Origin of the sequence: Bradyrhizobium sp. CCGB12, assembly GCF_024199845.1 — a bacterium.
In the GTDB taxonomy this organism is placed as follows: Bacteria; Pseudomonadota; Alphaproteobacteria; order Rhizobiales; family Xanthobacteraceae; genus Bradyrhizobium.
This window is the reverse complement of record NZ_JANADO010000002.1, coordinates 1-230,199: the sequence shown is the minus strand read 5'-3', so window position 1 is coordinate 230,199 and position 230,199 is coordinate 1. Positions and strand designations below refer to the sequence as shown.

The 230,199-nt window shown below is 59.4% G+C and carries 206 protein-coding genes and 20 pseudogenes; 114 read left to right on the top strand and 112 right to left on the bottom strand.

The features are described from left to right. Positions 1-551: 551 nt before the first annotated feature. The 3 genes and pseudogenes from NLM27_RS42345 to NLM27_RS42335 all read right to left on the bottom strand — a co-directional run. The gene (locus NLM27_RS42345; RefSeq protein ID WP_254149257.1) at positions 552-1,037 is read right to left on the bottom strand and encodes a DUF2269 domain-containing protein; all 486 of its coding nucleotides are present in this window, start codon (positions 1,035-1,037) and stop codon (positions 552-554) included. After that, on the bottom strand, positions 1,038-2,315 hold the full coding sequence (locus tag NLM27_RS42340; protein ID WP_254149256.1) for an SDR family oxidoreductase: 1,278 nt from the start codon (positions 2,313-2,315) through the stop codon (positions 1,038-1,040). A gap of 118 nt (positions 2,316-2,433) precedes the next feature. Beyond that, positions 2,434-2,802 (bottom strand): annotated as a pseudogene (locus tag NLM27_RS42335) (hypothetical protein); the annotation flags it as partial. 889 nt (positions 2,803-3,691) lie between these two features. Here NLM27_RS42335 and NLM27_RS43920 point away from each other — a divergent pair. Next, entirely contained in the window at positions 3,692-4,045 is a 354-nt protein-coding gene (locus NLM27_RS43920; RefSeq protein WP_309144816.1) for a YhjD/YihY/BrkB family envelope integrity protein, read from the top strand. Further along, positions 4,006-4,701 (top strand): YihY/virulence factor BrkB family protein, encoded by a 696-nt coding sequence (locus NLM27_RS43915; RefSeq protein ID WP_309144815.1) that lies wholly within the window; start codon positions 4,006-4,008, stop codon positions 4,699-4,701. Before NLM27_RS43920 ends, NLM27_RS43915 begins: the two co-directional genes overlap by 40 nt. Here NLM27_RS43915 and NLM27_RS42325 read toward each other — a convergent pair. Then, positions 4,628-4,804 (bottom strand): DUF892 family protein, encoded by a 177-nt coding sequence (locus tag NLM27_RS42325; RefSeq protein ID WP_254149255.1) that lies wholly within the window; start codon positions 4,802-4,804, stop codon positions 4,628-4,630. The two genes, NLM27_RS43915 and NLM27_RS42325, sit on opposite strands and share 74 nt — an antisense overlap. Positions 4,805-5,065: 261 nt before the next feature. On the opposite strand from NLM27_RS42325, the gene NLM27_RS42320 reads away from it, so the two are divergent. Next, the gene (locus tag NLM27_RS42320; RefSeq protein ID WP_254149254.1) at positions 5,066-6,334 is read left to right on the top strand and encodes a DUF892 family protein; all 1,269 of its coding nucleotides are present in this window, start codon (positions 5,066-5,068) and stop codon (positions 6,332-6,334) included. Between the two features lie 2 nt (positions 6,335-6,336). Here the strand turns inward: NLM27_RS42320 and NLM27_RS42315 are convergent. Beyond that, positions 6,337-6,570: pseudogene (locus NLM27_RS42315) on the bottom strand (hypothetical protein); the annotation flags it as partial. A 102-nt stretch (positions 6,571-6,672) separates the two neighbouring features. Between NLM27_RS42315 and NLM27_RS42310 the strand changes: the two are divergent. Continuing rightward, positions 6,673-6,875 (top strand): annotated as a pseudogene (locus NLM27_RS42310) (DNA polymerase/3'-5' exonuclease PolX); the annotation flags it as partial. A gap of 1,066 nt (positions 6,876-7,941) precedes the next feature. Here the strand turns inward: NLM27_RS42310 and NLM27_RS42305 are convergent. The 9 genes from NLM27_RS42305 to NLM27_RS42270 all read right to left on the bottom strand — a co-directional run bounded on the left by NLM27_RS42305 (position 7,942) and on the right by NLM27_RS42270 (position 19,111). Continuing rightward, complete coding sequence (locus NLM27_RS42305; RefSeq protein ID WP_254149253.1) at positions 7,942-8,256, bottom strand: hypothetical protein; 315 nt, start codon at positions 8,254-8,256, stop codon at positions 7,942-7,944. Positions 8,257-8,518: 262 nt separating this feature from the next. After that, positions 8,519-9,421 carry an alpha/beta fold hydrolase gene (locus NLM27_RS42300; RefSeq protein WP_375142353.1) on the bottom strand — a complete coding sequence of 301 codons (903 nt, stop codon included), beginning with the start codon at positions 9,419-9,421 and terminating at the stop codon, positions 8,519-8,521. A gap of 612 nt (positions 9,422-10,033) precedes the next feature. After that, positions 10,034-10,999 carry an ABC transporter substrate-binding protein gene (locus tag NLM27_RS42295; RefSeq protein ID WP_254149251.1) on the bottom strand — a complete coding sequence of 322 codons (966 nt, stop codon included), beginning with the start codon at positions 10,997-10,999 and terminating at the stop codon, positions 10,034-10,036. Positions 11,000-13,368: 2,369 nt separating this feature from the next. After that, entirely contained in the window at positions 13,369-13,527 is a 159-nt protein-coding gene (locus NLM27_RS42290; RefSeq protein WP_254149250.1) for a hypothetical protein, read from the bottom strand. Positions 13,528-14,333: 806 nt separating this feature from the next. After that, positions 14,334-14,477: a hypothetical protein gene (locus tag NLM27_RS44285; RefSeq protein ID WP_375142352.1), complete on the bottom strand. Its 144-nt coding sequence runs from the start codon at positions 14,475-14,477 to the stop codon at positions 14,334-14,336. Between the two features lie 808 nt (positions 14,478-15,285). Further along, positions 15,286-15,468, bottom strand: a complete 183-nt coding sequence (locus NLM27_RS42285; RefSeq protein ID WP_254149249.1) for a hypothetical protein — start codon at positions 15,466-15,468, stop codon at positions 15,286-15,288. Positions 15,469-16,212: 744 nt separating this feature from the next. Next, a complete protein-coding gene (locus tag NLM27_RS42280) occupies positions 16,213-16,434 on the bottom strand; it encodes a hypothetical protein (protein WP_254149248.1) in 222 nt (73 codons plus the stop codon). Between the two features lie 1,544 nt (positions 16,435-17,978). Continuing rightward, entirely contained in the window at positions 17,979-18,806 is an 828-nt protein-coding gene (locus NLM27_RS42275) for a hypothetical protein (RefSeq protein WP_254149247.1), read from the bottom strand. A 65-nt stretch (positions 18,807-18,871) separates the two neighbouring features. Continuing rightward, on the bottom strand, positions 18,872-19,111 hold the full coding sequence (locus NLM27_RS42270; RefSeq protein WP_375142362.1) for a hypothetical protein: 240 nt from the start codon (positions 19,109-19,111) through the stop codon (positions 18,872-18,874). 325 nt (positions 19,112-19,436) lie between these two features. On the opposite strand from NLM27_RS42270, the pseudogene NLM27_RS43715 reads away from it, so the two are divergent. Further along, a pseudogene (locus NLM27_RS43715) lies at positions 19,437-19,817 on the top strand (manganese catalase family protein); the annotation flags it as partial. Positions 19,818-20,132: 315 nt separating this feature from the next. On the opposite strand, the pseudogene NLM27_RS42265 reads toward NLM27_RS43715, so the two are convergent. Both NLM27_RS42265 and NLM27_RS42260 read right to left on the bottom strand, forming a co-directional pair. After that, positions 20,133-20,375 (bottom strand): annotated as a pseudogene (locus tag NLM27_RS42265) (hypothetical protein); the annotation flags it as partial. A gap of 157 nt (positions 20,376-20,532) precedes the next feature. Then, positions 20,533-21,729, bottom strand: a pseudogene (locus NLM27_RS42260) (NADH-quinone oxidoreductase subunit D). A gap of 1,143 nt (positions 21,730-22,872) precedes the next feature. Between NLM27_RS42260 and NLM27_RS42255 the strand changes: the two are divergent. Continuing rightward, positions 22,873-23,082, top strand: coding sequence for a hypothetical protein (locus tag NLM27_RS42255; RefSeq protein ID WP_254149246.1), 210 nt, complete (start codon positions 22,873-22,875; stop codon positions 23,080-23,082). Positions 23,083-23,326: 244 nt separating this feature from the next. Here the strand turns inward: NLM27_RS42255 and NLM27_RS42250 are convergent. Next, a pseudogene (locus NLM27_RS42250) lies at positions 23,327-23,680 on the bottom strand (SIR2 family protein); the annotation flags it as partial. 75 nt (positions 23,681-23,755) lie between these two features. On the opposite strand from NLM27_RS42250, the gene NLM27_RS42245 reads away from it, so the two are divergent. Beyond that, positions 23,756-24,049, top strand: a complete 294-nt coding sequence (locus tag NLM27_RS42245) for a hypothetical protein (RefSeq protein WP_254149245.1) — start codon at positions 23,756-23,758, stop codon at positions 24,047-24,049. Positions 24,050-24,498: 449 nt separating this feature from the next. On the opposite strand, the gene NLM27_RS42240 is transcribed toward NLM27_RS42245, so the two are convergent. The 7 genes and pseudogenes from NLM27_RS42240 to NLM27_RS42205 form a co-directional block, all read right to left on the bottom strand. Then, positions 24,499-24,996 carry a ferritin-like domain-containing protein gene (locus NLM27_RS42240; protein ID WP_254149244.1) on the bottom strand — a complete coding sequence of 166 codons (498 nt, stop codon included), beginning with the start codon at positions 24,994-24,996 and terminating at the stop codon, positions 24,499-24,501. Between the two features lie 1,498 nt (positions 24,997-26,494). Continuing rightward, positions 26,495-27,123, bottom strand: a pseudogene (locus tag NLM27_RS42235) (outer membrane protein); the annotation flags it as partial. Positions 27,124-27,361: 238 nt separating this feature from the next. Beyond that, a pseudogene (locus NLM27_RS42225) lies at positions 27,362-27,823 on the bottom strand (IS5 family transposase); the annotation flags it as partial. A 147-nt stretch (positions 27,824-27,970) separates the two neighbouring features. Next, positions 27,971-28,702 (bottom strand): phosphotransferase enzyme family protein, encoded by a 732-nt coding sequence (locus tag NLM27_RS42220; RefSeq protein WP_254149432.1) that lies wholly within the window; start codon positions 28,700-28,702, stop codon positions 27,971-27,973. An 865-nt stretch (positions 28,703-29,567) separates the two neighbouring features. After that, positions 29,568-30,722: an AI-2E family transporter gene (locus NLM27_RS42215; protein WP_254149431.1), complete on the bottom strand. Its 1,155-nt coding sequence runs from the start codon at positions 30,720-30,722 to the stop codon at positions 29,568-29,570. Between the two features lie 44 nt (positions 30,723-30,766). Further along, positions 30,767-31,225 (bottom strand): annotated as a pseudogene (locus tag NLM27_RS42210) (low affinity iron permease family protein). 1,408 nt (positions 31,226-32,633) lie between these two features. Continuing rightward, entirely contained in the window at positions 32,634-32,804 is a 171-nt protein-coding gene (locus NLM27_RS42205) for a hypothetical protein (protein ID WP_254149243.1), read from the bottom strand. A gap of 1,867 nt (positions 32,805-34,671) precedes the next feature. Here NLM27_RS42205 and NLM27_RS42195 point away from each other — a divergent pair. Then, on the top strand, positions 34,672-34,842 hold the full coding sequence (locus tag NLM27_RS42195; protein WP_254149242.1) for a hypothetical protein: 171 nt from the start codon (positions 34,672-34,674) through the stop codon (positions 34,840-34,842). 118 nt (positions 34,843-34,960) lie between these two features. On the opposite strand, the gene NLM27_RS42190 is transcribed toward NLM27_RS42195, so the two are convergent. The 3 genes from NLM27_RS42190 to NLM27_RS42185 are packed head-to-tail and all read right to left on the bottom strand — an operon-like array spanning position 34,961 to position 36,417. Then, a complete protein-coding gene (locus tag NLM27_RS42190) occupies positions 34,961-35,623 on the bottom strand; it encodes a response regulator transcription factor (protein WP_254149430.1) in 663 nt (220 codons plus the stop codon). Positions 35,624-35,643: 20 nt separating this feature from the next. Continuing rightward, positions 35,644-35,904, bottom strand: a complete 261-nt coding sequence (locus NLM27_RS44280; RefSeq protein WP_375142361.1) for an ATP-binding protein — start codon at positions 35,902-35,904, stop codon at positions 35,644-35,646. A 6-nt stretch (positions 35,905-35,910) separates the two neighbouring features. After that, positions 35,911-36,417: a sensor histidine kinase gene (locus NLM27_RS42185; protein WP_254149241.1), complete on the bottom strand. Its 507-nt coding sequence runs from the start codon at positions 36,415-36,417 to the stop codon at positions 35,911-35,913. Between the two features lie 248 nt (positions 36,418-36,665). Between NLM27_RS42185 and NLM27_RS44275 the strand changes: the two genes are divergently transcribed. Further along, positions 36,666-36,902 carry a DUF2188 domain-containing protein gene (locus NLM27_RS44275; RefSeq protein ID WP_375142351.1) on the top strand — a complete coding sequence of 79 codons (237 nt, stop codon included), beginning with the start codon at positions 36,666-36,668 and terminating at the stop codon, positions 36,900-36,902. A 1,261-nt stretch (positions 36,903-38,163) separates the two neighbouring features. Further along, the gene (locus NLM27_RS42180; protein ID WP_254149240.1) at positions 38,164-38,778 is read left to right on the top strand and encodes an NYN domain-containing protein; all 615 of its coding nucleotides are present in this window, start codon (positions 38,164-38,166) and stop codon (positions 38,776-38,778) included. Positions 38,779-38,848: 70 nt separating this feature from the next. On the opposite strand, the gene NLM27_RS42175 is transcribed toward NLM27_RS42180, so the two are convergent. Both NLM27_RS42175 and NLM27_RS42170 read right to left on the bottom strand, forming a co-directional pair. Beyond that, entirely contained in the window at positions 38,849-39,307 is a 459-nt protein-coding gene (locus NLM27_RS42175; protein WP_375142350.1) for a hypothetical protein, read from the bottom strand. Positions 39,308-39,314: 7 nt separating this feature from the next. Next, on the bottom strand, positions 39,315-39,536 hold the full coding sequence (locus NLM27_RS42170; RefSeq protein WP_254149239.1) for a hypothetical protein: 222 nt from the start codon (positions 39,534-39,536) through the stop codon (positions 39,315-39,317). Positions 39,537-39,798: 262 nt separating this feature from the next. Between NLM27_RS42170 and NLM27_RS42165 the strand changes: the two genes are divergently transcribed. Together NLM27_RS42165 and NLM27_RS42160 are read left to right on the top strand one after the other, a co-directional pair. After that, a complete protein-coding gene (locus tag NLM27_RS42165) occupies positions 39,799-40,212 on the top strand; it encodes an SAM domain-containing protein (protein WP_254149238.1) in 414 nt (137 codons plus the stop codon). A gap of 264 nt (positions 40,213-40,476) precedes the next feature. After that, entirely contained in the window at positions 40,477-41,112 is a 636-nt protein-coding gene (locus NLM27_RS42160; protein WP_254149237.1) for a ParA family protein, read from the top strand. A 467-nt stretch (positions 41,113-41,579) separates the two neighbouring features. On the opposite strand, the gene NLM27_RS42155 is transcribed toward NLM27_RS42160, so the two are convergent. From NLM27_RS42155 to NLM27_RS42145, 3 genes are all read right to left on the bottom strand, one after another. Then, a complete protein-coding gene (locus NLM27_RS42155) occupies positions 41,580-42,797 on the bottom strand; it encodes an RHE_PE00001 family protein (RefSeq protein ID WP_254149236.1) in 1,218 nt (405 codons plus the stop codon). A 318-nt stretch (positions 42,798-43,115) separates the two neighbouring features. Continuing rightward, a complete protein-coding gene (locus NLM27_RS42150) occupies positions 43,116-43,511 on the bottom strand; it encodes a type II toxin-antitoxin system VapC family toxin (RefSeq protein WP_254149235.1) in 396 nt (131 codons plus the stop codon). Further along, positions 43,511-43,756: a type II toxin-antitoxin system VapB family antitoxin gene (locus NLM27_RS42145; RefSeq protein WP_254149234.1), complete on the bottom strand. Its 246-nt coding sequence runs from the start codon at positions 43,754-43,756 to the stop codon at positions 43,511-43,513. Before NLM27_RS42145 ends, NLM27_RS42150 begins: the two co-directional genes overlap by 1 nt. Positions 43,757-45,436: 1,680 nt before the next feature. Between NLM27_RS42145 and repA the strand changes: the two genes are divergently transcribed. The 3 genes from repA to repC all read left to right on the top strand — a co-directional run bounded on the left by repA (position 45,437) and on the right by repC (position 49,131). Continuing rightward, positions 45,437-46,663, top strand: coding sequence for a plasmid partitioning protein RepA (repA, locus tag NLM27_RS42140; RefSeq protein WP_375142349.1), 1,227 nt, complete (start codon positions 45,437-45,439; stop codon positions 46,661-46,663). Further along, complete coding sequence (gene repB / locus NLM27_RS42135) at positions 46,663-47,661, top strand: plasmid partitioning protein RepB (RefSeq protein WP_254149233.1); 999 nt, start codon at positions 46,663-46,665, stop codon at positions 47,659-47,661. The genes repA and repB overlap by 1 nt, the downstream gene beginning before the upstream one ends. Before the next feature lie 252 nt (positions 47,662-47,913). Next, on the top strand, positions 47,914-49,131 hold the full coding sequence (gene repC / locus NLM27_RS42130) for a plasmid replication protein RepC (protein WP_254149232.1): 1,218 nt from the start codon (positions 47,914-47,916) through the stop codon (positions 49,129-49,131). A gap of 235 nt (positions 49,132-49,366) precedes the next feature. Here the strand turns inward: repC and NLM27_RS42125 are convergent, their stop codons facing one another. Then, positions 49,367-49,567, bottom strand: coding sequence for a hypothetical protein (locus NLM27_RS42125; RefSeq protein WP_254149231.1), 201 nt, complete (start codon positions 49,565-49,567; stop codon positions 49,367-49,369). Positions 49,568-49,716: 149 nt separating this feature from the next. On the opposite strand from NLM27_RS42125, the gene NLM27_RS42120 reads away from it, so the two are divergent. Next, positions 49,717-49,899, top strand: a complete 183-nt coding sequence (locus NLM27_RS42120; RefSeq protein WP_254149230.1) for a hypothetical protein — start codon at positions 49,717-49,719, stop codon at positions 49,897-49,899. A gap of 692 nt (positions 49,900-50,591) precedes the next feature. Further along, positions 50,592-50,903 carry a DUF736 domain-containing protein gene (locus tag NLM27_RS42115; protein ID WP_254149229.1) on the top strand — a complete coding sequence of 104 codons (312 nt, stop codon included), beginning with the start codon at positions 50,592-50,594 and terminating at the stop codon, positions 50,901-50,903. Between the two features lie 487 nt (positions 50,904-51,390). On the opposite strand, the gene NLM27_RS42110 is transcribed toward NLM27_RS42115, so the two are convergent. Continuing rightward, positions 51,391-52,770: a DUF927 domain-containing protein gene (locus NLM27_RS42110; protein WP_309144825.1), complete on the bottom strand. Its 1,380-nt coding sequence runs from the start codon at positions 52,768-52,770 to the stop codon at positions 51,391-51,393. Here NLM27_RS42110 and NLM27_RS42105 point away from each other — a divergent pair. Beyond that, positions 52,660-54,651 carry a hypothetical protein gene (locus tag NLM27_RS42105; protein ID WP_254149227.1) on the top strand — a complete coding sequence of 664 codons (1,992 nt, stop codon included), beginning with the start codon at positions 52,660-52,662 and terminating at the stop codon, positions 54,649-54,651. The genes NLM27_RS42110 and NLM27_RS42105 overlap by 111 nt on opposite strands. Positions 54,652-54,725: 74 nt before the next feature. Beyond that, positions 54,726-55,073, top strand: coding sequence for a hypothetical protein (locus tag NLM27_RS42100; RefSeq protein WP_254149226.1), 348 nt, complete (start codon positions 54,726-54,728; stop codon positions 55,071-55,073). A gap of 360 nt (positions 55,074-55,433) precedes the next feature. On the opposite strand, the gene NLM27_RS42095 is transcribed toward NLM27_RS42100, so the two are convergent. Then, positions 55,434-56,861, bottom strand: a complete 1,428-nt coding sequence (locus NLM27_RS42095) for an aldehyde dehydrogenase family protein (protein WP_254149225.1) — start codon at positions 56,859-56,861, stop codon at positions 55,434-55,436. Positions 56,862-56,880: 19 nt separating this feature from the next. Then, positions 56,881-57,939, bottom strand: a complete 1,059-nt coding sequence (locus NLM27_RS42090; RefSeq protein WP_254149224.1) for a hypothetical protein — start codon at positions 57,937-57,939, stop codon at positions 56,881-56,883. 112 nt (positions 57,940-58,051) lie between these two features. Between NLM27_RS42090 and NLM27_RS42085 the strand changes: the two genes are divergently transcribed. Then, positions 58,052-58,834: a helix-turn-helix transcriptional regulator gene (locus tag NLM27_RS42085; protein ID WP_254149223.1), complete on the top strand. Its 783-nt coding sequence runs from the start codon at positions 58,052-58,054 to the stop codon at positions 58,832-58,834. A gap of 1 nt (position 58,835) precedes the next feature. Here the strand turns inward: NLM27_RS42085 and NLM27_RS42080 are convergent, their stop codons facing one another. Genes NLM27_RS42080 through NLM27_RS42070 form a run of 3 tightly spaced genes read right to left on the bottom strand, consistent with a single transcriptional unit; the run spans position 58,836 to position 61,380 of the window. Next, a complete protein-coding gene (locus NLM27_RS42080; RefSeq protein ID WP_254149222.1) occupies positions 58,836-59,699 on the bottom strand; it encodes an alpha/beta hydrolase in 864 nt (287 codons plus the stop codon). A gap of 59 nt (positions 59,700-59,758) precedes the next feature. Then, the gene (locus NLM27_RS42075) at positions 59,759-60,577 is read right to left on the bottom strand and encodes an aspartate dehydrogenase (RefSeq protein ID WP_254149221.1); all 819 of its coding nucleotides are present in this window, start codon (positions 60,575-60,577) and stop codon (positions 59,759-59,761) included. Continuing rightward, complete coding sequence (locus NLM27_RS42070; RefSeq protein ID WP_254149220.1) at positions 60,577-61,380, bottom strand: GntR family transcriptional regulator; 804 nt, start codon at positions 61,378-61,380, stop codon at positions 60,577-60,579. The genes NLM27_RS42075 and NLM27_RS42070 overlap by 1 nt, the downstream gene beginning before the upstream one ends. A 104-nt stretch (positions 61,381-61,484) precedes the next feature. On the opposite strand from NLM27_RS42070, the gene NLM27_RS42065 reads away from it, so the two are divergent. The 9 genes from NLM27_RS42065 (at position 61,485) to NLM27_RS42025 (ending at position 70,386) form a co-directional block, all read left to right on the top strand. Next, complete coding sequence (locus tag NLM27_RS42065; RefSeq protein WP_254149219.1) at positions 61,485-63,848, top strand: xanthine dehydrogenase family protein molybdopterin-binding subunit; 2,364 nt, start codon at positions 61,485-61,487, stop codon at positions 63,846-63,848. Beyond that, on the top strand, positions 63,845-64,675 hold the full coding sequence (locus tag NLM27_RS42060; RefSeq protein WP_254149218.1) for a xanthine dehydrogenase family protein subunit M: 831 nt from the start codon (positions 63,845-63,847) through the stop codon (positions 64,673-64,675). Before NLM27_RS42065 ends, NLM27_RS42060 begins: the two co-directional genes overlap by 4 nt. After that, complete coding sequence (locus tag NLM27_RS42055) at positions 64,672-65,172, top strand: (2Fe-2S)-binding protein (protein ID WP_254149217.1); 501 nt, start codon at positions 64,672-64,674, stop codon at positions 65,170-65,172. The genes NLM27_RS42060 and NLM27_RS42055 overlap by 4 nt, the downstream gene beginning before the upstream one ends. Next, the gene (locus tag NLM27_RS42050) at positions 65,169-65,774 is read left to right on the top strand and encodes an SRPBCC family protein (RefSeq protein WP_254149216.1); all 606 of its coding nucleotides are present in this window, start codon (positions 65,169-65,171) and stop codon (positions 65,772-65,774) included. The genes NLM27_RS42055 and NLM27_RS42050 overlap by 4 nt, the downstream gene beginning before the upstream one ends. 41 nt (positions 65,775-65,815) lie before the next feature. After that, entirely contained in the window at positions 65,816-66,946 is a 1,131-nt protein-coding gene (locus NLM27_RS42045) for an ABC transporter substrate-binding protein (RefSeq protein ID WP_254149215.1), read from the top strand. Positions 66,947-67,009: 63 nt separating this feature from the next. After that, positions 67,010-67,882: a branched-chain amino acid ABC transporter permease gene (locus tag NLM27_RS42040; protein WP_254149214.1), complete on the top strand. Its 873-nt coding sequence runs from the start codon at positions 67,010-67,012 to the stop codon at positions 67,880-67,882. Further along, entirely contained in the window at positions 67,882-68,919 is a 1,038-nt protein-coding gene (locus NLM27_RS42035; protein WP_254149213.1) for a branched-chain amino acid ABC transporter permease, read from the top strand. Before NLM27_RS42040 ends, NLM27_RS42035 begins: the two co-directional genes overlap by 1 nt. Next, positions 68,912-69,667 carry an ABC transporter ATP-binding protein gene (locus tag NLM27_RS42030; RefSeq protein WP_254149212.1) on the top strand — a complete coding sequence of 252 codons (756 nt, stop codon included), beginning with the start codon at positions 68,912-68,914 and terminating at the stop codon, positions 69,665-69,667. Before NLM27_RS42035 ends, NLM27_RS42030 begins: the two co-directional genes overlap by 8 nt. Positions 69,668-69,681: 14 nt before the next feature. Further along, positions 69,682-70,386 (top strand): ABC transporter ATP-binding protein, encoded by a 705-nt coding sequence (locus NLM27_RS42025; RefSeq protein WP_254149427.1) that lies wholly within the window; start codon positions 69,682-69,684, stop codon positions 70,384-70,386. Between the two features lie 911 nt (positions 70,387-71,297). Here the strand turns inward: NLM27_RS42025 and NLM27_RS42020 are convergent. The 5 genes from NLM27_RS42020 to NLM27_RS42000 form a co-directional block, all read right to left on the bottom strand. Next, on the bottom strand, positions 71,298-72,443 hold the full coding sequence (locus NLM27_RS42020) for a serine protease (RefSeq protein WP_254149211.1): 1,146 nt from the start codon (positions 72,441-72,443) through the stop codon (positions 71,298-71,300). Between the two features lie 96 nt (positions 72,444-72,539). Then, a complete protein-coding gene (locus NLM27_RS42015) occupies positions 72,540-74,474 on the bottom strand; it encodes a S8/S53 family peptidase (RefSeq protein ID WP_254149210.1) in 1,935 nt (644 codons plus the stop codon). 10 nt (positions 74,475-74,484) lie between these two features. After that, positions 74,485-75,360 (bottom strand): trypsin-like serine protease, encoded by an 876-nt coding sequence (locus tag NLM27_RS42010; RefSeq protein WP_254149209.1) that lies wholly within the window; start codon positions 75,358-75,360, stop codon positions 74,485-74,487. A 119-nt stretch (positions 75,361-75,479) separates the two neighbouring features. Further along, on the bottom strand, positions 75,480-76,820 hold the full coding sequence (locus NLM27_RS42005) for a hypothetical protein (RefSeq protein WP_254149208.1): 1,341 nt from the start codon (positions 76,818-76,820) through the stop codon (positions 75,480-75,482). Positions 76,821-77,566: 746 nt separating this feature from the next. After that, a complete protein-coding gene (locus NLM27_RS42000; protein WP_254149207.1) occupies positions 77,567-78,364 on the bottom strand; it encodes a hypothetical protein in 798 nt (265 codons plus the stop codon). Between the two features lie 135 nt (positions 78,365-78,499). Here NLM27_RS42000 and NLM27_RS41995 point away from each other — a divergent pair, with 135 nt between their 5' ends. After that, positions 78,500-80,410 (top strand): GH25 family lysozyme, encoded by a 1,911-nt coding sequence (locus NLM27_RS41995; protein ID WP_254149206.1) that lies wholly within the window; start codon positions 78,500-78,502, stop codon positions 80,408-80,410. Positions 80,411-80,486: 76 nt separating this feature from the next. Then, positions 80,487-82,394, top strand: coding sequence for a di-heme-cytochrome C peroxidase (locus NLM27_RS41990; RefSeq protein ID WP_254149205.1), 1,908 nt, complete (start codon positions 80,487-80,489; stop codon positions 82,392-82,394). 887 nt (positions 82,395-83,281) lie between these two features. Here the strand turns inward: NLM27_RS41990 and NLM27_RS41985 are convergent. Both NLM27_RS41985 and NLM27_RS41980 read right to left on the bottom strand, forming a co-directional pair. Beyond that, positions 83,282-83,707: a serine protease gene (locus NLM27_RS41985; RefSeq protein WP_254149204.1), complete on the bottom strand. Its 426-nt coding sequence runs from the start codon at positions 83,705-83,707 to the stop codon at positions 83,282-83,284. After that, complete coding sequence (locus tag NLM27_RS41980) at positions 83,673-83,876, bottom strand: trypsin-like serine protease (protein WP_254149203.1); 204 nt, start codon at positions 83,874-83,876, stop codon at positions 83,673-83,675. Before NLM27_RS41980 ends, NLM27_RS41985 begins: the two co-directional genes overlap by 35 nt. A gap of 254 nt (positions 83,877-84,130) precedes the next feature. Here NLM27_RS41980 and NLM27_RS41975 point away from each other — a divergent pair, with 254 nt between their 5' ends. The 3 genes and pseudogenes from NLM27_RS41975 to NLM27_RS44270 all read left to right on the top strand — a co-directional run. Next, complete coding sequence (locus NLM27_RS41975; RefSeq protein ID WP_254149202.1) at positions 84,131-85,399, top strand: peptidoglycan-binding protein; 1,269 nt, start codon at positions 84,131-84,133, stop codon at positions 85,397-85,399. A gap of 251 nt (positions 85,400-85,650) precedes the next feature. Further along, positions 85,651-86,109 carry a hypothetical protein gene (locus NLM27_RS41970; RefSeq protein ID WP_254149446.1) on the top strand — a complete coding sequence of 153 codons (459 nt, stop codon included), beginning with the start codon at positions 85,651-85,653 and terminating at the stop codon, positions 86,107-86,109. A gap of 25 nt (positions 86,110-86,134) precedes the next feature. Then, a pseudogene (locus NLM27_RS44270) lies at positions 86,135-86,362 on the top strand (IS66 family transposase); the annotation flags it as partial. Positions 86,363-86,634: 272 nt separating this feature from the next. On the opposite strand, the gene NLM27_RS41965 reads toward NLM27_RS44270, so the two are convergent. Both NLM27_RS41965 and NLM27_RS41960 read right to left on the bottom strand, forming a co-directional pair. Then, the gene (locus NLM27_RS41965) at positions 86,635-88,674 is read right to left on the bottom strand and encodes a caspase family protein (protein WP_256570468.1); all 2,040 of its coding nucleotides are present in this window, start codon (positions 88,672-88,674) and stop codon (positions 86,635-86,637) included. Between the two features lie 71 nt (positions 88,675-88,745). Then, entirely contained in the window at positions 88,746-89,189 is a 444-nt protein-coding gene (locus tag NLM27_RS41960; RefSeq protein WP_254149200.1) for a lysozyme, read from the bottom strand. Positions 89,190-89,657: 468 nt separating this feature from the next. Between NLM27_RS41960 and NLM27_RS41955 the strand changes: the two genes are divergently transcribed. After that, positions 89,658-92,372, top strand: coding sequence for a WD40 repeat domain-containing protein (locus NLM27_RS41955; protein ID WP_254149199.1), 2,715 nt, complete (start codon positions 89,658-89,660; stop codon positions 92,370-92,372). Between the two features lie 471 nt (positions 92,373-92,843). Here NLM27_RS41955 and NLM27_RS41950 read toward each other — a convergent pair whose 3' ends face one another. The 3 genes from NLM27_RS41950 to NLM27_RS41940 form a co-directional block, all read right to left on the bottom strand. Further along, entirely contained in the window at positions 92,844-93,290 is a 447-nt protein-coding gene (locus NLM27_RS41950) for an invasion associated locus B family protein (protein ID WP_254149198.1), read from the bottom strand. Between the two features lie 249 nt (positions 93,291-93,539). Further along, entirely contained in the window at positions 93,540-94,886 is a 1,347-nt protein-coding gene (locus NLM27_RS41945) for a serine protease (protein ID WP_254149197.1), read from the bottom strand. Between the two features lie 837 nt (positions 94,887-95,723). Further along, positions 95,724-95,933 carry a hypothetical protein gene (locus NLM27_RS41940; protein ID WP_254149196.1) on the bottom strand — a complete coding sequence of 70 codons (210 nt, stop codon included), beginning with the start codon at positions 95,931-95,933 and terminating at the stop codon, positions 95,724-95,726. 1,201 nt (positions 95,934-97,134) lie between these two features. Here NLM27_RS41940 and NLM27_RS41935 point away from each other — a divergent pair. The 3 genes from NLM27_RS41935 (at position 97,135) to NLM27_RS41925 (ending at position 100,348) form a co-directional block, all read left to right on the top strand. Next, positions 97,135-98,688 (top strand): hypothetical protein, encoded by a 1,554-nt coding sequence (locus tag NLM27_RS41935; RefSeq protein WP_254149195.1) that lies wholly within the window; start codon positions 97,135-97,137, stop codon positions 98,686-98,688. A 608-nt stretch (positions 98,689-99,296) separates the two neighbouring features. Next, positions 99,297-99,530 (top strand): transposase, encoded by a 234-nt coding sequence (locus NLM27_RS41930; RefSeq protein WP_254149194.1) that lies wholly within the window; start codon positions 99,297-99,299, stop codon positions 99,528-99,530. Between the two features lie 215 nt (positions 99,531-99,745). Further along, the gene (locus NLM27_RS41925; protein ID WP_254149193.1) at positions 99,746-100,348 is read left to right on the top strand and encodes a hypothetical protein; all 603 of its coding nucleotides are present in this window, start codon (positions 99,746-99,748) and stop codon (positions 100,346-100,348) included. A 47-nt stretch (positions 100,349-100,395) separates the two neighbouring features. Here the strand turns inward: NLM27_RS41925 and NLM27_RS41920 are convergent, their stop codons facing one another. Both NLM27_RS41920 and NLM27_RS41915 read right to left on the bottom strand, forming a co-directional pair. After that, positions 100,396-100,653, bottom strand: a complete 258-nt coding sequence (locus NLM27_RS41920) for a hypothetical protein (RefSeq protein WP_254149192.1) — start codon at positions 100,651-100,653, stop codon at positions 100,396-100,398. Positions 100,654-100,857: 204 nt separating this feature from the next. Beyond that, entirely contained in the window at positions 100,858-101,028 is a 171-nt protein-coding gene (locus NLM27_RS41915; RefSeq protein WP_254149191.1) for a hypothetical protein, read from the bottom strand. A 55-nt stretch (positions 101,029-101,083) separates the two neighbouring features. On the opposite strand from NLM27_RS41915, the gene ligD reads away from it, so the two are divergent. The 3 genes from ligD (at position 101,084) to NLM27_RS41900 (ending at position 102,565) form a co-directional block, all read left to right on the top strand. Beyond that, positions 101,084-101,992, top strand: a complete 909-nt coding sequence (ligD, locus tag NLM27_RS41910) for a non-homologous end-joining DNA ligase (protein WP_254149190.1) — start codon at positions 101,084-101,086, stop codon at positions 101,990-101,992. A gap of 107 nt (positions 101,993-102,099) precedes the next feature. Beyond that, complete coding sequence (locus NLM27_RS41905) at positions 102,100-102,360, top strand: hypothetical protein (RefSeq protein WP_254149189.1); 261 nt, start codon at positions 102,100-102,102, stop codon at positions 102,358-102,360. A gap of 43 nt (positions 102,361-102,403) precedes the next feature. Further along, positions 102,404-102,565 (top strand): DUF2934 domain-containing protein, encoded by a 162-nt coding sequence (locus tag NLM27_RS41900; protein WP_254149188.1) that lies wholly within the window; start codon positions 102,404-102,406, stop codon positions 102,563-102,565. A 72-nt stretch (positions 102,566-102,637) separates the two neighbouring features. Here the strand turns inward: NLM27_RS41900 and NLM27_RS41895 are convergent, their stop codons facing one another. Continuing rightward, positions 102,638-102,811, bottom strand: coding sequence for a hypothetical protein (locus NLM27_RS41895; protein ID WP_254149187.1), 174 nt, complete (start codon positions 102,809-102,811; stop codon positions 102,638-102,640). A gap of 179 nt (positions 102,812-102,990) precedes the next feature. Between NLM27_RS41895 and NLM27_RS41890 the strand changes: the two genes are divergently transcribed. From NLM27_RS41890 to NLM27_RS43710, 4 genes are all read left to right on the top strand, one after another. After that, on the top strand, positions 102,991-103,296 hold the full coding sequence (locus NLM27_RS41890) for a hypothetical protein (protein ID WP_254149186.1): 306 nt from the start codon (positions 102,991-102,993) through the stop codon (positions 103,294-103,296). After that, entirely contained in the window at positions 103,293-103,463 is a 171-nt protein-coding gene (locus tag NLM27_RS41885; protein ID WP_254149185.1) for a hypothetical protein, read from the top strand. Before NLM27_RS41890 ends, NLM27_RS41885 begins: the two co-directional genes overlap by 4 nt. A gap of 758 nt (positions 103,464-104,221) precedes the next feature. Then, positions 104,222-104,425, top strand: coding sequence for a hypothetical protein (locus NLM27_RS41880; protein ID WP_254149184.1), 204 nt, complete (start codon positions 104,222-104,224; stop codon positions 104,423-104,425). Between the two features lie 375 nt (positions 104,426-104,800). Beyond that, entirely contained in the window at positions 104,801-104,935 is a 135-nt protein-coding gene (locus NLM27_RS43710) for a hypothetical protein (RefSeq protein ID WP_256570467.1), read from the top strand. Between the two features lie 571 nt (positions 104,936-105,506). Here the strand turns inward: NLM27_RS43710 and NLM27_RS41875 are convergent. From NLM27_RS41875 to NLM27_RS41860, 4 genes are all read right to left on the bottom strand, one after another. After that, the gene (locus NLM27_RS41875) at positions 105,507-105,728 is read right to left on the bottom strand and encodes a hypothetical protein (RefSeq protein WP_254149183.1); all 222 of its coding nucleotides are present in this window, start codon (positions 105,726-105,728) and stop codon (positions 105,507-105,509) included. A gap of 174 nt (positions 105,729-105,902) precedes the next feature. Beyond that, on the bottom strand, positions 105,903-106,094 hold the full coding sequence (locus NLM27_RS41870) for a hypothetical protein (RefSeq protein WP_254149182.1): 192 nt from the start codon (positions 106,092-106,094) through the stop codon (positions 105,903-105,905). Positions 106,095-106,254: 160 nt separating this feature from the next. Next, entirely contained in the window at positions 106,255-106,512 is a 258-nt protein-coding gene (locus NLM27_RS41865) for a hypothetical protein (protein WP_254149181.1), read from the bottom strand. Positions 106,513-106,520: 8 nt separating this feature from the next. Further along, positions 106,521-106,946: a hypothetical protein gene (locus NLM27_RS41860; protein WP_254149180.1), complete on the bottom strand. Its 426-nt coding sequence runs from the start codon at positions 106,944-106,946 to the stop codon at positions 106,521-106,523. 321 nt (positions 106,947-107,267) lie between these two features. Between NLM27_RS41860 and NLM27_RS41855 the strand changes: the two genes are divergently transcribed. Further along, the gene (locus tag NLM27_RS41855; RefSeq protein WP_254149179.1) at positions 107,268-107,519 is read left to right on the top strand and encodes a pentapeptide MXKDX repeat protein; all 252 of its coding nucleotides are present in this window, start codon (positions 107,268-107,270) and stop codon (positions 107,517-107,519) included. A 187-nt stretch (positions 107,520-107,706) separates the two neighbouring features. Here the strand turns inward: NLM27_RS41855 and NLM27_RS41850 are convergent, their stop codons facing one another. Continuing rightward, the gene (locus NLM27_RS41850) at positions 107,707-108,006 is read right to left on the bottom strand and encodes a hypothetical protein (RefSeq protein ID WP_254149178.1); all 300 of its coding nucleotides are present in this window, start codon (positions 108,004-108,006) and stop codon (positions 107,707-107,709) included. Between the two features lie 250 nt (positions 108,007-108,256). Between NLM27_RS41850 and NLM27_RS41845 the strand changes: the two genes are divergently transcribed. Then, positions 108,257-109,204, top strand: coding sequence for an ABC transporter substrate-binding protein (locus NLM27_RS41845; RefSeq protein WP_254149177.1), 948 nt, complete (start codon positions 108,257-108,259; stop codon positions 109,202-109,204). 1,038 nt (positions 109,205-110,242) lie between these two features. Further along, positions 110,243-110,419 (top strand): hypothetical protein, encoded by a 177-nt coding sequence (locus NLM27_RS41840; protein ID WP_254149176.1) that lies wholly within the window; start codon positions 110,243-110,245, stop codon positions 110,417-110,419. 1,997 nt (positions 110,420-112,416) lie between these two features. Here NLM27_RS41840 and NLM27_RS41835 read toward each other — a convergent pair. From NLM27_RS41835 to NLM27_RS41825, 3 genes are all read right to left on the bottom strand, one after another. After that, positions 112,417-112,629, bottom strand: a complete 213-nt coding sequence (locus tag NLM27_RS41835; RefSeq protein ID WP_254149175.1) for a hypothetical protein — start codon at positions 112,627-112,629, stop codon at positions 112,417-112,419. Between the two features lie 1,213 nt (positions 112,630-113,842). Continuing rightward, a complete protein-coding gene (locus NLM27_RS41830) occupies positions 113,843-114,088 on the bottom strand; it encodes a hypothetical protein (protein ID WP_254149174.1) in 246 nt (81 codons plus the stop codon). Between the two features lie 6 nt (positions 114,089-114,094). After that, positions 114,095-114,520 carry a hypothetical protein gene (locus NLM27_RS41825; RefSeq protein ID WP_254149173.1) on the bottom strand — a complete coding sequence of 142 codons (426 nt, stop codon included), beginning with the start codon at positions 114,518-114,520 and terminating at the stop codon, positions 114,095-114,097. Positions 114,521-114,719: 199 nt separating this feature from the next. Here NLM27_RS41825 and NLM27_RS41820 point away from each other — a divergent pair, with 199 nt between their 5' ends. Then, positions 114,720-114,953 (top strand): hypothetical protein, encoded by a 234-nt coding sequence (locus NLM27_RS41820; RefSeq protein WP_254149172.1) that lies wholly within the window; start codon positions 114,720-114,722, stop codon positions 114,951-114,953. Between the two features lie 204 nt (positions 114,954-115,157). On the opposite strand, the gene NLM27_RS44265 is transcribed toward NLM27_RS41820, so the two are convergent. Next, on the bottom strand, positions 115,158-115,376 hold the full coding sequence (locus NLM27_RS44265; RefSeq protein ID WP_375142360.1) for a hypothetical protein: 219 nt from the start codon (positions 115,374-115,376) through the stop codon (positions 115,158-115,160). On the opposite strand from NLM27_RS44265, the gene NLM27_RS41815 reads away from it, so the two are divergent. Continuing rightward, complete coding sequence (locus NLM27_RS41815; protein ID WP_254149171.1) at positions 115,299-115,490, top strand: hypothetical protein; 192 nt, start codon at positions 115,299-115,301, stop codon at positions 115,488-115,490. The two genes, NLM27_RS44265 and NLM27_RS41815, sit on opposite strands and share 78 nt — an antisense overlap. A gap of 314 nt (positions 115,491-115,804) precedes the next feature. On the opposite strand, the gene NLM27_RS41810 is transcribed toward NLM27_RS41815, so the two are convergent. Continuing rightward, positions 115,805-116,218, bottom strand: a complete 414-nt coding sequence (locus NLM27_RS41810) for a gamma-glutamylcyclotransferase family protein (RefSeq protein ID WP_254149170.1) — start codon at positions 116,216-116,218, stop codon at positions 115,805-115,807. Between the two features lie 375 nt (positions 116,219-116,593). Between NLM27_RS41810 and NLM27_RS41805 the strand changes: the two genes are divergently transcribed. From NLM27_RS41805 to NLM27_RS41785, 5 genes are all read left to right on the top strand, one after another. After that, positions 116,594-117,103 (top strand): DUF2231 domain-containing protein, encoded by a 510-nt coding sequence (locus tag NLM27_RS41805; protein ID WP_254149169.1) that lies wholly within the window; start codon positions 116,594-116,596, stop codon positions 117,101-117,103. Between the two features lie 279 nt (positions 117,104-117,382). Further along, positions 117,383-120,751, top strand: coding sequence for an adenylate/guanylate cyclase domain-containing protein (locus NLM27_RS41800; RefSeq protein ID WP_254149168.1), 3,369 nt, complete (start codon positions 117,383-117,385; stop codon positions 120,749-120,751). Positions 120,752-120,984: 233 nt separating this feature from the next. Next, positions 120,985-121,962, top strand: coding sequence for an ABC transporter substrate-binding protein (locus tag NLM27_RS41795; protein ID WP_254149167.1), 978 nt, complete (start codon positions 120,985-120,987; stop codon positions 121,960-121,962). Between the two features lie 297 nt (positions 121,963-122,259). Continuing rightward, the gene (locus NLM27_RS41790) at positions 122,260-122,673 is read left to right on the top strand and encodes a hypothetical protein (RefSeq protein ID WP_254149445.1); all 414 of its coding nucleotides are present in this window, start codon (positions 122,260-122,262) and stop codon (positions 122,671-122,673) included. Then, entirely contained in the window at positions 122,627-122,908 is a 282-nt protein-coding gene (locus NLM27_RS41785; protein ID WP_254149166.1) for a PilZ domain-containing protein, read from the top strand. The genes NLM27_RS41790 and NLM27_RS41785 overlap by 47 nt, the downstream gene beginning before the upstream one ends. Positions 122,909-123,310: 402 nt before the next feature. On the opposite strand, the gene NLM27_RS41780 is transcribed toward NLM27_RS41785, so the two are convergent. Continuing rightward, positions 123,311-123,631 carry a hypothetical protein gene (locus NLM27_RS41780; protein WP_254149165.1) on the bottom strand — a complete coding sequence of 107 codons (321 nt, stop codon included), beginning with the start codon at positions 123,629-123,631 and terminating at the stop codon, positions 123,311-123,313. Positions 123,632-123,765: 134 nt separating this feature from the next. Between NLM27_RS41780 and NLM27_RS43705 the strand changes: the two are divergent. Continuing rightward, positions 123,766-123,882: pseudogene (locus NLM27_RS43705) on the top strand (SDR family oxidoreductase); the annotation flags it as partial. 669 nt (positions 123,883-124,551) lie between these two features. On the opposite strand, the gene NLM27_RS41775 reads toward NLM27_RS43705, so the two are convergent. From NLM27_RS41775 to NLM27_RS44260, 3 genes are all read right to left on the bottom strand, one after another. Continuing rightward, entirely contained in the window at positions 124,552-125,532 is a 981-nt protein-coding gene (locus tag NLM27_RS41775; protein WP_254149164.1) for a hypothetical protein, read from the bottom strand. A 2,240-nt stretch (positions 125,533-127,772) separates the two neighbouring features. After that, entirely contained in the window at positions 127,773-128,720 is a 948-nt protein-coding gene (locus tag NLM27_RS41770; RefSeq protein WP_254149163.1) for an ABC transporter substrate-binding protein, read from the bottom strand. Between the two features lie 290 nt (positions 128,721-129,010). Next, positions 129,011-129,313, bottom strand: coding sequence for a LuxR C-terminal-related transcriptional regulator (locus NLM27_RS44260; RefSeq protein ID WP_375142348.1), 303 nt, complete (start codon positions 129,311-129,313; stop codon positions 129,011-129,013). Between the two features lie 171 nt (positions 129,314-129,484). On the opposite strand from NLM27_RS44260, the gene NLM27_RS41765 reads away from it, so the two are divergent. Next, positions 129,485-129,652, top strand: coding sequence for a hypothetical protein (locus NLM27_RS41765; RefSeq protein WP_254149162.1), 168 nt, complete (start codon positions 129,485-129,487; stop codon positions 129,650-129,652). An 83-nt stretch (positions 129,653-129,735) separates the two neighbouring features. Here the strand turns inward: NLM27_RS41765 and NLM27_RS41760 are convergent, their stop codons facing one another. Together NLM27_RS41760 and NLM27_RS41755 are read right to left on the bottom strand one after the other, a co-directional pair. After that, complete coding sequence (locus NLM27_RS41760) at positions 129,736-129,891, bottom strand: hypothetical protein (protein WP_254149161.1); 156 nt, start codon at positions 129,889-129,891, stop codon at positions 129,736-129,738. Positions 129,892-130,172: 281 nt separating this feature from the next. Then, positions 130,173-130,946, bottom strand: coding sequence for an IS5 family transposase (locus tag NLM27_RS41755; protein ID WP_309144824.1), 774 nt, complete (start codon positions 130,944-130,946; stop codon positions 130,173-130,175). A 227-nt stretch (positions 130,947-131,173) separates the two neighbouring features. On the opposite strand from NLM27_RS41755, the gene NLM27_RS41750 reads away from it, so the two are divergent. Then, entirely contained in the window at positions 131,174-132,145 is a 972-nt protein-coding gene (locus tag NLM27_RS41750; protein ID WP_254149160.1) for an ABC transporter substrate-binding protein, read from the top strand. A 305-nt stretch (positions 132,146-132,450) separates the two neighbouring features. On the opposite strand, the gene NLM27_RS41745 is transcribed toward NLM27_RS41750, so the two are convergent. From NLM27_RS41745 to NLM27_RS41735, 3 genes are all read right to left on the bottom strand, one after another. Then, positions 132,451-133,257, bottom strand: coding sequence for a hypothetical protein (locus tag NLM27_RS41745; RefSeq protein WP_254149159.1), 807 nt, complete (start codon positions 133,255-133,257; stop codon positions 132,451-132,453). Positions 133,258-133,524: 267 nt separating this feature from the next. Continuing rightward, the gene (locus NLM27_RS41740) at positions 133,525-134,604 is read right to left on the bottom strand and encodes a DNA-binding protein (protein ID WP_254149158.1); all 1,080 of its coding nucleotides are present in this window, start codon (positions 134,602-134,604) and stop codon (positions 133,525-133,527) included. Positions 134,605-135,662: 1,058 nt separating this feature from the next. Then, on the bottom strand, positions 135,663-135,830 hold the full coding sequence (locus NLM27_RS41735; RefSeq protein WP_254149157.1) for a hypothetical protein: 168 nt from the start codon (positions 135,828-135,830) through the stop codon (positions 135,663-135,665). A gap of 501 nt (positions 135,831-136,331) precedes the next feature. Between NLM27_RS41735 and NLM27_RS44255 the strand changes: the two genes are divergently transcribed. Continuing rightward, positions 136,332-136,649 carry a dienelactone hydrolase family protein gene (locus NLM27_RS44255; RefSeq protein WP_375142347.1) on the top strand — a complete coding sequence of 106 codons (318 nt, stop codon included), beginning with the start codon at positions 136,332-136,334 and terminating at the stop codon, positions 136,647-136,649. After that, entirely contained in the window at positions 136,640-137,002 is a 363-nt protein-coding gene (locus tag NLM27_RS41725) for a dienelactone hydrolase family protein (RefSeq protein ID WP_375142346.1), read from the top strand. The genes NLM27_RS44255 and NLM27_RS41725 overlap by 10 nt, the downstream gene beginning before the upstream one ends. A 402-nt stretch (positions 137,003-137,404) precedes the next feature. Here the strand turns inward: NLM27_RS41725 and NLM27_RS41720 are convergent, their stop codons facing one another. The 11 genes from NLM27_RS41720 to NLM27_RS41670 all read right to left on the bottom strand — a co-directional run bounded on the left by NLM27_RS41720 (position 137,405) and on the right by NLM27_RS41670 (position 149,046). Continuing rightward, positions 137,405-138,940, bottom strand: a complete 1,536-nt coding sequence (locus NLM27_RS41720; protein ID WP_254149156.1) for an alpha-N-arabinofuranosidase — start codon at positions 138,938-138,940, stop codon at positions 137,405-137,407. Between the two features lie 29 nt (positions 138,941-138,969). After that, complete coding sequence (locus NLM27_RS41715; RefSeq protein ID WP_254149155.1) at positions 138,970-139,791, bottom strand: carbohydrate ABC transporter permease; 822 nt, start codon at positions 139,789-139,791, stop codon at positions 138,970-138,972. 14 nt (positions 139,792-139,805) lie between these two features. Continuing rightward, the gene (locus tag NLM27_RS41710) at positions 139,806-140,672 is read right to left on the bottom strand and encodes a carbohydrate ABC transporter permease (protein WP_254149154.1); all 867 of its coding nucleotides are present in this window, start codon (positions 140,670-140,672) and stop codon (positions 139,806-139,808) included. A 71-nt stretch (positions 140,673-140,743) separates the two neighbouring features. Beyond that, the gene (locus NLM27_RS41705; RefSeq protein WP_375142359.1) at positions 140,744-141,343 is read right to left on the bottom strand and encodes an extracellular solute-binding protein; all 600 of its coding nucleotides are present in this window, start codon (positions 141,341-141,343) and stop codon (positions 140,744-140,746) included. A 41-nt stretch (positions 141,344-141,384) separates the two neighbouring features. Next, a complete protein-coding gene (locus tag NLM27_RS41700) occupies positions 141,385-141,990 on the bottom strand; it encodes an ABC transporter substrate-binding protein (RefSeq protein ID WP_254149152.1) in 606 nt (201 codons plus the stop codon). A gap of 223 nt (positions 141,991-142,213) precedes the next feature. Further along, positions 142,214-143,116: an amidohydrolase gene (locus NLM27_RS41695; RefSeq protein ID WP_254149151.1), complete on the bottom strand. Its 903-nt coding sequence runs from the start codon at positions 143,114-143,116 to the stop codon at positions 142,214-142,216. A 2-nt stretch (positions 143,117-143,118) separates the two neighbouring features. After that, positions 143,119-144,249: an Ldh family oxidoreductase gene (locus NLM27_RS41690; protein ID WP_254149150.1), complete on the bottom strand. Its 1,131-nt coding sequence runs from the start codon at positions 144,247-144,249 to the stop codon at positions 143,119-143,121. Positions 144,250-144,258: 9 nt separating this feature from the next. After that, the gene (locus NLM27_RS41685; protein WP_254149149.1) at positions 144,259-145,182 is read right to left on the bottom strand and encodes a DUF1932 domain-containing protein; all 924 of its coding nucleotides are present in this window, start codon (positions 145,180-145,182) and stop codon (positions 144,259-144,261) included. Beyond that, positions 145,155-146,369 carry an ABC transporter substrate-binding protein gene (locus NLM27_RS41680; RefSeq protein WP_254149148.1) on the bottom strand — a complete coding sequence of 405 codons (1,215 nt, stop codon included), beginning with the start codon at positions 146,367-146,369 and terminating at the stop codon, positions 145,155-145,157. Before NLM27_RS41680 ends, NLM27_RS41685 begins: the two co-directional genes overlap by 28 nt. Beyond that, positions 146,366-147,895, bottom strand: coding sequence for a class I adenylate-forming enzyme family protein (locus tag NLM27_RS41675; RefSeq protein ID WP_254149147.1), 1,530 nt, complete (start codon positions 147,893-147,895; stop codon positions 146,366-146,368). Before NLM27_RS41675 ends, NLM27_RS41680 begins: the two co-directional genes overlap by 4 nt. Next, positions 147,892-149,046 carry an acyl-CoA dehydrogenase family protein gene (locus tag NLM27_RS41670; protein WP_254149146.1) on the bottom strand — a complete coding sequence of 385 codons (1,155 nt, stop codon included), beginning with the start codon at positions 149,044-149,046 and terminating at the stop codon, positions 147,892-147,894. Before NLM27_RS41670 ends, NLM27_RS41675 begins: the two co-directional genes overlap by 4 nt. 101 nt (positions 149,047-149,147) lie before the next feature. On the opposite strand from NLM27_RS41670, the gene NLM27_RS41665 reads away from it, so the two are divergent. The 5 genes from NLM27_RS41665 to NLM27_RS41645 all read left to right on the top strand — a co-directional run bounded on the left by NLM27_RS41665 (position 149,148) and on the right by NLM27_RS41645 (position 154,444). Then, the gene (locus tag NLM27_RS41665; protein WP_254149145.1) at positions 149,148-150,026 is read left to right on the top strand and encodes an IclR family transcriptional regulator; all 879 of its coding nucleotides are present in this window, start codon (positions 149,148-149,150) and stop codon (positions 150,024-150,026) included. A 651-nt stretch (positions 150,027-150,677) separates the two neighbouring features. Further along, a complete protein-coding gene (locus NLM27_RS41660) occupies positions 150,678-150,971 on the top strand; it encodes a hypothetical protein (RefSeq protein WP_254149144.1) in 294 nt (97 codons plus the stop codon). 65 nt (positions 150,972-151,036) lie between these two features. Then, complete coding sequence (locus tag NLM27_RS41655; protein ID WP_254149143.1) at positions 151,037-151,861, top strand: hypothetical protein; 825 nt, start codon at positions 151,037-151,039, stop codon at positions 151,859-151,861. Positions 151,862-152,438: 577 nt separating this feature from the next. Next, positions 152,439-153,479, top strand: coding sequence for a glycosyltransferase family 4 protein (locus NLM27_RS41650; RefSeq protein ID WP_254149142.1), 1,041 nt, complete (start codon positions 152,439-152,441; stop codon positions 153,477-153,479). A 452-nt stretch (positions 153,480-153,931) separates the two neighbouring features. Beyond that, on the top strand, positions 153,932-154,444 hold the full coding sequence (locus tag NLM27_RS41645; protein ID WP_254149141.1) for a PRC-barrel domain-containing protein: 513 nt from the start codon (positions 153,932-153,934) through the stop codon (positions 154,442-154,444). Between the two features lie 253 nt (positions 154,445-154,697). Here NLM27_RS41645 and NLM27_RS41640 read toward each other — a convergent pair whose 3' ends face one another. Then, the gene (locus tag NLM27_RS41640; protein WP_254149140.1) at positions 154,698-154,925 is read right to left on the bottom strand and encodes a hypothetical protein; all 228 of its coding nucleotides are present in this window, start codon (positions 154,923-154,925) and stop codon (positions 154,698-154,700) included. A 350-nt stretch (positions 154,926-155,275) separates the two neighbouring features. Between NLM27_RS41640 and NLM27_RS41635 the strand changes: the two genes are divergently transcribed. The 5 genes from NLM27_RS41635 (at position 155,276) to NLM27_RS41615 (ending at position 159,699) form a co-directional block, all read left to right on the top strand. Next, the gene (locus NLM27_RS41635) at positions 155,276-156,193 is read left to right on the top strand and encodes a DUF1236 domain-containing protein (protein WP_254149139.1); all 918 of its coding nucleotides are present in this window, start codon (positions 155,276-155,278) and stop codon (positions 156,191-156,193) included. Positions 156,194-156,438: 245 nt separating this feature from the next. Beyond that, complete coding sequence (locus NLM27_RS41630; RefSeq protein WP_254149138.1) at positions 156,439-156,822, top strand: hypothetical protein; 384 nt, start codon at positions 156,439-156,441, stop codon at positions 156,820-156,822. A 191-nt stretch (positions 156,823-157,013) separates the two neighbouring features. Then, on the top strand, positions 157,014-157,232 hold the full coding sequence (locus tag NLM27_RS41625; RefSeq protein ID WP_254149137.1) for a hypothetical protein: 219 nt from the start codon (positions 157,014-157,016) through the stop codon (positions 157,230-157,232). 43 nt (positions 157,233-157,275) lie between these two features. Further along, the gene (locus NLM27_RS41620) at positions 157,276-158,856 is read left to right on the top strand and encodes a recombinase family protein (RefSeq protein WP_254149135.1); all 1,581 of its coding nucleotides are present in this window, start codon (positions 157,276-157,278) and stop codon (positions 158,854-158,856) included. Between the two features lie 186 nt (positions 158,857-159,042). After that, on the top strand, positions 159,043-159,699 hold the full coding sequence (locus NLM27_RS41615) for a methyltransferase domain-containing protein (protein ID WP_254149134.1): 657 nt from the start codon (positions 159,043-159,045) through the stop codon (positions 159,697-159,699). Here NLM27_RS41615 and NLM27_RS41610 read toward each other — a convergent pair. Together NLM27_RS41610 and NLM27_RS41605 are read right to left on the bottom strand one after the other, a co-directional pair. Beyond that, entirely contained in the window at positions 159,696-160,397 is a 702-nt protein-coding gene (locus tag NLM27_RS41610; RefSeq protein WP_254149133.1) for a methyltransferase, read from the bottom strand. The two genes, NLM27_RS41615 and NLM27_RS41610, sit on opposite strands and share 4 nt — an antisense overlap. Before the next feature lie 248 nt (positions 160,398-160,645). After that, a pseudogene (locus tag NLM27_RS41605) lies at positions 160,646-161,523 on the bottom strand (IS1182 family transposase); the annotation flags it as partial. Between the two features lie 1,119 nt (positions 161,524-162,642). On the opposite strand from NLM27_RS41605, the gene NLM27_RS41595 reads away from it, so the two are divergent. Then, entirely contained in the window at positions 162,643-163,635 is a 993-nt protein-coding gene (locus NLM27_RS41595; RefSeq protein ID WP_254149131.1) for an ABC transporter substrate-binding protein, read from the top strand. Positions 163,636-163,873: 238 nt separating this feature from the next. Further along, positions 163,874-164,218: a response regulator gene (locus tag NLM27_RS41590; protein WP_254149130.1), complete on the top strand. Its 345-nt coding sequence runs from the start codon at positions 163,874-163,876 to the stop codon at positions 164,216-164,218. Positions 164,219-164,269: 51 nt separating this feature from the next. Here the strand turns inward: NLM27_RS41590 and NLM27_RS41585 are convergent, their stop codons facing one another. From NLM27_RS41585 to NLM27_RS41575, 3 genes and pseudogenes are all read right to left on the bottom strand, one after another. Further along, a complete protein-coding gene (locus NLM27_RS41585) occupies positions 164,270-164,506 on the bottom strand; it encodes a hypothetical protein (RefSeq protein ID WP_309144814.1) in 237 nt (78 codons plus the stop codon). Between the two features lie 817 nt (positions 164,507-165,323). Next, positions 165,324-165,590 (bottom strand): hypothetical protein, encoded by a 267-nt coding sequence (locus NLM27_RS41580; RefSeq protein ID WP_254149129.1) that lies wholly within the window; start codon positions 165,588-165,590, stop codon positions 165,324-165,326. Between the two features lie 8 nt (positions 165,591-165,598). Further along, positions 165,599-166,014 (bottom strand): annotated as a pseudogene (locus NLM27_RS41575) (hypothetical protein). An 881-nt stretch (positions 166,015-166,895) separates the two neighbouring features. On the opposite strand from NLM27_RS41575, the gene NLM27_RS41565 reads away from it, so the two are divergent. The 7 genes and pseudogenes from NLM27_RS41565 to NLM27_RS44245 all read left to right on the top strand — a co-directional run bounded on the left by NLM27_RS41565 (position 166,896) and on the right by NLM27_RS44245 (position 169,943). Further along, positions 166,896-167,348 (top strand): Hsp20 family protein, encoded by a 453-nt coding sequence (locus tag NLM27_RS41565; RefSeq protein ID WP_254149128.1) that lies wholly within the window; start codon positions 166,896-166,898, stop codon positions 167,346-167,348. An 81-nt stretch (positions 167,349-167,429) separates the two neighbouring features. Then, positions 167,430-167,753 carry a hypothetical protein gene (locus tag NLM27_RS41560; protein WP_254149126.1) on the top strand — a complete coding sequence of 108 codons (324 nt, stop codon included), beginning with the start codon at positions 167,430-167,432 and terminating at the stop codon, positions 167,751-167,753. Beyond that, entirely contained in the window at positions 167,750-168,061 is a 312-nt protein-coding gene (locus NLM27_RS41555; RefSeq protein ID WP_254149125.1) for a hypothetical protein, read from the top strand. Before NLM27_RS41560 ends, NLM27_RS41555 begins: the two co-directional genes overlap by 4 nt. Positions 168,062-168,102: 41 nt before the next feature. After that, positions 168,103-168,360 carry a Lar family restriction alleviation protein gene (locus NLM27_RS44250; RefSeq protein ID WP_375142345.1) on the top strand — a complete coding sequence of 86 codons (258 nt, stop codon included), beginning with the start codon at positions 168,103-168,105 and terminating at the stop codon, positions 168,358-168,360. Between the two features lie 412 nt (positions 168,361-168,772). After that, on the top strand, positions 168,773-169,009 hold the full coding sequence (locus NLM27_RS41550; protein ID WP_254149124.1) for a hypothetical protein: 237 nt from the start codon (positions 168,773-168,775) through the stop codon (positions 169,007-169,009). Further along, positions 168,969-169,174 (top strand): annotated as a pseudogene (locus NLM27_RS41545) (Ku protein); the annotation flags it as partial. The gene NLM27_RS41550 and the pseudogene NLM27_RS41545, both read left to right, overlap by 41 nt. A 604-nt stretch (positions 169,175-169,778) precedes the next feature. Further along, a complete protein-coding gene (locus NLM27_RS44245) occupies positions 169,779-169,943 on the top strand; it encodes a hypothetical protein (RefSeq protein ID WP_375142344.1) in 165 nt (54 codons plus the stop codon). Between the two features lie 252 nt (positions 169,944-170,195). Here the strand turns inward: NLM27_RS44245 and NLM27_RS41535 are convergent, their stop codons facing one another. Beyond that, on the bottom strand, positions 170,196-170,687 hold the full coding sequence (locus NLM27_RS41535) for an Hsp20/alpha crystallin family protein (protein WP_254149123.1): 492 nt from the start codon (positions 170,685-170,687) through the stop codon (positions 170,196-170,198). A gap of 83 nt (positions 170,688-170,770) precedes the next feature. Further along, positions 170,771-171,232 carry an Hsp20 family protein gene (locus NLM27_RS41530; RefSeq protein WP_254149122.1) on the bottom strand — a complete coding sequence of 154 codons (462 nt, stop codon included), beginning with the start codon at positions 171,230-171,232 and terminating at the stop codon, positions 170,771-170,773. A gap of 343 nt (positions 171,233-171,575) precedes the next feature. Here NLM27_RS41530 and NLM27_RS41525 point away from each other — a divergent pair, with 343 nt between their 5' ends. From NLM27_RS41525 to NLM27_RS41505, 5 genes are all read left to right on the top strand, one after another. Beyond that, the gene (locus NLM27_RS41525; protein WP_254149120.1) at positions 171,576-171,788 is read left to right on the top strand and encodes a hypothetical protein; all 213 of its coding nucleotides are present in this window, start codon (positions 171,576-171,578) and stop codon (positions 171,786-171,788) included. Continuing rightward, positions 171,785-171,964, top strand: a complete 180-nt coding sequence (locus NLM27_RS41520) for a hypothetical protein (RefSeq protein WP_254149119.1) — start codon at positions 171,785-171,787, stop codon at positions 171,962-171,964. The genes NLM27_RS41525 and NLM27_RS41520 overlap by 4 nt, the downstream gene beginning before the upstream one ends. A 288-nt stretch (positions 171,965-172,252) precedes the next feature. Continuing rightward, positions 172,253-173,110, top strand: a complete 858-nt coding sequence (locus tag NLM27_RS41515; protein ID WP_254149117.1) for a glucose 1-dehydrogenase — start codon at positions 172,253-172,255, stop codon at positions 173,108-173,110. Between the two features lie 68 nt (positions 173,111-173,178). Then, positions 173,179-173,541: a hypothetical protein gene (locus NLM27_RS41510; RefSeq protein ID WP_309144813.1), complete on the top strand. Its 363-nt coding sequence runs from the start codon at positions 173,179-173,181 to the stop codon at positions 173,539-173,541. 663 nt (positions 173,542-174,204) lie between these two features. Continuing rightward, positions 174,205-174,420 (top strand): hypothetical protein, encoded by a 216-nt coding sequence (locus NLM27_RS41505; RefSeq protein ID WP_254149115.1) that lies wholly within the window; start codon positions 174,205-174,207, stop codon positions 174,418-174,420. 71 nt (positions 174,421-174,491) lie between these two features. Here NLM27_RS41505 and NLM27_RS41500 read toward each other — a convergent pair whose 3' ends face one another. After that, complete coding sequence (locus NLM27_RS41500; protein WP_254149114.1) at positions 174,492-174,890, bottom strand: hypothetical protein; 399 nt, start codon at positions 174,888-174,890, stop codon at positions 174,492-174,494. Between the two features lie 684 nt (positions 174,891-175,574). On the opposite strand from NLM27_RS41500, the gene NLM27_RS41495 reads away from it, so the two are divergent. Both NLM27_RS41495 and NLM27_RS41490 read left to right on the top strand, forming a co-directional pair. Further along, positions 175,575-175,784, top strand: a complete 210-nt coding sequence (locus NLM27_RS41495) for a hypothetical protein (protein ID WP_254149112.1) — start codon at positions 175,575-175,577, stop codon at positions 175,782-175,784. A gap of 607 nt (positions 175,785-176,391) precedes the next feature. After that, entirely contained in the window at positions 176,392-176,592 is a 201-nt protein-coding gene (locus tag NLM27_RS41490; protein WP_254149111.1) for a hypothetical protein, read from the top strand. Positions 176,593-176,609: 17 nt separating this feature from the next. Here the strand turns inward: NLM27_RS41490 and NLM27_RS44240 are convergent, their stop codons facing one another. Both NLM27_RS44240 and NLM27_RS41485 read right to left on the bottom strand, forming a co-directional pair. Further along, positions 176,610-176,711 (bottom strand): hypothetical protein, encoded by a 102-nt coding sequence (locus NLM27_RS44240; protein WP_375142358.1) that lies wholly within the window; start codon positions 176,709-176,711, stop codon positions 176,610-176,612. A 63-nt stretch (positions 176,712-176,774) separates the two neighbouring features. Next, complete coding sequence (locus NLM27_RS41485) at positions 176,775-177,653, bottom strand: GNAT family N-acetyltransferase (RefSeq protein WP_254149110.1); 879 nt, start codon at positions 177,651-177,653, stop codon at positions 176,775-176,777. A gap of 346 nt (positions 177,654-177,999) precedes the next feature. On the opposite strand from NLM27_RS41485, the gene NLM27_RS41480 reads away from it, so the two are divergent. From NLM27_RS41480 to NLM27_RS41470, 3 genes are all read left to right on the top strand, one after another. Next, entirely contained in the window at positions 178,000-178,923 is a 924-nt protein-coding gene (locus NLM27_RS41480; protein ID WP_254149109.1) for a glyoxylate/hydroxypyruvate reductase A, read from the top strand. Between the two features lie 17 nt (positions 178,924-178,940). Beyond that, entirely contained in the window at positions 178,941-179,297 is a 357-nt protein-coding gene (locus NLM27_RS41475; protein WP_254149107.1) for a cupin domain-containing protein, read from the top strand. Positions 179,298-179,500: 203 nt separating this feature from the next. After that, positions 179,501-180,958 carry an NAD-dependent succinate-semialdehyde dehydrogenase gene (locus NLM27_RS41470; protein ID WP_254149106.1) on the top strand — a complete coding sequence of 486 codons (1,458 nt, stop codon included), beginning with the start codon at positions 179,501-179,503 and terminating at the stop codon, positions 180,956-180,958. Between the two features lie 111 nt (positions 180,959-181,069). On the opposite strand, the gene NLM27_RS41465 is transcribed toward NLM27_RS41470, so the two are convergent. Then, the gene (locus NLM27_RS41465) at positions 181,070-181,759 is read right to left on the bottom strand and encodes a haloacid dehalogenase type II (RefSeq protein ID WP_254149105.1); all 690 of its coding nucleotides are present in this window, start codon (positions 181,757-181,759) and stop codon (positions 181,070-181,072) included. A gap of 340 nt (positions 181,760-182,099) precedes the next feature. Between NLM27_RS41465 and NLM27_RS41460 the strand changes: the two genes are divergently transcribed. Continuing rightward, positions 182,100-183,476, top strand: coding sequence for an aspartate aminotransferase family protein (locus NLM27_RS41460; RefSeq protein ID WP_254149104.1), 1,377 nt, complete (start codon positions 182,100-182,102; stop codon positions 183,474-183,476). A 30-nt stretch (positions 183,477-183,506) separates the two neighbouring features. On the opposite strand, the gene NLM27_RS41455 is transcribed toward NLM27_RS41460, so the two are convergent. Then, on the bottom strand, positions 183,507-183,983 hold the full coding sequence (locus NLM27_RS41455) for an Lrp/AsnC family transcriptional regulator (RefSeq protein ID WP_084805038.1): 477 nt from the start codon (positions 183,981-183,983) through the stop codon (positions 183,507-183,509). A 113-nt stretch (positions 183,984-184,096) separates the two neighbouring features. Next, on the bottom strand, positions 184,097-185,422 hold the full coding sequence (locus NLM27_RS41450) for an FAD-binding oxidoreductase (protein ID WP_254149103.1): 1,326 nt from the start codon (positions 185,420-185,422) through the stop codon (positions 184,097-184,099). Between the two features lie 651 nt (positions 185,423-186,073). Here NLM27_RS41450 and NLM27_RS41445 point away from each other — a divergent pair. From NLM27_RS41445 to NLM27_RS41400, 11 genes are all read left to right on the top strand, one after another. Continuing rightward, positions 186,074-187,765, top strand: a complete 1,692-nt coding sequence (locus tag NLM27_RS41445) for an ABC transporter ATP-binding protein (RefSeq protein WP_254149424.1) — start codon at positions 186,074-186,076, stop codon at positions 187,763-187,765. Then, positions 187,762-189,432 carry a peptide ABC transporter substrate-binding protein gene (locus tag NLM27_RS41440; RefSeq protein WP_254149102.1) on the top strand — a complete coding sequence of 557 codons (1,671 nt, stop codon included), beginning with the start codon at positions 187,762-187,764 and terminating at the stop codon, positions 189,430-189,432. Before NLM27_RS41445 ends, NLM27_RS41440 begins: the two co-directional genes overlap by 4 nt. 55 nt (positions 189,433-189,487) lie before the next feature. Further along, entirely contained in the window at positions 189,488-190,438 is a 951-nt protein-coding gene (locus NLM27_RS41435) for an ABC transporter permease (protein WP_254149100.1), read from the top strand. A 38-nt stretch (positions 190,439-190,476) separates the two neighbouring features. Continuing rightward, positions 190,477-191,355, top strand: coding sequence for an ABC transporter permease (locus NLM27_RS41430; RefSeq protein ID WP_254149099.1), 879 nt, complete (start codon positions 190,477-190,479; stop codon positions 191,353-191,355). Between the two features lie 52 nt (positions 191,356-191,407). Then, the gene (locus NLM27_RS41425) at positions 191,408-192,718 is read left to right on the top strand and encodes an FAD-binding oxidoreductase (protein WP_254149098.1); all 1,311 of its coding nucleotides are present in this window, start codon (positions 191,408-191,410) and stop codon (positions 192,716-192,718) included. Between the two features lie 73 nt (positions 192,719-192,791). Further along, positions 192,792-194,219: a threonine synthase gene (thrC, locus tag NLM27_RS41420; protein ID WP_254149097.1), complete on the top strand. Its 1,428-nt coding sequence runs from the start codon at positions 192,792-192,794 to the stop codon at positions 194,217-194,219. A 33-nt stretch (positions 194,220-194,252) separates the two neighbouring features. Next, complete coding sequence (locus NLM27_RS44235; RefSeq protein ID WP_375142343.1) at positions 194,253-194,669, top strand: phosphotransferase; 417 nt, start codon at positions 194,253-194,255, stop codon at positions 194,667-194,669. Positions 194,670-194,849: 180 nt separating this feature from the next. Beyond that, a complete protein-coding gene (locus NLM27_RS41415; RefSeq protein ID WP_254149096.1) occupies positions 194,850-195,209 on the top strand; it encodes a phosphotransferase in 360 nt (119 codons plus the stop codon). A 299-nt stretch (positions 195,210-195,508) separates the two neighbouring features. Beyond that, entirely contained in the window at positions 195,509-196,384 is an 876-nt protein-coding gene (locus NLM27_RS41410) for a GNAT family N-acetyltransferase (protein WP_375142342.1), read from the top strand. A 26-nt stretch (positions 196,385-196,410) separates the two neighbouring features. Then, entirely contained in the window at positions 196,411-197,580 is a 1,170-nt protein-coding gene (locus tag NLM27_RS41405; RefSeq protein WP_254149423.1) for an alanine racemase, read from the top strand. Positions 197,581-197,654: 74 nt separating this feature from the next. Continuing rightward, on the top strand, positions 197,655-199,115 hold the full coding sequence (locus NLM27_RS41400) for an aldehyde dehydrogenase family protein (RefSeq protein WP_254149094.1): 1,461 nt from the start codon (positions 197,655-197,657) through the stop codon (positions 199,113-199,115). A gap of 176 nt (positions 199,116-199,291) precedes the next feature. Here NLM27_RS41400 and NLM27_RS41395 read toward each other — a convergent pair whose 3' ends face one another. Beyond that, complete coding sequence (locus NLM27_RS41395) at positions 199,292-205,165, bottom strand: AAA family ATPase (RefSeq protein WP_254149093.1); 5,874 nt, start codon at positions 205,163-205,165, stop codon at positions 199,292-199,294. A 539-nt stretch (positions 205,166-205,704) separates the two neighbouring features. Between NLM27_RS41395 and NLM27_RS41390 the strand changes: the two are divergent. Further along, positions 205,705-205,944, top strand: a pseudogene (locus NLM27_RS41390) (haloacid dehalogenase type II); the annotation flags it as partial. On the opposite strand, the gene NLM27_RS41385 reads toward NLM27_RS41390, so the two are convergent. After that, on the bottom strand, positions 205,832-206,581 hold the full coding sequence (locus NLM27_RS41385; RefSeq protein ID WP_254149092.1) for a GntG family PLP-dependent aldolase: 750 nt from the start codon (positions 206,579-206,581) through the stop codon (positions 205,832-205,834). The pseudogene NLM27_RS41390 and the gene NLM27_RS41385 overlap by 113 nt on opposite strands. On the opposite strand from NLM27_RS41385, the gene NLM27_RS41380 reads away from it, so the two are divergent. Both NLM27_RS41380 and NLM27_RS44230 read left to right on the top strand, forming a co-directional pair. Next, the gene (locus tag NLM27_RS41380) at positions 206,580-206,723 is read left to right on the top strand and encodes a hypothetical protein (protein WP_254149091.1); all 144 of its coding nucleotides are present in this window, start codon (positions 206,580-206,582) and stop codon (positions 206,721-206,723) included. The two genes, NLM27_RS41385 and NLM27_RS41380, sit on opposite strands and share 2 nt — an antisense overlap. Before the next feature lie 669 nt (positions 206,724-207,392). Continuing rightward, positions 207,393-207,791 carry an HAD-IA family hydrolase gene (locus NLM27_RS44230; RefSeq protein WP_375142341.1) on the top strand — a complete coding sequence of 133 codons (399 nt, stop codon included), beginning with the start codon at positions 207,393-207,395 and terminating at the stop codon, positions 207,789-207,791. 279 nt (positions 207,792-208,070) lie between these two features. Here NLM27_RS44230 and NLM27_RS41370 read toward each other — a convergent pair whose 3' ends face one another. The 3 genes and pseudogenes from NLM27_RS41370 to NLM27_RS41360 form a co-directional block, all read right to left on the bottom strand. After that, positions 208,071-208,553 carry a GNAT family N-acetyltransferase gene (locus tag NLM27_RS41370; RefSeq protein ID WP_254149090.1) on the bottom strand — a complete coding sequence of 161 codons (483 nt, stop codon included), beginning with the start codon at positions 208,551-208,553 and terminating at the stop codon, positions 208,071-208,073. 109 nt (positions 208,554-208,662) lie between these two features. Further along, positions 208,663-209,016 carry a hypothetical protein gene (locus tag NLM27_RS41365; RefSeq protein WP_254149089.1) on the bottom strand — a complete coding sequence of 118 codons (354 nt, stop codon included), beginning with the start codon at positions 209,014-209,016 and terminating at the stop codon, positions 208,663-208,665. A 107-nt stretch (positions 209,017-209,123) separates the two neighbouring features. Continuing rightward, positions 209,124-209,361 (bottom strand): annotated as a pseudogene (locus tag NLM27_RS41360) (hypothetical protein); the annotation flags it as partial. A 267-nt stretch (positions 209,362-209,628) separates the two neighbouring features. On the opposite strand from NLM27_RS41360, the gene NLM27_RS41355 reads away from it, so the two are divergent. After that, positions 209,629-210,951 carry an FAD-binding oxidoreductase gene (locus NLM27_RS41355; protein WP_254149088.1) on the top strand — a complete coding sequence of 441 codons (1,323 nt, stop codon included), beginning with the start codon at positions 209,629-209,631 and terminating at the stop codon, positions 210,949-210,951. 248 nt (positions 210,952-211,199) lie between these two features. Here the strand turns inward: NLM27_RS41355 and NLM27_RS41350 are convergent, their stop codons facing one another. Then, a complete protein-coding gene (locus NLM27_RS41350) occupies positions 211,200-211,892 on the bottom strand; it encodes an FAD-binding oxidoreductase (RefSeq protein ID WP_256570478.1) in 693 nt (230 codons plus the stop codon). A 442-nt stretch (positions 211,893-212,334) separates the two neighbouring features. Here NLM27_RS41350 and NLM27_RS41345 point away from each other — a divergent pair. The 4 genes and pseudogenes from NLM27_RS41345 to mdoH form a co-directional block, all read left to right on the top strand. After that, a pseudogene (locus tag NLM27_RS41345) lies at positions 212,335-212,570 on the top strand (IS110 family transposase); the annotation flags it as partial. A gap of 537 nt (positions 212,571-213,107) precedes the next feature. Then, positions 213,108-213,331: pseudogene (locus NLM27_RS41340) on the top strand (hypothetical protein). A gap of 1,163 nt (positions 213,332-214,494) precedes the next feature. Then, on the top strand, positions 214,495-216,006 hold the full coding sequence (locus tag NLM27_RS41335) for a glucan biosynthesis protein G (RefSeq protein WP_254149086.1): 1,512 nt from the start codon (positions 214,495-214,497) through the stop codon (positions 216,004-216,006). Further along, a complete protein-coding gene (gene mdoH, locus NLM27_RS41330) occupies positions 215,994-218,120 on the top strand; it encodes a glucans biosynthesis glucosyltransferase MdoH (protein WP_254149085.1) in 2,127 nt (708 codons plus the stop codon). The genes NLM27_RS41335 and mdoH overlap by 13 nt, the downstream gene beginning before the upstream one ends. A gap of 169 nt (positions 218,121-218,289) precedes the next feature. On the opposite strand, the pseudogene NLM27_RS41325 reads toward mdoH, so the two are convergent. The 3 genes and pseudogenes from NLM27_RS41325 to NLM27_RS41315 form a co-directional block, all read right to left on the bottom strand. Beyond that, a pseudogene (locus tag NLM27_RS41325) lies at positions 218,290-219,580 on the bottom strand (TRAP transporter substrate-binding protein); the annotation flags it as partial. Positions 219,581-219,896: 316 nt separating this feature from the next. Beyond that, positions 219,897-220,844: an alpha/beta fold hydrolase gene (locus tag NLM27_RS41320; protein WP_254149084.1), complete on the bottom strand. Its 948-nt coding sequence runs from the start codon at positions 220,842-220,844 to the stop codon at positions 219,897-219,899. A gap of 191 nt (positions 220,845-221,035) precedes the next feature. Then, entirely contained in the window at positions 221,036-221,521 is a 486-nt protein-coding gene (locus tag NLM27_RS41315) for a Phasin protein (RefSeq protein ID WP_254149083.1), read from the bottom strand. 358 nt (positions 221,522-221,879) lie between these two features. Between NLM27_RS41315 and NLM27_RS41310 the strand changes: the two genes are divergently transcribed. Together NLM27_RS41310 and NLM27_RS41305 are read left to right on the top strand one after the other, a co-directional pair. After that, positions 221,880-222,089, top strand: a complete 210-nt coding sequence (locus NLM27_RS41310) for a PRC-barrel domain-containing protein (protein WP_254149081.1) — start codon at positions 221,880-221,882, stop codon at positions 222,087-222,089. A 1,109-nt stretch (positions 222,090-223,198) separates the two neighbouring features. After that, positions 223,199-223,336, top strand: coding sequence for a hypothetical protein (locus NLM27_RS41305; RefSeq protein ID WP_254149080.1), 138 nt, complete (start codon positions 223,199-223,201; stop codon positions 223,334-223,336). Between the two features lie 73 nt (positions 223,337-223,409). On the opposite strand, the gene NLM27_RS41300 is transcribed toward NLM27_RS41305, so the two are convergent. Further along, complete coding sequence (locus tag NLM27_RS41300) at positions 223,410-223,616, bottom strand: hypothetical protein (RefSeq protein WP_254149078.1); 207 nt, start codon at positions 223,614-223,616, stop codon at positions 223,410-223,412. A gap of 136 nt (positions 223,617-223,752) precedes the next feature. Here NLM27_RS41300 and NLM27_RS41295 point away from each other — a divergent pair, with 136 nt between their 5' ends. Continuing rightward, positions 223,753-223,956, top strand: a complete 204-nt coding sequence (locus NLM27_RS41295) for a hypothetical protein (RefSeq protein WP_254149077.1) — start codon at positions 223,753-223,755, stop codon at positions 223,954-223,956. Between the two features lie 97 nt (positions 223,957-224,053). Then, on the top strand, positions 224,054-224,224 hold the full coding sequence (locus NLM27_RS41290) for a hypothetical protein (protein ID WP_254149076.1): 171 nt from the start codon (positions 224,054-224,056) through the stop codon (positions 224,222-224,224). An 827-nt stretch (positions 224,225-225,051) separates the two neighbouring features. On the opposite strand, the gene NLM27_RS41285 is transcribed toward NLM27_RS41290, so the two are convergent. The 4 genes from NLM27_RS41285 to NLM27_RS41270 all read right to left on the bottom strand — a co-directional run bounded on the left by NLM27_RS41285 (position 225,052) and on the right by NLM27_RS41270 (position 227,083). Then, entirely contained in the window at positions 225,052-225,267 is a 216-nt protein-coding gene (locus tag NLM27_RS41285) for a hypothetical protein (protein WP_254149075.1), read from the bottom strand. A gap of 563 nt (positions 225,268-225,830) precedes the next feature. After that, positions 225,831-226,022, bottom strand: coding sequence for a hypothetical protein (locus NLM27_RS41280; RefSeq protein WP_254149074.1), 192 nt, complete (start codon positions 226,020-226,022; stop codon positions 225,831-225,833). A 199-nt stretch (positions 226,023-226,221) separates the two neighbouring features. Further along, on the bottom strand, positions 226,222-226,470 hold the full coding sequence (locus NLM27_RS41275; RefSeq protein WP_254149073.1) for a ribbon-helix-helix domain-containing protein: 249 nt from the start codon (positions 226,468-226,470) through the stop codon (positions 226,222-226,224). Positions 226,471-226,663: 193 nt separating this feature from the next. Beyond that, positions 226,664-227,083 (bottom strand): hypothetical protein, encoded by a 420-nt coding sequence (locus tag NLM27_RS41270; RefSeq protein ID WP_254149072.1) that lies wholly within the window; start codon positions 227,081-227,083, stop codon positions 226,664-226,666. Between the two features lie 742 nt (positions 227,084-227,825). Between NLM27_RS41270 and NLM27_RS41265 the strand changes: the two genes are divergently transcribed. Further along, on the top strand, positions 227,826-228,014 hold the full coding sequence (locus tag NLM27_RS41265) for a hypothetical protein (protein WP_254149071.1): 189 nt from the start codon (positions 227,826-227,828) through the stop codon (positions 228,012-228,014). The last annotated feature ends 2,185 nt before the right edge of the window (positions 228,015-230,199 follow it).

The following is a 230,199-nucleotide window of genomic DNA, read 5'->3' as shown; positions in this document are numbered from 1 at the left end:
GGCTCCCTTCCCGTTTTGCTGATGACGCTGTCGCTGCAGAGCGCCGGCCAGGGTCCCCTTGCCCATCGCCGTTGCAATCCCGAAACGACATAACGGCAATTCCGTCACGACCGCGCCAGGCCACCACCTTTCGTTAGAAACGGGGCGGACTTCCCCAGCGGTTCATTCCTGGGAAAGCAGATCCCCTTGATGACACCGATCTCCTAACTCAGGCGGGTCTTCAACCTCCAGCGAGAGACGTATGTCCCTACGATACTGCGCGGCTCGGCTTTCAGGCACTCCACTTCGTCGTTCTACTACCCGCGATGTTTTTTCGTTAGCTGGAAGCGGCAGAAGCGGTGAGCCAGTTCGCTCCTATACGACTTCTGCAGGTCCATGAACCACTCTAAGCCAACGGTAGTCACACGCTGCCGCCGTTAGGAACGCATGTCCGTTCGGCTGCCTGGCGGAGACGGAGCTCTCTATGTCCCTGAGCCGAGAACGCAAGATCTTTCAAACCATGCCCTCGCCTAAGCACCCGAGCGGAAACCTCCTGGTCTGTTCGGCAATTGCTACCACACTTCAAAAAGTGCAAGTTGAGGCTTGGCTATCATCAGCCAGAGTATAGCGGACACAGCGATGAACGCTGGAATCCCGAAGGCAAACCACAGCCAGAAAATTCGATGATATTCAGGAGGCAAAGGCGAGCCTTTTGCCGCTGCGATTGAGGCAAGATCTCTAAGGCGCATTTGCATCCAAACGACGGGCAGCCACAGCACCCCCGTGATGACATATAGCACCATCGACAAAACGATCCATCCTTCCCAGAAGGAGTAGCCGACGTGCAGCACAAGCAGCGAACCTGTGATGGGCTGTGCGACGACGGCAGTGGCTGTGAAGACAAAGTCCGCAATCACAACAATTCGGGCGACGCCCGCGATGATGGAGGGTTTTCCGCCGAGGTGAGCTGCAAGCATGAAAAACGCAATGCCCGATCCTGTGCCAAGCAAGACCGCTGCGCCCACGACATGTAAGTATTTGAGAACGAAGTACAGCATTTATCGATCATCAAGAACAGCAAGCGCTGCGAAATGCAGGACGATAATCGGCCAGATCTTCAGCATCGGCCCTAGAGGATCGGCCCATAGTCGAGGCACAAGTATGGTCCCGATGATCGCATAAGTGAAGGAGATAGCAATGGCCGCATAGAGTCCGTACCGGCTGGTTGGTCGATAGGCGATCGCGAGTCCAATCACCAGGTCGGATAATGCGCCTGCGATCACCGTAAGCGCCGCACTCGCTCCTTCGACGCCGCCCTCGCCCATGAGACCGATACCGTAGCCCCAGCCTGGCCCCAGCGAGACGAACGCGGTCGAGATCCAGAATAGAGACAACACGATGAATATCGCGGGCTTAAGCAAATACATACGCGCAAACCAACGTTCCTGCACTGAGGCTGGTTCGGAGGCGAAGAAATCCGGAAGGCCTTTTGGACGCAGCCCAAGCCGCTGCATCCCTTCAAGATCGCCGACCGCCCCTCGCCTGATCTCCCGCTCAGCAGTGCTCCGTACGGGAGGCCGCCAGCCCAAAAGCGAAATCATGTCACCGAACTTGTACAACACGCTCGAAGCAAAGTCCGGCAAGCGAATCTCCTGCGCCGGACCCCAACGGTACCAGCGGCGGATCAGTGCAATGACTTCGACGAAAGAAAGGCGATGCGGGCCGACCAATTCGACAATTGTCCGTGCGGGCGTGCCGGGTTCTAGAAAACGATTCACAGTATGCACAACATCCTCAAGTAGGACGATCTGGAGCTGCCCCGTGTTCGGCATCACTGGCAGGGCCGGGAGGGCAGCTAGACCTCGCATGAGCGCGCTGGCTCCATAGGCCGCTCGACCGATCACGACGGACGGACGCAAGATGATCCAGTCGAGGTCACGCTCCATCAGAGCCTTGTCGCCAGATAATTTCGTTTCTGAAAACGCGGTGGGGGTCTGACGGTCTACGCCGACTGCTGAGAAATGGATGACGCGGCGGATTCTAAGTTGCTCGCAGGCAGCAAAAAGAGTCGTAATGCCCTGATGATGGACCATTGACGTGGAATCTCTTGGGCTATCTTGGAGTATCCCGGCGCAGTTCACTACGGCCTCTACGCCGTCGAGATGGGTGAGCCAGTAAGAGGGCGACGCCGCCTCGTTGAGATCGACCGAGATCGCGCCTGGACACCCAATGTCGGCGCTTCTGCTCATGGAAACAACTGAATGGCCGCGCGAGGATAGGTCAGCTACAATAGCGGATCCCAACAGTCCGGTCCCTCCGATGACGGCAACCTTCATTGATTGTCCTCCGCTTCGAAGTTAAGCCCTCTTCCGCGACCGCAACCCGGCGGATATGAGGCCACGATCCTGCAGTGTCGGAGTGTTGCATGGCTCGCTATCTCGGTGGTGGCGTGGTTGTGCCGGTCGGCGGGTAGGCCCCAATGACGAGAAACTCATCATCCGCTGAAAGACACTGATGGCCGGTGCCTGCGGGGAGAACCGCGACGTCGCCAGCCTTCAGCGCGAATATCCTCCCCTTGTTGCCGCCGAACCGTAGCGGCACCCCACGGCCGCGGGAGGCAAGCCAGCCGATGGCTGCTAGGGCCAGCAGAACCTTCTCGTCTGCGCCCCAAGTCATGGCGCGGGCCAACAGCTCTGGAGCCGGTGTGGTGTTGCGGGCGATAGAGCGCGCGAGGACCACGTCCGATCTGGTCGGCCGGACAGTGACCGGAAAGCCTGGCCTGCAGCTAAGGCGCCTTGCTGACAATCTAGCTTTTTTGAACATGTCTCAAAGGACCACAACGGTAAGTACCTTTCCAACTCGTCACCTGCCGACAAGGTCCTCCCTTTGTCCTTTGGTCGAGATCCGGGCGCAAAGCGAAGCGGGACCCAACAATTCGCGCCACGGTCGACCACTGAAGCGTAGGCTGTCGAGCGAGACAGCGATTGAACGAACGCTCAAGATTCTGATCGCTGAGGACGATTGGTGCGCCAGATGCTGGAGGACGCCCAGAGCGAAGGCGGCTTCCTACCGGAAGTCCTTTCCTCGGCGGAAGACGCGGTCACTCTTCTCCAAGGCGAGGCGCGAGTTTCCGGGCGGTGGTGACCGACGTTAACCTGAGAGGTGCCATGACCGGCCGGGACCTCGCCCGTGTGTGCACGAGAGAGCGCGACCCGGCCTTCCCCTTCGTCTACATGACCGGGACGGCTGCGGAGGACTGGGCCAGGTTCGGCGTGCCCAACAGCATCGATCTCACGAAGCCGTTCGCACCGGCTCAGCTCGTCACCCGCGCTTGCCCAGCTCCTCAACGCCGGCGGACCACCAGCCTAGCTGTAGGGTCGGAGGAACGGGGACGGGCGTTGCCCGACCGGGCAGGCCCGGGTCCCAAGCCGAGCCAATTGATGACGACCGCAGCCAAAACTGGAAGAGACGTTGCAGCCCGCGAGCGGGAACTGTCGGCTGGGCCGGACAAGTGGACCGTCATCTCGGGTGGCTCTCCTGACGGCAGCGGCCTTGACCGCCGTACTGCTCCCGGAAGAACGCCGCCACGTCGACACCCCCGGCGGAAGAAATCCCCGTGACACGGGTCCCGCGACACGGCTGCTTCCGAGACGGCAGGTGAAAGTGACCGCGGCCGCCAAGCGAGTTCGCCCTCCGAGATCCCCGCGCGCGGTTGGACATTCTGCTGCGGGTCTACTCCAACATCTCCGAGTACCGGGTCCTGGCTCGGGCCGCGGGCATGACCTACTACAGCCTGCTCGCGATCTTTCCCGCGCTCGCGGCCTCGATCTACTACGGCCTGTTCTCGGATCCGACCGCGATCGCCAAGCATCTGGACCAGGTCTCCGGAGTCCTGCCCGGCGGCGCGGTGGACGTCGCCCTAGGGGAGCAGGAGAAGCGAGGCTTTTTGACCCTGAACGCCGTCTCGCTGTCCTTCACGCTCCTGTTCGTGCTGGCGGCGCTGGGGCCATCGTGGTCCTTCCGGTTGTGCTCAACTTCATCGGGCTCTCGAATTTCGCCGACCTGATGCTGCGGATCGCCAGGTGGCCGGCGATGTTCGTCGCGGTCGCGTTGGCGCTGATCTATCGTTATGAGGCAATCCGCGGGGCGCCGCGCTGGCGCTGGATCACCTGGGGCAGCGCCGCGGCCGCGGTGCTCTGGCTCGGAGCGTCCGCGATGTTCTCCTGGTATGGCGGCAGTTTCGGGAAGTTCAACGAGACCTATGGCTCGCTCGGCGCTGTGATCGGCTTCATGACCTGGCTCTGGATCTCCGGTATCAGACCGCCCGCGATACCATGGCGGGCTCGCCGAAGCCGAGGGGGGCGCGGGACGCCAGAATGGCCGACACGGTTGGACCAGCACGCAGCGACTGACGGCTTCCGGCTCCTGCAGAGGATAGGCGGACCCGATTCCTCGGGCGGAAGGTGCGCTAGCCGGCGGCTGGTATGTTCTGCCGCTTGCCGCCGCCGGACTCGTCGCGCACTATCCATCGTGACCTGCAACATTGGCATCGATCCAGGCGGCCATGCGCTCTTCCTCCGTCAGCGAGGTTTCGAGCGGCGCGCGGGCCTAGTCCATCCCGATCACTGGACCGAGCGTCAACAGCGACTTATAGGCCGCGATCTCGAAGTGGTCGAACGCGTTTTTCGCAAGTATTCTTCAAAATCTCGTCGCCCGCCATGAAATGAGCCATCGCCATGGCATTCGCCGCGACCGACTGAGCTGTGTCCTTGAGAGTCGAGGTACTCTCACCGCAGGCCTCTAGGCATTGCTGGAGCCGCTTCAATTGCTTGATCGGTCTCCTGAGGTTGGGCGGCGACCTTAACCTTCACCTCGGGGTAGATTTAGCCTTCCGGACTGCCGTTGCATCAGTTCCCGCGGTTGGATCTTCATCGCATGCGGGGGCCAATGTTCCTGTCGAACTCCTTCGCGACCGCCAGCCGGTCTCGGCTCAAATCGCCGGAAGGGCAACTCCGTCATGAGTAGGAACCAACGGCAGCGACCAGTGTTCGGGATTGATATTCCTCTCTCACTTTCGAGGCCTTCCATGTATCACCATGTCAAGAAGCTGATGTTCACTGTCCGCGTCGATGAACCCGACCCTCGTTTTGGCAACATGCTTCTTGAACAGTTCGGCGGCGCCAACGGCGAGCTCGCGGCCGCGATGCAATATTCCATCCAGGGTCTGAACTGCGAGGATCCGGACCGCAAAGACCTGTTGATGGACATCGGCACCGAAGAACTGAGTCATCTCGAAATCGTGGGCACCCTCGCCCGCATGCATCTTCAGCCGACGAAGTTCGATCGCCAGGCGGCCGAAGCCGATCCGCTGATTGCAATCGCGGGGGGCGGCGGCGTGAACCTGTTCAACTCTCAGGGCAATGCCTGGACGGCCGATTACCTGAAGATCACCGGCGAGCTCGACGTCGACCTGCGCAGCAACATCGCCGCCGAAGCGCGCGCCAAGATCGTCTACGAGAGGCTGATCAATTTCTGCGACGACGCGGGCACGAAGGACGCGCTTCAGTTCCTGATGACCCGGGAAATTACTCACATGAAGGCGTTCGCGCTGGCGCTCGAGAGCATGGGCAAGCCGGCCTTCAGCATCGGCCGAATCGCGCCGACGCCTGGACTGGTCGACCAGTTCTTCAATGACTCCACCGGCACCGGGGAGCACGGCGAGATCGACACCCGGGGCCCCTGGAACGAGGGCAATGGCTGGGTCTTCACGGAATCTCCGGCGATTCAGGCCGAACCCGGCGCCTCGGCCGCAATCATCGCGGAAAGTTCGGCCCCGGAAGACCAAGCCGGTCTGGGCGACCTGTTGATCGATGAGCTCCGCGACATCCTACATGCGGAAAAGCAGTTGACCAAAGCGCTGCCGAAGATGGCTGAGGCAGCGCGATTCGATCAGCTTCGTGAGCTGTTCGAGCAGCATCTCGTCGAGACCGAAAATCAGGTGGAGCGCATTAACGAGTGCTTCGAGCTCCTCGGCAAGACCGCTCGCGCCAAACCTTGCAAGGGCATGATGGGATTGGTCGAGGAAGGCCAGGAGGTGATGGCCGAAGGTGAAGAAAAGGAAGACGCGGCTGCCGACCTGGCGCTGATCGGAGCGGCGCAGCGTGTGGAGCACTATGAGATCTCCACTTACACGACAGCAAAGAACCTCGCCCAGCAACTTCGCCACAGCGCCGTCGTCGCGTTGTTGTCGAAGTCGCTGGCCGAAGAAGAGAATTCGGATCAGCTACTCAACCAGGTCGCCCGATCGCTGATGTCGGTGGCAAAAATGCCTGCCGCACTCGAGCAGGCAGAATAACATCACGGCTGCGAGCTAAACTTTGGACATAGCGCCGCACGTAGGCGCCGTATCGACCTGCTAGCAGTTGATGCGGCTGCCGCAGGCATCTTCACGTAGTTCAGCGGCAGTTCATTGTGGATGTGGCAGGCCGCGACGGCAGCGTGCCCGAAAGCGACGGATATCTGGTGTGAGTCGCTGACGACGTCGCCTACGCCGTAGAGACCGCTGATCGTGCTCTGCTGCTTCTGATCTACGCCTTCGCCGGCGCGGCCGCCCTTACCAGCGCCTCCATCAGGTCGACGACGTTGCCTGCGGCGCCTTGGACGTGGGCGCGATCGGCTTGCCGGCGCGCCGGGCATCAGGCGTTGCTCGAATTCGGCTGCATGTGAGCATCAATCCGGACGCGCACTCGATCGCCGAGCTCGATCCCATGCATTGGGGTGTCGAGATGGCGCGAAAAGGCGGCGTGCCGGCGGACCGGGTGCTGAATGCGATGCCGCTGGCGGACATCACGCGATATCTCCGCCAGCGAAGGCGCTGGTTGGCCCGTGCAGCCTGACGCAATGAATGGCCAAGCTCCTTCTCGAAGGCGTCGTTGGGGCCGTGGGCGGGCGGGCACCGGTTCAGCAAGGCGCCGCAGCGCGACATCCTAGTGGTGGAAGGACGGAATTCAGCATAAACCGGCGATGCCGACTGGATTGAGCTCTTCGGTTCAGACGATGTCGCCCAGAAACGGCTCAAGAACACGATCCAGACGGCCTGGGAACATGAGATCGAAGGCGGGCAGCGGCAGGGTCCGCTGTGGATTCATGTCGAGGATGAGTGCTCGAGAGCTACGGAGCGCCTGATTGGGCGAAGCTGTTGGTTTCCAGCCGAGAAACTGCTCGAGCAGAACGCACTGAACGGCCAGACTTCGAGGACCAGTCGAGGAATAAACGTAAGCTCTTTCGTTGACAGCGCGTGTGGTTTGCCGCCGCGCTACAAGCGCGGCAACAATGAGCAAATATACCGAGATTTTGGATCAGCCCTGCACCGACAGCCTTACCCTGGTCGCATTCAGCGCTATAAGGACCAGGCGCACTCGAATGCAACACGACTCTTGGCCCATTACTTCGCCCCAACATCCATTCTAGGATGCGCGAATTTTCCATCTGTACCGTTCGCCGGCGCATGCATCTTGCGCAGAAGAAAGCCGCAGAGACCACGCTCTGCTTTGAGATGGGATCGAGAATGAAAGATCGGCCATAACCCTGCAGCGGAATCTTCCGAGCTCGAAGCAGCGCGCTATCGCACCATCTTGGTGTCTTCCTCAAAAGCCAGCCTAAGAAGTGGCGTTAGGTGTTTTGATTGATTGCAATTGGCCTAATTCATAGGTAAACGGCTGAGTTCCTTGGACATCGTTGATTTTTCTCGAGGGTTGAATGAGTCGCGCCTTCCTGAGAGGCTCCGTCGTTCGCTTTCGTTGAGGGACCATCGTCGCCTTACTGATTTCCCGCTACCCAGCTTTGCTGCCATCGACCCTGCGACAGGTCCTGAGTACAGGGGCTACGCTTCGGCGGATCTCGACCGATGGCAGAAGATCGATATTCGGTCGGAGCATATCACCACGCAAGAACTGAGTGATACTATGACGACCTGTTTCGCCACACCACTTTCAAGCGCTCCCACTTAGTCTCAGCCCAAGCCAGTGCTTTAACGAGGGGCTTTTGCAGGATCGGCACGTCTTGCGCGATGAACAGGAGGCCGAGAGGCAGCATCCACACGCCCAGAATAGGTAAGAAACTGAAGATGCCACCGATGATGAGCAGCAATGCGGCAATAAGACGAGCCGGAAACGATGATGGTTTGCGCAACCATCGAATGCCCTCAGAGACTCTGATCGGCAGTCGCCGATGGATCATCTCAAAGTACCTATTCAATTCCTCTTTGGTTGCCGCCATCTGGATCCTTTAGGTTATTAGAAAACGGCGCCGCCGTTGTTGACGCGCGTTCCTGCGCCTTTTTGCATGCCGCTGTACTAGTCATATTTCCGACTAAAGCGTCATCACTTCGTCCTGGTAACTAGGACGGCGCAAGGAGTGCGCGCTAGTTCCTGCAGCGGCCTATCGGCGTCGTCGGCAGGTGCCAGCAATGTGTTCCTGTTAGGCGTCACAACCTCGCGCTAGCCTCAGTCTCCCCGCCAGCGCTTCGCGCGCAGACCGCTCAATGCAGCGTCTGGGCAGCAGCTTCATCAATGGCCGCCATCACGTCCGGCATTGCAGACTGATGAATCATATGCCCCCCTCCGGCGAGGCGGTACAATTTGCTTTGCTTGACCTCTTCATGAAGTCTGACCGATTGCTTCTTGATGTCGATCAAACGATCCTCTTCACCCGCGATGATGATTGTAGGTATCTCAAGTTCGCTATAGGTCTTCGCAGCTGCGGCTGCGCCTGGGATCATCAGGGCCGCTTCTGCGGCGCTGGCACGCATCTGCGCCGGGCGGAGGGCCATTTCTCTAGGGAAACCAGCGAACTTCTCGGGGACCGACCGCGGGCCGAATAGCTTGCGTAACATCGCAGGCCACATCAAGCGACTGAGGATCGGGGAGACGGTGTAGCTGATGATATCCCCGAGTCCCGGTATAGCCGGCACTATGGCGGTAGCTACGTCGCTTCGGGCAGTTGGAAAATAGTATCCTGACGCCAGGACCAAGGCTTCAACCAGCGGTGAGTGCCTGATCGCGAGCGCTACTGCGACTGACGCTCCCCAGGAATGTCCAAGCACGATCGCTCGGTGGACCCTCAACTGATCAAGTGCCACCTTGAACAGATCTGCTTGTGCCTCCGGAGTCCAAACGGCATTCCGGGGTCGGAGGCTATGTCCGAAGCCGGGTCGGTCGAACACAATTACCCGGTAATTTTCCGCCGCGCGATCAATCAGGCCGCTCGACTGGAAATCCTGGATCATGCTGCCGTTGCCATGGAATAGAACGAGAGGCCGACCGTTGCCGCGTTCCACATAGTGCAAACGAACGTCATTGACCTCAATAAATTGCCCCTGCGGAGGATTATCGCGTTGAGCCTTCTTCGCAAGCTGCCGATTAATGAGCGCCGCTCCGGCCATGAGAGTAGCGGCACCAGCAAGGCTCGTGAGTGCAGGGTAGCGCCGGGCGGCGGTGAGACAGTCGGACAAGAACCTCGGAAAACGAGTATGCGGCAAGGTCATTGGCAGTACCTCGGCTGGGCCTGCACGATACCTCAGGCGCATGAGAAATGTTGCAGGTGGAATGAACAGACACCCCGCGCCATCGTTCCTCGTCGAAACGAAAGAGCGGCCTTTGATCCGTTATCGTGCTGGCAGCACAACCTACATCAGAAGTGCGCCGCACCTAGGCGCACAGCACGCCGCTTCATGCGCGGCTAGCCGGCACGTCGCTCGCGGCGCTGACGGCGACAAGGGAGCTGTATTTGCCCATCGTCCGCACCTTCGTCGTGCTCGGCAACGTGGTTCCTTGCCTGCGGGAGCGGCTGACCCAACGCATCGAAGCGGGCTGCGCCCGAAAGACTGAACCGCCTTGGTCGCGCGCACGAGCCGAAGAGACGTGTCGAAGCGAGGCGTCAGCGTCTCCGTTGAATCAATCGCGTGTCTTCACCTTCCGCTGATTACTTCCGCCTGCTCCGAACGGACATTCCTGGCGCCGGTCGGCATGTCTCAAAAGGGGCCATATGCAGACAATCATTCGATCACCTCGTCTGCGCGGGCATACAAGGCCGGCGGCACCGTAAGCCCAAGAGCTTTGGCGGTGCGCGAGTTGACCACCAAGTCGAACTGCGTTGGCTGCTCAATGGGGATGTCTCCGGGATTGATGCCGTTCAAGACTTTGGCGACCAGTTCAGCGGCGCGACGCCACATGCTAGTCCAGTTCGGGCCATACGAGACGAGACCGCCTGCCTGAACGTACTCGCGAATAACGTACATAGTCGGGATTCGCGCAGCCAATGACGTTGTTCCTATCTCAGCGCGGTTGGCGAAAAAATGCGGAATCGGCGCAATGTAAAGCGCCTGGACGCGGCCTATCAGCGAGTTGAGCGCGACGTCAACCTTATCGCTTGCTCTCAACTCGACGATGTGAGTCTGTATGTTGAAGGTATGTGCTGCGCCCTGAACCTCCTTGACGTCGAGGGCGGCGAACGGATTTCCGGGCTCCGTCAATATTCCTAATCGTTCCAGTCTCGGCATCAGTTCGCGGAGCAATTCGATGCGTTTTCCTGCCGTATCCGGGGCCTGCCCTGAAAGGCCGGTCACATTGCCCCCCGGACGAGCTAAACTTGCCACAATACCAGAACCAACCGGATCGCCTGCCGTGGCAAAGACAATCGGGATTCTTGATGTTGCCTGCTTCACGGCCAATGTCGGCACGGTATTGTGCGTAAGAATGAGATCAACCTTCAATGTGACAAGCTCGGCCGCAAGCTTGCCGAACAGCTCGGTGCGACCTTCCGCCCAACGGTACTCAATCTTTAGATTGCGCCCCTCAGCCCAACCGAGCTGTGCGATCCGCTGCACGAATGCTACGGTCCAGTCCCGCTGCGCAGCTTCGCTGCCGGATCCCAACAATCCAATCGTGCGGACCTGTTGCGCGTGGGCGGAAGGCAAGAGCAGTGTGCTGCCGAGGGCCGCAATGAACTCTCTTCGTCTCATCTGGTGCCCCTATAAAGGCAGCACAATACCAGCCCGAATGAAGCAACAGAAGGCTCCGGTTTCGCCAGAAGTGGACGCAGACGCCGCCGAATGTCCGTGATGGCTCAAAGGGAGCCCCTTGAACCTTGAGACCGCGGCTTCCGCTCAATCCTGACAAGCCGAACCGGCTCGGAGGAGCATGAAGCTCGGGTTCGGGCCAACAAACGACATCACGGCACTTGCCGTTTTCCTATCGTCAGGCCAGTTTTGCAATCACCGGGAAAACCGGGCGAGCGAGCGAGGACACCCATGCAGCCGGTAACGCAATACGACAAAAGCGGATCACATCCGCCTATCAGGATATTTGGTGGGGTCAATGTGGTGATGGTTCCGGGATTTGTGTCGAACGTAGAGAACTACTGGGACCACTCAACGTTAGAAACCGAGCGAGATTCGATGTGACGGCAGCTTTGAGTCGCGCGCGTCAATTTGACTGATGCCCAGCCACCTCCCAGACCATTTCGGATGCGAGCCGAAGCCATCGGTCGCAACGGCCGTAGAAAGTCGGCGACCCCGGATTCTTTAGGAACGATGGAATTGGGTGGCGAATTTAACCTTCAAGTCACCGCGTCAAGTCGGCGCGTGGACCCTCCTTGGAGGCCCCAGCCACGCCCGTGGTTTGGGGCCTTCTGCAGTCTGGTTATACATCGAAGTCCAGCTCGCAGGAGGGCGACGTGGCCACCCTGCTTCACGCCGGTCAAGGATCTAGTCAACCGAGCTGCACCTCTGTTCTGAAATCGTTCAGGGTCCCTTGCGTAGATCGAAGCATGACTTGCTCAAAGGTGCGGTGGCACGTTTAGGCTCGCGGTCGTGCTCTCCTCGGGCGAGCGCGTTAATAGATGCTTGAAATGCGACCACGTTGAGTTCGAAGAAAAGCGCCGCTAGCTACCTCCGCTAGCGTTCCGGGCGTGCTGCTGAGGCTCCGGGACGTCCATCTTGAGCGGCCATCCGGCACAGGGCCAGCTCTATTTCGCTGACCAGGCTGCTGTAACCTTGATGCTGATCTTGGCTCGCGATGAAGGTTCGAGCAGCCGCTGGGCTTGAGCAACACATCCCGCCCGCCCTTACGAACTCTGATGATGTTTTCTGGCCGGCAGGAGCATGCCGTTCGCCTACGGCAATATGCCGCTCGGCCTGTTCATCGACGAAACAAGCTATGGGTTCGTGCCCGCTCGTAGTCCGCCATATGTGAACGTGCTCCCGCTTCTAGATCGTACGAGCTTTGCCTGGTGTCCGCGTCTGTTGCGATGCAATGCTGGAGTGAGCACAGGTAGTCACCAGCAGCATGGTCCGGCTGCATTGCCAATCGGATCCCAACATTGGTTCATAGACTCCACGAGGAGTACTGATGGCCATACCAGCGGCCACCAGAACAACGGCCGTCAGCGCGAGCATTCGACAGGTTGTCGAGCTCCACTTCATTGCGCTCTCCTCCAGTGGAAGCGCGTACGTTACTCTCGGTGTTATCTGCCGCTTGTGAACTACTTCACGCAGCCTTTGCAACCGTCATCACGGCGCGTGCAGGAAACGCTTAAGCGGGCTCGGTGGGGCTCTACTGTTAGTCCACGCGATTGTTGCGCGTATAGGCCCAGTGTCGCGCTTGACCGAGGTGAGGTGTGCGGCATCGGATGCACCTCAAAACCTAGCGGCTTGCCTCATAGCGCTCTCCGCGGAATCTGTCCGCCATGGGCAAGAAGTCGCAAGAAGGCAATGGAGCGGCCGGATCATGAGCGCGAAGATCCACGCCCAAGGAGCCCGTGAGCATGCCCAAGAGGCCATTCGAGAGGCCGAGCTCGCCGGGCTAGTTGGTCATAGCTCCTGGCGACGTCCCGCAGCGATTGCTTCGTCTCACTATGATCGCAGTTGTCCCGCTTTGGCTCGAAACTCTTCCTCGCGATTGCGGAAAGTACCTGGGTGTAAAGGTGCGCTCGATACCCATGACGCGAATCTCGTAATTGGTCCGCTCATGACTATTAGTGGTCACAAGGTACAAACCTTCCGGACGCACGGTACGCCAGAGGTCCTACTCTTTGGACGCCGTATGCAGCGCCAGTTTCTGAGACGCGAACTGCTTAGCTAAGCTGTCAACGGCATCGCGGGTCAGCTTATCATTCACGCGGTCGGCGAGTTCTCGGTAGTGCTGGAGCTTTTCATCCAGCTGCGTGCATCTTGCGCACATGGCAGTCGCCTCTCTGAAAAGGCCACGATTTATCATATGTTAATAAGTTCGCTAAGTGATTTTAGCCACTCGCAAATCAAATCAGGCCAACGTTCCGGGAAGTCAGCACAAGGCTGCCTGCCCGTACGAGAGGCCGCCAAGTGATGCTGCCTTACTCCTGGTGGTCCAACTTGGGCGGCGGCTCGCACGTCTTACGACCGAGGAAAGTGTCAGGCGCCGCCTGCCGTAGAAGCTGCCGCGCCTTCTCGGCGATCTCACGCATCTGCTCGGCTTGCTCGTGATCAATAGGGCTCGGACGATAGACCGGCATGGCCATGCTCCCTGTCACGCAGGCGGGAGCACAATCGGTCTCTCAGCCACCGACGCCTACGGGCAGAGCCTCGGCCGGTGATGCTGGGACAATGAACTATTCGCGGACAAGTTGCTAACTTGAATTCCGGAACCAACTGAGGCAACCTTACCAGCCATTCCTTTGGGCCTGATTGGCAAGCTTCTGCCAGCGCTCAGCGACCTCAAGGAGCGTTTCCTTGGCTACTTGGTCGCTAACGGCGTCGGCCATCGCCTCGGCTTCTCGCGCTCTGCGACGGTATTCATCCACCTTGGGTGACATGAGGTGGCAACCGCGCCGGGTCACATGGGTTGCTACAGAAATTAGCACATTTCCAAATCTAGGCTAACACACTGGTGTTATATACGGACAGTGCCAGGTCGTCTTACTCTTTTAGCTCTTTTAGGATTCGTTCGCGGTGCTGTAGGTGCAGCATCTGGCTGACGAAGAAGTTGTTTAGACGCTTCTGAGCTTCGAATGTCTCTGCCCCAAGACGGCTGAAACGCGATCCGATCTTCCTGCTCTGGAATGTGCTGCTCGCCTTGGGCGATGTGCCGCTCGGCTTCTCCTAGGTGGCGCAGCTGCATAGCGCGGTCCCTAAGCCACGCTAGAGCAAAACAGACCACCGCAAAAATTAGATTAGCCCTCTGGGACGTTAAGTAAGGCTAGTCAAGCCAACGGAGGCGGCCTTACTGCTCCTTAAGGCGCTCTATCGGGACCACGAACCGCGCCCGCATTACTGGTTCAGCGTCATCGCGAACCTCAATTGTCGCTTCTCCCGGAGTGATCTATCGGTCCAAGCTCTCGCGGGCTGCGTCCGCCATGGCGCGAGTTGCTTCGTGCTCAACCCGCTCCATGTCGGACAACTCTAAACCCTCCTCGTCGATCACAAGGCCGTCTTGATCCACCAGATCGAAATTATACCGAGTCATCGATCAGCCTAACTACATGATCGATCAATTACGCATGTTGATTTCGGTCCCAACGGTGGCTGCCTCTTGAGGCGCGCCAGTAGCCAACCAGCGCGTGCCACTCGAACAAGATAGCTATGGTAGAGATCAGCACCGTCCCAATGCCGGACATTATCAAGATCATTCCCAGTATGGAATCACCTCGCGATAGGCGAGGTCCTAAATACAGTCGCCCCTATTATCCGTTCGGCGGCCGCGACTCGATGCTGAGCTTCATCTAAGTTTTCTATTTGGGCAGCTGCAGGCCGGGCGAGCGCACCGGCCCGCTTGAGTGCGCGCCGGCCTCGGCAATCCCGCCTCGCTTAAGTAAGTCTTCGCGTTCTGCCCCAGCGGGCAACTGACTAGCTTATTCTTTGAGGTTCGTGGCTGTTCGGGCATTCGTTCTTCAAGAGAGCGGGTCTGCTTCACTCTGCGGCGGCGCTTGGTCACAGTGCGCCACCTATAAACATTGCAGATAAATCGCAAACGGCACCAGCTACATTGAGATGGAACTAGGACCCCTCGGATTCAGCTAGCCGGCCCAGCACCTGAGGCGGCCCTACATCCTCTTGAGCAAATCAATCAGGTCCAGCTCGAATGTCTGCTGTGTGCTCGAACAGTCTTAGAAGCTCGATTAAGGCTGGCATCCCGTGGCGGACAACGATAGCCCGCTGGCGCTCAACGATTAGCCGGGCGCTCAACATGGCGCTGTGCTGAGCGATCCTTTCATCCAGCGTCGTCTCCGGCCGAACCACCCTGCGCCGAGAATCAAAACGAGCCAGTTACAAATCTAATTCTCTTGATCGCCAAGCAAGGGAATGGGTCGGTGGGTTTGGCGGCCCAGGAAGGTTTCTGGCAACGGATGAATTTCGAGCACCCTCGTTGATTCAGCGATGACGCGGCGGGCTTCCTCGATAGCTTTCCTCTCGGACAAGCTATTCGGCCGAAAGACAGAAATCTTCATGGGCGTCATGTCCGCTTCCATGACCCTGTTGCTGGTCTGGCTTTTACGCCTGAACGGAAACTTCGGTCCGTCGAACTAAGGGCAAATCCGACTCCCGTCGCTGTCACAAACCTGTGGAACAGCCATTGCTCGGCTAGTGCCAACTGTAGTTTCAGTGGTCAGTTCGAACTGGAACGCTACCATGACACGTATTTCGAGCTCGGCAGCGTTCAATTTTGAGACTAGTGAGACAGCCGCCAGCCAGGCATATTCGTCGCTCCTTTTTGAACTCGGCGCCTGGGCCGCTCTTCGGCGTGGCCCGCCGCAGCTCCGCTCCACCCACGTACCGCCAGAGCATCTGAGTGAGTTCTCGCCGCTATCGTGACTGCGATGACCTGAAGCGGCACCGGCTTCAGGCCACGCCCCGACAGCCGGAGCGATCAAGCCTGCTTAAATGGTCGAATCGATGGCCTTGGGTATTGGTCATGCAGCCAATGGGATCTCCGGCATTTCGGAGAACGCGCGGCGGCTCGGGATCACCCTTCTTTCCCGTCAACTGGCCGACATCGGTCTCGCCCTGATCTCGGCGGGGGTTCCTCGGAGGAAGCGATGGCGAGCGACCGCTCGCTGCCTTAACGGAAGCGAACGACTGGCCTGAGGGAGCGCACTTTCTGGTCTGCTTTCGGCGGTGGGGCTGTGTCATTGATCTTTTCGACGCCGCTCCCTAATCGTTCCCGTGGAAGCGCCATGCGCAGGTTTGTTACGCTTGCGAGATCATTCCGCTGCCTTCAGACCCTTTTCAGTCGGCTCATAGCGCTGCCCGTGCTTCTCTAGCCAGCCGCCCTCAACCATCTTCTGCGCCAATCCGAGTGAGCACGCTGGTTGGTTGCCGCCCGGGTGATAGAGGCCGCCTCCGCGTTGGACCAAAAAGCCATAGACGCGAGCCAGTCGTAGCGGCTTGAGCATGCCGGGAATGAGAAGGACGGAGTTGGTCATTGCTCCACAAGCGCGCGACCTCATGAACGTTCCTGAGCGAAGCCATGGACGAAGAGCACGGAAGCGGGCCTTGCACCTTAAAAACTAAACGACTGGGACGGCAGGCCTGGAGCCGGGCCGCTTGCACCAGAGAAACGGCCCCAGGCCAAGGCGAAGGACCCAGGGCTGGGGCCGCTCGCGCTAACAAAGTAGGAAAGCCGGGTGCGTCTAAAAACGCATGCAGACCAAACAAAGGCCGTGACGGTTCCTATTCGAGGAAAACGCTCGATCTCCGAGATCCACACTTCAACCGGCCAGGGGTACTGCGATCTCAGCCGGCGATCGAGCAGGCATGGCGAGCCGAACGAGGAGACCAGTAGCGGCATTAACCCACTCGCCGACAGCCCATTTTTCCGACGCATGGTTAAATCCGAAGGCACCTGCAAGAGCCAGTCCCAGCAATATACGTGACCAACGCATCCAGCGGATGAGAGAGTTGAATGCAGAACGACGCAAAATCGTCGATACGGTTCACATGCTTTAATGAGGGTGCATCCGTCGCCTCGTTTAGACTTGGCTCTCCAACTCCAGAACTTTCATACGATCCTTCTTGCTCAACGCTTAAACGATCTCTCCTCCCAACTAGCCGAACTCGAACAGCTCCGACTTCAAGTCGAAGAAGCAAGCGCCGCGCGTGCGCTATACCAGCATCACGGTCCCGTCCGAACAATCGACCCTTAGCAGTGTCCCTCAACCCCCATTGCACTCTGCAACCCAAATTAACAGCTGGTTGAGACATGCCCCCGCCGCAAGTCAGCATTCCTATTCAGGGAGTATAGGAATGCGGAAAACGCGTCGGCGGTTCAAAGAGGCGTGTCCTTGATGCGGGCGGCGATTGCTCTCAAGCGTTCGGCAGATTCAGTGCGGCTTGAGGCGCGGGAGTTCGGCACTCCGTTCTCATCTAAGAGGCAGCTGAAACTTGAGCGTCGGGAGCGCGAGAGCGGCGGCTGGTCTGCCGATGGTCTAAGCTCGCGGGCTCTCTTCGTGACATGTATCCAGCGGATAGACCGTGAACGATTTGATGCCTCGCCTGTCAATGCTCTTAGGAGGCTTGCCTCCGGGCCTTTCGCGCCATCTCCATCCACTCCTCCGCGACCTTCAGCCAAGCTTCCTTGTCGGTGTCCCAAGTTGCCCTCTCGGCCTGCTCCAGGCAGTCCTGCGCTTGCTTGACGTATCTTCAAAGGTCGCGTCGATCATGGCCGCAGGGATGCCTATGGTTGATAGGAGCCCATCCGCCGAGCAATAGATCATCCCAGGCTACAACGCCTTCATCCCATTCCACGCCGTACTCGCGATATATCGAGGCCCAATGAGGTCTCCAGTCGATGGCTTGGTCGTTGATGCGGGATGTCCAGGATCAACATCCCTCGGCGTCTTCTTCTCTCGCTGAGCGGCCATCTTCGCCGCACTTTCTTTGCCAGGGACACCGCGGGGACCGAGCTCTTCGCGTTGGATATCCTCTTCGGAGCGCTCGGACTCGACTCCAGTGATCGGTTTGTCAGGCATCATTCCATCCTCGCCTTGTCCTTCAGGTCGCGGATTCGGATTTCCGCCGCCTCCTTCGAGGTGACGATCTCCGATTCATCCGGCACCCGTGCTATTGCGCTAAGCCTCTTGAGCTCGGCTAGTTGTTCTGGGGTGGGCTTTTCCATTTTCATTTCCTCGATCGCCTGCACGACGGCTTCGTCGAAGCAGTCCAGCCCTTGCAATGCGCTTTTCCGGATCCACGGCCGGTACTCCGCTCGACCGAGAGAAACGCGGCTAGGATCGGCGCGTTCCTTTTGGAGAGTTCCTTGAACGAGCTGGCGCGCAGCAGGCCTTCCGAGGTGATGTCCGGTACTCGACTCGGCAAAGAACTTCGGCTCCTCCCAGGTCGCCTTCAGCTTTCTGATGGCCTTGGTCAGCTTCTGTTTCGGGCTCACCAAGGTATCGAGCGCCTTGCGGATCTGGCTTGAGGTTGTCCGACTCCAGCCGGTCCCGACCTTGCTCATGTAGACGAGGTCCTTCCCTTCCTGATTTCCAAGATAGAGGGCCGCTACACCCGTGGGGTCTTTGATAACCGACCACCGGCAATTTCCCGCGCTGGATGGCTTTGATCTTGAGCCAGGCTTCATTGCGGTCCGAGCGGTATGGAGCATCCGCCCGTTTCGACACGATGCCCTCGTAGATCGTCTTGCGTCCGCCTCGAACATCGCCTGTCCGTCACCATCATGATGATCGCTGTAGAGGCTCGGCGGATCGAGCAGATCGATCAGCTCTATCAAACGTTCCTTGCGATGTAGCTGGGGTTTGCCGCGGAGGTCCTCTCCGTTGTGTTGAAGGATGTCGAACAAACAGCATTCGATTCCTGACGGCCTTCGCAAGATCTACTTGCAGCTCCGAGAAGTTGGCTCGGCACTCATGAACCACGGCAACCTCGCCGTTGAACATCGTCTGGCTGCGCAACCTGGAGGAGACGGCGATGTGCGAAAAGCGGTGGGGTCCAATCGTGCCCATTTCGAGTGAAGATTTTTGTAGCACCGCGATCTACATGCACTTGAACCCGGTAGCCGTCGTATTTGATCCCGTGAATCCACTGAGCACCTGAAGGAGCGCTGTCCTTCAGGGGCCGCCAGCCGAGGTTTAATGAACTCGGCATCAACGCCTTGGTAAGCTTTGTCACTACGCAACTAATAACACGCCCGCCGATAGCCTGGACGCCAGCGGCGGGCAGTTAGCCTACCCTACTCTCAAAGGAACTAATGCCATTTACATACACATGGCTCCTCTAGAACAGACAGCGTTACGTTCAATGTAAAATGCCGAAGGACAAACCGCCCAGCGGCAGCGGTATGCCAAGGCGCGTAACCTCCCATGTCACGGCAACATTCGGCCAGCTAAGGTTCTCGCGGCCGACATCATGTTCTTTAGGCACTTAGCACAGCCGTACCAGTGAGTGGCCGAATCCACGGCGGACGCTCGCCGTCTGCCTCTACAATTCCACGAGCGATCCGGGCATGCAGGACATGCTGAGCTACCTTATCGCACGCGATACCATGCATCAGCAGCAATGGCTCGGTGATCGACGAGATGGAGCCGAGGGATCGCTGCCCATCCGAACAGCTTCGCCGCAGCAAAGAAGCGACCGAGTTCAGCTACATGTTCATGGGCACCGAGCGCGGCGGCGACTCTCTGCAAACCTGCGCTGTTGCGAAGGCGCTTCACGCGACGGCAGGGGGGCCTTCCCCTTCCGCGGGGGCTTCGAGCGACTGGGCCAGGAGCCTGTCCTCGGCCCCGCACGTCCCGACAGCGGCGAGCAGATGAAGCAGATGAACGAGCCGCCCGGGACGAATCCGCTGGGTTGAGGCCAGCAAACGGGCCGCCCTAACGGGCGGCCCGTCATTGCAAGCGCGCAATCAGTTATTGGATGAACTCGAGCCGGTTGTGACGCTCGGGGCGTTGGTCGGGTCCGTGGTGGTGGCCTGATGACCGACATCTCGGCCGTTGTAGAAGAAGACGGCCGCGACCACCGCTATGACGAAGATAGCACCGACCATCCAACCAACCGCGCTGTTCTGCCGTGACCTGTGTCTGTCATTATTGTTTTGAACCATATTGTTCTCCCGTGACTTGCTCGAAAACAGGTCGCAGCAGGAGACGTTCCTAAACCCGGACTGCTTGGCCGCGGCGCGGCGATCCACCGACCGAAGATGCATCGGCTTGCCGCCCGACGGGTGCCGCGGCGCCCCATCAAGAGCGCACAATGCCTCTAGGATCTCATCGATGGAGACGGGCGCCTTCAGCCCGGCCGGCGCGCGTAGCCAAGGACAGGATGCACTCGCGGATGCATCGGATGCCCATCAGGCGAGAATGGCGCGCTTTTTCGCCGGACTGAGGCGTTGATGCGAGACCACACTACCCACTAAGAAGGCGAAAACAGCGCCAAGCGTGATAACAGGTGCTAATGAATCAACGACTTAAAGGGCCGAGGCGGCAATCGGGTGCTTCGAATCGGGCTTGACCCGAGGGTTGGACGTCCCGACACACCCAATCCGACTAGACCATGGTCTCGACGAGCGCTCAGCGATCGACCTCACCGAACACGATGTCCAGCGAGCCCAGAATCGCTGACACGTCGGCAAGCAAATGCCCCTTGCAAAGGAAGTCCATTGCCTGGAGATGGGCAAGTCCCGGCGAGCGGATCTTGCACTTGTAGGCCTTGTTGGTCCCGTCTGACACGAGAAACACGCCGAACTCGCCTTTCGGAGCCTCGACCGCGACGTAGATCTCGCCTGCCGGAACATGAAATCCTTCGGTGTAGAGCTTGAAATGATGGATCAGTGCCTCCATCGATCGCTTCATCTCTCCGCGCCTGGGCGGCGCGACTTTATTATCCTGCACGAGAACGGGACGTCTTCCGTCCGGGGACTTCAGCTTCTCGATGCACTCCTTCATGATGGGGACTGACTGCCGCATCTCCTCCATGCGAATGTGATAGCGGTCATAGCAATCGCCGTTCCTGCCGATCGGGATATCGAAGTCCATCTCGTCATAGCAATCGTAAGGCTGCGCCTTCCGCAGGTCCCAGGCCGCTCCGGAGCCGCGCACCATGACGCCGGAAAAGCCCCACGCCCAGGCCTACTCGAGTGTCACCCTGCCGATATCCACGTTGCGCGCCTTGAAGATCCGATTGGGCGAAAGCAGCCGGTCGAGGTCATCGACTACGCGTAGGAATGGATCGCACCAGGCCTCGATATCATCGATCAGCTTGTGCGGAAGATCCTGATGCACGCCGCCGGGCCGGTAGTAGTTCGCATGCATTCGGCTGCCGGATGCACGCTCGTAAAACACCATGAGCTTCTCGCGCTCCTCGAAGCCCCATAGCGGCGGGGTCAGGGCACCAACGTCCATAGCTTGCGTCGTGACGTTCAGGAGGTGTGACAGGATCCGGCTGATCTCATGATAGAGCACCCTGATCAGCTGTCCGCGCCGCGGCACTTCGAGGCCGATCAGTCTTTCGATCGCAAGGCAGAAAGCATGCTCCTGCGTCAGGGGGGCGACGTAGTCGAGTCGATCGAAATACGGAATGGCCTGGAGGTAGGTCTTGGCCTCAATCAGCTTCTCGGTGCCCCGATGCAGCAGTCCGATATGGGGATCAACGCGCGCGACGACTTCGCCGTCAAGCTCGAGCACGAGCCGCAGGACGCCATGGGCCGCGGGATGCTGAGGGCCGAAATTGATGGTAAAGTTTCTAAGGCGCGAAGACTGTTCGGGCATCCTACTTTCGATCGAAACGTCGCAGCGGTGACCCTAGCCGCGATCCAACGCGAGTGGCTTCACACAGGTTAATCGCGCGTGTGGATTCCTGAGATTCACGTGCTGGGCGCGCGTTTGGAACGCAGCCTCACTCGGCGTGCTTCAACGCCGAAACTGGAACTTCCAATGAAGCAGCGCTTCCTGATATTTGCCGCGCCTGTGTTGTGGCGAACCGTGGCTATTCGACCTTTGCAGTCACCCACGAGCGCTACTGCCTCAATGGCCGGACTTGAGGTATGGGCAATTGGCAGTTCGCCGGACGCGGTCAATGCATGGTGACCGCATCGGGGTCAATGACCAAGTTCGTCGCAGGACGTTGCCGAGCCCGAGACCTAGGCGACGCTACGACGCCGCTCGGTGTCTCTAGGAACGTCCTTTTGCAGGCTCGGTTAGCCCAACACAAAACACAAATAGGAGCCTTCATATGCGAAAGACAGTCTTATCATTGCTGACGTGCGCGCTGCTGGCAGGCGGATCCGTGGGGTTTGCTTATGCCCAAGGCGCGGGCGGAGCTGGCGGAGCAGGTGGCGCCGGAGCGGGTGGCGCCGGAGCTGGAGCTGGTACGGGTGCCAGTTCAGGGAATGGAGCTGGCCCCGGCGGAATCGGTGGCGGGGGAACGGGAGCCGGCGCTGGTACGGGTGCCAGTGCAGGGAATGGAGCTGGCCCCGGCGGAATCGGCGGATCTGCGGGAACGGGCGCGGGCACCTCAGGCGGAACGTCAGGTACCGGGACAGGAGCATCGTCCGGCACCGGCAGTAGTTCAGCCGGCGGACTGCAGAAGGGTGCTATCCGGCCAGGCAGAGGCGATGACCCGACCGGTAGGTAGCGCGCCACATACCACAGGCCCGGCGGGGTAAACCCGACGGGCCTCGCTTCAAAAGGGCACGCTCCTCCAGAGCGCGATTCGCGGGAGCTGCGCGCGGCCGGTCGAGGTCGTTCGCCGGGGCAATGTGCGAAAACCGCCGCGTTCAGTCGTGGCTGTTGCGGGTGAACGCGGCGCCGCGGCCTATGAACCTGCGCGCGGTAGCCGTCATACTTAATCTCGCTAATCCATTTGACCACCCGAAGGAGCGTTATCCTCAGAGCCGCTAGCGTGGGGGTTTAATGAGCCCCGGCATCAAAGCCTTGGTACGCTTCCCCACGCTACCCACCCCAAACGAAGCCGCCGCTGAGCGCAAGTGCGACCTGACCTTCGGCAACCAAACCTTCCGGCGCCTTGGCCACGCCCTGGAAGCGCGCCGGCTCTGCGCCGAGCTTCTAGACCTTAGTCGCGACGATCAGATCTATCGCCTCAGCTACCGGCCAAGCCGCTAGGAAGCCGGTCCCGAAAAATCCTTCAACCTATCGGAGCCCGCCATGGCACAACGCTGGTAGCCCGGCTCTCTGGACATACAGCATGCCGCAAGCCTTGCTCCCACCCGAAATAGGAGCTGCAGTGTGCGGCGATAACGCATGTTGCACCTCGGCAAGCGAACTGGCCCTAACGCTGCCGGTTAAGATGCTGTCCGGATGTCCAGAAGAAACCGGCTGAGGCCATCATCTAAGGTTATGCCATCCGTCGGAGTAATGGTGCCTGCACCGGATTGCGTTGGGCGACGAACACGAAGGATTTCGGCCGGTCCTGACGATGCCCGGATCCATCCCAGATCTGCCAGATCCGGTGCAGCAGCAGCCGTATGTTCGGATCAGACATGCTGACGAAGAGCAGCGTGCTTCCCAGGGCATCGGCGCGAAAGCGGATGTCGAGCGGAGAATCGAAGGCGAGCCGGTTGAGAAAGTCAGTCTCGGTCAGAACGAGCGAGGCATCATCGTCGAAGTCGCCGTGGATTTTGATGATGTGCGTGACGCCGGCGCCAGCGCCCGCAATCTCCTTCGCGTTGCTGACCTTTGCATAAGGCCTCTTCAGGACATCGCAATCGCAGCTCTGTTTCGGGCATTGGTCCGGTATGTCGTACACCATCGGGGCCTGAACGCCACCCATTCGGCCGTGCACCGCGCGCTGATTGAGGAGAACCGCTGGCGAGCCCAACGCTATGGAACCGACGGGACGTATATCGATCTGGTAACGTTCGAGCCGATTTCATTTCGCAGCTGGCTCGAGGCGGTGATCGCCATGCTGGCTCCCGACATCGCCCATCTCGGCATCGAAGACGATATCCAGCACCTGAAGACGATCCCGAGGCGCGGCACATCGGCGCATCTTCAGCTTGAATATTTTCGTAGCTTGAGGAAATTCGGCCGATCGCCGCGCGAGGCGATTGGAGATGTTACGAATGGCTAGGGACTTCGACAGAAGCCGGGAACTTCACCGCGAGGGGCCGCGAGCTGAAAAGCAGCTCCGATCGGCAGTTGTTGGCAGGCACAGTATGATCGGACCGAGTTGCGCACCGAACTGGCGCGGCGAAGCACGAGGATCTTCCATCCGACAGGCGCCTTCGTGCTCACTAGTCCGACTGATACAATTCAAAAGATGTACCGGCACATCGGGCATCAGACAGGTCGCGGTGACTCTATGAACGGTGCGCGGACGATGTACGCCGCGCTACCCCGTGGGACGACACGGCTATCACCGAAGCCTGGTGGTTCTGATCCGAAAGGCCGGCGGAGCGAGGCGGAGACGTGTGTCCGCATGGAGGGCTACGGCGGCTTGCAGCCCTCCCCACAATCGCTGGGTATGTCAAAGGCGGGCTCGCCACTTTACTGCTTCGATTAGCGCGCCCGTTATAAATGCTAGGCTGCCTGCCGTTCGTGCTCAACATATTCCATGGTCACTTTCTCGACGTTCGTGTCGATCCATGCGGCCATGCGCTCCTCCTCCTCCAGCGAAGCCTTCAACAGGGCACGCGATGATTCCATTCCAGCAGCCGAGCAGAGCGCCAGGAGCGACTTGTAGGCAGCGATTTCGAAATGTTCGAAGGCATTGTTCGCGAAGGTGTTCTTTAGAATTTCGTCGCCCGCCATGGAATGTGCCATCGCCATCGCATTCGCTGCGATCGACTGCGTCGTATCCTTGAGGGCAGACGAACTCTCGCCACAAGCGTCGAGGCATTGCTCAAGCCGCCGCAACTGGGCGTTCGTCTCCTCAAGATGAGCGGCGACCTTCGCCTTCACCTCGGGGTAGTCGTCCAGCCGTTCCGACTGCCGCTCCATGAGCTCGCGCGCCTGCGTTTCCATCGCGTGGGCGTTCCTCAATCCCACCACAAAAATGTCTCGCGCCGTCTGTGCCATTTGTCTCTCCTCGATGCGTGTTGATGGGCGGACAACCGAAGGAAAGTTGAGTGGTTCCTCCGAGCGGCTTCAGCTGGAAAGCGCGTCATTTGGGAACCGTCAGGACCGGTGCCGGTCGCCGGTCTCTTGGAAAGCCCGGCAATGACCCGAATTGCACGTTATCTCGGTGGACTCGCCGCCATCCTCGCGTCCCAGTCCTAGATCCCTCAACTCCAGAACGCCTGGCCATACGGATCGACCCGAGACCTCTCGTTGGGAATGCTGACGGCCCTTACGGCAGGCTGATCCTTTGGATCGTCTACGGCTTCATTCGGAGCGACTGGGTTTTGTTTGTGCCAACGTCGTCGGCGCGGTGCTCGCGGGACCGTTTTCGCATGTAAAGTTCGGGATCTGAGATAGGTTCTGTCACACTTTAAAACGGCACTGGCGATGCTCCTAGGCAAGTCGTCATGAGGGCCAACAGCCGACCTCCCTCGTTGCGCACTATCACCCGGCGTTACTTCTTCAGGATGCCCGTGTTGGTGTTTCCGAGCTGCTGGACGGCCCCGTCTGCAGCTGGCGTATTGTACGTGGGCCGAGATCCCCACAGCTTGATCGGGATTAGTTGCGCCGAGTTTCTCACACGTCGTTCCGTGGCTTTTAGCATTGGACGTGTTGGGGCAGGCGAGCCGCCGTTCCGCTGAGTGTGGTCCCATTCGATAGCATCGAGCCACCTCCGCCGCTTGTACCAGTTGAGTTCGCACCGCCGCCGGATGACGAACCACCTGAACTCCCTCCAGAGCTTTGCACGACGGCGACCGACAAGGTCGCCCAGCAAGATAATAACAACTATGAGAAGCTGCATTTATGCCTCTCTATCGCCGGCAAGCAAGACTTGTGCAGTTAGACTCACCGGACCGGGGCTGGCTAGATATTTCACTTAGATATTTTCACCCGGATTTTTTCGAGAATGCTAGGCCGCAGCGGTGCCCTGCTGCGGCCTTCGCATTTTGCAGGCGACCAAAGCAAACCGCCGGCTCCGCCGTCGGCGGGATCCCGTCAGCGACGGTCAAGCTGCGTTGCTGAGAGCGCGCTCGCTTGTTAATGGTCGCGCGAACGGCCGCTTGGCAATCGACGGCTAATCTTGGCGCCCGCGCGTGAGGCAACCCTGAGCTCTAAGGCCCGTAGCCGTGAGGACGCAGAGTGACCGTTGTAAATTCGGAAGCCGTCCGCTGGCGAACGCTCGGCAGATACTTCTACGCTGCAGTCCCGCTTCCTCGGAGATCTCCGCAACCTTGAAATTTTTAAGAGCTTGCCCGATTGCTTGCAAATTGCATGAGGGTCAGCCGAGGCGAATGCTTGATTTAGCTCAGCCGCAGCTTGGAAGGGATAACCAGCCTGTCGGATTTCGCCATTTAGAGGTCCCCAACAATAAGGCCGGCTCTTTGAGCCGGTCCTTGTTCTCTTAATGGCTCAGTACTTCGCGACGAGCGGACCACTAAATCACCAAAACGGTAGTTCATAGAGCTAGGTCGACATCCTGTCCGATACGAGCGGTTCCGAAAACACCTCCACCCGGCACGGTGAAAACGCTATCATGGTGGTCCAGGAAGATATCGATAGCGAAGCCAACGGACCAATTCGGAGCGAAGCCAAACTCGATGCCAGCACCGACCGTACCTCCCCAGCGAGTGTCACGTGCTGAAGCCAGAAGCGTACCGGCACCAACAAAGCCAGGCCCAATATGGGGTGTCGAAGCGATTGCCAACTACCGCCGCACCGCCCTTGACGTAGAGGAGGACATTGTTCCAAGCATAACCCACTTGGCCGGTGATCAAACCAAACGAGTCGGTGCGGGTGCGATTTTCGTTAAGCGTGGCTGGTGAAATCGGCCCAGTTGCCTTGGCCTTCAACGCCGAAGACCCAGTTGGCTGATTGCCAGCGATAACCGATGGCCACCAACCGTGCCCCCGGTCGCGTCGTGGCACCCCTCAGCCGCAGCTGGCACGCCCGGTACAACCCCGACCGCCACGATGTCTGCGCAAGTACGGGAAGAGCCCCAGCCACCGTTGATGCCGATGTAGAAGCCACTCCAGTCGTAGATGGTGGCGAACATCGGCGGAGCCTGGTGTACGGCCGGGCGGCCAGGACGCGGACTCATTAAGGTGGAGCCATAGCCTGATTGACGCGAGCTGAGCGAACGCAAGATAGTTGGCAGCAAGCCTGTCGTAGCGCGTTGCCACCCGACGACATTGTTTGATCCTGTTGAAGAACCGCTCGACCCGGTCGCGAGCGCGGTAAAATAGGGGCTGAAACAGATTGGATCGCTGCCGTTGCTTTTCGGCGGGATGTTAGCCCACGCGCCCTTCTTCATGGCAAGCTCCCTGATCCAGTCCGCGTCATAGCCACGGTCGGCAAGCAGCATTGACCCGGATTTCAGACGAGACAGCAGTTTTCCGGCAAGTCGAACGTTATGGGCCTGACCGGGGCTCAGCGCCAGCCGTACCGGCAGACCATGTTGTCGACCAGCGCATGAATTTTGCTCGTCAGGCGGCCGCTGGCGTCCCATCGATTGGCGCTGGTTCCTTGTGATGTAGGCTCCATGCTGATGAACACGGACGATGGAGGTGTCGATCGACGGCGGTATCATGAGCAGCGGCAAGCTCCTCGTGATGCGGCCCCAGGCACCTGCCCTCCGCCAGCGGGCAAAACGGTTGTAGCATGTAGTGTACGGACCAGACGGCTCGGGCAGATCACGCCAGGGTGCTCCGGATCGCAAGACCCAGCAAATGCCATTGAGCACACCTCGGTCGTTGACCCGAGGAATGCCACGCGCTAGTGGCAGCATCGGCTTAATGGCAGTCCATTCATGATCGGCGAGTTCGTAGCACATGATTCGAGCCCCCAGTTGGGACTTTGAATCACGGGGGTCGGGCCCAGCGCAATTTCTCCCGGCCCGGTCCAGGACCCGGCGCTGTCGAGCTGCTGCAGCTGCTCAGACCGCTCGAACTTGGGCAAGCCGCTTGATCGCGAACGCGTCGTCCCAGCAGATGGCGGCTTCCCATGCGGCCGACGCTTGCGCGGCGATGTCGTGCGCGCCGCCATCGAGACCGGCGGCGTTGTGGGGCAGCACCAGGTCGAGATCGGGGACGTCAACATGCGACTCGTCCCAGTCGATCAGCCCGACCCGATCTGCGGTCATGCGGATGTTGCGCGGGTTGGGGTCGCCGTGGACGACGCAGGTCTGGCGTCCGACGAGCCGCGCCCACGCGGCTCGGCATCGAGCAACGCCCTCAGGTGGCATCGCGCCGAGGTTGATCCTCGTCCCAGTTTCGGTGTGCAGGAGGTCAGTCGACGATCGCCAGCCCGGACGCTGCGGCCACCCCGCTGTCAACCGATGCAGCCGGCGGAGCATGTCGGCCACGCGACGCCAGTCGGCCTCCGTCTCTGGCGGTCCGCCCTCCACGTATGTCATCACCACCAGACCGTCCGCGAACAGCCGGCCGTCAGTCGTCGGGATCGGCACCGGCACGGTCAGACCTCCACGGTCGAGCTGTTTGAGGAGCTCGGTCTCCCACAGGAGATCAGCATCGCTCCTCGCACCGAGACGAGCGACGGCGAGGTACCCTTGAACGCGCACGCTCCACACATCGTTGGCGACCCCGCCGGCCAGTGGCTCGACGCGAGCTACGTCTTCACCCCACTGCCCGAGTGCCTCCCATCCCATTGGCGACATCAGGGGTACTCCTAAGTCGAGTTGGCTGACAAAAGACATTCGGTGAATGTCCCCTATTGGCCCTTAAATGTCACCTATTGGCCCCGAGGCCGACATTCATTGCGCTTCAATCAGGCTATTAGCGGTCATCGAACTCGGGGCCGCTCAATGCTTAGAAGTTTTTGGATTTGCGCCGCGATACTCGGCGCGCTGGCTTCCCGTGCGAATCACATCGATCGCAGCGTAGTCATTAGCTGAAACGAGGTTTTCGAGGGCCGGTTGATCCGCTAAGAGACCAGTAGACGACACTCGGAGATTGTACGCTATCCGGCCGCCACATTGGGTTGTTATTGACCAGACGCCTCTCTCAGCCCGCGGAGGTTGCTCGCCGCGCGTTCTTTATCACTCGCGTGCCGCTCTGATTTGGAAGCTCTGATGTCAGTCGATGCGATAACCTTCGATCAGCAGTGCGCTACCGCTTGTTGACGACGCGCGCTACCACTGTCTGTCCGTTCCATCCAGAATGTGATTATCCGCGTCGGAGACATGGCGCGGCGCCCCATGCTTATTATCGCGCTCGTAAAATTGTAAGAAGTGTGGTCAGTGCTCCATGACGACCTGATGGACGAGATCGCGCGTCAACTTGTTCATGCGGCCGACAGCACGTGTCCGCGGTATGCACAAGTCACCGGATCTCGCAATTGATGTCAAGCCGGCCCCGCGAGTTCCGGGACTGACGTCACCGTCAGTCTTGGGCCACCAGCCGAAATGCCGGATGACGGAGGCGAGACCTGAGGCGCTTAGTCCACCTCGCGACGCTGCTAAGACCAGAAAGGCTTTAGGCTGGCGGCTGTCTGAGTAGCTCGCGTTCGGTGGCTCAGCTGGTCTTCTCGTTGACAACGGGTCGAAATACCCATTCGCGCCACACAGTCAACAATGCCGCCATGATGACCGGCCCCAAAAACAAACCGATAAGTCCGAAGGCAGCAAGTCCTCCAAAAATGCCGACAAAGGCAAGAAGAAATGGGAGCCGCGCTGAGCCGCCTACTAAGATCGGCCACACAAGATGATCTCCCGTTAGCATAACGATCGCGCCCCAAAAGAATACGCCTGCGGCTGCTAATCCACTGCCGCCGTCGGTGACCAGGACCAGGGCAGCGGCGGTAAAGGCCAGCCAAGCGCCAAACGGGAGCATTGCAAATGCCGTTGTCAGAACCGTGAACATCACTGCATTCGGAACTTCCGCGACGAGATAGCCGACCCCAATCAAAAGTCCCTCACCCACAGCAACCAACACCGTGCCGTTCACCGTTCCGCGGATGGCATCGACCATCCTTTCGATTAGACCCTCCCCGGGTTCTCCGAGAAGTCGGTCGCAAGTTTGTAAGACGCGATTGGCAACCGCGCGACCATTGCGGAGCAGGACGAATAGAGCAAAAAGCGAAAACAGGAGGAAAAATAGCCGGTGAATTAGCTGCCCGCCAAAGGTTCTAAAAAGATCGGAAGCATTGTCCGCATTGATGCTTTGTAGCCAAGCGGTCGCAGCTTCTGGATCTGAAAGGTTAGCGCGCCACCAGTGCTGCAGACTTTCGGCCGCAATCGGCACTCGGGCAATCCAGTCGGGCACTTCAATCCCGCTCTCGCGCGCCCTTTTCAACCAGCTGACGAGGACGTCACCCTGCTGTGCGATCTGGTAGACGGCAAGCGCCATCGGCGTAAACAGCACGAGTGCCACGATGGTGGTAAAGATGAACGCGGCCAGGCCAGAGGAGCCTGATGCAAAGCGCATCGCAAACTTGATGTAGAGCGGCCATAGCGACACGGCAAGAATGGTCGCCCAAATCAGCGATGGCAGAAAGCCAGCAGCGGTCCATAATGCAAGCGCGACTAGCACCAGGGCAAGCACGACTCTGCCCTTCAGTCGCGCGGCAGCGTCCAAAGGCAGCGGTTTTCTCTCTAACTCTTTTGACGAACCCTCTTTTCGCTCGAGTGGACGCTTGCTTGACGCGCCTCGCTTTACTGGATCGGACATCTTGGCCACTCGAGCTGCGAGTCCTCCTACTGATGCGATAGTTGTTAGCTTGCTACGCGCTCGGCTGCTTGGCGCGCAGCGTGATCAGCTTCTTCGACCGTCAGCTTACCAGGCCGCTCGGCGGAAGCACGCGCTTCGCATTTTTTCCGCAACTCTTCGATCTCCTCATCGCTGAGGTGCTCGATACCAACCATTGAATTGCGCGCAGCGCCAGCGCGGATCAATTCATCAAGTTTGACCTGTATTGCAGCGCTGTCCCGGTTTTGCGAATTTTGAATGAGGAAAACCATCAAGAAGGTGACGATCGTAGTACCGGTGTTGATGACCAGTTGCCAGGTGTCCGAGAACTTGAACAGTGGCCCACTGATCGCTTAGACGACCACGACGCCGGCGGCCAAAAGGAACGTAGAGGCCCGACCAGCCGCGATAGAGGTCCGGTTGGCGAGTTCACTGAAGAACCGCGAGGTTGACGACAGTTCAGCATGCGGCTCCCGACGATGCACCACTTTCCCTCTCAGAATTTCGCTGTCTCGCCACTTAACGGTCAAGAACTTACCGGGTTCCAGAGACGGCCGGCTGCCCTAAGCACTACATCATCCCAGCTTGTCGCTGCTCGCTGGTGCAACGGGTGCAGTACCGCGCGAGCCATTTCGGTGGCTCCCGTTCGAGGAAGATGCCCCACCGCTCATATTCGACTCTCAGATCGGATCGCGGATCTAGTGTGAGAAGTCTGCCGTTGGCGAGCGCGTCCGATTGAGCGTACCATCACGCTTCAATTCCAACTGCCGGCTAAAAGTCCCAAGCGATCAACTTACCCGAGGCCACCTCATATTTGGTCCAGGTCGCCGATAACGCTTGATTTCGGTGAGTGGCACGGCGTTCAGAATCCGTTCCCCCGCACCTGCCATGCACGACATCTCGAGCGCCCAGTGCATGTGGTCGAGCTCGGGGACCAGAATGGGCATCCGGGTCGATGCTCATCATGCGGATGATATGAGGCCGCCTGGTGCCAGCGCCAGTCCAGATCCGGTCGCCTAAGTGTGGTCTCTCAGGAGGTTGTCCACAACTAAGCAACTGACGGGGCACCGGTTGATGGATGCCGGGGAGCGACGATCTGGCGGCCATGGAAGCGCATCTGCTCTCCGCCAGAACGTGCAGAGCCCGCCGAGGTTGGCAGCCCCTTCATGGTTAGTGAGGAGAGACAAGCGCCGCAACGCCAAAAGCAACCGCGCACGCCGCAGCTAGAGACCGTAGAGTGATTGCAACCTGCCTGAGCAAGAAAGCTTGTTACCGGTTCCACAATGATCCATTCCAAGGCGAGAAATAGAGGCTCGTGACGGCTATCAAGACGAGCGCTGAACCGATCTCGTGAAGCATTGAATTACGTCTGGCTTTGGCGTCTTGCCGTTTTCGCGCGTCTCGGCTGCACCCCCACAAGGGGATGGAGTTTGCCGTGTATGCAGCAGCCGGTGCGACGGCGGCAGGCGCAAGGGCCATCGGTAACCATACGCTTAACCGGAATGCTTGATGCCACACTATGGAGTCCTCAGCCGCTGTCGCTCGGATTAAATCGCGACGAGGCTGGCTGCGCAACCTCTTGTTCCTTCTTGTTGCTCCATAAGGGGCGCGGCGCTCCGCGAGCCTCTGCTGCTAATCCACGCGATGGTTGGTGCGGATAGGTTCGGTGTCCTCGATGGCAGTTCTGTGAGCCTCGCTTGAGCGGTTACGAATTATCCCCGCCCATCCGCCGTTCCACGGCGATCAGGCAAGCTGTGTGGGCAAACATCATCGCGGAGGTGAACGACCCAGTTGCAACTTGGGATCTAGTTACCGTGCGTGCACGATTTGCCGCCGGCCATCGCGGACATGCTTTCATAATTGCGGTGAAGGCCTCCAACTTCGATAGCCTCGCTATTCGGACTGCGTTTCGCTGGCAGGTTGCTGGCGCGCTTCTAACCAGTCAGCAATGACCTTGTATTCGTGCTCCAATTTTTCGAGTTCTTGCTTGGTCTCTTTGTGGCCCGTGATCGCAGCTTGGACGCGGCACTGGTGTTCTAGCTCGCGGTATTTTCGGTGAGGCATGGTTGACCCTCCGATTGGACATGAGCCTAGCCTGTTTCGGTGATGCAGGCACTTACATGCGTTAAGCCAGAATGCAGGTGCTTGCTAAAGGACATCCGCCGGCCCCGGGATACGCGGCTTGGAAACCCGATGCTTCGCTCAAATGCCGGTCGTGCCGTACTCCGCGCTACGCGCCGCCTGCCCGCATGATCAAGCTGACCGAGACAAGGCAGATTACGCCCTATAAAAGGGTTCACCCGACCGAAGAGCGATAGACATGGCGAAATTCAGGCCCGACCGTCCCCGCAGATCCGGAAGCCGCAGCCCGCAAGATCGTCCAGCTCGCCGCCAGCACTGAGCCGGTCCAAGACGGCCGAATTCATATCGAGAAGATCAACGCCCCCTTCCTCTACGCGCTCAAAGCGAGCGGGCGGAGTTTGGCGCCGGCATCGAGCATGCGATCGGGAAAGGTTGGCTCGAGTTGCACGAGAGCGGGACTTACGTGCGGCTCCTCGCAGCGGCGACATGATGTAATCTTTCGGCGGCCTAATCGGTAAACCACAGAGCGGCTGATCGAGGTGAGGGAAACAGTTGCGCAAGCCCTGAGGGATTCAAATTTGTGAATTCGGCAGAGAGGGAACGCCCCGGCCGGCGAGGACGAGTTGGAGCGCTATATGCGCTGGTTGCCCCGAGCTACAGGGACGGCCCTCTGCCTCATTGCCTTGCGCACCACGAAAATCTCGGCCGATAGGCCGCCTTTGGTCTGGTGGCCAGGGAAGCGCTGAAATTAAAATTACCTCCAGAACGCCTTACGTTCCTCTTCTTTCAGTGGCTCAGATCACACCCACGATGATCAATACTCCGATCTCAACCAGTAGGAGTGTGCCTGTTGCGGCGGAGATGAAAAATAAATTGCCCAATGACAGGAAGCCCATGATTCGCCTCGCAACTTGCCAAAGAAGCGGCCCCTACATCCTTGGGGCGTAAACAGGGGGGCAGGATGACGGGACCGCTTCTCGGAGGTCCTTGACGCGTTCGTCCGGCGCCAAGCACCCCTAATTAATATTAAGTTTTTGTCCATTTAATTTATTTAAATGCGACTTATTTTAAATATGATGTTTAATGCGCGGTACTGCACGATGCTATTCTCAGCAGGGCCGCCTCAGAGCTCGCGCTCCATCACTGGATGACTATGGTGTCGGCTGCTGAGTCTGGATTGCCGCGGCACGATGCCTAGTCGAGGACGAACAGTCGGATCGCGGACAACAGGTTGGCCTGCTGGTGGCGTCTTAGCTCGGCCGAGGGCAGCCCAATGCGCGCCCGATATTGCAGCACGCTTAATCTCCGGCCACGTCCTGATACGACGCGCCGAATTTTTTTGCGGAAACATCCATCAGCGCGCAAGTTGAGTACGCGCGCTCGCGGCCCCCGGCGCTACTCCTCACGTCCAGCTCTGGAACGGCTTGGGTCGCTCATACTGAGCCCTTCGTTGACCGAACGGCAGAGCCATTTTAACTTCCGATTCACAAAGGTTGGCGCGGGAACATCTCACCGCGTCTACCGTGATCGTCACCGGGGCTGGCTGCATATTCCACTTAGACCTTTTCACCCGGGATTTTTTGACAAGGCGTGGGCCGCAGCGATCGACTTCGCTGCGGTCTTCGTCACTAGTTGGCTTCCGCACATAACGCTCAAAGACGTAGTCGCCGGGATCCTCGGTGAGACGATTGTCGCGGTGTCCTGAGTTGCGGGAACGAGTCGCCAACAAAGAGATTGAGATGTCGGTCGGTGGCGCGACACTCTCACGCCATCCACCCGGAACGGCCCGTTGACCGATGCGCGCGTTGGCAATGGGCCGGTTCTCGTCAGGCTGTCTAGCTGACCCGTCATGTCCATAGAAATCTACCGAGGCCGTGTGCTTGACCCAGACCAACTGGAAGCGCTTCGCCTTGAGCTGGAGAACTTCGCCACCATCGACGAAGTCGATTTCGAGCTGCGCGGCATCATCGAGCGCAACTGGCCCCACTTGGCAGCGAAGCTGCCGCCAGAAGACGCTTGAGAGGCAGTCCCCGTGGGAGCGGATTGGGCAAGGCATTTCTGTCCACCTTACGGACCTCCGGCCCGCCCGCCGGATGTTAGCTTTTGACCCGCCAGTTGTTTGGCAGATCGGAAATTGTCTAGTGCTTTCGCTCTTTCCCTAGCGTTAGTAAGCTGCTTCGCAGGCCAAAAAGCACGAGCTCAACGTCGGATGAAACGCCGAGCTTCGATTTGATGGCGTAGTGATAGTTCGAGACCGTCTTTGGGCTGAGATTGAATGCGGCGGCTATCTCTTCGGAAGACCGGCCATCAAGTAACATTCGCAGTATCTCGAATTCACGAGGGGAAAGAGTATCAATGATACTTGCATCGTCCTGTAGTCGGCTCCTTGCGATGGCGTCACTGACCTCGGGGCAAATTGCAACCCGGCCGGCAGCGACGTCGCACACCGCACTAACGAGCAATTCGGGCGGGCTACTTTTGGTGACAAAGCCCTTTGCACCCGCCCGGAAGGCCTGGAGAGCGAATGTCGCGCTCAAGTGCATGGTGAAAACCAGCAGGCGCGCGGTTGGATCCCACTGACGTATCTGTCGAATGGCATCTATGCCGCCGCGACCCGGCAATGAAACGTCCATCACCACAACATCGGGATTGTTGCTCTTGTACGCTTGATAGGCGCCGGCCGCGTCGGCTGCCTCGGCGACGACAGTAATGCCTTCATGTTTTTCAAGAAGCCGATGGTATCCCTCACGCACAACTGCGTGGTCATCGACAAGCATGACGCTGATATTTCGTGGCCTCATGGCTGGACCGGCGGTACCCGTCACGGGAATGCTGGCGCTGAGGATGAGGCCTTTTTCGGCCTCGGCACAACGCTCATCTCCCCACCCAACGCGAGCGTTCTCTCGCGAATCCCGATCAGCCCGAGGCCGAAACCAAGCTCGCCCCTGATCTCGCGCGCCAATCCCGCACCATCGTCCTCAACGGTCGCCTCCACCAAGCCGGCGCCAGACCTTGACGCAAGGTCGATACGCACCACGGCACGCACGATGGCCGCCTGCGCATGTTTGGCAGCGTTTGTCAGACCTTCCTAACTGATATGAAAGATGTGACTGGTAACCGACAGGGGTAGCCCGTTCACGTCGCCGTGCGCCTCGAGCAGGAAGTGGGTCTTCCCGGAGCCGCGGAGATTATGATCGCCGATTAGTCCCCCAAGGCTCGTGAGCAGGCCGATATCGTCGATCTCCTGCAGTCTCAATTCCTGCACGGTACTGCGTAGCGCCTTCATGATACAGCCCGCAGTTTCCGTAAGGGCCTGAGCTTCGGGAACAAAAGAGGGACAATCAGTCGAGGCGGTGATCTTGATCGAAGCAGCTGTCGCACTCATGGCACTGAGGCTCTGGGCCAGCTCGTCACGAAGCACGCGTGCGAGGTGACGCCTTTCCTGCTCCCGAGCTTCAACCAGACGCCGCGCAAGGTCGGCACGCTCGGTGGTTGCGACTTCCATGGCGTTCGCCAACTGGTTGAAGACGTTGCTCTCAATTAATCGTTGTAACGCGCTGTCGTTTTTGTCTGATCGACGATAGAAGTCCTCCACCAGTTCGCTACGTGAACAAATTTACGACCCACCTCAAAGTCGAATTTCTCTCTGATGCTCTGCCCGAAAAATATTTGCAGCATCGCCAGCATATTGTCGTTCCAGTCGGTCAGTGCTGCCGATAATTGTCAAGCGACGCTTTAAGCTCTGCCTCGGAGCCACGCTTTGACCAAATATAAAACTGATAGACCCTGTAGAGTCGCCGATCCATAAACCGGCCATCGTACACCTCGGTATTGAGCTCAGTCATGGCCAAACGACAAGTCTTTCACTCCGTTCCTTCGAAGGAAGGCTGGGCCTTCAAACACAAGGGTGAAGTGGTTTCGAACCATCGAACTCAAAAGGCGGCCGAGAGTGCCGCCATCCTCGCGGGCCACAAAGCCGAAGGGCAAGGAGGACTTGGACAAGCAGTATTGCACAAGTCCGATGGTACTATCCGGAAGGAGCGAACGTACGGCGCCGATCCCCGAAGCACGAAAGGATAGATGCGCTTGCCGAACTAATGGTTCAGGGCGTCCTTAACCGAGTTTGTTTCAACACGTCCTAAGGAGGCGGCGCCCGATAGGGCTGTCGCATGACGACGACTATTGCAGCACGACTGAGGGGATACATGGCGATGACTGACTAGGAATGGAACGTGCGCGCCGGGGCGGCTGCGCCGGCTACTTGCCTGGTCAAGTCGCTTGGAGAGTCGGATCCGACTTTTCAGGGGAGATTTCTTAAGAACATGGGGGAGGCCTACAACCACTTCCGTGATGACTCTGCGGCTGTTGGAGCCGATGGCAAGCCGCGACCGGTGAAAGGAGCACTCGAAATTCTTGACTGGACGCGCGAGATGCTGACCGGATGGAATCCGATCACTGTACAAGGCCAGCCATTGTTCAGATAGCTCTATGGGCGGCACCTGACAGGTCACATCGAGGAAGCCCTTTGTATTCCATGAGATGGGGCCAGTGACCTACCTTTCGGCGAACTGCTGAAGGCGACCAGATCCCGCTCCGTTTGCGAATCGCGCCTCCTATTCGCCCGCCGACTGGCCCTGAAAGCCTATCGAGACACGTCGACTTGGGCGATCGATAACCCGCACTCGAAGCCCGCGCGGCCTTCAGGTTAACCGCAAACGCTGTCGATCCATCCTCAGATTCTCAGCTACTGGCGGTCATTCAGTCTCGCGCACCGTTTACAATCAACGCAATCTCACTGGGCATGACGGTACCCCGATCGGCACGGCGATGAGCGGCACACTAACGCCGGATGGTCCCGGGACGTAAATCCTCGGTTAGTCCCGTCGCACGGCGATGAACTCCCGTCGTCGTCTTTCGATTGCGATAAGGAGCAGTCAACAATAACTGGAACATGGCTCGAGCCGCCATGTATTGGGCTGCGGACCGGCTGCGCTCGTCGCCAGCCGACAGAGGATTCCCGGATTGATCTGAAACAGACCACCGCCAGGTGCGGCCGCGCTTGCAAATCGAGAGATCGAAGAGAGCAAAGTCGCCGAAGGCCATGGTTCGACCACCCTTCAAGAAGCCCTAACAATAGACAACAAACATTACAGTTTGGAAAGAACAACTTCGGCTAGGGCAGAGTTCCCGAACCCAGTTCACCCGACGTGTCCGAAAGCGCGACCATTGGCGCTAACGATCTTGGGTAGCTATCTGTATAAAATGCGTCCGACTACTTCCCGACGAGGATGTAGAATTCTCTTGGCTTATAACCTTGCACTTTCGCTCGGAAACGGCACACATGCCCTCTCCTACCAATAAGATCGCGCTCTTCATCGACGGGGCCAATCTCTACGCGACGGCGAAAACTCTGGGCTTCGACATCGATTACAAGCGCCTGCTGAAGGAGTTTCAGAGCCGCGGGACGTTGTTGCGAGCCTTCTATTACACCGCGATCATCGAGGATCAGGAATATTCCTCGATTCGCCCGTTGATCGACTGGCTGGACTACAACGGCTACACCGTCGTCACCAAGGCGACCAAGGAATTCATCGATGCCTCCGGCCGCCGCAAGGTCAAGGGCAACATGGACATCGAGCTTGCCGTAGACGCCATGGAGCTCGCCGAGCATATCGACCAGATGGTGCTCTTCTCGGGCGACGGCGATTTCCGCTCGCTGGTCGAGGCCGTCCAGCGCCGCGGCGTGCAGGTCACCGTGGTCTCCACCATCGCCAGCCAGCCGCCGATGATCGCCGACGAGCTGCGCCGCCAGGCTGACGTCTTCACCGATCTCGTCGAGCTGCAATCCAAGCTCGGCCGCGACCCGTCCGAACGCCCTGCCCCCCGTGATCGCGAACCGCGAGGCCATCTGCCGAAGTTTTTACAAGAGCCGAAAGGAAATGACCCACCGCAGTGAATCGGTGCTGCTGTGTCGGGTGAGTGCAAGGGTTTAAACGGCCTTCCGATTTCGAGATCTCAAGCGCGCTCTACCCGGGATAAAGGCGTACGCGCGAACTTCTCGCCTCTGAGGGACGACTGCCCGGCAGGCGCCACCGCATCGGCCCCGGGAAGCTGTTGGCGATGCTCAAGGCGCGCTCCTCGTCCGTCTCAATAGCTATTTTCTGTGCCAGCATAACGTCGCCCTCGACCAAGCCACCCAGCGGAACAAAGCACCACCCCCTTCCGAGCCGCCCGCAATTGTCGACCTCGTTGATGTTAGCGGACGTTCCTCGCCGGATGCGGTACCGCCTCCCGGTATCGCATCCTACGACGTCGAAGTATCCCTTCGCATCGAACTCGGTCCTTTGCTCGGGCGAAAGCCAAGAACGCAGAAGTCGCATTGACCGCCCGTGAATCGTTTTCTCGTCCTTAGCTGCTTGATACAACGTGCTCACAGCCAAGCTTCGCAGGTTCCAGCGGCCGACAGGACCAGACTTTCTCTTCACTGGATGATCATCCGCCGACAAGCCGCGGGAAGAACAACGTCTCTTCCGCGGTTGGATCGAACGTGGTGATCCTGGTTGCCTCACCCGGGCCCGTACGCACTGCCGCGGTATAGCCTTTGCCGATAAATTCCAGGAAAAGCCTCTCCGCCTCCGCCAAGGCATTTGCATTGGAGTTGTCGAAGAAGTGTCGGCTATCGCCGCTGTGATCCATCACGATTTGCGTTGCCATGCTGCGGCTCCCTATTGAATTTAAAAGCAATGTGGAAGCCGAGATCTCGTTCCTAACCTGGTAGAAGGCAACACGACCGGCGGCCACTGTATAACCGTGAAACACAGTCCGCTTTTATCAGCAGGCCCTGCCGGGAAGGTGCGCTACGGGCCAGGAGCTTCACGTCCTGGGGTGCGCTAGCATTTGAACGCGCCTGCCATGAAATTTTGGGACAGGCTGAAGAAGCAGGTGCTCTGCGAAGGAACCGGGCCTGGAGGCACCCATGAACGTCGCGGCTTGGCTGCACGGTCTGGAACTGGGGCAATACGAGCAGGCGTTCCGCGAGAACGACATTGACGCCGAGGTTCTTGCCCACCTGACCGCCAGCGATCTGATCGGGGTTGGCGTCACCTCGGTCGGCCACCGCCGTAAACTGCTTGCCGCGATCGTGGCGTTGCGGAATGCAACAGCGCGGCGGCTAACGACGACCTCGCGGGGGAACGCGCGCGAACCCACCTCCTGCGCGGCAATCTCTACTTCCCGCTTGGAAGGCTCGTCGAGTGCGTGCAGGAGCATGAGCGGGCGCTCGATTACGCGCGAAGAGCGAATTCGCCAGAGATGCAGGCGCGTGCGCTTGGCGGTTTGGGCGATGCCGAATACGCGCGCGGTCGGATGGCCACTGCCTATCGGCACTTGAGCCGGTGCGCGGAGTTATCGCGCGCGTCCGGCGCCGGACGCGTCGAGGTCGCCAATCTCAGCATGGTCGCGCATACCCAGGTGTACCTCAACGATTTCTTCGACGCGCTCGCGACAGCCCAAACGGCGGTCGAGTTGGCGGCGCGAATTTCGGGATGTTCCGGTGGTCGGATTCGCAATCGTCTGTTGGTTCAAACCAACATCCCCCACGACATGAGGACAAGGACATGACTCCCGCGCCGTTAGACCCATTTCGGGCCTCAAGATGAAGACCATTGTCATCAACAATCAAAAGGGCGGGGTCGGCAAGACGACGCTTGCTGTCCATTTGGCTTGGTTCATGGCGGAAGCGAATCTCCGCGTTCTCGTGATCGACGTTGATGCGCAAAGCAATGCGTCGGACACGTTGAGGCACTACGCCGGCTCAACGTTAGCCGCGGATTTGTTCAAGCCGGGGGCGCGGATAGTGCCCAGGGAAGACGAAGGCCTAACGCTGGCGCCGGCCGATAGCTCGCTGACGGATCTCGATCGCAGCAATGCCACCGCCATAACGACTCTGCAAGAAAACCTCGCCATCTCGTCGGATCAGTTCGATGCCTGCGTCATCGATACGCCGCCATCGCTTGGACTTCGCAGTGTCGGCTGTCTGGTTGCGGCGTCGCATGTGCTGGCCCCCATCTATCTGGAGGACTATTCGATCAAGGGGGTCAAAGGTCTGATGCAGACCGTGATCGGGGTGCAGAGGCGTTATGGCCGACAGGATACGAAGTTCCTCGGGTTGCTGCCTTCGAACTTCAATACAAAGTCGCCCCGTCAAAGATCGCATCTTGAGCAGCTCCTGCGCGAGGCTGGCAAATATGTGTTCCCGGGCAAGATCGTTGCATCGGGACGGCTACGCTGAGGCCGTCGCTGAACGTCTGCCGGTCTGGAAGCTGAAGCGTCGCTCTGCGCAAGAGGCTGGTCGGGAAATCCGCGATGTTCTCGCCAAGATCGTCGCGCAGATGGCATCGTGCTCCGTTCTGCGGCATTCGGAGTGGATAGACTCACTTGTGACTGTTGTCCGCTAATTTTCTCTCGTCCATTGTATTTCCCGTGGCCCTCCTATTCGCACAAGCTCGACCCAAGCTTCGCGGCGCCGATCTACGCGACGCTGGTCGAGGTCTAAGGCGAGGAAGGTCACTCGCTCATCTGGTCTCGCCCGAACCGCGACTGAAATCGCGCGCAAGAAGGCTCGCCAGTGGCAAGGTCTTCATTTACCGAAGGGCAGAGACAACGACGAGAACGCGAGTATGCCGGCCAAGCGCTCAAGCACGGTGCAATCCGGATCGACCAGCACAGCAAAGGTTATCTCGTTCCGCCCGAGGTCTCTTAGAGGATTCCCCACGCCCGGTACCGCCCTCGCCCGGTGGCCTCGCGCAGGCCGAGCTCGATTACCAGGCTCAATGCTGCGCGTGACGTGATTCCCAATTCTTCAGCGATCATGCCCGCAGAGACAACCGGACGGCTCAACACGTAATCGACGAGCGCAGGGAGTTTGGAAGTCGACCGGCGGCCGGTTAGTTTCCGAAGCAGTAGCGCGCGCTGGTTGAGCCACCGATCGTGCGCCTTCAACCCGACTCCGGCCGCAGCCGTGATGGCATCTAGCTCCGCGACAAGCCGCGTCGCGGTGTCGCGCGACCGGCGCCGCTCGCGCGGAATGGTTTTAAGCCCGTCGAAGAGGCAGGCGAGGTGCGAGCGTGTTTTACCGCGTTGACGCAACAGTGCCGCCGCTAGCAATTGGCCGAGCCATGGCCTGTGCTGTAGCGGTTCGATGCTGCGCCATGCATCGGCGGCAATGGCCGCCGCGAGCGTCGGCGGCAGGCTGCGGGCTTCATCAAGGCTGTCGCGCCAGGCGGCAAGGCGCGCGTCCTCGTCCCAGTCGATGTCGTAGACCAGTGGATCGCGCTCGGTCGCGCGGCGCATCTGGGTTCGGCTATCGCTGGCGAGGGCGCGATCGGCCTTGGCGATTGCTGCATCGACCGCGGCGAACGCCTCAGACAGTCGACCGTCCCTCGGGGTTAATGCAAGTGGCTCCTCTGCCTCCAACACATCGCCGGCCTCCTTCGCATCGCTGCCCCCTGCCCGACTCCAGTCCTCCTCGCCGCCTACCCCGTCCAGGTCGCCTGTCCCGTCTTGGCCGCGCAAGCTGGCAAGTCCGGCCGGCGACAATGCCCAGTCGGGCTTTTCCCGGTCGATGCGACGGCGGGCGCGCAGCACGGCGCGCGCCCGAGTCAGCTCATGTGTCGGGGCGCGGATATCCATGCCGGCGTCATGGAGAACCAGATCTTCGAGGTGGACGAGTTCGCCCTCCAGCCATAGACTGGCGCAAGCGTCGGTGAAGTGGTTTCGGCTGACCCACCCATCCCGAATCGGGCTTTTTGCGAGGCGTTCGTCGAGGCGGGCAAGCGCGTCCTCCGCGGTCGCAAGCGGGCGGGCGATAGCGGCCCAGGGCAACGGATCTGGCGTTTTGTAGCCGAAGAGCAAGGCCTTGATTACCTTAACAAGTGCTGTTGAAACGGAATCTATCAGGCGGATAGGTTCCGTCATAGCGACGGCCGCTTTCGGTTGTCTTGCTAGCCACTGTTATCGACAACAATCCACGTCAGAACACAAACTTAGTGGCTCTCGCGGCCCGAGGGCCTGAAAATCAAGCCAAGGGGCGTCCCATCAAGGAGGGTCGACCCCTAAATTTAGCTGACCGCGGTCATCCGACGCGGCCTGTGCCGCCATCGATTTGGGTGGTTTGAGGCAGCCCCGCCTTCTTGAAGGCCCCTGCCCTTCCGATCGCTGGCCGGTCATCGACGGCGATTTGTATCTCTCTCGTCCTGGTCTACACTTGCCGTGAGCACTCCTGCGCCGACGGCGTCATGCCGCTTCGATGTCCGTCTGCGGGAAATCGGTGCCTTTGAACATCAAAGGCTCCCCTAAATAGCGGGCGCAGGCGTAGGCGAAACAGTCCCCGAAATTAAGCCGTGCCGGGTGCCGCCCCTTGCCGTAACGGTCGAAAGCATCGAGCGCGATCCGGGCCGTTTCGGGGGGCACTTGCACTATCTTGATCTCCATCAGCGCCAAATAGCTCTCGACCGCTTCGCTAGCCTCCGAAATTGGGAGACCAAGCACTCGGGCCACGGCGATCGCTGCCTCCCACACCGCCAGCGGCGAGGTCAGGCGCGTGGCCGCTTGGTGAAGGCGCGCCAACAGCTCCCGCGCTTCGTCTTCGTCGGTCAACAATGAGGTCAGAGCCGAGGCATCGATAAACATCAGTCACCCCCGTAAAGGCCGTCGCGGAACGCCTTGTCTGCCGGCTTGCCCTTTTGCGGATTGCTCCTGGCCCGGAGATCGCGACAGAACTGGACGCCCAGATCGACCAAGGACGGCTTGCCCTGCTCGCGCTCCAGCTCGTGGGCAAGTGCCGTATGCACGGCCTCGGTGAGCCCGATCTTCTTGAGCGCGGCGACCCTGCGGGCCAGCGCGTCGGTCTCGGGATTCTTAATGTGGAAAGCCATTGGGCGCTCCTCTACCCACCGCCGTGTATCCTTATATAGCATACCGGATACACTACTTGAAGTCTCGTCCCAAATTGAGCGCCAGGGCCTCCTGACGGTGGCTCGCGGAATTCTGATGGTTAACGCGAGAAGTTCCTTCGCCCCTACGCAGATCCTTGAATTCGGAGCAGTACGCTCCTCCTAGAAGTCTGTTCAGCCGGCGGCCCTGCCGAGTTCAGCCCCAGCCGAGTAGAGCCGGCGGGCTCTGAATGCCCTGTGGCCTGCCGATACCCGAGAAATGGGTCGCCCAGCCGGATGCAATCGCAGAGGCCTACGGGGCTGGAAAGTCCGCTCCCTTCCTACTCGCGGCACAAACCGTTAGGGCCCGGGCGACCTCGAGATGCTGGGTCGAATGGCGTTATCTGGGCCGGGCCCCACGTCTTTCCTTCAAATGACCGGCCAGACGCTCTGATTTCCGCGCGAGCAACTGGGCTTGTCCAGCTTGTTGACCGCGGTCAACTTTCAGCGTTCGAGCGCGCACGCCCCCGGCGGATCTAGAGGTGCCGGGATACCGCGGAAAGCCGGCCCACGGTCGGGGTTCCTGCAGCGTAGGAGCGCCTGACCGAGACGGGTCCGGCGCTCGGTAAACCCCTCGCGTTGGAAAGTTGACCGCGGTCAACTTTTGCGAAGTGTCATACGACGCGGCCCCCCTGTCAAAAGTGCCGGAAGATACGGGTAAGACCTTGAGTGGGCGCGGCCGTCCAGACTCACACGTTCGCCAAAAAATCGAATCTGGGACCAACGTCTTTGACCATCAGCTTCAACACGCAGAAGACAAGTCGACTTGCAAATCGCAGAGTTCGAAACTGGCCTGACGGACATCTTCGAGCAGAGCCTGCGCAGGCCGGTCTGGTGCGGAACGTCGCATGGGGCATCGTTTGCCAATTGCCTCAGACGACGCGAGGAGTGGAGCGGCTCGAAAGGTCGCAAAGCCGACCCAGCCCCAGTAGGAAAGTCGGTGACGCCCTGTGGAGATTCGCGCTCTCCGCTGCATCGAGACACCGCAGAACGTCATCGCAATCAACGATCGGCCCGACCGGAGGAGGGTGCCTTTCGATCTAGCCAACGGATGGTTCGGAAGTCTTGGAGAGAAGGGGTCTCGCTTGAGATAGTAAGCCCCTTCAACCCGCCACGGGCCGAGATCTTTCGCCGCTCGCGCCCCAAGATATTCTGTCCCAGACAAACACTGCATTGAGCTGGCAGCAGCTTATCCAGCGGCGGAAGAAATCTTCATGGCGTTATCCCTGGATTTTGAAGGTATAGCGCCTTCCACGGCAGGATGTTCGGCGGCTAGGGAGCCGCGATGTTGTCGCTGGTGGCGCCGAGCGACTGCGGCCGGCAGGGTGCTTGAAGTGGGCGACGTCGAGCAGTCTGGCCGAGACCACTTCTCAGTAGGTGAGTGGGATTGCGGGCGAACTTCGCCCAGCCGGGGACCGCTTCGCGTCCGCATTGTTGCTGCCTCGTTGAATCGCGATGCATGCAGGAGCTCGGCCTTTGCACGACTGGTTCGTTGGCCTGGCCCCCGCCGTCTCGCCTTAATGTCTTGTTAACCCTTTCTTCATTGCCGAGCGGTAGAGAATCGGAGTTACTAACGCCGAATGTAGAGTTTTCGGCAAAATGTCGTAACCACGAGATGCCGCCGTGTCTTTAACGGAACAAACTGTCGCCGATCATTCGGCGTTAAATGAGCCTCGCGCGATCCATGAACTGATCGCTGCGGACGCTCGCGAGCTGTCGGCAAAGCTTGTCGCCCACAGACTGAAGCTCTTCCCGCCGAAAGCCGCCAAAACCTTACGTCGATTCTCGTCCGGCGAAGCGGCCAAGTTGATCGGCGTGAACGACTCCTATTTGCGGCAGTTGTCGCTCGAGAAGAAGGGGCCCGATCCCGAGATCGGCCCGGCCGGCCGACGTCTCTATTCCTTGGACGACATCCAGGCCCTTCGGACTTATCTCGATGAGACCGGAAAGGCCTCGCGCCGATATCTGCCGACGCGCAGGGGAGGGGAGCACCTGCAGGTCATAGCCGTCGTCAACTTCAAGGGCGGCAGCGGCAAGACCACCAGCGCGGCGCACTTGGCCCAGCACCTCGCCTTGCAAGGATATCGCGTTCTTGCCGTCGATCTCGATCCTCAGGCGTCCTTGTCGGCTCTGCATGGATACCAGCCCGAATTCGACGTCGAAGAGAATGGCACCTTGTATGGTGCCATCCGCTACGACGACAGCCGCCGCGAGCTGAGCGACATCATCCGACGGACCTACTTCCCGCTCCTGGATATCGTGCCAGCGAACATCGAACTGATGGAGTTCGAGCACGAGACGCCCAAGGCTCTGGCCCAGCGGCAGTCCGGAGATCCACTCTTCTTCGCAAGGGTGGCGACGGTGCTCGGGTCGGTGGAGGCGAATTATGACGCCGTGGTCATCGATTGTCCGCCCCAGCTGGGATTCCTCACGCTGTCGGCGCTATGTGCCGCGACCGCGGTCCTCATCCCGGTGCATCCGCAAATGCTCGACGTGATGTCGATGTCGCAATTCCTCCTGATGACCTCGGACTTGCTGGAAGTCGTTGCGAAAGCCGGCGGCAACATGAACTACGATTGGATGAGATATCTGGTCACCCGCTACGAACCGGGCGACGGTCCGCAGGCGCAGATGGTCGGCTTCATGAGGTCGCTTTTTGGCGATCGCATGATCACAAACATGATGCTGAAAAGCACCGCGATCAGCGACGCCGGCATCACCAAGCAAACCCTCTACGAGGTGCCGCGCGAACAGTTTACGCGATCGACCTACGACCGCGCGATGGAGTCGCTCGACGGCGTCAATGGGGAAATCCAGAATCTCATGCAAGCGGCTTGGGGGAGAGCCTGATGGGACGCAAGAACCTACTCAGCGATCTGCTGAGCGATGCCACGCAGGCCGCCCCGAGCGCGCCGCCGGCGGAAGAGGGAAGGGCGTCTCAGCCTACCCTCGGCGGGCGTGGCGTCGTCGGAGCCATGAGCCGATCACTTGAGCGACTGTCTGCCGAGAGCGAAGCGGCGAGAGCGCTGGCCGATCGGTTCGCCAATGGCGAGACAGTGCTCGAAATCGATCCCTCGCTGATCGACGCATCAATCGTACCCGACCGGATGCCTGGTACGGACGAGGAGCATGAGGCGCTGGTCCAATCGATCTCCGCCAACGGCCAGCTCGTTCCTGTTTTACTGCGTCCTCATCCGAGTCAGCCGACCCGCTACCAGACGGCTTACGGTCATCGCCGGGTGAGGGCGCTGAAGGCGCTCGGAAAGCCAGTTCGTGCGGTCATCAGGAAGATGACCGACGAAGAGCTCGTGGTGGCGCAAGGCAAGGAGAACGGCGAACGGAAGGATCTTTCGTTCATCGAGAGGGCAATCTACGCCGTCACTCTCGAGGACCGCGAGTTCAAGCGCGACACGATCGGCTCCGCCCTTAGCGTCGACAAGACCGAACTCTCCCGCCTGATCTCGGTCGGCCGAGCCATTCCGCGTGCGTTGATCGAGGCGATCGGCCCAGCGCCGAAGACGGGCCGGAGACGCTGGATGGAGCTCGAAGCCTTGCTCCAGGGCAGGGATGCAATCGGCGACTTGGCACAGCTGGTATCGAGCCAGGCCTTTCGCAGTAAAGATTCCGATGCGCGCTTCCTTGCCGTATGTGCAGCGCTTGCGCCCAGGCCGCAGCGAACGGAACCCGAGTCCTGGACGTCGGCTGACGGCAAGGCGGTCGCCTCGATCGAACGCAAAACGGAAAAGACCACCCTCGCGGTAAACGAGAAGGTCGCCCCGGGGTTCGGTGAATTCGTCGTAGGGCGACTAGCTGAACTTTACGTGGAGTACCTCAAGGGAACTGCGTAGGCGCGCTTCCCGAGGCTCGTGCGAAACATGGCGCAGCCAGCGACGAAGGCTTGCGGCGCGATCAGTAGGCGTATCGATTTTCAACAGAGGAGTAGAACGCAAAGAAAAAGGCCCCCGAAACGTCTCCGCCCCGGAAGCCTTCTCTAACGTGTAAGCAGCCTTAGAGAATCACGGACGCGAATCCCAGTCAAGCGTATTTGCTGCGGTATCGATTCGCCGAGCGCTTTTTCTTTGCCTGGAAAGGCGAAGAACATGACCGACAGTCACCCAACGACGCCCTTCGGGCGGCGGACGCTGACGCTTGCCATGGTGGCGAGCCAGGCGGCCGCGAAGGCATGCCCTGAAGACAGGGTAGTTCACAAGTGGAAGATCTTCCGCGCGATTACCGATGCGAGGGAGCGGCTCGATATCTCGGATCGTGCGTTGACCGTGCTCAACGCCTTGCTGACGTGTCTACCGGAGACGGCTCTTACCCCTGGCAACCTCGTTGTCTTCCCCTCGAATGCGTCGCTGAGCGAGCGCACGCACGGCATGGCAGGGACCACGCTCCGAAGGCATTTGTTCGCGCTGGTCAACGCGGGACTCATCATCCGCCGCGATAGCCCCAACGGAAAGCGATACGCTCGGCGATGCGGCGATGGCACAATCGAGCAGGCGTTCGGGTTCGATCTGACGCCGATCGTTGCGCGGGCCGAGGAGTTCGATCGTCTGGCCGACGAGGTGAGGATCGAGCGCCGCACCATCGCCCTGGCGCGGGAGCGTGTCTCGATACTCCGGCGGGATATCGCCAAGATGATTGCCGTTGCGGCGGAGCAGGGGGCCCTGGGCGACTGGGGGGATGTCCGGAGACGCTTTGCCGGTCTCAGTGGCCGCTTGCCGCGCGCGGTCGGGCTAGGCCTCCTCGAGCCTCTGGCCGAAAACCTGGAGCGTCTCGCCGCAGAGGCAGGCAAGCTGTTGGATTGTCATCTCTCTGCACAGAAAACGGACGGCAATGACAGCCATTCCGGCGCGCACTATCAGAATTCAAATCCAGACCCCTTAATTGAACTTGAACCGGCCTCTCAAGAAGGCAGGGGCGCGATCAGTGAAACCCAACCGGTGCCGGAGAGGAGGAGCCAACAGGCGACGAGATTCCCGTTGGGGCTGATCCTCAAGGCTTGTCCCGACATCGCGATGTACTCGCGGACAGGAATCGGAAGCTGGCCGGAATTGATCGCGACGGCCGCGATCGTTCGATCGGCGCTGGGGGTCAGCCCGAGCGCCTGGGAAGACGCCGTGGACGCGATGGGGGAGGGCGATGCAGCGGTTACGGTCGCCGCGATTCTGCAACGCTCGGCGGAAGTCAAAAGTCCGGGCGGCTACCTGCGGGGTCTTACAGCGAAAGCTAGGGCCGGCAATTATTCCATCGGACCGCAGATCATGGCGCTCTGGAAGAAGCAAAAGACTGCGAATGATAAACAGGCTTCCTAGCAGCGAGCGGGCGTTCCAACGCCCTGCGACTGCGTCTCCGGCACCGTTGGACGCGAACTGCACTGCGGGCGCGATTGAAGTGTTCGATGGTTGATAGAAGCGATGCCGCCGGAGGGCGCGGGAGGCACCGTGGCGCGATGTGAAGGACGGAGAAGGGGAGCGGCAGAACATAGACTGACGGCGCGCCCACGATGTGGCGGTGAAGCGGCCGACGATCTGCACTGCGACCTTTTCGTCAGGCCTCGCCGGAGCCGGAGAACAGCACGGTCGGTGGCGTTGCGCGCTGGGGCGGGATGGATCGTCCGCCGGGTGATCCTGGTCTGCTCTTGAGGTCGTATCGCTGGGCCAGGTCGAGGAGCCGCCGTCTGGTGAATGGGTCCGCCTTCTCGGCTAGATCGCGCGCCCGCTGCGCGAAGCTCCTGTAAAATTCTTCCACGACGCCACCCCCGCAACATCACTGAAAGCCGGATTTCAATGCTGGACGCGCTCCACGTCAAGCGGTCTGGTACATACGGTCAAGTTTTCGGCGATCTACTTGTGTTCGCGGCACACCGGGAACTAAGCTGGTACCGGCACGGAAAATCCATGACACCGCTCTACCTGAGCCGGAAGCTGTGCCCGAAGTGCGGGAAGCCGATGACGGCTGCGTCCGAAGACGTCGCGCATGGCCGGCCGCGCTACTTCTGCCTGGTCTGCGAGGATGATCCGCTGCACGATCCCGCCGCCCGAAAGTGGGCGGATAGCCCGCTGCGGCCGCCTGCCAAATAGCGTCCGATCGGTATCGAGCCCGGCAGCCGGATTGCTGCGGAGGCCGATTGTGCTCACGAACCGATCCAACGCTGTGGTGTTGCAACCCGCACCACCAGCGTCGTCCATCGCGCGCCGGCGGTATCGTCGCGGAGCCGGCGCCCGGCTTGTCCACCGACGCTACCATCTGTTCACGCCCTGCAGGGAGGTCGCATTGATGCGGAGGGCGAGGTGCATCCACATGGCGAAGGTCGGAGCCTCGTTATCGATCTTGCTGTGGCGACTTCGACCTCGCCGACGTTGCTGACAGCGACGGTTTCCATTGCAAGTGATCGCGCGGCGCTTAGGTGGCCCTGCTTGAGGTGAACTAGGTTTCGGCGCGATGCCCGTTGCCTCGAGATCCGAATGGCGCATAGGGCCGTCTGTCTTCATTCCATGTGTTTTCGCGACGGGCGCACTCATCTGCGTCCTCGATAGAGCTGGTCTGACCGAAGGGCGATCCCGCTTCGCGGGCTCTCGATCTTGTCCCCGCAACGTCCGTCCTCGACTTTCTTCCCCTGGCGCTGCGCGCCATTCCTCGCGGTTCAAGAAAGTCGCTGCCGGCCGCCCTCCATTTCATTTCGGCCCTCTGGGTGCAGGTCGATCGCCTCCGGTCTCACGACCGCCATCGAGGTCGCGATGGGCGCGGCCCGAGAAAACAAGGGAATGAGACAATGGCTACCATCGGCACCTTCACCTCCACGCGCAATGGCTTCTCCGGTGCGATCAAGACGCTCAACCTCAACGTCAAGGCCAAGCTGATCCGCGTCGAGAACCCTTCCGACAAGGGACCGCACTTCCGCATCTACTCGGGCAACGTCGAGTTGGGTGCGGCCTGGCAGAAGACCGCCAAGGACACCGAGCGCGACTACCTCTCCGTCAAGCTGGACGATCCGAGCTTCCCCGCTCCGATCTACGCCACCCTGACCGAGGTCGAAGGTGCGGAAGGTCTCCAGCTGATCTGGTCCCGGCAGAACCGGGACTGAAGCTCAGCCAGTGGGCTCCGCCGCAAGGCGGGGCCTGCTTCCCTTCGACCGGAGATGCGATCATGACCATCGACACTATCGAAGAATTGCGCGCCGATAGATTGCAGTAGGCAGCAGCTTGCTGCCTGCTCAGCAACCGCGGCGTAAGCTGTCGGCAGGGCGTCGAATCGACGTCCTGGGTCGTGGTTGAGTTTGAGAAGCAGATAGCCGCACTGGTTCTTCCACGAGATGTGCGACGATCAGAAGCGGGCGAATGTTCGTCCGTAAGACGCGCGTTGCGCGCGCGACCAGCAGATTCCGACTCCATTTTGACGTGCCAGTCGCCGGTACCAACGGCGATTGTTTCACGTGACTCGTCTTAAGACTGAGTGGGGAGGAGAACTAGCTTGACACCGGATAACCGTGTGTACTTGTAAAACTATCTCAAAACCGTAGCGAAGTCAAAGCAAGATCGGGAAGCAAGCTGCTCACGATCTGCCCCTACTTCTCATGCGCTGCTCATTCGGCGAGCCCAGTTAATTTCCAGCGACCGCCTTCGAACGCCGTCGGGCCAAATGAATTGTCCCTGCTTTTCGTTCGACCGCGATCGAGTAATCCAGTTTCGTCGTGCCAATTCGTCCAGCACGAGTTTGCGCTGCAAAGCATTGACAAAGACGCGGTTGAACTTGTCGGTCTTCACTATGCAGCGGTATCGACCGCGCTCTGGCTCGACATACCCCTCCATCGAATCATACTCACTGCGCTCGATCGTCGAAGCCCTTGGTAAGCTCATCAGCCGGGCCTTGAGCAATTTCCAACCTGCCTCGAGGGTTCGCTGTTCAGTTGAAAGCGTATCGAGAGCCGTATCGCAGCATTTGGCGATTGCGTCCAGGAGTTCTGCCCTTTTCCAGGGAAGGTCAACGCCTTCGATCGCAAGTGCGCCGCCGGCATAGACAATGCCGAATTTTCGTATGATGTCGGCGTACACGATGCCATCTGCCCTGCCGGCCGCATTCGCCCGAAACCGGTTCACGTGTCTGATGATCTTGTTCCGAAGCTCTGCCCGAGACCTGATCAGAAACCTGATATACTGTGCGAAGATTTCGCCGTGGTCTTTGGCGCACGCGGTGTAAACCGCCGAAAACAGTTGCTGCAATTCTGACTGGCCGAGCTGACCAGCGTTTGGCACTCGATCAAAGATATGATCGAGACCGTCCAAGTAAATGGGTACATCGATTAGGCGGCGAGCATCACCGCCTCTTTGCTCGCCGCACTTGGCCGCAAGCTCCGCTATTGTAGTCTCTGCTGATGTGAGCGAAATCACCCGGTATTGCTCTCCATTGTCCGAACCTTCGTCGAACGCGGGGCTGCGTCGCTTGGTCGAGCCTGTTCCAAGATTGTGGGCGAAATTGTTTGTACTGCGATACTTTTCTTTCTCAGATGCGACTGGCATCTTGTTTAGATCGTCGACGACCATCAGGCAGTCATTATGTGAGCGCAGGGCTGGCTCAAGGCCAGCCAATGTTGCGTTCCAAGTGAGCAACTGGTCGATCTGACCGGCCCCACCAACTGACGAGCCGATCAAGGTGGCTGTCGTCTTTCCGCCTCCGGTCTTCCCTGCGAGACAAAATCCGAACGACTGCTCGTTCGCGATGCGCAAGAGGGGCGCCGCAAATGAGCAGCACGTGGTTACGGTAGCGCGCTTTGGCGGCCCGCGATCGAAACAAACCCGCAGAACCGAGACTTCTACGGTCCCGAAAACCGCTTCGTTGAGGGGTTGCGCGACGTTCTGAATGGATGGCTTGAGACAGCGCCTGTAGATGCGACCGCATATGTGAGGACGGCTCTGAACGATGAGTCCGAAATCATTCGCCGCATCGCTCTGCACACGGTTACCGAACATTTAGAGGTTCTGAAGCCGGTTTTCGAGCCCATGATAAGTCCAACAATGTTCCAGTCTGGACACCGGCACGAACTCTATCGCCTTCTCTCGTCGCGTTTCGCAGAGTTATCGCCAGATGGAAAGACGAAGGTTATCGATGCCATTCGAAACCTATCCATGCCGTCGAAAGGGGAAGATCGGGAACGTCGCCTGAAATTCACGCAGCGGGAATGGCTCTCAGCCATCAAGGACCAGCCCGAAGCGGCCGCTTGGTTTGCCGAACTGACAGCCGCGCCTGAGTCGGGCTCTGTCACCGAGCATCCAGACTTTCTGTCATATCACGAAACGCGTTGGGGTCCTGGCCCCGCGCCGTATGAGACTGACTCGCTGGTTGCATTCGCCGAAGATGGTTCGTTGATCGAGCGATTGAACAGCTTCCAGCCAGGCGATTTTTGGCGCGGTCCGACGCTCGGTGGCCTAGTGTCAGCTCTCGAAAACGCGGTTTCGAGCCAGCCTGACGCGTTCCTGTCGCTGCTCTCGGACTTTCACGCCGCCAAGGTGCCGTTCCAGCATGCCTTGATACAAGGGTACAAGAAGCTGTTCGATCCTTCGAACAACGCGAAACCGGAGTTCGATTGGAAGTCAGCATGGCCCAAGCTCATGCGATTTTTCGCAGAGACGGTCGCTGAAGAAGGCTTTTGGGACAAAGTCGTAGAGGATGAAAAGGCGGATCTCATACCTACGCGCGCGTGGATGAGATCGCTAATCGCAAGTTTTCTGGAGAACGCAACACGCGACGACGATACCGCCTATCCGGGTGAGCTTCTCCCCCAAGGCTGGGCCATTATTACGACGATGTTAGCCCGAGCCGAGTCTGGCGATCTCAGCCTCTCCGATCCGATGACGCACGCACTCAATACGGAAAAAGGTCATGCGGTTGGAGCTATGTACAATCACGCGCTTCGCGCCTGCCGTGTTGCAGACCAGACAACACAGTCGCATAGTGCGGTCTGGGAGAGCATGAGGGGCGCCTTTGATGCGGAGCTGGCAAAGTGCCGAGACGGAAATTTTGAGTTTTCGACGCTTTCGGCATCCTACATCGGCAACCTTCACTACTTGAGCCTAGATTGGCTCACGGCCAATGTGGCGCAGATGTTTCCCGCGCGCGACTATCCAAGTAATTTCAAGGTAGCGATTGGTGGCTTGGCTTATGCTGGTCCTAATCGTCCGATTTATCAGCTTCTCGCCGGCCACAAGATATTTGCGGAAGCGCTCGCGGCAAAGCTCGAGGATAAGAATGGGCGAGAACGCGTCATCGAGTGGGTCGGCTTGGCCTATTTGTGGGGTGACGAGCAACTTGACTCACCGATCGTCCAGACGATTTTTGCAGCGGGCGTCGAAGACGTTGAAGCTCTGGCCGACCTATTTTGGCAGGTTCGTCGTGACGAACTTACAGACGCACAGGTAGAACGAGTGCTCGTCTTCTGGGAGCGATGTCTGACGTGGCTCAAGGAGCGCGGCACGATATCTGAACACTTTATGGCGCGCTTAAGTCGCCTTAGCCCCTACATCAAGAAACTGGACGGCCGCACCAGGCCGTTGCTGGCGGCGGTGGTGCCATATGTCCACACAGATTACGCCAGCGATAAGATGGTTGAGGAACTCGCGCGGCTCGTCGACACGGATCCCGCTGGGGCCGCTTCGCTCCTTGAAAGGATGCTGGAATCGAGCGCGCCGAACTTCGACCTTGATGACAAGCTCAAAACGTTGATTGAGAATCTGGCAGATCTTGGTCTGCGCGCGGAGGCGATCCGTTGCACGGAGAAAGTCCGCCGTACGCTTCCAGGAATGCTCGATCTTTACAAGAAACTAGTAGCGTCCGGCTAGCCACGTGGCTGGAATAGGTTCCGAATCTCTGCTGGTACGACCGAGATTCATTTCGTTCGACTCAGCGCATCTAGGTGCAGCCGCAACCGACGCGGCGGCCAAGGACCACGCGCGCCAAAAGCGGGCACGCTTCCTCGAAACGGCGCTTAGCGATACCCTCCGGCGTCATCGGCGGGGCCATCGCACGCTATCACCCTGACACCAAGGAGTGGGACGGCAGCGAACTTGCCGATCGGCACCTGGGTTGTCTGGCCGCCTATGCCGACGTGACTTTCGTTGATAAGCGTACGCTTGAGGCGTCACGACAGGCGAAACAGAAATCGAAAGCATTTGCGTCAGTGGTCCGCTCCATCGAGCGCGCGGCGGACTACGTCACTATCGCTCAGAAGCTTGGCCACGAGGCGGGAACGACCGAGATCTAACCTCTCGGCTACCGTCCCGTTGGGGCGCCATCTGAACTCCCGAGCGGCCAAGGCTGTTGATGACTTTCAGATGGGGGTTTCCCACATACAGATTGAGTCTGTTGCAGTTGACCTATAATCAGAATCATCGGGCGCCGGTCCAAGAGATTAAATGAGCGCTAGCGTCGCCTGAGTTTGCAGCCCTGAAAATCCGATGAAAAGGCGAGCGATCAAGACATCGCTGACGCCACCAAAGCTACGCCTGAGCCCGGAAAGCTGAAACGCTACCAAAAGCGGAGTCTGTTCGCAGACTGATAAGGTTTCTAACAAAAGCTTATCAGTACACGATGCCTGACCTCGCCGGGGGAACGAACCGGCCTCTCAAATTGTCATGCCGACAAATCTAAGCTGGGAGAGTTCCTCGATCGCATGACGCACGCCCTCTCGCCCGACGCCGCTTTGCTTGACGCCTCCGAATGGATAATTGTCGAGACGAAAGCGTGTGGCTTCGTTGATCCAGAGCGCGCCGACATCGAAATCGTCGGCAAACCGCAGGACTGCACCGAGATCTCGCGTGAAGACCGCCCCCTGCAGGCCAAATGGTGAATCATTGGCGAGTGCGAGGGCTTCGTCGATCTGTTCGAATGACGCAACGACCGCGACAGGACCGAAGACCTCTTCACGCCATAAGCGAGCGTTGCTGGATACATCGACCAGAATCCCCGGAGACACAACGGCGCCTTTCCGTGTCGGTTCAAGCGCGTAGCGGGCGCCATGCGCGATCGCGTCGGCACACATTACCGTCACGCGTTCGGCGGCCGCAGCGCTGACCATCGGCCCGACATCCGTCGTCGGCTCGGTAGCTTCTCCCACCTTGAGCGACTTTGCGGCCTGAACAAAAGCGTCCAGAAACTCTCCAAGGCGGGATCTTGCGACGAGAATGCGCTGGGCGGAGATGCATTGCTGTCCGCTCGCCTCGAAGGCCGCGGAGGCGATCTTCTTCGCTGCGACCGTGACGTCCGCATCATCAAGCACGATATTGGCGGCGTTGGATCCGAGCTCTGCGAGAAATTTCTTTGCACCTGCCGCTCGTGCCAGCGCTTCACCGCCGCTAGTGCTGCCCGTGAAGGAGACCGCGCGGACGCCTTCGTGTGCGGCCAAGGCCGCGGCCGTCTCCTTGTCACCAGTGACGACGGTGAAAAGGTTTTCAGGCCAGCCAGCATCCAGGAACAGCTGTGCAAGCTTCAGAGCGGTGCGCGTCCCGGCGGGAGCCGGCTTGACCACGATGGCGTTTCCGGCTGCGATGGCCGGCGCGACCTTCTGGACGAGCAGGTTGACTGGAGCGTTGAACGGTGTGATGCCGGCAACTACGCCATAGGGGATGTGGCGCACGAAACCGAAATGGTTCGCGCCTGCAGGTGTCACATCCAGCGGTACGGTCTCGCCGCCGAACTGCGTCAGCGCGGCCGCTGTGGCTTCGAGAAATTCCGCGCCACGGCGGACTTCGAAGGAGGCCATCCGGATCGGCTTGCCCACATCCGTGCATATGATGGCGGCGATGTCGTCGCTGGTCTGCAGCAAGGCCTTTGCCGCCGCCTTGAGCCAGCCGATGCGAACATGGGTCGGCTGCTTCCGGTGCCCGGCAAAGGCGGCGCTTGCCGCCGCCACTGCCTTGTCGACGCCGGGCTGTCCCGCCTCTGCGATCCGCCCGACAATCTTGCCGTCCTGGGGCGCAATTAGGTCGAACACATTTCGCGCGTCCTCAGCGATGTTTCCATCGATGAAGCTGGCGTAGAGAGGCGAGATCATGGGGCGGGTCCGTCTTGCGTTAGCGGGCAGCACGCATGCGCTGGATGTGCATGTTGGCGAGGAACGGCACCAGGGGATGCGTGCCCATCTTCGTCAGCGTCGGGAGATCAAGCGCGATCAGCGCCTGCCGCTGCTCGCTGGCGAGCTTGTACTTGTCCGCGTAGGCGGCGGCATCCTTGACGAACTGGGTGCGGCTCTCGGGCTCATGTGCGAGCGCATGAAGCGCCGACGTCAGTTCGACGAGCTCCGGCCTGATCGAGGGATAGTGCGCTTCGCGCGAAGCTGCCTGCGGGCTGTACCAGCCCAGCGATGCATAGTTGTGATGCCAACTCGGGTCCATCGAGAGCACGTCGGGCTTGCGCTCGCCCAACGCGCCGGCCGCGCAGGCCCAGCATCGGAGTTCGATATTGCCCGTGTCATCGAGCTCCACCTCATCATAGCCAATCAGTGACTTGAGGTTGCCGATGGCGAGCTTGTCCAGAACCTTGTTGTCCCAGCTGAGCTCCGGATTCGAGTAGCGGTCCGTTCCAGGAAAATGCGACATGCCGCCGCTCGAGAGCACGACGGTCTTGAGGCCCATCGCCGTCACGGTGCGCGCCACGGCCTGGCCGAAGGCATAGCAACGCTCCATCGTTGGCTGCGGCGGCAGGTAAGCGTTGACGTAAATCGGAAGCACCGGCTCCGTCAGCCCGAGATGGGTGAGGGGAATGCCAATCGCGTAGTCGATCTTGGCGGTGCTGGTGAAGGCGGGATCGAAGTTCTGGCGATAAAGCTGCCGGACGAGCTCGAAGCCAATCTCGCTCGGGACCTTCCAGTGGAACTTGCGACCGGCGAATTCGCCGCTGGCCTCGCCGCCGACATGCACCGTGAAGGGCGGCGCCGCGTTGTGGAAGAACTGCTCGGCATGATCATTCGAGAAGATGATCCAGAGATCCGGCTTCAGCGCCTTGAGCTTCTCGCCGAGATCGGCGGCGACCTGCCTTACTTTCTCGACCACCGTCTTGTCTTCGGTGTCGGGCATGGTGAAGAATTGAGGCGCGTGGGGCAGCATGGCGCCGCCAACAACCGTGGACATCATGGGGTGTTCCTCCTGAGTAGGTGGACTGCTTCTCTTCCCCGAAATTACGCGGCTTGCCACGCGGCGCGTTAGCGCTATTCTGTCAGATAATTGTTATGAAACGACAGAAAGCATGAGCCATATTCATCCTGACGTCTTGATCCCGCCGGATGGAGAGTCGGCGCGCCGGGTGGTGGCGTATGTGCTGGATCTCAAACGTGGCGGAGGGCGTCCTCTGCACAAGCATGATCGTGCCCAGCTCCTGGCCGTGACCTCTGGATCGATCGCCGTGGTGGCGGAAGGCGCGACCTTTGTGGCGCCGCCCGAGCGGGGCGTGTGGGTTCCGGCGCATACCTTGCATGAGACCCGACATCTTGCATCGACTCGTCTGCGAACGCTTTACATCGAAGCAAGCGCTTACCCGGAGTTGCCGGATCGTACGACCGTGGTCCAGATCAACCCGCTGATGCGGGAGTTGCTGTCAGCGATCGTCGCACGTCCGCGCGATTACGCAGAAGCGGGGCCCGACGGCCGCCTGATAGACGTGATGCTCGACCAGATCGCGGCTTCGCGTGCGTTACCGCTTAATCTTCCCATTCCAACCTCGGCGTCGCTTCGAGGAGTGGCGATGGAGATTCTGGAGCGGCCCGCGGAAACCCCGGACATACACGAATTATCGGGTTCTCTCCACATGTCGACGCGCACATTGCAGCGGCAGTTCAAGACCGAGACCGGGCTGTCGCTGCGAAGCTTCAGGCGTCAGGCCAAGCTCCTGAAGGCGCTCGAATTGCTGTCAGCCCGAACGCCAGTGAGCCGGATCTCCGATCAGCTCGGCTTCGGCGAGCCGAGCGCTTTCATCTCGATGTTCAGAGCCGCCTACGGTGTGACGCCGGGGCGCTATCTCTCGCGGGACTAAATCACCGCGGATGGGAGATGAAGTCGAGCATAGCGAGCCCCAGCTCATCTTCGGCCGTGTTGATGTGCCCGATCGAGGACGTATGATTGTGCCCCCGCAACCACATCGACGGCGGTGAACGACGCTTTGCCACCGCGAGGCGAAAGCACAGCTCGGCGCAGTGCACATCGATCAGTGGATTCTCGAACTCGGCCCAGGCGACAAAAGTGGGAACGCTGCTCTCGTCGATATGCGACACCGGGGAAAAATCGGCCAATGCATCGGTGTTGTCCGTCCCGTAGTAGCTGACAACCTTCTTCGCATTGGGATTCTCGACCCGCGTTTCGGCCCGCACCCTGCCACTGATGACGAGATGTCCAGCCAATCCCGGTCCGGCAGCCGGGTGATGCCGTTTGTCATAGGCATAGCTGCCGGTATGCGCCGCACCTGCGGAGTGCCCCATGAGGAAGATGCGATTGCGATCTATTCCGATCTCGCTGGCGTGCTCGTGCGCCCAGGCAACCACTGCGGCGACATCCTCAGTCGCGCCGGGATAGAGGGTGTCGTCGGCCAAGCGGTATCCGATATTGATCCCAACGACACCATTGCGCGCGAAATATCGTAGGACGTTGGCATAGATTTCGTCGGTCCGGTTGCGATGACCGTCGAGGAAGGCGCCGCCGTGCGCAAACAGAACCGCCGCGCGGCTCTCGTCTGAGCCGGCGGGCAGATAGATGTCGAATCTTTGGCGCGGATGCGTGCCGTAGGGGAGGTCCATCCTGACATCGATGTCTTCCGTTGACGCTGGCCGATGTATCTCGCTGAATTTTTCGAGCATCAGCTTGACATACTTGGCCGGAGACCACTGGGGGCCGATCTCGGCCATCAGCTCGCGCAACTCGTTCGGAATGCCAGGGCGTGTTCGGTCCATTGATTACTGAGGCCTTATACGATGATGCGCCTGGCACGATGTTCGATCAGACGAACCAGGCTAAGCGCGGTCAGCTCAGATGATTTCGGGTTGGTCGCGAGCGGCTTGTTCTCGAGTGTGATATCCATGCGGCCGAACGCGCCGCTGGCGATGATGCGGTGACCGTTCATCGTCGAGGCCGGATCTGCGATCAGTTCGACGCGCGTTTGATCAAGCCCGATTCCGGCGAGCGAGGTGACCACCGTCGCGTTGGCGTTTTGCGGATAGGTCGCGGCCGCCTGCCGCGCCGTTCCGGTGAAAAACACCGTCCGTTCGCCCATGGTATCGAGGGCAACGAGCCGTTCCGCCGGAGTATTGATCCAGGCGCGGGGCGGCTTGACGATCTGATGAACGACGTCGTCGATTCCCAGCACGGCGGCGCTCGCGAGCGCATCAATGCCGCCGATCGCGCCCGACGGCAGCTCGATCCGGCTGCCGTGTTGCTCGGCTAGGTCGTTTAGCCAGGAGAGCAGACCGTCGTCGCTGAAGGCGCTGGTGGACGCCGTGATCATGGCGGGACTGGCGGCGAGCGCAGCGGGCGCCCACTGCGAAATGGCAGCGCGGCCGGCCGCCTCGATCACGAGGTCGGGCCTGATGGCCGCAAGTTCGTCCGGTGAGCCGAGAAATGCAACGCCGGGCGGCAGCTCGGCGCGCGCCCGTGGCGTATCCATCGTCGCGATGGCGGCAATCTCCACTGGTGTTTCGCGCTGCTTCAGCAGGGCGCCGACGCGCGAATTGATCGCGCCCCAGCCGATGAACACCAGCCGCGGAGGTTTGGACGCCACTCTAAGCATTAGATCGTATCCTCTCGATTGGCGCGCAGCACGGAACGTGGCGCCGGCTTGCCGCGAGCACCGCGCTTGGTTGCGGATGTTTGCCCCTTGACCGGCTTCGCCGCCGCGCCTTGCGCCTGACGGTGCGCCAGCATCAGGCGGCCGACGTGCTCCAGATGCTCGCGCATCGCAAGGCCGGCAGCTTCCGTCTGGCCTTTCAGGATGGCCTGCAAGAGATCGGTGTGGCTGCTCGCGCTGTCTGAGGTGACCGATTCGCCGAAATTGACGCGATAGCGCTCGCGATGGACGTGCCACATCACTTTTTCATGCAAATCCATAAGCGACCGGTTGCCGGTGCCGTGCACGATTGCGAGGTGAAACGCGTCGTTCAGCGTATAGTAGCGCGCGGCGTCTCCGGTTTTGGCGGCGGAATTCATCTCACGTTGTATCCGCTGAATCTCGCGCAGCACTTCGGGCCTACCGGCCTCGGCTACGCGCGTCGCTGCAAGCTGTTCGAGAGCAATCAGGACTTCCATGTGCTCGCCGACCTCTGCCTCGTCTGGGTCCGTAACAACTGCCCCGACGTGCGGAATGAGGCGGACAAGACCTTCCAATTCCAAGGTCGTCAGTGCCTGCCGCAACGGAGTGCGGGAAACGCCGAACTCCTTGCAGAGCAGGGGCTCTGACAGTCGCTCGCCGGACTTCCACCGGTTCTCGATGATGTCCTTGCGCAGATGAGGCAGGATCTGGTCGTGCATCGGCGCGTAGCGCACGACCGAGTTGTTCTGCTTCCCTGTCATATCGATTTTATCCGACTTGCCCACCGCGACCTCCCTGGAAGGTAGGCCTTGTGAGCGGGGGATTGACTCTTTGCAAGTATCCGTAGATCGTATACGAAATACGATATCCAATCACAAGAGGCGAGCCGTTGACAGCCGGAGAGATCGCTAAGAACAGGGAGCAGGGGATCGGCGCGTCGGTCAGGCGCAAGGAGGACGCCCGCTATCTCGAGGGTAAGGGCGAATACCTCGCCGACTTGCAGGTCCCCGGAATGGCGGAGGTCGCGTTCCTGCGCAGTCCGGTGGCGCATGCGCATATCCGCGCCATCGAGATTCCTGAGCAGTATCGCGACCAGGTGTTCGTGGCCGCCGATCTCGCCTTTGCGGCACCGATCGTCGCCGTCAGTGCGGCGAAGGGATTCAAGCGGTCGGAGTATCACCCCCTCACGGGTGACAAGGCGCGCTTCGTCGGCGACCTGATCGCGATCTGCATTGCCCCAACACGGGCCGAGGCCGAGGATATCGCCGCCGCCTGCATCGTCCACTTCGACGAAATCGCGGCCATCTGGGATATCGACGTTGCGCTCAAGCCTGACGCGCCGCGCGTCCACGAGCACTGGTCCGACAACATCTACGTCGAGAGCAAGATCCAGACCGGCGACCTCGACGACGTCCGCAAGAACGCGGCTGTGAAGGTCCACAAGACCCTGCGGATGGGCCGTCACGCCGGCGTTTCGATGGAGGGTCGCGGTGTCCTTGCGCACTACGACCGACGTCTCGATGAGCTCGTCGTCTATAGTTCCACGCAGTTTCCCCACGTCATACGCACCATTATGGCCGAATGCCTCGGCATCTCGGAGAGCAAGCTGCGGGTGATCGCCCCGGACGTCGGCGGTGGTTTCGGGCCGAAGAACAATTTCCAGCCCGAAGAGCTCGCGATCGCGGCGCTGTCCATGAAGCTCAACCGCCCGCTGCGCTGGGTCGAAGACCGTCGCGAGCACCTGATCGCCTCGCCGCACGCGCGCGAGCACCGCTATGATCTGATGGCCTACGCCGACAGCAAGGGCCGCATCCTGGGGTTAGAGGCGGAAGTCGTAGTCGATGCCGGCGCCTATTCCGTGTGGCCGTGGACCGCCGGAATGGAGGCCGGGATGTCGGCCGGCATCATGACCGGGCCGTATGACATCCGCGTCTATCACGCGCGCGCCGTCAGTGTCGCCACGAACAAGTCGCCGCTCGGCCCCTATCGCGGGGTCGGACGAAGCGGCGCCTGTTTCGCGATCGAAACCCTGGTGGATGCCGTCGCTCGCGCGGTCAATCGCGAGCCGATGGATGTCCGCATGGAGAACATGGTGCCGCCGGAGGCGATGCCGTACAGCTCCGCCACGCACAAGCTCTACGACAGCGGCGACTATCCGCAATGCGCGTTGCAGGCGCGCCGGGCCATCGATCTGGAAGGTGTTCGCGAGCGACAGCAAAGGGGTGAGCCGGACGGACGCCTGATCGGCGTCGGCATGGCGAGCTATACCGAGCAGTCAGCCCATGGCACGGCCGAGTGGGTCGCGCGCGGTCTGCCAGTCGTATTCGGCTACGAGCCGGCGCTGGCGCGCTTCACGCCCGACGGCAAGCTCATCCTTTTCGTCGGCATCCAGAACCATGGACAGGGCCTGGAGACGACACTGGCGCAAGTGGCGCATCAGGAGCTTGGCATTGCCGTCGACGACGTCATCGTCCGCCATGGCGACAGCTCGGTCTCGCCTTACGGCATGGGCACCTTCGCCTCGCGCAGCATGACCATGTCGGGCGGCGCCGTGTCGGCGGCCTGCGTCATCCTCGCGGACAAGATCGCACGCATAGGTGCGCATCTGCTGCAGGCCCCGAAGGAGATGGTGAGGCTGGCCGACGGCAAGGTCCATTTCGGCGAGCAGAGCGTCGGCTTCCGGGATATCGCGCAGGCGGCGTTTCTCCATCCAGAGCGGCTCCCGGTCGGCGAAGACCCCGCGCTCGAGGCGAATGCGGTCTATCAGCCCGGACGGAGCACCGGCGCATTCTCCTATGCGACGCATGCCTGCACGGTCGCCGTCGATCCCGGGACAGGGCAGGTCGAGATTCTCGATTACGTAGTTTGTCACGACTGTGGCACCATGGTGAACCCGATGATCGTCGAGGCCCAGGTGGTCGGCGGCGTGGCGCAGGGGCTCGGCACTGCGCTCTACGAGGAAATCCCCTACGACGAGAACGGGCAGCCACTGGCCTCGACGTTCCTCGATTACACGATTCCGGGCTTCACCGAGGTGCCCGACGTTCGCGTGCTGCACATGGAGACGCCGTCACCGCACACGCGATTCGGCATCAAGGGAATGGGCGAGGGCGGTGCTATTGCGCCTCCGGCCGTCGTGGTCAACGCGATCAACGATGCGCTGCGTCCTCTGGGCGTCGAGATCAACGAAACGCCGGCGACGCCAGATCGCGTTCTCGAGAGGATCGTGGCAGCAAAGGGAGACCGCCGATGAAGCCGGCTCCGTTCGCTTACCATCGCGCGACCTCGATCGAGGACGCGATCGCGCAACTCAACGACGACGAGACGATCGCACGACCGCTGGCCGGGGGGCAGTCGCTGGTTCCCATGCTCAACCTCCGCCTCGCGCCGGTGCAGAAGCTGGTCGATCTCGGCCGTATCGAAACGCTTCGACGCGTCGATGAGCAGGCTGGCCGTATCGCCTATGGTGCATTGCTTCCGCATGCCGCCTTCGAGGACGGCCGCGTCCCGGATGGTAGCAATGGGCTAATGAGCTTCATCGGCGGGCAAATTGCCTACCGGGCCGTGCGCACGCGCGGCACGATCGGAGGCGCGCTCGCCTTGGCCGATCCTGCGGCGGATTGGCTCACGACCGTGATTGCACTCGATGGGCAAGTGGTGCTGGTCGGCCCGCGTGGCCGCCGCAGCCTCGCCGCCGCTGACTTCGTCACCGGACCGTACATGACGGCGCTCGACCAGGCCGAGCTGCTTGAAAGCGTGGTCATCCCGCGTCGTGCGAAGACCGAGCGTTGGGGTCACTATAAGGTGACCCGGAAGACCGGCGAATACGCCGACTCGATGGCGATTGCGCTGTTCGATCCTGACGCGCGGAAGGCGCGCATCGTCGTTGGTGCCGTGAATGGAGCGCCAATTGTCCTGACGAAAACCGCGCTCGAAATCGGCGAGGGAGCGAATGAAGAGCGGCTCCAGGCGGCCATCGGGCAGGAACTCGCCGAGAGCGACCGTGCCTTCTCGCCCGCCAAGCTGAAACTGCACGTCACAGCCGCGCTGCGCGCGATCAGGAAAGCCGGCTTGTCATGAAGACCGAAATCACACTCACTATCAATGGCAAGCAGCGCAAGGCGCTGGTCGAGCCGAGACAGAGCCTCGCCGACCTCTTGCGCGAGGATATGCGCCTGACCGCTACCCATCTCGGCTGCGAGCATGGCGTCTGCGGAGCGTGCACGATCCTGCTGAACGGCGAGCCGGCGCGCGCCTGCATTGCGCTTGCCATCACGCTGGACGGAAGCGAGGTGCGCACCCTCGAAGGGCTGCAGGATGATCCGCTGATGGGCGTCCTCAAGCAATCCTTCCACGAGGAGCACGGCCTGCAGTGCGGGTTCTGCACGCCGGGGATGCTGATCAGCAGCCATGATCTGTTGCAGCGAAAGAAAGGTCTTGATGAAGAGCAGATCCGCGTCGCTATGAGCGGCAATCTGTGCCGGTGCACGGGCTACCAGGGCATCGTGCGCTCCATCAAGGCAGCCGCCGACAAATGGGCAGAGAAAATGACCGCCAGTGAGGAGGTCGCCTCGTGAAGATTGAGAAGTCCTTCGATATCAGGCAGCCGCGCGAGCAAGTCTGGGACAGGCTGAACGACGTGCGCTTCGTCGCCGAGTGTCTCCCAGGGGCATCGATCGTGAGCGAGCTTGGCGAGAACCGCTACAAGGGAAAGATGTCGGTCAAGGTTGGGCCGATGGCCGCGACATTCAACGGCGATATCGCCATCGACAGCCACCGCGAGAACTGGAGCTGCGTGGTGTCCGGCAAGGGTGCGGATTCGGGATCTGGCTCGCGCGCCTCTGGAAGCATGAGCTATTCGCTTGCGGACGGCAGCTCACCCGCGACGACGCGGGTCGACATCGTCTCCGATATCAACCTTGCGGGCCCGCTGGCGCAGTTCAGCAAGGGACCGATCGTCCAGGAAATCGCTAACCGGATCACTGCGGCCTTCATCGCCAACTTCGAATCGAGGCTGACGGCGGCGGCCCCGGGATCCGGCGAAACGGCGGCGGCGTCGCCGGCCGCGTCCGCGCCGCCAAAGCAACAGCCGCTCGATGCCGGAGGTCTGCTCTGGGCCGTTCTGCGCGACCGGCTGCGTTCCTTCTTCCGGGGATTGTTCGGCAAGTCCCCGGCCTGATCGTGAAATGACTTAAGCCGTAAACGCACAAGGAAATTCACATGTATTTGCGAAAAAGCTTGGTTCTTGGTCTCCTCCCGCTGCTGCTCCCCGCCTTGGCCTACGCCGAGGACACCGTGAAGATCGGCGTCATCCAGCCGCTGACCGGGTCGGTCGCCTACAACGGTACGACAGACGTCAACGGCATCAAGCTGGCGCTCGGCGAAATCAACGCCAAGGGCGGCGTGCTCGGCAAGAAGGTCGAGCTCGTGATCGAGGACGGCCAGTGCAAGCCGGCGAACACAGTCAACGCGGCCGAGAAGCTGACCCAGCGCGACAAGGTCGTGGCGCTCATCGGCGCGTTCTGCAGCTCGGCTACGGCGGCCGTCATGCCGGTCGCGCAAAGCGCCAAGGTGCCCCTGGTGACCGGCGTCTCGTCGGCTGCAAACCTGACCGAAAAGGGAAATACCTGGTTCTTCCGCGCCACCGAAACGGACGCGCTGCTCGCCAAGTCGTTTGCCAAGATTCTTGTCAATCAGCTCAAGCTGAAGAAGGTGGCCTACATCGGCGTGAATGACGACTTCGGCCGTGGCGGTGTCGAAGAGTTCGAGAAGCAGATGAGTGCGCTTGGTGCTACGACCGTGATGAAGGAATATTTCGAGCACGGTACATCGGACTACTACACCCTGCTCACCAAGCTGAAGGCCTCGGGCGCCGACGGCGCGTTCGTGGCTGTGGAGACCCAGGACGGTTCGACCTTTGTCAAGCAGAAGGCGGAGCTTGGTCTTTCAACCAAGGTGTTCGGCGTCGGCTCCTGGGCTACGGCTGATTTCATGCAACTCGCGGGCCCGGCCTCGAATGGCATCTATGCCGCCGTGCCTTATGCCTCGACGATGAAGACGCCGAAGAACGAGGCTTTCGTGAAGGCCTATCAGGATCAGTACAAGGTTGCGCCGGGCAAATATTCGGCCGCGGGCTACAATACGCTCAACATCGTCGTCGATGCCATCGCACGCGCGCAGTCTACCGACTCCGGCAAGGTCCGCGAAGCCCTGCTCAAGACGGACTACGAAGGCCCGAACGGGCACTTCCATTTCGATGAGAAGGGCCAGGCCACGGGCTTCACGGTGGTGCTGGTTCAGCTCGAGAACGGCGTTCCCGTCGTCGTCGAATCCAACACGGTAGAAAAGTGATGTCGAGGGCGGAGGCAGTGCAGGCTGCCTCCGCCGCTTGATCTCGGGAACCAGTAGATCGCGATGGACCTCCTTCTTCAGCTTGTGGCCAACGGCCTTGTCCTGGGGGCGTTCTACGCCCTGTCGGCATTGGGACTGACCCTGGTATTCGGCCTGATGCGCGTCGTGAACTTCGCGCATGGCGAACTCTATGTCATCGGCGGACTGTTCGGCTGGGCGCTAACGGTGGTGTTCGGCTGGAACTACTTTCTTGCGCTCGTCGTCGTCGTGATCGCGCTCGGTATTCTCGGCTATCTCATCGACCAAGTCCTGGTCGCGCGGGTGCGCGGGCAGGGCGAGGAGCCCACGATCCTGCTCACGATCGGCCTGTCGATCTTCATCGCGAACACGGCTCTTTTGATCGTCGGCACGACGCCTGTAACGGTTGCCTCGCCGTTCGCGAGCAAGCCGCTCTTCCTTGGCCCCGTAGTCATCACGCAGGCCCGGCTGGTGCTCGTTGTGATCTGCGCGGTGCTGATCGGCGCAGCCAATCTCCTGATCCAGAAGACCACGCTTGGCCGCGCTATGCGCGCCACGTTCCAGGATCCGATGGCGGCTCAGCTGGTCGGCATCCGGACCCCGCGCATCTATGGTTTCACCTTCGCGCTCGGCGCCACGCTGGCCGGCGCGGCCGGGATGTTGCTCGGCTCAATCTACGTCGTGGAGGCGAGCACTGGCGGCATTATCAGTCTGAAGGCGTTCGTAGTCGTCATCCTCGGCGGCATGGGCAGCTTCGCCGGCGCGGTGGCCGGCGGCCTGATCCTCGGCCTCACCGAAGCGCTTTGGGGGGGCTACGTATCGACCGGATACGTCGATGCCATCGGATTTGCGCTCGTCATCGTGACCCTGCTGGTACGCCCATACGGGTTGTTCAGCCGAAGAGCCGAGCGCGCGTGATGACGTTCGAACGCAATTTCCTCCTCGCTGCGGTCGCGCTGGGCGCGCTGATACCGCTCGTGGCCTTTAATGAATACGCCCTGCACATCGGGATCATGATCATGTTCTCAGTGATGCTGGCAACGAGCCTCAATCTGATCGTCGGTTACGTCGGAGAATTTCCGCTCGGCCACACCGCGTTCTTCGGAATCGGAGCCTACAGTGCCGCGCTGCTATCGGTACGGCTCGGACTACCGATCTACACCACGATCCCGCTTGCCGCCGTCGTGGCTGCAATCGCGGGCCTCGGCATCGGCGCGGTGACGCTGCGCCTGCGCGGACCCTTCTTCGTCATCGTGACGCTCTGCTTCGCGGAGGTGCTTCGGCTGGTTGCAAATAACTGGATCGACCTGACCAACGGGCCAATGGGCGTCTCGGGAATTGCCAAGCCGGCTTCAATCGCCGGCGCAACCGGCGTGCAACAGAAGCTCTGGTTCTATTATGCCGGCCTGTTGCTCGCCGCCATATCGCTCCTGATCAGCTATCGTTTCGTTTATTCGAACATCGGGCGCGCGGCGGTCGCGTTGCGGGAGAACCGGTTCGTCGCGCAGTCGATCGGGATCTGGCCGTTCTATCTGGGCTTGGTCACCTTCGTGCTGGCGGCGGCGGTGGGCGGCCTCGCCGGCGGCTTCTACGCCCACTATATCTCTTATGTCGGTCCCGAAGTGTTCGGCTTTTCCTTCATGATCACCATGATCATCATGGTGCTCGCGGGCGGAAAGGGCACGCTGGCTGGCCCTGTGATCGGTGCGGTGCTCGTCGTCTTTCTTGAAGAGTTCTTGCGCGACTTCAAGGACCTCCGCTTCTCGATCTTCGGGCTCATCGTCGTCGGAGTAGTCATCTTCCTGCCACGCGGCTTGATGGGCTTCATCGGCCGACGGCATGAAAGCTACGAGCGAAGGCCGAGGGGACCTGCGGAAGGTGGCGCGAAGCGGGACCGCGTTGCTCCGGCGCTCAAGCCGGCCGGCCTCAACCGAGGAGGCGCCGCCGATGCTTGAAGTGAGCGGACTATCCAAGCAGTTCGGGGGTTTGAAGGCGCTTTCGGATGTAAGCTTCTCCATCCGCAAGGGCGAGATCATGAGCCTGATCGGTCCGAACGGGGCCGGCAAGACCACTTGCCTCAACCTCGTGACGGGGTTCTTCAAGCCCAGTGCCGGAACCGTGCGCTACTGCGACGACGACATCACAGGGCTTCAACCCTATGCCGCCGCCCAGCGGGGCCTCGTTCGCACATTCCAGAAGACCAACGTCCTGCGCGGGCTCACCGTGTTCGGCAACGTGCTGACCGCCCGCTACCGTCATGGCGAGAGGTCGCTGTGGCGAACCTTCTTCGCCGGCGGCGGCGTGCGCGAGCGTCAGCTTCGTGATGAGGCGGCAGCCCTGATCGAGACCGTTGGTCTCGGCGCGCGAATGAACACGGACGCGGACTCACTGTCCTGTGGCGAACTTCGCCTGCTCGAAGTGGCCGTCGCCCTCGGCGCCGGTCCAAAGCTGCTGATCCTCGACGAGCCCGCGGCAGGCTTGAACACCCATGAGGCGGATCGACTTGGTGATGTCCTGAAGGGGCTGGTGAAGGACCATGTCGAGGCCATGCTGCTCGTCGAGCACAACATGGCGCTGGTGATGGCCGTATCGGATCACATCGTCGTCCTGGATTTCGGCCGAAAGATCGCGGTGGGGACGCCGCTCGAGGTGAGGACTAATCCCGATGTCGTCACCGCCTACCTTGGTAAACCTGCCGCATGAGCGCCCAAACCAACATTCTCGAACTGCGTAATCTCGAGGTCCGCTACGGCAAGCTGCGCGCGCTCAACGGGATCAATCTGCAGGTCCGGGAGGGTGAGATCGTCGCCTTGCTCGGCGCCAATGGCGCCGGCAAGACAACGGCCCTGCGCGCGATTTCCGGCTTGCTCGCTCCCTCATCGGGCGACATCCTCTATCGCGGAAGCTCGATCGCAAAGCGGCGACCGGATCTGATCGTTCGTGACGGCATCGCGCAGTCGCCTGAGGAAAGGCATATCTGGCCCGAACTGAGCGTGCGCGAAAACCTGAGCCTCGGCGCATATTGTTGCCCGGATCGGGCTTTAGCCGAGCAGCGGTTCGAGAGTGTACTTCAGCGGTTTCCGCGGCTGCGCGAACGGCTGTCTCAGCTCGCGGGCCTGCTGTCGGGCGGCGAGCAGCAGATGCTGGCGATCGGCCGCGCCTTGATGTCGGGGCCGAAACTCCTCCTGCTCGATGAACCAAGCCTCGGGCTGAGCCCGCTGATGTCACAGGAAGTGCTCGGCGCGCTGCGCGAACTGTGCCAGCAGGGCATTACAATCCTCATTGTCGAGCAGAATGTGCATAGTGCCCTCTCCGTCGCAAGCCGCGCCTACGTATTCGAGACGGGCCGGGTTGTTGGAGAAGGCAGCGCCGCGGATATGCTTGGAAATCCAGATTTGCTGCGCGCTTATCTCGGCGCTTAATCCTGTGGGGGATCTAACAAAACAGAACCAGTTGCCACACTAACCTAGTGGCACAAGTGGAGACGGTTCGTAGACTGATAAGGTTTGGTCGCAAGCGGAGTCAGTTGGTCAACTGATAAGGTATTCGGTGAAACCTTATCAGTCGGGACTGGCCGTCGTTGCTCTCTGAAGGCGCTGACGACGGTCCCCGCCGTGCCGGACCCGGGCCATTGGCTTGCCAGCATAGCAGTCAGATCGCGGTGTGATTCCCGTGATATGCCCGATCTCCGGTGAGACTGGAGGCGAGCAGGGTGTATTGGCCTCGCTGTCCGTCACGTTCAAGGCTGCTGCCAGCCTCTGCACGAGACCTACGCTGCGCCGGTGGAAGTCATCGGGCTCCAGCTTCTGATCGAGCGGAGAAGTCGGTTCGGCGGCGTGGGGAAGCTCGAAATCATGCCAGTTCCGGTAGCTAAGCGCGATGGCCAAGCCGCCTTGGACTTTTGACAGCGGAAGGGTGCCGCTGAGGAGGCGGGCAACCTTCTTGGCGGGCTTTTTTCGGCCGATCGAGAGTCGGAAAGTCGAAGCGCGTCGGGAAAGGCGCCCGTACATTCCGTAAGATCGAGCACCTGGCCCGGACGAACGGGGGAGAGCGCTGCCTGTGTTAGCGCCGCTGTCGCTCAGGACGTTCTTCGCGGCAGATGTTGCTCGGCAATTTGGCCCGCGCTTTGTCGGGTTCACAGTCCAGCGTTGGCATTGGGATAGGATGGGCCTTACGATAGTTAAGCCGACTTCGAGGTCGCTCTGTCTGGTCAGGTGATCGAGAAACATCCTCCGTGGCCACCGGGCGTTGATTCGCTTGCTTGGCGAGAGCCTCGGTTCTCGCCGTGACGAGGCATAGAAAGCAGGCCGCCATCTTTGCGAAAGAGTGGAAGCTAATTTTCCAAGCACGCCGGTGCGTAATCGTTGCAAGCCGCATCAACCAGCTTCTTTACGTTCTCGGCCACGAATGGGCTAGCACCCATCCACTTGACGGCATTGTTGGTCGATCCCCAGCTCGTCACGCCAATAATCGTATTAGGGGTGGGCGCACTTCCGAATTGAGTTCCTGTCAACGCCGGTTGAACGCCAAAGTTCATTATCCAAGGCCCCCCACTCGAACCGCCACACATCAATGACCCGACAATCGTGTTGTCCGAGTTTGCTGAATCGACCGCTCCTTGCGAGTCATTTCGCTGCATGTAACCCGCATTGTCGAGGCAGGCCGGATAGCCAAGCTGTGTTAGATGCGTGATGCGCTGAGGGGTAAAACCTCCACCATTCCAAGCGAAAGCAAACCAGCCGGTGCGTTTGCCAGGATACGAGTTCCTCTGAGCAACCAGGACAAGGACGGCAATGTCATTCTTGCAAACAACTCCCGCCACCTTGCATGAATCTGATCCATCCAGGTAGGACTTAAGAACATATGCTTTCTTCACGGTCCATTTTCCGAACGGGGAAATTCCGTCGCGGTAACCCGGATGGAACTCCCAATCGGAATAATATTGGTTGCTTCCAAATTTTGCGACGCAATGCGCCGCTGTGATGACAAGTCCCGGCTTTATCAATGAGGCGGAGCAAATGTAGGACTCTCCAGATTCATTAAAGAAAAGCTTCCCGGCCGCGCTGTAAGGGTATTGGTCGTTCGTGGCATTCGGCTTGAGATCGGCTCGAGCAGTAGAGAACGGAAGGCCAGACGTTCCGAAATCGACCTGTGCCGGAGCTTCAGGCAAGCTCTCCCGGGCTTTCGAAACCGGAGAGCGAAGGCCCGGTGTCGATGGTTTGCCGGTACCGATGGCCCCAGCCTGCAATCCTGGTATCCGTTGTTCCTGTGGGTCACTTCCCTGCAGAGCCTTGCGAGCATCGGCGTCGGTATAACCCTGCGCAATCGGTAGCGGCCTCGGTCGCGCGGTTGCGTAAGATATTTTCCCTCCCGATTGTTCAATTGACGTGCTCACAGGACCAACAGGACCGGTCTGCGCATGAGCAGCCGCCGTCACCGTCCACAAAAGCAGCGAAGTCATGCCTGTACGAAACATCATTTGCTCCTCCAGATAAATTCTGCACGTCGCAACTAGCGATAACGCGATCAAATGGTGCGTTGCGCTCGATCATGACCAGATCGAAGCGAGAGTTTATCAGTTCTTCCGAAACAGCTTTGGCACGTAATCAACCAAATCGCCCCAGGCGATCGGGTCTGGTCTCCCGTCGAGCACTAATTTGTCGCTCGATGGCTCGCATTCGGTCTCTTGAAGCTGTTCTTGGCTGTCTGACCACAGAACCCGAAGAAGAAGCGCGCCAGCTTTGTTTTTAACGTTGATTTTTCTTATCGTGGGAAGGATCACCGTGTCTTTACATATGTCGGACGGAGCGGTCCATTGCCCAAACTCCAAGGGATGCGATTGCAACTGCAGAACGTCATCATACAGGCTGAGTGCCTTCGAAATATTGAGGCGGCCAGACCACGCGGCAAGATCCTCCAAACGTCCGTCGTAGTCCACGGAGGCTTGCAGACGACGTTTGATATCCTTGGGTGTCCTGAGGCCGAACGATCGCAGCAGGGAGGCAGTCAAACTCACCAGCGGAGCGGCAAAGGATGTTCCCGTCACGCCCGACGCCGTCTGATCGTACGGCACATCACAGCCCGGCGCGAAAAGATCGACATACTTGCCACCTTTGTTCGTGAACCCGGTTGGCGAGAGGGTCGCATCTATTGCGGCTACCGTAACAAACTGGGTTCCAGACTCCTCGTTACGACCTCCATAGTTTGCCGGATACCAATCCGTAAAATTGAGTTCAGCGCTCTCGTTACCTGCCGCGCTCACAACGAGCGACTGAGCGTTTCTCTTTATGGCGTTCAAAATGCCTGGCAATTGCTCTTTGGATGCGATGCTCAAATTCACAATATCGCCGTGCGTGACGAACCATTCGACCGCCTTCACCAGCCCGCCCGACGTTATGCCATAACCTCCGCCGCCGCCCGCTGGCGGCTCCATGACGTTCACGACATTAAGCTTGAACAGGGACGACAGTTGCGGATACGCCTTCTGAAGCTTAGGGAAACCTGCGGCGATACGAGCGACCTCGGTGCCATGTAAGCGCACCTCGTTTGGTGTGTGATCGGAATAGGGGCGAATGTTGTCCAGGCGAAACACCCCAATCCCGTATGGGCTGTTCGCGTTTGTGAAGTCATTGCGACGGAGCAAGCCAGGCGGAAATGACGGATCAAGTCCCGTATCGATTACTGTAAGGGTGGCAGGATAGGACTGCTCGGCAAGCGAAAGCGTGCGCTTGATAACTGCGGCAACTGCCAGATCATCGTACGGCCAAGAACCGGTAGCATCTGGAGACGCCGCCGGACATGTCTGGGCGTCTGCATCAACTGGATTTATGAGTGAAATGGCTGGCGGTACCTCGATCTCTATCAACGGGCTGTCCGGATCTGGAAATCCAGCGAGCTCTTTTATTTTTGTGATGTGTTCTAAGGCGGTGAGAGAGCTGCCGCGTTTAACAGGGAAAGTCGTGATTTCGGTCACAAAGGGAAGGCGGATGGTCGAGCCTGGCTTGAGATTGGCCAGATCAAGGCCCTTGTTGAGATTCTCAACAAGCTCTCTATATGTTAAGCCGCATCGCGGGCTAGCTGGATCATCGGGACTGCACTTCTGTATTTGATTGGCTTTGCGGCCAATTTTTCTCAAAAGAATGGAGTCCAAGGTATCTCCAACGAATACGCTGACGGCAACGCCATCTCCGGAGTCGTCTCTTCGCCATTTCGCGCAGGCGGGAATGATTGCGGATCTTCGCACTTGGGCAGGCTCGCGGACGAGCTTCGTGTTGTAGCCGCCGAAAAATAGCGAACTGAACGTGTTCGTGACGTGCCCACACACTTGTTTGATGAATCGTTCCGGCAGCTCACCAATATTGATGTATCCAACTTTCGGTTCAGAATTCTTCGCAATGTATTCGATCGTAGCGTTTGACAGTCCTGGGGTTCCCCGCAACGAAATGTACTCATCGGCCTGAGCAGCGCTCTGAAGTCCGAGAATAATTACGAGCGGCTTGAGAAAATTCATGATCGATATCTCACCTACACGTAGCGCTAAGATTGATGCCGCAGATTGTTTGACCTGGATTTTTCTTCATCCAATCTGCAATAAACGCAGCTGCAGCCGACGACGTGACGCTGGATAGGAGTGACGCGCCCTCCTTGTAGAGGGTACGCGAGTTAACAGCGGCCAAAACTCGTGATCCGTCGATTCGCTGGATGTAGGCCCCGCCTCCACTGTCGCCGGGGCAAACGACCACCTGATCTCGCGTTACTATCGTATTTGGCTCTCCAGGATCGGCACCGGGGAGCTTTGCGATACGCGCCTGTCCGATGCGAAACTTTCCATCATTTCCTCCCGAAGGCGGCCCACCTGTTGGCGGAGGTGGAGTGGTGCAACCAAACCCCGTAAGAAGGAGCTTCGCTTCTTGCACGAGCTTGGACGGGTCCTGATTTAGCCGTTCATACTTGATGCCGTCAGCGGCCTCTGTCAGGCGACATAATGCGTAGTCCGCGCTTAGATCACCCACGCCTCCTTTATAGCCCTCGGCGTGCTTGCAAGGTCCCGACAACGTCTTCTCGCGGAATTCAATAGCCGCTAGTTGCCCGTCGCCTACACAGTGGGCAGCAAGCAGCAAAGCCGTTGGACCAATCAAGGTCGCAGTACACCTTGCTCCTGCTTGAGCCGAATAAAATGAAGCCGGCCATTCGCTCGATTTGGCTTCTTTCCCTCCGATCAACTCAGGACCAATGCCGGGCTGATTCAATTTTTCGACGGAGCCCATCTGTATGGGTCCCTTGTTGATGACGAACGGATCATGCTCCGCGGCACCGACAACCGAGGGAAATATGAAAGCGATGGTTCCCGCAATTACGCATCGAACTGCGGCATCCTTGAAACCGCCGGCATCCAATCTGGGTCCTCCTAAGAAATCAAAGCCACCTAAGCGTCCGAGTCTCTGATGACCAGGTTGACTGCTTAATCTCGTTATTCAAAATCTATTAAAGTCGAGAAATTTGGGACTTGCGACACTCAGCCTTTTACCAAGGCATCAATCGCCTTTCGTATTTTTTCCCGGTTCTCCTGCGACACCGCAGTCGCTACCGAGCCGGCAAAGCTGACCAATTGCGTAACGTGCTGCCAGAACTCATCAGCTTTAGCCGGGCTAGCGATAATCGCCCCGAAATCAGCGGTGATCTCCCTGAAACTATTCAGCCCAGCCGACGTGTCCCCAGCATCTGCGATGACGTCGTAGTCGCTCGCAGTCTTCAATGCCGCGCCAATTTGCTCCTGCACTTCCTTCCAAACTGCGTGATGGCAACGCAGAAAGATCGTGCTCGGTCCGCCTGTCTCAGAGCGGCTAAAGACCTTCTTATCGGGATCAGCGCAAGCGTCTACTTTTCCGATATCGATTTTCACTGCGGAAATAACCGCTAACTGTTCTGCAAACGACCCGGCAAGCGCCATTCTTCTTGCAAAAGTATAATCCGAGGCGGCTTTGGCGAGCTCAATGCCAGTGTTGCGTATCGCCGTTTGATTCTTCGGTTCGGCCAAGAAGTCTTTAATCGCTTGCTCACGCTTGCTTTCATCGACAATCGTCGCGGCCTCGATCGCGACAGGAGTGATGATTCCGAGCAGTGTATCGATCAACACACCGATCGGGCCCAAAAAGCTTAGACTCGGAATGCCTGACGCAGCAGCGGGCTGAACCAAGTCACTCGCGGCTGCTTGGGCAGCTATCTCGGCCCCGTAGTACGCCCTGTCGAATTCCTTTAAATCGCCTTGGCAACGCTGGAGCGTCCGAGCTCTGATTTTGTCTATAGCACCCGGTTGTAGCGTCGCGTTGCTGGCCTTGATTTGGTATGAAGCGAAGAGAGCCTGTAAAGCAGAGAGGATATCCCCAGGAGCAGCACTCTTACTAACGGACTGTATCTCGGTTGCGACCGAACTGAGGTAATTGGCCCGAGCAACCGATTGGAGATGATCTACAACGAATCTCGCAGATTGATCGCGTTGAGAGAATTTGTCTAGGATGACAACGGAATTCGCGCGGATCCCGCAGAGGACCCCCGACAGTTCAAGCGCCTGTCCCAAGTCAATTGTCTTACTTGATGAACTGGAAGTGTATGCAGCAAGCACCTGCTGAGTAACAGATTTGCGGATCAAAGCTAAGCGCCCCGCTCCCCTTTCAAGTAGTAGCAGGTCGGATGCGGAAGCAGTGACAGAAGAAAGCGATGCGACAAAGGATGTGTATCCCTTCTGGTCCTTAGGATCCGGCGCCTGAGCCAGCGCACCTAAGGAGCTCGCATCGATCGTACCCAGAATGATCGCAAGTACGCGCGCGTGCCAGATGAAAGAATGGTGGCGGGTCATGCTGTTAGCCCCCCTCAATCAATAATTGTATTTTTCTTCATATGTTGAAGTTGAGTCAAGTTTTCTTATGGATTAGCCGTCCTGCACAATTCATCGACTTGAGCCCTGCTCTCGGTCGGACATGTATACCACGGTACTTGCTGACCGCTCGCCAGTGACGGCTGCAGTCTGCTATCAACGGCAAGGAAGAACGACGCCAGCATAAGCTTTATAACTTCAACGAGATTACGATTGGCAGAAGTCTGTGGGCGCGCCTGCTGCGCGGGTTTCCGCAACCCAAACCGCCTCGATTGGGGGCAGCCGCCCTCTCGGACATCCTGGGCAGGGCAGCGAGTTTGCGGTAAATCTCGATCTCGACGGGTTTGTACCGGCCCCGTGAAACATTGGCATCGAGCTGTTTTCATGCACGGCTCCGGTACGCCCGCCAATTCGATGCGCAATAAACGCCTGACGCGCCTGCTCGACGCAGGTAGCAATGTAGGGGCGATACCACCTGTTACCGAAAATGCAAGGCTCGCGGGTGAAGCGCCGGCCGTCAATCGTTGCCGCCAATCAGCGCAATGAGTGGTTGACAGCCCTGTGGGCGCAGAAGATGATACAACCCAAAATGGTTGCGCAGTGAAGTGAGTGATATATCGTAAGGATCCCGCTGGGTCGAAACATTGATTGCGGACTTGCATCTCCGGGAAATTTTATCTCCACGCGCCTTATGCAGGCGAAATGCTCATCATCGCGTGAAGGCAAGTCTATCGCGGAGACGAAAGTAGCTGACGGAGCGCCGCGACGGATTCTATTGTCAAGTTGAGGGTGTTTGCCTCAGCCCAGGGTTGATCAGGCGGAACGAGTGTCGCCTTGTTGCATGTTTCAGATACGAGCCACCATGACGAACCATTGCCGTCACGAAACTCGAACCCGAAGTTGGCAACGAACGGGCATGTATTCTCGATCTTCGTACCCAAAACGGATCTGAGGTATGTATCGTTTGAAAAGATGATTTGGCGCAATTTTGCAACCGCATCGGCGCCACCAAAGCGCTGTGGCTCCGGGAGCGATGTCCGAACTGAGCGCTGCCGGTCTGGAACGCCGCCGGCGAACAGATAGGCACGCGCGTCCGTTGCGCGCTTGACGACGTCCACGAGTTGAGGATTGAAAATCGACAGGTTGTCGCGGGAAGGCACATCAGGTTGCGGGCAGGTGGAGATCGTTGCAGTTGCGATAGCACCCTCGTTCGGAACGAAAGAGATGAGTTTGATCGCATAAACGGTGTTGGCGTGGGCCGCGGCGGCTTTCCGTGCAAGTTCGGTGACGAGATCACCAAGATTGACTTGCGGTTTGAAGGGCGACGCAGTCACGGTAATTGTATCGGTGGCGGTGGGCTTGCAGGGAGGATCACGTTCAAGATAGACGGCAACGCCCGCAACGATGAGCGGCTTCGATGATTCCGGTGCCAGGCTCTGCGCGTGCGAATTCGGGCTGCCGCAAAGCGCAAGTAGCGCGCACGCCAAACTGGCAACCCGTCCTGCTGCTGAACCCGTCTTGCTCATAAACTGGTCTTATGCGTCATCGTCTGTGTCTCGAACCACGGTAAACCTGTGAGAGTGAAATCGTAGGGCCGCCCAACGATTGCAGTACTACTCAAATTTGAAGCTACCACATTATTGGTTCTATGGGGGAAATCGATGCGCACAACCTTTACGACCTTGCTCGTCGGTATTTGGCTCGCTCTTTTCGCAGCATCTGACAGGTCGATCGCGCAGACAATTCATGCCGTTCTGGTGGCGGACACGAATGACGGTTCGATCGGGGCGGGGGTGGCTGAGAATGAGACCAACATCGCCTCGTTCCTCAGCAGCTTGAAAACCCTGACTGAACTCAATGTCGCAAGCACGGTGATTGACGGCGCAAATTTCAGCTGCAAGTCCATCATTGATTCGATCAACGGCCTCAACGTCGCGCCTGATGACGCCGTGTTCTTTTACTATGCTGGCCACGGCTTTCGCAGGGACGGTTCGCAAACGCAATTCCCGGAATTCTTTTGCGGCGGCCCGCGCGATCCGACACTGACCCTTTCGCAGGCTGTCAATATGATTCAGTCGAAGCAGCCTCGGTTGGTCATTGCGACTGCCGATTCCTGCAACAAGATAACCGAGCCCGCTCCGGTAATCGCGGCGGCCCCTAGGATTGCGGATGTCGATCGAAAGGGAGCTTTGCTACGTCTCTTCAAGGATTACAGGGGCTCGCTGATCATGTCCGGTGCGATCCCCGGCGAGTTTTCCTGGTATATGACTGCGGGTGCGTCGCTCGGTGGATTCTTCACCAATCAGCTGCTCAGCGCGATCAACCAGAACATTGTCCGGAGCGGCGCCAGGGTTAGCTGGGAAGCGATCGCGGCCGATGCCGTCAAGCCGATCTTCGTGCCCACGATTCCTCCGGTGACACAGAACCCGCAATATCTGCCCATGGGACTGTCGGCGAGCCCGGCCGCCGCGGCTGTAGCAAGTGCGTATGTAAGTCAGGACCAGATCGACCCAGCGAATCTTCGGCGCTTCTGGGTTGAGGACGAGCAGTCGCGCCAGCCACAGGCCGCGGCCGCGCCGCAGGTGGCCGCGCCGCAGGTGGCCGCGCCGCCCTATATTCTCACCAACCGCGAGCCATCGAAATTTCAAGGTAGCTTTGGAATCGACCTGTCGCATTACACCTTCGATATCGACAACGATGATGCGACTTGCAAGACGCAGGATGGGTATTCGAAGCCTGCCTGTTCCTGTGTCGCCGATTGGCAGGCGGTGTCCAACAGCGGGGTGCGCTTCGTCTACAGCAAGGCGAGCGACGGGGCCGGTGTCGATCTCTCGTTTGCGAAATTCTGGTCCGACTTGAAGGCTAAGCACGAGGCTAAGGCCCTGTTCCGCGGCGCCTACCATTTCCTTCGCCCCGCTGTCGACCCGGATGTGCAGGCAGATGCATTCCTCCGCGCGGTCGGTGCGGTGAACGGACAAAAGCCGGCGCAGCTGTCGCCGGTGCTTGATATCGAGTGGTCCAACAAGCGGATCTTGCCGGGCACGCCTGAATTTCAGGCATGCCCTGATAACCGGCGTACCAAGAATGATCAGGGCAAATACTTCTGCGACATGTGGTACCAAATGAAAGCGTCCGAGATCGCCGTCATGGCACAGAAATGGATAGATCGGGTGGAGCAGGCGACGGGTCTGCCGGTAATGATCTACACAAATCCCACCGCGTGGTGGAATCCGGTGCTTAAAGGCGAAGGGAACGTGCTGTTGGACAACAAGCGAGCGGTCTGGACTTCGCGCTACTCAGGGCCCGGACCGAAGTTCGATAGTTCATGGGCGCGGCAAGGACAGAACGGTAGCTCAAGCTGGAAAATGGCTCCGTTGCCGGCGGGGGCCTCGTATCCGCCGTTTCCAGGTAAGTATTCCCCCTCACATTTGTGGCAGTTCACGGAAGCCGGCTTTCTGGAAAACAATTTTCTGACCTGCAGCGGTCGGGCAGTACGCAAATCGGTTGATATGAACTTCTTGCCTGTCAGTGAGGACAACTACCCCGTTGCGGCCAGCTTCGCTCCGCGATGAATCCTCACCCTCACCCTATCTATTCCATCGCATCCATCCCGGGATGACGCCGGAAGTATTCAAGAGGTAGTCGACCATGAAAATCTCATTCGGTGTTGTTTCAACGCTGATGGCAATCCTGGGTTCCATGTGCGGAATGATCCAGGCACAAGCGCAGAGCGGACCGTGCAGCGGCCCGGTTGAGTGTCTCAATCAGGGCTGGAGCGATTACGAGCGCTCATGGTGGTATTCGGTGTCGCAAGGCTCCCGTCTGTTGCCGCTGTCCTGGATGCTGGCGCTGGAGCAGGCGGGCGACGCGCAAAAATTTCTGTCCGATGCCAACGTGCAGAAATACCGCTACCTGACCAACTCAACGTCCCGGGACAATCCTTATGGCCTTCCGCTTGGCTTCGCCGTCGATAAAGAAGAGGGCGCAAACCTGCAGCTTATGTGCACGATCTTCAAGGTCGGTTGCGCGCGAGCAAGCTTGCGGCTGCCGTGGGTCGGATTGAATTGCGCGGCTTGCCATACCAACGAACTGACCTTCGCGGGACGCCGGTTCCGCGTTGAAGGCGCCCCGACGCATGCAGATTTTCAGGGCTTTCACGAAGATCTGCTGAAAAGTCTGATGGCCACCTCCACCGACGGGGAAAAATTCTCGCGCTTTGCCGCGACCGTGCTTGGCGCGGCAGCATCCACCGAGCGCCGCAACGAACTCAAGCTTGAGCTCGACGAACAGATCGCCTGGAAGACGGCACTGCAGCGCAAGAACGGCACGGCCATGCGCTATGGCCATGGTCGCCTGGATGCCCAAGGCCACATCCTCAACAAGATATCGCTGGTGATCGGCGCTGATAATCAACTAGCGGATTTTCCTTCGGACGCACCCGCCAGTTACCCGTTTATCTGGAATGCTCCACAGCACGACAAGGTGCAGTGGAACGGGATCGCCGAAAACAAGTTCAAGTTCGAGATTTTCGGCCGTCAGCATGATATCGGCGCGCTGGTGCGCAACACTGCGGAGGTACTTGGCGTATTCGCACAGATCGATGTCACCCAGAATGACAAGCTGGGCTATGCTTCGAGCCTGAGGTTAGGCCAGATGATTGATATCGAGCGTCAACTCAGCCGGTTGCATTCGCCTAAGTGGCCCGAACACATCCTTGGGAGTATCGACCGGGAAAAGGCGGCGGTCGGTGAGCGGCTGTTTGTCGCAAGATGCGCCGGCTGTCATCTGCCGCTTGATTCGGCCGACACCAAGAAGCTGATCAAGGCCGAGATGCAGCCGCTGCCTGCAGCAGGCACCGACATCTGGACCGCTTGCAACACTTACTTGCACAAGTCGAAGGCGGGCTTGCTCGAAGGCAAGAAGCAGTTCGTCTATGCCGGTGACGTGATCAAGCCGGTCGACCATACTCGCTCGATGCTGGCGCACGTCTCGATCGCCTCGATCATCGGCCGGGCCGATGAACTCGTCGGCAAGATCATCGACGACACTTTTGGCCGTGGCGAGGAAAAACCTACGATCGTGGCGGCGGCGCAACGCGATTACCTTCCGGGGACGGTCGACCCGGTCAAGAAGGCCCGCGCCAAGGAGTGCTTGGAAGCCAACAATTCGATTTTGGCTTACAAGGCGCGACCACTCAACGGCATCTGGGCAACGGCTCCTTATCTGCACAATGGGTCGGTGCCGACGCTATATGATCTGCTGTTGCCGTCGGAGATTCGCACCGTATCTCCGCCGCTGCCGGGCGAAGCGAGCCCACCATCAACCGGTCCAAAGCGGCCGGAAACATTCCATGTCGGCGACCGCCAGTTTGATGCCGCAAAGGTGGGAGTGTTGTCCGTGCAGGGGCCGGCAACGTCGGAATTCCGCGTACGAAGCTCAGACGGCGCGCCAATCCTGGGCAACTACAACTCGGGACACGAAGGAAGTTCGTACGGCGCCAGCGACCTCAACGAGGAGCAGCGCCGCGCACTTGTCGAATATCTCAAGACGCTCTGATGCGCCGTTACTCAAAGCCCTACTTAAGGCGCGTAAGCTATTCTTTGAGCATTGGCCAGCAATCCAAAGGACTGCAGGCAGTCAGCCGCTGGGCATGAGATGAAATTATCGCGCCATTTCCGGCTCGGACAACTGTTGAGTCTGGCCGCCGAGGGCATTGGCCGCACTGCACGCGAGGGATATACGACTGGGTCGGTTGGTTGATAGAAGGCCAAAGCAGCTTCAAGAATTTTGCGTACGGCTCGCGCGATCTAATCACCGCATTTGAAGTGATCGGTTTCTGGCCGCTCAACCCGATTCACGATCGTACGATGTGCATGTAGCTGCCACCAAGCGAACTTCCCCTGCACCTCTCTCAAGAGTTGGAGCCTAGGCAATCCAGAGGCCGTCTGGTTTCTTGGGGAGGAGGAAATGTCGGCCTTACAACTCGGAGCCCATCCCTGATAACGTTCGGTTGCTAATTGTCGGGACCGAGCCGCCACAAGGGTTTCCGAGCCGCTCAATGCAAAGGAATGGGAGCGCACAAACTCGATCGCCAGTTCTACTATGGTTCTCGGCATAACACGGATAGCTCGCAAAGCTTATCGCTGCTGTTTCATGATCATGTTCATAAGGTCGTCGGTCGAAGGACCAAATACGCTGTGCTCCTCATCGGCGTGAACGGCTGCTCAGATGATCTCGTTCAAAGTGCTTAACGTTTCTTAGCAATACTTCCAAGCAGGGCACCTTCGCGACTCGGGCTCGGTCTGGGACGCACCGGCTCGGAACGGCTTTGCCGCGTATTTGGTTCAGGTTGTCTCGAGCACGACTTGCGTTACGGCCTCCCAGCTACTGACCGTCGCCGCCGCGCCTCAGAATTGCGCCATCATCTGTCGTATCCAGGCATCTTAATCACCGACGCGCGTGTACACACCATAGAGGTTCGGCTGGGCACAGCCGATGCCCCAGCTCACGATTCCAAGTTGAACCCAGCTTTTTCCGTTGGGCGCGCCAAGGAATCCGCCGCTATCTCCCTGGCAACTGTCCTTGCCGCCGGCCGGCTCGCCAGCGCAGAGCATGTGCGAGGTGATTCTGGCGCTGGGAACGGCCTGTCGGTAGTTCCTCTCGCAGTCCGTCGAAGTCTGCACCTTGAGATCGACCTCCTTGAGTTCGGGCGTCGTGTTCCCGCCCTCGGTCGTAGCGCCCCAACCGATGACGGTGACCATCGAGTCGGGCTTTCCAAAGCGGGCATCCGGGTCGGCACTCGCCCAGACAGATGGCGTAAGATCATCCGGCGCGTCATCGTCGAGCCTGAGCGAGCAGGGCGATGTCATGGTCGTGCGTCCGCCCGTCATAGGATTGATGCGAGACGATTTGGGTGACGTGCCGCCGCGTGCCGGTGACGCCCGTACCGTGCCCCGCGCCGGAAGGCAGAACCGTCGCGCCGATGTAGACATCCACTTCCTCAGGCCGCGTGTTCGGCACGCAGTGCGCCGCGGTCATGACCCATCGTTTGTCGATCAAGGCTCCACCACAGAACTGGCCGAAATGCTCCTGGCCTTCCGGCCAACTTTCGGACCACTTGAAAAGAGATGATCCTGCGACTGCTTGAGATCGGATGACATAACTCGGAACGAGGCCCGAGGGCATCTCTGCACTGCGTATCTGCCAATTTCCGAAAATGGATTGTCCTTGCCCTGTGGGTGGGTCCCGACCTCCGAATGCGCCTCTCTCTTCAGTCTGCGCCGAGATGTGTTATGATCAAGGGTGTTGATTTGAGGTCGTGTCAGTTATTTTGGGAGTTCCTTATGCATCCCATAAATCGTAGAGCTGTCCTCACTATGTTTGCAGCAGCCGCTCTGGACGCATCGGCTCGGGCGGCCGACACAATCCCTGAATATTCTGACGAGGAAGTGGTCAATATTCTTCGGGAAGAGGCGGAGAGTACGCTGACGTCGAGGGATACCCTGGGAAGCTTTTGGTTTCAAAAGCCCGAAGGTCAGAGGCCTTCACCAAACTGGCCCCAAGACAATGTATCTTATGACTACGCTCATCTTGCAGGATATGTGCTTCCCGAAGAAGAATTTGAACTTACCGGGAAATTGCTCCTGGATTACATGCATCTCTGCTCGTATGCAGCCAAGACCAAAGAAAAATTGCTATTTGGGCTGCGGGGCTGTGTTCTAGTAAGCGAGAACCGCGCCGCTGATTTTGCCGAGGCGCATCTGGTTCGGGAGACCCGTCCTGACCACGTTAGCTGCTCGTGCTTGCTAGGCGTTCTCGATCCGACAAACAAGAAGATTGCACTTTTCGCTGGATCCACTGTTCCTAACGTGGACCTGATGGAGATGCAGGCTCGTGGACTGTTGGGGTGCAACATGCTTCCAACAGGCATGCACGTGTATCGCGTCGGTCCTCACAAAGGAATACGTCAGCCAGGTGCGTTCAGGCAGCAGACGTCTCTTTGGGTGCATCGAGCCAAAGGCATGTTGCAGTATTCGCTGAACGACAAGGACAACATCTGGGATGATCTCGAAGGGGCTCTGCCCGCCGACAATATTCATGCGGCGGTGCTTAATTACAGACGCAAGCCGCCCTACTTTTCTTCGGCAGGGTGTCAGGTGGTGGAGGGGGCGTATGCCTCCAATAGAGCGCCGATCGGGCCGTGGGCTGATTTCCGTCGGTGTGCAGGTCTAAATCAGCCGCCAGTTTTGATCAATCAGACTGGCGCGACAACGGACGATGGGCGGCAGTTCGACTACGTCCTCCTGACCGGCAAGGAAGCACATCTGTTGGCCGCAAAGAATCCCGTTCCTGTCGAATCATTGAGATACGGTTCTGAAGGCACACGCGCAGTGAAGCTTCAGAAAGTGCTTGTGAATGACGGAGCGCTGGATGGCTCATATGAACCAGGAAAACTCGACAGGAAGACGATGGGTGCCCTAATTCGTTGGCAGCGTTCGAAAATGTTCATGCCGACCGGTATACTGGCACGGACTAGCGCTCATACGCTAAACGTCTGGTAACTGCACGATGTCGAGCAGGTCCTCATTTAGTTGCGCACTTATGATTTGCCGGTGGACTTGCGGTAAGCTTGATCGAAAGTGCGCCTCCGTGAATAGTCTAGAGATGAATAGGAGGTTTGGTCTGGTTATGCTAGTTGCGGTGAAGCTGCTGTGGGGGAGCTTGTGTACGATGCTCGTCGAGCTGCAGCGGATCAGGCTTTCCTGGCATGGGTGCTGCCTATAGTGGATCACGCGAACCATTGAGGTCTGTGATGAACCGAAGAAGTCTCCTATTCACTTCGACTGCTGCCGTTGTGACATTTTGTGCAGTGATTCGCGCGGCAGCATGGGAGCTGATCAGCAAAGACCAAGCAGATGCCGTCAACAGCAAACCGACGGAAAGGGAGGCTCTTCCGTCCCAGGATTCGAGAGCGCCAGTGATCAAAGTCGAATCTCCCAACATCGATAATCCAGTTAAGACACCTGTTTCGATTCGTCTGCGCTTTACGCCCCAACCGGGGGCCACAATCGATCCAAAGTCCTTCCAAGCAAAATACGGATGGTTCGACATCACGAAGCAAATAGTTGCAAACGCAAAAGTTGATGCCACTGGTCTAACTGCTGACAATGCTCAAATTCCGCCAGGCAGATACAGAGTGACACTTCAAGTCGCGGATACCAGCGGACATGTCGGGAAGAAGGTCATCGAATTCACAGTCGTCGCATCCTGAGGCGCAAATCCGCCGCTGCCCTAGGCGCGCGGCCTTCCATCTGCGCCCAAAGCATGAGCGCCTTCTCGCGCCGCTTCGTCTAGGTCCAAACTGTTCGCCCATGAGACGACGGCACCAGTGCTCGATCCCGGTCGAGGGCGCACCAAAGACCGCCAGCCTTGGCCTTGCCGCCGATGATAGACCAGGGGTCCCGTCGCAAGAATGCGCTGTTTGCCAGGTTCCGCCACGGAAGCGGAAGCAGCGGCGGCCAGTGCCAGGGCGGAGGCTTCCGCGCGAGAGCGGACATATTTGCAGTACCGTAGCCCTGATCAACTGTCTCAAGTTTCGAGATCGGAAGCTGGGGCGGACGCTTTACGGTATGCGCTCCGAGCGCAAGGTAAATTGCTTAAAGCAGATGGAGCTTGAGCTGGAAGATCGATGGACCCATCGTCTATCGCATAAAGATATGAGCGAAGCTGATCGCAAGAATGCGTGGAAACATTTCTCGCTAGCAAGCTGCCACATCCGTCGCTCAAGCTGTTTCGGTCAGTTCGCGCGTCTTATTTCGAACTCGGCGCTCGTTCCAGACCAAGCGTCAACCGTAACTCCGATCGATCCTCGGCCATTGGCTACGCTGCTCAGCAATATCTCGATCGGCGATGAACTCCGAGCACCTCTTGCGGCGGCGAAGCTGGCTTGGCTCAACATCTGAGCATTAATTGGACTGTCGGTTGATAGGACAATTACTGATTCCGTGCCTTCTTCATCGAGCGTGTATGTCGTGGATGCGTTAACTGTTTGCTGAGGATCAAGACGGGCGGTATCCTGGTTCTCGTCCCGCCGCGGAAAGAGTATCTGTACTTCTGCCGACGGTCCTATCGCAATAATATAGGCGTATATAGACTTCGTTGTCTCGGAGTTATGCAGCTGAAACTGTAGCCTGTCTCCAAACGATGGCGCAAAACTCATAGAGGTCAACTTTGATGTGCCCACAAAATCCCAGGTACTGCAAGATGGAGCACAGGAAGGGCGAGGTCGATATAGCTTGACATGAACATCAACCGAGATGCCGGTGCCACCTTCGCCAAGCCTACGAACTTCGCGTGCCCACACAAACTTCTTCAAATTATCGGCCAGTTGCAGGAAAGACTCAGCGCTCGTCAATGGAATGCGCATCCGCTTATTCATTAGCAGGCCTTGCGGACTAACAAGGACCAATTCGGGGATAATATCGATAGGTTTGGTCGACGGGGACGGCAGCGTCAACGCAGAACTCGTAGAATGACCCGTGTTTTGAGGCGTCGGGCGAACCACGTACGCTAACCAGTCTGCGGCCAACCGATCATCCACCAACGTGAACCCCTGCAATGCACTCAGTGCACCTCGCAGCTTTTCGATGTTTTCCTTGTCTATATCCGCTTCAAAATCACCACCGACGAACAGTCTCACCGGTCGATTTGCATACTGATGCGACTCTTCGCTAAACAGATCGCCTAATAAAACCGCCCCGCTCGTTATGGCAGCAGTACTCTCGAAAAGTCCGACATTGACTATCTTCAACTTCGCAACGGCTACGCCTGAACCTGACGACGTGACTGGGCGAAATGTCGAACCCATCGTAACGCCAGACAAAGTTCCGGCGCTCAACTTTGCGGAACGTCGGCTCTGATCAACCTCTGTAACGGAGACACTCGGAGGCGCCGCCGAAAAACCTCCACCGAAAACGAGTTGATCGGACTGACCTTCGATCTGCGGACGTTGGGCCACTCCCCTCTGCGTTGACACCAAAGTCGCTGTTCTATCAAAGATCTCTTTCCAGCTTTCGGTCGGCTGCGCCTTTAGCATCCCTTGTGTCCAATACATTGTAAAGACGCCGGCGCAATTCTTACTCCCGGCACAAGAGCCGCCCTTGGTTGGATCGAGCTCCACTGCACTCTCGAAATCGCGAGCGGCACCTATCCGAATTCCAACTTTAGGGTTTGGGAAGGCTGGAACTTTTCCTAAAAGAGGATGTGGGCGTAGATCCGGCTTCACTGACCGAACGCCCTTTACACTGCCACGCGATACGGAGGCTGAATGGCAAGAATCCGAGACGAACAGGACTTTGCTCGTTCGTTGATAAATGGGGTAGAGCCAGGAATTTATTTCCTTATCCAGTATGTCCCAATCGTCCTCGTCGTTCCTACCCAGACGCGCACCGAACGGAACCCACGTTTGGTCTTCTCCTCGCGGATCGTTCGGATCCGAAGCAACAGACCCGTGCCCAGAGTAGTGGATGTAAACCCAATCGTCGGCATTGATCTTCGCGTTCAGCGCCGCGAAGGCGGCTCGTATTTGGCTGTGCGTCGCCTGTCGGTTACGAAGGATCGTTATGTTTCCTCCGGGCACTCCGAATCGAGAAGTCAGCACTCTCCGAACGGCATCAATATCGTTCAGCGGCCCGTCCAATGAAGGAAGCCCGGTCCCACGATAGTCCGCGACCCCGATTAGCAGTGCGTGCTTAGCTCCCGCTTCCGCGGGCGCCGCCGGCCCCGAAAAGGCAATCAGTCCAAACGCTATCGCCGATACTCTCCGCAATAGGTGCATGATCTCTTCCTCCAGCGCCGGCGCCCTGGGAACTGCTGCTTAGTGCTATCTGCGTCGCCGTCCCGCTTCCATCACAGTTGTAAGCCCTTCTCGATGGGCTCGCCGGTCCTAATATCCACGGGGCGCACATCTTCGCCTGCAGGAGGCGCCGCTTTCAACTGCGGAATACCATCGAAGAAAAGTGCGTACTCGCGCTCCCGCCTGTTTCGCAGGCCCGGAATCTGCTTGCCGCCTGCCCAAGTCCATCGCATCAATTGCGTGTAAACGTCGTCAAACCGATTTTCGTTGACGGCCTTTAGCAAGGCCGATTTGCGAAAGTTTGCAACACCCACATTAAATGTAAAATCGCAGAGTGCAGCGAACTGTCCGTCGGTTAATGGCACCGTTACTGCCGACATCACTGCCCACCGTGGTGCCGTCATATCCGCTAGCAGGAGTTCTTCGCCGCGTTTCTTAGTCACGCCGCGCAAAAATTCTGCGTCTTCGCTACCGTCGCACCGGGCCTTCTTGACCAAGTGGCATATGCAATTGTGCAGTAACCCGCCGGATCATTATATAGCGTCGCGCTCCAGCCCTCTGCAGACTTACTTACAGCCAATCCCTTGTTATAGACAGATCTCAGAATAGTGCCTTCAGGGATGGCCGCCCTCCGTTGCAACTCTAAGAAAATCTCAGACGTTAAGTGCTCTCGGGTCGGAAATGTGCGGGCATCGATCTGCTGGCTTCCACCCAAACACATCGCCGTAGTGGCGGCCGAAACCATTAGCACATACCTGCCCATCGTCGCCCTCCCGCTTGACCGTGCAACCGGCCGCGCGAAACCTCTCGCGTCACGACTGGCCGAATCGCTACGAGGCTGACGCAAGTCGTGGTTGACGCGGCTAGCGATCGAACCATTATGCTAGCGACAGCACTCCGGGACGTCTACACGAAGTGCCATTGTTTTGTGCGCTCTAGCACACACCACCAAGGGCTCGCGTATTATGAACACTCTGCGCCTTGTATTGTTTTGTACCATCGTGGTGCTGATCGGAATGATCTTACGGGCTGCTCAAGCGCAAGAGTTGCCCGTCTATAGCCAAGCAATATCCGGCGAGCCCGGCAACGGCTTGTACATGAAGTCTGTCCAGCGGCGCGTCGAGAGGATCTCGTTCGGCGATGGGGTTGCTAGTACCACACTAGTTAGTTTGCTGAGGAGGGTCGACGGCGCTGCGGAGACGTACATTTGGGATCTGTCATCTGGCACACTCCAGATAGGTACGGCCACCCAGGAATCGAAGGAGGCGGATCAACGCCATGTTGCCGGACGCACATTTGCCGACATCGAAAATGGGATAGTAAGGCTGTGGTCCACAGAAGGCGATGTGAGGCCTCAGCGGCAACCGGATCGCGGCACTCCTATTACGCTCTCACGCAGTGGAGGCGTCGTTGTTTCGTTTGCATCGTCGACTGATCAGTACTTTGTGTGGGATGCGTCTTCCGGCACTGCTTACGTTAGCTATACTGCATCGCAGGTCGCCGCCTCTATCACCGCCGTGGAGATGAGCTTGGATCGCAAGACGGTCGTCGTCGGAACCGAAGCAGGCGACGTACTTGTTAGCTCTATCGAGACTGGAAGCACCTCTCGAGCAACGTTGGGGAGCGCAGCAATCCGGTTCTTGCGTCTGATTTCACCTTCACTTCTTTTGGTTGGGACGTCTGATACACTCGGCCTAGCGACGGTGTCTGTGAGCGATGTCATCACGCGTTGGTCTGTCAATCATAGTGACATATTGGATGCGGTGTATTCAAAGGAGGCAAACACTGCGCTGTTCATTTCCAATAGGGGACAAGTCTGGTCGGCAAGCATCGAAGAAGGGCTCGAAGCCCATTTGACAACCGTCGCAGAGGGTGCGTCAGCTCTGGATGTGTCGCCGGATGGCCGGATAATCGCGATAGGCGGCTCGACGGGACTTATTCACCTGTGGAGCTTGGGAGCGATGCGCGAGTTGGTTCGCTTGGCTCCTTTGGAATCAGGTTGGTTGGCCGTCACCCCGGATGGTCATTTCGATACAAACTTAATCTCGACGGATGCCGTGTACTGGCAATTGACAAGCATGTCCGAACGGGTCTTGCCGTTAGACGCACTCACCACGCAGCTCCAGACTCCACAGCTTGTACCTAGGGTCTTGGCTAACGAAGTTTTAGCGCCTGCAGACTTCAAACAGATTAGCGGTCGCTTGCTATCTGCACGTATAGAGCGGGTAGAGCCTGACGATGCGGCCAAAGGAACCGTTTCAATCACTGTAAGAGTGAATTATGCAGACGGTTCGACAACTCCACCACTAACTGGGCCGTCTTTTGATATACGGCTGTTTCGCGATCGGCGCTTGGTCGCTCAGTGGCCCCGCCCGGCTAATCCGGAGAAGGTCGTGATTGTCTCGAACAATGACCAAGGGCTCAAGCTCATATTTCGCGGTGTAGGAGTTCCTTTACCTACCTTGTTCGGGCCGTCGGAGTCGGAGTTCTCAGTCTATGCCTACAACAATGAGGGCGTAAAGGGACAAACGTTCCGTGAAAAGTATAAGATACCTACTACCTTCGCTAAGGCTGAGGCGACTGCTTATATCATAACAGTAGGCGTAGATTCTTACAGAGCGTTGCCAACACTAAGCTTCGCATCGAATGACGCTGTTGCGCTAGGCTCCGCGTTCAAGTCCTTGCTGGTGGAGCGACGAAGCGCGGCGACGGGCCGTAGAATCTTCGGTCGCGTTGTTTGGGTTCCGCTTATATCGACGACAAAACCTGCGGAGGGTAGGCTCAACAACGCGACTAAGCGAAAAATCGTTGCAGCATTAAAAGTGCTCGCTGGAGACGATAGCGGGAAAAAGGATTTGCTCGGCGTACCTGCAGCGGCCTCTCTGAGGCAAGCACGCGCTGTGGACTTTGTGTTGGTGAGCTTTTCGGCCCACGGGGCAATCTACGGCAATCAGATGTACTTGATGGCAGCAGATGCCAACGCAGGCGAGTTGACGCGGCATAACCACGACAAAAAAGGGGCTATATCTAGCGCTGAGCTTTATTCGCTCATGGGATCCATCGACTCTGGAGAACTCGCTTTGATCATTGATGCCTGCTACAGCGCTGCGGCGCTAGGACCAAACGGGCTCAAGTTTGGAACGACAGGCATGCGTACGCTAGGCGAGCTGGCGTATGACAAGGGGATTGCAGTTTTAGCGGCAAGTCAAGCTGATAGGGTAGCAGTAGAGGAAAGCTCGTTTAGCCTCGGTGCTTTAACGTATGCACTGGTGAGGAAAGGGCTTCAGCAGGGCGAGGCAGACTACCGACCGCTGGACGGAAAGATCACCTTGTCGGAACTTTTTGAGTATGCGGCGTCTCAGTTGCCGATCAAGCATAGTATTTGGATCAGAGAAGCACGAAAGGACCGGCTTCAATCGAAGCCGCGAACCCGAGGCACGGCAAATCCGCCGCTTGTCGCGGTCTCGGATCAACCGCCCCAGACACCGGTGTTGTTAAACCCTCAAGCCAACGATCTCCCAGCGATTAAAATGTGCCATGAAAGATGTTCCTGCGCATCGGACACACCCAAGCTGACGTCTCAGCAGGTGGGTTATATTCGGAGCCGATTAGAACTTGGATTCTCGTTCGTCGCTGGCTGCCGAGATCTCGGTCTGCTACCCAACAGAAGTGGAGGTTGATCCTTAGTCGGTCGGTCTAGGCGCGAAAAAGAAGCTGCGTTTCGACCGGAGCATTGCCTCCCTCAATGTGCCGCCATCTCCACCGGTTGAACCGGATCTAGCGGTTTTGCAGAGCCCCGCGTTTCCGTTCCGTCGAGGGACCGATTTGCTGCGCGCACAGCAGTCGAACCTGTCTGGCCGGGGATGACCGCTCGGGGAGCGAGCGACGATAGATGCCTGGAGAGGCGACAGCAGCCGTCCCAGAAATGTCAAGCCCGAGCTGTCGGTCCCGCTCCGACAAACCGGGTCTAGGATGAGCTGCAGGGCCCGGATGAAATTGCATTTGCCAACCTTGTTTTCCCCGACGACGACGAACTTAGGCGAGGACAAGATTGGTGAGCGTCCTCCCTTTCGCTGCCCGACACGCTTCAATCGAGGACATTTGCGGCGGTGGGACCCAACTCACTCGCGTCAGCCGCAGTGATCTCGCGATTAACGCTTCGAAGCCTCATCGAAGGCGCTGCCGAAGCCGAGCAGCGGCAGGCTTATCTCGATCGGTTTCTTGTTTGCGTCCTGCACGGTGATCTTCAGATCATTGGCGGTGCGCATATTGGCGACGAACTTCTCGGTCAGCGTCACGAAGCACCCGATATTGGTGCAGGTTTTCATCAGCCGTTCCGAGGCGCTGTTGTCGACCTTGACCAACATCGACTCGGGGAGACTGAGGCCGTCCGGCAACGTCAACACCATGTCGCCCGTCCTGCCATCGGCCGACCACACCTCCGACACCAGCAACTGCCCGGTCTCGCGGTGCAAGACCTTCTGAACGGCGCGGCAGTCGATCATCTTGAAGCCGCTTGAGCAGTCGACCCCCCATTCGGTGGACCGTTTTTCGGGGGCCTGTTGCGCCGGCGCCGAGCTTGCGATCGCGACTATCAACACTGTCGTAGCGACCCCCACTGCGGCGCGCTCGCCCGCAGGCGAGGGAGGACAACTCGCAGGCATGGATTTACTTGCCCTAGTTGGCGCGCCGGCGCGACTGCGCTTAGACCCCGCGAGCGCTATGCTGAACATGGAGTGCAGCTTCCCAGCCGCATGCGCGGACTCATTGTAGCTCCCTGCGACGTTCTGATCGCGACGATCGCTTGCCGGAATCGCTTGTATCGCCTGCTCTATGAATAATCGGGACTAGCATTTACAGCGTTTCTTGCACGCGTCCGTCCCGCGCTCTGCGAGCGATACACACACAGGCACCCCCACGCCTGCGGTGGCAGTCCCACAAGCGGTTACTGCAACAGCCGCAGCTGCCTCACATCCTCTTCTGCAGACCCACTTAACCGGGCCACACAGGCTGATTCTTGGATCGCTTGGATCATCTATGCTCCTCGGAGTGTCGCTCCTCGGCACGATGACTACATCGTCGATCAACCGCGATTGACGTAAAATAGCTTCGATCGCATCCTTCTCATTTTGCGGCAGTTGCGACCACTCGGATTCATTCACGTCAAGTTCGTTGGGCGTCCCGGAGGTTGGGGACGCAGATGTGCGCGCGGTAGCACCGCCAGAGGTTTCGCTTGGTGCCGCAGACATGCGCACCGTAGAGTCTTCCTCTCTGGGCCCACGCATTGTTCGTTGCACCCATGCGGTGTAGTTTGCCACACGTGTGTAGACGCCGTACTTCAGCTTCAGCGCACAACCATCGCCAAAGCTAACCACCCCATATAACGTCTCCCTGCCTGAGATGGTCGTCCAGACTGGTCCACCGCTATCACCTTGACATGAATCGTGGCCGCCTGCGCGATACCCCGCGCAGAACATGTTGGCGGTGACACGCCCGCCATAGCTGTCTCTTTCATTGCAGACGCTATTGGCGACTAAGGGCACGCTGACGCCCAAAAGTGCATCGGAGCCTGTACCCTCCTCGGTAACACCCCAGCCTGAGACCGTAACCGGAATACCGTCAGTAAGAATAGTGCCAGCCGCTACCAACGCGATTGGCCGCATGTTATTCCCGGTCAATGTCAGACGCCGACTCAGTTGCAGCAGTGCGACATCATTGTCCATAGCCGCGCTGTTCCAGTCTGGATGAACAAAGATTCGCTTCACAGCGACGCGTTCCCCTCCAGATTTATAACGCGTCGTGCCAGCAACGACGTTCACTCGAGCCGGAGCCTTATTCACGATGAAGTTGTCCATGCAATGGGCGGCGGTGATGACCCATTCGGGATCGATGATGGCACCTCCGCAGAATTGCACTCGAGCGTCCGCGACAAGCCCTTTGATAAGGGCCACCTGCCAAGGGTTCTCTTCAATTGAGGTTTCGTATCCGCCCCAAATTCTCGGCAAACCCGCTAGCAGCCGCGACTTTTGCGATTCCGGAATGTCCAAATTCCGTATCGTCTCCTCCAGTCTAGGAACCGCCTGCCTAAATGTTTCGACCGGAGGGTTTTCACGCCGCAGCTGAGCCTCCGCGTCTGTCAAACCTGCGAGGAACAACGCAACCGTGGCCATCCGTTTGAGAACGATCGTACGCATTTTCTCCCTCCTGGATGCTAGTGAAATCTGGATGCTAGTGAAATCTTCCGGATGCTAGTGAAATGCGACTCGTCACTCGCGATGCCGCGAGCCCGCGCTGCGCGTGCGCTTGCAGCGCACGGCAGTCAGCATGTAAGATGCGCTCAAGCAGCGGCGCACCGATCGAGGTGGTTGTTAAGGCGAGAGGATTGCGGTGCGGTGATCATTGCCCACACCCTTGCACCCTCGGGCAGTTTTCCGCGCTAAGGCAGACGGGCGAACCTTGTACTCCAGCGAGGCGCTATTGCACTACGGCCGGATCGTGGGCCCAATAACTAGGCCAACACGTCCGTAACAGAGTAGCAAATCTAGGTTCGCTTGTCAACCTGCGGCTGCAAATCGATGGTGCAGATGCAGTAGCGTGGCGAACCCGCGAACCACTCGAGCACCCACAGCAACCAGCCACTCGATTCGAGTTCCACGATCAAGGCAATTGTCGCCCGACGTGATCGGGCGTCTCAAGGACATAGCGGTCAAGATATTATAGCGAAGGATTTTAGTACTTGGACGGGCGCGGTGCTGGCGGCCATGACCCGAGTCGACTCAAGAGCTTCGATAGCGCCGCTCAGGCAATCTTCGCAGCCCGTTCGAATAATCTTCGCGCAACTCCGCACCACGGCTACGGTCTGGAGGAAGTGCATCTCGATCCGGTGGCACTGAACTTCCGCGCTGCCATGCGATAGGCGTGGAAGTCGCTGTTGGCACTCAGCCGAACTGCGTATTAGCTCCCGCAAGCGCTCTCGGAGGAGAACCGGACCGTAGGTAGATGTCCGCATGACGAGCCGGCTTCTTCAGTCCTCAGCTAGACCTGGAATCAAAGCGCATCTCGGTACAGAAAAGGCAGCCAAAAAGTAGGATTGCTCCGCGATCCTTTCTTTTTGAAGAAGTCAATTGAAACAAGGCCACTGCGCTCTTACTCACTTCTTCGATTGCCAGACCAAAAAGCTTTGCGAGTGTATTTAAGGTCTGCTCGGTCTTCTCGCCCTTTAGCTCCTGCATCGTCGTCATTGAGTTTCGGGCATTCTGCGAAAACATTTGAGACTAGCTTGGCGTGCGATACGGCGGGGCAATGCTAGTTCGAAACCCATGAATTGGTCGGACCACCGCACCAAAACGTGCTAACTGCTTCCTTTTGCCGCTCGCGAATAGACAGCCCGGCTGTCTAGACTCTCAGGTTGTACTGCAGGACAATAGCCCTTGGAAGAAGTGCGCCGCTTTTTCAGCCGCTTTCTGGTAGCGAGAGTCACATCGGGATCAGGGTCTGCTATCCAACAACGCGACGGAAGTGCGCCCACTGGAGCGCATGTAGGGCGCAGATACTAGTGTTGCGGACAATCTTTAAACCACCACAACAGTGAACTGGCAACAGCGACCGCCCCAAGCGGCCTGGATCAACTATCGCTTTGGTGGCCCGGACGGTCGCCATTTTTGGCGAGCTTTGCATGTAATGTCGCCCATTTATTGAGACCAGATCTCAAAACGTGGGCGATCCGCTAAGCATCTCTCGCAGCCGGCCGGCTACACCTTTGCCGATAGTTGGTGCATGTGCAGGGAGTTCACGATGTTCCAGTTTCCAAGAGTCGCGTCCGTTTCAACCCAAATCCTCCTCTGGGGTGCAGTCGGTGTGCTGACGTCAAACGCGAACCAAGCACTTGCAGGAGAATTAATCTTCAGTAATCGGAATTCTACCCTAGCGATAAATGCTTGGGGCGGTGCGGAAGAGGGTACCGCTTTGCGACTGCACGATGGCTGCGAGACCACGAATCCAGACTGCCGCTGGACCTACAGTCAAGGAATGCTTACCAGTGACAGAAATTCAAGCTTAGCAATCAATGCTTCTGGAGGCGCCCGAGATGGCACTGAACTAAAGCTAACGGCTGATTGCCGGCCGGATAACAAAGATTGTACCTGGACCTATCAGAACGGCATGTTCATTAGCGACCAAGATAAGACGCTCGCAATAAACGCGTCGGGTGGTGCACAATTTGGTACGACACTACGATTGTCCAACATCTGCGCGCCGGACAATAGCGACTGCACTTGGCAATTCTCCTCAACATCACGAACTCTTTCAGACGTCGTTCCTCCACAGGACTTTGGTGCCGGCAGACATGCCGAGGGACGAGCAGTCTACGAACGACAGACTGGAAAGGTGAGGGTCTTAACACATGTATGGACGAACTCTGAATGGCTAGGAGCAACCGCAGGCATGGCTGTTATTTTTTACAGTCCAGTGGGACCAATCGCTATTACGCCGCTACAGCAATACGGCGTAGATGGAAAGCTCGTACCGTACGGCTCTGGTTCAGATCGTAGCGAAACCTACGAGTACATCTTAGAAGATCCCTCGCAATGGCCGACGATCAACAAATTGGAGCTTAAAGTATTTTATTCGCCAAAGTGGCGACTAGTTGAGATTATCAACAAAGCCGGTGATATAATACGTGATGTGAAAGGAGCAATCGAGAACTTGTGCGCAGTCATCCCTGAGGTGTGCGCCGCCGTTGTTGCTTCACCCGGTCCTGCAACACAAGCGGCGGAGAGACGAAGTCCAATACCCGTTGGATCGGAGGCACGGACTCCGCTTCCACCGACGCCGCCGTCTGAACCAGGGCAGCCAGGGCAGCTCACAGTACGAACGTTTTCTTCTGCTCAAGCAGTTGCTCCACTGAGAATCCCATCACCGGGAAGAGATCAAAGGGCCTTAGTCGAACCGCGAAGGACTGAGATCTATGAAGGGCTGCCGCCTCACCTTAGGGCACGTGTGGAGCGACAAGAGCAGAGTGTCTTGCCGCCAGGTGCTGGGAAACAGGCGAGAGCCGTCCTTGAAATACTCAAGGAATGGTCGCCAGGAACATTGTTAAACGTTTGCTTTGTGAGCGGCACACGGGACCTTCGAACTCGAATAGCGGAGGCCGCCTCTGAATGGGCGAAATTTGGAAACATTCGTTTTAATTTCGGAAATCCTCTGAGCCCTCAACTTTGCCCATCGGGGCTTCAGGCGGTTGTGGCAGGCTCCGAACCGGATACCAAGCAATCGGATGCAGAATCTAAGGCAGGCTCCGAACAGCGTTCGGATCCAAGATCAATGTTGTTTCACATCAGAATTGGCTTTGAATACCGGGGGTACTGGTCGCTCGTAGGACAAGATAGCGTTAATCTCGCTGACCAGTATGAGCAATCGATGAATCTCGAAGGATATGATATCGTACCACCGAATGAACCCAAGTTCTCCCAGGTAGTTCTTCATGAGTTCGGGCACGCTCTGGGATTTCATCACGAACATCAGAACACGCAAGCTCCCTGCGAGAACGAGTTCAAATGGGATGAAATATACGCTTCCCTGGCACAACCGCCCAATTCTTGGTCGAAGGAAACAGTTGATTTTAACATGCGACGTCTAGTGAACGACGGCAGATACACGAGTGCTGTATTTGATCCTCACTCTATTATGCTGTATCATTTCCCGGATTGGATGTACGTAGGAGGCGCGCGCAGTCTTTGCTATATAACGTCGGAAAACATGACGCTTTCGGACGGCGATAAAGCCGCACTGAAAGAGGCGTATCCGTTCGAGAACGTTGCCGCGGTATTCCGCAAAAGAGAGAATTTGGCAGAACAATTGAAGGTTGCTGTGAGAGCTATCCCAAGCGCTTCTTATAAGGAGCGGGGGCTTGCTCAGATAGACGTGATTGCAAAGTCGGATCTTCCAGTCTCCGCTCGCCGAGACCAGAGGCAGAGACTTATGGCACCTGTCGAATGATGGAATATTCGTGGAGGTAAATTCCGTCGCCGCACGCCACCTTTTTGGCTTGTGGTGAGTAGTGACTGACGAATTTGGACGATGTTGAGCGCGAGCTGGCCGTGCACGACGAACCGCACGCCGCATGCAGTGTTGCCTCCTCGATTAGCTCGTCAGATTGTTCATGATCATTGTCGGACCTCGCCTTTGAAAGTCGATCTGCCTCTGAAATGATAGGTGAACGGTGATTGCGGCTTCAGCGGTTCTGCTACAGCTTTGCGACCGGAACATCGTCCGGGTTGAGAGGCAAAGTTGCTGAGGCTATTCCGGCCACTACCGCATCCGAATGTGCTCGCAATAGCGTCCTGACCATCTCGACGGTCGAGGGGACTTGCACTCGGCAAATCGCAATGAATTCATGCAGACCCCCACGCTTCCCAGATCACCGGAATGGCGCGTCGCGTGTGCTCGGATAAGCAAATAAGCCGATCGCGCAAGCGCGTCACCCGCAACTGGTTGAAGCTGCGGCCAGCTAAGGATCATTCACAGATCACTGACTTCTAGAATTGGCGTATCCGTCCGGTGAAGGCCGCCTTGCCGAATGAGGCGTGTTGTTGAGAACTGTCCCTATGGACAGTGATAGGCGCAGTGCCCAAGTCGAACGGCTTGAGGTGGTGGACACAGGCCGGCGGCGGCGCTGGTCCGGGGATGAGAAGCACAAGATAGTTCTGGAGAGCTTGCAGGCGCCGCGCCAGGTGGCGGCAACAGCCCGGCGGTATGGCGTCTCGCGGTCATTGCTGCTGCGATGGCGACGGTCGTTTCGGCCGGAGCTGAGGATGCCCCCAATCAACCAAGCTTCGTAGCGGCGATGGGGGTTGCGGAATCAGGGCCAATGTCTTGTCCAGTCGCGCCGGCCGCGGCACTACCAACGTGCGGGAACAGCCGCCGTTCGCCGCGTTCGGCTGTCCTCACGACGGCCGCCCTCGCACCCTCGAGCGTCGGTGTCGCTATCAACGGTTGGTTCGCGCATTCGCTGGGATCAAGCGACTTTGCGGGATGGCTCTTCCTGGCCCTCGGCGTGGCCGCTGATCTCATTGCGCTCGGGAGGCCGTCCTGTGCCGCCAACCTCTGGCAAACCGGACAGCGTGGGAGCGCGCTGGTCGGGTGGGTGCTCTGGCTGGTGACGTTCGTTTTCGCCGTCACGGCGGGTCTCGGCTTCGCGTCAACGAACGTTAGTGACGTGACGCTCGCGCGTGCGTCACGCGTCACGCCGGCCGTGACGGCTGCTCAGATGGCTCTTTCCGACGCCACGGCCGCGCGAGACCGGGAATGCAAAGGCGGCGTGGGGAAGTTCTGCCGGGAGCGCGAGGCGGCCGCCGTGGAGCGCCGGCAAGTCCTGGACGGCGCGGTAGCGGCCGCCGGCCAAGGCGCGGATCATCCTCAAACTGACGCCGCCATCAAACTGGTTGCGTGGTCCTCGTTCGGAGCGCTCCGGCCGGCGCCGGAGGACTTTGCCATGCTTCGGCTCGTTCTGCTGACGCTACTTCCCCAGATCGGCGGGTTGCTGATGCTGGTCGCCCGGAATCACCAACCCCAAGAGCAGGCACGCCAGTGCCGCAAAGGCGAGACGCAATCCGAAGAAGCTCGAGGTCCTGAAGGACGTCGCTTGGGACCGCGGTAACGACGCCGCCTAAGCGGAAGCCTTACTTGAACAGTTGCGTGAAGTGATTACTGCAAGACCTTCGGCAGCACGACAACGACGTCGATTTCCTGCTGCAAAACCTTACTGGCAATCTCCGCGATAAGCAGAGAGAAGTGGTCCTCGATCTCTGCAGCGGTTTGCTCGTCCTTCGCGTAGACGTACAGCAAAGCACCATCCGCCTCGGCAAACCTCGTACCTGCAAACACGCGATCGAACTCGCGGGCGCCGAGGATAGCCGCCACGCGGGCTTGAATTGCGTAATGCTGGATGTCGGTGAGGTCCATTCTGTTGCTGCCGGGTGATCAGTTGCTTGTGGCATACATGTTTATGACTCAGGCTGTCTGCAAGGGCCCACATTGCAATCGATTCGGCTCTCCGCGCTGCCTCGAGCAATGGAATGCCCTACGTACAGTGCGGCGGTCATGTCCAAGCACAGTCCGCGCTTCGGGCCCGACTTCGGGTTCGACGTAAAAGACTGGAGAGCTATTCTAGCGGTGATCGTGATTGTCGCCCTGTCCTTGGGTTTCTTTTGCGCCGATAGCGATGCGCCGCTCATAATGGCGAGCGAGCTCCATCAGCCGCTTCTTGATAAAGGGATCGGCCTGCTCAGCCAGCTCTCTGACCGTCCGCAGGCGCTCGCGGCAAAATTCTTCGTCCATGGGGAGAAACTCGGGTAAACAAATCCGAGTTTACGTCCGTGTATCCGAGTAGCGTATGAAGCGTCCCACAAAAGCTGTGAATTGCTTTCCGGGCTTCATCAAGCCTCAGCTCGCAACCTTAAGGACGAGGGTCCCGAAGGGCGACTACCTCCACGAGATCAAGTACGATGGCTACCGGATCCAGCTCCACATGAATGGAGACAACCGCAAGGCCTTCACTCGTAACGGCTTGAACTGGACGAAACGCTTCTCGGTCATCGCTGGGGCCTTTGACATTCCCGGACAAGCCATCGTCGACGGTGAGGTGGTGATCGTCCACGAAGGGCGGACCAACTTCTCGGAGCTGCAGGCGGACCTTGCCAGAGGCGACCAGGACCGTTTGCTCTATTACGCCTTCGATCTTCTCTGGCTCGATGGTCAGGACCTACGCAAACGGCCGCAGGTTGAGCGAAAGGCCATGCTGCAGGGTCTGTTCGCTACCTACCATCTCGATCCGCCGATCCTCTACAGCGAGCACCATGATGGCAATGGACAGGCTATGTTCGAGGCGGCCGCAAAACTCAACTACGAGGGCATCGTCTCCAAGCGTGCCGATGCTCCATACCGCTCGGACCGCACGGAAGCCTGGCTCAAGATCAAAGCCGTCCAGCGCGGAAAATTCCCTGTAGTGGGATTCATCAAGGACCCCACCGGTGTGGCCGCTCTCTACCTAGGAAAGCAGGAAGGAAAGGACCTCGTCTACATGGGCAAGGTCGGCACCGGCTGGAGCCGGACAGCCTCAAGCCAGATCCGCAAGGCGCTCGACACCGTGGTAAGCCCGAAGCAGAAGCTAACGAAGGCCATTAGAAAGCCAAAGGCAACCTGGGTTGAGCCAAAGTTCTTTGCAGATGTTGAGTACCGGGACATCACCTCGGAGGGCTTACTCCGGGCCAGTTCATTTAAGGGGCTGACACTCAAGAAGTAGGGGGAGGGTGCAATATGAGCGCCGAAGGCCCCAGTCCGGGGGAGGACTGGTTCCTGCAAGCCTCCACGTATCGAAGTTGAAGCTTAGCAATAGCAACAAGTGACTACATGACCGATTTTGTTGTGATGGCAGAGTCCTTCGGAAACTCCTTCACCTTCGTTGAAGTCACGCCTGACGACGGCTCGGCGAAGCAGCTCTGGATAGCCTTTGCCAAGCCATCACAGGCCGTGACCCTTGTGCTCGCGGAGGTGCCTGAAGGGTGGACGGCCGCTACCCTATTGGGATTGATTACGGACGACCAGCAAGACACTTTCGGAAAGCTGGAGCTTATGCCAGGAGACGTCTACCGGCTGAACCCCAAGTATTAGGAACGCGTCTTCTCGGCCGTCGTTTGACAATTGGAGCAGTCCAATGAACAGGCGTATTGACGAGGCGGTCGCGGCGCGCGCGTATGAGCTGTGGGAGAAAGCGGGAAAACCCGAAGGGCGAGATGAAGACTTCTGGCACCTCGCAGAGCAGGAACTGCTCAACGAGGATAAAAGCTCACCTTCCCGGACCCCAGACACGCTATAAGGCGACGATGTGGAAACATGGCGAGGATTATCGCCATGCTGAGTATGGAGATGCCGGTGAAAGACCGGCCCATCACCTCTCCTTCCGAACGCCCTTGAACTTCTTCGCGCTCTTCTTGACGGCCATGAACTGCCCGCCCTTCTTGTTGCGCTTGGTTGAGGTCTTTGTCAGCGGGTTCTTGAGTTGCGTCCGCTTCTTCACAGCGCCCTTACGCGCGTGGTCGCCGGTAGGTTTATTGACGGCCATTGTGTCCTCCAAAGACGTTTAAAGCGATGAACCGAGCCGTTGGTTCCTCATAGGAACGCCGCACCCTTGTACGCATTTGCTTCTCGGCGGTCGCCGTTGCTCGCGGGAGGACTGCCCGCGCGGTATGCCTGCGGTCTTTGGAGCAGGGCCCGCGCGCTCAGTTTAGTGGAGTACCGGTCATGGACTCGGAAAAGCGTGTGGCGAAAGCCGTGGAGCAAGCTCAGGGCATCTTGGCCCGCTATGTCGAGCCCGGCCCTCGGGATTGCGAGGACACCGTAAGCGAACTCATGGTCGTGCTGGACGACGAGGGCGTGGTCGAAGCCGTTGAGGAAACGAAAATGGAAAGGCCGACACCCGAACAGCTCGCGGAGCTTAAGCGGCTGAGCAAACTCGCCCGTACCGAGGACTGGTCTGAAGTGGTGAAGTCTAAGGAAGAGGCTGAGACCCGCATCCGCGACCTCCAAGAAAAGGTGAAGATAGAATGATGCCCGATAAGCCGATGAATGGCGTCGAGCCCGAGCGCTCCGAAGATGACATCCAGCGCGAACAACTCGGCCCCCGTGGCGTGCCTGGCAAAGAAAGCCCGGCGAAAATGACACCCCAACGGGAGAAGAAGACACCTAAGGATGTAGATCCCGGACATACAGCATGAACCCCATGGACACCTTCAACCCCGATGAACCGTGCCGCCTCCACGATGGGCTGAACAACGACTTCATGGAATGGAGTCCGGATTGGGCAGCTCACTACAGAGAGTATTCCGCCAAGCATGACGAGGGTGTCGTCTCGTGGGATGGAGCGCTTCTGGACGGATGGGTCCCAATGTAGAAGCTCGGACGAGCGGCGTCGCGACAAGCGAGAGCGGACGACACTCCGAAAGCTTCTCGTGCTCGCCGGCCGATGGACAGACCCCTCAGGACCGCGAAACGAAAAACACCCCAGCCGCTGTCTGGGACGGCTGGGGTGTTACCAACGGAGATCACCTGTTCTTCGGCAGATGTGTGGGGTAAGCGGGCGCGGGGCGTTCCTAAGAAGCGCCGCCTTGCTGAGCAATTTATCCCATCTTAATGTCGCTCTCTTCGATCTTGGCCGCCAGTTCACGCTGGCGGGTCAAAATCGAAAAGGGGCCGCGTCTCAGCGGCCCCTTGCCGGGTACAATCTTGTTCGGGACGAAATGCCAGCCCCGACGAGAACCACCGTAGCGGTATCAAAATGCCGAGTGAATCCGGTCAAATACCGTTCGTCCCGATGTCCTAATGCGCGCGTGCCCAGTTCCAAAAGCTGACGTTCGCAGGAACTGAATCCTCTTCCCGCTAGTTTGCAGCTCATCACGGAAAGGACCTTGGCTTTTATCCGTGTGAGAACGCTGTCACCGCGCTCCCGCCTTCCTCCAACGGAACGGAGCGCGCCATGACGGAGCACCGCCGGCGAGTGAAGCAGACTCGCTCCCTTGAAGAACGAATGGCCGAACAGGCCGATAAGCTCAAAGAACAGGCCAGTCAGTTGCCTGTCGGGGTGGAGCGCGAGAGCTTGCTTAAGCGAGCCCGGATTGCAGAGACCGGCGCACATTTGGTTGACTGGATACGCTCGCCCGGCTTGCAGCCGCCAAAATAACCCTCTGGTCTGGGATGGCTGCCACGAAAAGTCTGGCAGTGACGAGGCCGCGTTGGTTCCTCCACAATGGCGACCGTGCTGGGGGACATAGAATGCGGACTGCGGAAGAATGCCGAAAATTAGCCAGGCAATACCTGAGCCAAGCAAACAAGCCTGGCATATCGCCAAGAATGGCGACCGTACTTAGAAACATGTCCCGCAGCCCTGCCGGTCTGGCAAGTCAGCACGACGTGCTTTTCGAGATTACTGCGGACGAAAATCGCAAGCAGATGAAGTGAGGCCGCTGCAGTTGGTAGGCTCTTCATACTGGCTGCCTGCTGGCCTCCTTTGATCTAGCTCAAGCGATATCCGCTTTCTCGGCCCTCCGATCGGGCCATGCCCGAGCCCAACAAACAGACCGAGTGTAAGGAAGCCAAGCCATCGCGGCTGGACGAGGTGCGCCGTGTCATCGAGGAGTACGCCAGCGATCTGCGCGAGATCATCAGGAAACTCCGCCAGAAGATGAATTGAGGCCGCCTCCGTTCGTGGCACTATCATTAGGAACAAGTGGCAATGGACTGGATTGTCGCTGCGCTCTGGCCCTAGCGCCCGCCCTCCTCAGGGCAAGCGGTCCCAGCTGCCGCCGATAGGTTAGGGCGCTATTATGCCGGCCAGGCGCACCTGGAGGCTGCAATGCGTTACGTTGCGTACGCGGTTGATCTGACTGGTGTTGCTCGCGCAGTCTACGAAATTGATTGCCCGTCGGACGAAGCCGCGGAGGCTCGAGCCCAGAAGTTTTTAAATGCACATTCTGCTGTTGAGGTCTGGGCGGGGCCTCGCAAGGTCACTCGGTTAGTCCGTGAGCGCTCGGATGACTCAACGGGCCAAGGCTCGACGGCAACAAATGGGCTCGGCACCTTGCATCATTAGGCCGAAAGCAAATTCTTGCTGTCGGGCATGAGCCCGCACCTAGGTGGAGCTCAAGCCAGCCGCTTTCGACTGCAGATCCGATCCGACGCCAAACAGTCGCCGTCCCAGCGGGCGCCTACAGCTCCAAGAGGCTGCTGGGGACGGTGCCGTTTGATGTAGAGCTGGGGCTGCATCAGGGCTTCTTCTGAGCGTGCTCGGCCTCGATGGCGCGGAGTAGGTCGGCAAGGCTGGGATACTCCACGCCATTGCGGGCGTAGCGGTTGACGTGCTCGACATAGCGGGCCGATCCGTCGGGCTTGCCGTGCCAGCTGAACAGCAGGACGGCACTGTTGTGCTGGCGCAAAACGTGGCCGGCGCCATTACCGAAATACTTGCTCATAGCGTGGCGCTTCATGGCCGCGCCTCCAACTACGCCAGATCCGACTCGTCCATTCCCGGAAAAGCATCGGGAATGGAGACGTTCCTGTTGGGATATCGGTTGGTCCAGTCCAGGCACCATTTCGGGAGCGCAGGCGCGCGCGATCGTTGTCGCGGGGCGGATCGGTTAGCCGACCCTGGCCTCAGTCGGTCATTTTTTCCGCACCACCTCAGGTCTCGCGGCAGCAATCGCGCGTTCAACCTCATCGGCCAAAACTGCCAGATGGGCGGCCAGCCTTGTGAACAGTTCTCGCTTCTTGGGATCAGTGGCCAGATCGCGGATCAAGGCGCACTCGGCAGCATCCGTTCGGAGCTTTTCCAACTGAGTCTGCATGTCTTTCATGGCGATCAGTCCCGTTCCCGAACGGGAACTCTATCCCTTGTGTGCAGAAGCGGACAGACCCGATTGCCAGTTTTTCCTATGCTCGGGATGCTTTGCGATCCCATTACCGCCAAGCAAACCTCCAAACGGCTCCGGCGTTAGGGTTGCGCTGGGGCCGTTTTTATTGTGCTGCAGCTTTAATCAGCCGCACATAGGTCCCGCTTTCGTGTAGCTCGAGCCAACCTTGCTGGATCGCGTACTTGATGCCGGCGCCAAACTCCGAGCCGCTACCCTTCAGGGTATAGAGAAACGGCGCGTTGATTTTCTCGATATGAACCCGGCCGTCCTGGACCGGCTCGGTGCTTGCCGCGAGCTGGATGATCTGGCGAGCGGCCGCCTCAGGATCGGCATAGGGACGTGCAGCAGCGAATTTGGTCATTGATTGCTTTAGCGCTCCTCGGTGGGATGGACCCATTTATAGGGAGTGATCTGCCTTGTCTCGGTTAGCTTGATCATGCGCGCGGGCAGCGCGTAGCGGGTGGTGCGGCAGGACCGGCACCTGAGAGAGGATTCCAGCTTCCAGAGCGGCGTATCTTTTGGCCGGCGGATGGCGTCGAGTGGCAGGCTCGCGCGAGCTTTGCAGCGGGCGCACTCAACCTCCAGCCAGGCAAGTCCGCCATTTAGGCATTGACCGATCGTCGGGGAGGGCTGGGCAGGGCCGCCGTAGCCTTCCATGCGAACGGACCATGCTTCGGCCTCCGCCCGGTCGGCTTCTCGAACGGCCTCTTGAGCACGCTCACGGGCTCCCCGGGCGTGGATCTTCGCCCCCATGATCCGGCCGCCCCAGATAACCTCTCGCGACTTGGTGCCCATGCGAGATAGATTCCGGCGAACTGAGCGGGAGGCAAGCCGCTAGGTTTTGAGGTGCTGCCGACAGCGCACACCTCACCTCGGTCAAGCGCGATCGGTGGGCCTATCCGTGCCAATCATCGTGTGGACTATGCTATCTACTCATTAAGCGACTGGCCGAATGACTCGGTAAACGCAAATGGACTTGACCGAATTCCGGCGATTTACGGATAAGGTCGCGATCGGTATCAGAAACCGAGAGGAGAATATCTTCCCTCTCAACTTCGTTTATAGGAACAGCCTTTGCTTGCTCTCGTTAGGCTGCACAGCAACCAGGAGTTCCCAATGAAAAAGATCATCATCGCCACCGCTGCCCTTGCCATGATGTGCGGCTCTGCCTTCGCTCAGGGCCAGACCAACCCTGCGGGTAATTCGAAGCCCGGCACGGAGCAGTCTGGCATGGAGAAAGGCTCAATGAGCAAGGGCACTACCGGCATGAGCAACGACGGCATGTCCAAGGAAGGCATGTCGAAGGACGGCATGAAGAAGGACTCCATGCAAAAACCGGGCATGAAGAAGGACGGAATGTCCAAATAGGCCAAACTCCTCACGGCTTACAACCGCGCTGCCTTGCCCAGCAGCGCGGTATATATTTGCTCAGTATGAACAGCCATCTTATCGGAGCTAGGAGAACACCCGAGAAAACCTGACCGGAGCTGAGACCGCCGCGGTGTCAGCTTCATCTTCGCTGGTGACCCGGTCCGAAAGTCTTGCCTGATAGATGCTATCGCCAATCGTCGATGATGTAGGCGCCGGGGCGGCAATAGCCGGGATCGTTATGTCTGTGCATCGTCACGCCCAGAATCTCGGTACGAAATCCGCGAGCGACCAGATGACGATAGGCTTCGTGGCGCGCCATGTTAGCACCAGCTAACACGTGCGACATCCGAGCAGCGACCGCCAACGCCTCGCACGCGTCGAGCAGCCGATGATAATTGTGTTCGGCCGATCGCGTGGCCCGTAGTGACACACCGCGAACGCTGCGACGCCACTGGGCATCTTCAACCAAAACAATGTCACCCAAACCTTGCGTATGCGTAGCGCCTCTCTCGCCGGACAGGTCGAGGCCAGGACAAACAGTTTCAGCTACTTCCCGGCCACGACCGGAGAGCTTCCTCTCGCTGCACTTTGCTTAACTCGCGTTTCCTGACGGCGATCATGTCGGCAAGGGCGGCGCGCCAAACGACAGCCGGATGGTTGCGTCGCCGGAGAAGAACTTTTGCTTATAGTCAGATGAGCCAAACGACGGAGCAAAAATGCATGGAAATGCGTGAGTGCATTTTCCTGCTTGGTGCTGCGGCTCTCTGGTCAGTGGCCGCCCGTGCTCAATCTATGGCACCCCCGCGGATCGCAATAGTTGTTCACTAGGTCAGGGCGCAGTCGATTCGTTCAAGGATGGCCTACGTGAGTTTGGCCTGATCGACAACAAAACCGTCATCTTAGTTGGAGGGCCGGATACCGTCGCGCGCATCGCTGTTGCGAAACAGATTTCCGATGCCATCGCAAGAAAGGTTGATCTGATCTTCGCGTCGGGCGCACTGGCCGGAACCCTTGCTAAGGATGCAACCAGCACGATTCCGATAGTCTGCATCACAGGCGATTTAGTGGCGGCGGGTCTAGTCAACAGCCTTTCAAAGCCGGGCGGCAACATCACAGGTATAAGCATCTTGACCGCGGAAGCGAGTGCCAAGCGGCTGGAGTTGCTGAAAGAACTTGATCCTGCTCTGACCCGAGTGGCTGTGTTTTTCAATCCCGATGACGCGACGTCCCCGCTTTCGGTCAAACCTCTTGAGTCTGCTGCACCAAAGCTATGGCTTGCTCTTGAGTTGATAGGAGTACGCGCGGAAAGAGACATCGAGGCTGGCATTGCCGCGGCAGTGCAAGCCAAATCGCAAGCGATCACTCTCACGAGCAACCCGCTTTTTGATGTCGGAGGAAAACAGATCGCCGCCTTTGCCTTAGAAAACAAATTGGCAACCATGAGTTTCGCTGATTCGTTCCCAAGAGCTGGCGGGCTAGTCTCTTACGGACCGCATATCCGTGCGGCTTATCGTCGGTCGGCCTTCCTCGTTTCGCGCATCCTGAATGGCACGAGCCCCGCAGAACTTCCTGTTGAACAGCCCACGAGGTTCAACCTTGTGATCAATTTAAGAACGGCGAAGGCACTTGGCCTAAGGGTTCCAGATATTCTGCTTACATCGGCCGATGAAGTGATCGAATGACTGAGCGCTTGCTCTTCGTCTTTCTCCGAAGCATCGGCTCACCCCGTGGCGTCCGGATGGTGGAGTACATCGGACTCGATTTGCTCACGTGGGTGGCTTCGCATTTTGGCCCTACGGCGACATTTGATCTGGTCTCGCAATATCAGGCAGCGAGGCGTTACCTTGCTTCGTAGCACCCACAATGGCAATACGGAAGCGGAGATCGCCGCAAGCCCGATGACGACGAATCCCAAGGTGACCAAGGATTCTTGCCACTGTGAGGCACCGTATCCGGCCGCGGTTATCGGAGAAAGGGCCGCGGTTCCGCGAACTGCGGCGATCGTTGTCATGACCCAATTGCAATATGTCCCGCCGAGCAGTACCCATTAAGCTACGCTGGTTGTTCGAGACGACAGCATCAGCTCGTTCCAGATCGCGCCGACGGTGAGAAGAAATATTCCGTTCATTACGCCTTCAAGATGGGCTGCCAGCGCCATACGCACGTTTGTGAAGTGTTGCTCAACGAGGCCAGTGAAGAGTCCGATCAAAAAAACAAAGACACTCCGTGGAAAAGAAGTCGTCGTCGATAGTGCATTTGCACCTCCAAAAATAACTGCCGACTGAACCCCCGGCGGGCTGAGAATTCTCGGATAGTAGAGGGTGAGCGAATGCTCGGCCAGCGATCGGTCGTACGATCATCGCGTCCGCTTCTGGTCATACGCCGCACACCAAACACGCCTCCGCCATACCGGCTACCTCTGGGAGATCGGACCCGGTTATCGCGTCTGAGCACCTTAGCCATGTCTGTCCAACATCCAGTGTGGTGGCTCGGAGAAGGCGGACCTGAGTCCGATGGCCCCATCAGAACGCGGGCCGGTAAATCGAGCGCAGTGCTGACGGGTTCACATATGCAGGCGCGGGAACTCAAAATGAACGTAATCTAGCCGGCCGCTCTGGTTTCGATCCCGCGCGGGAAAGCGGCCTCGGCATTCGATCCAAACCTCCAGATGCCGAGGACGCCGTATTGTTCACAAAGATACAGTCGTGGTGGGAGGTCGGATGTATAGTCGCGTTGCTGATTTGCGCCAACGTTTCGAAGCACTTGCTTCCAAGCTTTCCGAATTGGAAGAGATTCGACAAAAAGTAGCTCAAGCCGAAGATGAGGCTCGCGCAAAGCAGGGAACTAGCGTGACGCGAGATCGGTTGAATCCGGCGCCACAGCCAAAACAAGCGTAGGGGCATATTCGAGGAACCGGTATTTGCTTGCCGGCCTCTCGTTAACGGACCAAACGGGGCGTTGGTTCGGGTGCGATCATGGACAAAGAGCAATTAGGGCGGATGTCCATCGATGAACTGTGGGCCCTCCACACAGAGGTCGATGAGATCCTAGCCGCAAGAATAGTCGCCAAAAGGACAGAGCTCGAAAGGCGGCTTGCGCGACTCCAACCCGACCAAGACACAGGCCGACTAGCGCATGCTATCCGGAGCGGCTCTGATCCGTATCTGACCTAGGGCTCGGCCCCAATGGCGGGCAAGCTCAGCTGGAGGCCTTTTGCTTTCCAGGACGTCTCTTCTATGTCGCCTTTCGGCAGGGAAGCGGACGACGCGCGCCGTCTGCCGCTTTTCGTCCATCGGCGCTATGATGCCGGCGCTATGCCGATCTCCGCGGACACTCGCGCGGATTAATGTTGGGTCGGTTTCTCTTCGGTTTTGGCGATGTAGATAATCGAGGAGCTCCCCTCGCATATCCAGGACTTCTCCGCAGACCGGGCAGCGGAGGAAGTGCGCGCGACCGTCCCGGGGGCGTCCGGCCGATAGGCTTGCCTCCCCACCATCCGGCGATGCCGCGAAGCGGCAGGACGAGTTGCTCGTCGATGCGCCGCATGGCGTTGCCTGGATGAAGTCCTGCAGCGGCAGCCGGCACGCGCGCCGAAGTCCTCAAGCACTAAGTAGATGTCGCGGTCGAGGCGATCAGTTGGGACGATCGAGGGCGATGGACGGCTACGCTTACTCCGAAACGCAGTGGCGGAGAGACGGCCCCGACTTTGGGCAACGAGTGCTGAGGCGATCTGGCCGGGGCCGCTCCACCGGCTCGGCGGAGCCGGCGCAAAGTCAAATTGTTCTCGATGCCTTGTGTTCCATCTGCGCAAGGCCGAAATAGTGATTGCGACTCGGACGCAATGTCTTCGGAAGCTCTCGCTTCTCATTAGGTCAAGGCGGGCTCACTCAGCGTTGGACGGTGTAGAGAACCGCGCGGAATACGAACGAAAAGGCCTCAGCCGCTGTCTGGACGGCTGAGGCCAAGTTAGATCCTTGCGTCTGTTAACCGCGAGCAAGGCTTGGTCTAACGAGAAGCATCTCTCGCTAGTTCCTGGGTGGATATTTTTCTAAAGAAAGCCTGGCGTGTCGTATCAGATGGTACGTGTCCTGAGTCGGATCTGTTGCAGCATTGCGCTGAGCTACCCGCCAAAAAGATCGGCCTACGACAGGACTGGCCGCTCGACTGCGGGCTTAGGCTTCTTTCGGGAGATACGCGTGAGTAAGCTTCGTCGTCGCATTAAACACACTACCTCGTTCGCGCAGCGCCTCATTGAGGAAGCTGCCAAGTTCGAGAGGCCGCCGAGCGGTTGCCGCCGGGTACTGAGCGCGAACTTTTAATGAAGCGGGTCAGGCAAGCCGAGGCTGCTGTGCAAATCAATGATTGGCTGGCTGCACCCCAGTCCGCGCCGCCAGCTGCGCTCGGGCATGTGCTCGCAACGAAACACAGATAGGGCATTTCGTGAAGCTGCTGACCGAATATCTGGAGCGAGCGGTCCAGCTTGAAGGGTTGGCGCCGAATTCAACCTTCAAGTCTCAGCTGCTTCAACAAGCCGGCGCCTATCGGAAGCTAGCCACCAAGCGTGCGACAGCAGGTCGTGATTGCAGGCGCACATAGGGTGCAGCTCGAGCCAACCGCGTTCGACGGCGTACCTATGCCGGCGCCGAACCCCGAGCCGCTACCCCTGATGGTATAGAGGAATGGTGCGTTGAACTTTTCGGGTATCAGGCGTCAGTGCAGAACGTTCAGGAAGCGCGACCGCCAGCGGCAGATGCACGGTCGACGATCGAGGTGGTAACCTGCCATCAACGGGTGTCGCGGTATGATATGTCATCGCGGATTGGTGACGAATACCGCGGTACGCATGGGCATTGAGAAACCCGCCGGCTCCCAGGTCGGCGGGTTTTTCAATGGACTAGCCTTCCTGGCAGGTGATGCCGAGGCGGTCGCAGGTGAGTGCGAATGCCTCTTTTGATTTAGAATCTTCAAAACAGAACCTGGTGCCGATCTCCGCGCGGTCGGTCCACCAACCGACATTAGCTCCTTGCGCAAGGCGGGAGGCTTCGCCCCGTAACAAATCAAGTTGTTTCCCAGCGGCACGAACAATCAGGCAATTCTCCTTGGACATAAAACATTCTCCAATGGCAATTTGGACAGACATATTGTCGGTACAAAGCGGAAAACTGGCGGCGGGAACGTCAGCACGAAGGCCGCAGCGAAGAATATCGCTGCGGCCCGGGCAAGGTCAAAAGATACCGAGTAAACGATTTAAGTGAAATATGCAGCCAGCCCCGGTGACATCACGGTAGGCGCGGTGAGATATTCCCGCGCCAATCTTTGTGAATCAGGAGTTAAAAGATGCTTGGCGGCGATCAACGGTGCAGCAGTGAGCGACCCAAACGCTTCCAGGGCTGGACGTGAGGAGTAGCGCCGGGGCCGCGAGCGCGCCTACTCAACTTGCGCGCTGATGGATATTTCCGCAGAAAAATTCGGCGCGTCGTATCAGGTGATACGTGGCCGGAGATTAAGCGTGCCGCAATATCGGGCGCGTTGGGCTGCCCTCGGCCGATCCAAGATGCCGCCAGCAGGCCAACCTGTCGTCCGCGATCCGACTGTTCGTCCTCGACCAGGCACCGTGCCGCGGCAATCCAGACTCAGCAGCCGGCACCATAGTCATCCAGTGATGGAGCGCGAGCTCTGAGGCGGCCTTATTCTGCTGAATATAGCATCGTGCAATACCGCGCGTTAAACATCGGATTTAAAATAACCTACAATTAAATAAATTAAATGGACAAAGCTTTAAATTTGTATTAATTAGGGGTGCTTGGCGCCGGACGGACGCGTCAAGGACCTCCGAGAAGCGGTCCCGTCATCCTGCCCCCCTGCTTACGCCCCCAAGGATGTAGGGGCCGCTTCTTTGGCAAGTTGCGAGGCGAATCATGCGCTTCCTGTCATTGGGCGATTTTTTTCATCTCCGCCGCAACGGGCACACTCCTATTGGTTGAGATCGGAGTATTGATCATCGTGGGTGTGATCTGAGCCATTGAAAGAAGAACGTAGGGGCGTTCTGGGGTTAATTCAATCTCAGCGCTCCCCTGGCCACCAGACCGAAGGCGGGCGATCGGCCGAGATTTTCGTGGTGCGCAAGGCAATGAGGCAGAAGGCCGTCCCTGTGCCTCGGGGCAACCAGCGCATATAGCGCTCCAACTCGTCCTCGCCGCCCGGGGCGTTCCCTTTGTGCCGGATTCACAAATTTGAATCCCACGGGGCTTGCGCAACTGTTTCCCTCGCCATCGATCAGCCGCTCTGTGGTTTACCGATTAGGCCGCCGAAAGATTACATCATGTCGCCGCTGCGAGGAGCCGCACGTAAGTCCCGCTCTCGTGCAACTTGAGCCAACCTTTCTCGATCGCATGCTCGATGCCGGCGCCAAACTCGGCCCCGCTCGCTTTGAGCGCGTAGAGGAAGGGCGCGTTGATCTTCTCGATATAAATGCGCCCGTCTTGGACAGGTTCGATACTCGCGGCGAGCTGGCGGGCCGCCGCCTCTGGATCGGCATAGGGGCGTTCCGCGGCGAACTTGGTCATGATTCTCTAAAGCTCCTCACTGGTGTGGACCCACTTATACGGCGTAATCTGCCTTGTTTCGGTTAGCTTGATCATGCGGGCAGGCGGAGCGTAGCGGGATGTGCGACATGATCGGCATTTAACGGAAGCTTCCTGCTTCCAGAGCGGCGTGTCCTTGCACCGGCGGATGGCATTGAGAGGGAGGCTCGCGCGGATCTTGCAGCGGGCGCATTCGACCTCCAGCCAAGCGAGTCCGCTATTGAGGCATTGGCCGATCGTCGGTGAGGGCTGGGCAGGGCCCCCGTAGCCTTCCATGAGGACGGACCAAGCTTCGGCTTCCGCCCGGTCGGCCTCCCGAACGGCCGCCTCGGCGCGCTCACGGGCTCCTTGAGCGTGGATCTTCGCGCCCATAATCCGGCCGCTCCAGATGACCTCTCGCGACTTCGTGCCCATGCCCCATAGATTCCGGCGAACGTAGCGAGAGGCAAGCCGCTAGCCCTAGAGGGGTCCTGTGACATCGGGCCAAAAAGTTGGTCAAGGACCAGCGGTCGCGCGATCAAGACTATTTTCGAAATACCGAAAGTTTAGTTGCCCCGTCGGGCAAAACAGTGGTTCATAGGGCGCTGGCTCCGACCATGAGAGGAACAGCACAGTGACCGACGACGTCGAGGTATCTTCCGAACTGTCGAAAATTGCGAAGCTCAACGGAGACTTCCGTAGGAATTACGGCCCGCTGCTTGGGGCGTTCTTGTATCTGCGGTCCATCAGCGCCGCGCGCGGACGTTCTTGGTTTTGGGGCGGCCTGATTTCGTTAGTCGCCTCGACGGCGCTGGCCTGGCTTGCGCGGAACGGCGGGACGCTACTGTTCTTTCGACCTCATGAGTGAGCTCGTCGAGCCTAGCGAAACGCACCGCGCGGAGGCGAGGGAGGCCAGACCTACAAGCCGCCGCGTTTCTCCGACAAAGGCTTGCAGCACATTCGGCGGGGGCGCCGGGCTGATCACAAGTGCTGCCGGCAATCGCCGGATACCCGTGGGCCGTCGATGCGTGCACTCGCGCACTCTGTTTGATTGCTGTATCGCAGCGCCGCATCAAATCAGCGGAGTTGCCGAAGCTGTGGGTCTATTCCCCAATGGTCTCCAGGAGTGCACGGTGACCTCCACTATAGCGGAGACGGTGAGCACGCGACCACTCGATGTTCTCACGTTGACCAACATCCGGCCGGAGGGGGCTTGATTTTCACTTTTGCCTCGGATGGCTTCGACAGGAGCCCGCATTGCGGCATCCCGAGCGGCGTTGACGTCCGGCAAATCCTCGCCAGTGTCGTCAATGGTCAGGCCAGCGTCATCATTGAAATCAAAGAAGCAGCGCGGCATACTTCCGAGAACGGGCCGCGTGAAGGAGCGTTCCTGCAGCATCTTTAACCCAGAGCGCCGCTTGTGCTGAGATAATAGTCGATGAACCAAAAGCTCCCGTAGAGGCCGACCACAAGCAACAGCAGAATGCCGATCCCCATTAGCAGCCATTCTGTTTTGGAGGAAAAATCAAAGTCCCACATGGTGCCCACCGCCTGGCTCTAAAACACATCACCTTTGGACACGTTCCGTCCTTGCGTCCAATCTCGCGCGGGCTGCCAAGGACCGCTAAGGGTGACATGCGGCGGTGGGAAGCTGCGCTGGCCCATGTTCGGCCTACATCAAGCGAAAGGCCCCGAACACAGAAAACACACACCAGATTTCTACCTATCCCACGGAGCAATGAAACGATGGTCACCATAACTTTCCATTATTCCGGAATGATAGGTGCTTTCGGTTAGTTCCCGAGACTTCATGTAGACGAAGGCTGAGAGCGGCTTGCCGTCTCCAACGGGCTCGACCGTTATCTTCAAGCGCAAATTGCCCGGTTCGCCGATGGACTCAATTCGATCCAAACTCGGCAGCTGAAATTCTTCTATGCGGTAAACCTCACCCAGCACTTTGTGTCCATTCCCCGGCTCATTGAACATCATCGGTGCGAACCAGCGTCCGGCAATCAGAAGGGGAAGGCGCTGCTGCGTACGATAGATGCCAATGAATTGCGCTCCGCGAAGTCCGTGGTCGTGGAGTGGGTAGCCCCTTTTCAAAGTACCGAACACAAACAGATCTGCTAACATCTTCCTTTAACGCCTGCGGCTGATACAAGTTCTGCTTCTGGCCCTGAGCTGAACACCACGAGAGCTATCGTCATGTCTGCTGTTTGAGGAAAGCCGGACAACCTGACCGATTGGCCGACCGCTGCTTCTACCCTAATTATCCTGGCACTATCCAGCGGACACATACGTCAGGGTATGTTGTCCCATCTAGTTAATTGCGCGTCCAATCCCGGCCGAGCTCGCGAGCCGCGGGGCGTCTTATCGCTTTGATGACTTCTGTGACAACCTATTCGCACTGCGGCAACCGATGGAAGGGAGCTGATCATCTCTTTTGAGGAACCAATCCGGATCACTCGCATCAAATCAAATAGGTCCAATCTTGTTTGTGAGGTCACCATGTCGGCCAATCCTCGGAGCACTGCAAAGATCGCGAACCATCCTCTTCATCCGATGCTCATCCCGTTTCCAGTCGCCTTTTTGGTCGGTGGGTTTGTTACTGATCTAGCGTTTCTGGGGACGGGCGACGGCTTCTGGGCGAGGGCATCGATGTGGTTGATTGGCGCGGCAATTGTGATGGCGTTGTTGGCGGCGCTTGCCGGTTTCGCCGATTTCTTCAGCGAACCGCGCATTCGTGCCTTGTCGGACGCCTGGTATCACATGATCGGGAATCTGATGGCAGTCGTCGCTGCGGCGATCAACCTTGCGCTTCGGTACGGCCAAGGTGCCGAAGCCGCCATAAAGCCGTGGGGAGTGGCACTTTCCTTCGTCGTCGTAGGCATCCTCTTGTTTACCGGCTGGAAGGGGTGGGAAATGGTATATCGCCACAGAGTAGCCGTGCTGGACTCGCCGGCGCAGGCGGCTACGGATGCCCGGCCGCCAACCTCAGGAAGGCGACGCGCGGCTTGAGGTGACTGCCTGTTAAGATCAACGTCGCCACTTGGTTGATCAAGGAGCGGAATTCCCAAAGACGCTTCAGGGCCGAAAGAACCTCATGGACTCAAGCCGAACAATCTCAAGCCATCGAGATGTCGGCTATGGGAGATAAACGAAACGCTGGGCCAGACTGGCGTCCACCGCCGCTTATGACCGAACCGGACATAAGCCGATGCGAGGATGGCTGTAATCGCTAGACGAATGGAGTAATGTCAGGCCGTCGGGTAATCCTGCTTGAGGAAGGGTGCCGCGATGCAGCAGATTGAAGACTGGCTCGAAAAACTTGGCCTGTGCGGGTATGCGCAACGCTTCGCCGAAAATGGGATCAGCCTCGCAGCTCTCCGTCATCTGACCGACCAAGATCTGAAGGATATCGGTGTCCTGCTCGGGCATCGGCGGATAATGCTTGCAGCCATCGCCGATCTTGAGAGGGCCGCCGAATCGACAGCTCATCCTGTTGCCGGCTCGGAGGCGAAACCTCCCGAGGGCGCCGAGCGCCGTCAGGTCACCGTAATGTTTTCCGACCTGGTCGGCTCGACGGCGCTCTCAGCGCGCATGGACCCGGAGGATTTGCGCGAGGTGATCACCGCGTATCAGAACTGCGTCGCGGAGAGCGTACGTCGCTTCGGCGGCTTCGTTGCTAAGTACATGGGTGACGGTGTGCTCGTCTATTTCGGGTATCCGCGAGCGCACGAGGATGACGCCGAGCAAGCCGTGCGGGCGGGATTAGCGGCGATCGCCGCAGTTGGCGCGCTCAAATCGTCCGTTTCGCTGCAAACCCGCGTGGGTATTGCGACCGGCGTGGTGATCGTCGGCGATCTGATCGGATCGGGAGAGGCTCAGGAGCGCGGCATTATCGGAGAAACGCCAAACCTTGCCGCACGCCTGCAAGGCATCGCTGAGCCGAACACCGTGGTCATCGCGGAGGGCACGCGAAGGCTCTTGGGCAACCTGTTTGAACTTGAGGACCTCGGGACAAATAATCTCAAAGGCATCGCTGGGCCGGCGGCGGCTTGGGCCGCGCTGCGACCAAACTCGGCCGAGAGCCGCTTCGACGCGCTGCACGGGAGTCGTCTCACGGCTCTCGTCGACCGCGAAGAAGAACTGAAATTGCTGCTTAGGCGCTGGTCGAGCGCAAAGGCCAGCGAAGGCCAGGTCGTGCTCCTCTCGGGCGAGGCCGGCATCGGGAAGTCGCGGCTCACGGCCGCGCTGCTGGAATGCCTTGCCGGGGAGCCGCACACGCGACTCCGCTATTTCTGCTCCCCACAGCACACAGATAGCGCTTTTTATGCAATCATCGGTCAGATGGAGCGGGCTGCCGGCTTCAGGCACAACGACACAGCGCTAGTAAAGCGTGACAAGCTTAATGCCGTCCTTGCGCAGACCTCGTCCTCGATCGAGGACTTCGCGATTTTTGCCGAGATGCTGTCCCTTCCGAACGATAGCCGTTATCCCGCACTTGAATTAACCCCACAGCGCCGGAGGGCAAGAACGCTGGAAGCCCTGGTGTCGCAACTGGTGGCCCTAACGCGCCAAAATCCCGTGCTGATGATCGTCGAGGATGCCCATTGGGCCGACCCTACGAGTCTGGAAGTTTTCGGCAGGGTTGTAGATCGGATCCAGAGCCTTCCGGTGCTGATGATCGTGGTGTTCCGGCCGGACTTCGATCCGCCGTGGATTGAGCAGCCCTTTGTGACTGCATTGCCACTCAACCGGTTGACGCAGCGCGACGTCCGAACCCTGATCGACCGTGTCGTCGGCGGCAAGCCGCTGCCGGCGAAGGTTCAGCAGGACATCATCGAGCGCACCGACGGCATCCCACTGTTCGTCGAGGAGATGACGAAGGCCGTGCTGGAGGCAGAGAGCGAGGGCGATGCGCAACGGATCGCCGCCGCGGTCCCGACGCCCGCTCTGACGGTCCCGGCGAGCCTGCATGCGTCGTTGATGGCGCGGCTCGATCGCTTGGGTGCGGCCAAGGAGTTGGCGCAGGTCGGCTCAGCGATCGGCCGGGAGTTCTCGCATTTGATACTGGCTGCCGCGATGCGCATGTCTGAGACGGAGCTCTTGTCGGCGCTGGATCAGCTCATTGCGAGCGGCCTGGTGTTTCGGCAGGGCGTGCCGCCCCATGCGGCCTACCTGTTTAAACATGCGCTGGTGCAGGACGCGGCCTATGGCACCCTGCTACGCGAGCCCCGGCGCGCGCTGCACGCCCGTATCGCCGAAGCACTTGAAAACCAATTTCCCGAGCTCGTCGAGAGCCGACCGGAACTCCTGGCGCGCCACTGCACCGAGGCCGGGCTGATAGAAAAGGCCGCGGGGCTGTGGGGAAAGGCGGGCCAACGGTCGCTGGCACGCTCGGCGCTTGTCGAAGCCACAGAGCAGCTAACAAGGGCTCTCAGCCAGATTGCGAGCTCGCCGGGCACTCCCGCGCTGCGACGCGAAGAAATCAGGCTTCAAGTCGCGATTATAACTCCGCTCCTGCATGTGAAAGGCTATGCGTCACCGGAAGTCAAGGCGGCTGCGGAGCGCGCGCGTCTCCTAATCGAACGAGCTGAAACCCTAGGGGAGGCTCCCGACGACCCCCTGCTATTGTTTTCCGTCCTCTACGGCTTCTGGACCGCAAGCTATGTCGCATTCAACGGTGACATGATGCGCGAGGTTGCGGCGCAGGTTCTGACACTCGCAGAAAAGCAAGGGGCCATAGTGTCGCTAATGCTCGGGCATCGCCTTATGGCCAATTCTCTACTGGTTACGGGAGACATCGCAGAAAGCCGACCCCACTACGATCAGGCCATCGCGCTGTATGATCCTGCCGCGCATAGTCAGCTTGCGACGCGGTTTGGCCAAGACGCCCAAGTTTCCGCCTTGTCCTATCGAGCGATAGGTTTGTGGCTGCTTGGCTATCCCGAAGCCGCGGGCGCAGACACCGAGCGCGCGCTCAAGCATGCGCGCGAGATCAACCAACCTGCAACTTTATTGTTTGCGTTGCTCCATGGATCGTTGACCGATATTCTGTGCGGATATTACGCGGCAGCCAATGCGAAAGTTGATGAGATTGTCACGTTGGCGGATGAAACGGGCTCGTTCTTTTGGAAGACGGCCGGAGTGATGAACCGAGGCTGCGTGTTGATCTTAAACGGCAACGCCCACGACGCGGTCCAAATGATGACCTCCGCAATCACTGCGTACCGATCAACCGGATCAACGCTTTGGATGCCGTGGTACTTGGCAGAACTGGCGAGGGCCTATGCTCAGCTTGATCGCTTCGATGATGCTTGGCGCTGCATTGGCGAAGCGATGGCGGCGATAGACAGTACCAAAGAAAGGTGGCGTGAAGCTGATATCCACCGTATCGCGGGCGAAATTGCGCTGACGACGCCCGTGCGGGATGCCGCTAAAGCGGAAGCCTACTTTGAGCGCGCGCTCGTGATCGCCTGCGAGCAGAAGGCAAAATCCTGGGAGCTACGGGCAGCGATAAGCATGGCACAGCTCTGGCGCGACCAAGGTAAGCGGGACGAGGCGCGCGAGCTGCTCGCTCCGGTCTTTTGTTGGTTCACCGAAGGCTTCGGCAGCCGCGACCTGAAGGAAGCGAAGTCGCTGCTCGACGAGCTCACGCGATGAATGAGGCGCGACTTCCGGGTTTGGCCTTTGTTTTAGGAGTCAGAATGCCGCCCTGACGGGAGCGGTTCAAGGCTGGACAGCCCTGGAATGCCGCTTTTGACCCATGCGGACATCAGGAACGCCCGAACCCTCTATCACCGCTCCCGCTGCGAGTCTCTTCCACGGGGTATCGACCGGGACATGTGAGTATCGTGCCGTTGCAGGTGCAAATTGCGTTTCAGGAGGACCGTCGCATGATCGATAGACGAAGCCTCGTTACTAGTGCAATCATCGCTATGCTCGAACCGCGATGGGCCAGTGCGCAACGATCAGGAAAAGTATGGCGAGTTGTTTTCTTTTCGGTTGCGGCTGGTCCGAACCATCTTGCGGATTCCTTTAGGCGAGGATTGAAGGAGCTTGGCTATGTTGAGGGACACAATCTTTCGATCCAGTACCGTTGGATGGCTGGTCATGAGAGCCGCTACGACGAGGTGGCGCGCGAGTTGGTCGAAAGCGAGCCGGACGTGATTGTCACAGCCGGCCATCCTCCGGCTGTTGCCGCTAAGAAGGCCACATCACAGACACCAATCGTCGCGCTCGCCGTTGTTAACCCGGTAGGAGGTGGCTTAGCTGCCAGCATCTCCCATCCCAACGGCAACTTGACCGGCTTTTCTTTGGAGGTCACGCCCGAAACGAACGCGAAAATGCTCCAGCTTTTGCACGAGGCAGCTCCTAAAATCACTCGAATTGGTGTGCTTTGGAACTCTGCAAATCCTGGCAGCCGTTTCTACCTTGAGGCCGTGGAGCAAGCAGCGCAATCAGAAGGGCTTATTCTCAACGTTTACGATGTACGGCGAGCGGAGGACATCGATGTTGTGTTCCGTTCAGTACGCGGAAGCGTCGAGGGCCTCATTGTTTTCCCGGAGGGACTTCTATGGACGTACCGCCGCGATATCGTTGATGCTGCGCGGGAAGCACAACTAGCGACGATCTTTGGTTATCGCGATGCTGCTGAAATGGGAGCCCTGATGAGCTATGGCCCCGATCTCGTCGATCTTTTCAAGAGAGGCGCAGCCTATGTGGACAAAATCATCAAAGGCGTCAAACCGGCCGAGCTTCCGATTCAACAGCCGGCCAAATTTGAGTTGGTAATCAATTTGAAAACAGCCATCGCCCTGCATGTAGGTGTGCCTCCAACGTTGCTCGCTCGCGCGGATGAGGTGATTGAATAAGCAGGTAGCCCGCGCGGTGTATGAGTTCGCAATTGGCCCTTAGCTTGCTTCTCTGTTTGAAGGCGCTGACGTCAAATCGGCCTCCAAACATGGGGCCACACCTATCCAGCGGTTCGGGCGGCAAGGTCAATTAGGCTCGGGCTCACATGGAATAACCGGGGTTAATCAAGTTGGTCATCAGGCGCACGATACGCCAGGCGATGGTGGCGACCAACGACCAGAAAGTGTTTCGCACCCACGGACCAAACGGCAGCGTCCCGATGCCAGCGTGGTGGCGTCTCGCCGCGCACACTCTGGATGCTGCTTGCGAACCGCCTGATCGAGGACGAACCACAGACGACCGTCACGACGCCTTCACTCACTACCATCCGCATGCGCTTGAGCAAGGCTGGCCTAGACATCTTCAACGACCCGGATGAAATCCTTGAACACGCTCGCGCTCATAGCGGCTGTCACCAACCCGGCTTCGGCACATGGCGCAATCAAGGCGCAAGGACGAACTATAAAGTGTTTGTTAACGATCGTGGCCGACTGTATCGGTCATTAGTATTGAATGATTTCGATTCGAGTTCTAATGCGGTGCCGATAGAGCGGCTTTTGCTCCCAGGCTATTGCATCGATCTCCGAACATCTTTGGTGTCGCGCTCCCAAATGGGTGGAGCTTATGAGCTGGGACAAGCGGAAGGCCAAGCGCGTCAAATTCGAACATGAACATCGCGCGACCCTCTTGGGTGCTGACGGAACGTGGCGGCGCGACTGCGTGCTGCTGGACTGCTCCGAAACCGGAGCCCGACTCCGCGTGGAAGGCTCACCAGATGTTCTCAGAGCGCGCCACTTTTTCTTATTGTTGTCGCAGACGGGTTTGGCGTTTCGGCGGTGTGAGCTAGTCCGTCTCGATGGAGTTGAGGTTGGCGTCCATTTTGTGAGCGGTTCAGCGGCCGTTTGAGTTCGCGATGGGGGTCTCAGGATCGCTCAATGGAATAGAACTGCTCCGGACTATTCCCGTCATTGACGCGGAAACGCTTCTGTCTTGCGAAGGCAAGGAAGTGCTTTTTCGGGACGGGCATGGCTTCCTACTGTACCTCAGCAAAGAATCATTTTCTGCACCGACCGAAGAGCGGCTTCTCAGGCTGGTAACACGCGAAGCTCTGGTTTCGTTAAACGAGGAGTCACAAGATCGCAGATCGTTCTGGGGCTAGGTGCTCGCTTCAGTGATACGGCGAGCATTCCCGCAGCACGATCTTGCGCGGGCGCCGGGAGCATCGGCTTTGGCACAAAGAGACGGCCGTCCGGAACGCCGGCAAGCTCTCAATAGCACCAAAGCGCTGCCAATTAGCAGCGCAGGCCGCTAGACCGGAAGAAGCTTGCGGCCGATTGGATCGCGCTGGCGCAGGGAGCTGACCCGCGCGGGTTTTGAGCGGCTGGCGCCGTCCGCGCAGTTCCGTTCTTTGGAGCCGACGTTGCCGTGCTCGGTTGGACTGATCGTAAATATATATCGGAGTGCGATAGATGATGCCGCACCGCCCAAGAGTGAAGCAGAGCCCGCTCCCTTGAAGAACGAATGGCCGAACTGGCCAATAAGCTCAAAGAACAGGCCACTCAGTTGCCCGCCGGAGCGGAACGCGAGAGGCTGATAAAGCGAGCCAGGATTGCGGAAACCGGCGCGCATCTTAGTGACTGGATTCGCTCCCCCGGCTTACAGCGGCCAGAGTGATGCGAGCATCGTGTCGGGCTGGATCGAACTGACATGACGACGCCGTTGAAGCCAATCCTCGCAGGGATAGTGTCCATGACCTGCTACTTCGACTCGGTACGCCTGATGACATTGCGTCGGCGGCGATCTATCTCGCAAGCGACGAGGCCAAATTCATGACGGGACAGGTCCTTGCGCCGAACGGCGGATTGTACATGAGCCAGTAGAGGCGGCGCGATTTTGCGTGCGCTTTTAAATGCGGCCGCCGTAATTGGCAGCCTCTCGATCGCCGCCTGTTGCCGTTTGCGGGCCCCAAGCTCCGAATATGCTTCGTCTGTTTGTGAGTAGGGAAGGGACAAACCGCAACGGGTAAATCGATCGTGTTTGGAGAGAGCGTTGCTTGGTGTCCCAGACGTCTCGGTTGCCAAGGAAATGAAATTGGAACGAGCGCGCCTCGTTCATCGCGCCGTTCTCAAGGAGGCGAGCGAGCTTTCTAAGTATCAACCTCTGCATTGCGAAGGTCGATGCCAGGCGTTTCACGCGAGACTGAGCGGGCTTGAAGATATCTCCGAGCAAAAAGAAAGTCTAAGCCGCGTCCCTTTTTTCGAGATGCTTGCTTTGACGTTCTAGCCGGCTTTTCCAGCGTTGTAGGTACCACACGCGCGACGGCGCCGAGCGAAGACACAAGAACTTCACGTTGCGCTGCAAGCCAGTGCGCATCGGCTTTTCCGTCCTCGGCAACCGCCTTTAATCCAGAGATGATAGGCGCGCTCGCGAATTACTTGTTCGAGATCGGTCGCGTTGCAAAACTCCTTTTGGCCCCCGGAGCAGAGTGGCTGTCTCCAGTTAGCAAATTCTAAACAGGAGTTTGGAGCGAGCTAAATGTCGCGCGGACATTAGCGCGTCCGACACCCCGAGCGTGCTGCAAGCTCAGCACGAGCAAGAGCCACATCATTCGCATTCGGCAGTCGCGCGTCTATGGCATCCCTCGCGCAAGCGGTAGCACCGTCCAGACTGAATATGGCAAGCTCCTGCAATTCTGTAAGATCATTCACGTCTTTGCGCCGCCAAATACGAACAATAGCGCTTTTTGGAATCCCATCTAGAAGGAGCCACTGCACTTTGTCTCCGAAGACGTTGCCCGCCCCCAGCCATTCTGCCGTTGATCCGGTCTTGCGGTTTTTACTTGCGGTCTTGAATGAAAGGGCAGCTAAATTTCCTTCATCCATGAATTCCACCGTATAGCCGGCAGGTCCAGGGCATACCCAATACCCGAACTCAGGCTTCGAATGATCCTTACAGGTCGGTCCCCTAGCCGGTGAGAACCATACCTTGCCCCGCGTAGGCGGTTTGGCATCTTCGTATCGAAATTGAACTTGCGACAGGGGCGCAAACTCCAACGTTTCAGCCTGCTCATTCCACGTGATGGGCCGCTTGCAGGCGAGACGCTCGACCGTCGATAGTTCGTCGGATTGGCCACACAGCTCACCAGAAACATTCAACCAGATTTTCGACGAGGTCGATCCCCGCTCCACAATCATTCCATATGCCGACTGATCTATTTTCTGCTTTGCATGACCGTTCGGTAGTGAGACATAGATTGCTATCGCGGCGCCATGATTGCCGCCGAATATCGTCTCGGCTCCTTCGCACTTACCTCGTCCCTCGTCGATAGCCCAGAATTCGCGATATGGCGCGAGCGTTCCGCGTTCGATGGATGGCTCAGAGAAATTCTTCCCGTTCAATCTCCTGCAGAGATCAGCCATGCCGCTGAGGTGCGACCGAACCTCTTGGGGCAAATCCGGCTCTCCGGAAGTGGCGCCACAAAGCACCGAAATGGCTAGGCTCCCCGCCACGAGGCTGATCCACGGCTTCATAGTATCGTTCCTCAATTTGCTCTTTTGCGGCTTATTGCTCGGCATAGGTCGCGTGGATGATCTTCTGGAATTGTGAAGTGCCAGCTTTTGCGCCACGTCAGCGATGAGTGCGCGCTTGTGCGGCCACGGTCTGCGAGTTCAAATATGAGCCACGATCGCCGATGCCGTTCGTTGTGACCACGTAAGCAGCGCATAGGCATGTTGCGATTAAAGATCCCTTTGGGATCCATCCCATCCTAGGGGAGCGGTCCGCTTGGCTACCGGCGAGTGACCGGGCACTCTTCATCGCAGTCCGATGGGCGATGAGCGCAACAATTGACATCATAACGCCGAGCAGCGTCAGAAAAGCGAACACGGACGCTGCTCCGTAGGGGTCGGCACCCATCACGCGGACTACCGTAGCCAAGACCCCCAATTTAACCAGAGCTAGGCTGGACATATTTGCCAGAACAGTACCACGCACCCACATCATCCGACCGCGCGCCCCTGCCGCTGTATTGTAGGCATTCCGAACAGCCACATCCAAGGTAGAAAGGAGCTCTTCGGACACCGCGTTCGAGAATTCCGCGCGAACTTGTGAAACTGCCGGCGCCGAACGGGAGACCGCCGCAGCCAGAATGGCCTTGGTCAATGCGGTGCCGTCTGTAAGCTCTATAATCCGACGAGGGTCGCGCTCGTTCAAAATGGCCTGAACGCGCCCATCCAACAAGTGATCGAGGACAGGGGGCATCAGTGGAACTAAATCATCACGGCCAATCGTATGGACATCAAAAGATAGGCCTGCGACAGAGTACGTCCGACAACTATAAGGAAGACTTGACGTCGCGCGGTACACAACGTGGCCCGGCGACGCGACGCAGTCAAAAGGGCTCATCTCGGATTGGGCAAAGAGTGTACGAGGCGTGACCGCATTGACGTCGGCAAGGATACCGTCTTTGTCAGCGTCTGCTAGATGATATGCAGCTTGGATCTTAGCTGTGATTTGCGCCTCATGCATGTGCGTGAAAAAACCAGTTGAGCTGCAGGTCTGGCAAGGTATTCGCGTTGTGCTGTAACAGTGATAACAGGGCACCTTACCGGATCCGTAGCACCCCCCGCAGTTTTGCCAGACTGTTCCCGAATTGCCGTGATGATATTGACCCCGAGATCCGGCACATGACGGACATACAGCCTTTCCCCAAGTGCAATGATAGCAATGCGTGTCACCATGGCCTCGGCACGCGCCGCATGCTTCGTGGTAATACCAACTCACCTCGAAGTCGCGAACCGTCTTCTTTGTGCCGTCCTGATCCAAAAGGATCTTGCCGTGTGGCTGCCACGCTGCCTTAAGCCGATCAGCTTCCCGTTGGCTGGCTATGGCTCCATCTAACTGCTTCCTGGAAATCGCGTCTAAATCATCGTAGCTCTTGCAGTAGGAAGAGTTCGAAGGGTGAATTGCTCCGACGTCCGATCTCGGATTTCTGATCCAGCCTAGTGCCAAGTCGACGGTAATATGGCCCGCTACGCGTCCACACCTGTACTCGCCTCGTTCAATCGTGGTGTCATCCGCGACGTTTCCCCGCATCAACTGTTCGATACGGTGATCTAAGGCGTCCCGAGCTTCGAATGACATAGACGATTTCCAGCAATAAGGCCGCGATGTGCGGGAAGAGATGCTCAATGCAGGATATTTATCAGGCGAACATTGCCGTCGAGTTGATCTCAGAATCGAAAACTGGACCGATCGCAAAGAAATCGTTAGCCAACCTTGTTTCAGGTTACGGCTAACTTTCCTAACCAGACAGAAACCACATGGGGCTAACCTCCGATGCGCCTTGGCAGCCCTAGCGGCCGCTTCAGCCTTGCTCGGCCTTCTTTGCCTGCTACGCCGCGAGCCACGTCTTCTCCTCCTCAGCAGGCCAAGCCTTCGCCTCGGCAGCGGTGGGGGGTCTTCGGCCGCAATCTTGCCCTTCGCCAAATCAAGCGGTTGCCGAAGGCACGCCATAAAGTTCGTGCTGAAGCGTCAGTTCGTCGTCGCGCCGGACTTCGGCGTCGGTATTGCCTGCGGCCTGTTGCAAGGGCTTTCCTGGGCACGCCAAGAGAGCCGTGACGGAGTAGTCGATGCCCTTAACTAGGGCGTGTACTCATAAAATCGCGCGCTTAGTTTGGGTTCTCCAAGATGCCTGCTCATCCCTTAGCAGCGGCACAAACAACAGACATCGTTGACGGTCGCCGTTGGGCCAGAAGAAGAAATCGAGAGCTCACTCGATTGTCCTGTCGGCACGAGAGAGTAGCATCGGCGGCATTTCGACACCTAGCGTTCTTGCTGTCTTGAGATTGATAACCAGTTCGAACTTTGTTGGCTGCTCAACAGGCACCTCGGCCACCTTTGCGCCTCGTAATAGTCTTGCGACCTGACGCGCGCATTGGTCGAAGACCGTGCTGAGGCGGGGACCGTATCCCATCAGTCCGCCTTCTTCCGCTTGCTCGGGCCACTGCAGAATGGCGGGCAGGCGGCGGAGGGCCAGTCGATCGCGGATCAGGTACTGGAATTTCGATGCCAGGATCGGCGAAGCCAGCAGGTTGACGGCCTCTACCCTTTCGACCTTCATGGCGTCAATCACACGGATGAGATCTTCCTCGGATCGCGCGGCGAACGGAACGATCTCGACGCCGAGCCTCTTGGCGGCACCTTCGAGCGCACTCATGTTTGGTATCGGCAGGCGGTCGGCGAGAGCGGCTATTCGCCGGGTACCCGGCAATGCTTCACGCAGCAACTCCAATCGCTTCGCGTCGAGCTGGAACGCAAAGATGGCGACACCAGTAGTGTTACCTTCGGGACGCGGCATCGAGGCGACAAGCTTGCTGGCAAGCAAGTCGTCCGCGATCACCACGATCGGAATGCGCTGCGTTGCTTTCTGTGCGGCACGCCCTGCTTCGGCTCCGATCGCCATCAGCACATTTGGGCTTGCCTCGGTCAGTTCAACGGCCGCACTGGCATAAGAAACGGCAGCCACGCTTTCGCCACGGCTGTCGATCTCAAGGTTGCTGCCTCTGACAAAGCCCGCTCTGCCCAGCTCATCGAAGAAGCTCAGCGGTACCGGCCCCAATGCCGCAACGCGATATCGCCGGCCAGCCCGCTGTGCGCGGGCTTCGAGCGGCAATGCCGCAGCGCCAGCAATCAGCGTGATGAACTCGCGCCGCTTCATGGGAGATCCGGGAACATCTTGCCGGGTTTCAGTGTAACACGTTGGAGGCGAGGATTGGTGTCGGCTTCGGGGTCAAAAGCGGCGCTCAGCCTTCAGTCGGGCGACGTCCGGCTTCCCTCAGACAGCAGACATAACAATGGCTCTCGTGGCGTTCAGCTCAGGGCCATCAGAGGAAGTGACGGCCCGCGCGGCGCGGTGAAGTGGACGTACATTAAACGTCGCCTCCCCGGCTGCTACTATGACGGCTACGGGCAGTACATTTGTCCGGGCGATATCCTTGCCGGTGTTGATCAGCCGAGATCAGACGGCGGTTCGCAGCCGCCGTTCTCCTTATGCTCCGGCAAAACCTCCGCTTCGTCGGCGGCCCTCGTGAGTTTGTAAGATGGCCAAGACGCCCATCGCGCGGCGGCGTCTACAATCTGAGACTGGGACCTGAGTTGCAGCTTTTGCAGCAGCTTCTTCCGCTGTTCGCCAACTTGATCAGCTCTTCCGCCGATTTGAGCCGCAATGGTGCGGTCAGAGCAACCTCGGGCTAAGCGCCGCAAGAGGCGCTTCTCCCGTGGGCTCAAAATGGGAATACTGCCCTCGATCACTGCGTAATCTCTGCTAATTCAGAAGCGCTGAACTCGGGGAGCAACCCCGGATCATGCTCCTTCCGTCACCACGAGACCGTTCACTTTTGACCACAGCCGTCATCGCGGATGCAATTCGCTCATGCGCAGCAAGTGCGGACGAACCGATCATAATTCGGTAGAAACGGTCCTATGACCGACCAAATTGCTGATGTACAGGTTGCTATGCAGTATTTGACCTGGGCTTTAGAAAAGATCGAAGCGGTGGGCAACCAGGAAGCAGCCGCCCACGCCCGTATAGCCTTGGAGGCGCTGCGCAAGGGTTCAGATGGTAAGACTGAACAATCAGCTTCGGCCTAGCACAGCAAGCCCTTTCACCGCCCGTAGCCGACGTGGCAATGGGCCCCCTTGTTCGGCTGAGGGCCAAAGACCTGCCACTCGCTTCAGGATTTCGGACGCTGGCGCGACTTAAGATGGTTGATCATCCAGCTGAAGTGCCGCAACCAGTGCCGGCACTCCGCGATGTTCGCCTGGTTCTGCTGCACAAGCCGCTTGCTCTCCGAAATCGCGTCGTCGGCTCGGTCCAGCAGTGCGGCCAAGTCTTCGTCCATGGGAGCTGGTCGTCCTCAGTTCTTGGTTGCTCCCGGGAGATCGGCAATCCGTCCGCTTCGCTTACCGCACTGCACAAAATGCCCCGTCGCGGCGACGTTCACTGCCGTCAAGACGGCCCTAGCGCCATCGAAAGGATCGCGAGGAGACCAATGGCGGCTATTGCCCAAGCCAGAAGATGCATCATCCACGTGGAGCGATGAATGGCCATTGCCTGCTCCTCCGGTGCAGCTCAACGCAGGCAACTATTCGGTTTGTGAGGCTGTTTGATCTAGGACGCGGACTCATTAAGGCGCAGCCATAGTCTGATTGACGCGAGTTGAACGAATGCGAGATAGTTGGCGGCGAGCCTATCGTAGCGCGTCGCCACCCGACGACATTGTTTGATCCTGTTGAAGAACCGCTCGACCTGGTTGCGAGCACGATAGAGATAGGGGCTGAAGCAGATCGGATCGCTGCGATTGCTTTTCGGCGGGATGTTGGCCCACGCGCCCTTCTTCATGGCAAGCTCCCTTATCCAGTCCGCATCATAGCCACGGTCAGCAAGCAGCATTGACCCGGATTTCAGACGAGACAGCAGTTTTCCGGCGAGTCGAACATCATGGGCCTCACCCGGGCTCAGCGCCAGCCGTACCGGCAGACCATTGCGATCGACCACCGCATGGATTTTGCTCGTCAAGCCGCCGCGGGACCTTCCCATCGATTGGCGCTGGTTTCTTGTGATGCAGGCTCCATGCTGATGCACGCGGACAATGGAGGTGTCGATCATCTGGACAGCGGCATCATGGGCAGTGGCAAGCGCTTCTATGATGTGGTCCCAGACACCGGCCCGCCGCCACCTAACGAAGCGGTTGTAGCAAGTGGTGTATGGGCCAAACGCCGTCGGCAGATCGCGCCAGGGTGCTCCTGATCGGAGGACCCAGAAGATGCCATTCAGGACCCGTCTGTCGTTCACCCGAGGAACGCCACGCGGCTTGTTCGGCAGCATCGGCTTGATAGCGGTCCATTCACCGCATGATTCGAGCCCCCAGTTCGGGAGTTGAATCACGGTAGTCCGGCCAGACGCAACGCTCCTGGCCCGCTCTTGGTACGGCGCTTACGGACAGGAGCGGACATCAACTGGTCCTCAATCTTCGACAAATGCGTCGAAATGACCCAAAGCCGTCCTGCGCCTGCGCGGCATTTGCGACGCAGCATTTGCATCCGCAGAGTGCGACCACTATGGGGACGTGATACTGTGCCGTCTCGTCCTCAAGCTCAGATGAGGATCGAATGAAGCGGCGGAAGTTCATAGCGGCTACGGCGGCACTGCTCGTTTCGCCAAGACGTTCGTGGGCGCAGGCGACCTCTCGCCGGGTCGGCACGCTTGGCAACGTTCAAAATTTGCCGATCCTCAAAGTGTTCGACGAAAGCCTGCGCGGTCACGGCTGGATCGAAGGCAAGAACCTGATCATTGACTACCGATATTTCGAGGGCCACGCCGAGCGCATACCGGGGCTAGCGGCCGAACTCGTCGCCCTCAAGCCCGATCTGCTTATCGCCACCAACACACAAACAGCCGTCGCCCTAAAATCGGCGACCGCCAGCATTCCGATTGTATTCGTGGCGGTGGCCGATCCCGTCCGGCTTGGCCTCGTCGAAAGCCTGTCGCGTCCCGGCGGCAACATGACGGGTCTATCACTCTTCGCGCCCGGAAACTTCACCAGCAAAGCGATACAAACCCTGCTTGAAATAGTTCCTACCGCCTCGAAAATTGCGAACTTGGTCAACCCGAGCAATCCATTTCATATGCTTACCGTAGCCGAGGAGTTGCCCCAAGTTGCCCGAAACCTGGGTGTGGCTCTCCCGGTATTTGAGGCGACCACGGCCGAGGAAATCGACATCGCATTTGCCTCGGCCGCAGCCCAGCACGCCGATGCAATAAATGTCTTTGGCGATACCTTGACCGTTAACAACGCCCCACGAATTATCGCGCTGGCGACGAAGCATCGCCTGCCCGCGAGCTATCTCTACCGACAATTCGTCACCAATGGCGGATTGATTTCATACGGCCCCAGTATAGCCGATTTGTATCGTCGTGCAGGCGTCTACGTCGATAAGATCCTCAAAGGCGCCAAGCCCTCCGATCTGCCGGTTGAGCAGCCGACCAAATTCGAGTTGGTGATCAATTTGAAAACGGCCAAAGCGCTCGGCCTTAATGTGCCGCCCGCGCTGCTCGCTAGCGCCGACGAGGTGATCGAATAGACGCGCTGTTTGCTGCCAGCGCATGGGTCCGGTTATGGCCCATCGCGACATATTGCGCTGCCGCCCGAAGTCGGTCGCTATAGGGGCAAAGCAGACATCGCTTTAGTCGCATCACGCCGCCGGGTTTATGGGTACACGGCCTAGGTCAAGGTTCGTGTGTCCCGATAACCAGTCTTCCCGTCCGCTCCCTTCAAGGCAGCGCGGCAGCGTCATCATTGGTAACCTCCGGCAGTTAAGTTGAGGCCGCCGCTGCAAGGTTCTGGTATTGGATGCGGACTTGTAAATCTGCCTAGGAGATCGTTCTTCTAGCGAGATCGGATGAATCCGTTGATCGCCGAAACAGCGGCTCCATCCTGCATGAAGAAGCCGTGAGCGCCGCGCGGGCCACAAGGATTCGGCACGGGCGCTCCTTGATTGTCAATCCAGTGCGTTGACGCGCGGCCACCGGACCATGCGATGAAGGATGTAACGGCGGACGCCGGGGTCGCCTCGCATTCGTCGTTTCGGTGGTGAATGACCAGCGTTGCGGGCAGTCTTGACGGCGCCCCGATGCTCGACCGGACGTTATCGTAAGCACCGGAGACCAAAACCACGCCATTGGCCTTGGCTCCGGAGGCCAACGCATTGGCGACGTCGATCGATCCGCGGCTCATGCCCACCAAGACGACTTTGCGACCTTTGGCGGACGCGCTTTGCGAGAGCGCAGCGGCTTGCGCCGACGACGTCGTCACCACGACCGAGACGCCAGACCCGCCAATCCGTCCCTTGTTGCGGACAAGGAAGTCGGATGGAGTGGCCCCGCCAGCTCCCGGCATCAGGATGGCCAATGTGCCTTCCCCTGTGTCGCGTACAGGAGAGTCTTGGCTCTGCCGGGCGGTGGCGTCGTCCCCATTCCCTGCCATGCATCGCCTGACTGCTGGGGTTGCCTTCGCGCGACACCTTTCGAGGCTGCCACCGCCTCGTTGCATGCAGGCGGCCACGATCGAGCGCCCCACTGTCTCGCGGCAACGTTCCAGCATCTGATCGGCGGATTGCGCGAACGCAGCCGCTCCGATCAGAGTTGATACGGCGACAACGCCGGCGACCCGCGTTGTACGGTTGATCGCCTTCATCAGCCACTCCGATCGTATTTCGCGTGGCGAAGCGCACCGACTACCTGGCCAACGGGCGGGGCGGTGAGGGTGAGAGTTGATGCAATCCGGAATTACGCTCATCGATGTTTGGGAGATTCGTTGGGAATTGCAGGTATGGACATCTGTTTGGATGATCAGTGCATTGTGGACTACTGCGGCCGGGTCTCGGCAGAGGCTCGATCAACAAACTTTCGATCGCGCGCGGAGGCGAGCGCATGACCCAAACGGGCTAAGCGAGCAAATTGCTTACTTCTTCGGAACGAGGTTCGACAGCATCACCGCCTGGCGATTTGTCCCCGTCTTCAGAAATATAGACTTTAGTTGGTTTCGCAGGGTCTGCTTCGAAAGTCCTCGCTCGGTCGCATAAGTCTCAAGGTCCTTACCATTCGTAAGCGCCACTGCGAGCCGCGACTCGGCGGCTGTCAACTCGAAGACGTCGCGCAATGTCGTCGCGTCGGCCGAATGCATCAGGTCAGTGTCGGATATAACAACGATCGCGTGAAAAGCAGAAAGAGGGGAGTGAGTGAGACCAGGGAGCCGCATCGGATAAATGACAAGCCGCCCGCCTGAGAGCTTTTGCACAACCACGGGTGCGGTGGTGAAGGCGTCGAGGCTCCAGAACAGAGTTCGGATCGCGCCGTCCAGAGCTTCATTCGACTTCGGATCCTGGCAGCGGATGTGCCCAGCTGAAATCTGCAGATCTTCTCCGAGCAGTCGTTCCGCCGCTGTATTGACGCGCACTACATGGCCCGACCGGTCGAGCAGGAGTGCCGCGCGTTCCGAGAATTCGAATGCGTTCAGCGCAGACTCCCCCTTTGCCAGCCCAAGCGCTGCGGAGATCTGAACAACCGAGTCCAAAGTGTCGGCCAGCCCGGAAAGGCAATGCAGTTCGCTTGCCGAATAAGGACCTTGGTCGGGCGTCCTTTGAAGACTCATATTCCAAACCAGATCTCCCCGACCAATCCGAACTCCGGCCCAGCCGTTGAGATTACAGGCCCGAAGGAACTCCTGATAAAACGGCGAACGCTTGCGGGCGTCCAAGGGCATGCAATCGTCGTCCGTAGCTACGCCTTTGCTCAAGAAGGGGATCTTGCCACGGTAGCGCTCGTCGCGAGATTGCCATCCGTCCCTGACGTACAAATCTGCGCTGCGATCCATGGAGGGAGTCGCCGAGACGATCGGCAAGGCTCCGACCACCGGCAACAGGACCGCGCCGTACGACCCGGTACATGCCGCCGCCGTCTCCAGTGCCTCCGTCCAGCGAGAGGGATCAATCGCGGCAACGGCCAACACGCGCGTAAGCCGCTCCCGATCAAACGGTTCCATCCACCATTCCGACCTTAGTCGAATGTGCCCCAGCACTTCGAAGCATTTGGCCCAATTGGGCCATGCTGCATCAGGACTTTCGCATTATCAAGCGGTTGAGTCGCGGCCAAGTGAGCCCCATGCATGAACGAGAGTCTCAAGCGCACCTTTCGCGAGAGTAGGATTGACGAACTTCCAACCTTCGATATCGATTTGCGTGGACAGGGTCGAAGCTGGGGCTGGTTGGTGCGCACCAGGGCGGGCAAATGCTTGCTCAAAGGACGAGAGCGCAGCCGCCCCGAGGCGCGATACAAGGCCGCACGGGCGCTGTTCCAGTTGTTAGCCTCCCCACGACGCCATGGAGCCACGCAACAGAACTCTTACCTACCTCCGGAGGCGAAATAATGCGCCTCAAGGATCGCTATCTTTGAGAAATGAAATGTTTTTACGCCACCGCGCTCAAGACCAGCGTTAGTGAGAATGTGGCCCATATTGCGCCTGGTTTGCTTAAGTGATGCCTTGCGCTCGTTCATCTCGTGGTACATGAGCGCCCGGTTGTGACCACGCCAAGTGAAGAGCTTGGTGTCAGAATTCGCAATGCTGCGTGAAGGTTCGATACGAAAGCGGACGGCGCAACGGCTGGGTAGAGGTCACATGCGCTCAGGGCAAAACATTAGCTATCGCGGGCTATGCATTAGGTGGCGCCAAATGGGATGCCTTGTACATCGGCCGCCGCAAAGGTGACGACTTTCTGTATGTGGGGACAGCGCAGGCTAAAGCCGCTGGTGCGCGCAAAACACAGTATTACACGAAGCGCATTGCGAGCCGAAATCGATTATCGCGCGAGGCCTGCCGGGGGGAAGTTGCGGCATCCTCTTTAAGAGCTTGCGAGAAGACCTGAGCTGACATCGAGGGCGGCGAAGTGTGTCCGAGATGCCACTGACTCAGCCATTCCCAATTGGAGCATCGGATTTCTGACTCCTCCCCACCCGCATTCATTGGAAGCTTCTTCCCCGCGTTTCGCGTTTAGGACCATGGCGGCTCTTCGTTCCCGCTGGCTGCCTTGTGATGGATCATCGTTACACCCGCCGAACGTAACCCAGTCCCAATACAGTTCTTACAGAGGCAGGATCAAATCCAATATCCCTGGCATTTGATGGATGCGCCTCGCTGTCCTTCAGTCGGAGCGCCAAGTGCAATTGCTCGCAAAGGTGCTGAACGACGAGATTGACCTGATCGTCAGTCATGACCGGCTTCTCCTGCGCACATTTCGCCACCGAGCTAGGTAGCACATTCAAAAATCGGACGATGCGTGATTGGACCGCCCAAAGGATCAACCCTATGCGATGCCCATGGGCGGCGCCAGAATCGCCCGTCAATCGGAGTAGACCGGAAGCGACTAGCGGCGACCAAAACGAAGCCTATGGCCCATGGGCGACATCTACAGCATCGGTCACACGACAGCGACCAACAGCATATCGGCACGCTCCGCCTCAAGCTGGACGCCTAAACATCTGAAAATTTACGCGCTACTGGCGCGGACACTGGCACCGCTTTCAAGCCTAGCGCAGGAAACGCTGGTATGCCAATGTAGTGTGTGCCAAACGCGCGGGAGGTCAGCATGCGAACGAACATAGTGGGAGCGCTTTGCGCCATCGCAATGGTCGCGAGCGCACACGCAGCAATCAAGGAAGAACCAGTCACCTACACGGACGGCGAGACCACGATGAAGGGCTTCGTTGTCTACGATGCCGCGACCCAGGCCAAGCGGCCCGGTATTGTCTTGGTGCAACGAATGGTGGGGCATCACCCAGCATATCCATAACGAGGCACGGAAGTTCGCAGAGCAGGGCTACACAGCGTTCATTGCGGATATGTACGGCGACGGCAAGACCGCCGACAACCCGAAGGACGCAGGCGCGCTCTCGGGATCGGTGATGATGGCCCCGAAGGCGATGGAGGCGCGCTTCAACGCTGCGCGGGAGCAACTCGCCAAGCAGGCCCCTCGGTCAATCCCCAGCAGGTCGGCGCAGTTGGTTACTGCTTCGGCGGCGCGGTGGTGCTGAACATGGGGCGCGCCGGCGCTGATCTCGCCGCCGTTGCGGGCTTTCACGCATCACTTGGCCTCAACACTCCTGCACCGGCGCCGGGAACCGTCAAAGCTAAAATCCTCATTCTCAACGGCGCGGACGACCCGTTCGTGAAACGCGAGCAGTACGATGCGCTCAAGAAGGACTTCGACGCAGCGAAGGCCGATTATCGGATCATCGAGTATCCCGGTGCTGTGCACGCGTTCACGAATCCCGAAGCGACCGAACTCGGCAAGAAGTTCAACTTGCCGCTCAGATATGACGCCAAAGCTGATCAGGAAGCGAAGGCCGAAGCAGCCAAATTCTTTGCCGCAAACCTTCAAAAATAAGCAAACGGGTCACCCCGCGGTGGCCCTTTTTATCTGTGGCTGGTTCAGCCGAGGATTAGCCGGACTGCAGTTTCGGGCTGTCACTTTGACGGGGGGACGGCGAACGTGAGTTCGCCAATGGCACTTAGCTGACCTCACTTTAGGTGCAGCGGCGATTTGCTATTTTGGAGCAAAGCAGACGTCCCGATCGTGACCATTAAAGCGTTCGCACAATGGAGTCAGCTCGCGAACTGATAAGGAAAATGCCGAAAGCTTATCAGTTTGGCGCAGCAGGGTGGGCGGGACGTCTGCTCTGCCTCCAACTTTTGGCCGCGGCTGCAACCGTTGGGACCAGCAGCGGAAGTAGGGCCTAAATCGAGGTCGCCAGCTAGATCGGGGTGCGTTTAATCAGGATGTCGAGGGTTACGTTGAGCTGGCTTCTGCACTTCTGGGCAAGGACGAAAAGCGGAATACGCTCCAAGATGCCGGTGGAATAGTCAGCTGCCAAGCTCCATCGCGGATGGCCGCATTGGGACCTCTGACGGGTTTCACGCGCTCCGGATCATCCGCAGTATTGGTCGCATTTAGATCCTCTGACCTCATGACACGACTTTCAAGCAATTTGCGAAGCTCCATACCGCGCAAGCTTAGCACCAGATCAATCGGCTGATCGAAGTTGCGGTTTACGCAGAAAAGCGACAGGCTCTTTCCGCCGTCCGCGAGGACGGCAGCGCTGACGATATCCGGAAACTGGTCGCCATTGCTCGCTGTGAAAGTTCCGCACGTTAGGCGCATGTCGAGAACTGTTCCCTGCGCCCAATCAGATGCGTGCTTGAATGGATAAAAGATCGGCTGTCGCCACGCGCGTCCTCCTGTCTCGGTCATGATCAGCCCAATGACGTTGACGAGTTGGGCCACGCATGCGGCCTTGACCCGGTCGCAGCGGTTGATGAGTGTCAGGAGGGCGGCGCCGAAGACAAGCGCATCCTCCATCGTGAATAGCTCTTCGAGAATGGCCGGCGCTTCGGGCCAGCCGGGCTTGGTACGGGTCGCGCGATCGCGGGTGCGATACCAGACGTTCCATTCATCGAAGGACAGCATGATCCGCTTGGACGACCGCCGTCGAGCTGCTACCCCGTCCGCCACTGCGACAATCTCGTCGATATAGCGGCCGACCAGATCAGCTTCGGCCATGAAATCTCGTGATTTGTCACCGTGCTTGGAGAAGTAGCCGTGGAGCGAAATATACTCGACCACGTCAAAGGTCTCCTCCAGGACAACGCGTTCCCATTCGGCGAAGGTCGCCATGCTGCGGCTGGACGAGCCGCATGCCACCAGCTCGATATCGGGCTGAAGCCAGCGCATGAGCTTGGCGGACTCGCGCGCCAGTGTGCCGTATTCGACCGCGGTCTTGGCGCCGATCTGCCACGGGGCGTCCATTTCGTTGCCGAGGCACCAGAGCTTGACGCCGTGAGGGGACGGATGTCCGTGTTGATGCCGTAAGTCGCTCAGCGCCGTGCCGCCTTCCACGTTGCAATATTCGAGCAGCTCTCTCGCTTCGTCAGCGCCCCTCGTGCCGAGATTTACGGCCATCATCGGTTCGAGTCTGGCCTTGGCGCACCAGCTCATGAACTCGTTCGTCCCGAACGCATTCGTTTCCGTGCTGAACCAGGCCAGCTCGCGGCGCCGTGGCCGCTGATCGACCGGTCCAACGCCATCCTCCCAGTTATAGCCGGAAACAAAATTTCCGCCTGGATACCGGACGACTGTGACCCCGAGTTCGCGAACCAGCTCCATGACATCCTGTCGGAAGCCTTCAGTGTCGGCGGTCGGATGTCCGGGCTCGAATATGCCGCCATAGACGCATCGTCCAAGATGCTCGACGAAACTGCCGAAGAGGCGTGGGTCCGTCTTGCCGACGACAAAGGCGGGATCGAGGATAATGGTAGCTTTGGCCATGAAGTTCCTGCTCGAATTGCGGCGACGCGTCAGCCTTTGACGGCACCGATGGTGAGGCCACGCACGAGATGGCGCTGGACGAAGATCATGATCAAGACGATCGGCAACATGATGCCGATGGCGCCTGCGGCCGAAATCGACCAGTCGCTCACATCCTCTCCACCGAAGGATGCAATCGCGACCGGCAGCGTCTTGGTTCGAATGCCCGTCAGAACGAGAGCGAAGAGAAACTCGTTGTACGACAGGAGCAGGCTGAACAGCGCCGCGACGGTCAGCCCGGGGCGCGCCAGCGGCAGGATAACGATCCGGAACGTTTGCCACGGGTTGCAACCGTCGATGGCTGCCGCTTCGTCGAGCTCACGGGGAATATCCAGAAAGAAGCCGTACATGAGCCAGATCGTGAAGGGCTGATTGATCGCGACAAGCGCCATGATCAGGAGAGGATAAGTGTCGATCATGTTCAGGAAGCTGCCCATCACGAAGAACGGGATGGCCAGCAGCATGTGAGGGAACATGCGGATCGTGAACAGAGCGAACAGGATAGGGGAGGCGCGGCGCTGCGGCATGCGCGACAGCGCGTAGGCTGCCAAGCTGCCGATCGGGATCGAGATCAGGACTGTGCCAGCCGAAACGATCAGGCTGTTGATGAGGTAGTGGACGAAGCCGCGTTCGAGCCAGACCTGCCGATGATATTCGAACGTCGGTTCGAAAATGATCGTAGGAGGCACCGTGAACGCGTCTGCCGGGTTCTTGAATGACGTCAGGGCGGCCCAGATCAGCGGGACAAGGTTCAAGAAGGTGAACGCCGCCAGTCCTGTGAAGAGCAGCGTCTGGTTACGTACCTTCGTCATGCGGCCTGTCGTCATCAATTTCGTCCATAACCGCGTTGCAGGATGCTGCTGAACGTCGCGATGATCGCGGCGACGATGACGAGCGTGATGATCCCGAGAGCCGATGCTTTTCCGACCTGCAGCAGCTGGAAACCCAGCTGGTAGGTGTACATCGTGATCGTCTCCGTCGCTGTGCCAGGACCGCCGCCGGTAAGGACGTAGATGGTGTCGAAGAAGCGGAAGACATCCATGAGCCTGACGGACACCGTGAACACGATCACCGGCACGAGCGATGGAAGCACGACATGGCGGATAATACGCCAGCCGCCGGCTCCATCGATCTTTGCTGCCTCTATTTGTGCCTGGTCGAGCGTCTGCAAAGCCGCGTAAAGCACGAGCATGACGAAGGGCGTAAAGATCCAGGCGTCGGCGAGCACGACGCAGATCCGCGCCCAAACCGGATTGCCGAGCCAGTCCGGCGGATTAATGTTGAAGGTCGCCAGCGTTGCGTCGATGAGACCCCAGTTGGACGTCAGGATCCACTTCAGGAACAGCGTCGCCACCACAGGCGTAATGATGTGCGGCAAGAAGAGGAGGATCATGAACACGCGCGTACTGAAGGTCAGCCTATAGAGCGCGAGCGCGAGCGCAAAGCCGAGCCCGAATTCGACGGCGACCGATCCCAGAGCGATGCCGATGGTGGTCCATAGCGATTGCCAGAAGCGTGGTTCACTCAGCAACTGCGTGTAGTTCGCCAGGCCGACGAAGCGCATCCCCGGGGAGCCGAGATGATAATCGAACGTGCTCAGATAGACCGCGTATCCGAGGGGCCACAGAAGAACGACCGTCATCAGGCCAAAGCTCGGGACCAGAAACAGCCATAGGCCGCGCTGCCAACGCATGGCGTCGAATCTCTCGGGGAGGAAGCTGGGTTCAGGTGGCGGGCATCGCAGCCCGCCAAAGGGCAGGGCGTTTACTTATAGTAGCCGCGCGTTTGCAGCAATTCGGTGGTTTCCTGCGCGGCCTGATCCAGAGCGGCCTTGACGTCCTTCTCGTTGGTTACGGCCTGCAGGATGTACCGTGTCACGATAGCCCCCACGTCGAGGAAATCCGGCATCGAGGGAAACGGCTTTCCGACCTCGAGAGAGGCCCGGGCGCCGGGATACCACCGATACTTCTTGGAAAGCTCCGGATCCTCGAGCACGGAAAGGCGTGGCGGCATTGCGAACTCCGCGCCCTTCTGCATGCTTTTCTGACTGGCCGCCGTAGCGACCATCTTGAAGACGGCATCCTTGTCCTTGGACGAGTATTTCGAGATAGCAAAGCCGTCATTGGCGATACGCTGGCCACCGCCCGGTGGTGCGATCCAGTTTATCTTGCCGACGAAGCGCGATTTCTTCTCATCATCCATTGACGCAGCGCGCGTGAACCATTGCAGGCCCATCGCGGCGAGGCCCTGCTGTAGATTGATGGTCGATTCGTCGTTGGCTGCCGACGTAAAGCCGCGAGGGGCGAATGCCGTCATCTGCTTCATCATGGTGATGGCGTTCACGCCGGCCGGCTGATTGAAGATTGGTTTCCAGCTCTTGTCGAACCAGCCTTCGCCTAGCGCGTTCAGGTACCAATGCGTCTCGTTAGGCAGCCGTCGACTGGCTTCAATGTCATGACCGTTCCGGAGACGCGGCCCTGATGAAGCTTTTTTGCGGCTTCCATATAATCTTGCATCGTCTTTGGGAGAGCGAGGCCGTTATCTCTGAACAGATCCTCACGGTAGAAGAACATCTCTGTGTTGGTCAGGATCGGCATCGAATAGATACGGCCGTTGTAGCTGATCGATTCGATGACCGATTTCGGGAAGTCATCGAGCTTGAATTCGTCCTTGTACTTCGCCCAGAGGTCATCCAGCGGCTGCAGCCAGCCGCTGGCCGCGAATTTCTGCATTGTAGTGTCGTTGAGATAGGCGACATCGATCGCGTCGGAGCGGGACGACAGCGTAATCGAGGCCAGCTCGACCTCCTTGTCGATGGGCATGAGTTCGACCGAGACCTGACCCTCGGGCAGGGCCTTCTTCATCTGGTCCGTGTAGTATTCCAGAGCTGGTTGACGATGGCTGATGACCCGGATCGGTCCCGCCGCCTTCGCGGGTGTGATGCAAGGCGCGAGGGCTGTTGCAGCGGCCGCCCCCACAAAGGATCTGCGGGTGATCGATTTCCGGCTCATGTGGCGCTCTCCCTGTGGGGCTGCACTACGTCCGCGCCCCGTTATTTTCCTGAAAACGTACGGCACCGGCCACAGAGAGTCAAAGTGATCAGGCGCAATCGTGGCTTGCTAAATCCTCCTCTCGACGCGCGGCGATAATCCTCGGCGTCGTATCTTGTTGCGGATGTTGCAGCGCCCTTACGCTTTTAAGCAACCGGACGTCATTCAATGCGTCGCCTCGTGATCATTTCGACGAGGCTACCGGTGCCCCGTAGAACCGCGCCGGATTGGACACCATTATCTTGTGCTGCTGGCCGGCATCGGCCGCATAATCGGCCAGCCCGTCGAGAATCTGGCCGACGTCCGGAACTGCTGCAGGATCGTAGAGTCCGACATGGGGCCAGTCACTTCCCCAAACCATCCGATCCGGGCTGGCAGCTATCAACGCCTGCGCAAACGGAATGACATCCCTGAAAGGATATGGTTGTGCCGACAGCCTGAAGCCACCGGATAGTTTCACATAGCAGTTCGAGTTTCGAACGATGTGAAGCACTGTCTGGAATTCCAGACTGTCGACCCCGTTTGCCGCTGCGCACCATCCCATGTGGTCGATGATGAAGGGAGCCCGTAGCTTCAAAAGGCGATCGACGATCTTTGGGTAGGTCTCGCCGCGGGTGGCCACCTGGATATGCCAGCCCACCTCCGCGCAGCGATCCGCGAGGATCTCGAGGTTCTGCAAGCCGACGCCGCCGCCGACGATATCGAGAATACGGATGCCGCGCACACCGGCTTCCTTGAGGGTGGCGACCTCTTTGTCGGTGATGGCGGGGTCAATCACGGCAACGCCGCAGAGCCTGTTCGGGTATGCCTGCAATGCCTGCACAAGCAGGCGATTGTCGGTGCCGTGCACCGATACCTGCACGACAACGCCATACTGTATGCCGACGCTGTCGAGCATCGCGACGAAGTCGGATGGCGAGGCCGGCGGCGGGTTGAAGTGACGCCCGGCGACGAACGGATAGTTGGAGGCGGCGCCGATGACGTGTGCGTGCGTTTCCCAGGCGCCGGCGGGAACCTTGATCCGATTGGGAACCGACGCGGGGCGTGGTTCGAGACAGTCTTTGATGATCCCATCGAAGTGAAGCATGGCTATTGCACCTTTGAATCGAGGATGAAGTCGACGCCTGCGCTCTTTGCGACAGTCCTGACTTCATCAAGAAATGCGTCGTTGAGCGGGATGCCAGTCTTGAGGCGTTCGGCCCTGCGCGTGAACTCCAGCTCGCCGGCGACGATCACGGGATTTTCGGGATCGATGGCCGGGGTGCCGCGCAAATGGTCCAGGATGTCACTGACGCCGTCCTCAAACGAGCCGCTGTCGCGGAAAAACGCCGGATCAAGCGCGAGAAAAAAATGGCCGATGTTGTCGGGAGCGCCGGGCTTCGCATCCCGGCTGCGAAATGGCGAGAATGAGCCGCCGGCGAGCGTGCTGCCGAGCAATTGCGCCATCACGGCAAGGCCATAGCCCTTGTGCGTGCCCGTTTCACGCGTGCCGCCCATCGGCATCAGACCGCCGACGTCGCTCTCCATGCACATCCGGAAGCCTTCCTTTGGATCCGAGACGGGCCGGCCGGCGCCGTCAACGACCCAACCCACGGGAAGCGGCGTTTGGTGGTAGGCGTACACCTTGACCTTGTTGGCAGCGACGGCTGACGTCGACATGTCCAGGAGAAATGGATCGCCCCTGCTTGCCGGAGCTGCGAAGGCGATCGGGTTGGTGCCTAGCACCGGCGTGGTGCCACCCGTCGGGATTACCGCGACAGTGCGTGCCGATGACGTGACCAGCGCAATGGCGCCTTTGCGCGCAGCCATCTCGGCATAAAGCCCGGTCGCTCCGAAATGGTGCGAGTTCACCACCGAGACGGCGCCGATCCCAATCCTCTTGCACTTCTTGACCGCGAGGTTCATCGCCTCGACGGCGACGGGATGGCCGAGACCGGCGTCGCCGTCGATGAGGGCGGTGGCGGCATTCTCCCGTACGATCTTCGTTGTCGGCGTCATGTTGAGACCGCCTGCGCGGCGCATCTTGTCGTATAGCGGCAGCATGGAGGCGCCATGCGATTCGATGCCACGAAGATCGGTCTCGACCAGCAGGTCCGCGATCACGTCGATCTTATCCGGCGTCATGCCCCATGCAGACAAGACCAGCTCGATCTGTCTCTTGAGGATATCGGCAGGGACGTGGATCAACCGCTCCTGCGCGTGTGTCTCGTTCGAAGCCATCGGCGTCCTTCAGTTCTTGTTGCTCTTGGACTTGCCAGCGGCGGCCAACTCGGCAGCCAGTAGCCATTGCAAGGCCGCCAGTGCGTCGGCCGGTGGCACTTTAGAGGCTTCGCGAACCAGGTCGGTCGTTTGACGGTAGCGATCGATGGTCGCGCGCGTGGTCAAACTCTTCAGCCCGAGCGACGTCAGTTGCGCTTCCGCCAGCTTCATCTCCACCAGTCGCCGGCCTGCGTGCGGCGGATGGGTTCGCAGATACATGTCGATGTGATCGCGCAGGGGACGCTGGTCGAAATCACTAAGTAGCGCAATGAGGTCCTGGCGCAGGCCGAGCGCCTCCGCAGCCAGCATCGACTCCACGACAAGCGCGTCAAGGCCTTTCGCAAACAGACTTCGAAGCAGCTTCAGGCTCGAGGCATCGCCAACCGCTGAACCCTCGCGCGCCGAGACGGAGAAGCCGAGCGCATCCATCGTCGTCGCAAAGTCTGTTGCCATTGTCCCGGACGCCAACAAGGGGGTGCGAATGCCGTGCAGGCTTACCGCGCCCATGATCGCCACGTCGACGAAACGCGCTCGGTTCTTGCCGAGCATATCGGCGGCGGCAATGACGTGCGGCGGATCGGCCGCGGTCAGGTCGGCCAGGATCGCCCGTTCCTTCAGCACCGGCGCGATCCTGGCGACGACGTCGCTAAGTCCGTCGCCGGTGATGGTCAGAAGCACGATCTCGGCCGCGCTTACCGTACGCTCGATGTTCTCGTCGATATCGATGCCGAGCCTCCTCGCAGAGGCGGCCGCGCGCGGAGAGGCCCGCGACGCGACTTTGAGGTCGACACCCTGTTCGAGCAAGGCGCCGGCAAAGCTGGTGCCGACCTCGCCCAAGCCGACGAGTGCGACCGAAGGGGTGCCTGTCATCGTGAGGCTTTGACGAGCGGGCACTCGCTCTCTCTCAGCGGGCGGAACGCCTGATCGCCGGGGATTTCGTCGATCGTCTGGAAGTAATCCCACGGTTCCTTCGATTCCTTCGGGGTCTTCACCCGAAAGATCTGCACCGGATGGGTCATGCGGCCGTCGGCGCGAACGACGCCGTTGCCCAGCAAAGGATCCTTCACCGGGCCCGACTTGAGATAGTCGACCACTTTCTTGCCGTCGGTGCTCCCAACCTTCTCGACCGCGCCGAGATAAGCCAGCACGGACGAATAGACGCCTCCCTGCAGCGCGTCGGGGTGAATGCCTTTGTTGCGCTTGGCGAGTTCCGTCGCGAACGCGCGCGTCGTATCGTTCTGGGTCCAGTTCATGCTGCCGGCGGCGAGCAGCCCCTGCGTCGCGTCGAGGCCCGCCGCGTGCACCACGGCGAGGTTGAACTGCGGCGCGACGATCTTGTACTTGTCGGAGGTGATACCGAATTCGCGCGCCTGCTTGATGGCGTTCGAGAGGTCCGCGCCTCCGCTGGCGAGAACGATCACGTCGGCACCGGACGACTGTGCCGTCAGGAGGTAGGAGCTGAAGTCAGAGGTGTTGAGCGGGTGGCGCACCGAGCCCAGCACGGTGCCGCCGGCGGCCTTGACGAACCTGGTGAAATTCTCCTCCAGGCTGTGACCGAAGGCATAGTCGACCGTGACGAAGAACCACTTTTTGCCGCCCTGGTGCATCACGCTCTTCACCAGTGCGTTGGCGTTCCCATAGGAATCCCAGGTCCAGTGGATCGTGTTAGGTGAGCATTTGGAGCCGGTCAGATCGGTTGCGCCGACGCCGGAGGGCACCATCACCCGATTGAATTCCTTAGTGATCTCGACAGCGCCGAGCGCGACTGCCGAATTGGCGAAGTCGAAGACGGCATCGACGTCGTCGACCTGATACCAGCGACGAAGAATGCCAAGGCCGACGTCGGCCTTGTTCTGGTGGTCGGCAAAAACAAGTTCGACCGGGCGACCATTGATCTTACTGCCGAACTTCTCGATTGCCATCTTGGCGGCCTCGACCGAACCGTTGCCGGTCAGGTCCGAGAAGACCCCTGTCATGTCGGTCAGAACGCCGATCTTGACCGTGTTCGACTTGTCGCCGGCCCAGGCGCCGGTTGACAGGCAGCAGGCCAGTACGCTCAGTAATCTCCCAAATCCTCTCACTTCAAATTCCTCCCTTTTTCATTTTGATTATTGGTGAGATCGACGACCCGCTTGTCGATGTATTGCAGTTCGCGCCGCAGGATTTTTTCGGTCTGGGTGCGGGGGATCGCGGCAACCCGCTCGGCGAACCGCGGCAGCATGTAGGACGGCACCTGATCGGCGAGCCTGCGGCGCACGTCGTGAAGATCGAAGCTTACGTCCGTCACCACGACAGCCTTGATCTCCTCGCCCATGATGGGATCGGCAACGCCGACGATCGCGCAGTCCCGGATCCCGTGGAGCTTTAGCAGGCGCCCCTCGAGCTCCTGTGGCGAGACCATCTCTCCGCCGCGCCGAATGAGTTCCTTGGTGCGTCCGTGAAAATAGAGATACCCATCCGAGTCGAAGCTGCCGACGTCGCCGGTGTGAAACCAGAAATTCCGGCTGGCCTTCGCGAGTTCGTCCGGCTTGTTGTAGTAGCCAAGGAGGATGCGGTTGGGCTCGCCTGGCCGAACCACGATCTCGCCGCGTTCGCCGATCGGCAGCGGATTGTCGTCGGGGTCGACGATCTGGACCTGCATGTCGGGTCTTACTCGGCCGTTGGCGCCGAGCTTGTGGTCGCGGGCCGTGCTCCCGGAGACCCAGCCGCCAACCTCGGTCATGCCGTAGAGTTCGTGAACCCGAAAGCCGAACCGGTCTTCGATTGTACGGGCGAGTTCGGCGGTTGTGCCGCCTCCGATCGTGAAACGCATCGTGTGGTCACGCATGGACTCGGAATAGCGAGCGGCCAGAATCGCGAGCACGGTGCCGACGAACGTGCAGCCGGTGGCTTGCAACGCTTTCGCGTCTTCGAAGAACGATGTTGCCGAAAAACGCCGCCGTAGGCCGAGCGATGCGCCGACCGTCAACGCGGACATGACGGCGTAGGTCTGAGGATTGGTGTGAAACAGCGGCAGGTAGACAAAGATGCGATCTTCGGCGGTCAATTCGAGGATGCGGGCCGATTGCACGCCGGTGGCGGCATAACCGCCGTGGGCACACATCACGCCCTTGGGGCGTCCGGTCGTGCCCGACGTGTACAGGATCGTGCAGATATCATGAGGCGCGATGGCCGCGACCTCGCGCTCGGGAAGGGCGGCAAGCTCCCCGAGAAACGCATCGTCGTCGATCACGATGAAGGGCAGCTCCACGCGCCCCTCACGAAGGTCTCCGAGTCTGGAACTCAGCCATTCCTGGTCCGCCATGATCAGGATGGAATCGGATTGCGCGACCAGGTAGTCGATGCTGTCGCCCATCAACTGGTCGTTCAGGCAGACTGCAACCGCGCCGACTGCATTGATCCCGAACCACGCCACCAGGAAGGCGGCCGAATTTCCTGAAATCAACGCGACATGGTCGCCTTTCCGGATGCCGCGCTTTCGCAGTATGCCTGCGCATCTGAGCGAGAGCGAATGGATCTCCGCATAAGAGTACGTTCGCTCTGCTGTGACGACAAACGGCCGCTGTGGCGTACGAGACGCCCAGTGTGACAGGCGCTCCAGGATCATAGGTCGGCCGCGTAGCTGACGACGCGTTTGGCGAGAGCGTTCTTGAGTACCTCGGAGGAACCGCCGCCGATCTCATAGGTCTTGGCATCGCGCATGAAGCGGCCGAACGGCGCGTTCACCATCGTACCGTAGGCACCGCAGATCTGGACGCAACGCGCCGCGACCTCGGTGGCTACTTCCGAGGCAAGCAGCTTGGCGGCGCTGGCGCGACGAATGACGTCGTCATGGCTGTCGAGCGCGCGGGCGGCGTCATAGACCAGCAGCCGCGCCGCATCGATCTTGGCCAGCATATCCGCGAAGTACCACTGGATGCCCTGGAAGTTGACGACCTTCTGGTCGAACGCGGTGCGGTCGCGTGCGAAGACCAGCGCGGCATCGAATGCCGCTCGCGCAATTCCCACCGAAATGCCCGCGGCCAATGTCCGTGAATAGTCGAGCGTGGTAACAGCCTGGCGGACCCCTTTACCCTCTTGCCCGATCAGGTGATCCAGCGGAAGGCGCACGTCTTGTAGCCGGACGTTGACGTGGGGGCCGTTGCGAAGGCCGAAGGTTGCGGAGTTTTCGCCGATATAGGTCGATACGCCAGTGGATTCGCGGGGGACGACGAAGACGGATACGCCCACATCCGTTTGCGCTAGGATCACGAAGACCTCGGCGCGAGAACCGGACGTGATGAACGATTTTTCGCCGTTCAGGACCCAGACGTCACCGTCCCGCCTCGCCTTGGTGTCGAGCTTGCGAATATCGCTTCCGTGTGAGGCTTCGGTCAGCGCATAGGAGGCGATCAGCCCCTCCGCAAAGCGCGGCAGATAGCGTTCCTTGAGGCTGTCGGAGCCGAACGTGTTCAGCATCGTCTGGGCCTGGAAGATCGTGATCAGCGAGATCGCAACCGCAGCGCTGCCGTAGCCGACCTCCTCGCAGGCCGCGACACTGTGCGCATAGCCGAGCTCGCGGCCGCCGAACTTCTTAGGCAGCGAGATCGCGTTGCAGCCCAGCTTGGCAAGATCACGAACGATCTCGGCCGGATACAGGTCCTTCGCATCGATCTCATGCGCGCGCGGAGCGATGTGGTCCTTCACGAACCGTCGCACCTCATTCACGAACTCGGCTTCGACCGCCGGCTGCCACATGGCGTTTGGCAACCCATCCATCGCGTTTCCTCGCTTGTCTTCTTCGCGGAGAGAACAACGCAGTTTGCCTTGATCGTCAATGAGATATTTAATATCATAAGTGTGATGAAGGGGAGCGACCTATGCCGCCATCACGATCCGGCAAGTCTTTGGGGATCAGCGTCAAATCTTCGCTGCGAACGCTTCAGATCCTCGAGTACATCGATTCAAAGCAGCGCGCCGTGACTATCGCGGAGCTGTCGGACAATCTCGACTTTCCTCAGTCGAGTACGTCGACACTGGTGCAAAGCATGATCAATGCCGGCTACCTCGTCGTTGATCACGATGGCCGGAGCATCTTGCCGAGCAGCCGGGTCTCTGCGCTGGGCAATTGGGTCGAGCCAACAGTCTCGCGCGCTGATATCAAATCCCTGATGATCGCAGTCGGTGAACGCACGAACCAAACCATCCTGCTCGGCGTGCCGTCGGATCTGTGCGTGCGCTACATCGACGTGATACCAGGCCGCCACGCGATGCGACTAGACATCCCTGTTGGATCGCGGCTGCCGCTGATGGAGGCGGGGATGGGACGTCTGCTGCTGTCGGAAATGTCGGATGAAACAGTCGAGGAACTCTGGCAACAAACCAGACGCCGCATCAAAGAGGAGGGGGCGCAGGGCATCCGTCCTTCCGACGTCTCGAATCTATGGAATGCGAACCCGTTTGTTTCGCCATTCTCGGAGATCATGGAGGAGCTCCAGCAGATACGCCGGACTGGCTTTTCGGTCTCGCTTGGGCGAATTTCGTTTGGCGCCGGAATTGTCTGCGTTGCGTTGCCTCGTGGGCCTCTCGAACAACCCATCGGTCTTGGGATTGGTGGTCTGTCCGAACTGATTTCGCGTGACGCGGATCAGATACTGAAGATCGTGCACGAGGCCGCCTGCGAGCTTGGTATCCCCCTAAAGCCGGGACGGGAATCGGCCCGGACAGCGGAACGAAAAACAAGGCGCGCACAAAACTAGCGTCCCTGAAACATGCGAAGCCATATGGTCACCGTCTCGCAGGGCGCAGGTCACGGAAGAGTGGTCAAATCCGTAAAGATCAGCGGGATTCTCGACGAAGATCCTTAGCGGCACAGACGCGTACAGCCAAGTCGCTCCTCTGCTTACGCGCAAGATGGATGACCAAAACTTCAACGCTTTGACAGGAGAGCTGCTAGCCGATCGTTCAAGGTTGTCTGGTCTTCAGAAGCGTCTTGATCGAATGGGTCAGGCTGCGACGCTTGCCATCGCCGTATCCGGTCCAGCTCTTCGAAATAAGCTTCTTGGCGATGCCGATACTCAAGGATCGCGTTCGCAATCCCGGAGATGAGGTTGCGTGACCACCAGCACTCCGAGTGTACCGAGGACGCTATTTTCGTACCCCAGCACACGAACTGAAGCCATGACCGCAAAAGACAGGGCTAAAGCCGGAAGGATCACGTGGCCGGTTCGGGTGAGGATCGGTTCTCGGGGCATGAAATCGCCGGAGGTGGGTATGTGAACGCCGCACCTTACACATGTCGCGCCAAGTGCCGAAGGTCAATTGCGGTTCTTGACTAAATCTCACGGAAAATCTCCGACGTGGCCTCCTAGAAGGCAATCGACTCCGAAGTTAACAGCGAGGAATTCAGGATGTACGCAATCGAGGGTGACCAAAGGCGCATTGCTGACAACAAGCGAGAGCATCAGATCCCGGGTTTCGACATGACCCTGCTTGAGACCGTAGAAATCCCGAAGATGGTCGAGGCATCCGCGGAGACCATCGCGGCCTATGACGAAGCTACGGCCGAAATGTCGAAGGTGGCAACCGCGATCGAAAGCAAAGCGCGCAAGATCAACAGCGCGGCCTCCCAATGGGAGCACTACACGCCGGATCAGCAGAATCGGGCGCTGATCCTAGCGATTACCGATCGGCTTGGGATGTGAGGCGTTACCTTGGTGAGCAAATCGAAGGCGGAGATGCAAACAAAGCAGCGAGTGCCCTCTGACGAATGCCAGTTGAATGCTCATCCGACCAAAATTGTGGAGGCAACAAGAAACAGGTTCGCTATCCGCGTGTCTTGGAGATCTGCGCCGAGCTGGGTTTGGAGATCATCCCAACGAAACAGCGCTTGCGGGCTGGGCAGACCAAGGCGGATTCGGTCCTGCACGCGATCTATGAGGACCATGGCGAAGGGCACCTTGTACTGCTCCTCCGGACGCTCCTGGAGTCGGACGGCAACTCCGTGCACGTCAATGACTTCGTCCTGCGTGGTTTAAGTGACGTGATGCTCGCCCACCCAGAGTGGCCCCAGAAGGGCTTGGCATGGCTCGAGGCGTTCGATTCAATCAACCTGGGCGATATCCGCGCCAAAGCCCGAGCGAACCGCCAGGCCGTCCCCCAGCGCCATGGGGTGGCTGCTGGGCTCTTCCGGGAGTTGGCGAAAGCTTTCGCCCCGCCGCCAAAGCCTGAGCCGCCAAGGGTTGAGAAGAAGCTGCTGCGGTCGGTCACCCGCATTCCCGAGAACCGGGCAAAGATCGAGCTGGGGACGAAGCTCTTGGCTCTCAGGGAGCGGACCCCCAACAACCGAAAATTCGGCGAGCTGGTGCGCACTCAGTGCGACATGGCGGCGTCAGATGTCTCGGCAATGATGCGGGTCTGCCGGCTTTACGGCGATAGGGAAGAAATCTGGTCGAGGCTATCTTGGACGGGCCTGTTGGCTCTTTCAGCGCCGACACTGCCGGACGGAGCCCGCGAACGCTTGGAGCAACGCATCGCGGCCGGTGAGCGCATCGGCCTACGGCAGATTGCCCTAACAAGTCGAGCTAGCGAATAGGAACCGGCTCGGTTGGTCAGCGTTCAGTTTCCGCCCGCCGCGTAAGCGGTGAAGCATTGATCCGGCCTCAGCATATCCCCCCGGTGCCGCTGAGGCCGTTTCCTTATCGGAATGATCGTCGATCGTGTGAGTGCATAAGTGGCGAAGCGTATCGACGCGGACTTACAGGCCAACGACCTGACCGTTCCTTCTAGTACGGCCTCATGCGTATCTTGCCGCGAACAGTAGTTTTACGGGATTAACATGGTCGGCGGTCTGGGCTTCTATGCGGATAGATTGCAGCAATTTTCTCGCCGAATTTTTGGCGGTCATTTCAAAACCGGAACATTTCAGCATCCATTTGAGAGGTGTCCATGCCTCGACGTCCATATTCGAACGGGCAACGTAACAACGCGGAACGCTGGACCATCGATTACGGCAACCTGGTCGTGGAGACGAATGTTGACGAGCATGGGAATGCTCATTGCGCGCGTAGCCTGTGGAAGCACAAGGCCTAGCTGGACGCTGCTGGCGATGTCGTTTCTCTTCTCCGCGATCATCGTAATCGGCTTGCGGAATATCTTCGGAACCTAGTTCGATGCGGATCGCGCAGCTTGCCCCTTTAGCCGAGAGCGTGCCTCCCAAGCTTTACGGCGGCACCGAGCGAGTGATCGCCTGGCTGGTGGACGAATTGGTCGCGCTCGGACACGACGTCACCCTGTTCGCAAGCGGAGACTCCAAAACGAAGGCAAAGCTCCATCCTGTTTGGCCGCGCGCGCTGCGCCTGGGGGGGAGGGGCGTGGATCCGAACGCCGCCTGCGCGCTGCTGATCGAGGCCATCGCCGAGCGTGCGCGCGACTTCGACGTGATCCACTCCCATGTCGACTGGTTGCCGCTGCCGGTGCTGAGCCGAACCGGAGTGCCGTTCCCGACGACCATGCACGGCCGGCTGGACCTTCCGGGCCTATCCGACGTGCTCGGCGCTTTTCCGGAAGCTCCCTTCGTCTCCATCTCCGACAACCAGCGTTGCTCGCTCCCGACAGCAAACTGGATCGCGACCATTCCGCACGGACTGCCTAAGGATCTGTTTCGGCCATCGTTCGAAAATGGTTCGTACCTTGCCTTTCTTGGGCGGCTCACGGCGGAGAAAGGGCCGGAAGATGCCATACGGATTGCGCGCGCTGCCCGGATGCCGCTACGGATTGCGGCCAAGATACCGCGCGCGGAGACCGCCTACTTCAAGAGGAAGCTCGAACCCGAAGTCGACGGCGGCAAGATCCAGCTTGTCGGTGAGGTGAACGATGTCAAGAAGCAGCCTTTCCTCGCCGGCGCCGCCGCTCTGCTATTTCCGATTGACTGGCCGGAACCGTTTGGTCTCGTCATGATCGAGGCGATGGCGTGCGGTACGCCCGTGATCGCCTACCGCTCTGGATCTGTGCCGGAAGTCGTGGAGGACGGGGTCACGGGCTTCATTGTGGATGGCGAGGAGCAGGCGATCGAAGCGGTCAAGGAAGTCGTCCGGCTGGACAGAAGAAAGGTTCGCGCCCGCTTCGAGGAGCGCTTCCTCGCGAGCCGGATGGCGAGGGAATACGAGGACCGGTACCGCGAGCTGATCGCTCGCGGAGGGCGCCGGGCGTGAGCGCGCGGCCGATGGCCGGGAAGGATCCGAAAAGCGCTTCTGGTTTTGACCTCTGTCGGAACTGCCCCGGGCTCCCACCGTTGAGTTGCCATCAGGAGCCCGGCATGAGAACGATCGTTTCCGCAACAGCAGCTTTCGTCCTACTCGCGGCGCCCGCCCTCGCGGACGAAGCGTCTTCTCCGCAGCCGAAGATTCAGCAGGCCCGGGACACAGCGGCGGGAGCGGCAGACTGCTCGAAAGAAGTTTGGCCGCATTTGTCGGACGCGTGCCTCCGCGCCGAGAGTAAGGGCGTTTCCGTCCGGATCGTAACCACAGAGCGTCGATAAAGATCTGATCCCGGCAGATTTCAATCCTTCCGCGGGTCGGCGTCCCGGAGCGGGAACAAGCGGCAATCCCGAAACGTTGGGAGCGGCACAGAATTTGGTGCGGCTCTCACGTTGGAGGAGATATCGATGAAACGCTTTCTTGCCGTCGCTCTGCTTAGCACTGCCTTGATCGGCGGCGCTGCATTTGCGCAATCCACTCAACCGGCCGATCGCGCTGCGCCGGCTGCCACCGCCCATCCGGCCGAAGCGAAGATGGCGTTCAAGGGCAATTGGCGCGCCTCCAAGCTGATGGGCCTGAACGTCTACAACGAAGCCAACGAGAAGCTCGGCGACATCAACGAACTGCTTGTGGACAAGAGCGGCAAGATCAACGCGGTGGTGATCGGCATCGGCGGCTTCCTGGGAATGGGCGAGCACGACATCGCCGTCTCAATGGACAAGCTGAAGTTCGTCGAGGAGCCCGTCCGGACGAGCTCCAGCGCGTCTTCGACCACCTCGCGCGACACGACCACTGGCGCGGCTTCAACCAACGCCACAAGCCGCAACGCGAACGATTGGGTGCCCGACCACGCCGTCATGAGCGGAAACAAGGAGCAGCTGAAGGCGATCCCGCAGTTCAAGTATTCGGACTACAACTGACATCTCGAGCATCCGGCGTTGAGGGCCTCCCGTCGTGGGGGCCCTTTTCGTTTCCATTGGACGGGCTGACCGCAAGACAGAACGGCCCGCCCGGCACCGGGCGGGCCGTTCGGGCGGACGTCAATCCGCTCAGAGCATGTGAACCAGGAAATAGCCGACGCCGCCGACGACCAGGACGGCAGGCACGGCCCACAAAATCAAGACAGGCATTTTGTCCTCCGATCGCTTGTCAGGGTAGAGCCGCCGCGAGTGCTTACTGCTCCATGCAAACCTTGGTGGTCTTCACGGCGGACTCGGCTTCGACCTTGGTCTTGTAGACGCCGTCGCCCACGACCGTCGTGGTGGTCGTCGTCGGCTTGGTGTCGACGACGGTGCACTTCTTGGTGGTGGCATCGCGAACGATGTAGAACTCGGCGGCGCTGACGGCCTGGGTGCCGAGAGCGAAAGCGGCCAGAGCGCCGCAGACGATCAACTTCTTCATGTGGTGTCCTCCTAAACAAACCATTAGCATGTAGTCACTACAAACGAGGAGGATCGCTCCAAGTTCCACTTTATCCCGACAGAGGCGGCCACGCCGCGTCATTTGAAGGAAGAAGGTTAACGGCCGGAGCGATCTGTCCTCCAGCGCGGGCGATGCGGGACTGCTGAGACGGGATCGCCGACGAACTAAGCCAATCGATGATCATGTGTCGTTTCGCCACGGCGGCAAGAGCTTTCGTTCGCGCCGGAAGAAATGCTGGCCTTTCTCACCATGAATTGCCGAATTTTCCCGATATTGTAACCGCGCGCCTCATCGAAGTTGATCGTCGTCCGCTTTTTAGGAGGTTTCAGATGAACAAGCGTTTACTCTTGGCTACGACAGCTGCGGTGGCAATTGCGACTTCGGCTCTCGCACAGTCTTCTCCGAGCACTTCGAGCTCCAACCCGTCGGCTACGCAGCCGCAGCAAAACACCACGTCGGCAACGACGCCGTCGTCTTCGTCGTCTTCGCAGTCGTCCGGTTCGACTGCACAGACCAATCCTCCGGCTAACACGGCGCAGACCCAGTCTCCGTCCTCGGCCGGTCAGACCGCTGCGGGCCAGTCGTCCAATTTCGGCACCGGCACCAACACCACGCAGGCGCCGACTTCGAACAGCTCGACCAACCAGGCGCCGACAACTCAGCCCTCGAACCAGACGACCACGCCCTCCAGCCAGGCCCGGTCCAGTTCGCCTTCGAGTACGAACACCCAGACGCAGAGTGCCAACCCTTCCGCATCGAGCAACAACCAGGCGCAGTCGCCGACGGGTAGCGGTTCAACCAACACCGCCCAGCAGCCGAACAATCAGCAGAACACGGCCGATCGTTCGTCGAACACCAACGTGAAGGCGTCGGTCAACATAAACGATCAGCAGCGAACCCGCATCAGTGCGTCGATCTCGCACCTGAACGTTCAGCCGCTCACCAACGTGAGCTTCTCCCTGTCGGTGGGCACGGTCGTGCCGCGCGACGTACGTCTGCAGCCTTTGCCGGCCGAGGTCGTCGAAATCGTGCCGCAGTATCGCGGCTACAACTTCGTCTTGGTGAAGGACGAGATCGTGATCGTGGAGCCGTCTAGCTACAAGATCGTGACCGTCCTGCCGTACTCCGGCCGCTCGACGGCGTCGGCGCCAGTGCGCACCGAACAACGCAAGACCAACTTCAGCGATCGTTCGGCAGCGCCCCTTGCTACTATTTCCCGAACAGGGGATACAGCATGGAACGGCTAAAGAATGCACCGGGGCACCTCGAGGCTGCTGACTGTCCGAATTGCCGCATTACCATGAGATGGTTTCGGTCGGAGCTAGTGCGAGACCCTCCAGAACCGACAATCGCCCATCTGTTCATCTGCCCTAACTGTAAGTGCGCTCAGCGAATCGATACAAAGTTCACGCCGGTTGGAATCCCGCCTGACAAGCTTGCGGCGCCTCGATTGCACCTCGTACGCTAAGACCTCCGCTCTCGACACATATCGATGACCGGACGGACCTTGTTTGAGCTGGCATGGCGCCTAGACCTCAAAATTGCTCGAGCAACCGGCCGCTACATCCGTCCAGGAGAGCCGCATTTGCAGCGGCTATCGCCCGCGCGCTGGAAGAGCATCATCCGTGATGCCGGCCTGTCCGTGCGAGACCACGAAATGCATATTGGCGTTTTCGCAAACAATACCGCGGCGTTGATACAAGTGCCGCTTACGCTCGCAGGAAGGCTTCTGCGGAAAGTCGGTGTCAATTTCGATGGCGTTGCGGCTACAGAACGCATCACACAACGAACCGCTCCACTAATGGATGCGCTTGACCGCCGCACCCGCTTTCTGAAGGACTTGTACGTCTGGAACCTGCTTGTGATCTCCCGTTAGATCACCTTATTCGCGATGATGGTGGGCTGCATGCTGTTAGGGCGCATTGCCCCCCGACGCATTGGTGATGGATGTGGCCGGGAGTGGGCGCTGCAGCGCTTTAAATTTCGAAAAAACGTAAATTTCACTTGCCCCGTCGGGCAAAACAGTGGTTCATAAGACGCTGGCTCTACCATGAGAGGACCAGCGGCATGGCGGATGAAGTCGAAGCTTCTGATGAACTGTCCAAGATCGCTAAGCTCAATGGCGACTTTAGGAGAAACTACGGACCCCTGCTCGGCGCGTTCCTGTATCTGAGATCCATCAGTGCCGCGCGCAGGCGTTCTTGGCTGTGGGGAGGCCTGTTTTCCGTCGTCTGCTCAGCCTTGCTGGGCTGGCTGAGCAAGCACGGCTTTTCACTGTTCTGGTGACCGCACCAGACGAAGTGGAGCGGCACTTGTAGGGGAGGCGCGCATGGCCAACGCCCTGATCATTCGTCCTGGATCCGATCTGTTGCTGCCCACCGGCACCGGGCGCGCAGCTCAATATGTCCGAATGTCGACAGAGAATCAGCGCTATTCGACGCAAAACCAGGCTGCAGCCGTTGCCGTCTATGCCGCGCAACATGGACTTGCAATCGTTCGCACCTATGCAGACGAAGGGCGGAGCGGCCTTAGTATTCACCGGCGTGACGGCCTGATTGAGTTGCTTGACGATGTTCGCAGCGGTCGAGCGGATTTCGACCACATCCTTGTCTATGACGTGAGCCGATGGGGGAGGTTCCAGGACGTCGATGAAAGCGCCTACTACGAATTCACCTGCCGTCAGGCGGGGATCAAGGTGTGTTATTGCGCTGAGGAATTCGATAACGACGGGAGCGTCATCGCGAGCATCGTGAAGAACCTCAAGCGAGTGATGGCAGCCGAATACTCCAGAGAGCTCTCGGTGAAGGTGCACGCGGGGGCTTGCCGCGTAGCCAGCTTGGGCTTCAAGCAGGGGGGGCCTGTCGGATACGGCCTTCAGCGGGAGCTCATTGATGAAAATCGATGTGCGAAGGGATTGTTGCAGAAGGGCCAGCGCAAACATTTGCAGACTGACCGCGTACTGATCCAGCCTGGGCCGGAGAATGAGCAACGCATCGTCGCGCAGATATTTCGAGAGTATGTCGTTCGTCGCAGATCGCGAGGGGCTATCGTTCGCTGGCTAAACGATCAGCAAGTACCTAACCATCGGGGAACAGCGTGGTCATTGGCGATGGTTCGCCACCTTCTGAGCAACGAAGCCTACATCGGTAATAGTGTCTACAACCGCACCTCGGTCCGGCTGAAGCAGGCAAGGAAGAGTAATCCTCCAGAGCTGTGGATTCGGACGACCGGTCTTTATGAGCCGATCGTCGACAGGAGTATTTTCCTCAAAGCTCAGGAGTTGTTGAAGGAGCATCAGGGTAAATTGTCGAATGAGTACCTGTTGAAGAAGTTGCGAGTGACGTTCGCGAAGCATGGGAAGCTGAGCGCATCGATCATAGCTGCTTCGGACAACATGCCGAGCGCGGCGCTCTATGCATATCGATTCGGCAGCCTGAGGGAAGCTTTTCGCCATGTCGGCTATGTTGATGCCGAGCGGAGTTACGACTACGCCGACGCGCAGAAGCAGGCTGAGGCCGAGCTATCGAGACAGGCGGAAATTCTGGTCACTCAAATCAGGGCGCGTGGCATTACCGCAGTCTTCGATGCGCAAACAGCAGTGATCACGGTTGCCGGCAAGCTCGCCATCTCGCTGCGCATGGCGCGTTACTATGCCGCGCGGCGTCATGCACCCAATTGGTTGGTTCATCGGCGGAGGGTCGAGCCAGCGGGGCTTATTCTCGCGCTGAGATTGGATACGGAGACAAATAGGAATGTCATTGACTACTTCCTCTTGCCCTTGAGCGAAATGGCCAAACACATAATCGGCCTCACGGCGACGTCCCGCTCTCGGTTCGCAGCCTATCGCTGCCCAACAATGGACGACGTCGTGCGGGCCACCATGGAGAAGGTTGCGGCTCTGCTAACATGAGAGAGCCGCCGGTGGAGCTTGTCCAGGTAGTCGAGCCACCACCTGAGCAGATCGCTGGACGCGCTACACGACAATAGCGGCCTCCGTTGAAGCCTGTCAGGGCGCGCATCCCGCCATTGTTTCAAAATGTTGCTAATTGTGGTAGACGCTCAGCACCTATCAAAAAGTGTGCCGGGTCCACCCGTTATGAACTTTGTCCAGAAAGTTAAGCGCAAGCTGTTTCCGCCGCGGGAGGTCGTCGAAGGTTACGAGAACCCCGAGCTCGTCGAAACGATCGTCCTCAAAACGATCAACTACAGGCCCAGCGGCGATTGGCCGTTAGTCCAGGGTTTGAAAGCGGTTCTCGACTTCGGCGGGGGCGCGGGGTTGCACTACAAGGTCGCGCGCCAACAATCCCCAGACATTCGGTGGGCGGTGGTTGAAACGCCGGCGATGGTCCGGCGCGCGAAGGAGCTCGCAACTGACAGGCTGATGTTCTTCGAGGGGATTGAGGAGGCGGCCGATTGGCTTGGGAACGTCGATCTAATCCACTCCAATGGAGCGATACAATACGTTCCCGACGCTTCTAAGACCATCAGAGACCTTTGCTCTGTCCGACCGAAAACGATGGCGTGGCATCGTGTCCCGATCAGCGACGGAGCCAGGCGAGAGGTTCAGATGTCGTATCTCAGCGAGAACGGGCCCGGGCGATCACTTGTGTCCAAGGAAAAGTTGGTGAGATACGATCGGAGCTGGATTTCGGAGATTGCGTTCGTTGAGGCCCACGATGGTTACCTGCTCGCTCAACGAGGACCGGATCCGAGTGAGCATGGGACGCAGCAATTTAGGTTCGTCCAACGCTAGCGAGCCCAGCCGGGGACGTCCGCGCCTTTCTTCACGATGCCAATGAAATAGAAGACGCTCTCTTTTGTTAGGTCTGTGTGGTCGCCATGAGTGAATGCGATCTCGAGGCCCGCTGCATCGATCATCTCGCGGAAGGTAGCAACTGTCGAACCGCGATTGTTCTCCTGGAGAACGATCACACCGCCATCGGCTAGGTGTGGATCGATTGTATTGAAGAACTCTCTGTGTATGGCCCAATCAGGATCGTGAGCGCGGATGTCTCCTTCGTATTGATCGATGAAGTGGGGCGGGTTGCTGACCACCAAATTCCAGCGCTCGGTCTTTGAGATGCTTCGCAGGTTGTTGGATTCGTAAACGGAAACCCGGTTCTCCAGCTTGTTCAGCCGTACGGTGTTCCTACAGCGAGCGACGGCAGCTGGGTTTATGTCGGCCACACACAAGGTCTCGCAGAGCCCATGGCCTAACATTGAGAAGCCGATAAATGCCGGCCCGGCACACCACTCAAAGAGGCGGGGCTGGCGCGGCATACCCCGAGAGCGCAGGAAGGGGATGAAATCTTGCCCGAACTCGATGCCCCCGCCATCGAGCTCGCTCTTATATTCGATGGTGATCCCGCCCAGAGTGATATGTTTGGCAGGCCTAATCCGACGTAGGGTAGGTCGAACAAAACGATGCTCGATTGCGTGAAGGATGCTCATCCGCTCCCGTCGCTCCCCAACTTGAATTTTGTTGCGCTATGTTTCCGAGCGTGACCTCCTTATGTCAACCCAATGGTGACGACTTCGCAATCGACCTTCGGCGGTCCGACCGATATCAAGGGAGCTTGGCTCAAGACGTTTGAACTCGCCACCGGCGCTGCCAGAAGTAGCTTCGCGCTCGCGGGCGAAAACGAAGGGGATCCGCCAGCCCCAACTTTCCATTTGATCGGGTGGCAAGTATTGCCCGATGACTCGGTCTTTAAAACAGCCTTGGCCTGCCTGGCCACATTGGCCAGTTGAGCCCGATCCGAGCCGCTGTTCGTCACTTCATGCGTCACGATCAAATGGTGCTCGGTATCTACCGCGACCTGCACGTTGTAGCCAACGACGCCTGAACCGCGCCCGCTCGTCGCCATCGAACGGCTGTCGGGATCAGTCAATGAGATTTGCTGATCAGGCGAAGCAAGCATCTGCTTCTCGTAAGCGGCAAGCTTCCCCTTTCCTCCTTCAGCTTTGTCAATTTCTCGGTAAGCCTCGCCGCCTTCATGGTCAGTGCCTCCGTCGGCTCTTGCCGGTCGGCCGTGTCAAGTTGGCTCAGATAGCGCCCGACGCTCTCCTCCAGTTGAGCACGCCGCCGTTCTACCTTCGCCCGCGTGAAGTTCTTGTCGCGGTTGTTCACGGCTTTGAACTTGCTGCCATCGATCGCAACGCTCGCTGTCGCCAGTAAACCCATCTCTCGGCAGAGTTCAACGAAGCGCGCACATACCTTGCGAAGTGCCAGGCCGCTGTCCTTGCGGAAGTCGGCAATCGTCTTGTGATCCGGAGCGAGCCGCCCCAATAGCCACATCACCTCAACATTGCGCCCAGCTTCCCGTTCGAGCCGTCGGCTCGATTGCACCCGGTTCAGATAGCCGTAAATGTAGAGCTTCAGGAGAACCGAGGGGTGATACGATGGCCGACCCGTTGCGGCCGGCTCCGCTCCCTCAAAGCCCATCTCAGTCAAATCGAGCGCATCGACAAACACGTCGATCACCCGAACGGAGTTGTTCTCGTCAATGAAATCATCGAGGCATTCGGGCAATAAAGTCCATTGCCCCCGATCGGCCTGCTCAACGAAGCGCCTCATCAGCTTCCCCCGCAGAATCACGAGAGAATCATAGCAAAACAGCCGCGTTTTCACACAGCCAGGGTCACTTGCGGCAGTCGAGGCAAAACCACCCGGCGTCCGGTTTAACGCGAACAGCTGACGTGGCGATAAGCGGCTCGCTATCTGCTTAGGGCCCAGAAGCAGACTCGCCAGTTCACTCCCTTTAGGGAAGAGTATCCTTTGGCCACGGAAAATGCGTCCTCGGACCAAGAAAGGTCGTAGGGCAAGGCTCTGCCAGAAGGGCCTTCGAAGCAGCCACCAAATCACGAGATCGAGCGATCAGCTCCTGCTCAAACGATGCAAGTCGCTGGCGAGCAGCGATGCGCTCCTTGATATCCGATGCTGGCGACATCGGGTCCGCCCGGACTGATGTAAGCATCACCGTTCTACGTCGGCGGTCTCAATCCAGGCGACCTGATCCACCCATCGATATGGGCTGCCACATCGGCCTCGTGCGCCTTGCGTTCCGCAGCGTCTTTCTCTGCTCCGGGCGGGAGGCCTCGTGCTCGCGCTTTAGCCTCTTCGGCAAAAGCAACAAGCCTTTCTTCGAGGGTTGTGATGTTCTTGAAACGGCGACGCTTTTGCATGCGCTGCTCCTTTTCCCTTGAGGAAGGCGGGAGCGCAACGTGCGTTCTCATCACCGATAGATACCCAGCACCGCTCGGCGATGTGGGGATAATACACCCCGCTCCGGGCTGGTTCCACATCTTTTGATACGGCCCGATCACTTCTGAGCGCTCGAAAATACGGCGCCGCACAATGTGCGTCCGTCGCGAGGCGTTCACTCCCGTCAAGGCGGCCCTAGCGCCATCGAAAGGATCGTGAGGAGACCAATAGCGGCTATTGCCCAAGCCAATAGATGCATCATCCACGTAGGTCGATGACTGGCCATTGCCTGCTCCACCGGTGCAGCTCAACGTAGGCAACTACTCGGTTCGAGAAGCTGTTTGATCTAAATCAAGGTCCGTGTGTCCCGATAAACCCGGTCTTCCGTCCGCTCTCTTCAGGGGCGTGGAGGTCAGCTAAGGGACCCAAAGCGACATCCAGTCTGGAATCTGCTACATTATCCCAGTGCAGCCCTGTCATCGGGAGGGACACATGCGACGACGCGATTTCATTGCGTTCATTGGTGCAGCATCCATGCTGCCTGCTGCCGCGCACGCGCAATCGAGTAAAGTGCACCGGATGGCGATATTGCATCCATCGCACCCCGTAACAGAGCTGAACGAACTTAGCCGCATTCGTTACTACAGAGAGTTCTTCAGGGAACTTCGCCGACTCGGATATGTCGAAGGGAGCAATCTTGTTATCGAACGCTTCTCAGGAGAAGGTCGCGTTGATGGCTATCCTAAGCTCGCAAGCGACGCCGCAGCTCGTAATCCAGACGTTGTTTTTGCGATTAGCGTTTCTCTGGTCCTTGCCATGAAGCACGCAACGTCAATAGTCCCCATTGTTGCCATGACCAGCGACCCAGTAGGTCACGGCATTGCAGCCAGCATCGCTCGGCCGGGCGGAAACATTACTGGCGTTACCGTCGATCCCGGCTTAGAGCTTTGGGCAAAACGCATCGAGCTTCTGAGGGAGGTTGCTCCTAAGATATCAAAGCTCGGTATTTTAGCTACAAGAGCAAATCCGGAGGCAGCCGCAATGCGGGACGCGGCTGATAAGGCGGGTATCACGGTTGTGGGCTCCTCTTATGTAGATAATGGGAGTGAGGAAGAATACCGGCGTCTCTTTGCCGCAATGTCGGTGACCGGTACCGATGCTCTCTTCGTCGACGGTAGTCCGGAGCACATTACAAAGCGACAACTAGTCGTCGAGCTGGCGGCGAAGTCCCGATTGCCGACCATTTACCCATTTCGTTCGTTTGTCGAAGCCGGTGGGCTGGTAGCTTATGGGATCGATCTGGTTGAGATTTTTCGCCGTGCCGCCGGTGCCATTGATCAAGTGCTTAAGGGCTCAAAACCGGCTGACCTTCCGTTTTACCAGCCGACAAAGTTCGAGCTCGTCATCAATCGTGCGGCTGGAAAGGAAATCGGAGTAGTGTTCTCTGAGCAGCTACTTGCAAGGGCCGACGAAGTGATCGAATGAGGATGTTGCAAAAGTCGAAAGATGCAGGGCTCATAGCGGCTGGGTTTTTACGTAAGCGATCTGCGTTGGGCACAGCGTAAACGGCGACGCAGCCTCCAATCCCATGTCTCGCTCTTCGTTGTTTCGTACGATGCGCACAGCGACTGTCGAGAAGTGCACGCTTCCTGAGGCAAACGTTGGACTGCCATTGCGCCGGAACGTCCGGAAACTATGAGCGTTTTTCTAGAGAGGTATTGCCATGACGCATACTGTTCTGGTTGTAGATGATGATCCCAACGTCCTTGAGGTCATCGCAAGTATGCTTGAGGATCTGGGCTGCGAGGTGCTGACTGCAAGCAGTGGTGCGGAAGCTTTGGATATGCTTGTCGAGCAGAATGCGATTTCGATCCTGATCACCGACATCAATATGCCCGCCATGGACGGCCATGAACTGGCTGAGCGGGCAACGCGTCTTCGCCCAGAGCTGAAGATTCTACAGCTGTCCGGCCGAGAGCGAAGACTGGACGCCTATCCCATGATTAGGAAACCGTTCGACAAACAGGAATTGGCTCGCGTGATGCAGCAAACGACAGGAGTATGTTAGTGCTGGCAGCTGGTCTCCAGTGCGCCGCGACAGCTCCTTCAGCGGCCTCGGCTATTCAAGGATCACGGCCTCGCCATCGATAACAAAACGCTTTTGCCGGTTCTTCGGCGCCTCGGCAATCCAGGGATACCGCTTCGTCCAGTCGGTTCCGTTGCGAGAGAGGAGGCGCACTTGTTCATTCTCCCGGATGACCAGCATCCGGTAGCCATCGTGCTTTACTTCGTGGATCCAGTCAGGTCCGATTTGCTTGGCGGCGGTGGCCAGGCAAAGTTCATAAGCTATACCCATGCGTGGTGCAGATAGTTTTTCGGACCAACAATGCGAGTCCCGCTCCCGCGCATTGAACCTCGGGACGCCGAATGCAGACGGATTAAGTGCCCGGGTTTTGGTCTCCCCGGGGTGCAGGCCGCCGCCCGCCACATTTTAGCGGGCGGCGTTTTTTGCCGCCCATAGCAAAACAGCCCCAAGTCCGGGGCTGGCTCCGGTTGCTGAGGCCGTTTCGGCGAAGCGAATCGCGCTCGCTTCGGAAATATCGAGCTTCTGCCCGGGAAATACTGTGCACTTAGATACTTAGGAACCTTCGATTTGTGATCTCGCGATTTTTGAGGATGGCTCGTGACAGGGCAAAGGGAAGCAGAGGCCCGCGCGCCTCAGCCGGGGCCACCATGTCCTAAGTGTCAGATGTCCGCCCGCTTTATAACGTCTTTGCTCGACGTCAAAAGGGAGAGGTCGATCCTAATATATCGATGCTCGCCATGTAGCGAAGAAGTCTGGATTTGAAGTCAGGCCTGCTCACTTGGTGGACTTGGGGCTCTCCGGGCTCGAACCTTGCGATCTTGACCGGCCCCCCAGAACTCTACTGCGTGCCGGCAACGAGCTGACGTGCTCTGTCCCTTGCTTTCCGCTCGTTTGCGACGCCGATTTCCCCTTGGCGGAACAACGACCCCCTATCCGTTCGCGGACCAGTTGCCACTAAATCTCGGTCTCACCATTGACGAGGCGGATGCTACGTTGATGATACGGCATTTGCCGAACCAGACATTGGCAGACCCCTCGGTCCCAGCTCGTTTCGATCCCGAAAACCTCCAGGCTGGGGCCGATTGGTCTACTCCCTCAGCAAGTCTTTGCCTTCCAGCAGCCGCACGTAGGTCCCGCTCTCGTGCACATCGAGCCAGCCATGCTCAACCGCATATCGGATCCCGGCGCCGAACTCCGCACCGGTGGCGTTGAGCTTGTAGAGAAACGGCGCGTTGAGCTTTTCGATGTGAATGCGACCGTCCTGGACGGATTCAATGCTCTGCGCGAGTTCGATCAGTTTGCGAGCGGCAGATTCTGGGTCGGCAAAGGGGCGTTCGGCGGCATACTTGGTCATGCGTCAATCTATCGCTCTTCGGTAGGATGGACCCATTTATAGGGCGTGACTTGCCTTGTCTCCGTTAGCTTGATCATTCGAGCGGGCGGCGCATAGCGGGGCGAGCGGCACTTAAGCGACGCTTCCAGCTTCCAGAGCGGCGTATCCCTAGAGCGGCGGATGGCATCAAGTGGCAGGCTCGCGCGTGTCTTGCATCGGGCGCACTCCACCTCCAGCCAGGCAAGCCCGCCGTTGAGGCACTGACCGATTGTCGGGGAGGGTTGGGCAGGGCCGCCGTAGCCCTCCATTCGGACTGACCAGGCGTCCGCCTCCCCCCGATCTGCCTCGCGAATGGCCTGCTCGGCACGTTCCCGGGCCCCTGAGCGTGGATCTTTGCCCCCATGATCCGACGGCCCCAAATGACCTCTCGTGACTTGGTGCCCATGGCGAATAGATTCCGCGAGGAGGCCCGAGAGGCAAGCCGCTAGGTTTTGAGGTGCAGTCGAGATCGCACACCTCACCTCGGTCAAGCGCGTTACTGAGCCCGTCCGCGCCAAGCACCGTGTGGACTAACAGCAGATGCCCGCCGTCCAGCAGCCAAATCCGAGAAGAAGCCGAAGAAGTCCGCCAGCGGTCAAAAAGAGATGTTGATGCCTGTCGCGGGCAAGAAGCCGGCGAAAGACGGATCAGCGAAGAAGCCCCGGGCGGGAGATCGCCGGAAGTCGGTCTAGTCTAGGACGTTCCGGAACGTAGCAACCAAGTGGAAGGGAGCATTGCTCCGGGGCGGGCGATAGGAGGACGCCATGGACATGAGGGAAGCCTCGGCAATGACGGAAGCCCGGGCTGACGAACGAGCAGGGCGGCGTCGAGCAGACTTCCGGCCGGAGGCCGGATCCCGGGGCTGAAACAAGAGGAAGTCGTCAACCAGAGGGTTCGCCCGCGTTCGATTCTGCGATGCGCTGGGCGGATCAGCTGCGTGAGATGACCGTGAAGGCGCCTTTGCGCTCGCTTGGTCTCGCGTTCCTACTCGGAGCGTGGTTTGCACGCTGGCGATAGAGGGAGGACAAATGACCGGGATTTTCAGAGCAGAGACCACCGGGCTTCAGGCGCGCGTCACGCGCGATCTGGGATATTTCGGATCGCAGTGCTCCGCTGCTGGGCGCTAAAAATTCTTGTCACCCTCTTGAAACTTTTTTGCCCGTTGCAGATTTTTTGGTCGCCACCGTCATGGTGGCCGGGGCGCCTTCGGGGCCCCGAACTCAAGGCGGGCGCCGGAAGGTGTCCGGTGCCAGCTCGTACCCAACTTGCTCATTGGAGGATTTGGCTATGAGGTATGATTGGACTCCCCTGTGGAGGTCGACCATTGGATTCGACCACCTGTTTGACGTTCTTGACGAGGTCCAGCGGGCCGCCGAAGAGACCTATCCCCCCTATAACATCGAGCGGCTCGACGAGAACCGCTTCCAGATCTCGGTAGCGCTCGCCGGATTCTCACCGGACGAGGTGGCCCTTACAGCGGCCCAGAATGTGCTTACGTTGGAAGGTCATAAGGCCGAGAAGGACGAGAAGACCTTTGTGCATCGCGGAATGTCGACCCGCTCGTTCAAGCGGCAGTTCACCCTGGCTGACCACGTCGAGGTCAAGGGCGCGCACTTCGAGAACGGTCTATTGGTCGTCGAGCTTCAACGCGAGATTCCCGAGGCCATGAAGCCGCGGCGCATCGCCATCGCGGGCGCAAGCGCCGGGCAGGTCAAGCAGATCGAGGGCAAGGCCGCCTGAACCCGCAGCTTCGTTCCGATCACCGCCGCGCGGGTTCTCCCGCGCGGCCACTTTAATGCGTCTTATGATGGGAGGTTAGCCATGCGGACGACGCCCGCACACGACAACGTCTTCGATTTCAATGCTCTTCTTCACCCCGGCACAGTGTTCTCGCATCCGCGCGACGTCGTCGCTGACCCGAATTTGAGTCTGGCCGAGAAGCGCGCCATCCTTGCGTCTTGGGCCTCAGATGCATCGGCGGTCGCGTCCTGTCCAGCGTTACGCGCACCGCACGGACCAAACACGCCTGTTCATATCGATGAAATTCTGGAGGCGCTACGAGCGCTTGACGGGAACGGTCCGCGCACTCCGACGGGCGGCAAGCCCATGCGTCTGCGCTCAGTCGAGCGTCGCGCGGCAGCGTGAGCGAGGGATCTGCATCTTATTCCATGACTGACCTCACACAGTTGATTCGAGGCCGCTTCTATTGGGTGCTTGTGCGCTCCAGCACGAAACATCCCGAGTGGCAGCCGGCGCGCTTCATGGGCGTTGCTTGCCAAAGCGCCGGCGCGAAGTGGGACCTCATCGGCTTCAATAGCGACGTCAGCCATCATTTCGTCGAGGTCGTCGAGGTCGGCCCAGAACTTTATCGTCCGAACGCTCTTTTAGGAGGCGCACCCGCAAGGCTCGCTGTTGCGTGTATTGGAAAACGCAACCCCGGCCGCACCTTCTAAATGCTCGCTCCTTGGCACTGAGAACACGAGGACAGGTTGAGATGGCTAGGAAGCCTGTCGGCAGCGCAGCTATCGATCCAATGCGCGGATTCCCTGTTTCTGTACAACCGCTGGGGCCCTGTCCCTTCTGCGGCGGTTCGGAGGTTTGGATCAACAGCGACATCGATCCGAAATTCGTAGTATGTAAGGAATGTTTAGCCTTCGGCCCCAATGCGCCGACCGTTAAGCAGGCGGTCGCGCGCTGGAACAAACGCACCACGCCTTCTAGAGCGAACACAGCTGCAACGACCTCTGGCTAATCTGGCTCTCCATCAGCGGCCGACGATCTGGCTTGGAGAGTGGCGGGCAACGCTGTGCCGAGGGGGGCCTCGGTCGATCTCAGCACTGGCGCTAGATTTCAGCAAAGCGGTCGCCATCAACGAAAATGAGCTGAGGTAGCCTCTGAGGGAAGAGCGACCCATTCGAAACCCGAGGAAATCAACGAATGTTCAACGAATTCAGACGTCTGCCTGTTTGACTTGGCCAATCGCAAATCAACAAAACTCTATACGCTGCGGCCTAGCTTGGGCGCACTGGCAGGATACATGCGGAAGCGGTCGCCATCAGCTTTGACTCTTTGATCGAAGCCTCCCGCAGGGGTTTGCGCCGATGCATTGTTCAGCTTAATCTACTCTCATTGCAAATGGTGAATTTTGATAATGGGGTGGCGTTATGTCGAGTGCGATTGAATTGATTGTGGCCGGCTATGCGAGTCTGAAAGACCGTCAATCGCTTGAGGACCTGAGGACGCACCGCCGGCACCTTGCAGTTGACCTTAAGGCTAGGACAGGATTCGACTGCCGGTCTTCAATCGCCCAAATCGAACAGGACATCGCAGCCATCGAGGCTGGGCTTCAGACGCTTTCCGGGCCGGTCAGCGGTCGATCTCATGGAGGCGCTGCGGCGTAGCGTGGGCAGGGACCCGCGCCGGCGAAGACGGCCAAGTCAGGCAAGAAGCCCAAGAGGACCGCTGCCGGCCAAAAAGACATGCTGATGCCGATCAGTGGCAAGAAAGCGACCCAGGAGACCGCGGCGAAGAAACCTTCCGCCAAGCCTCAGCGGAGGTCCGCGTAGTGCCTTCGCCTGCGAGCTAGGAACTCGGTGGTCTGCGGACCGTTGCCGCTGCAAACGACGGGAGGACTCGCATGGATATGAGGGAAGTCTCGGCAATGACGGAAGCCTCCGGTCTTCCGAGCGATCAGGATAGCTTAGAGACCGCTTTCGAGGCGAGAGCCGGCGAAGGATCGAGAAGTAATGCAGAAGCACGAGACGTGCGGGTTTCCGCGGTAGGCTTTTCGGCGGAGTTGCGGAGGTTGACGCGAGAGGCGCCGCTGCCGTCGCTGTTGATGGCATTCCTGCTGGGAGTTCTCGTGGCCCGTCGGCGCTAGACAAGGCGAGAGCCACGCGGGAATCCGTGCCTGGGAAAGCTGAGGCTACGCTGCAGGAGGCCGAAAGTGGACGACGGAAGGCGCAGCGCTGGAAGCCCGGTGCGGTGATCGGCTGCGGGAGGAAAGCGATCGGTGGGAGAGCAGAAAAGGAAACGCCGTCCTGCGTCGGCCGCGGTAGCAGAGTCAGAGCGACCGCACTCGTCTGGCTCTACCTCGCCCCTGTGGGCGACCGAGAGATGGCCCACACCGCCGCGGCATGGCCGAGGAGCACCATAATCAGAACGGCCTGCGTGACCATCACGCGGGCCTACGCTGCGCGGCGGCCCTGGGCCGCCGCACCGCATCGGGACGCCGCCGGGACGAGGCGGGTCGTCATCGTCGCCGTCCAGCCGCCGCAAGGCGGCGAGGATATCGGCCAGGCGAATGGTATGGCCCATCCCCGGGATCTCCCGTAGCGCGGGACAGGATTCGACGGCGAACATGTCGGACGCCCAGGACGACAGGATGATCCGCTTTTCCGGCACGGAAAGTTCGTCGTGGTCCAGGACGTCCTCCGGACACGCATAGTGCGCCGATGGGTGGAAAAAGGGATCGAGATTGCCGGTGTTCGTGCTGGTCTTACTCATCGTTGCCTCCCTTACGCTCCTTTCTCCGGGACGGGTTCGAGTGGGTGCCGGACGGCGGCTCGGCCGCCGTCCGGATAGTCGCTACTGGGTGTTGATAGTGATGCGCTTGACGCCGGCTCGCGGGTTCTCGGACTTCGGCACCGATACGGTCAGGATGCCGTTCTTGAACGACGCCTCGGCCTTGTCCTCGTCGACGTCCTCAAGAGGGATCCGCCGCTCGAACGCGCCGTAGCTGCGCTCGGTGAAGTACCTGCCTTCGTCGCGGCGCTCGGCCTTTTTCTCGCCGCGAATGGTCAGCATGCCCCCGAAGATTTCGATCTGGACGTCCTTCTCCGTCATGCCGGGGAGCTCGGCCGTGATCGTCAGCGCCTTGTCGGTCTCGCTGAGTTCGATCTTTGGCCAGCTGAACTGTCCTTCCATCAGCGGCGCCAAACCGGCACCGCCGAAGCCGCGAAAGACGTCGTCGAATAGCCGGTTCATTTCGCGATGAAGCGTAATGAACGGATCGTGTGTGCCGCGCGTCGGCGCGAGCTCCTGGTTTCTAGACCAGGGAATGAGATCACGAACTGCCATCGCTTTTCTCCTTCGTTGCATGAGCCAAGGAGCGCGGCCGCGCTTGGGCGCGCCGCGTTCCGCTGTCGAGCCTCGACAAGGCGTCAGGCTGCCTTCTTCTGCTCGATCCGCGAGGTGGGAGAAGCGCCGCTTCCGATCTGGATCCGGCGCGGCTTCATGGCTTCCGGCACCTCGCGCACAAGCTCGATGATCAGCAGCCCGTCCTGGAAGGACGCCTGCTTGACCTGGACGTAGTCGGCCAGGTTGAACACACGCCGGAACGGCCGTGCGGCGATGCCCTGGTACAGGAATTCGCCGGCCGCCTTGCCGGGCTTCCTACCCTCGATGGTCAGCGCGTTCTGCTCGGCGGTCACGGCGATGTCGTCGGCGCTGAACCCTGCGACCGCCAGCGTGATCCGGTAGTGGTCCTCGCCGGAGCGTTCGATGTTGTAGGGCGGGTAATTGTCCTCGGTCGCCTGGCGCAGCGCGCTGTCGACGAGGCCGGCCAGATGATCGAAGCCGATGGTGGAGCGCCAGAGGGGCGCGAAGTCGAAGGTGGTCCTCATATCCAAGTCCTCCTAGGAGCAAGATGGTTACAAGAAGCGCAGGACGGCTGTCCGAGACCCGCCGGCCGGCGCCCGAGCCGGACCCTTGAAGGCGTCCGGCACACCGCTCTCGCGGCGAGAGACCACTTAGAAAAACGCAAGGATGGTTCAAGAGGTCGGCTGAAAATTTTCTGCGTCCCGAGGTCCAGCGGTGCCGATGGTTAATGCGCGGTGGCCCGAAGGATCGGCTGCACCACTACTGTCTTGACAGGTTCTCCGCGCCGAATATTTTTTTGCCGCGGGGAGCTCGCTTCCCCGTTTCTCGAACCGCAAAGGACATGGAAGACCGTCAGGAGAGGCGACGATGCTCGACGTAGATTTTGCCCGTATCCGTGCGCACCGCAACAACATCCACCGCTATCACAGCCTGCTGAAGACGAAGCTGTCGGACCTCGAGCGCCGGTTCATCGAACGGCGCATGGCACAGGAGACTGCCTCGCTCGAGGCGCTGACTTCCGAAACCTTCCCCATCGCATTTGTCCCGCCTCAAAGGCCGAGCGCGGGGGTGGCGTCATGACCGATGTCAGGGACCTGCTGATCCGCGGCAGCGAGAAGGTGATCGACCACTATCGAGTGCTGCTGGCGAGCGCGAAGACGGAGCGGGAGCGCCAGCTCTACCTGAGCCGGATCGAGCGCGAGGAACGGCTTCTGGGTCAGCTCCAGGGTGGGTTGCCGAACAGGGTGGCGGCGTGACTTCTCCGGACGGCGAGGATCGATTTGCGGGGTTCGACGTCGTGCTGAAGCGGCGCGGGCGGAGCCGATGGAAGTGGGCCGTTTGCACCGCCGCGGGCGAAGTCGTCATGTCCGGCTCGGAGTGCAGTCGCGCAGGCGCGAGGTACAAGGCCGAGCGCGCTCTCTTTCTTCTGCTTTGCGCAAGCGCGTCGCGGGCGGCTTCTGGAGGAGAGTGGCGGGCAACCGGCTAGGAACCTTGGTTGTCGTCAGCCGGTTGTCGGGCTCTCGACCCCGCGGAGACCGATTCCGATGCCTGACTATCCGAAGCCGCCTTACCCCAGTCAGAAGCAGCCGATGCCCGGCTCAACCGCGCAAATGGATCCACGCCCCGATCACGGAGAGGCCAGCTACAAGGGGGCGGGCCGCCTGAAAGGCAAGCGGGCGATCATCACCGGTGGCGACAGCGGAATAGGGCGAGCCGTCGCCATCGCCTTCGCCCGCGAAGGAGCCGACGTCCTGATTGCCTATCTCGAGGAGCACGACGACGCCAAGGAAGTTGCGGCCCTCGTCGAGGCGGAGGGGCGCAAGGTTGTTCTGGTCGAGGGCGACCTGAGGTCCGCGGACCACTGCAGGAAGGTCGTCGATCGGGCGGTCCGGGATCTCGGCGGCGTCGACATCCTCGTCAACAATGCCGCGCATCAGGCGACCTTCAAGGATCTTGCCGACATCAGCGACGAGGAATGGCGAATGACCTTCGATGTGAACATCCACGCCATGTTCTTCCTTGCGAAGGCCGCCGTTCCTCACATGGAGCCGGGCGGCGCGATCGTCAATACGGCTTCCGTGAACTCGGACATGCCGAACCCCACGCTCCTGGCCTATGCGACGACCAAGGGCGCTATCCAGAACTTCACAGGCGGGCTGGCCCAGATGCTGGCGGAGAAGGGCATCCGCGTGAACGCCGTGGCGCCAGGGCCGATCTGGACTCCGCTGATCCCATCGACCATGCCCGAGGATACCGTGAAGAATTTCGGCAAGCAGGTGCCGATGAAGCGGGCCGGGCAGCCGGCCGAGCTGGCGACGGCCTACGTGATGCTCGCCGATCCGCTTTCAAGTTACACCTCCGGTGCAACGGTCGCGGTAACCGGAGGGAAGCCCTTCATCTGATGCCGGGCCTGCAGCATCCAGTCACGCCCGATGGGCGCTATTTCGTAGTCCGCGGTAGACTCTGGCGGATGAGCGATCCCGACCTTGCTGCCCAAGACAAGGAGCGGCTGGTGAAACGGCTGATGGATGCGCGGCGAGCCGTGAAAGACGCCAGGACGGCTAGAGATCTAGACGCAGAGACCGTCGCCCATCGCCTCGACGAAGCGAAGCGCCGGCTGGGAGAGCGGGGACCGGTGTGGTGGAAGGATGGCGCGCCCGACTTCAACCGACACGCGGTCAAAAACACGCCCTATGCCGACTGGTACGCGGGGCTCAGGCGGCAACCTTCAGGGATGCGAGGCGTAAGCGACCACCAAAGCGCAACCGCAGGTCGAAAGAAAGCCGCAATAACTGGTGGATTATATTTGGAAGCCTTTGACCCGCCCGACTGATGCGCGCATTCCGCGTAACACTGTTAACTGGCTGGAGAGGATCTGGCCAGATGGAGCAAAAACGTCGCTACTATGTTTGGCACGAGCGCCCGCGGACGGGACGCTTCAGCGTACTGGATCTTGCAACTGATCAGCCTGCAATAGGACCGAATGGAAAGCCTCTGACGGGGTTGTCGCACTCAACGGCCGATGCAGAGGCTGAGAGACTCAACAAGTATGCGCATGACGCGCTTCCAGTACGTATGCGCAAAACTTAAGGCCGCAGGCGCACCTGCGCCACCCACTGCTAATCTACAACTCGAACTGCCTCGCCGTCGTTCCGCTCGGAATGTGAGGGACCTATCAGGAAGGACCGAAAGCGCTTGCCAGCCCGATAGAGATGGGGACGAGCCCCACGATAGTCCACAGGGCAGGCGAGCTCGAGCCTAGGCCGACAACGAAGATCGAGAGACCGAAGCTCAGAATGAGTGCCGAAATCGCATAGGCGAGCGCTTTTTCCAACGGCCGATCCACATGCACTAAAGGATATTGACCTATAGGACTCCCACCGGATGGAAACGTTCTTGGGCCGAATGTCATGCTCAAGCAGAGGATTGGCGCCAAGAGCTTCTTTAGGCCGGCCAGACATCCGAAGCTTAAAGGGGAGGCGGAGGAGGACGTCTATTGATCCGCGACCTTAGACCAAGTCCCGCTGCTGTCGTCCATGTCACGATGAGAGATGCCAGTGTCCCAGTCGAAGCAGATTCGGACATCTTTGAAGTCGTTCAAGGTGCATGCCTCACGCACGATGACTTTGCCGTTCATGTCCTCGACCGTTTTCAAGAAAGCGACTTTGCCTTGATTGTCGACGTAGCTCAAACCGACATTGCACACCTTTAGTTCAGGCTGGCAGGAGCGATGAAAGAGCGGCTTTCCGTTATTCTGACTCGCTGATCGGTCCATTGCCTTGTTCACCATTTCCGCCCAAGTAAGAGTCGCATCGGGCTTGGAGGTTCCCCGCGAAGCAGGGTACCGACCGCTGAACGATCAATCTCGGCTCCCGTCGCTTTACGCGCCGTGCGAGCGGTTTCGAGGTCCGCCTTGGCCTGTGCCGACAGCTGCTCTCCGCGGCGCGCGGTCGCAACAATGTCGTCGAACTCGCCCCGCGGCGCGGGAAATTGCGCGAGGATATCCGAATAATTTCGCGCCCACGCGTTGGCACGGATCGAGTTCACCGTACCATCGGCATTGAGCGCGGACTTGGCGAAGTCGGAGCGCAGGTAGTCCCGAAGCGCCGCGTGAGCGTCCGGCGCCGCCGGCGAGTTCTCAACCGCCCGCGCCAAGCTAGCCGCCTTCTCGGGCGTAGCCATGAAGCGGTCGGCGGTCGCGCTCGGAGGCGTGGCGCCGCGATTGAGTTGGCCATCGGCGTTCTGACCGCCGCGATCGAGCTCGCGGGTGAAGCGCGCCGTTTCGTCGTTTCGCTCGGGACGGAAACGCTCTGCGAAGCGCTGATAGTTGGCGTTGGCCTCTGAATAGCCAGGCGCATCCTCGATGGTTCGGTTGATCGCGCTGCGCAGCGGCCGAGGTTGTCGGCCAAGTCAAAATTGCCGGAGGCCTGAGCGCGCTCCTGAGCCGGGCCAATGAACTTGCGGAGATCCGCCAGATCGCCACCAAGCGCGGTCCCGGGCCCGCCCATGTTGACCATCTGCCCGCTCTCCGGTGGTTGCTCGACCATTTGCGGGCGAAGGGCGTTTAGCCGCCGCATGAAGTCCTCTGGCAGCACACCGGGCGCCAGGCCGTTCGCGTTGCCTTGGATAGCCGAAGCCATTTCCGGTTAGTCGGCATCACCAGATTGTCCAGGGGCCGCGCGCGAATGTCCAAGGCGTGAGCCTAAAGGCGCGCGGGGCCGCTCTAACGTCGGTCATTTCGCCCCTGGATTCTAACTCTTGCTCGAAAGGCAAAACGTTATGCGCTCATCTCTCGCTCTCCGCTCTACCATCACCGCTTGCGAAACCGAAATCGGCGAGCTCTCGCGTAGGAAGGTCGACCTCCTCTTGAGCATCGATGGGCCGTACGCGCTCATCCAGTGTCAAGTGAGTTCAGCGGTGGCCGCTGCGATGCTGGCCCCACTCAAAGGCAAGGCGGCGGGTCAGTTCCAAGCACTCGCAGGCAATTTGGTCGAGGTGGACGCCGCGGTGACGTTGCCGATGGCGATGCGCATGCTCAAGGCAAAAGACACTATGGAAGCTCGGCTGCTGCACTGAGCGGTCCCGGTGGCGGTGGGCGGTGAATTCGCCCACCGTGCTTCGATGTGCTTCCGACACACTTTTGCAGTGGAGCACGTTTTTGGGTAAGTGATTTTAATCGCTGGTGCTGCCGGACAGGATTGAACTGTCGACCTCTCCCTTACCAATGGAGTGCCGACGGTTGGCTAATGAAAAGGGGGATCGACTTGACCACCGGTCGACCACCGAAACTACGTGAACGAACGGTGATAAAGGTGGTCAATCGCCAGCAAAGACCATTGTCTTTTTTTCGCGTGTTACTTACGTTCGGGACGCAGTGGCGCGGGCCGGTCAGATGGCGACTTGGACCGAATGTCGGTATCGGTGGTTGCGCCTCCCCGCAACCAAGTTGGCAAATAACCTCAGCAGTCCGAAGGACTTGCTGGGGTTATTTTTTTGTCTGAAATTGACCCGAATAACATCAATGGCTTGGCTCACAGGTTCAAATCACCCCGCAACGCCACTCATCGCTTCGTCACGGCCGCAGATATTAGTGCTCCGGCTGCGCTGAGCTTGGCCTCCGAATCCAGAAAACATAACGCCTTCCGGCCGAGCACCGATTTTCTTGGCGGTCTTTAGGATTTCGTTGATAAGGAAAGAGAACGAAGAAATTCCGATCACTGACATTTATGTCATTTCAATCCGCGCAGATCAGGCCCTCAAGACGCTCGCTCGCCTGATCGGTCGTCAGATGGCACGCGAGCAGTTCGAAGCAAACAAGCCAAACCGCACAGGCGTCGCTATCTCGCCGAAAAAGACGGATCGCAACGCGCAGGCAGCACTTTAGGTGCATTCGCCCTGCTCTCATGCTTTCGGAAATGGACTTTGGTGAACGGCCCCAGCGCCAAGCTCGCGCGCGATTTCGAGCAGCCGATTGTATTTCGCGAGCCGCTCACTGCGGGACAGTGATCCGCCTTGATCTGTCCACTGCCCATGGCAACAGTCCCCACGGAGCTTCGCTTCATAGCCTCAGCTCAACGCGTGACCGGCTAGCCCGTACACCCACGGCTCATTTTCCTTGCGGTTCAGGAATCGCCGGCCCTTAGACATCGTTGTGACGGTCTCGGCCACACCGAGGCGGCTCTGTTGAAGGAAGTCGGCAAACAGACCCGTCTGCTCCCGGGTGTCGACGCGGGCGAATCTTCCGACGAGATCCCTTAGATGCACGGCGGTGAGATGGATCGCGTCACAATCATTGCTGGCGACGATAGGCCCGATCACATGACCGCGCCCGAATTCGCGCTTCATCGAAAAACCGACGGCCTCTCCGCCGCGGCGCAAGACGGAGATCGACGCACCTTCAGAAAGCAATGCGAGCAGCTTCTGCCGGTTAGTTCCGAACGCGCGTTCGTCCAGTGCCGCGATCTCTCCGATGTTCGCCGTGGACAGCGAACTCAATTCACCGGCCAGAGCCGGCACCGGAGGAGGTGGCGAGACGATCTCTCCTTGCCACAGATATACGGTGGCTTCCTTCGTGAACCCCAGTGATAGATACAGGTGATAGGCGGCATGGGTTGAGTTGAGGGTCAAATTCCGCTCGCCACACCGCTCGAAAACCTGCTCCATGAGCCAGCGGCCAGTACCTTGTGCCTGGGTTCGGGGCGATGTGATCACTAGGCCAATCGTCGCGAATTCCTGGCTGTAAGGGAACCACATCGCGCTGCCGAAAACACGACCTATGCCATCAACGGCGACGATGCCGTGGCCGGCGCGGCGTAGGAAATCCCAGTCCTTGGGCCGATGCGGCCAGCCGACACCGATCGAAAGCGCGTGGAGCAGCTTCACATCAACGTCATTGATGTCCTTGGCCACCAGTTCAAAGGACTTCACGCGTACCGTTCGTCCCATTCAGCTCATCCATTCCCTCGCGGGGCTCAAAGCCCGCGGCCTGTCCCCGCCGGCCTTCTGCTGCGTGCCGCACAAACCCTCTTTTGCAGCAGCATAGCGCGGAAGGCCAGCAGGTTTCGCCTGTTTGGCAGGCGGTATTCGGAATGTTTCGCCGCCAGTGCAACTCGATTCAGCAGGGAACGCTACCGGTTGCGGCCTATCGATAGCCGGCAACAGCAGGCAGGGTGAGCCCCAGTGAACGTTGAAGGCTTCGCTGGAGGGCTCGCCGCCTTTCCAGCCCTCGCTGGCCGGCCAGGCCGGTCTCAACGCGCCGCATCCCGGGCGAGGACCTGAGAGGACCACGTCGATGGCGTTCCTTTTCAATTCCGATCCTGCTCGAGCGGCTATTTTCCGGCAGGCCTTTGCGCGCGAGCTCCCTGATCTCGAATTCTATCATTCCAGCGAATGCTTCGAGCCGGAAAAGATACGGTACCTGATAACCTGGAACGCGCCCGATGATGTCTCGCGCTTTCGAAATCTGGAAATGCTCTTTTCCATAGGTGCGGGGGTCGATCAATTCAAGCCAGAGACCATACCTGGCCACGTCAAGCTCGTGCGCATGATCGAGGATGGCATCGTACGCATGATGCAAGAGTACGTGGTGCTTGGGGTGCTGACACTCCATCGCGAGATGCTTGCCTATCGGGAGCAGCAGGGAAGAGGCCTATGGCAGGCTCTTGCAACGCCCCAGGCGGCCGATCGGCGCGTCGGCTTTCTGGGCCTCGGCATGTTGGCGCAAGCTGCGATTGATCGCCTCAAGCCGTTTGGATTTCCGCTTGCCGCGTGGAGCCGCAGGAGCAAGACGATCGAGAGTGTCACCTGCTTCCACGGCGATGGCCAGCTTGGCGAGTTCCTGCGAGGAACCGACATCCTCGTCTGTCTTCTGCCCCTGACGGAAGAAACAAGCGGCATCCTGAACGCACAGCTGTTCTCGCTGTTACCGACGGGAGCCAGGTTGCTCCATGTCGGCCGGGGCCCCCAGCTTGACCAGAGCGCACTCATCGAGGCGCTCGACAGCGGGCATCTTGCGGCCGCAATGCTTGACGTCACCGATCCCGAGCCACTGCCGGCAAGCGATCCACTCTGGTCCCATCCGAGGGTGAGCATCACGCCACATATCGCGTCCGTGACGCAACCGCATACGGCGGCACAATCCGTCATAGAGAACATCCGACGTCACCGCGCCGGACAGGATCCGATCGGCCTCGTCGATCGAACACTCGGCTACTAGCAGGAAAGAAAAACGCCATGTCCCTTCTGGTCACCATTGACACCAATCCGGATTTTGTACCGAAGAAGGCCGTGCCAGCTCCGGAACGGCTCATTTCGGGCAATCCATCGTTCAAGACCTGGGCGCAGGACGCCTCGAAGGGTGAGAAAGTGCTGACGGGTGTCTGGGAGGCAACCCCCGGCGAGACCCATTCCATCAAGGGCACCACCTTCGAGTTCTGCCACATCATCTCGGGTCTTATCGAAATCGAGGAAAAAGGTGGTGAGACGAAGACTTTCCGCGCCGGCGACAGCTTTGTGATGAAGCCGGGCTTTGTCGGCGTCTGGCGCACGATCGAGACCGTGCGGAAGATCTACGTCTGCCACTATGACTGAGCACGATGCCTGACGGCGGCCTCACTAAACGACGGCCAGAACAATCGACTTTCGAGATCCCATCTGACCGGATTCAACGCCGTCAGACGCTTTCTTCTCGATGAAAAATGCGGCGCGCGATCCTGTATCGCTCAGTTGAGACGTCTCGCCAATCGCATATCCGGCAGTGATTCGGTTTGACCCAAGGGTAAGGGAACAAATACATGGTTGCATTGAAAGACAAGGATCTGTTTCGCCAGCAGGCACTGATCGGCGGCCACTGGCGCGACGCGAGTGCGAAGGCGACGGTTGATGTCATCGATCCTGCCAGCCAGCAAGTTCTTGGCACCATCCCCGATATGGGGTGCGAGGAGACCAGGGCTGCCATCAACGCTGCGGCGGACGCTTTCAAGCATTGGAAGACCAAGGCCCATGCAGAGCGCGCCGCGCTGCTGGAGCGCTGGTATGAGCTCATGCGACACCATGAGTGGGATTTGGCGCTGTTGCTGACGTTGGAGCAGGGCAAGCCACTCGCGGAATCGCTCGGCGAAATCCGCTATGGTGCCTCCTTCGTCAAATGGTTTGCGGAAGAGGCACGCCGGATCAATGGATCGACGATCCCGTCACCCACGGTCGATCGCCGCATTCTGGTTTTGAAAGAGCCGGTCGGCGTCTGCGGGATCATTACGCCCTGGAATTTCCCCAACGCGATGATTACACGCAAAGTGGCGCCTGCGCTTGCCGCAGGCTGCGCCGTCGTCATCAAGCCCTCTGAATTCACGCCGTTTTCGGCCCTCGCGATCGGTGTGCTGGCGGAGCGGGCGGGGATTCCACCTGGCGTGATCAACATCGTGACGGGCATGCCGGCGGACATTGGCAAGGAGCTGATGGCCAATGAGAGCGTCCGCAAGATCTCGTTCACGGGATCGACTCGCGTCGGCGCGCTGCTGATGAAAGGCGCCGCCGACAACATCAAGCGGCTCAGCCTCGAGCTCGGCGGAAACGCGCCATTCATCGTCTTCGACGATGCCGATATCGACCGGGCCGTCGAGGGGGCGATTGCATCGAAGTTCCGCAATGGCGGACAGACATGCGTCTGCTGCAATCGCATTCTCGTCCAATCAGGCATCTACGATGCCTTTGCACAGAAGCTCGCCGGCAAGGTCGCGAAAATGAAGGTCGGCGCCGGTACGGAGGAGGGGGTTGCAATCGGGCCGATGATCAACGGCGCTGCGATCGAGAAAATCAAGCGGCACGTGGTGGACGCTCTAGACAAGGGCGCAAAGATCATCGCGGAGAGTGAGGCGGTGCCGGAAGGTCGGCAATATGCCCGGCCTCTCGTGCTCGGTGGCGCGACGACTGAGATGCTTCTGGCTTCGGAGGAGACCTTCGGGCCGGTCGCGCCGCTTTTCCGCTTCGAGACGGAGGACGAGGCGTTAGCGATCGCAAACGGTACGCCCTTCGGTCTTGCGGCGTATTTCTACACTGAAAACCTGAAGCGTTCCTGGCGCGTTGCCGAAGCGCTGGAGTTCGGCATGGTCGGCCTGAACACCGGCCTGATCTCGACGGAGGTTGCGCCTTTCGGCGGTGTCAAACAGTCGGGCCTCGGACGCGAGGGATCTCAGCTCGGGATAGAAGAATATCTCGAGAGCAAGGCCCTCCATGTCGGCGGCCTGGACTGAGCGTCCATCGATCTGTATCTGAAACAAGAAAAGGGGGCGGTTGAACCGCCCCCTTTTCCTTGACCAGCGCATCTCTATGAAGTGCCGCGAGAGATCCCGAAAGAACTGCGCTCAGGCGCTCTTGCGAAGAGGCTCCAGGCCGACTGCGGCAGCCAAGCCGCCGATGCCAGAGACCTCGGTGTATTCATAGAAGGGGTTCGCCGGCTCGTGACCGCGGTTCACCCATACCTTGCTCTTGATACCCAGATCGTAGGCGGTCATCAGATCGTAGCGGAACGAGGAGGAGACGTGGGTGATATCTTCCGGGCCGCAGCCGAGTTTGTCGAACATGTATTCGAAGCCTTTCATGTGCGGCTTGTAGGCGCCGGTCTCCTCGGCCGTGATGACCGTGTGGAAGGGAGCACCGAGCTTCTCCACGTTGGACATGATGAGGTTCTTCATGGAGTTCGACAAGATGACCAGCGGGATCTCTTTGGCAACCTTGGCCAGACCAGCCGGGACGTCGGCATGTGGACCCCACGTGTGGATCTCTTCATTGATGCGCTGGGCATGCTCCGGCTTAAAGACCACACCATTGCGCCTGCAGGCGCGCTCAAGCGCGTTGTGCACGACCTCGAAGTACGGTTTCCAGGCGCCGAGAACCTCGTCCAGGCGATAGGCGGAAAAGTCCTTGATGAGCTTTGCCATCGCCGCGGCAGAAAGCTCCGAGCCGTAGACACGAGTCGCGGCGCCGGCCATGTCGAAATTGGTCAGCGTGCCGTAGCAGTCGAAGGTGATGTATTTCGGTCTGAATGTCGCCATAGCTCCAATCCTTGCGATCTCGCACCGCTTGCCGGTACGACACGCACCATAGCGAGCAGCCGACGAGATAAAGCGCCGATGTCGCGGTGGTCGGGAGCAGATTGTGTCGTATCGCATCGGAGCCGTGGCAGAGAGTTGCGCGACGATCGGCTCTCCTCGCTTAGCCTCAATGCCGTCGCCGCACCATGCCGGCATAAGATGCCGCAGTGGTGCCCAATCAAAGTCAAAACGCCCTCCGTCCGTGTCATGCCTGGGAGCAAGTGCTGCCTTCGGCAACTTACGTTGAGCCCGGACACAACGGGCTGCTCGCACAAACATCGCGGCCGATCTGGAGGACAATATGTTGAGCAACTCGCTAATTGAGCTCGATCGCGCGCATCTGATTCACCCGGTCTCATCTTATCGAAGCCACGAGGCGACGGGCGTCCGCGTGCTGAAGTCAGGTAAGGGTGCGACGCTGACCGATGTCTCGGGACGTCAATTGCTGGACGGCTTTGCGGGTCTGTGGTGTGTCAATGCCGGCTACGGACAGGACAGCATCGTTGAAGCGGCTACGCGTCAGCTGCAGGAGCTGCCTTATGCGACGGGCTATTTCGGTTTGGGCTCGGACCCGGCGATCCGGCTGGCGGCCAGGTTGGCTGAATTGGCGCCTGGCGATCTGAACCATGTCTACTTCACGCTGGGTGGCTCCGATGCCATCGACAGTACGATCCGGTTCATCAGGTACTACTATCATTCCAAAGGGATGCCGCAGAAGGACCAGTTCATTTCCGTCGAGTCTGGCTACCATGGATCGTCGACGGCAGGGGCTGGCTTGACGGCGCTGCCCGCCTTTCATGCGGGCTTTGGGGTGCCTCACGGCTGGCAACACAAGATCCCCTCGCACTATGCCTATCGCAATCCTGCCGGTTCCCATCCCCAGGCTATCATTGCGGCGTCGGTCGCGGCCTTGCGGGCCAAGATCGCCGAGCTCGGCGCCGAACGCGTCGCCGCCTTCTATGTCGAGCCGATACAGGGGTCAGGAGGCGTCCTCGTTCCGCCGCCGTCCTGGCTGAAGGCCATGCATGCGGTCTGCAAGGCGCACGATATTCTGTTCGTTGCCGATGAGGTCATCACGGGCTTTGGCCGTGTCGGTCCGCTGTTCGCCTGTGAAGAGGATGACGTCGTGCCGGATCTCATGACCACGGCAAAGGGGCTGACCTCGGGCTACGTGCCGATGGGGGCCGTTCTCATGTCCGACGGCGTCTACAACGCGATTGCCGATGGCGCCGGCAAGGCGGCGGTCGGCCACGGCTACACCTATTCCGCTCATCCCGTCAGTGCAGCCGTTGGGCTCGCGTGCCTTGATCTCTATGAAAACGGCTTGCTGGAAAACGGCCGGAAGGCCGGGCACCGGCTGATGGAAGGTCTTCGCGCGCTCGCCGACCATCCGCTTGTCGGCGATGTCCGCGGTCGCGGCATGCTGGCCGCAATCGAGCTCGTCACCGACAAGGAGCTCAAGACGCCTCTGCCGGCGGAAGCCGACGCGGCGCGCCGCATCTTCGACCGCGCATGGGACAATGGTCTCGTGATCCGCGCCTTCGCGCAAGGCGTGTTGGGCTATGCGCCGCCGCTGTGCTGCACCGACGACGACATCGACGGCATTATTGAGCGGACAAGGACGACGCTGGACCAGACCCTCGAGGACAAGGACGTCCGGGCGGCGATGAAGGGATGATCACCGCGCTGCCGCTCGGCGCCGTTGCTCTTAGCCATTGAAGATGCTTTCGAGCGGCAGATGGGATTTCACGATCGGGGACTTCAGCACGACGAAACTGAAGTACTTGTCGATACCGATATCCATCTCGACCAGGCGTTCCATGACAGCCTGATATTCGCTGATTCCCGCGGTGATGAACTTGACGAGATAGTCGTACCCGCCCGAAACCAGATGGCATTCGACAACCGAATCGATCTTTTCGATTGTCGTGAGAAAGCGAGCGAAATCGATCTGCCGGTGATTCTTCAAGGTGATTTCAGCGAAGACCGTCAGAGTTTGTCCGAGCTTGGCAACATCGATCTGGGCGGAATAGCCGGTGATGAAGCCCTCGGACTGGAGCCTCTTGACGCGCATCAGGCAGGGGCTCGGCGAAAGGTTTATCAGCTCCGCGAGCTCGACGTTGGAAATCCGCCCGTTCTTCTGCAGTTCGCATAAAATCCTGATGTCGATCTTATCGAGCTTCATAGCAATGCCATCAGATGGGGCCGACAACGGCGTCAGGGCTTTGAGTCTTCAGCGTCATATGCATCTTCATAGCATCAACTAGCAGCTTTTCCCAACGAGGCGGAAACTGCAATTCAGAATTCGCTGACCTTGCCCCAGGCGCTCATTTTCAGCCGATTCGGCCTGTAGGGACGCGGGTCGACGATCGGCGCACGACCAGTGATGATGTCGGCGATCATGTGCCCGGTGCCGGGCCCGATCCCGAAGCCGTGGCCACTGAACCCCGCCGCAAGCATGAAGCCTGGAATGGATTCAACTTCGCCGATTGCCGGAATGCCGTCCGGTGTGCTGTCGATGTAGCCGGCCCAGACGTTTGAGATGGCGAGGCGCACCAGTTCGGGGACCAGCTTGCACGCGCGTCGATGCGTCAGCCGAATCTGCCTCATGTCCGGGCGGGGATTGAGCGTTCGGTTCAGCTCCATCGGGGTCACCTCGTCGAGCCTCCATTTCGCCAGTGATTCGTGGCCTTGCCGCATGCCCTCGAAGGCGCCGGGGCTGAGGCTTCGCCAGCGGCGGGCGAACATAGGGAGGAATTCGCGGCCGAACCTGACTTGCTGCGGGGTCGGATCGACTCGCGCGCGCCCGCTGATGGCCAGCGTGTATCCGCCGTTGCCACGCCGCGTGAGCGATAGCTGCGCAGTGTGCAGGGCATCCGGCAGGCCGGCTGCGCCAGGAGCGACGGCGAGAATGGATTGGCGCACCGATGCCTGCGGGAAACGAATTCCAAGCTGGTTGCAGAACGAAGAAGCCCACGCGCCTCCTGCCATCACCACCGTTTTCGTCCGGATCGTGCCGGCTTCGGTCACCACCCCGCTGACCCGGCCGGCACTGAGCTCGATGCCGCGCGCCGCGCAATGCTGGTGCACGGTACCGCCTGCCGCCATGATCGCACGCGCGGCGATGGGGACAGCTTTCGAAGTGTCCGCCGTCCCGTCTGTCGGCGAGAAGACGCCGCCCTTCCACTTGCGACCCGTGGCCTTGCCCCGACCGCTCGCCTCTTCCGAACTCAACATATGCGTCGTGACGCCAACGGTCTTGGCGAAGTCTCGCCACTTGGCCCAGCCTGCCAGCTCATTCTCGTCGTTCGACAAATACAACAGGCCGCAGCGGCGAAAGCCCGTGTCTTCACCCGTTTCCTGGGCAACTCGTTCCCAGAGATCGAGGCTCGTGATCGCAAGCGGCAGCTCGCGTGCGTCGCGGTTCTGTTGGCGGCACCATCCCCAGTTGCGGCTGGACTGCTCGGCGGCGACACGGCCCTTCTCAAGCAAGGCAACCTTGAGGCCGCGGCGCGCGAGATAGTAGCTTGTGAACACGCCTACGACGCCGCCGCCAATGACGACGACGTCCGCCTCACGAGGAAGGGATGGACTGGATTCGATATGCAGGAGCGGCGCGCTCATCCGATAGGGATCTCCGGTGGTCGCCGTAGCGTAACCGAGGAATTGCGGCAGGCCCCGCGGACTTTCGTCGTGAGACCGAATATCCTGCGGTTTACTGCCTTTGACGCAGGCTAATATTGCGAAAATACCTTGCTTGCGTCGCAGCTTGCCGGCGGCGAGACTGATGCGCGTGCTCCTGCGATCCGTCGCGCCTTCCTGGCAGAGGCCGCGGCAGGCTTGGCGGCGCAGATTGAAATGCCAAATCGGACTTCGTTTTCAGAAGTTCATGCTGCCCGGATGCCGGCTTTCGGCGACTCCGCGGTGATTGAAATCATCAAGATTGGCAGAACGGATCGAAGGATCGAAGTCCATAGAGGCAACTCGCATGAGCCTTATCCAGGAGCAGATCTTGGCGGAAGCGATCAAGCTATGAGGTCGGCGCCATCCATGCTTCGCTTCGATCGAACTGACCCGTTCGGTCGGCGCCGCGCTCCGAAGAAGAGTTCTTGCCTCTTGCGCGGGGAGGTCTGAATCATGTCGCAGCCTCCAATGGAGGAATGGCACGTCGAACGTCAAATCATCGATCTGTCGAAGAAGCGTGGCAAGGCAAAGAACCGAAGGCGCGGCCCGCAGCAGGATGGCCGAACGAAGCTGAAAAGGGAGGATGTTCCGATGGCCTCTGGCAACCCGGCTGCAGCCCCCGCCGATGTCGCGCTCTCGGTGCGGGAGCTGAGCGTAAGTTTGCCGCAAGGAATGGAGCGGGCCTACGCCATCGAGAACATCTCCTTTGATCTGAAGCGCGGAGAAATTCTCTGCATCATCGGGGAATCTGGATCGGGCAAGTCGGTCACCGCCAATGCGATCATGGGGCTTCTGCCGAAGGTGATGCGGGTCACATCGGGGGCGATCCACCTGAATGGGACGAACATCGTAGGCCTCGCACCTGAAAAGCTCCGCAGCCTGCGCGGCCGAGTCGTCTCGATGATCTTTCAAGATCCTCTCTCGGCGCTCAACCCGCTGATGACCGTGGGCGCGCAGATCGAGGAGGTGATGGCCGCGCACGGCGCCGGCACGCCGGCCTCGCGTCGCAGCCGGGCCATAGACTTGTTGATTGAAGTGGGTCTGCCTGATCCGCAGCTCATGTATCACCAATATCCCTTCCGGCTCTCGGGCGGGCAGCGGCAGCGGGTTATGATCGCCATGGCTCTAGCCCTCGAACCTGCGATCCTGATTGCGGACGAGCCGACCACCGCACTCGACGTGACGACCCAGGCGCAGATCCTGCAATTGATCCGCGACATTCAGCGCCGCAAGGGAATGAGCGTCATGTTCATCACCCACGATTTCGGCGTCGTCGCGGAGATTGCCGACCACGTTGTGGTGATGGAGAAGGGCCATTGCGTGGAGCAGGGCTGTGCCGCGCAGGTGCTGAAGTCGCCCGGTCATCTCTATACGCGCCGCCTGATCGCAGCCGTGCCCCACCTGACCGGCAAGGACCGCGTTCCCTCGGAAGCCGGGGAGCGAGCGTCGATCATGAAGGTCGAATGCCTGGCAAAGACTTATCGCAGCGGCAGCGCGCTTTTCCGTACGCAGCGCATCGTGCCCGCGGTCAATGGGGTCAGCTTCGACCTCACGTCGGGTCGCACGCTCGGCGTTGTCGGGGAAAGCGGTTCGGGCAAGTCTTCGCTCGGGCGGTTGCTGATCAAGCTCATGGAGTGCGACAGCGGCTCGATTCTGTTCGAAGGCCGCGACATCGCCGGGCTTTCCGAAGCCGAGTTTCGGACGCTACGGCCGAAGATTCAGATGATCTTTCAGGATCCTTTCGCATCGCTCAATCCGCGATCGACGGTCGGGCAAATTCTCACAGTTGGCCCGGTCGCGCATGGCATGACTTATGACGAAGCTTGCGAGCGCGCGCGGGAGCTTCTGTCCCATGTCGGCCTGGATGCAGGCGCCTTTGAGCGCTATCCGCACGAGTTCTCCGGAGGGCAGCGCCAGCGCGTCGGCATCGCGCGAGCGCTGATGTTCAAACCAAAATTGCTGATTGCCGACGAAGCGGTCTCGGCGCTCGACGTATCGATCCAGGCCCAGATCTTGAAGCTGCTCGACCAGATCCAGCGGGAGACCGGCGTCTCGATGATCTTCATCACGCATGATCTGCGCGTCGCAAGCCAAATCTGCGATGAAATCGCCGTCATGCACCGAGGGCAAATCGTGGAACGCGGCCCGCCGTCCCAGATCTTCCTCGATCCGAAATCCACCTACACGCGAGAACTAGTGGCAGCGATCCCGGGCGAGCAGCCCGGGAGCAAGCCCCAACATGAAGGCCACGTCGGACAGCACAAGCAAGGAGAGACATTATGACCAAGCGTTCTGCGACGACATCGAATTATTCCCGGCGCGACGCCCTACGGTTGGTGGCCTTCGGCGGAGCCGTCGGCCTCATCGCGCCAAATCTCCTGGGCAAGCCTGCCTTCGCGCGCACCTCTGCGGCAAAGCCAAGCGGCCGCGTGATCGTGGGGCTTGGACAAGAGCCGACTGTCTTCAATCCACTGATGGTACACATTGAAGTCGATGATGGTGTGCATTTCTCGGTCTTCGACGCGCTGTTCCGCATCGATCCTCAAGGCGTTATTCAGCCCAATCTGGCCGTGGAAGTGCCGAACCAGAAGAATGGCGGCATTTCGGAAGACGGTCTCAAATGGCGTATTCGTTTGCGGGACGATGTCCGCTGGCACGACGGCAAACCGTTCAGCGCCGAGGACGTGAAGTTCACGCTCGAGCTGATTACGAATCCGAACTTCCGGAGCTGGCGCACGGCCGGCCATGCTCTCGTGCGCGACATCACGGTGATCTCGCCGACGGAGATCTCGTGGCGAATGGAGGAGGCCTTTGCGCCGTATCTATCGTTCCTGACCGAAACCTTCATCGTCCCCAAGCACATCCTCGAGAAGGAGGCCAATCCGAACAACGCCGCCTTCAATCAGGCGCCGGTTGGTACCGGCGCCTTCAAGTGGGGCAAGAGGGTTGCTGGTGATCATCTCGAACTCGTTGCGAACGCCGAATACTTCGGTGATGGCCCTCACATCGAGAGACTGGTCTTCAAATACATGCCCGATCTCACGGTTCTCTACACCCAGTTCAAGAGCGGCGACATTGATCTCGTAGGCCAGCCCTACATCACGCCCGATCATTATGGGGAAGCCAAGACGCTGCCTAACCGTGTGGTGACGCTCGTCCCAAGGGCCTCATTCGAGTCCTTCTACCTGAACCTCGAGCGTCCGCAGTTCAAGGAGCTTGCCGTTCGCGAGGCGCTCTACGCGGCGATCGACAAGGAGGCGATCATCCAGGGTCTCTATTACGGCGTGCCCACCCCGACAGAGACGTTCATGCCGAGGCAGTCCTTCTTCTTCAATGCCAATCTACCCTTGCACCAATTCGACGTGAATCGCGCGGGCAAGATCCTCGATCAAGCAGGCTGGGCAAAGGGCGCGGACGGCATTCGTGCCAAAAACGGCGTTCGCCTGTCGTTTTCCAATTCGACCACGTCGGGCGATCCGCTTCGCGAGCAGGTGCAACAGTTCCTGCAGCAGAGCTTTGCGCAGCTCGGCGTCGAGATGAAGATATCGAACCTGCCGGCCGCCGTGATGTGGGGCGAGTTCTGGATGCAATCGCAGTTCGATTCCGTGATCGTCGGCAGCTCGTATCTGATTGGCGCCGATCCGGATGTCACCAATCGCATGCACTCGCGCTCGATCGGAGCGAAGGGCGGCCGCGGCTCGAACAATGCGCAGTATGCAAATCCGGAGGTCGATGCTTTGCTCGACAAGGGCGCGCGCACCTTCGATCCGGAAGCGCGGCGCGCGGTCTACTTCCGGGTACAGGAACTCGTGCGCCGCGACCTGCCTTTCCTGCCGCTGTATCAGAGCAATGCGGTCGAAGGTCTCAAGAAGGGGATCAACGGTTTCGTGCCGAACGGCAATACGCGCACGGAGTCCTGGAACGCGCTTGCCTGGTACTGGACGAGCTGATGTCTTGCCGGACGGACCGGGGCGGACGGCTTTGTCACGCTAATGGAGGATTCGAATGTCCGTCTTCCTGCTGAATCGTCTCTGCCAGAGCATCGTGCTGCTGGTGATCGTCTCGATCATCGGTTTCGCGGTTCTCAACCTCATGCCGGGCGGGCCCCTCGCGCAATTCGGGCTCGATCCCGGCATGACCCAGAAGGACATCGAGCGACTCGCTACACAGCTGGGCCTCAATCGCCCGCTGTGGATCCAGTATCTCGATTGGGCCTGGCGACTGATGCAGGGCGACTGGGGGCACTCTTTCCGGGACGGCTCTTCCGTGCTTGCGGTGATCGGTCGCCACTTGCTGGCGACGCTGCTGCTGATGGGGACATCCACCGCATTGGCGATCGCGGCCGGCACGTGGATCGGAATCCGCGGTGCCACTCACCGCTATTCTCTCTTCGACTATTGTGCCACTGTCGGCGCCATGGTGGCGCTGTCCGTTCCGACGTTCTGGTTCGGCCTGATCGGCATCTACATCTTCACCCTGAAGCTGGGTTGGGTGCCCGCAGGCAACATGTACACGATCGGCGACGGCTCGGTGCTGGACTATCTGCATCACCTGATCTTGCCGAGCCTGGTTCTGTCGCTCGTTCATGTCGCGATCTGGAGCCGTTACATGCGGACGGCAACGCTCGATGCGTTGAGTCAGGATTTCGTCAAGACGGCCCGAGCCAAGGGCGTGAGCGAACGCCGCATCTTGCTGAAACATGTCATCGGCAATGCGCTTTTGCCGATGATCACGCTGGCGGGAATGCAATTGCCCAGCATTCTCACCGGCGCCCTGGTCACGGAGACCGTGTTCACCTGGCCGGGCATGGGACGGCTGTTTCTCGACAGCCTTGGCTACAGCGACTATCCGGTCGTGATGGGGCTGTTGATCTTCTCGGCCATCCTGGTCGTGTTGGGCAATCTGATCGCGGACATCGTGATCGCAACCGTCGATCCGCGCATTCGCTTGGCCTGAGCCTGCCGACTCACGCCAGATAAGAGGAGCGAGTAGACATGACCGCCATCGTCGCCCACGCAGCTCCGACCCGCTGGTGGCACAGCCGTGCTGTTAACCGCTTCATGCGTCACCATCTGGCACTCCTGGGTATCGGGATGATTACCCTGCTCGTGCTGGCGTGCGCCGTCGGTCCCTATGCCTTACCCTACGACTCGCTCCACATCGATCTGCGCGCCCGCTTTGCTCCGCCCCTGACAGGCCACCATTACTTCGGCACGGATCCCTTGGGGCGAGACCTCGCGGTGCGGCTGTTGATGGCCGGGCGCGTCTCGCTGGCGGTGGGGTTCTCCGCGATGTTGCTATCGACGTTGATCGGTACGCTCATCGGCGTGACGGCCGGCTATCGCGGCGGCTGGGTCGGGGCGGCACTGATGCGGACGGTGGATGGCTTCCTGTCCTATCCCTCGATCTTTCTCGTGCTGGCGCTGGCCGCAACGCTGCGGCCGAGCCCGGTGATGATCACCGTAATCATTGCCGTCACGAGCTGGATGGAGACTGCGCGAATCGTCGAGGCCGAGGTCCGTTCGCTGCGCGAGCGCGAGTTCGTCCAGGCTGCGCGTATGGTCGGGCTTCGCAGGGCGCACATCATGTTCCGCGAGATCCTGCCCAATGCCATGGGTCCCATCATCGTCGCCGCAAGTCTGGCCGTGGCGCGCGCGATCCTTCTGGAGGCCTATATCAGCTTTCTCGGCTACGGCATCCAGCCGCCGCTGCCCAGCTGGGGCAACATGCTCAATGGCGCCCAGCAATATCTGGCGAGCGCTCCCTGGCTCGCCATCATTCCCGGTGCCGCCATTACGATGGCGGTGACGAGCTTCAATTTTATTGGTGATGGTCTGCGAGATGCCCTCGACGTTCGAAACGACCACATCTGAATGATTTGAACCGAGCCGCGGCTGAACCCATCAACCATACGAGAAGCAAGCTATGCACGCGCCGAGAGTTGCCGAGAAGGCCACGCCCTATTGGTGGGAAGCCGCGCCGCTTGAGCCGCCGCCTCAGCAGCCAATAGCCAAGAAGCTCGACGTGTTGATCGTGGGCGCGGGCTATGCAGGGCTCTCGGCCGGTCTGGTGCTGGCGCGCGAGGGCCGCTCGGTTGCGGCCTATGATGCCATGGACCCTGGTGAAGGAGCTTCGACGCGCAACGGCGGTATCACCAGCGGATCCATTCGGCCCGATTACGCGACGCTCACGCGCCGGTTCGGAGAGGAGAAGGCGCTGGCGATCGAGGCGGAAGGCAAGGCCGCCCGCGAGTTCCTGTACGATTTCATCAGGACGGAAGGCCTCGCCTGCGACTTCCAGCCGGTGGGGCAGTTCAAGGGCGCCTTCGGCTATGAGCAATACGGGGCCATGGCGCGCACCGCGGAGCGGCTTGCAAAGAAACTTGGGATCGAAGCCTACGCAGTTCCCTATGCCGAGCAGCGCCAGTATATCGGCACCGACGTCTATCGCGGCGGTACGGCTCGGATGGACATCGGCGGACTGCACCCGGCGAAATTCCACGCCGAACTGCTGCGGGTCGCGCTCGCTTCCGGATTGACAGTCCACGCGCGGACGCCCGTGATCTCGATCGACAGAGATGGCTCCGGTTTCCGCGTCGTCACCGCGGCCGGTCCGGTGCAGGCGCGTCAGGTGCTGGTGTGTACCAACGGTTACACCGATGGCGCCGTGCCCTTCCTGCGCCGTCGGCTGGTCCCGGTTCGCAGCCGGATCATTGCGACCGAGGAGCTTGCGCCCGAAGTCATGGCGCGGCTGATGCCGAAACGCATGATGATCACGGAGAACCGGGAGGTCGGCTTCTATTATCGGCCCTCGCCTGATGGCAAACGCATCTTGCTCGGCGGCCGCGACAGCTCTCGGGTCGGCGATCCCGTCGCTCCGAAGCTGCTTCTGCGTAAGGGCCTGGTGAATCTGTTCCCTGAGCTGGAGGCCGTTCGCCTCTCACACAGCTGGTTCGGCCATGTGGCCATGAACCGCGACATGATTCCGCGCATTTTCGAGAAGGAAGGCATCGTCTATGCCAGCGGCTTCTGCGGGTCGGGCGTGGTCTGGGCACCATGGGTCGGTATGCATGCGGCCCACAAGCTCATGGGACACGAGGAGCGGGCGCGCACCGCGTTCGACTTCAGGCCTCCGGCCTTCATCCCGTTCTATCGAGGCAATCCGTGGTTCATGCCTGCGTTCATTCGGGGCTACCGGATGCGTGACCGGATCGCGATGTGGCGCGCCAGCCGGTGACGGCCGGCCGCACAGCTTACAAGCCAGGGCGTGAGTTCCGGAGGCACGTCCGCCTCTCGAAAGAAGATTGACGATGCAGTATGTGTCCACGCGCGGCCATTCAGGCCGCAAGCAATTCTGCGAGGCATTGCTTGAAGGCCTCGCCCCGGATGGCGGGCTGTACGTCCCCGAGACCTATCCTAGCGTGGACCATGCCATGCTGGATGCGTGGCGTACGCAGTCCTACGCCAACCTGGCTTTCGAGATCCTGTCGCTCTATGTCAGCGATATTCCCTCCGCCGACCTGAAAGCCATCTGTGCAAAGACCTACACGCCGGAGATATTCGGAAAGCCTGACATCGCGCCGGTGCGAGAGCTGGAGAGGGGACTTTACCTCCAGGAGCTGTCGAATGGTCCTACGCTCGCGTTCAAGGACATGGCCATGCAGTTGCTCGGCAATCTGCTCGAGTACGAGCTGACGCGCCGACGGGAGAACTTGAACATTCTTGGTGCGACCAGTGGCGATACTGGAAGCGCCGCAGAATACGCCATGCGCGGCAAGAAAGGGGTGCGGGTGTTCATGCTCTCGCCTCGCGGCCGAATGAGCGCCTTTCAACAAGCTCAGATGTTCAGCCTCCAGGACCACAACATCCACAACATCGCGATAGATGGCGTCTTCGACGACTGCCAGGACATCGTGAAGCAGGTGGCGAGCGATCTGGAGTTCAAGCAGCAATACACGATCGGTGCGGTGAATTCGATCAACTGGGCGAGGCTCCTTGCGCAGGTCGTCTATTACTTCTCCGGTTATCTGCAGGCGTCCGAACGCGGGGCGACAAGTGTAAGCTTTGCAGTGCCTTCGGGGAATTTCGGAAACATCTGCGCGGGGCATGTTGCGCGCATGATGGGGCTTCCAACATCCCGGCTGGTCCTTGCGACCAACGAGAACGACGTGCTCGACGAGTTCTTCCGCACCGGGGTGTATCGCGTCCGAAGTCGCGCTGACACGCTCGAAACTTCAAGCCCGTCCATGGACATCTCCAAGGCTTCAAATCTCGAGCGCTTTGTATTCGACCTGTTAGATCGGGACACAGAGCGAACCAAATCGCTGTTTGCTGATCAGCTCGGGGAGCGAGGCTCGTTCGATCTGAGTGGAGACTCCAGATTTGCAGAGGCTGCAGCTCGTTTCGGCTTCCGTAGCGGAAGGAGCACACATGCCGACCGGCTCGCGACCATCCGTGACACGTGGAAGCGCTTGAACACCGTGATCGATCCACATACGGCAGACGGCGTGAAGGTCGGGCGCATGCACGCGAGCCCCGAGATGCCGATGATTGTGCTCGAAACTGCGCTGCCGATCAAATTCGCCGCGACGATCAAGGAAGCCCTGGGCCGGGAGCCCGACCGCCCGCAAAGCTACGATGGCATTGAGAAATTGCCGAGGCGAGTCAAAGTCCTTCCCGCCAACGCACAGGCTGTCAAGAATTACATCACCGAGATTGTGCGCGATAGAGCCTGCTGAACAGCAGATATCGGAACGAAGACCGCGTCAACTATGGCCGTATTCACGGAGCTCTCATTCGACCAAGTCACAGCGTTCTTTCGAGCGCTGGATCTCAGCGCGCCTCGTTCCGTTCGCGGGATCACCGGCGGAATTGAGAACACCAATTACTTCGTCGATACGGATTGGGAAGGATACGTGCTCACCATTTTTGAGCGCCTCACCTTCGAGGAACTGCCGTTTTACCTCCACTTCATGAAGCATCTTGCGGCGCGGGGAATGTCCGTCCCCAATCCGGTCGCTGACCCCGACGGGGCAATCCTTCACTCACTGAAGGGGCGGCCTGCGGCGGTCGTTAACAGGCTCCCGGTGCAAGCGAGGCGGAGCCTACGGTCGCGCATTGTGGTGCCGTCGGAAAATTCCTCGCGCAGGTGCACCTGGCTGGGGCCGACTACTCGCGACAGCAGATAAATCCGCGCGGCCTCCAATGGTGGAACGAGGTTGTGCCGGTGGTCAGCCGCTATGCATTTGCTGGACAGCGCTCGCTGCTCGCGAGTGAATTGGCGTTTCAGAACGAGGTCGCTTTGTCCTCGACCTACCGGCAACTGCCCCGGTGCACGCCGATCTCTTTCGCGACAACGCCTTGTTTGAGTGCAGCTGTCCGGCGTTCTCGATTTCTACTTCGCCGGGTGCGACGCGCTTCTGTTCGACATTGCAGTGAGCCTCAATGATTGGTGCATCGAGAATCCCTCCGGCCGTTATGACGATGAGCGGGTCATCGCCTTCCTCGGCGCATATGAGAGCGTCCGGATGCTGAATCCCTCGGAACGCTTGCTGCTTACCCCGATGCAGCGTGCTGCGGCGTTTCGCTTTTTACTGTCGCGCCTGTGGGACGTATATCTGCCCCGCAAAGCTACGCTCCTAAAGCCACACGATCCGGATCACTTCGAGCGCATGCTGCGCATGCTGCGTGGAGAGATCCCCATGATGAGCGCCGAAATGACGCTCTAGCGAGGATTGAGGGTAATTATGACGCCGACTCTCGATGTTCGGGTTCGCGAGCTTCTCTCTCAGATCGAGGCCGATGGGCTGTACAAGCGCGAGCGCACGATCAGCAGCGCGCCAGCCGCGGACGGCAGATTGGGCGCGTCGAGCCACGAACAATGAAATTCTATGCCGAACTTTGCTTCAGTCCAATTGTATAATGCTGTCTGGTGCAACGTACAGTGCGGACGATGCGAGGATCAGGTGGCCCTCACCGTCAATCAGGTCCTGGCGACAAGTACCGAGAGCAAAAGAAACGTTGACCAATGATGAAGCCCGCAGCTTACCAAACCGGAGATCGCGACGATCGAGCCGCCGTGCTGGTTCCATTCGCCAGATCGCATCTGGAAGGCGCTCTGAAGCTCTCGCAGGAGATGTCCTGGCCCTATCGGCTCGAAGATTGGGATGTCGCGCTACAGCTGGGCCAAGGCTTTGTACTGGAGCGCGCCGGAACGGTGATCGGGACCGCGGCATGGTGGCCGTATGGCGAGACCCATGCTTCCGCTGGTATGATCATCGTCGCGAAGATCGCTCAGGGCCGTGGCTATGGGGCCCGGCTCATGGATGCGTTGCTGACGTCCGCGCGTCCACGAAGCATTGCGCTGAATTCGACCGCGGAAGGCCAGGCGCTTTACCAGCGGCGCGGTTTCGCCCCCATCGGGGTCATCCACCAGCATCAAGGAATTCCCAGAGGACGCCATGAGCCGCCGCCGCTCGGGCTCGTCAGGCCAATGGCTGCCTCGGATTTCGAGGTGGTCATGCGACTCGATCGCGACGCAACGGGCTTGGAGAGACGACAGATGCTCGAAAAGCTGCTCCACAGCGGTAATGGCTATGTCCTGCAGCGCGACGGCATGGCCCGCGGCTACGCCATCTCCCGGCTATTCGGCCGCGGGCATGTTATCGGTCCTGTCGTCGCCGAAACCGCGACCGATGCACAGGCGCTGATCGAGGCTGCGCTCGCGCGGCTCGGCAGTGTTTTTGTCCGTATCGACACCTCTGCCACATCGCAGCTCGGGGATTGGCTCGAAGGCATCGGCCTGGATCAGGTCGGCGATGCCACCACCATGATCTTGGGCACGCTGGCTCCATCGAGCGGGCCGGCGCGCGTCTTTGCGATTCCCAATCAGTCGTTCGGCTAGGAGGCATCGACGTGCGACGCGATGAGATGAGCGGAACGGATCGCCAGAACTCCGAGACGGCTGCAACGCTCGGCACGCTGGCAACGCCTGCTCTCCTGCTCGACGAACATCGGCTCGATCGCAATCTCTCCCGCCTGTCCTCGCGCATGGCGGAGCGGAGCGTCGTGCTGCGTCCCCACATGAAAACCGCGAAATCCATCGACGTGGCCCGACGGGCCTATCCGTCGGGACCGGGACCGATTACTGTCTCTACCCTGGCGGAAGCCGAGTATTTCGCGCGGCATGGTTTTCGCGACATGACTTATGCGGTGGGTCTGGCGCCCCACACAGCTGAAAGAGCAATGCGTCTGCGCAAAGCAGGCGTTGACCTTAGGGTACTGCTTGATTCGCCGGAGCAGGCAAGAATGCTCGGCGCCGCCGGTCGTGCCGCTGGTGTGACACCGACCGCGTTCATCGAGATCGACTGCGATGGCCACCGCGGCGGGCTGACCGCGAACGATCCAAAGCTCATTGCAGTTGCGGTCGCGCTGGGCGAGGCCGGCGTCAAGCTTGCCGGCGTTCTCACCCATGCCGGCGAATCCTATAGCCTGTTCACGCCCGAGGCTCTCGTCGCGGCCGCGGAGAATGAGAGAGCGGCGGCGGTTGCCGCGGCGGAGGCCTTGCGGGCGGCCGGGCACCAATGCCCCATCGTGAGTGTCGGCTCGACGCCGACAGCGCATTTCGCCGAAGACCTGACCGGCGTCACGGAAATGCGGGCGGGCGTCTACATGTTCTTCGACCTGGTCATGCACGGTGTTGGTGTCTGCACGACGGACGACATCGCGATCTCGGTGCTCGCCACCGTGATCGGCACCAAGCCCGAGAAGGGCTGGATTTTGGTCGATGCCGGATGGATGGCGCTGTCGCGCGACCGCGGCACCGCGGCGCAACGGGTCGACCAGGGATATGGTCTGGTCTGCGACGTGGCCGGCAAGGTCCATCCGGACCTGATGGTTTCGCAAGCAAGCCAGGAGCACGGGATCCTGGCCATCAGGCCCGGGTCGGCGCACGCTTTGCCCAATCTTCCAATCGGCGCGAAGGTCAGGATTCTCCCCAATCACGCCTGTGCGACGGCGTCGCAACATGAGTTGTACAACGTCGTCTCCGCCAGCAGCGACGCGATTCAAGGCCGATGGCCCCGGATGCGCGGCTGGTAGGGTTGGCCGGCCATTCCCAGCGCCCTGGTTCCTGCGCTGATCGGCGCTCATTACCGGATCAAGGATCGTTTCCAATGACCTCGCCCCTTCGACATTTGATGGAAGCCGGCTTCCTCGGAACGTTTTACATAGACGGAGAATGGCGGAAGCCGATCGGATCAGTCGCGGCAGCAGCAACCGTCGTCAATCCGGCGACAGAGCAGCCGATCGCTGATGTCGCGCTCGGCGATGACGATGATGTGGACTGCGCGATCGCAGCCGCCAGACGAGCCTTCGCCGGCTGGTCCACGACGTCGCCTGCTGAGAGAGCGGCGCTGCTGGACCGGATACACGCTTTGCTCCTTGAGCGGCTGGAGCTGTTCGCGCAGGCGCTTACCTGTGAGATGGGAGCTGCGATCACCTATGCGCGCCGCGCTCAGGTGCAGTTGGCCGCCGAGCATATCCGCGTCGCCCGCGACAATCTCGCGAATTATCCATTCATCGCCGCGCGCGGCAGCACCGCGATCATGCGCGAGGCAATCGGCGTCTGCGGCCTCATCACGCCATGGAACTGGCCACTTTATCAGATTACTGCAAAGGTGAGCCCGGCGATCGCGGCCGGTTGCACGGTGGTGTTGAAGCCGAGCGAATTATCGCCGCTGAGCGCTTTGCTATTCGCGGAGTTGATGGACAATGCCGATTGTCCGCCCGGCGTCTTCAACCTCATTAATGGGACAGGTCCGATCGTGGGAGCCGCTCTCGCGTCGCATCCGTTGGTCGACATGATCTCGATCACCGGCTCGACGCGGGCCGGCGTTCTCGTCGCCCAAGCGGCGGCACCCACCGTCAAGCGCGTTGCCCAGGAGCTTGGCGGAAAATCGCCGAACATCATCTTGCCGGACGCCGATCTCAGCCGTTCTGTTCCGCTTGGCGTCGCCGCCGCCTTCCGCAATCTCGGCCAATCCTGCAGCGCACCGACGCGCATGCTCGTGTCCCGCTCTCAGGTGGAGGAGGTCGAGATCCTGGCGGCGGCCGCCGCTTCTGAATTGGTGGTCGGCGATCCCCTTGAGGAAAGCACGACCCATGGTCCAATCGCGAACCGGCCGCAGTTCGAGCGCGTGCAGACCATGATCAGTGTCGGTCTGAAGGAAGGCGCCAAGCTCGTCATCGGCGGGCCGGGGCGGCCCGACGACCTTCAGATTGGTTTCTATACGCGTCCGACCATCTTCTCGAACGTCCGTCGCGACATGAGGATCGCGCAGGAGGAGATCTTCGGCCCGGTACTCTCGATCATTCCTTACGACACCGTGGATGAGGCGATCGCGATCGCCAATGACACTGTCTATGGCCTCGGCGCTCACGTGCAAGGCACGGATATGGAGACGGTGCGCGCAGTCGCCCGTCAGATCCAGTCGGGTCAAGTTCATCTCAACCATCCCGACTGGGATCCCAACGCGCCTTTCGGCGGATACAAGCGGTCCGGCAATGGCCGGGAATACGGCCGCGAAGGCATAGACGAATATCTCGAGACGAAGGCTGTTCTTGGATTCTACTGATAGACCCTATCTCCGGTGGGAACTTTTGCGAACCAGAGTGCCAGATCTCGAGCCGCGGTTCGACCAATGCATGTCACTGCGTAGGCCGGGTTGACATGCATTTCGGAGGGCGCCTGATCCGTCTGAATCTTGAATAAGGCTGGTGCGCAGAAGTTAAACGGCAACCCCGGGGATCATCACGGAGCGTCTGCGGGACGGACCGGCACGGTGAAGTGAAAAATCGCGCCGCGGGGTAGATTAGGGGTCACCCACAAGCGCCCGGCATGAGCTTCGATAATCGAACGGCAGATAGACAGTCCCACGCCCAGCCCGCCCGGCTTCGTCGTGTAGAAGGGGGTGAAGACGTGCTCGAGATTTTCCACCGCCAACCCCGGTCCCGAGTCCTGCACCTCGACAAGAACATGGTCAGGGACGACCTGACCGGTGGTGATAAGCACCCCTCTGGCGTCGTTCGCGACCGTGCCCATTGCCTGCACAGCATTGACAATCAGATTAAGGACCACTTGCTGCAATTGGACACGATCGCCCTGGACAAGCGGCAGACTGTCTGCAAGTTCCGTCTGTACCGAGACGCCGTTCTTCATCGCTTCGCCCCGGGTTAGCTCAATCACGTCCCGGATGGCGTCGTTGATGTCCAAGTCATCCTTGCGAGGCGGTGCTTTTTTGATGAGATCGCGAATTCGCTGGATGATGTCGGCGGCCAGAGCAGTATCGTTCATGACCCATTCCACTGATTGCCTGACCCTCTCGAGATCGGGCGGGTCTCGTTCAAGGAACCGCGCGGCCGCACCAGCATTCATGGATGCCGCGGCAATCGGTTGGCTTACTTCGTGGGCGATCGAGGCCGTGAGTTCGCCCATGGTGGCGAGGCGGTTGGCATGGGCCAACTCTCTCTGCATCTCGCGCACGGCCTCCGTGGCCCGCTTCTGTTCGGTGATGTGCCGTCCCACGCCGCGATAACCGATGAACTGCCCGGACTTGTCGAATACCGGCATCCCGGAGACGGAGACGTAGCGCTTGCGGCCGTCGGGCTTCGGGCGCGCGAGCTCGAAATCACGGAACGGCAGGTGGGCATCGAGCGTCTCCCGATGTTTGCGCCAAGCCTCCTCGTCGGGCTCCAAGTAGGGCACTTCCCAGCGTGTTTTACCAAGTTCAGAGTCCGACGCGGGCGCGTCAATAATGGCTTCAGCGAACTCTTGGCGGATGAAGCGATGGTTCGCGTCTGATTCCCAGTACACGTCGAAAGAGAACTGGACGAGAGTACGAAAACGCTCCTCGCTGTCCCGCAGAGCCTCCTCGGACCGTTTACGCTCCGTCAGGTCGACGACAAAGGAGACGCCTTGGTCCCGTTGCTCGTCGAACGCAGCCATTCCGATCAACACCGGCACGCGGCTGCCGTCTTTGCGGAAATACTCTTTCTCGAACGGCTGTACGCTCCCCATCTTCTTGAGTTCCGGGATCCACCATCGCTCGTGGCGGTCGAGCCATTCCGGCGGCGTAAGGTGAGTCCAGAGCAGGCGGCCCGAGGCGAGATCCTCGCGGTCGTACCCCACGATGCGCAGAAACGCATCATTGGCCTCGAGAATAGGACCTTCGAGCTCCCAGATGATGATCCCAATGATATTGGCGTCGACAAGGCGGCGGATCTTCGCTTCGCGTTCTCTCAGATCGCGATACAGAGTCGCATTTTCCAGTGCGATTGCCGCCTGCGAGGCGAGCAGCTTCAGAACCGCAACTCGCGTGGGTGCAAAAACGTGGGCCGTCAACGTATTCTCAAGGTAGAGCACGCCGATAAGTTTCGCATGGTTGATCAGGGGCAAGCAAAGAATAGAACGAGCCTTGCGCTGATTGACGTAGGGGTCCGTGGCAAAGGGAGGTTGGGACGCGGCATCCTCGAGAACAGCGCACTCTCTGGTCCGCAGTACGTAATGCAGGACGGATTCCGGTAGAAGAACCTCGGTCACCGCTGCATCGCACAGTTCGACGGTAACGCTCTCGCCGGTTGTCGTGGCTTCCGCCTCGATGCGCGGCTCGTTTTCGTGCGATAGGATCAACAGACCCCGTTCAGCTCCTGCTTGTTCAATGGCCGTGTGCATAAGCGTCTCGATGAGCTTTTCCAAAACCATCTCGCCTGATACCGCTTCAGACACCTTGATGACGGTGGTGAGGTCGAGATGCTCGACCGGGGCCTCGATGGTGCTCATCGGGCCGGGCTCTGATCTCACCTCCTTGAGGTGCGGATGGATGTCCTCAAGTTGCCGCGCTTTGCCGACGGCCCCCCAACGAACATAGCAATCGCGCGCTCTTTGCAGATATATGCGAGAAAACTCTTCGAAGCCTCGCGTGCCATAAAAGCGCGCGGCTAATTCGTAAGAGAGCGCCTCGTGGTGGACAAAGCCGTTGTCGCGGGCGGAGCGGATGGCCTGTTCAAAGAGACGCTCCGCTTCGAGCTCTCTGCCTTGGAGGCGGGCGATTTCTGCGCCTGCGAGGACAGCGCGATTCACGAAGGTCTCAGGGCAATTCTGCGCCCACAGTTCGAGCTGCCGCTGGTGGGCGGTCAGCGCTTCAAAGTGCTCTTGCCGTTCTTCAGGGGGGGGCAAATCCCAGCATGCAGCGTGGGAAAGTGCTGCATAGAACTCGTATTCCGCCGTTTCGAATAGCTGAGGTGGTGACCACGGGAGGCTCCGAGCCCTGGCTGCGGCGGCAACGGCCGACACATAATCGCCGGCAAAGAAGCATGCTTGCAGCTTGCGGATCCAGTACCAGCTCTCAGGCAATGCGAGTGCCGGATCAGCCGCCAAACGCCGCTCGAACCGAAGCTCGTCGGACTGATTGTCGTGAAGAGCGCCGAACCGCCGCGTCAGGCCACGCAGCATCCGGATCAACCCAAGCTGCGGCGTTATGATGTCGCCGATCAGCGCAAATTTCGCCTTCTCGGTCAACCGCAATCCGTGCTCGGCTTCGCGGTGTGCGTCTGCAAGCGGATCGCCCGCCGCGAGGAAATTTGTATTCAGGCTGGCGCAGCTGAAGGCAGCGAACGTGATATCGCTACTGTTGCTCGCGGCCTCGAATGCGCGTCGAAACGCGTCTCGCGCGTGCTGGAGGGGCTTTGTCCATGAAAGGACAAGGTTGCCATAGTTCAGGTAGGTCCTCGCTTGAACGAGCGAAAATCCGCGCCGCTCGACCAGCTCAGTGCCGATACGGCTCAATTGAAGCCCCGCCTCATAGTCGTCGAATCGCGCGCCGGCAATGGCGCCGAACATGACGTAGGGAACGCAGGAAGCATCGTTGTTCCCCCACTCCAGGCTGACATCCACCGCTTTGATGACCACCAGAGAGCGAAGGTTCGTATCGGTGAAGAATGCAGGCGGCATGAGGGCCGTCAAAAGATCCAACATGGCCAGTGCGAGCGGATCGGTCATCAGCGGCAGATCCAACAACTCCTCGAGCGCTCGGTCCTCGAGGCGAGATCGGACGCGCGCGTACTCCTGTCGGACGTGATCATCGCTTGGATGAGCCTGCCATCGAATCCCGAGTTGTTCCAGGCAGCTGAGACCGGCAGCAACGGCGCGCTCCGGCTTGCTGAGCGCCGTATACAAATCCACCAGCCGGCGCGCGACGACAGCAAGGTCGGTTGCGCTCGCGGTTCGCGCGGTCAGCTCCCGTAAGCGCTGTTCCGCCTCGACGACGGCGCCCGTCACGAACTCGCATTCGGCGCGATGCAACTCGAGCGAAAAAGCAAGCCGCTGGAAGCGCTCCCAACAATCATGCGGTAATAATGCCGCACCGGTTGCGGCGTAATTGAGCGATGACGCGTAGGCCGCCGACGCACTCGCGCGCAGGCTGGTCGTCAGATTGAGCTCCGCGAGCTGCGCGCGTTCGTCTCGCGAGGTGATCAAGGCCGCGCCGCGGTTGAGCTGATTGACGATTGCGAAGATCGCCTTCTCGCGCTTCTCGCCGAATGTCTGCGCCAGCAACTGCCGCCCGATTCGCAGATGGAGCGCCGCGCGTTCATGATCCGGAATCAGCGAATAGCAGGCTTCCTGCACGCGGTCGTGGACAAACCTGTAGGCGCCGGTCTGTTGCTCGACCAATTCCTGGCGAACCGCTTCCCAGAGCGCCGCATGAACCTGCTGCTCGGAGCGCCCGAGGACGATCGAGAGTGTCGAGGTCTCGACGAAATTGCCGAGACAGGCCAGCTGCTGCAGCGTGTTCTGTGTGTCAGCCGGCAGCTGGGCCAGCTTTGCGATCATCAGGTCCACGACGTTATCGGTGTGACCCTTACCGTGAATGCGATCGAGATCCCAACACCAGCACCCTGCGTCATGATCAAGGCGGACCAGGCCTTCTGCGGCGAGTACGTGGAGAAACTGGTTCACGAAGAACGGATTGCCGGCCGTTTTATCGTGGATCAGATGCGCGAGCGGCACGGCACGCTGCAAATCGCAGCCTAGAGCATCAGAAATCAGGTGCGAAATGTGTTCGACGCCAAGCGGCGCAAGGATGATCTGCTGTACGTTTGCACCAGCGTTTTTTATGGCCTCAAGCCTACGCCGCAACGGATGGGTGGCCGTGACCTCGTTGTCCCGAAAGGAGCCGATCAGCATCAGGTATTGCAGATCGGTAGGGGCCAACAGATCCTCAACCAGATCCAACGTGGCCGCGTCGACCCACTGGAGATCGTCGAGGAAAAGTGCCAACGGATGCTCGGAACGTGCGAATACCCCTATGAAGCGCCGAAATACGTGATGGAAGCGTTTTTGTGCTTGCTGCGGCGGGAGATCAGGAACGGGCGGCTGCTCTCCCATGATCAGCCGCAATTCAGGAATCAGGTCGACGGCAAGTCGCCCGTTTGCGCCCAGCGCATCTTGAAAGGCTTGGCGCCAGTTCGCGAGCTCGGCGTCATTCTTGCTCAGAAGAGACCTAACGGGGCTCTGAAAAGCGTCGACCAGTATCGAATACGGAATATCCCGCTTGTACTGGTCGAACTTCCCCGATGCGAACAGTCCGTGCGACGGAACAAGCCGATGATGGAGCTCATTGACCACTGAAGACTTGCCGACCCCGGAATAGCCGGAAACTAGCACCAATTCCGGTGCGCCGCTCTTGATCATGCGGTCGAACGCGCCCAGCAAGAGTTCAATCTCGTGGTCTCTTCCGTAGAGCTTTTCGGGGATCAGCAGTCGGTCGGACCTGTCATATTGTCCGAGTGCAAAGTCCTCGATCCGACGTCGGGCCTCCCATTCACGCAGGCAGCGGCGTAGATCATGCTCGAGGCCCGGCGCGGTCTGATAACGTTCCTCCGCGGACTTGGCGAGCAGCTTGAGTACTACGGCCGAGATTGCAGTCGGTACAGTGTTCAGACGCTCGCTGGGCGGTACGGGCTTTCGCGCGATATGGCAATGTACCCATTCCATCGAATGTGCCGCGGTGAACGGTAGCGAGGCAGTCAGCATTTGATAGAGCGTCACACCAAGCGAGTAGAGGTCGCTACGGAAATCGATCGAGCGGTTCATCCACCCGGTCTGTTCGGGTGCCATGTAAGGGAGCGTGCCCACGATGAACTCGGGCGGCCCGGGCGTGCGTCGTTCGCGGGCCAGGCGCGAAGCGATACCGAAGCCGGTGAACCGGATCCGCTCGTCGTCGCAGTTTACCAGTATATGCGCCGGTTTCACGTCCTTGTGAACGAGGCCGCGCTGATGCACCTTGTTCAAGGCTCTCGCGATCTCGATTGCTAGTCGCAGAAAGCGTTCGATGTCCATGGGCGCGCCAAGCAACTGCTCGAGTGGATGGCCGCCAGGATACTCAAGCAGCAGAACAGGGTGACCGCCCTCGTACTCCAGCCCGAGCGGCCGCATTGCCCACGGGCCATCCAGCTGGTCCTTCAACTCGAACTCGTGAGCGAGCCGATCAAGGACGCCGGACGAGGCGTGCTTCGCCTTGGGAAGTACCGCCAGTACAGCTCTGGAGGTGTCATTGGAATCCGGGCACAACGCCCGGCAAAAGATGCGGGCTTCGTCCTCCCAAAGCACTTGGAACCTGTAATCCATGCGCGTCGAAGCGAAACGATGGGTTCAACCGGAAGCCTCCAAGTGACCCAATGCCGGGTGAGGAGGTACTGTCCTAAGCGCCGATTCTGCCACAAACGCGGGGATGTGCCCAGCGTAAGCTGAGGCGCCGGCCAACGCAGGGCGGAGAAGCGTCGCGGACCGTCTGCAGAGTTTTCTCACAATCATTGGTTTAAGCCCGTTCAACGCTATCGGAACGGGGTCGTTCGCGCTGTGGCGCGTCAGCCGCTGACAGCACATCGCTTGGTCCTGCGCATCTTCAATCCAACATCGTGCCGAACTTCGCCTCGGTTTGACCGCGCACGCTTCATTTACGTGGAGCCAAGGGGCAACGGGATGCGTAGCTCCGCCGAATGAGGCTTCCGATGCTGGCTGAACTGACTGCAAATACCCACGAAACGTCGTGCGGGTTTTGCGGTAGATCGGGAGCTTCTGCTGAATGACCATGTATTGCGGCACATTCTGCCAGATGCTCGCGGCTATGCTCGGCCTAGTAAGCCAGACGGATAGGAGCCAAAGATATGGGGCGCTTCCGGCCGAAATGCGTGACGTTTGATTGCCACGGCACACCGATCAATTTCCAAACTGCGCAAGCCGCACGGGACCTGTTCAGACATCTTCTGGACAGACCGCGCATGGACGAATTCATCAGAAACTTCCAGGTCTGCCGTATCGATGAGGTGTTGCAGGACTGGAAGCCCTATGCCGATGCCGTTCACAACGCTCTGGAGCGCTCCTGCCGCCGCAACAACTTCCGTTTCGTGCCGAAGACGCTTCGATTCCCGCAAGTCCGTCCGCGAGCGCCCTGGCGTTAGCGTGGTCCTCGAACAGGCGATCGACATGATGGTCGAGCGCGTACAGCCCCGCCGCTGCAATTATTCCGGATTGCCGCATCCCCCCGCCGAGCATCTTGCGCCACCGGCGTGCGCGCGCGATCAATCGGACATCCCCAACCAGCACTGATCCAAGCGGCGCACCGAGTCCCTTTGAAAGGCACACCGACACACTATCGAAGCCTTCTGCCAGACACGCGACGTCAACGCCGAGTGCCGTGGCCGCGTTGAATAGCCGCGCACCGTCAAGGTGGGTGGCGAGCTTACGCTCCCGTGCAAACTCAACGACCTCGGCCAAATGGTCTCGCGGCAGTACCCGCCCGCCGAACGTATTCTCGATCGTGACCAATCGGGTAACCGCGAAATGCGGATCGTCGGCCTTAACCGCGGCGTGAAGATCGTCCATGCGGATCGTGCCGTCGGCCCTGACCGGCAAAGGCTGCGGCTGAACCGAGCCGAGCACGGCCGCGCCTCCAGCTTCCCACAGATAGGTATGAGCTTCGCTTCCACAGAGATATTCCTCGCCGCGCTGGCAATGGCTCATGATCGCAGCGAGATTGGACATGGTGCCGGTCGGCAACAGCAGTCCCGCTTCCTTTGAACAGCTCGGCAACGCGCGCCTCGAGCGCCTTGACCGTGAAATCGTTGCCGATCACATCGTCGCCTACCTCGGCCGCCGCCATCACCGCACTGCATTTGCGGGGTAGGGCGGGTGACGGTATCGGAGCGGAAATCGAGGCGGATTGCACCGGCTTGCATGATCGAGATCCTATCGGTTTGCCTGCTTCGGTGGTGCTAACAAAACAAGCTAACGAACGCAGGAGCCTTCTGGCGAGCCAAGCGATGTGATGGGAAAACTGAGCGACCAAGACTGAAGGTGCGCTGGTCATTCCGTGGACCATAGAGACCACGGACGGTTTTTTGAGTGGTTCCGAGATAATGGAATTTTGTGTGTCGGGAAAAGTGGTGCGAACTCGTGGGAAGAACGAGGCGCTGTGGCAGTCCGTGCTGGCCGAGGTTGCGAAAAGAGCTTTTGTGTGCAGGCCTGGCAACTTCGTCGGTAGCACATTTCGCGTCTGAGATGGCGTAATCACCTCGCTCGGAGTGTGGTTGAACGTGAACTCGCGAGCTCGCCTTCGCAGTAATTGGAGAGAGACGCCATGACCATCTACCGGCCCAAATACATCGGCTTCGACTGCTACGGAACGCTGACCAACTTCCGGATGGCCGAGATGGCCCGCGAACTTTTTTCCTGACCGCGTGCCGGTAGACCGTATGGAGGCGTTCGTCAAGGACTTCGCCGGCTATCGTCTCGATGAAGTGCTCGGCGCGTGGAAGCATTACCACGAGGTGGTCCACAATTCGATCGAGCGGACGTGCAAACGCTGGGCGTCGAGTTCCGCCCAGAAGAGGCGCTACGCGTCTACCAATCGATTCCGGCCTGGGGCCCGCATCCGGACGTGCCGGATGGACTAGCGAGGATCGCTGGCAAGATCCCGCTGGTGATCCTGTCGAACGCCATGAACGAGCAGATTCACGACAATGTGAGTCTGCTGGGCGCCCGCTTTCACGCGGTATACACGGCCGAGCAGGCGCAAGCCTACAAGCCGAGGTCGCAAGCGTTCGAGTATATGTTCGACCAGCTTGGCTGCGATCCGAAGGACATCATGCACGTCTCGTCGAGCTTCCGCTACGATCAGCAGCCAGCGACCGATCTCTGCATCGGGGTACGAGTCTTCGTCGGGCGCGGGCACGAGCCCTCCAGCCCCTTTTAGCGTGACGTGGAGATTCCCCACATCGGATGCCTCCCGGCGGTGGTTGGCTTGTGATAGGCGATGATTAATCCCAGCAAGGCGTCATAGCAGTTCAACGGCGCCGCCGTTCGGCGGCGGGACCGGTGAAGAGCGCCAATGCCACATCATCATCATTTCTCTGCGGATCCACCGCGAGCAGAACAGCCGTCGGTCACATTCAAACATCCTGTTCGGAGAAGCTCCGACAGGTAAGCGTGGGTCACGAAGTCCGGATAACAGCATTAGCCGGGCGATTCACCGCTACAGCTTCTGAAACATGACAAGTGCGTCCGCATACTCGCCGGACGGTCTCTGAAAGGCGTCCGGTAATCGTCCTACCTCGTCGAATCCCATTCCGCGCCACAAGATGATGGCCCGGCTGTTTGTGCTTACGACGAAGTTGAATTGCATGGCGCGGAAGCCCCGCCCGCGCGCCTCCTCAAGCGAATGCGCGCACATTGCGCGGGCGACGCCTTTCCCGCGAGCCTCGGCCCGCGTCATGTAACCGCAATTGGCAACGTGGGACCCGCCGCCGAGTTGATTGGCTCGCAGGTAGTAGGTGCCGACCAACCTCCTACTATCCTCGGCTACGAAGGTGTCCCGGTCGGGGCCGGTCCAGTAACGTATCGCCTCTGCCTTCGTCATGTCGGTTGGCAACGCATAAGTCTCGCCTGCCCGAATAACCGGGCCGATGATCTCCCAAATGGCCTCAGAATCGCGTTGCGTCGCCTGTCGAATATTCAACCAAGTCTCCGATGTTAATCTATCTCGTCGCCGCGGCTGCGCTGTTTTGATCAGATCCGAAGGGCTTCGCTTGTGAGGTTTTTTTGCCGCGGGCTCGGTTTTCAGAGAACTACACTGCGATGCCGCATTCGTTCATGCTCCGACCGCTTTCCTTCAAAAGCTTCCAAATCCGCAAGTGGTTCGCAAGCTTTGCATTAGGCCTGCCTGCAATCAGGATCGCGCTGGTCATCAGCGCTGCGCCGACGAGGAAAAGGAGCAGCTGGAACACGGTGCGATGCCTGAATTGCCTAGAACGCTCAATGCCGGTGCCTACATGCGCCGAAATGCTCGCGAGGCCTAGCAAAGCAACGACCATCCACCAAAAGAGGGCTGTCGCCGCCAGCGCGAGCGGCTGCTCATCGATATCATGAGCCGCTCGCGGCCGATTAGAAATGCAACGTAACACAGGCTCGTCAGTATACAAGGATGGTCGTGAACCAGCGAGCATCTCGGCCGGGCCGTAGCCGGTATCGCCGATCAGCTTGCGCGGCCAGATGCCGAGATCGTCTTTGAACGCGCGCGATCATGCGAGTAGCCGATGATCAGCATGCGGATCAGCAGCTCGGGGGCGATCGATGGCCACGCGTCTCGTTGTAGAAAGAGCGCAGCTGCTCGCGCAGGCCGACAGATCGACGAACTGGTCGATCGACCGCAGATGGTCCGTTGGGACATGCCGCTCGAGGCTGAACTCGTAAAAGCGTGGCTCCTGCGCAACTACCCGGTCATCAGCTGCCTCCGCACCCGCGAAAGAGCTGAATACGGGAGTCACCGCCGCAAACGGGAGCTTTTTCAACGCCATCGGTCGAAAGCGGACGAGGGCCACAAGCGCGAATCCAACGGACGAGCAGGTTGCGCCGGCCTTTACCGAATTGGACTCGGTCGGGCTTGAGCATCTCGTATCGCTCAAACGGCCAGAAAACCGAACATCTTGCGAAGTCCTGGACGATTTCAGCACATTCTATCGAGCGCACGATGCGATGAAGGGCTGATCGGAAACTTTGCTTCCGCAGTCTTGGCAGCCGAGGTTCGTTGGAACATGTCGCCCCACGTCGAGCGCATTCACAGCGATGAGCGTCTCCCGGCCGAGGCCGACGTCGTCATCGTCGGCGGCGGCATCCTCGGCTCCACGGCCGCCTATTATCTGGCGAAGCGCGGCCTCTCCGTGGCGCTCCTCGAGAAGGGCCACGTCGCCTGCGAACAATCGAGCCGAAACTGGGGTTGGTGCCGCCAGCAGAACCGCGACCGGCGCGAACTGCCGCTATCGGTGCTCTCCATGCGGCTGTGGGACGAACTCACGCGCGATATCAATCGGGACCTTGGATTTCGTCGCTGCGGTCTCGTCTATGCGACCCATGACGAGGCTGTGCTCGCGGGCTGGGAAAAGTGGCGCGAGGTCGCCAGGGAGTACGACGTCGATACCCGCGTGCTGAGCCGGGCGGAGGTGGCCGAGCGCGTCCCCGAAGCGCGCGACAAATGGGTTGGCGGGACCTATTCGGAGCGAGACGGCAAGGCCGAACCTGCGCTCGCCGCGCCGGCTATCGCTGAGGGGGCCAGAGTTCTGGGCGCCACGATCCACCAGGGATGCGCCGCGCGGGCGCTCGACTTGGCCAACGGCAGGATTGCGGGCGTGCACACGGAAAAGGGCTACATCAAAACCAGCGCGGTGCTGTGCGCCGCCGGCGCCTGGTCCTCGCGCTTCCTTCGGCCGCTCGGGATCAGTTTCCCCCAAGCGAGCATCCGGCAGACCGCGCTGCGTTCTACCCCGACGCTCAATATCGGCGAGGCGGTCTCGACACCCTACTGCACGATCACGCGCCGACTGGATGGCAGCTACACGCTTGCGATCAGCGGCAAGGCGAACCTCGAAATCACGCCCCAAGCGATTCGGTATAGCCGGGAATTCATGCCGCAATTCTTGCGTCGCCTGAAGAACGTCAGGCTCGGCGTCGGCCAATCGTTCGTTTCGGGGCCGGATTCGATGTCGGCGCTGCTGACCAACGACGATCGGATCTTCGAACAGAAACGCGTACTGGATCCTCCGCCCTTGAAATGGCTGGTGAGCCAAGTGGTGGAGAGTGTCCGCAAAACCTTCCCCCAACTCGGCGAAATAGAGATCGATAGCGCCTGGGGCGGCTTCGTCGATTGCACGCCGGATGCAGTGCCTGTGGTGTCGCAGGTGGACGGGGTGCAAGGCCTCGTCCTCGCGGCGGGCTGCTCGGGTCACGGCTTCGGTTTGGGCCCGGGGCTCGGCTATCTGGCCGCAGAGCTCGTCGTAAACGACACGCCTTGCGTCGATCCCACACCATTCCGGCTGTCGCGTCTGGTCGACGGCTCGAAGCTGGACATCGCCGCCATCTGAAGATCGAGCTGGAAGACGGGCCTGACGCGCACCGTGGCGAGCAAAGGAATTCGGAACAGTGCTCGAATATCCCTGCGTGCGGGACCGCGATTTGGCAATTCCTGAGGGCGTTTCCTCCCCAACTTGAGCCACTCCTTCGGAGTGGCTCTTTCGTTGTGGACAAGACGATTTGGTTGATCGAGGTAACTCGGCCGAAGATGCACCGTTTGGGCACAGACGAAAGCACCGACAGCTCGCCGGCCGATGTTTCAACGGGCAGACTTCATTTCCAACGGAGGAACGACCGCGCCGGCGTTCATGATGTCCGCCGGATCAAAGGCGGTCTTGATCCGGCGCATCGCCGCGATACGCCCGACGTCGCCGTACCGCTCCAGAAGGTGCTTCTTGAAACGACCGACGCCGTGCTCCGCGCTGAACGTGCCGCCGAGCGCCGCGGCCGTGTCGTAGAGTTGCAACGAAAGGCTGCTTTCCATCCGCTTGGTGAATTCCAGGCGGTCGACATCGGGAGGAACGAGCACGTTGTAGTGCAGATTGCCGTCGCCGACATGGCCGTAGACGGACAGTTCAAGGTCGGCGTCATACGACCGCACCTGCGAGCCGGCCAGATCGAGAAAGCGCTGAATGGAGGAAAGCGGTACCGAGATGTCGTGCTTGACGGATCCGTTCCGGCGCTTTTCACCCTCGGGGATGGTCTCGCGGAGCAGCCACATCGCGGTCCGCTGTGATCCGCTCTGCGCCAGCAATGCGTCATCTATCCAGCCGGACTCGATCGCCTCGGCCAGAACCGCTTCCATCAGTTCGTCGAGATCGAGATGGCGTGATGAAGAGGCGAACTCGACGAGGACAGCGCCTGATGGGCCCGCTCGCAGGGAGGGCGGGTCGGTCATTGCCCCGGTCCCGAGCACGATGGAGCGGGCCGCCATGAATTCGAACGTGGTCAGCAGGTCTGCGGATTCGCGACGGACCAGAGCTAGAAGCTAGGGCATTCCGAAGAAACCAATGCCGAATGGCTACGATTATCGGCAGCTTGCGCCGCGCGTCGAACCCCTTCATCGCGAGGCCGTCAGGACTTCAGAGGAGCAATCGATGGCTTTACGGGTAATCTGTCGCGGCTTGGTGCTCGAAGTGGGACGCCGCCCGTTTGCCGGGTTGCTACCGGTAGCCAAGACCGTAGGTTGCCCTATGCTGAAATGAAAAGCGGCTTATATTTCAACGGAGATTGACTGACACTCTCTCCGCCATCGCGCTGTCTTCCAGCGTATCGGACCGGTTCGACGGCCGGCGGCTCTTGAAGCACGAACCTGGCAGCGTGTGCCGGGATGTTCATCAGCTGCCAGGAGATTGCGATGCATTCTTCGAGAACCATGGCTGCGGCCGTGGAACGAGGATTGCGCATCATCGCGCCATTGGTCTCGCGAGTTGCAGGCGTTAGAGCATACGGTGCGGTTGATGCCTCCGGCCTATGGAAGCCTTACGTCAAGCGGCAGAAGAACGACACCACGGACGTGGGGGCAATTTGCGACGCGGTCACGAGGCTCAACATGCGGTTCGTGCCGACCAAGACGGTCGAGCAACAGAGCTGTCTGATGCTTCATCGAACGCGCCATCTCTTCATCCGCCCCCCGTCGGGCGTCGGGGTGTCGAGCAGTTGCTCCCCTGGCTCACGAGACTGCTGATGCGCCGAGCCACCAAGGTTGCTGCGATCGCGCTCGCCCGCTGCCCATAATGCCCTGCGCGGATCAGGTCCCTGTCAAAAGCACGCATTCGAAGATGCCATGGCCCATGTGGGTTGTCCCGACCGCCCGGATCGACCGGCGCTGCATTACGTGCTGTTCGCCCTCCCAACCGTTACGTCACACCGGGTCCGGCGCGATAGGTTACGCCTCGAGCGCGACGGGCTCCCTGTAGCTCACCCCTGGCCATCATGGCCCATGCCATCCGCGCAATCTGTTGGGCGGCGGCCTCGCCAGTTTTCGACACGCTGTCGCGCTGCATTGGCACCAACTGCACAGGCGAAAGAAGGTTTCCGAGCACGGGCGAAGAACTACCACTGCAAGTATTGTTAGTTGGTGCCGGTGCCCTCACCGTGGCTGTGGGTCTCTGCCGTCCTGTTCAGCTTTTTGATCTATCTCAAGAAGCGCACGACTGAAGGGAAAATGTTGTCTTGCAGCAGGAGTGCGGCCATGGATGAGTTCCTGAAGACGTGCGGAAGGTTCGCTGCCGTGACGCCTCCGGCCATGACGCTCCTGCTGTCGAAGTCCCTCACGTCGGATAGATCGCCAAGTCCAGTGGCGGACCGGCAGGTCCACGCGGAAATAAATGGCAAGGCAATGGCGGTGGTGACGGTAGCCCGAACGGCAAGGACGACAAAAACCGCTGATCTACATTCATTGATCGTTCATTGAACCTGTCCTATCAGCCCGCTTTCGTTGGCAAGTCGGTAGGAGGATGACTTTCCTTGACCAGCTGGAGCGGCGGTCGATTGCTGGATGCCTACCGCACTGCCAAGATCGAGACGATCTTGGCGTGATCTGCTGCGGCTGCGTCCACAATCCGGCGCGATAACCTTCAGCCGTTCGGCGAGGGAGCGCTGATTTCAAACATTTTGCGGGAGGGCGTTGTCAGCGCGGCTCTAAGATTCAATGCCGCTAAGGAAATCTCGTCGCACCCGTGCGGCCCTACGGATTAGGTTCTAATGGTCATTTCCATGGTGGCGCGCCTCAATCCAGGAGGTCGGTTCACTGAAGCATCGCGAGCTCGTGGGCTACCTTCAGCGCATAACTTAGCGCATTGGCCGCCCAGCGTCCGACGTTATTTGCCCGAGGCAGGGCTTCCGCGCCAGGGCGGATTCGAGCTTGCGGATATTATTCTGGTTTAGCCGTTGGCGAGTTGCTTCGTCCGGTTCCTGCTCGAGGTCTGCCTCTCTTGAATTTGCTCGGCTGCGCCCGAGTTCGCAACCCTTCCAACTCTGAATACTCGGAATGAAGCCGGTCGAAACGCTGTTTCAGAACAGCCGTGCGATCATCAGCATCCATCGTATTGCGCCCACGACGCACAAGGAGACCCCGAAAATGCGTTGATGTGGCTGCAGTTCCTACTGAAATGTCGCGAGCGCTTAGCTGATCAACATCTCCGGTCAGACGCGGACGCCCGAAAGTAGACCACAATTGTCCTTCTCGTCTCGAAAGCGGACCTCGCTCCGCACTCGGTCGGGGCAGCATCGGGCCATATGGATTCATCGTAAGACTTAGTTACCGCGGAATTAGCCGCAGCAAATGTCCTTGCCGTTCGGCGGCCACAGCGTCGAGCGAAGTCGGCGGAGGAACGTCCAGCACCCTTTCTTCAAGGGGGTCGGGACGGTTCATAAGGATTGATAACGCAGAGATCGTGTGACCACGTGGGCAACCCTACGTGCCTACGGCGAGGGGGCGCTCGTCCGGGGGTGCGGAAGCTCCAGCAGATGTTCAAGGCTGGACAGATTGGAACTCGCGGGGCGCCGCGATCGTTGCTTGGCCGCGGCAGCAATAGCGAGTAGGAGAGCGCGTGAACCGACGCCAGCTTATTCAAGGGTCGGCGGTACTGCCGGCGTTGCTGCTCGCTTCGCGAAGCGGTTTCGCCGCCGCTCGTCCGTCGGACGAGGCGTTCGGGCCGTCTGCGGTGAGGGACCTGGCTCGTATGCTGGCGGGCAAACCGTATGAGCCGCCGGACGAGAAGCTGCCGAGCGGATTGAAGGACCTCGACTACGATCAGTATCGTTCGATCCGCTTCCTGCCCGAGCGCGCGCTCTGGCGCGGCAAGAATCTTCCGTTCGAAGCGCAGTTCTTCCATCGCGGCTTCTTCTACAAGAACAGAGTCAACATCTTCGAGGTCGCCGAGGGCAAGGCCAGCGAGTTCAAGTATCGCAAGGCGGACTTCTCCTTCGGCGAAAAGGTCCCGGCGTTCGAAGACATCGATCTCGGCTTCGCGGGCTTCCGCATACACGCGCCGATGAACCGAGCCGACTACTACGACGAGGTCTGCGTCTTCCTCGGCGCGAGCTACTTCCGCGCCGTCGCCAAAGGGCAGACGTATGGGCTATCCGCTCGCGGGCTTTCGATCGATACGGGCGAAGCCAAGGGCGAGGAATTTCCGCTCTTCAAGGCCTTCTGGCTCGAGCGGCCGGCGCCAGGAGCGACATCGTTGGTGATCCATGCTCTGCTCGACAGCAAAAGCTGCGCAGCGAGCTACCGATTCACCGTACGGCCCGGAGACACGACGGTCTTCGACGTCGAGTTGTCGGTTTACCCGCGCGTCGAAATGCAGCGGGCCGGGCTCGCGCCGATGACCAGCATGTTCTTCTACGGTCCCAACGACCGGAACGACATCGACGATTTCCGCCCGTCCGTCCATGATTCCGATGGGCTGGCGGTTTTCAACGGGAAGGGCGAAAGCCTATGGAGGCCGCTTAGCAACCCCCGCGATCTTCAGATCAGCACCTTTCAGGATCTCAATCCGCGCGGCTTCGGTTTGATGCAGCGGGAGAGAAACTTCTTCGCCTATCAGGACATCGAATCCAGCTTCGAAAAACGCCCAAGTCTCTGGATGGAGCCGATCGGGGATTGGGGCGAGGGCGGCGTCATGCTGTTCGAGATCCCCACCAAGGAGGAGGTCCACGACAACATCGCCGCATTCTGGCGGCCTAAAAATCCACTACAGGCAAAGGGCGAACACAACTACACCTATCGGCTGCATTGGGGGCCCGATAGCCCAAAAGCGCATTCGCTCGCCAGATTCACGCGAAGCGGGATCGGGGCGAAGGGTGAGGATGCGCGCCTCGTCGTGCTCGATCTGCTCGGTGATAACCTGAAAGGCGTCGATCCTGCTGTCGTCAAGGGTGTGGTGACGGCGGAGAAGTCCCAGGTGAAGAACATCGTCACGCAGCCCAATCCCTACACCCCTGGTTGGCGGCTGAGCTTCCAGTGCCAGGTGAAGGGGGAGCCAATCGAGCTGCGGGCGTTTCTGGCCGAAGGCGACAAGCCCTTGTCGGAAGTTTGGGTTTATCGATGGGCACCCTGAGCACAGCACCGCAACCGATCGCCAGTGACATCGCAAGCCAGCGCCTGTTGCCGCGCGAGTCCCCCCTTCCCATGGCTCCCGGCGATCTCGGCAAGAACCGGGTATCGGAGCGCGTTCCTGCGCCGGTCGCCAACACGATGGTATGGCGGCGCAGCGTCATCCTCCTCTCAACGGCGGCGCTCACCGGGGCGGGCGGGTATGAGATGTATCGTGTGCTGCAGGTCGGCGGCATCACCGTCCTCGAAGCAATGGTGTTGGCGCTCTTTCTGCTCCTGCTCGCCTGGGTCGCCTTTTCATTCTCGTCCGCGGTGGCCGGCTTCTTTGTGCTGCTGGCCCACCGTCCGGACGAGGATGCCGTAGCGTCCGGCACCGAACCGCCGCCCATCGCAAGCCGCACCGCCATGCTGCTTCCCACCTACAACGAAGATCCACATCGACTGACGGCCCGGCTGCGCGCGATCATCGAATCCTTGAATGCGACCTCAAACGGAACGCTGTTCGACTGGTTCGTTCTGAGCGACAGCACCGATCCGGACACCTGGGTCGCCGAGGAAAAGGCGCTGCTCGCTTTACGACAGGCCGTCGGAACGCCTCGGCTGTACTACCGCCACCGCGCCGACAACACCGCGCGCAAAGCCGGCAACATTTCCGAGTGGGTCACACGGTTCGGCGGCGTGTACGACTTCATGATCGTGCTCGACGCGGACAGTCTCATGAGCGGGGAGACTATCGTCCGATTGGTACATGCCATGGAGAACAATCCGACCGCGGGGCTCGTCCAGACGCTTCCAATGATCGTCAACGCGCGAAGTCTGTTCAGCCGCGTTCAGCAATTTGCCGGGCGTCTGTACGGACCGATGATTGCCGCCGGCGTCGCCTGGTGGCACGGCTCCGAAGGCAATTATTGGGGACACAACGCGGTCATCCGTGTGGGGGCGTTTGCCGAAGCGGCCGCGCTACCGCAGCTTCGGGGACGGAAGCCGTTCGGCGGGCACATCCTCAGCCACGATTTCGTCGAGGCCGCGCTGATGCGGCGGGCCGGGTGGGGCATCTACATGCTGCCGACGCTCGGCGGAAGCTACGAAGAGGTGCCGCCTTCGCTGCTCGATTTTGCGGCCCGCGACCGACGCTGGTGTCAGGGCAATCTTCAGCACCTCGCTGTCGTCCCTTCCCGAGGCCTCCATTGGGTCTCACGCCTGCATTTCATGGTGGGCATAGTGGCCTATCTGACGGCGCCGCTATGGCTATTCTTCCTGCTGCTGGGGATGCTGATCTCGCTGCAGGCCCGCTTTGTGCGACCGGAGTATTTTCCGAAGGGTTTCTCGTTGTTTCCGACCTGGCCGGCCCAGGATCCCGTGCTCGCCATCTGGGTGTTCGTCGCCACCATGGGTCTGCTGCTGTTGCCGAAGCTGCTCGCCCTGGCCCTCGTCTGGACGCGGCGATCGGTACGCAGACAATTCGGCGGCGCGTTGCGTGCATCTGCCGGGGTTTTCGCGGAGATCGTCGTGTCCGCGTTGATGGCGCCCGTGATGATGATTTTCCAGTCTATCGCAGTCTTCGAGATCCTCGCCGGGGGCGATGCGGGCTGGCAGACGCAACGGCGCGAGGACGGCGCGGTGGAGCGCCGCGAGCTCTACCGGAAATACGGCATCCCGACCGCGTGCGGCATTGCCATGGCAGCAAGCGCTTACGCCGTTTCGCTCCCCCTCCTGCTCTGGATGTCACCGGTCGTCTTGGGGCTGCTGTTTGCCGTTCCAATAGGGGCGCTGACCGCCAGACCTGTGCTCGGCAAGCTGTTCGCCACGCCGGAAGAAGGAGCGCCGCCTCCGGTCCTGCGCCGAGCGAACGAATTGAGCGCGGTGGCGAATATAGGGATCAAATCCGCGCTGGCGGAGCTGCGCAACGACGCCGCCCTTTTAGCCTTTCACGTCGCGCAGTTGCCGCCTCCTCGCGTCGTCCGGCCCGACGCGATCGACGCCAACTTGGCCGTCGGCCGCGCAAAGATCGATGCGAGCGATACCTTCGAGGAGGCCGCCGCGCATCTGTCGTCTCGGGAGCTTCTTTCGATCTTGAATGACGAGTCGGTGCTGTCGTCGGTGTTGCAGAAGCGATGAACACGCCATAACGCTTGGAGACGCGGTCTAGGCTCGAACCAGAAAGTAGTCCCCTACTTCTGCGTTTGATCCGTTTCCGCCACCGGAGCGATCGAACCGTCGGTCGGCGACCCGGGAAAATCAATACTCCCTTCGCGGTACGACCTGCGAGAGAGCCTTGACAGCATGATCGGAGGGCGACGGCATGATCGAACAGCTCGAGGACAAATCCGAATGCGGCGAGGTCCTGTTCGAGCGCTCCATCATCGTAGCACTTGAGGATGATTGCGTCGACTTCGCGCTGGGACGTTAGCAGGTCGTCTTCTGACCCGGCATTTCGAATGCCGAGATCACTTCGAGGATGCGGTTGCGGCGGCTGGTGTTTCGTCCCGTTCGTCGCGATTCAGATACCGTCGTAGCCAGGCGGCGACAGAACCGATCCCGGGAAGAAGTCGCAGGGCGAACCAGGAGTAGTCGCTGTACTTGTCGAGAACGTCCGCTCCGTCCCGTTGACGACTGCCGCGGCGCCCCGGCGCACAGAAGGTCCATCTCCTTGCCCGACTCGGGCTTCGTGATGTGCGCAGCGCCGGCGCACGTTGTGTGATCGTGTCGCGGACAGCGAAAAGCTGCCGATAGGAGGCCGCCACCTCGGCTTCGGACAGTTCGTTTCTGGCCAAGATGAGATGGTTGACGCTGATGGTGTCGGCTTGTCCTCCGGCCAGACCGGTTTGGCGTTGAAGACACCGCCAGGGATCTCCTCGGCTTCGTAGCGGGCGTGCTTCAGGGCGATGGCCTCGGATGCTTCGACGGGAAGACACTTCGGAGCTCCTCGCGACCGCGAAGTCGCGGCGAGCGCGTCGGTAGTGATCTTGCTGTCGAGCGGACCGACGGCGAGATACGCGTCGAGAGTGGCGTCTTGCGCAAGCTTTTCGGTTTCTTCGGTCCCGAATTGGGCCGTCGCTACCTTGTCAGGCTCGATGCCGGAGCCGACGAGACCGGTGCGTAGGAGGGCGAGGTTGACTCCCGTCCTTCCGATAACGCCGACTTCGTGACCGGCAGATCGGCGATCTCTACGACCTTTCCTGTGACCTTCTTCTTCGAGGCTTTGCCAAGTCGCCCGGAGGGTGACCACTGGGCGACGTAATCCTTCCGAAGGCTGCCAGGATCTGCGCGTCGGTCGTTATGTCAAGGTCGCCGCGACCGATTGCGAGATCGGTTTGCCGGCGCCCAGCACCTCCCGTCGTGATCGGCGAGAGCTTGACCGTCCTGCTTGCCTCACTGAAAGCATCGGCTATCGCCTGGACCACCTGATGGTCGTCGGTCCCTGATGGACCGACGGCGATGCGGAGGGTCTCGGGCTGCAAAACGAAGAAGAGGGCGGCCGCAGCGGCGCTGAAAACAAGAAATCCCAAAGCCAGCAGGATCAGCAGCCTTCGTTGGCGTCGATCGTGAGCACTCTTGGCTGGATCGGACGGTAACATCGGCAAAACCATTGAACAAACGCCCGGTTGGAAACGACAGGTGCGCCGCCGCGAGGCGAACCGGTTCCCGACCGGAATGTTCCGTCGCGACGATGCGTGTGGCTGCATGCGACAGCAAAAATAGGCCCTTTCTTCTGGGCAGCCGGTGGGACTGTGCCGTTGATTTCTTGGACGAGGGGTGGGGGAAGGAAAATTCGGAAAGAAAGCAGGACGAGTTCGCGCCCTCCAAACACCAGTAAGTTTAGCAAGAGGGCTTCGTCAAACCTGTCCGGCGCCCAAGCAGGCGGCTTAGCAACAAAAAAAGCCTACGTGATCCTCACTGGTGCGGTGAGCCCAGCGTCGCCACGGCATCCGCTATTCCCGGCGGATCTGCATAGGTAACCATGTGACCGGCATTCTCGACCAGCTGCAGCAGGGAGCGGGTTAACGCCTCGTGCAGGCGGCGCGATTGGCTGGCCTCGATGAGTCGGTCATCCTTTCCGTGCACGATCCTAACGGGGCACTGTATGTCCCGATATTGACGCTGCAACTGCGCGGCAGCTGGGATAAGGAACGCGCTCTCCTCGGCGGCCGCCCTCAACTGCTTAGGTCGGAGAGTCAATGAGATCGGAAATTCGTTCTTGAATTCCGGCGGAATAGCACGCGGCGCGAACAACGTGCGCATCAGCTTCGGCATAATGGCCCACGATATGATCGGCGAGATAGTGTAGCGCATCAGATCGCCGAACAGTGGCAACGCCGGACCCGACATGAGCCAAAAGTCCATCCGAGAGGTTGGAAAATAATAGCCGGACACAAGCACGAGCCCACTCACGGCGTAGCCGCTTCTCAGCGCCAGCGCGATCGCCACCAGCGTTCCCCAGGAGTGGCCCAGCACCACGGGATTGCGCACTCCAAGCTGATCAAGCGCCTGCGCGAACAAGGAAGCTTGCGTTGTGGGCGTCCAGATGCGCGTACGCGGGCGGGCGCTGTAGCCAAATCCGGGCCGGTCGAAGCAAATGACGCGATAGTTGTGCGCCAATCGGTCGACCAGACCACTTAGGATGAGATCCTGAATCATGGTGCCATTCCCGTGGAACAGGACCACGCAAGGCGCGCCGGCATCTCCCCGTTCGACATAGTGTAGGCGCACCCCGTCGCACTCGATGAAGTCGCCGATCGGCGGATTCTTTCGCTCCGCCGCCACCTGAAATGCGATATTGCCGAGTATCAGAACGACAAGTACGGCCAAAATGATCAGCAGGACCGTTTCAGTTGTGGACATTTGTCAATCCTTAGACGGTACGCGCCGGCGCGGTATTCGACGGGACAAACCCAGGATCCTTGGCTCGAAAGGCAACAGGCGCCAAGTAGAGACTCATTACGGGCACGCGCTGGTTCACGACGAGGGAGCGGAATCGACAATTGGCCTTTCAGTCGAAAGCAAGAAAACCCTTGCAGGGGTGAAGCTTTCCGTCATCGTGCCACCAGAGCCGTGAGCCCTCGGGACGGCCCGATGTCCCAAAACGGAAAAGCGGACATTTCTTTCGAATGCTGCCCGAACATATCGATCCGTCTGCTTGTAAATTCGGAAATGACGGTGAACCATTCAGCTGGCGACCTGATCGCCGCAAACCTCAGGCCGAATTCAAAGGCAAATTGTGCGTTGGCCAGGGCTATTTCGAGCAACTTCGCCTGATAAGCCTGGATGTTTACCGTCGCTGAAGCGAAGGCTTTCATGCTCTGACTGAGGTTATCTGGTATGGCATCCACCCGAGTCTCAATGATGGGAGCCTCGTGTTTTGGATCGTCATGCAGCTTGAGAGGCGGTTCAATTGAGACTGCCGCAACAGAGCGAAGTAGATTCTCTTTCGGGCTTCTCACAATGGCCTGCTTGTTCCGTTGGGGCCGCGCGACCATTTTCGGATTGCGAACGCGTTTTGACGCCTTACGTTTGCTCATCTGAGCTCCAAGAAAATGGGGGACGACCACAACGGTCATTTCTGGAAAGACAACAGGGTTCGGAAGTGGGCGTTCCAAACGCGCGAATTGTGTGTGAGTTCACATCGCGCATTTTGATGTTGATGATGGATTTTAGATAGCAGCTCCAACCCACGAGCGCCGACCTTGCGACCCGAGAGATCCATGTCGGCGGTCAGTCTGAGAACAGTCAGCCCCCCTCGTTGTGATCTGCTGCTGCCGATGCGGCGCGGCTCGGGTTTAGCACCCGTAAAGAGAAGCCGTCGGTCGGGTAGAGGGAACGCTGCTCAATTTCCCAAGTTTTGCATCTGCACCGTCGCTCTACTGCGATTGAGAGGCAATGCCCCGAGCTAAAGAGCGTGCCGCAGCGATTATGCGAGAATATCACAAAGCCGAGACGGAACTTATCGGCAAGGCTGTTGTGCTTACGGACGGTAAGGCAGGGACCGTCGAGGGATTATTTTTAGACGAAGCCCACGGCTTGCGGCTTTCCGTCGCTGGCCATCCTGGAAAATGGCCTGTCTCAACGATCAAGCTGGTGCAGAAGTGACGAAGACTGAGCTAATGCGGCGCCGGTACGAGTTGAGCGAGCGACCCGCAGCGCGAACTGTTCGGGCGCTTGGCAGATGGGCTCGCTATAGAGGTGAGCTCGTGCAGGTGGTGAAGGGGCAAGACAGGCGCTCAGGTCCAGCGGCCTGGACAATGTCGTGACCCTCCGGGCGGCCCGAGCGGAACTACATTCTTAGCCGCATCAATCGACGGCGTCTATCCGCCTGGTACCAAGTTACTTCAGGGCACCTCCAACGGCCGCGGCGTGAGGGACGTCGACAGCAGGCGCGTCATTGCCGGAAGCATCACAGCGAAGCAAACCCTCCGCACGTTTTCAGGAATTCCCGGCGGGTCTTCATCTTGGGACCGCCCTAAATTACGTCGCGGCCGATGAGTGCATGCCGCGACTGTTTACTGCTGGCGTGCCCGAGCTTCCTGATTCACATGCCTTAATGAGGTTGCGATACCTCCGGCGCTCGACACTGTGGTAAGCCCGAAGCAGAAGGTGACCTAGGCCATCAGAAAGCCAAAGGCCACCTGGGTTGAACCCAAGTTCTTTGCCGACGTCGAGTACCGGGATATCACCTCAGAAGGCCTGCTGCGCGAGCTCGTTCCGGGGGCTGACACTCAAGAAGTAGCGGGCACTATAAGCACCGAAGGCCCCACCCCGGGGGAAGACTGAGGCCCATGGAGATGGTCCCACCGGGGCGCGTTGTGGTGACCTAAGAATAAACCCGATAGAGAAGCCGTCGTTCCTGCAAGTCTCAATATCGAAGAGTCCTTGAAGCCTAGGATAGCAACAAGCGACTACATGACCGATTTTGGTATGATGGCAGAGTTCTTTCGGAAACTCCTTCACCTTCGTTGAAGTCACGCCTGACGATGAATCGGCAAAGCAGCTCTGGATAGCCGCCAAGCCGTCACTGGCCGTGACCCTTGTGCTCGCAGAGGTGCCTGAAGGCTGGAGGGCTACGATCCTGCCGGCATTGATTACGGACGACCAGCAGGACGCTTTCGAAGAGTTGGAGCTTATGCCGGGAGACGTTTACCGGCTGAACCACAAGTAATAGTAACACGCCTTCCCGGCCGCCATTGGACAACTGGAGCCCGATGAACAAGCGTATTGACGAGGCGGCGCGCGCCTATGAAAACCTCGAAGGGCGAGACGAAGACTTCTGGCACCCCGCAAAGCAGGAACTGCTCAACGTGGACAGAGGCTCATCTTTGCGGACTCCAGACTCGCTATAGAGCGAGGATGTGGAAATACATGGTGAGGATTATCGTCATGCTGAGTATGATGATGCCGATAAAAACCGGCCCATCACTTCTCCTTCCGAACGCCCTTGAACTTCTTCGCGTTCTTCTTGACGGCCATGAACTGCCCGCCCATCTTGTTGCGCTTGGTTGAGGTCTTAGTCAGCGGATTCTGAGTTGCGTCCGCTTCTTCACAGCGCCCTTCGGGTATTGTCGCCGGTAGGTCTATTGACAGCCATTGTGTCCAAAAACATTCAAAGCGGCGACCGCTCATTGGTTCCTCATAGGAACACCGCCTCCTTGTAAGCATTGCTTCTCGGGTAGTCGCCGTTGCTCGCGGGAAGACTGCCCGCGGTATGCCTGCGGCCTTTGAAGGGGAGCCGCGCGCTCAGTTTAGTGGAGTACCGGACATGGACCCGGAAAAGCGTGTGACGAAGGCGGTAGAGCAAGCTCAGAGCATTCTGGCCCGTTATGTCGAGCCCGGCCCTCGGGATTGCGAGAACACCATAAGCGAACTCATGGACGTGCTGGACGACGAGGCCGTGGTCGAAGCCGTTGAGGAAACGAAAATGGAAAGCCGACACCCGAGCAACTCGCGGAGCTCAAGCGGCTGAGTAACCTCGCCCGGACCGAGGACTGGTCTGAAGTGGTGAAGTCCAAGGAAGAGGCTGACACCCGCATCCGCGACCTTCAAGAAAAGGCGAAAATAGAATGATGCCCGATAAGCCGATCAATGGTGTCGAGCCCCAGCGCTCCGAAGATGACATCCAGCGTGAACAACTTGGCCCCCGTGGCGTGCCTGGCAAAGAAAGTCCAGCGAAGATGACGCCTCAGCGGGAGAAGAAAACGCCAAAGACTGTCGATCCGGGCCACACGGCATGAATCCGATGGACACATTCAACCCCGGTATTCCTTGTCGCGTACATGACAGGCTCAATGACCAATCCATCGAATGGAGACCTCAATGGGCCTCGATGTATCGCGTACGGCGTGAAATGGGATGAAGGCGTGGTATCGACATATGTCATTCGCTTCGATGAATGCCTCCACCGCCGCGGAGAGATCGATTAGGCACCTCTGGGTTCACTCCCTTCAAGGGTGCCCTAGCGCCACCGAAAGGATCGTGAGGAGACCAATGGCGGCTATTGCCCAAGCCAATAGATGCATCATCCATGTAGGGCGATGAATGGCCATTGCCTGCTCCTCCGGTGCAGCTCCAATGGAAGGCAACTACCGAGCTTGAGAGGGATGTTTGATCTAGGTCAAGCTCGTGTCCCGATAACTCTGTCGTCCGTCCACTCTCTTCAGGCCACACGAGTTCTCGGCCTGGGGTGGCTGGTCGAGGCCGCTTGAGCGGGGAGCTGTCGCCGGTCCCCCGTCGCAAGACTGTTTTAGGAGGCTGTGGTGATGGATAGCGGATTTATGACCGCATCGACCTCTGGGGGACGCCCGACGCATCGCAGAGAGGGCTAACCCATCAGTCTGGGCAGCTCCAAAAAAGCCCCAGCTTCAGGGCGACGAAACTGGGGCCTCTTGAGGCTGCCCTTGGGGAAAGCAGCGTTACCCTTGGGGAAGGGGCATAGGCAAACTTGGCAATCGGTAAATCGTTCCACGCCTTGTCGCCGTTGCCCATTGTTGCCATTGGCCGATCCGGCGCCGGACTTCGCTATTGCATCCGAGGTGAGGGACGTCGATCTCGGTCCACTCCCTCAGGGCTCCGGCTGCGAGCCAGTCCGCTCCTTCAGAGCTGCGCGCCCGCGCTGCTGCTCGATCGCTCGCTCAACCTCATCTGCCAGCTTGGAAAGTTGGTCGGCCAAGGTGGTGTATAGCGCTCGCTTCTTGGGCTCTGTCGCGAGGTCACGCACAAGCGCGGCCTCTGCAGCGCTCGTGCGTAATTTCTCCAGGCTGGCTTGCATGTCCTTCATGACCGGATTCCTCTCAGAGGGAGTGGAATTGAAGGATTCCGAGCGTCTCACTCCAAGGCAGCGGAGAACTATGCGACGAGACGATGGAATGTTCGGAGGCGGTCGCACCGAGGAACATCGCGCGCGCGTCGCTCCACTTCGTCGTTTTGAAGTCGAAGAGCTTCCAATGAGTTGGGAAGTGAGTTCGTTCAACCGTTGGCCAAAAGAAGAATCGTACGAGAGTCCTGCCTCAGCCACCCCCGAAGGCCACTCAACGGAAGAACTCCAAGGTAAATCAGGGCGGGCGGAGCGTCATTCACGCATGTGAATCCTATCGCGGTCTAAGCAGTTCCGAAAGGCGGAACCTGTGCTCGTGCAATCCCTTCCAGCGTGGGTGCAGAGTCCGTCCGGATCAAGCAGCGGTACGGCAGCGCGGGAACGCTTTGCCAATTGCCGAGTTTTCCCGATGCCCTTCTCCAAGGGCGACGACCCCATTTTGGCCCCAGCTCCACCTTGATGCCCCCCGGAGCTGGGGCTTTTTTTCACATAAGCAATGAAAGAGGCTCCCAACCAACTGGGCAGCCTCAATTCTTAGTTAGTGGCTTCTTCGAGTCCTCGGCGACCATCTCGATAAACGGGGGCAGTTCTCCCGTACGATCCTTGAGGTCGGCAGCGCGCTGGATCAATCCGGACGCAACCTGCGGGTCCTTTGTTGATTTGGCCATTCGCAACAGCGTTGCTGCGGCCTCGCGAGCGAAAGAGGTGTAGCGCGGCACGTGTCCTATCCCGTCAGAGTCCCCTGGGATGATTCAGAACCACGAAAAGCGTTCCAGCACATTGTGCAAAAGTGTACACAGCACCAAAAAACCTCAGCTCGGGCTGGCACTAAGCTGAGGTTGTGTCGGCATCACGTTGTCGAGGCATGATTCGAAAGCATCAACTTTTTTCCTGATCCCTGGTTCCCCCAGTGCATTGCTACGGTGCCGGCTGCTGAGACTGGATTGCCGCGGCGCGGTGCCTGAAGTAGTCGAGTACGAACAGCCGGATCGCGGACGATAGGTTGGCCTGGTGGCGGCTGCTATCGATCTCGCCGACCAGCTCCGACAGCGTCATGCTGCGCAGGCCGCAGATCTCCTTCAGGCCATTCCAGAAAGCCTCTTCCAGGCTAACGCTGGTCTTGTGCCCGGCGACGATGATCGACCGTTTTAGGATGAGGGATCTCATGGCGTATTCCTCGCGCTCGATCCGGCGTAGGAAGCTACGTACCCCTCCCAATTATTACCACGAATTTCTGACGGGGTCTGGCGGCACATTGGCATGGCAGACCAAGGAGCGGCTCCCGGTTGATGGCGCGCCGAAGCCTAAGCTTCGCGCCCGGTCGAGGCGCCCCGAGTACGCAGAGGATTCCGGGACATCATCAAGATACTGCGCGGGAAGCTGAACTAGCATCGCGCCTTTGGTGGGCGCGGGCGTCAGCCCGCGTCACAGCTCTCGCGACATCAGTGGACGTCCGGTTCTTCACCTTGAGCTTCTGCCGGCCACCACGATATGGCCGATAGCGGTGCTTGGAGACCAAACCCTCCAAGCCATGCGGCAGGCGGCCTGAACAAGTGGGGCCCGATCTCGCCTCGCTCTGATCCCCGTCCGGCCAGCGAGCCAGCAGTTGCTCCAGATTTGCCTTGCGCATGTGGAGCTGGAAGGGGAGTAAATTTTCGCCGCCCACCGAAAGGATATCGAAGGCATAGAGCTGCACTTCGTGCTCAAGCTTGCGGGAGTGCAAAGCGTTGAAGTCCGAAGTGCCATCGACCCCGAGGATCACGGCCTTGCCATCGATCACGAAGCGCTTCTGTCGGTTCTTCAGGGCTGCCCAGCGGACCAAGTATAGCGCTTCGTCCGGTCCAGGCCATTCCTGGGAGCAGGCGCACGCGTTCGTTCTCCCGGATTACCAGCATGCGGTAGCCCTCATGCTTTACTTCGTGGATCCGATCGGGGTCTGAAGGGTGCTTGGCGGCAGTCGCCAGGCAGAGCTCGTACGCCATACGCATGGGCCGGAAATAAGATTTCTGGCGGTTTTTACCAGTCGGGAACAAATTGCAATCCGGCGAATTGGCTTTCCGCTCCGGTGCTCACCTGATCCCCCTTGGCGCCGGAGGCCAACGGCCTCAGCTGCCAGCCCAGCTGGGGCCTTTTTTCGGCCCGCATTTTCTACTCGCGCTTCGCCGCTGCACCCACGCGCGAGGTCGACAGCGAACCTAGCAACTGATCAGCTCGCTCCCTCGTCAAATTGGCCGCCATGTACTCCCCGATTAGTGCTGGGCCCTTGCGTTCTCGATCGTAAACCATCCAACCTTTGCCGCCCATTCGCACGAAATATCGATTCTGCAACGGAACTTCGTCAGTCAATGGAGCGCGCTCCGGTTTGCCCAGCATTAGCAGGGAAGCATTCCCTCTTATGGATGCATTTGCATATGTGAATCCATCGCGGGAAAAGGTGGCAGGACTAGCGCATTTTCATTATAGAAACCGGATCGGACCGATTTTCGTTGGGTGTTCGTCATTAACGATTTGAGGAGTGCGGCATGACGCAGCTCCGCCGGCGAGCGAAGCAGATTCGCTCCCTCGAAGAACGCATGGCCGACCAGGCCGCCAAGCTCAAAGAGCAGGCCAATCAGCTGCCCCCGGGGAAGGATCGCGAGGTGCTGTTGAAGCGGGCTAGGATCGCGGAGACCGGCGTGGGTACGTTCGCCAGGCTTGCCCGAAAAGCATAGTTGAACGGTTCCATTCGTGGTAGTGTACACCATCACCGGCCGAGGCTCTGCCCGTAGACGTCGGTGGCTGAGAGACCAATGGCGCTCCCGCCTGCACCGATTCAGCGGGAGTCCCCATGGACCAAAAGGAGCGGCAAACAGCTATCCAAGCGCGCATTGCCGAACAGATTGAGACTATTGCCCAAGTTATTTAAGGCAGGGCGATCGCAGAACAGCGATTGCTCCAGGCCCTTGAGGCTCAACTAGCCGCTGAAGAGGTCACAACCTCTCGCCTTGAGAAGGTGGCGCGGAACAAAACGTCCGAAAGCGAACAGAACGGCTCGCGGCAAACGTCTAGTCTTGCGATGCTTGGCGATCCCTTACCGCCAAGCAAACCTCCAACGGCCTCAGCATAGGGTTGTGCTGGGGCCGTTTTTACGCGTGTGCATGCCCATGACAGACCTGGCTCGGCAGGCTACGGCTCATATTCCTGGCCTACCAAACACAGCAGATCATGGACGGAACGGCCCCAAGCCCAGAGAGTAATCGACAACCGCACTTGGAAACGCAATCAAACCACTCAAGACGGAAGTCCAACCAACCAACCGAGAGCACTCGTCGATCCAAACACGAGCACGCCACTCAGAAGCAGCGGTCCGACTATGAGAAACGTAAAAACGCGTTTCACAGGTCAGTGCCTCGCAAAAAGGCGGTCCATTCGGAGCATGGTGACTCGTATAACCGGGGTTGTGTTAACGCTGCACGAAACCGAATGCGACAAACGTCTGCAAGGCCAAATGCGGTCCTTGGCGGGAGCCCCTCGTGAGGTCGGCTAAGGTCATGAGCTTAGATCAGCGAAATTAGCCGATGGTGCGCTAGTCGGGAAAATGCCCAACGGAACGTGGCTGTGCGCTAGGTATCGCCTAGCACGTCCAAAACGAAATGAATGGGCTGAGGCTGAGGAGCGTGGCCAGCGGTGAATGACTGCTTGGCCCAGCCCTTCTCAAAGTTCACCCATATGGGTGGGTACGCGGGAACGTCGAAATGGGCAGCTTCCCGAAACCATCAGGGGGCGGGATCGGCAACCCTCCGCCAAAGCCCGAGTCCCATGGGCTGGGCCCATGGTGGAAGCCACCACGTAGAACTTGCCCTAGGTATTGCACCTCCAACAGCGCCGGTCAGGATACCACCCAAGCACGCTTCCGAGTGATGCCTCGTTGCCGACGGTGCCGTAAGGCGTGTCGTAGCCTTGATGCCGTAGTTGCTCCCATTCGTGTTCGTGGTTGCGCGGCGCTGAGCAAGCTCCTTGAGCCTCTTGTGGGTCTCTACTGCCTGGCGTAGCGCTGAGTTCATTCTTCGTCCGTAGACTGAATCCGAAGGACGATCTCCTCGTCCTTGGGCGTGGGCGTGCGAGTAGCCTCCTTGTAGAGTTCGTGCAGGTCTTCGCGCTGGTCAGCGGCTGCCAGCAGCTCGACCGCATCACGATAGGGGGCGTCCCCCTCGAGGATCGATGCGTCGTAAGTTCGATCCCGAGTAGCGTTCCTACTCGGAGCGTGGTTTGCACGCCGGCGATAGGGAGCGACAAATGAAGCTTCTCACGATCGTTGTCACTATCTTGCTGAGCACCTTTTCGGTCGCCATGGCGCAAAGCTCTGGAGGCAGTTCAGGGTGTTCGTCGTCCAGCGGCGGCGCGAGTTCAACTGGTACAAGCGGCGCTGGTAGCTCGGCGTTATCGAATGGGACCACACTAAGCGGAACAGGTGGGTCCAACGACTAAAGGCCACAGAACAGAGAAACTCGGCGCAACAAATCCTGATCAAGCCGGGGGGGATCTCGGTCGACGTAAATACGCCAACTGCAGACGCCGCAGTCCGGCAACTAGGAGACACTCATCCTGGCATCTTCGGCAAGGCGCGCGCAGCAACGAAGGCGGTTGCCTAGGAAGGGCCGCTAGTGGATTTAGCGGACTCCAACTAGTCCACTTGGGTACAAGGACAACTTCCCGCGGTGACGGGTGTCTCTTCCTCGCTATTTCCCTTCACCTTCGGATCGTTCATTGTCGCAACCGGATTTGTCGATCCAGGATGCTCAAGCACCTTGGCACGAAAGGAGTTGCCGCCGCCCAATTCCGCGTTTCCGTCTGCACCCGAGAAGCGAACTCAGAAGGACAAACCTGTCGCTGTCGCCGAGACCCCAGAGCTCGCCG

Coding starts and splice junctions, on each gene's coding strand:
- NLM27_RS42345 (WP_254149257.1), bottom strand. CDS start 1,037: ATGCTGTACTTCGTTCTCAAATACTTACATGTCGTGGGCGCAGCGGTC.
- NLM27_RS42340 (WP_254149256.1), bottom strand. CDS start 2,315: ATGAAGGTTGCCGTCATCGGAGGGACCGGACTGTTGGGATCCGCTATT.
- NLM27_RS42320 (WP_254149254.1), top strand. CDS start 5,066: ATGTATCACCATGTCAAGAAGCTGATGTTCACTGTCCGCGTCGATGAA.
- NLM27_RS42305 (WP_254149253.1), bottom strand. CDS start 8,256: ATGGCGGCAACCAAAGAGGAATTGAATAGGTACTTTGAGATGATCCAT.
- NLM27_RS42300 (WP_375142353.1), bottom strand. CDS start 9,421: ATGGCCGGAGCGGCGCTCATTAATCGGCAGCTTGCGAAGAAGGCTCAA.
- NLM27_RS42295 (WP_254149251.1), bottom strand. CDS start 10,999: ATGAGACGAAGAGAGTTCATTGCGGCCCTCGGCAGCACACTGCTCTTG.
- NLM27_RS42290 (WP_254149250.1), bottom strand. CDS start 13,527: ATGCCGGTCTATCGTCCGAGCCCTATTGATCACGAGCAAGCCGAGCAG.
- NLM27_RS44285 (WP_375142352.1), bottom strand. CDS start 14,477: ATGACTCGGTATAATTTCGATCTGGTGGATCAAGACGGCCTTGTGATC.
- NLM27_RS42285 (WP_254149249.1), bottom strand. CDS start 15,468: ATGACGCCCATGAAGATTTCTGTCTTTCGGCCGAATAGCTTGTCCGAG.
- NLM27_RS42280 (WP_254149248.1), bottom strand. CDS start 16,434: ATGACCAACTCCGTCCTTCTCATTCCCGGCATGCTCAAGCCGCTACGA.
- NLM27_RS42270 (WP_375142362.1), bottom strand. CDS start 19,111: ATGCCGAGTTCATTAAACCTCGGCTGGCGGCCCCTGAAGGACAGCGCT.
- NLM27_RS42255 (WP_254149246.1), top strand. CDS start 22,873: ATGAGCCCCGGCATCAAAGCCTTGGTACGCTTCCCCACGCTACCCACC.
- NLM27_RS42240 (WP_254149244.1), bottom strand. CDS start 24,996: ATGGCACAGACGGCGCGAGACATTTTTGTGGTGGGATTGAGGAACGCC.
- NLM27_RS42220 (WP_254149432.1), bottom strand. CDS start 28,702: ATGGGATGGGAGGCACTCGGGCAGTGGGGTGAAGACGTAGCTCGCGTC.
- NLM27_RS42215 (WP_254149431.1), bottom strand. CDS start 30,722: ATGTCCGATCCAGTAAAGCGAGGCGCGTCAAGCAAGCGTCCACTCGAG.
- NLM27_RS42205 (WP_254149243.1), bottom strand. CDS start 32,804: ATGCCTCACCGAAAATACCGCGAGCTAGAACACCAGTGCCGCGTCCAA.
- NLM27_RS42195 (WP_254149242.1), top strand. CDS start 34,672: ATGTCCATAGAAATCTACCGAGGCCGTGTGCTTGACCCAGACCAACTG.
- NLM27_RS42190 (WP_254149430.1), bottom strand. CDS start 35,623: ATGAGGCCACGAAATATCAGCGTCATGCTTGTCGATGACCACGCAGTT.
- NLM27_RS44275 (WP_375142351.1), top strand. CDS start 36,666: ATGGCCAAACGACAAGTCTTTCACTCCGTTCCTTCGAAGGAAGGCTGG.
- NLM27_RS42180 (WP_254149240.1), top strand. CDS start 38,164: ATGCCCTCTCCTACCAATAAGATCGCGCTCTTCATCGACGGGGCCAAT.
- NLM27_RS42170 (WP_254149239.1), bottom strand. CDS start 39,536: ATGGCAACGCAAATCGTGATGGATCACAGCGGCGATAGCCGACACTTC.
- NLM27_RS42165 (WP_254149238.1), top strand. CDS start 39,799: ATGAACGTCGCGGCTTGGCTGCACGGTCTGGAACTGGGGCAATACGAG.
- NLM27_RS42160 (WP_254149237.1), top strand. CDS start 40,477: ATGAAGACCATTGTCATCAACAATCAAAAGGGCGGGGTCGGCAAGACG.
- NLM27_RS42155 (WP_254149236.1), bottom strand. CDS start 42,797: ATGACGGAACCTATCCGCCTGATAGATTCCGTTTCAACAGCACTTGTT.
- NLM27_RS42150 (WP_254149235.1), bottom strand. CDS start 43,511: ATGTTTATCGATGCCTCGGCTCTGACCTCATTGTTGACCGACGAAGAC.
- NLM27_RS42145 (WP_254149234.1), bottom strand. CDS start 43,756: ATGGCTTTCCACATTAAGAATCCCGAGACCGACGCGCTGGCCCGCAGG.
- repB (WP_254149233.1), top strand. CDS start 46,663: ATGGGACGCAAGAACCTACTCAGCGATCTGCTGAGCGATGCCACGCAG.
- repC (WP_254149232.1), top strand. CDS start 47,914: ATGACCGACAGTCACCCAACGACGCCCTTCGGGCGGCGGACGCTGACG.
- NLM27_RS42120 (WP_254149230.1), top strand. CDS start 49,717: ATGACACCGCTCTACCTGAGCCGGAAGCTGTGCCCGAAGTGCGGGAAG.
- NLM27_RS42115 (WP_254149229.1), top strand. CDS start 50,592: ATGGCTACCATCGGCACCTTCACCTCCACGCGCAATGGCTTCTCCGGT.
- NLM27_RS42095 (WP_254149225.1), bottom strand. CDS start 56,861: ATGATCTCGCCTCTCTACGCCAGCTTCATCGATGGAAACATCGCTGAG.
- NLM27_RS42090 (WP_254149224.1), bottom strand. CDS start 57,939: ATGATGTCCACGGTTGTTGGCGGCGCCATGCTGCCCCACGCGCCTCAA.
- NLM27_RS42085 (WP_254149223.1), top strand. CDS start 58,052: ATGAGCCATATTCATCCTGACGTCTTGATCCCGCCGGATGGAGAGTCG.
- NLM27_RS42080 (WP_254149222.1), bottom strand. CDS start 59,699: ATGGCCGAGATCGGCCCCCAGTGGTCTCCGGCCAAGTATGTCAAGCTG.
- NLM27_RS42075 (WP_254149221.1), bottom strand. CDS start 60,577: ATGCTTAGAGTGGCGTCCAAACCTCCGCGGCTGGTGTTCATCGGCTGG.
- NLM27_RS42060 (WP_254149218.1), top strand. CDS start 63,845: ATGAAGCCGGCTCCGTTCGCTTACCATCGCGCGACCTCGATCGAGGAC.
- NLM27_RS42055 (WP_254149217.1), top strand. CDS start 64,672: ATGAAGACCGAAATCACACTCACTATCAATGGCAAGCAGCGCAAGGCG.
- NLM27_RS42045 (WP_254149215.1), top strand. CDS start 65,816: ATGTATTTGCGAAAAAGCTTGGTTCTTGGTCTCCTCCCGCTGCTGCTC.
- NLM27_RS42040 (WP_254149214.1), top strand. CDS start 67,010: ATGGACCTCCTTCTTCAGCTTGTGGCCAACGGCCTTGTCCTGGGGGCG.
- NLM27_RS42035 (WP_254149213.1), top strand. CDS start 67,882: ATGACGTTCGAACGCAATTTCCTCCTCGCTGCGGTCGCGCTGGGCGCG.
- NLM27_RS42030 (WP_254149212.1), top strand. CDS start 68,912: ATGCTTGAAGTGAGCGGACTATCCAAGCAGTTCGGGGGTTTGAAGGCG.
- NLM27_RS42020 (WP_254149211.1), bottom strand. CDS start 72,443: ATGATGTTTCGTACAGGCATGACTTCGCTGCTTTTGTGGACGGTGACG.
- NLM27_RS42015 (WP_254149210.1), bottom strand. CDS start 74,474: ATGAATTTTCTCAAGCCGCTCGTAATTATTCTCGGACTTCAGAGCGCT.
- NLM27_RS42005 (WP_254149208.1), bottom strand. CDS start 76,820: ATGACCCGCCACCATTCTTTCATCTGGCACGCGCGCGTACTTGCGATC.
- NLM27_RS42000 (WP_254149207.1), bottom strand. CDS start 78,364: ATGAGCAAGACGGGTTCAGCAGCAGGACGGGTTGCCAGTTTGGCGTGC.
- NLM27_RS41995 (WP_254149206.1), top strand. CDS start 78,500: ATGCGCACAACCTTTACGACCTTGCTCGTCGGTATTTGGCTCGCTCTT.
- NLM27_RS41990 (WP_254149205.1), top strand. CDS start 80,487: ATGAAAATCTCATTCGGTGTTGTTTCAACGCTGATGGCAATCCTGGGT.
- NLM27_RS41985 (WP_254149204.1), bottom strand. CDS start 83,707: ATGACATCGCCCTGCTCGCTCAGGCTCGACGATGACGCGCCGGATGAT.
- NLM27_RS41980 (WP_254149203.1), bottom strand. CDS start 83,876: ATGACCGCGGCGCACTGCGTGCCGAACACGCGGCCTGAGGAAGTGGAT.
- NLM27_RS41975 (WP_254149202.1), top strand. CDS start 84,131: ATGATCAAGGGTGTTGATTTGAGGTCGTGTCAGTTATTTTGGGAGTTC.
- NLM27_RS41970 (WP_254149446.1), top strand. CDS start 85,651: ATGAACCGAAGAAGTCTCCTATTCACTTCGACTGCTGCCGTTGTGACA.
- NLM27_RS41965 (WP_256570468.1), bottom strand. CDS start 88,674: ATGCACCTATTGCGGAGAGTATCGGCGATAGCGTTTGGACTGATTGCC.
- NLM27_RS41955 (WP_254149199.1), top strand. CDS start 89,658: ATGAACACTCTGCGCCTTGTATTGTTTTGTACCATCGTGGTGCTGATC.
- NLM27_RS41945 (WP_254149197.1), bottom strand. CDS start 94,886: ATGCGTACGATCGTTCTCAAACGGATGGCCACGGTTGCGTTGTTCCTC.
- NLM27_RS41940 (WP_254149196.1), bottom strand. CDS start 95,933: ATGACGACGATGCAGGAGCTAAAGGGCGAGAAGACCGAGCAGACCTTA.
- NLM27_RS41935 (WP_254149195.1), top strand. CDS start 97,135: ATGGCTGTTATTTTTTACAGTCCAGTGGGACCAATCGCTATTACGCCG.
- NLM27_RS41930 (WP_254149194.1), top strand. CDS start 99,297: ATGGACAGTGATAGGCGCAGTGCCCAAGTCGAACGGCTTGAGGTGGTG.
- NLM27_RS41920 (WP_254149192.1), bottom strand. CDS start 100,653: ATGGACCTCACCGACATCCAGCATTACGCAATTCAAGCCCGCGTGGCG.
- NLM27_RS41915 (WP_254149191.1), bottom strand. CDS start 101,028: ATGGACGAAGAATTTTGCCGCGAGCGCCTGCGGACGGTCAGAGAGCTG.
- ligD (WP_254149190.1), top strand. CDS start 101,084: ATGAAGCGTCCCACAAAAGCTGTGAATTGCTTTCCGGGCTTCATCAAG.
- NLM27_RS41905 (WP_254149189.1), top strand. CDS start 102,100: ATGACCGATTTTGTTGTGATGGCAGAGTCCTTCGGAAACTCCTTCACC.
- NLM27_RS41900 (WP_254149188.1), top strand. CDS start 102,404: ATGAACAGGCGTATTGACGAGGCGGTCGCGGCGCGCGCGTATGAGCTG.
- NLM27_RS41895 (WP_254149187.1), bottom strand. CDS start 102,811: ATGGCCGTCAATAAACCTACCGGCGACCACGCGCGTAAGGGCGCTGTG.
- NLM27_RS41890 (WP_254149186.1), top strand. CDS start 102,991: ATGGACTCGGAAAAGCGTGTGGCGAAAGCCGTGGAGCAAGCTCAGGGC.
- NLM27_RS41885 (WP_254149185.1), top strand. CDS start 103,293: ATGATGCCCGATAAGCCGATGAATGGCGTCGAGCCCGAGCGCTCCGAA.
- NLM27_RS41880 (WP_254149184.1), top strand. CDS start 104,222: ATGACGGAGCACCGCCGGCGAGTGAAGCAGACTCGCTCCCTTGAAGAA.
- NLM27_RS43710 (WP_256570467.1), top strand. CDS start 104,801: ATGCCCGAGCCCAACAAACAGACCGAGTGTAAGGAAGCCAAGCCATCG.
- NLM27_RS41875 (WP_254149183.1), bottom strand. CDS start 105,728: ATGAAGCGCCACGCTATGAGCAAGTATTTCGGTAATGGCGCCGGCCAC.
- NLM27_RS41870 (WP_254149182.1), bottom strand. CDS start 106,094: ATGAAAGACATGCAGACTCAGTTGGAAAAGCTCCGAACGGATGCTGCC.
- NLM27_RS41865 (WP_254149181.1), bottom strand. CDS start 106,512: ATGACCAAATTCGCTGCTGCACGTCCCTATGCCGATCCTGAGGCGGCC.
- NLM27_RS41860 (WP_254149180.1), bottom strand. CDS start 106,946: ATGGGCACCAAGTCGCGAGAGGTTATCTGGGGCGGCCGGATCATGGGG.
- NLM27_RS41855 (WP_254149179.1), top strand. CDS start 107,268: ATGAAAAAGATCATCATCGCCACCGCTGCCCTTGCCATGATGTGCGGC.
- NLM27_RS41840 (WP_254149176.1), top strand. CDS start 110,243: ATGTATAGTCGCGTTGCTGATTTGCGCCAACGTTTCGAAGCACTTGCT.
- NLM27_RS41835 (WP_254149175.1), bottom strand. CDS start 112,629: ATGTCCAAGGAGAATTGCCTGATTGTTCGTGCCGCTGGGAAACAACTT.
- NLM27_RS41830 (WP_254149174.1), bottom strand. CDS start 114,088: ATGACCAAGTTCGCCGCGGAACGCCCCTATGCCGATCCAGAGGCGGCG.
- NLM27_RS41825 (WP_254149173.1), bottom strand. CDS start 114,520: ATGGGCACGAAGTCGCGAGAGGTCATCTGGAGCGGCCGGATTATGGGC.
- NLM27_RS41810 (WP_254149170.1), bottom strand. CDS start 116,218: ATGTTAGCAGATCTGTTTGTGTTCGGTACTTTGAAAAGGGGCTACCCA.
- NLM27_RS41805 (WP_254149169.1), top strand. CDS start 116,594: ATGTCGGCCAATCCTCGGAGCACTGCAAAGATCGCGAACCATCCTCTT.
- NLM27_RS41800 (WP_254149168.1), top strand. CDS start 117,383: ATGCAGCAGATTGAAGACTGGCTCGAAAAACTTGGCCTGTGCGGGTAT.
- NLM27_RS41795 (WP_254149167.1), top strand. CDS start 120,985: ATGATCGATAGACGAAGCCTCGTTACTAGTGCAATCATCGCTATGCTC.
- NLM27_RS41790 (WP_254149445.1), top strand. CDS start 122,260: ATGCTGCTTGCGAACCGCCTGATCGAGGACGAACCACAGACGACCGTC.
- NLM27_RS41785 (WP_254149166.1), top strand. CDS start 122,627: ATGAGCTGGGACAAGCGGAAGGCCAAGCGCGTCAAATTCGAACATGAA.
- NLM27_RS41780 (WP_254149165.1), bottom strand. CDS start 123,631: ATGCGCGCCGGTTTCCGCAATCCTGGCTCGCTTTATCAGCCTCTCGCG.
- NLM27_RS41775 (WP_254149164.1), bottom strand. CDS start 125,532: ATGAAGCCGTGGATCAGCCTCGTGGCGGGGAGCCTAGCCATTTCGGTG.
- NLM27_RS41770 (WP_254149163.1), bottom strand. CDS start 128,720: ATGAAGCGGCGCGAGTTCATCACGCTGATTGCTGGCGCTGCGGCATTG.
- NLM27_RS41765 (WP_254149162.1), top strand. CDS start 129,485: ATGACCGACCAAATTGCTGATGTACAGGTTGCTATGCAGTATTTGACC.
- NLM27_RS41750 (WP_254149160.1), top strand. CDS start 131,174: ATGAAGCGGCGGAAGTTCATAGCGGCTACGGCGGCACTGCTCGTTTCG.
- NLM27_RS41745 (WP_254149159.1), bottom strand. CDS start 133,257: ATGAAGGCGATCAACCGTACAACGCGGGTCGCCGGCGTTGTCGCCGTA.
- NLM27_RS41740 (WP_254149158.1), bottom strand. CDS start 134,604: ATGGAACCGTTTGATCGGGAGCGGCTTACGCGCGTGTTGGCCGTTGCC.
- NLM27_RS41735 (WP_254149157.1), bottom strand. CDS start 135,830: ATGACTGACGATCAGGTCAATCTCGTCGTTCAGCACCTTTGCGAGCAA.
- NLM27_RS44255 (WP_375142347.1), top strand. CDS start 136,332: ATGCCGCGACCCAGGCCAAGCGGCCCGGTATTGTCTTGGTGCAACGAA.
- NLM27_RS41720 (WP_254149156.1), bottom strand. CDS start 138,940: ATGGCCAAAGCTACCATTATCCTCGATCCCGCCTTTGTCGTCGGCAAG.
- NLM27_RS41715 (WP_254149155.1), bottom strand. CDS start 139,791: ATGACGAAGGTACGTAACCAGACGCTGCTCTTCACAGGACTGGCGGCG.
- NLM27_RS41710 (WP_254149154.1), bottom strand. CDS start 140,672: ATGCGTTGGCAGCGCGGCCTATGGCTGTTTCTGGTCCCGAGCTTTGGC.
- NLM27_RS41700 (WP_254149152.1), bottom strand. CDS start 141,990: ATGAGCCGGAAATCGATCACCCGCAGATCCTTTGTGGGGGCGGCCGCT.
- NLM27_RS41695 (WP_254149151.1), bottom strand. CDS start 143,116: ATGCTTCACTTCGATGGGATCATCAAAGACTGTCTCGAACCACGCCCC.
- NLM27_RS41690 (WP_254149150.1), bottom strand. CDS start 144,249: ATGGCTTCGAACGAGACACACGCGCAGGAGCGGTTGATCCACGTCCCT.
- NLM27_RS41675 (WP_254149147.1), bottom strand. CDS start 147,895: ATGATCCTGGAGCGCCTGTCACACTGGGCGTCTCGTACGCCACAGCGG.
- NLM27_RS41670 (WP_254149146.1), bottom strand. CDS start 149,046: ATGGATGGGTTGCCAAACGCCATGTGGCAGCCGGCGGTCGAAGCCGAG.
- NLM27_RS41665 (WP_254149145.1), top strand. CDS start 149,148: ATGCCGCCATCACGATCCGGCAAGTCTTTGGGGATCAGCGTCAAATCT.
- NLM27_RS41660 (WP_254149144.1), top strand. CDS start 150,678: ATGTACGCAATCGAGGGTGACCAAAGGCGCATTGCTGACAACAAGCGA.
- NLM27_RS41655 (WP_254149143.1), top strand. CDS start 151,037: ATGCCAGTTGAATGCTCATCCGACCAAAATTGTGGAGGCAACAAGAAA.
- NLM27_RS41650 (WP_254149142.1), top strand. CDS start 152,439: ATGCGGATCGCGCAGCTTGCCCCTTTAGCCGAGAGCGTGCCTCCCAAG.
- NLM27_RS41645 (WP_254149141.1), top strand. CDS start 153,932: ATGAAACGCTTTCTTGCCGTCGCTCTGCTTAGCACTGCCTTGATCGGC.
- NLM27_RS41640 (WP_254149140.1), bottom strand. CDS start 154,925: ATGAAGAAGTTGATCGTCTGCGGCGCTCTGGCCGCTTTCGCTCTCGGC.
- NLM27_RS41635 (WP_254149139.1), top strand. CDS start 155,276: ATGAACAAGCGTTTACTCTTGGCTACGACAGCTGCGGTGGCAATTGCG.
- NLM27_RS41630 (WP_254149138.1), top strand. CDS start 156,439: ATGACCGGACGGACCTTGTTTGAGCTGGCATGGCGCCTAGACCTCAAA.
- NLM27_RS41625 (WP_254149137.1), top strand. CDS start 157,014: ATGGCGGATGAAGTCGAAGCTTCTGATGAACTGTCCAAGATCGCTAAG.
- NLM27_RS41620 (WP_254149135.1), top strand. CDS start 157,276: ATGGCCAACGCCCTGATCATTCGTCCTGGATCCGATCTGTTGCTGCCC.
- NLM27_RS41615 (WP_254149134.1), top strand. CDS start 159,043: ATGAACTTTGTCCAGAAAGTTAAGCGCAAGCTGTTTCCGCCGCGGGAG.
- NLM27_RS41610 (WP_254149133.1), bottom strand. CDS start 160,397: ATGAGCATCCTTCACGCAATCGAGCATCGTTTTGTTCGACCTACCCTA.
- NLM27_RS41595 (WP_254149131.1), top strand. CDS start 162,643: ATGCGACGACGCGATTTCATTGCGTTCATTGGTGCAGCATCCATGCTG.
- NLM27_RS41590 (WP_254149130.1), top strand. CDS start 163,874: ATGACGCATACTGTTCTGGTTGTAGATGATGATCCCAACGTCCTTGAG.
- NLM27_RS41585 (WP_309144814.1), bottom strand. CDS start 164,506: ATGGGTATAGCTTATGAACTTTGCCTGGCCACCGCCGCCAAGCAAATC.
- NLM27_RS41580 (WP_254149129.1), bottom strand. CDS start 165,590: ATGACCAAGTATGCCGCCGAACGCCCCTTTGCCGACCCAGAATCTGCC.
- NLM27_RS41565 (WP_254149128.1), top strand. CDS start 166,896: ATGAGGTATGATTGGACTCCCCTGTGGAGGTCGACCATTGGATTCGAC.
- NLM27_RS41560 (WP_254149126.1), top strand. CDS start 167,430: ATGCGGACGACGCCCGCACACGACAACGTCTTCGATTTCAATGCTCTT.
- NLM27_RS44250 (WP_375142345.1), top strand. CDS start 168,103: ATGGCTAGGAAGCCTGTCGGCAGCGCAGCTATCGATCCAATGCGCGGA.
- NLM27_RS41550 (WP_254149124.1), top strand. CDS start 168,773: ATGTCGAGTGCGATTGAATTGATTGTGGCCGGCTATGCGAGTCTGAAA.
- NLM27_RS41535 (WP_254149123.1), bottom strand. CDS start 170,687: ATGGCAGTTCGTGATCTCATTCCCTGGTCTAGAAACCAGGAGCTCGCG.
- NLM27_RS41530 (WP_254149122.1), bottom strand. CDS start 171,232: ATGAGGACCACCTTCGACTTCGCGCCCCTCTGGCGCTCCACCATCGGC.
- NLM27_RS41525 (WP_254149120.1), top strand. CDS start 171,576: ATGCTCGACGTAGATTTTGCCCGTATCCGTGCGCACCGCAACAACATC.
- NLM27_RS41520 (WP_254149119.1), top strand. CDS start 171,785: ATGACCGATGTCAGGGACCTGCTGATCCGCGGCAGCGAGAAGGTGATC.
- NLM27_RS41515 (WP_254149117.1), top strand. CDS start 172,253: ATGCCTGACTATCCGAAGCCGCCTTACCCCAGTCAGAAGCAGCCGATG.
- NLM27_RS41510 (WP_309144813.1), top strand. CDS start 173,179: ATGAGCGATCCCGACCTTGCTGCCCAAGACAAGGAGCGGCTGGTGAAA.
- NLM27_RS41500 (WP_254149114.1), bottom strand. CDS start 174,890: ATGGCTACGCCCGAGAAGGCGGCTAGCTTGGCGCGGGCGGTTGAGAAC.
- NLM27_RS41485 (WP_254149110.1), bottom strand. CDS start 177,653: ATGGGACGAACGGTACGCGTGAAGTCCTTTGAACTGGTGGCCAAGGAC.
- NLM27_RS41480 (WP_254149109.1), top strand. CDS start 178,000: ATGGCGTTCCTTTTCAATTCCGATCCTGCTCGAGCGGCTATTTTCCGG.
- NLM27_RS41475 (WP_254149107.1), top strand. CDS start 178,941: ATGTCCCTTCTGGTCACCATTGACACCAATCCGGATTTTGTACCGAAG.
- NLM27_RS41470 (WP_254149106.1), top strand. CDS start 179,501: ATGGTTGCATTGAAAGACAAGGATCTGTTTCGCCAGCAGGCACTGATC.
- NLM27_RS41465 (WP_254149105.1), bottom strand. CDS start 181,759: ATGGCGACATTCAGACCGAAATACATCACCTTCGACTGCTACGGCACG.
- NLM27_RS41460 (WP_254149104.1), top strand. CDS start 182,100: ATGTTGAGCAACTCGCTAATTGAGCTCGATCGCGCGCATCTGATTCAC.
- NLM27_RS41455 (WP_084805038.1), bottom strand. CDS start 183,983: ATGAAGCTCGATAAGATCGACATCAGGATTTTATGCGAACTGCAGAAG.
- NLM27_RS41450 (WP_254149103.1), bottom strand. CDS start 185,422: ATGAGCGCGCCGCTCCTGCATATCGAATCCAGTCCATCCCTTCCTCGT.
- NLM27_RS41445 (WP_254149424.1), top strand. CDS start 186,074: ATGGCCTCTGGCAACCCGGCTGCAGCCCCCGCCGATGTCGCGCTCTCG.
- NLM27_RS41440 (WP_254149102.1), top strand. CDS start 187,762: ATGACCAAGCGTTCTGCGACGACATCGAATTATTCCCGGCGCGACGCC.
- NLM27_RS41435 (WP_254149100.1), top strand. CDS start 189,488: ATGTCCGTCTTCCTGCTGAATCGTCTCTGCCAGAGCATCGTGCTGCTG.
- NLM27_RS41430 (WP_254149099.1), top strand. CDS start 190,477: ATGACCGCCATCGTCGCCCACGCAGCTCCGACCCGCTGGTGGCACAGC.
- NLM27_RS41425 (WP_254149098.1), top strand. CDS start 191,408: ATGCACGCGCCGAGAGTTGCCGAGAAGGCCACGCCCTATTGGTGGGAA.
- thrC (WP_254149097.1), top strand. CDS start 192,792: ATGCAGTATGTGTCCACGCGCGGCCATTCAGGCCGCAAGCAATTCTGC.
- NLM27_RS44235 (WP_375142343.1), top strand. CDS start 194,253: ATGGCCGTATTCACGGAGCTCTCATTCGACCAAGTCACAGCGTTCTTT.
- NLM27_RS41410 (WP_375142342.1), top strand. CDS start 195,509: ATGATGAAGCCCGCAGCTTACCAAACCGGAGATCGCGACGATCGAGCC.
- NLM27_RS41405 (WP_254149423.1), top strand. CDS start 196,411: ATGAGCGGAACGGATCGCCAGAACTCCGAGACGGCTGCAACGCTCGGC.
- NLM27_RS41400 (WP_254149094.1), top strand. CDS start 197,655: ATGACCTCGCCCCTTCGACATTTGATGGAAGCCGGCTTCCTCGGAACG.
- NLM27_RS41395 (WP_254149093.1), bottom strand. CDS start 205,165: ATGGATTACAGGTTCCAAGTGCTTTGGGAGGACGAAGCCCGCATCTTT.
- NLM27_RS41380 (WP_254149091.1), top strand. CDS start 206,580: ATGGTGCCGGTCGGCAACAGCAGTCCCGCTTCCTTTGAACAGCTCGGC.
- NLM27_RS41385 (WP_254149092.1), bottom strand. CDS start 206,581: ATGTCCAATCTCGCTGCGATCATGAGCCATTGCCAGCGCGGCGAGGAA.
- NLM27_RS41355 (WP_254149088.1), top strand. CDS start 209,629: ATGTCGCCCCACGTCGAGCGCATTCACAGCGATGAGCGTCTCCCGGCC.
- mdoH (WP_254149085.1), top strand. CDS start 215,994: ATGGGCACCCTGAGCACAGCACCGCAACCGATCGCCAGTGACATCGCA.
- NLM27_RS41320 (WP_254149084.1), bottom strand. CDS start 220,844: ATGTCCACAACTGAAACGGTCCTGCTGATCATTTTGGCCGTACTTGTC.
- NLM27_RS41315 (WP_254149083.1), bottom strand. CDS start 221,521: ATGAGCAAACGTAAGGCGTCAAAACGCGTTCGCAATCCGAAAATGGTC.
- NLM27_RS41310 (WP_254149081.1), top strand. CDS start 221,880: ATGCCCCGAGCTAAAGAGCGTGCCGCAGCGATTATGCGAGAATATCAC.
- NLM27_RS41305 (WP_254149080.1), top strand. CDS start 223,199: ATGAACAAGCGTATTGACGAGGCGGCGCGCGCCTATGAAAACCTCGAA.
- NLM27_RS41300 (WP_254149078.1), bottom strand. CDS start 223,616: ATGAGCGGTCGCCGCTTTGAATGTTTTTGGACACAATGGCTGTCAATA.
- NLM27_RS41295 (WP_254149077.1), top strand. CDS start 223,753: ATGGACCCGGAAAAGCGTGTGACGAAGGCGGTAGAGCAAGCTCAGAGC.
- NLM27_RS41290 (WP_254149076.1), top strand. CDS start 224,054: ATGATGCCCGATAAGCCGATCAATGGTGTCGAGCCCCAGCGCTCCGAA.
- NLM27_RS41285 (WP_254149075.1), bottom strand. CDS start 225,267: ATGAAGGACATGCAAGCCAGCCTGGAGAAATTACGCACGAGCGCTGCA.
- NLM27_RS41275 (WP_254149073.1), bottom strand. CDS start 226,470: ATGAGATCCCTCATCCTAAAACGGTCGATCATCGTCGCCGGGCACAAG.
- NLM27_RS41265 (WP_254149071.1), top strand. CDS start 227,826: ATGACGCAGCTCCGCCGGCGAGCGAAGCAGATTCGCTCCCTCGAAGAA.